The sequence below is a fragment of the Paucibacter sp. KCTC 42545 genome (genome assembly GCF_001477625.1).
Classification (GTDB): Bacteria; Pseudomonadota; Gammaproteobacteria; order Burkholderiales; family Burkholderiaceae_C; genus Paucibacter_A.
The window spans coordinates 56,210-284,571 of record NZ_CP013692.1 but is presented as its reverse complement, the minus strand read 5'-3'; the positions used below and the strand labels follow the sequence as shown (position 1 = coordinate 284,571).

General features: G+C 64.6%; 190 protein-coding genes, 6 pseudogenes and 2 riboswitches (2 of these 198 running past the window's edge). Of the genes and pseudogenes, 76 read left to right on the top strand and 120 right to left on the bottom strand.

The features are described from left to right. A protein-coding gene (locus tag AT984_RS01220; protein ID WP_082679692.1) for a GFA family protein crosses the window boundary here: on the top strand, positions 1-45 show its end. Its footprint begins 366 nt before the window's first position; only the last 45 of its 411 coding nucleotides appear in the window; its start codon lies beyond the left edge, outside the window; it ends in the stop codon at positions 43-45. 112 nt (positions 46-157) lie between these two features. Here the strand turns inward: AT984_RS01220 and AT984_RS01215 are convergent, their stop codons facing one another. After that, positions 158-2,929 (bottom strand): S9 family peptidase, encoded by a 2,772-nt coding sequence (locus tag AT984_RS01215; RefSeq protein WP_156421847.1) that lies wholly within the window; start codon positions 2,927-2,929, stop codon positions 158-160. Positions 2,930-3,063: 134 nt separating this feature from the next. Here AT984_RS01215 and AT984_RS01210 point away from each other — a divergent pair, with 134 nt between their 5' ends. After that, positions 3,064-3,375, top strand: coding sequence for a hypothetical protein (locus AT984_RS01210; protein WP_058718550.1), 312 nt, complete (start codon positions 3,064-3,066; stop codon positions 3,373-3,375). Positions 3,376-3,435: 60 nt separating this feature from the next. On the opposite strand, the gene AT984_RS01205 is transcribed toward AT984_RS01210, so the two are convergent. The 3 genes from AT984_RS01205 to AT984_RS01195 are packed head-to-tail and all read right to left on the bottom strand — an operon-like array spanning position 3,436 to position 8,176. Continuing rightward, on the bottom strand, positions 3,436-4,641 hold the full coding sequence (locus AT984_RS01205) for an acetate/propionate family kinase (RefSeq protein ID WP_058718549.1): 1,206 nt from the start codon (positions 4,639-4,641) through the stop codon (positions 3,436-3,438). A gap of 59 nt (positions 4,642-4,700) precedes the next feature. Next, entirely contained in the window at positions 4,701-5,660 is a 960-nt protein-coding gene (locus AT984_RS01200; protein WP_257721179.1) for a phosphate acetyltransferase, read from the bottom strand. Beyond that, positions 5,660-8,176, bottom strand: a complete 2,517-nt coding sequence (locus tag AT984_RS01195) for a DUF3141 domain-containing protein (RefSeq protein ID WP_082679691.1) — start codon at positions 8,174-8,176, stop codon at positions 5,660-5,662. The genes AT984_RS01200 and AT984_RS01195 overlap by 1 nt, the downstream gene beginning before the upstream one ends. Positions 8,177-8,511: 335 nt before the next feature. Here AT984_RS01195 and AT984_RS01190 point away from each other — a divergent pair, with 335 nt between their 5' ends. After that, positions 8,512-8,979, top strand: a complete 468-nt coding sequence (locus tag AT984_RS01190) for a hypothetical protein (RefSeq protein ID WP_058718547.1) — start codon at positions 8,512-8,514, stop codon at positions 8,977-8,979. Positions 8,980-9,044: 65 nt separating this feature from the next. Here AT984_RS01190 and uvrA read toward each other — a convergent pair whose 3' ends face one another. After that, positions 9,045-14,705 carry an excinuclease ABC subunit UvrA gene (gene uvrA, locus AT984_RS01185; protein WP_058718546.1) on the bottom strand — a complete coding sequence of 1,887 codons (5,661 nt, stop codon included), beginning with the start codon at positions 14,703-14,705 and terminating at the stop codon, positions 9,045-9,047. A gap of 356 nt (positions 14,706-15,061) precedes the next feature. On the opposite strand from uvrA, the gene AT984_RS01180 reads away from it, so the two are divergent. Then, entirely contained in the window at positions 15,062-15,616 is a 555-nt protein-coding gene (locus AT984_RS01180) for a response regulator (protein ID WP_058718545.1), read from the top strand. Positions 15,617-15,710: 94 nt separating this feature from the next. Here AT984_RS01180 and AT984_RS01175 read toward each other — a convergent pair whose 3' ends face one another. From AT984_RS01175 to AT984_RS01135, 9 genes are all read right to left on the bottom strand, one after another. Then, entirely contained in the window at positions 15,711-16,553 is an 843-nt protein-coding gene (locus AT984_RS01175; RefSeq protein ID WP_058721994.1) for an alpha/beta fold hydrolase, read from the bottom strand. Between the two features lie 100 nt (positions 16,554-16,653). Then, positions 16,654-18,765 (bottom strand): 3-hydroxybutyrate oligomer hydrolase family protein, encoded by a 2,112-nt coding sequence (locus tag AT984_RS01170; RefSeq protein WP_058718544.1) that lies wholly within the window; start codon positions 18,763-18,765, stop codon positions 16,654-16,656. 12 nt (positions 18,766-18,777) lie between these two features. Next, a complete protein-coding gene (locus tag AT984_RS01165) occupies positions 18,778-19,860 on the bottom strand; it encodes a branched-chain amino acid ABC transporter permease (protein ID WP_058721993.1) in 1,083 nt (360 codons plus the stop codon). A gap of 5 nt (positions 19,861-19,865) precedes the next feature. After that, positions 19,866-20,876: a branched-chain amino acid ABC transporter permease gene (locus AT984_RS01160; protein WP_058718543.1), complete on the bottom strand. Its 1,011-nt coding sequence runs from the start codon at positions 20,874-20,876 to the stop codon at positions 19,866-19,868. After that, the gene (locus tag AT984_RS01155) at positions 20,873-21,670 is read right to left on the bottom strand and encodes an ABC transporter ATP-binding protein (protein ID WP_231741684.1); all 798 of its coding nucleotides are present in this window, start codon (positions 21,668-21,670) and stop codon (positions 20,873-20,875) included. The genes AT984_RS01160 and AT984_RS01155 overlap by 4 nt, the downstream gene beginning before the upstream one ends. Then, on the bottom strand, positions 21,670-22,413 hold the full coding sequence (locus AT984_RS01150) for an ABC transporter ATP-binding protein (protein ID WP_058718542.1): 744 nt from the start codon (positions 22,411-22,413) through the stop codon (positions 21,670-21,672). The genes AT984_RS01155 and AT984_RS01150 overlap by 1 nt, the downstream gene beginning before the upstream one ends. Positions 22,414-22,867: 454 nt before the next feature. Then, positions 22,868-24,049 carry a substrate-binding domain-containing protein gene (locus tag AT984_RS01145; RefSeq protein WP_156422185.1) on the bottom strand — a complete coding sequence of 394 codons (1,182 nt, stop codon included), beginning with the start codon at positions 24,047-24,049 and terminating at the stop codon, positions 22,868-22,870. 554 nt (positions 24,050-24,603) lie between these two features. Next, complete coding sequence (locus AT984_RS01140; RefSeq protein ID WP_269465247.1) at positions 24,604-26,145, bottom strand: methyl-accepting chemotaxis protein; 1,542 nt, start codon at positions 26,143-26,145, stop codon at positions 24,604-24,606. 181 nt (positions 26,146-26,326) lie between these two features. Next, complete coding sequence (locus AT984_RS01135; RefSeq protein ID WP_082680269.1) at positions 26,327-27,808, bottom strand: sigma-54 interaction domain-containing protein; 1,482 nt, start codon at positions 27,806-27,808, stop codon at positions 26,327-26,329. 177 nt (positions 27,809-27,985) lie between these two features. On the opposite strand from AT984_RS01135, the gene AT984_RS01130 reads away from it, so the two are divergent. Both AT984_RS01130 and AT984_RS01125 read left to right on the top strand, forming a co-directional pair. Next, positions 27,986-29,533: a malonate--CoA ligase gene (locus tag AT984_RS01130; RefSeq protein WP_058718540.1), complete on the top strand. Its 1,548-nt coding sequence runs from the start codon at positions 27,986-27,988 to the stop codon at positions 29,531-29,533. After that, a complete protein-coding gene (locus AT984_RS01125) occupies positions 29,530-29,766 on the top strand; it encodes a cysteine-rich CWC family protein (RefSeq protein ID WP_058718539.1) in 237 nt (78 codons plus the stop codon). Before AT984_RS01130 ends, AT984_RS01125 begins: the two co-directional genes overlap by 4 nt. Here the strand turns inward: AT984_RS01125 and AT984_RS01120 are convergent. The 10 genes and pseudogenes from AT984_RS01120 to AT984_RS01085 form a co-directional block, all read right to left on the bottom strand. Continuing rightward, positions 29,750-30,409, bottom strand: a complete 660-nt coding sequence (locus tag AT984_RS01120; protein WP_058718538.1) for a 2-hydroxychromene-2-carboxylate isomerase — start codon at positions 30,407-30,409, stop codon at positions 29,750-29,752. The genes AT984_RS01125 and AT984_RS01120 overlap by 17 nt on opposite strands. A 162-nt stretch (positions 30,410-30,571) precedes the next feature. Then, positions 30,572-31,408: pseudogene (locus AT984_RS23915) on the bottom strand (putative bifunctional diguanylate cyclase/phosphodiesterase); the annotation flags it as partial. 132 nt (positions 31,409-31,540) lie between these two features. Beyond that, positions 31,541-31,903: pseudogene (locus tag AT984_RS23910) on the bottom strand (diguanylate cyclase domain-containing protein); the annotation flags it as partial. 75 nt (positions 31,904-31,978) lie between these two features. Continuing rightward, positions 31,979-33,700, bottom strand: a pseudogene (locus AT984_RS23905) (ABC transporter substrate-binding protein); the annotation flags it as partial. Further along, positions 33,600-35,243 carry a methyl-accepting chemotaxis protein gene (locus AT984_RS01110; protein ID WP_082679688.1) on the bottom strand — a complete coding sequence of 548 codons (1,644 nt, stop codon included), beginning with the start codon at positions 35,241-35,243 and terminating at the stop codon, positions 33,600-33,602. The pseudogene AT984_RS23905 and the gene AT984_RS01110, both read right to left, overlap by 101 nt. A gap of 144 nt (positions 35,244-35,387) precedes the next feature. Further along, positions 35,388-36,059 carry a TetR/AcrR family transcriptional regulator gene (locus AT984_RS01105; RefSeq protein ID WP_058718536.1) on the bottom strand — a complete coding sequence of 224 codons (672 nt, stop codon included), beginning with the start codon at positions 36,057-36,059 and terminating at the stop codon, positions 35,388-35,390. Between the two features lie 134 nt (positions 36,060-36,193). Continuing rightward, entirely contained in the window at positions 36,194-37,324 is a 1,131-nt protein-coding gene (locus AT984_RS01100; RefSeq protein ID WP_058718535.1) for an acyl-CoA dehydrogenase family protein, read from the bottom strand. Positions 37,325-37,420: 96 nt separating this feature from the next. Beyond that, on the bottom strand, positions 37,421-38,050 hold the full coding sequence (locus AT984_RS01095) for a hypothetical protein (RefSeq protein WP_058718534.1): 630 nt from the start codon (positions 38,048-38,050) through the stop codon (positions 37,421-37,423). After that, positions 38,051-38,869, bottom strand: coding sequence for a hypothetical protein (locus AT984_RS01090; RefSeq protein ID WP_058718533.1), 819 nt, complete (start codon positions 38,867-38,869; stop codon positions 38,051-38,053). A 33-nt stretch (positions 38,870-38,902) separates the two neighbouring features. Then, on the bottom strand, positions 38,903-39,571 hold the full coding sequence (locus tag AT984_RS01085) for an SDR family oxidoreductase (protein WP_058718532.1): 669 nt from the start codon (positions 39,569-39,571) through the stop codon (positions 38,903-38,905). Positions 39,572-39,774: 203 nt separating this feature from the next. Between AT984_RS01085 and AT984_RS01080 the strand changes: the two genes are divergently transcribed. The 10 genes from AT984_RS01080 (at position 39,775) to AT984_RS01035 (ending at position 54,553) form a co-directional block, all read left to right on the top strand. Continuing rightward, positions 39,775-43,566 (top strand): AAA family ATPase, encoded by a 3,792-nt coding sequence (locus tag AT984_RS01080; protein ID WP_058718531.1) that lies wholly within the window; start codon positions 39,775-39,777, stop codon positions 43,564-43,566. 68 nt (positions 43,567-43,634) lie between these two features. Then, positions 43,635-44,996 (top strand): hypothetical protein, encoded by a 1,362-nt coding sequence (locus tag AT984_RS01075; protein WP_058718530.1) that lies wholly within the window; start codon positions 43,635-43,637, stop codon positions 44,994-44,996. 13 nt (positions 44,997-45,009) lie between these two features. Beyond that, a complete protein-coding gene (locus tag AT984_RS01070) occupies positions 45,010-45,495 on the top strand; it encodes a substrate-binding domain-containing protein (RefSeq protein ID WP_058718529.1) in 486 nt (161 codons plus the stop codon). Between the two features lie 5 nt (positions 45,496-45,500). After that, entirely contained in the window at positions 45,501-48,062 is a 2,562-nt protein-coding gene (locus AT984_RS22285; protein ID WP_082679686.1) for an ATP-binding SpoIIE family protein phosphatase, read from the top strand. Positions 48,063-48,127: 65 nt separating this feature from the next. Continuing rightward, positions 48,128-48,472, top strand: a complete 345-nt coding sequence (locus AT984_RS01060; RefSeq protein ID WP_058718528.1) for an STAS domain-containing protein — start codon at positions 48,128-48,130, stop codon at positions 48,470-48,472. 20 nt (positions 48,473-48,492) lie between these two features. Continuing rightward, on the top strand, positions 48,493-50,157 hold the full coding sequence (locus tag AT984_RS01055; protein WP_058718527.1) for a Na/Pi cotransporter family protein: 1,665 nt from the start codon (positions 48,493-48,495) through the stop codon (positions 50,155-50,157). Between the two features lie 17 nt (positions 50,158-50,174). Then, positions 50,175-52,034, top strand: a complete 1,860-nt coding sequence (locus tag AT984_RS01050; RefSeq protein ID WP_058718526.1) for a uracil-xanthine permease family protein — start codon at positions 50,175-50,177, stop codon at positions 52,032-52,034. Positions 52,035-52,323: 289 nt separating this feature from the next. Beyond that, the gene (locus AT984_RS01045) at positions 52,324-52,980 is read left to right on the top strand and encodes a S1 family peptidase (protein WP_058718525.1); all 657 of its coding nucleotides are present in this window, start codon (positions 52,324-52,326) and stop codon (positions 52,978-52,980) included. A 131-nt stretch (positions 52,981-53,111) separates the two neighbouring features. Beyond that, positions 53,112-53,996 (top strand): SMODS domain-containing nucleotidyltransferase, encoded by an 885-nt coding sequence (locus AT984_RS01040; RefSeq protein WP_058718524.1) that lies wholly within the window; start codon positions 53,112-53,114, stop codon positions 53,994-53,996. Then, on the top strand, positions 53,993-54,553 hold the full coding sequence (locus AT984_RS01035) for an SLATT domain-containing protein (RefSeq protein WP_058718523.1): 561 nt from the start codon (positions 53,993-53,995) through the stop codon (positions 54,551-54,553). The genes AT984_RS01040 and AT984_RS01035 overlap by 4 nt, the downstream gene beginning before the upstream one ends. A 112-nt stretch (positions 54,554-54,665) precedes the next feature. Here the strand turns inward: AT984_RS01035 and AT984_RS01030 are convergent, their stop codons facing one another. The 5 genes from AT984_RS01030 to AT984_RS01015 all read right to left on the bottom strand — a co-directional run bounded on the left by AT984_RS01030 (position 54,666) and on the right by AT984_RS01015 (position 57,273). Further along, positions 54,666-55,181, bottom strand: a complete 516-nt coding sequence (locus AT984_RS01030) for a GNAT family N-acetyltransferase (RefSeq protein WP_082679685.1) — start codon at positions 55,179-55,181, stop codon at positions 54,666-54,668. Between the two features lie 129 nt (positions 55,182-55,310). Further along, positions 55,311-55,793: a hypothetical protein gene (locus tag AT984_RS01025; RefSeq protein ID WP_156421846.1), complete on the bottom strand. Its 483-nt coding sequence runs from the start codon at positions 55,791-55,793 to the stop codon at positions 55,311-55,313. Positions 55,794-55,856: 63 nt separating this feature from the next. After that, positions 55,857-56,498, bottom strand: a complete 642-nt coding sequence (gene udk / locus AT984_RS01020; protein WP_058718520.1) for a uridine kinase — start codon at positions 56,496-56,498, stop codon at positions 55,857-55,859. Between the two features lie 251 nt (positions 56,499-56,749). Beyond that, complete coding sequence (locus AT984_RS22755) at positions 56,750-56,950, bottom strand: hypothetical protein (RefSeq protein WP_156421845.1); 201 nt, start codon at positions 56,948-56,950, stop codon at positions 56,750-56,752. Positions 56,951-56,955: 5 nt separating this feature from the next. After that, positions 56,956-57,273 carry a hypothetical protein gene (locus AT984_RS01015; RefSeq protein ID WP_058718519.1) on the bottom strand — a complete coding sequence of 106 codons (318 nt, stop codon included), beginning with the start codon at positions 57,271-57,273 and terminating at the stop codon, positions 56,956-56,958. A gap of 501 nt (positions 57,274-57,774) precedes the next feature. On the opposite strand from AT984_RS01015, the gene AT984_RS01010 reads away from it, so the two are divergent. Continuing rightward, positions 57,775-58,467, top strand: a complete 693-nt coding sequence (locus AT984_RS01010; protein ID WP_058718518.1) for a PEP-CTERM sorting domain-containing protein — start codon at positions 57,775-57,777, stop codon at positions 58,465-58,467. 46 nt (positions 58,468-58,513) lie between these two features. Here the strand turns inward: AT984_RS01010 and AT984_RS01005 are convergent, their stop codons facing one another. The 7 genes from AT984_RS01005 to AT984_RS00975 form a co-directional block, all read right to left on the bottom strand. Next, complete coding sequence (locus tag AT984_RS01005; RefSeq protein WP_082679684.1) at positions 58,514-59,425, bottom strand: polysaccharide deacetylase family protein; 912 nt, start codon at positions 59,423-59,425, stop codon at positions 58,514-58,516. Positions 59,426-59,629: 204 nt separating this feature from the next. Further along, complete coding sequence (locus tag AT984_RS01000; RefSeq protein WP_058718517.1) at positions 59,630-60,811, bottom strand: acetyl-CoA C-acyltransferase; 1,182 nt, start codon at positions 60,809-60,811, stop codon at positions 59,630-59,632. 29 nt (positions 60,812-60,840) lie between these two features. Next, a complete protein-coding gene (aceK, locus tag AT984_RS00995) occupies positions 60,841-62,676 on the bottom strand; it encodes a bifunctional isocitrate dehydrogenase kinase/phosphatase (RefSeq protein ID WP_082679683.1) in 1,836 nt (611 codons plus the stop codon). 47 nt (positions 62,677-62,723) lie between these two features. Continuing rightward, a complete protein-coding gene (can, locus tag AT984_RS00990; RefSeq protein ID WP_058718516.1) occupies positions 62,724-63,413 on the bottom strand; it encodes a carbonate dehydratase in 690 nt (229 codons plus the stop codon). 124 nt (positions 63,414-63,537) lie between these two features. After that, positions 63,538-64,455: a pyridoxal-phosphate dependent enzyme gene (locus tag AT984_RS00985; RefSeq protein WP_058718515.1), complete on the bottom strand. Its 918-nt coding sequence runs from the start codon at positions 64,453-64,455 to the stop codon at positions 63,538-63,540. Positions 64,456-64,549: 94 nt separating this feature from the next. Next, positions 64,550-65,731: an isovaleryl-CoA dehydrogenase gene (locus tag AT984_RS00980; RefSeq protein ID WP_058721988.1), complete on the bottom strand. Its 1,182-nt coding sequence runs from the start codon at positions 65,729-65,731 to the stop codon at positions 64,550-64,552. A gap of 215 nt (positions 65,732-65,946) precedes the next feature. Next, positions 65,947-66,834 carry a LysR family transcriptional regulator gene (locus tag AT984_RS00975; RefSeq protein WP_058718514.1) on the bottom strand — a complete coding sequence of 296 codons (888 nt, stop codon included), beginning with the start codon at positions 66,832-66,834 and terminating at the stop codon, positions 65,947-65,949. 151 nt (positions 66,835-66,985) lie between these two features. On the opposite strand from AT984_RS00975, the gene AT984_RS00970 reads away from it, so the two are divergent. The 5 genes from AT984_RS00970 (at position 66,986) to AT984_RS00955 (ending at position 69,605) form a co-directional block, all read left to right on the top strand. Next, the gene (locus AT984_RS00970; RefSeq protein ID WP_058718513.1) at positions 66,986-67,330 is read left to right on the top strand and encodes a hypothetical protein; all 345 of its coding nucleotides are present in this window, start codon (positions 66,986-66,988) and stop codon (positions 67,328-67,330) included. Between the two features lie 46 nt (positions 67,331-67,376). After that, a complete protein-coding gene (locus tag AT984_RS00965) occupies positions 67,377-68,129 on the top strand; it encodes a Bax inhibitor-1/YccA family protein (RefSeq protein WP_231741494.1) in 753 nt (250 codons plus the stop codon). A 99-nt stretch (positions 68,130-68,228) separates the two neighbouring features. After that, positions 68,229-68,462 (top strand): hypothetical protein, encoded by a 234-nt coding sequence (locus AT984_RS00960; protein WP_058718512.1) that lies wholly within the window; start codon positions 68,229-68,231, stop codon positions 68,460-68,462. Then, on the top strand, positions 68,455-68,610 hold the full coding sequence (locus tag AT984_RS22750; RefSeq protein WP_156421844.1) for a hypothetical protein: 156 nt from the start codon (positions 68,455-68,457) through the stop codon (positions 68,608-68,610). The genes AT984_RS00960 and AT984_RS22750 overlap by 8 nt, the downstream gene beginning before the upstream one ends. 2 nt (positions 68,611-68,612) lie before the next feature. Further along, on the top strand, positions 68,613-69,605 hold the full coding sequence (locus tag AT984_RS00955; RefSeq protein ID WP_058718511.1) for a sodium-dependent bicarbonate transport family permease: 993 nt from the start codon (positions 68,613-68,615) through the stop codon (positions 69,603-69,605). Positions 69,606-69,626: 21 nt separating this feature from the next. On the opposite strand, the gene AT984_RS00950 is transcribed toward AT984_RS00955, so the two are convergent. After that, a complete protein-coding gene (locus AT984_RS00950) occupies positions 69,627-70,100 on the bottom strand; it encodes a cyanophycin metabolism-associated DUF1854 family protein (protein WP_058718510.1) in 474 nt (157 codons plus the stop codon). Between the two features lie 15 nt (positions 70,101-70,115). Then, positions 70,116-72,398 carry a cyanophycin metabolism-associated ABC transporter gene (locus AT984_RS00945; protein ID WP_058718509.1) on the bottom strand — a complete coding sequence of 761 codons (2,283 nt, stop codon included), beginning with the start codon at positions 72,396-72,398 and terminating at the stop codon, positions 70,116-70,118. A gap of 252 nt (positions 72,399-72,650) precedes the next feature. Here AT984_RS00945 and AT984_RS00940 point away from each other — a divergent pair, with 252 nt between their 5' ends. The 3 genes from AT984_RS00940 (at position 72,651) to AT984_RS23180 (ending at position 78,611) form a co-directional block, all read left to right on the top strand. Beyond that, positions 72,651-74,840 carry a cyanophycin synthetase gene (locus tag AT984_RS00940; protein WP_058718508.1) on the top strand — a complete coding sequence of 730 codons (2,190 nt, stop codon included), beginning with the start codon at positions 72,651-72,653 and terminating at the stop codon, positions 74,838-74,840. 57 nt (positions 74,841-74,897) lie between these two features. Next, positions 74,898-77,477, top strand: coding sequence for a cyanophycin synthetase (gene cphA, locus AT984_RS00935; RefSeq protein WP_058718507.1), 2,580 nt, complete (start codon positions 74,898-74,900; stop codon positions 77,475-77,477). Between the two features lie 267 nt (positions 77,478-77,744). Next, positions 77,745-78,611, top strand: a complete 867-nt coding sequence (locus AT984_RS23180; protein ID WP_197418212.1) for a PEP-CTERM sorting domain-containing protein — start codon at positions 77,745-77,747, stop codon at positions 78,609-78,611. Between the two features lie 97 nt (positions 78,612-78,708). Here AT984_RS23180 and AT984_RS00925 read toward each other — a convergent pair whose 3' ends face one another. From AT984_RS00925 to guaD, 5 genes are read right to left on the bottom strand one after another with little or no spacing between them, the layout of a single operon-like run. Next, entirely contained in the window at positions 78,709-79,881 is a 1,173-nt protein-coding gene (locus tag AT984_RS00925; RefSeq protein ID WP_058718505.1) for a BMP family ABC transporter substrate-binding protein, read from the bottom strand. A gap of 47 nt (positions 79,882-79,928) precedes the next feature. Further along, positions 79,929-80,849, bottom strand: a complete 921-nt coding sequence (locus AT984_RS00920) for an ABC transporter permease (RefSeq protein WP_058718504.1) — start codon at positions 80,847-80,849, stop codon at positions 79,929-79,931. Positions 80,850-80,861: 12 nt separating this feature from the next. Beyond that, positions 80,862-81,938, bottom strand: coding sequence for an ABC transporter permease (locus AT984_RS00915; RefSeq protein WP_058718503.1), 1,077 nt, complete (start codon positions 81,936-81,938; stop codon positions 80,862-80,864). Then, positions 81,931-83,478 (bottom strand): ABC transporter ATP-binding protein, encoded by a 1,548-nt coding sequence (locus AT984_RS00910; protein WP_058718502.1) that lies wholly within the window; start codon positions 83,476-83,478, stop codon positions 81,931-81,933. The genes AT984_RS00915 and AT984_RS00910 overlap by 8 nt, the downstream gene beginning before the upstream one ends. Before the next feature lie 22 nt (positions 83,479-83,500). Then, the gene (guaD, locus tag AT984_RS00905) at positions 83,501-84,841 is read right to left on the bottom strand and encodes a guanine deaminase (RefSeq protein WP_058718501.1); all 1,341 of its coding nucleotides are present in this window, start codon (positions 84,839-84,841) and stop codon (positions 83,501-83,503) included. Positions 84,842-84,896: 55 nt separating this feature from the next. Here guaD and xdhA point away from each other — a divergent pair, with 55 nt between their 5' ends. After that, positions 84,897-86,444: a xanthine dehydrogenase small subunit gene (gene xdhA, locus AT984_RS00900; RefSeq protein ID WP_058718500.1), complete on the top strand. Its 1,548-nt coding sequence runs from the start codon at positions 84,897-84,899 to the stop codon at positions 86,442-86,444. Beyond that, positions 86,441-88,774, top strand: coding sequence for a xanthine dehydrogenase molybdopterin binding subunit (gene xdhB / locus AT984_RS00895; RefSeq protein WP_058718499.1), 2,334 nt, complete (start codon positions 86,441-86,443; stop codon positions 88,772-88,774). Before xdhA ends, xdhB begins: the two co-directional genes overlap by 4 nt. A gap of 3 nt (positions 88,775-88,777) precedes the next feature. Here the strand turns inward: xdhB and AT984_RS00890 are convergent, their stop codons facing one another. The 6 genes from AT984_RS00890 to uraH (AT984_RS00865) form a co-directional block, all read right to left on the bottom strand. After that, positions 88,778-89,608: an HDOD domain-containing protein gene (locus tag AT984_RS00890; protein WP_058718498.1), complete on the bottom strand. Its 831-nt coding sequence runs from the start codon at positions 89,606-89,608 to the stop codon at positions 88,778-88,780. Positions 89,609-89,756: 148 nt separating this feature from the next. Further along, a complete protein-coding gene (locus AT984_RS00885; protein ID WP_058718497.1) occupies positions 89,757-90,521 on the bottom strand; it encodes a Crp/Fnr family transcriptional regulator in 765 nt (254 codons plus the stop codon). A 123-nt stretch (positions 90,522-90,644) separates the two neighbouring features. Next, complete coding sequence (locus AT984_RS00880) at positions 90,645-91,841, bottom strand: urate hydroxylase PuuD (protein ID WP_058718496.1); 1,197 nt, start codon at positions 91,839-91,841, stop codon at positions 90,645-90,647. 36 nt (positions 91,842-91,877) lie between these two features. Further along, on the bottom strand, positions 91,878-92,828 hold the full coding sequence (locus AT984_RS00875) for a caspase family protein (protein WP_082679681.1): 951 nt from the start codon (positions 92,826-92,828) through the stop codon (positions 91,878-91,880). Positions 92,829-92,974: 146 nt separating this feature from the next. Beyond that, positions 92,975-93,826, bottom strand: coding sequence for a xanthine dehydrogenase accessory protein XdhC (gene xdhC / locus AT984_RS00870; protein WP_058718495.1), 852 nt, complete (start codon positions 93,824-93,826; stop codon positions 92,975-92,977). Further along, a complete protein-coding gene (uraH, locus tag AT984_RS00865) occupies positions 93,826-94,179 on the bottom strand; it encodes a hydroxyisourate hydrolase (protein ID WP_058718494.1) in 354 nt (117 codons plus the stop codon). The genes xdhC and uraH (AT984_RS00865) overlap by 1 nt, the downstream gene beginning before the upstream one ends. Before the next feature lie 77 nt (positions 94,180-94,256). Here uraH (AT984_RS00865) and puuE point away from each other — a divergent pair, with 77 nt between their 5' ends. From puuE to AT984_RS00830, 7 genes are all read left to right on the top strand, one after another. Continuing rightward, positions 94,257-95,222: an allantoinase PuuE gene (gene puuE / locus AT984_RS00860; RefSeq protein WP_058721985.1), complete on the top strand. Its 966-nt coding sequence runs from the start codon at positions 94,257-94,259 to the stop codon at positions 95,220-95,222. Positions 95,223-95,228: 6 nt separating this feature from the next. After that, on the top strand, positions 95,229-97,031 hold the full coding sequence (gene uraD / locus AT984_RS00855) for a 2-oxo-4-hydroxy-4-carboxy-5-ureidoimidazoline decarboxylase (protein ID WP_058721984.1): 1,803 nt from the start codon (positions 95,229-95,231) through the stop codon (positions 97,029-97,031). Continuing rightward, positions 97,028-98,281, top strand: coding sequence for a M20 family metallopeptidase (locus AT984_RS00850; RefSeq protein WP_058718493.1), 1,254 nt, complete (start codon positions 97,028-97,030; stop codon positions 98,279-98,281). The genes uraD and AT984_RS00850 overlap by 4 nt, the downstream gene beginning before the upstream one ends. Before the next feature lie 153 nt (positions 98,282-98,434). Then, positions 98,435-98,947, top strand: a complete 513-nt coding sequence (locus AT984_RS00845; protein WP_082679680.1) for a copper chaperone PCu(A)C — start codon at positions 98,435-98,437, stop codon at positions 98,945-98,947. 59 nt (positions 98,948-99,006) lie between these two features. Then, on the top strand, positions 99,007-99,420 hold the full coding sequence (locus tag AT984_RS00840) for a DUF2946 domain-containing protein (protein WP_197418211.1): 414 nt from the start codon (positions 99,007-99,009) through the stop codon (positions 99,418-99,420). Between the two features lie 111 nt (positions 99,421-99,531). Then, positions 99,532-102,024 (top strand): TonB-dependent receptor, encoded by a 2,493-nt coding sequence (locus AT984_RS00835; protein ID WP_231741493.1) that lies wholly within the window; start codon positions 99,532-99,534, stop codon positions 102,022-102,024. A 17-nt stretch (positions 102,025-102,041) separates the two neighbouring features. Beyond that, positions 102,042-102,626 carry a YcnI family copper-binding membrane protein gene (locus tag AT984_RS00830; RefSeq protein WP_058718491.1) on the top strand — a complete coding sequence of 195 codons (585 nt, stop codon included), beginning with the start codon at positions 102,042-102,044 and terminating at the stop codon, positions 102,624-102,626. Positions 102,627-103,122: 496 nt separating this feature from the next. Here AT984_RS00830 and AT984_RS00825 read toward each other — a convergent pair whose 3' ends face one another. The 3 genes from AT984_RS00825 to AT984_RS00815 form a co-directional block, all read right to left on the bottom strand. Then, entirely contained in the window at positions 103,123-104,370 is a 1,248-nt protein-coding gene (locus AT984_RS00825) for a class I SAM-dependent methyltransferase (RefSeq protein WP_058718490.1), read from the bottom strand. A gap of 74 nt (positions 104,371-104,444) precedes the next feature. Then, positions 104,445-104,693: a hypothetical protein gene (locus AT984_RS00820; RefSeq protein WP_058718489.1), complete on the bottom strand. Its 249-nt coding sequence runs from the start codon at positions 104,691-104,693 to the stop codon at positions 104,445-104,447. A gap of 167 nt (positions 104,694-104,860) precedes the next feature. Further along, a complete protein-coding gene (locus AT984_RS00815) occupies positions 104,861-105,448 on the bottom strand; it encodes a ComEA family DNA-binding protein (protein WP_442952159.1) in 588 nt (195 codons plus the stop codon). Positions 105,449-105,583: 135 nt separating this feature from the next. Between AT984_RS00815 and AT984_RS00810 the strand changes: the two genes are divergently transcribed. Then, positions 105,584-106,783 carry a cation:proton antiporter gene (locus AT984_RS00810; RefSeq protein WP_442952158.1) on the top strand — a complete coding sequence of 400 codons (1,200 nt, stop codon included), beginning with the start codon at positions 105,584-105,586 and terminating at the stop codon, positions 106,781-106,783. Between the two features lie 144 nt (positions 106,784-106,927). Here AT984_RS00810 and AT984_RS00805 read toward each other — a convergent pair whose 3' ends face one another. Beyond that, positions 106,928-107,605, bottom strand: a complete 678-nt coding sequence (locus tag AT984_RS00805; RefSeq protein ID WP_058718487.1) for a DUF1345 domain-containing protein — start codon at positions 107,603-107,605, stop codon at positions 106,928-106,930. Continuing rightward, positions 107,595-108,671 carry a cation diffusion facilitator family transporter gene (locus AT984_RS00800; protein WP_082679679.1) on the bottom strand — a complete coding sequence of 359 codons (1,077 nt, stop codon included), beginning with the start codon at positions 108,669-108,671 and terminating at the stop codon, positions 107,595-107,597. The genes AT984_RS00805 and AT984_RS00800 overlap by 11 nt, the downstream gene beginning before the upstream one ends. Positions 108,672-109,155: 484 nt before the next feature. On the opposite strand from AT984_RS00800, the gene AT984_RS00795 reads away from it, so the two are divergent. Continuing rightward, complete coding sequence (locus AT984_RS00795; protein WP_058718485.1) at positions 109,156-110,709, top strand: methyl-accepting chemotaxis protein; 1,554 nt, start codon at positions 109,156-109,158, stop codon at positions 110,707-110,709. Positions 110,710-110,737: 28 nt separating this feature from the next. Here the strand turns inward: AT984_RS00795 and AT984_RS00790 are convergent, their stop codons facing one another. The 8 genes from AT984_RS00790 to phaP all read right to left on the bottom strand — a co-directional run bounded on the left by AT984_RS00790 (position 110,738) and on the right by phaP (position 117,392). Beyond that, positions 110,738-111,379 (bottom strand): phosphatase PAP2 family protein, encoded by a 642-nt coding sequence (locus AT984_RS00790; protein WP_058718484.1) that lies wholly within the window; start codon positions 111,377-111,379, stop codon positions 110,738-110,740. Between the two features lie 311 nt (positions 111,380-111,690). Beyond that, positions 111,691-111,942, bottom strand: a complete 252-nt coding sequence (locus AT984_RS00780; protein ID WP_058718482.1) for a DUF3297 family protein — start codon at positions 111,940-111,942, stop codon at positions 111,691-111,693. Positions 111,943-112,112: 170 nt separating this feature from the next. Beyond that, entirely contained in the window at positions 112,113-112,487 is a 375-nt protein-coding gene (locus AT984_RS00775) for a copper-binding protein (RefSeq protein ID WP_058718481.1), read from the bottom strand. 11 nt (positions 112,488-112,498) lie between these two features. Next, positions 112,499-112,990: a DUF411 domain-containing protein gene (locus AT984_RS00770; protein WP_082679677.1), complete on the bottom strand. Its 492-nt coding sequence runs from the start codon at positions 112,988-112,990 to the stop codon at positions 112,499-112,501. Between the two features lie 80 nt (positions 112,991-113,070). Beyond that, positions 113,071-114,486, bottom strand: a complete 1,416-nt coding sequence (locus AT984_RS00765; RefSeq protein WP_058718480.1) for a multicopper oxidase family protein — start codon at positions 114,484-114,486, stop codon at positions 113,071-113,073. 16 nt (positions 114,487-114,502) lie between these two features. Further along, complete coding sequence (locus AT984_RS00760) at positions 114,503-115,975, bottom strand: TolC family protein (protein WP_058718479.1); 1,473 nt, start codon at positions 115,973-115,975, stop codon at positions 114,503-114,505. A 239-nt stretch (positions 115,976-116,214) separates the two neighbouring features. Next, positions 116,215-116,694 carry a hypothetical protein gene (locus AT984_RS00755; protein ID WP_058718478.1) on the bottom strand — a complete coding sequence of 160 codons (480 nt, stop codon included), beginning with the start codon at positions 116,692-116,694 and terminating at the stop codon, positions 116,215-116,217. A 152-nt stretch (positions 116,695-116,846) separates the two neighbouring features. Continuing rightward, positions 116,847-117,392 carry a phasin family protein gene (gene phaP / locus AT984_RS00750; RefSeq protein ID WP_058718477.1) on the bottom strand — a complete coding sequence of 182 codons (546 nt, stop codon included), beginning with the start codon at positions 117,390-117,392 and terminating at the stop codon, positions 116,847-116,849. A 305-nt stretch (positions 117,393-117,697) separates the two neighbouring features. On the opposite strand from phaP, the gene AT984_RS00745 reads away from it, so the two are divergent. Next, entirely contained in the window at positions 117,698-119,710 is a 2,013-nt protein-coding gene (locus AT984_RS00745) for a DEAD/DEAH box helicase (protein ID WP_058718476.1), read from the top strand. A 142-nt stretch (positions 119,711-119,852) separates the two neighbouring features. Here AT984_RS00745 and AT984_RS23355 read toward each other — a convergent pair. Together AT984_RS23355 and pdxR (AT984_RS00740) are read right to left on the bottom strand one after the other, a co-directional pair. Next, positions 119,853-119,959: pseudogene (locus AT984_RS23355) on the bottom strand (VOC family protein); the annotation flags it as partial. Between the two features lie 20 nt (positions 119,960-119,979). After that, a complete protein-coding gene (pdxR, locus tag AT984_RS00740) occupies positions 119,980-121,467 on the bottom strand; it encodes a MocR-like pyridoxine biosynthesis transcription factor PdxR (RefSeq protein WP_156422181.1) in 1,488 nt (495 codons plus the stop codon). Between the two features lie 109 nt (positions 121,468-121,576). Here pdxR (AT984_RS00740) and AT984_RS00735 point away from each other — a divergent pair, with 109 nt between their 5' ends. Beyond that, entirely contained in the window at positions 121,577-122,200 is a 624-nt protein-coding gene (locus AT984_RS00735; protein WP_058718475.1) for an FMN-binding negative transcriptional regulator, read from the top strand. Between the two features lie 385 nt (positions 122,201-122,585). On the opposite strand, the pseudogene AT984_RS23900 reads toward AT984_RS00735, so the two are convergent. Together AT984_RS23900 and AT984_RS00730 are read right to left on the bottom strand one after the other, a co-directional pair. Beyond that, positions 122,586-122,690: pseudogene (locus tag AT984_RS23900) on the bottom strand (cysteine peptidase family C39 domain-containing protein); the annotation flags it as partial. Positions 122,691-122,714: 24 nt separating this feature from the next. After that, a complete protein-coding gene (locus AT984_RS00730; protein WP_156421841.1) occupies positions 122,715-123,422 on the bottom strand; it encodes a DUF6624 domain-containing protein in 708 nt (235 codons plus the stop codon). A gap of 480 nt (positions 123,423-123,902) precedes the next feature. On the opposite strand from AT984_RS00730, the gene AT984_RS00725 reads away from it, so the two are divergent. Beyond that, positions 123,903-124,193: a helix-turn-helix domain-containing protein gene (locus tag AT984_RS00725; RefSeq protein WP_058718473.1), complete on the top strand. Its 291-nt coding sequence runs from the start codon at positions 123,903-123,905 to the stop codon at positions 124,191-124,193. A gap of 67 nt (positions 124,194-124,260) precedes the next feature. Here AT984_RS00725 and AT984_RS00720 read toward each other — a convergent pair whose 3' ends face one another. From AT984_RS00720 to gabT, 10 genes are all read right to left on the bottom strand, one after another. Then, positions 124,261-126,360: an energy transducer TonB gene (locus tag AT984_RS00720; RefSeq protein WP_156421840.1), complete on the bottom strand. Its 2,100-nt coding sequence runs from the start codon at positions 126,358-126,360 to the stop codon at positions 124,261-124,263. Further along, entirely contained in the window at positions 126,357-126,491 is a 135-nt protein-coding gene (locus AT984_RS23760) for a hypothetical protein (RefSeq protein ID WP_257721168.1), read from the bottom strand. The genes AT984_RS00720 and AT984_RS23760 overlap by 4 nt, the downstream gene beginning before the upstream one ends. 121 nt (positions 126,492-126,612) lie before the next feature. Beyond that, entirely contained in the window at positions 126,613-128,328 is a 1,716-nt protein-coding gene (locus tag AT984_RS00715; RefSeq protein WP_058718471.1) for a methyl-accepting chemotaxis protein, read from the bottom strand. A 201-nt stretch (positions 128,329-128,529) separates the two neighbouring features. Further along, positions 128,530-129,057, bottom strand: coding sequence for a MaoC/PaaZ C-terminal domain-containing protein (locus AT984_RS00710; protein ID WP_058718470.1), 528 nt, complete (start codon positions 129,055-129,057; stop codon positions 128,530-128,532). 3 nt (positions 129,058-129,060) lie between these two features. Further along, positions 129,061-129,861, bottom strand: a complete 801-nt coding sequence (fabI, locus tag AT984_RS00705; RefSeq protein ID WP_058718469.1) for an enoyl-ACP reductase FabI — start codon at positions 129,859-129,861, stop codon at positions 129,061-129,063. A gap of 30 nt (positions 129,862-129,891) precedes the next feature. After that, on the bottom strand, positions 129,892-131,610 hold the full coding sequence (locus tag AT984_RS00700) for a PHA/PHB synthase family protein (RefSeq protein WP_058718468.1): 1,719 nt from the start codon (positions 131,608-131,610) through the stop codon (positions 129,892-129,894). A gap of 113 nt (positions 131,611-131,723) precedes the next feature. Continuing rightward, positions 131,724-133,415, bottom strand: coding sequence for a PEP/pyruvate-binding domain-containing protein (locus tag AT984_RS00695; RefSeq protein ID WP_058718467.1), 1,692 nt, complete (start codon positions 133,413-133,415; stop codon positions 131,724-131,726). After that, complete coding sequence (locus AT984_RS00690) at positions 133,412-135,466, bottom strand: phosphate transport regulator (protein ID WP_231741492.1); 2,055 nt, start codon at positions 135,464-135,466, stop codon at positions 133,412-133,414. Before AT984_RS00690 ends, AT984_RS00695 begins: the two co-directional genes overlap by 4 nt. A 227-nt stretch (positions 135,467-135,693) precedes the next feature. Further along, entirely contained in the window at positions 135,694-137,142 is a 1,449-nt protein-coding gene (locus AT984_RS00685; protein WP_058721978.1) for an NAD-dependent succinate-semialdehyde dehydrogenase, read from the bottom strand. Positions 137,143-137,146: 4 nt separating this feature from the next. Then, a complete protein-coding gene (gabT, locus tag AT984_RS00680) occupies positions 137,147-138,460 on the bottom strand; it encodes a 4-aminobutyrate--2-oxoglutarate transaminase (protein ID WP_058721977.1) in 1,314 nt (437 codons plus the stop codon). A 128-nt stretch (positions 138,461-138,588) separates the two neighbouring features. Between gabT and pdxR (AT984_RS00675) the strand changes: the two genes are divergently transcribed. From pdxR (AT984_RS00675) to AT984_RS00660, 4 genes are all read left to right on the top strand, one after another. Then, a complete protein-coding gene (gene pdxR / locus AT984_RS00675) occupies positions 138,589-140,076 on the top strand; it encodes a MocR-like pyridoxine biosynthesis transcription factor PdxR (protein WP_442952157.1) in 1,488 nt (495 codons plus the stop codon). Between the two features lie 153 nt (positions 140,077-140,229). Beyond that, positions 140,230-141,918, top strand: a complete 1,689-nt coding sequence (locus AT984_RS00670; protein WP_082680267.1) for an alkaline phosphatase D family protein — start codon at positions 140,230-140,232, stop codon at positions 141,916-141,918. Positions 141,919-142,000: 82 nt separating this feature from the next. Continuing rightward, positions 142,001-142,612: a DVUA0089 family protein gene (locus AT984_RS23350; protein WP_058718464.1), complete on the top strand. Its 612-nt coding sequence runs from the start codon at positions 142,001-142,003 to the stop codon at positions 142,610-142,612. 164 nt (positions 142,613-142,776) lie between these two features. Beyond that, complete coding sequence (locus tag AT984_RS00660; RefSeq protein WP_058718463.1) at positions 142,777-143,646, top strand: ABC transporter substrate-binding protein; 870 nt, start codon at positions 142,777-142,779, stop codon at positions 143,644-143,646. A gap of 15 nt (positions 143,647-143,661) precedes the next feature. Here the strand turns inward: AT984_RS00660 and AT984_RS00655 are convergent, their stop codons facing one another. The 4 genes from AT984_RS00655 to AT984_RS00640 form a co-directional block, all read right to left on the bottom strand. Further along, complete coding sequence (locus tag AT984_RS00655) at positions 143,662-144,396, bottom strand: alpha/beta hydrolase family protein (RefSeq protein WP_058718462.1); 735 nt, start codon at positions 144,394-144,396, stop codon at positions 143,662-143,664. A 170-nt stretch (positions 144,397-144,566) separates the two neighbouring features. Then, positions 144,567-146,120, bottom strand: a complete 1,554-nt coding sequence (locus tag AT984_RS00650; protein WP_058718461.1) for a diguanylate cyclase domain-containing protein — start codon at positions 146,118-146,120, stop codon at positions 144,567-144,569. A gap of 2 nt (positions 146,121-146,122) precedes the next feature. After that, positions 146,123-147,949 carry a hypothetical protein gene (locus tag AT984_RS00645; protein WP_058718460.1) on the bottom strand — a complete coding sequence of 609 codons (1,827 nt, stop codon included), beginning with the start codon at positions 147,947-147,949 and terminating at the stop codon, positions 146,123-146,125. A gap of 387 nt (positions 147,950-148,336) precedes the next feature. After that, positions 148,337-149,203: an SIR2 family NAD-dependent protein deacylase gene (locus AT984_RS00640; protein ID WP_058718459.1), complete on the bottom strand. Its 867-nt coding sequence runs from the start codon at positions 149,201-149,203 to the stop codon at positions 148,337-148,339. Positions 149,204-149,497: 294 nt separating this feature from the next. Between AT984_RS00640 and AT984_RS00635 the strand changes: the two genes are divergently transcribed. Together AT984_RS00635 and AT984_RS23170 are read left to right on the top strand one after the other, a co-directional pair. After that, entirely contained in the window at positions 149,498-150,316 is an 819-nt protein-coding gene (locus tag AT984_RS00635) for a spondin domain-containing protein (protein WP_058718458.1), read from the top strand. A gap of 175 nt (positions 150,317-150,491) precedes the next feature. Further along, positions 150,492-151,205, top strand: a complete 714-nt coding sequence (locus AT984_RS23170) for a type VI secretion system tube protein Hcp (RefSeq protein ID WP_058718457.1) — start codon at positions 150,492-150,494, stop codon at positions 151,203-151,205. Between the two features lie 241 nt (positions 151,206-151,446). Here AT984_RS23170 and AT984_RS00625 read toward each other — a convergent pair whose 3' ends face one another. Beyond that, positions 151,447-152,508, bottom strand: coding sequence for an AraC family transcriptional regulator (locus tag AT984_RS00625; RefSeq protein WP_058718456.1), 1,062 nt, complete (start codon positions 152,506-152,508; stop codon positions 151,447-151,449). A gap of 149 nt (positions 152,509-152,657) precedes the next feature. Here AT984_RS00625 and AT984_RS23345 point away from each other — a divergent pair, with 149 nt between their 5' ends. From AT984_RS23345 to AT984_RS00610, 3 genes are all read left to right on the top strand, one after another. Continuing rightward, complete coding sequence (locus AT984_RS23345; protein WP_058718455.1) at positions 152,658-154,952, top strand: fatty acid desaturase; 2,295 nt, start codon at positions 152,658-152,660, stop codon at positions 154,950-154,952. A gap of 162 nt (positions 154,953-155,114) precedes the next feature. Next, complete coding sequence (locus AT984_RS00615) at positions 155,115-155,297, top strand: hypothetical protein (RefSeq protein ID WP_058718454.1); 183 nt, start codon at positions 155,115-155,117, stop codon at positions 155,295-155,297. A 275-nt stretch (positions 155,298-155,572) separates the two neighbouring features. Beyond that, positions 155,573-156,520: a carbohydrate kinase family protein gene (locus AT984_RS00610; protein ID WP_058718453.1), complete on the top strand. Its 948-nt coding sequence runs from the start codon at positions 155,573-155,575 to the stop codon at positions 156,518-156,520. Between the two features lie 108 nt (positions 156,521-156,628). Here the strand turns inward: AT984_RS00610 and AT984_RS22275 are convergent, their stop codons facing one another. Next, positions 156,629-158,974: a putative bifunctional diguanylate cyclase/phosphodiesterase gene (locus AT984_RS22275; protein WP_082679675.1), complete on the bottom strand. Its 2,346-nt coding sequence runs from the start codon at positions 158,972-158,974 to the stop codon at positions 156,629-156,631. Between the two features lie 542 nt (positions 158,975-159,516). On the opposite strand from AT984_RS22275, the gene AT984_RS00600 reads away from it, so the two are divergent. Further along, the gene (locus tag AT984_RS00600) at positions 159,517-160,425 is read left to right on the top strand and encodes a PEP-CTERM sorting domain-containing protein (RefSeq protein WP_058718452.1); all 909 of its coding nucleotides are present in this window, start codon (positions 159,517-159,519) and stop codon (positions 160,423-160,425) included. A gap of 214 nt (positions 160,426-160,639) precedes the next feature. Here AT984_RS00600 and AT984_RS00595 read toward each other — a convergent pair whose 3' ends face one another. From AT984_RS00595 to AT984_RS00580, 4 genes are all read right to left on the bottom strand, one after another. Beyond that, positions 160,640-161,509 (bottom strand): PEP-CTERM sorting domain-containing protein, encoded by an 870-nt coding sequence (locus AT984_RS00595; protein WP_156421839.1) that lies wholly within the window; start codon positions 161,507-161,509, stop codon positions 160,640-160,642. Between the two features lie 428 nt (positions 161,510-161,937). Next, a complete protein-coding gene (locus AT984_RS00590; protein ID WP_058718450.1) occupies positions 161,938-162,306 on the bottom strand; it encodes a DUF1428 domain-containing protein in 369 nt (122 codons plus the stop codon). A gap of 130 nt (positions 162,307-162,436) precedes the next feature. Further along, positions 162,437-163,336 (bottom strand): HD-GYP domain-containing protein, encoded by a 900-nt coding sequence (locus AT984_RS00585; protein ID WP_082679674.1) that lies wholly within the window; start codon positions 163,334-163,336, stop codon positions 162,437-162,439. Positions 163,337-163,593: 257 nt separating this feature from the next. Continuing rightward, entirely contained in the window at positions 163,594-164,142 is a 549-nt protein-coding gene (locus AT984_RS00580) for a carboxymuconolactone decarboxylase family protein (protein WP_058718449.1), read from the bottom strand. 138 nt (positions 164,143-164,280) lie between these two features. Here AT984_RS00580 and AT984_RS00575 point away from each other — a divergent pair, with 138 nt between their 5' ends. After that, positions 164,281-165,183 (top strand): LysR family transcriptional regulator, encoded by a 903-nt coding sequence (locus tag AT984_RS00575; protein WP_058721974.1) that lies wholly within the window; start codon positions 164,281-164,283, stop codon positions 165,181-165,183. Positions 165,184-165,240: 57 nt separating this feature from the next. Here AT984_RS00575 and AT984_RS00570 read toward each other — a convergent pair whose 3' ends face one another. Further along, entirely contained in the window at positions 165,241-165,867 is a 627-nt protein-coding gene (locus AT984_RS00570) for a pyridoxamine 5'-phosphate oxidase family protein (RefSeq protein WP_058718448.1), read from the bottom strand. Between the two features lie 600 nt (positions 165,868-166,467). Here AT984_RS00570 and AT984_RS00565 point away from each other — a divergent pair. The 4 genes and pseudogenes from AT984_RS00565 to AT984_RS00555 all read left to right on the top strand — a co-directional run bounded on the left by AT984_RS00565 (position 166,468) and on the right by AT984_RS00555 (position 170,573). Further along, a complete protein-coding gene (locus AT984_RS00565; protein WP_156421837.1) occupies positions 166,468-167,268 on the top strand; it encodes a PEP-CTERM sorting domain-containing protein in 801 nt (266 codons plus the stop codon). Positions 167,269-167,298: 30 nt separating this feature from the next. Next, positions 167,299-167,424 (top strand): annotated as a pseudogene (locus AT984_RS23895) (PEP-CTERM sorting domain-containing protein); the annotation flags it as partial. A 161-nt stretch (positions 167,425-167,585) separates the two neighbouring features. After that, entirely contained in the window at positions 167,586-169,919 is a 2,334-nt protein-coding gene (locus AT984_RS00560) for a CehA/McbA family metallohydrolase (protein WP_197418210.1), read from the top strand. 21 nt (positions 169,920-169,940) lie between these two features. Then, entirely contained in the window at positions 169,941-170,573 is a 633-nt protein-coding gene (locus AT984_RS00555; RefSeq protein ID WP_058718446.1) for an NF038129 family PEP-CTERM protein, read from the top strand. Between the two features lie 148 nt (positions 170,574-170,721). Here the strand turns inward: AT984_RS00555 and AT984_RS00550 are convergent, their stop codons facing one another. The 4 genes from AT984_RS00550 to AT984_RS00535 form a co-directional block, all read right to left on the bottom strand. Continuing rightward, complete coding sequence (locus tag AT984_RS00550; protein WP_058718445.1) at positions 170,722-172,290, bottom strand: methyl-accepting chemotaxis protein; 1,569 nt, start codon at positions 172,288-172,290, stop codon at positions 170,722-170,724. Between the two features lie 181 nt (positions 172,291-172,471). Beyond that, positions 172,472-173,602 carry an AraC family transcriptional regulator gene (locus AT984_RS00545; RefSeq protein WP_156421836.1) on the bottom strand — a complete coding sequence of 377 codons (1,131 nt, stop codon included), beginning with the start codon at positions 173,600-173,602 and terminating at the stop codon, positions 172,472-172,474. Between the two features lie 245 nt (positions 173,603-173,847). Then, a complete protein-coding gene (gene uraH, locus AT984_RS00540; protein WP_058718443.1) occupies positions 173,848-174,276 on the bottom strand; it encodes a hydroxyisourate hydrolase in 429 nt (142 codons plus the stop codon). Between the two features lie 27 nt (positions 174,277-174,303). Continuing rightward, entirely contained in the window at positions 174,304-174,777 is a 474-nt protein-coding gene (locus AT984_RS00535) for a heme-binding protein (RefSeq protein WP_058721973.1), read from the bottom strand. Positions 174,778-174,893: 116 nt separating this feature from the next. Between AT984_RS00535 and AT984_RS00530 the strand changes: the two genes are divergently transcribed. The 3 genes from AT984_RS00530 to AT984_RS00520 all read left to right on the top strand — a co-directional run bounded on the left by AT984_RS00530 (position 174,894) and on the right by AT984_RS00520 (position 177,767). Further along, complete coding sequence (locus tag AT984_RS00530) at positions 174,894-175,574, top strand: heavy metal response regulator transcription factor (protein ID WP_058721972.1); 681 nt, start codon at positions 174,894-174,896, stop codon at positions 175,572-175,574. Then, the gene (locus tag AT984_RS00525) at positions 175,571-177,022 is read left to right on the top strand and encodes a heavy metal sensor histidine kinase (protein WP_082679672.1); all 1,452 of its coding nucleotides are present in this window, start codon (positions 175,571-175,573) and stop codon (positions 177,020-177,022) included. Before AT984_RS00530 ends, AT984_RS00525 begins: the two co-directional genes overlap by 4 nt. Positions 177,023-177,341: 319 nt before the next feature. Then, positions 177,342-177,767 (top strand): CHRD domain-containing protein, encoded by a 426-nt coding sequence (locus AT984_RS00520; RefSeq protein WP_335338581.1) that lies wholly within the window; start codon positions 177,342-177,344, stop codon positions 177,765-177,767. Between the two features lie 244 nt (positions 177,768-178,011). Here AT984_RS00520 and truD read toward each other — a convergent pair whose 3' ends face one another. The 3 genes from truD to glmS form a co-directional block, all read right to left on the bottom strand. Beyond that, positions 178,012-179,028, bottom strand: a complete 1,017-nt coding sequence (gene truD / locus AT984_RS00515) for a tRNA pseudouridine(13) synthase TruD (protein ID WP_058718441.1) — start codon at positions 179,026-179,028, stop codon at positions 178,012-178,014. 459 nt (positions 179,029-179,487) lie between these two features. After that, entirely contained in the window at positions 179,488-179,724 is a 237-nt protein-coding gene (locus tag AT984_RS00510; RefSeq protein ID WP_058721970.1) for a hypothetical protein, read from the bottom strand. 157 nt (positions 179,725-179,881) lie between these two features. After that, positions 179,882-181,753: a glutamine--fructose-6-phosphate transaminase (isomerizing) gene (gene glmS / locus AT984_RS00505; RefSeq protein ID WP_058718440.1), complete on the bottom strand. Its 1,872-nt coding sequence runs from the start codon at positions 181,751-181,753 to the stop codon at positions 179,882-179,884. Between the two features lie 141 nt (positions 181,754-181,894). On the opposite strand from glmS, the gene AT984_RS00500 reads away from it, so the two are divergent. Next, positions 181,895-182,374 carry an Lrp/AsnC family transcriptional regulator gene (locus AT984_RS00500; protein ID WP_058718439.1) on the top strand — a complete coding sequence of 160 codons (480 nt, stop codon included), beginning with the start codon at positions 181,895-181,897 and terminating at the stop codon, positions 182,372-182,374. Between the two features lie 76 nt (positions 182,375-182,450). Here AT984_RS00500 and AT984_RS00495 read toward each other — a convergent pair whose 3' ends face one another. The 7 genes from AT984_RS00495 to AT984_RS00465 form a co-directional block, all read right to left on the bottom strand. Continuing rightward, complete coding sequence (locus AT984_RS00495; protein ID WP_058718438.1) at positions 182,451-183,635, bottom strand: class I SAM-dependent rRNA methyltransferase; 1,185 nt, start codon at positions 183,633-183,635, stop codon at positions 182,451-182,453. Between the two features lie 69 nt (positions 183,636-183,704). After that, positions 183,705-185,270, bottom strand: coding sequence for a hypothetical protein (locus tag AT984_RS00490; protein ID WP_058718437.1), 1,566 nt, complete (start codon positions 185,268-185,270; stop codon positions 183,705-183,707). Positions 185,271-185,298: 28 nt separating this feature from the next. Next, positions 185,299-186,228, bottom strand: coding sequence for a tyrosine recombinase XerC (locus AT984_RS00485; RefSeq protein ID WP_058721969.1), 930 nt, complete (start codon positions 186,226-186,228; stop codon positions 185,299-185,301). 67 nt (positions 186,229-186,295) lie between these two features. Next, a complete protein-coding gene (locus AT984_RS00480; RefSeq protein ID WP_058718436.1) occupies positions 186,296-187,069 on the bottom strand; it encodes a DUF484 family protein in 774 nt (257 codons plus the stop codon). Beyond that, positions 187,066-187,926: a diaminopimelate epimerase gene (gene dapF / locus AT984_RS00475; protein ID WP_058721968.1), complete on the bottom strand. Its 861-nt coding sequence runs from the start codon at positions 187,924-187,926 to the stop codon at positions 187,066-187,068. Before dapF ends, AT984_RS00480 begins: the two co-directional genes overlap by 4 nt. A 71-nt stretch (positions 187,927-187,997) precedes the next feature. Further along, complete coding sequence (locus AT984_RS00470; protein ID WP_058718435.1) at positions 187,998-188,879, bottom strand: lysophospholipid acyltransferase family protein; 882 nt, start codon at positions 188,877-188,879, stop codon at positions 187,998-188,000. Between the two features lie 4 nt (positions 188,880-188,883). Beyond that, positions 188,884-189,792 (bottom strand): lysophospholipid acyltransferase family protein, encoded by a 909-nt coding sequence (locus AT984_RS00465; protein ID WP_058718434.1) that lies wholly within the window; start codon positions 189,790-189,792, stop codon positions 188,884-188,886. Positions 189,793-189,985: 193 nt separating this feature from the next. Here AT984_RS00465 and metK point away from each other — a divergent pair, with 193 nt between their 5' ends. The 3 genes from metK to AT984_RS00450 all read left to right on the top strand — a co-directional run bounded on the left by metK (position 189,986) and on the right by AT984_RS00450 (position 193,613). Beyond that, on the top strand, positions 189,986-191,170 hold the full coding sequence (gene metK, locus AT984_RS00460) for a methionine adenosyltransferase (protein WP_058718433.1): 1,185 nt from the start codon (positions 189,986-189,988) through the stop codon (positions 191,168-191,170). 272 nt (positions 191,171-191,442) lie between these two features. After that, on the top strand, positions 191,443-192,510 hold the full coding sequence (locus AT984_RS00455; protein ID WP_082679671.1) for a GGDEF domain-containing response regulator: 1,068 nt from the start codon (positions 191,443-191,445) through the stop codon (positions 192,508-192,510). Further along, a complete protein-coding gene (locus AT984_RS00450; RefSeq protein ID WP_058718432.1) occupies positions 192,507-193,613 on the top strand; it encodes a DNA glycosylase AlkZ-like family protein in 1,107 nt (368 codons plus the stop codon). Before AT984_RS00455 ends, AT984_RS00450 begins: the two co-directional genes overlap by 4 nt. Here AT984_RS00450 and AT984_RS00445 read toward each other — a convergent pair. From AT984_RS00445 to AT984_RS00435, 3 genes are all read right to left on the bottom strand, one after another. After that, positions 193,593-193,967, bottom strand: a complete 375-nt coding sequence (locus AT984_RS00445) for a response regulator (protein WP_058718431.1) — start codon at positions 193,965-193,967, stop codon at positions 193,593-193,595. The genes AT984_RS00450 and AT984_RS00445 overlap by 21 nt on opposite strands. A gap of 70 nt (positions 193,968-194,037) precedes the next feature. After that, on the bottom strand, positions 194,038-195,006 hold the full coding sequence (locus AT984_RS00440) for a chemotaxis protein CheX (protein ID WP_197418209.1): 969 nt from the start codon (positions 195,004-195,006) through the stop codon (positions 194,038-194,040). A 75-nt stretch (positions 195,007-195,081) separates the two neighbouring features. Beyond that, the gene (locus AT984_RS00435; protein WP_058718429.1) at positions 195,082-195,870 is read right to left on the bottom strand and encodes an HAD-IIB family hydrolase; all 789 of its coding nucleotides are present in this window, start codon (positions 195,868-195,870) and stop codon (positions 195,082-195,084) included. A 72-nt stretch (positions 195,871-195,942) separates the two neighbouring features. Then, positions 195,943-196,064, top strand: a riboswitch (S-adenosyl-L-homocysteine riboswitch). Between the two features lie 136 nt (positions 196,065-196,200). On the opposite strand from AT984_RS00435, the gene ahcY reads away from it, so the two are divergent. The 3 genes from ahcY to metF all read left to right on the top strand — a co-directional run bounded on the left by ahcY (position 196,201) and on the right by metF (position 199,516). Further along, complete coding sequence (ahcY, locus tag AT984_RS00430) at positions 196,201-197,634, top strand: adenosylhomocysteinase (protein ID WP_058718428.1); 1,434 nt, start codon at positions 196,201-196,203, stop codon at positions 197,632-197,634. 266 nt (positions 197,635-197,900) lie between these two features. After that, positions 197,901-198,677 carry a TlyA family RNA methyltransferase gene (locus AT984_RS00425; protein WP_058718427.1) on the top strand — a complete coding sequence of 259 codons (777 nt, stop codon included), beginning with the start codon at positions 197,901-197,903 and terminating at the stop codon, positions 198,675-198,677. Further along, positions 198,674-199,516, top strand: coding sequence for a methylenetetrahydrofolate reductase [NAD(P)H] (gene metF, locus AT984_RS00420; RefSeq protein WP_058718426.1), 843 nt, complete (start codon positions 198,674-198,676; stop codon positions 199,514-199,516). Before AT984_RS00425 ends, metF begins: the two co-directional genes overlap by 4 nt. Positions 199,517-199,593: 77 nt before the next feature. On the opposite strand, the gene AT984_RS00415 is transcribed toward metF, so the two are convergent. Beyond that, positions 199,594-200,943, bottom strand: a complete 1,350-nt coding sequence (locus AT984_RS00415) for an MFS transporter (protein WP_058718425.1) — start codon at positions 200,941-200,943, stop codon at positions 199,594-199,596. A 154-nt stretch (positions 200,944-201,097) separates the two neighbouring features. On the opposite strand from AT984_RS00415, the gene AT984_RS00410 reads away from it, so the two are divergent. From AT984_RS00410 to AT984_RS00390, 5 genes are all read left to right on the top strand, one after another. Next, positions 201,098-203,257 carry a sensor histidine kinase gene (locus AT984_RS00410; protein ID WP_156421835.1) on the top strand — a complete coding sequence of 720 codons (2,160 nt, stop codon included), beginning with the start codon at positions 201,098-201,100 and terminating at the stop codon, positions 203,255-203,257. Further along, positions 203,254-203,868, top strand: a complete 615-nt coding sequence (locus AT984_RS00405; RefSeq protein ID WP_058718423.1) for a response regulator transcription factor — start codon at positions 203,254-203,256, stop codon at positions 203,866-203,868. Before AT984_RS00410 ends, AT984_RS00405 begins: the two co-directional genes overlap by 4 nt. A gap of 221 nt (positions 203,869-204,089) precedes the next feature. Further along, positions 204,090-204,707 (top strand): OmpW/AlkL family protein, encoded by a 618-nt coding sequence (locus AT984_RS00400; protein ID WP_058718422.1) that lies wholly within the window; start codon positions 204,090-204,092, stop codon positions 204,705-204,707. A 239-nt stretch (positions 204,708-204,946) separates the two neighbouring features. Beyond that, positions 204,947-205,033: riboswitch (cyclic di-GMP riboswitch) on the top strand. Between the two features lie 61 nt (positions 205,034-205,094). Continuing rightward, complete coding sequence (locus tag AT984_RS00395; protein WP_058718421.1) at positions 205,095-207,482, top strand: S53 family peptidase; 2,388 nt, start codon at positions 205,095-205,097, stop codon at positions 207,480-207,482. Positions 207,483-207,605: 123 nt separating this feature from the next. Next, a complete protein-coding gene (locus tag AT984_RS00390; RefSeq protein WP_156421834.1) occupies positions 207,606-208,085 on the top strand; it encodes a hypothetical protein in 480 nt (159 codons plus the stop codon). Between the two features lie 93 nt (positions 208,086-208,178). On the opposite strand, the gene pepQ is transcribed toward AT984_RS00390, so the two are convergent. The 3 genes from pepQ to AT984_RS00375 form a co-directional block, all read right to left on the bottom strand. Further along, positions 208,179-209,489 (bottom strand): Xaa-Pro dipeptidase, encoded by a 1,311-nt coding sequence (gene pepQ, locus AT984_RS00385; protein WP_058718419.1) that lies wholly within the window; start codon positions 209,487-209,489, stop codon positions 208,179-208,181. A gap of 139 nt (positions 209,490-209,628) precedes the next feature. Then, the gene (locus AT984_RS00380; protein WP_082679670.1) at positions 209,629-210,249 is read right to left on the bottom strand and encodes a 5-formyltetrahydrofolate cyclo-ligase; all 621 of its coding nucleotides are present in this window, start codon (positions 210,247-210,249) and stop codon (positions 209,629-209,631) included. Between the two features lie 92 nt (positions 210,250-210,341). Further along, complete coding sequence (locus AT984_RS00375; RefSeq protein WP_058718418.1) at positions 210,342-211,286, bottom strand: 1-phosphofructokinase family hexose kinase; 945 nt, start codon at positions 211,284-211,286, stop codon at positions 210,342-210,344. A 62-nt stretch (positions 211,287-211,348) separates the two neighbouring features. Between AT984_RS00375 and AT984_RS00370 the strand changes: the two genes are divergently transcribed. The 3 genes from AT984_RS00370 (at position 211,349) to AT984_RS00360 (ending at position 213,091) form a co-directional block, all read left to right on the top strand. Further along, the gene (locus AT984_RS00370) at positions 211,349-212,092 is read left to right on the top strand and encodes an RDD family protein (protein ID WP_197418208.1); all 744 of its coding nucleotides are present in this window, start codon (positions 211,349-211,351) and stop codon (positions 212,090-212,092) included. Between the two features lie 52 nt (positions 212,093-212,144). Further along, positions 212,145-212,534: a nuclear transport factor 2 family protein gene (locus tag AT984_RS00365; protein WP_058718416.1), complete on the top strand. Its 390-nt coding sequence runs from the start codon at positions 212,145-212,147 to the stop codon at positions 212,532-212,534. A 101-nt stretch (positions 212,535-212,635) separates the two neighbouring features. After that, positions 212,636-213,091 carry a TfoX/Sxy family protein gene (locus AT984_RS00360; protein WP_058718415.1) on the top strand — a complete coding sequence of 152 codons (456 nt, stop codon included), beginning with the start codon at positions 212,636-212,638 and terminating at the stop codon, positions 213,089-213,091. Here the strand turns inward: AT984_RS00360 and AT984_RS00355 are convergent. Continuing rightward, positions 213,009-213,422: a DUF2917 domain-containing protein gene (locus AT984_RS00355; protein WP_197418207.1), complete on the bottom strand. Its 414-nt coding sequence runs from the start codon at positions 213,420-213,422 to the stop codon at positions 213,009-213,011. The two genes, AT984_RS00360 and AT984_RS00355, sit on opposite strands and share 83 nt — an antisense overlap. 134 nt (positions 213,423-213,556) lie before the next feature. On the opposite strand from AT984_RS00355, the gene AT984_RS00350 reads away from it, so the two are divergent. Next, positions 213,557-214,576 (top strand): LysR substrate-binding domain-containing protein, encoded by a 1,020-nt coding sequence (locus AT984_RS00350; protein ID WP_082679667.1) that lies wholly within the window; start codon positions 213,557-213,559, stop codon positions 214,574-214,576. Position 214,577: 1 nt separating this feature from the next. Here AT984_RS00350 and AT984_RS00345 read toward each other — a convergent pair whose 3' ends face one another. Next, entirely contained in the window at positions 214,578-215,270 is a 693-nt protein-coding gene (locus AT984_RS00345) for a tRNA-uridine aminocarboxypropyltransferase (protein ID WP_335338580.1), read from the bottom strand. Positions 215,271-215,382: 112 nt separating this feature from the next. Continuing rightward, positions 215,383-216,042 (bottom strand): 5-formyltetrahydrofolate cyclo-ligase, encoded by a 660-nt coding sequence (locus AT984_RS00340; RefSeq protein WP_082680265.1) that lies wholly within the window; start codon positions 216,040-216,042, stop codon positions 215,383-215,385. Positions 216,043-216,129: 87 nt separating this feature from the next. Between AT984_RS00340 and AT984_RS00335 the strand changes: the two genes are divergently transcribed. Both AT984_RS00335 and AT984_RS00330 read left to right on the top strand, forming a co-directional pair. Continuing rightward, positions 216,130-218,133, top strand: coding sequence for a transglycosylase SLT domain-containing protein (locus tag AT984_RS00335; protein WP_442952180.1), 2,004 nt, complete (start codon positions 216,130-216,132; stop codon positions 218,131-218,133). 83 nt (positions 218,134-218,216) lie between these two features. Continuing rightward, a complete protein-coding gene (locus AT984_RS00330) occupies positions 218,217-218,903 on the top strand; it encodes a glutathione S-transferase family protein (RefSeq protein ID WP_058718412.1) in 687 nt (228 codons plus the stop codon). Between the two features lie 104 nt (positions 218,904-219,007). Here AT984_RS00330 and AT984_RS00325 read toward each other — a convergent pair whose 3' ends face one another. Further along, on the bottom strand, positions 219,008-219,502 hold the full coding sequence (locus tag AT984_RS00325; RefSeq protein WP_058718411.1) for an FxDxF family PEP-CTERM protein: 495 nt from the start codon (positions 219,500-219,502) through the stop codon (positions 219,008-219,010). A gap of 432 nt (positions 219,503-219,934) precedes the next feature. On the opposite strand from AT984_RS00325, the gene AT984_RS00320 reads away from it, so the two are divergent. Then, complete coding sequence (locus AT984_RS00320) at positions 219,935-221,164, top strand: multifunctional CCA addition/repair protein (protein WP_156421831.1); 1,230 nt, start codon at positions 219,935-219,937, stop codon at positions 221,162-221,164. 56 nt (positions 221,165-221,220) lie between these two features. Here AT984_RS00320 and AT984_RS00315 read toward each other — a convergent pair whose 3' ends face one another. From AT984_RS00315 to purE, 8 genes are all read right to left on the bottom strand, one after another. After that, positions 221,221-222,339, bottom strand: coding sequence for a class I SAM-dependent methyltransferase (locus AT984_RS00315; protein ID WP_058721964.1), 1,119 nt, complete (start codon positions 222,337-222,339; stop codon positions 221,221-221,223). Further along, positions 222,336-223,286: a uracil-DNA glycosylase gene (locus tag AT984_RS00310; protein ID WP_058718410.1), complete on the bottom strand. Its 951-nt coding sequence runs from the start codon at positions 223,284-223,286 to the stop codon at positions 222,336-222,338. Before AT984_RS00310 ends, AT984_RS00315 begins: the two co-directional genes overlap by 4 nt. Then, a complete protein-coding gene (gene rimI / locus AT984_RS00305) occupies positions 223,283-223,855 on the bottom strand; it encodes a ribosomal protein S18-alanine N-acetyltransferase (RefSeq protein ID WP_082679666.1) in 573 nt (190 codons plus the stop codon). The genes AT984_RS00310 and rimI overlap by 4 nt, the downstream gene beginning before the upstream one ends. A gap of 26 nt (positions 223,856-223,881) precedes the next feature. Then, positions 223,882-224,631, bottom strand: coding sequence for a tRNA (adenosine(37)-N6)-threonylcarbamoyltransferase complex dimerization subunit type 1 TsaB (tsaB, locus tag AT984_RS00300; RefSeq protein WP_058718409.1), 750 nt, complete (start codon positions 224,629-224,631; stop codon positions 223,882-223,884). An 84-nt stretch (positions 224,632-224,715) separates the two neighbouring features. Then, positions 224,716-225,702 carry an SGNH/GDSL hydrolase family protein gene (locus AT984_RS00295; protein ID WP_058718408.1) on the bottom strand — a complete coding sequence of 329 codons (987 nt, stop codon included), beginning with the start codon at positions 225,700-225,702 and terminating at the stop codon, positions 224,716-224,718. Between the two features lie 58 nt (positions 225,703-225,760). After that, the gene (locus tag AT984_RS00290; RefSeq protein WP_058718407.1) at positions 225,761-226,762 is read right to left on the bottom strand and encodes an L-threonylcarbamoyladenylate synthase; all 1,002 of its coding nucleotides are present in this window, start codon (positions 226,760-226,762) and stop codon (positions 225,761-225,763) included. Positions 226,763-226,782: 20 nt separating this feature from the next. Continuing rightward, positions 226,783-227,961, bottom strand: coding sequence for a 5-(carboxyamino)imidazole ribonucleotide synthase (locus tag AT984_RS00285; protein WP_058718406.1), 1,179 nt, complete (start codon positions 227,959-227,961; stop codon positions 226,783-226,785). Next, positions 227,961-228,362 carry the 3' portion of a 5-(carboxyamino)imidazole ribonucleotide mutase gene (gene purE / locus AT984_RS00280; protein ID WP_058718405.1) on the bottom strand. Its footprint extends 96 nt past the window's final position, so only the last 402 of its 498 coding nucleotides appear in the window; the start codon falls outside the window, past its right edge; it ends in the stop codon at positions 227,961-227,963. The genes AT984_RS00285 and purE overlap by 1 nt, the downstream gene beginning before the upstream one ends.

Below are 228,362 nucleotides of genomic sequence, written 5' to 3'. Positions count from 1 at the left end.
CTGCCCTCGTACAAGGTCTATCCCGGCTTCGAGCCCGATGAATAGCCGCCGAGGAAGATCCAGTACCCCGCAATGAAAAAGGCGAGTCGCTTGACTCGCCTTTTCTGCACTTGCGTCGTCTGCGCCTCAACCTAGACGCAGATCACCTCAGTCCTGCTTACTTCGCAACTGGGCCCTGCACCGTGCCCAGCTTCTGCAGCCAGAAAGCTTCGTACTTGCGGTGCCAGCCGACGGCCTTGACCGCGCCGCCCATGCCGTGCTCGCCGTCCGGGTCCAGGAACAGATCAACCAAACCTTCCTTGCCGGATTCCAGCAAAGCGCGGTAGACATTGACCGTGTCTTGGTACAAGACGTTCGGGTCCATCATGCCGTGCACCAGCAGCAGGGGCTTGCGCAGGCCCTTGGCCATGGGCAGCAGGGAGTATTTGCGCAGATTGGGCTTGCTGCGATCCACCTTGCCAATGGTGCGGCCGCTGTACCAGCTGTTGTAGTTCTCCCATTCGGTCGGGCCGGCACCGGCGATGCCGGCGGCGAACAGATCGGGCTTGCTGAACATGGTGTACTGGGTTTGGAAGCCACCGAAGCTCCAGCCGTTCAAGCCCACCCGCGCAGGGTCAACGCCGAAATTGGCGGTGACGTATTTGTAGGCGTCTTCCAGGTCCTCGGTCTGTGGCAGGCCGGCTTGCTCCCAGTTGGCGTCGGAGAAGCGGCGGCCGTAGTTGGAGTGTCCTCGCGTGTCCACCGCCACCGTCACATAGCCATGCTTGGCAGCCATATACATGCCGAACACATAGGCCGTGGGCTGGAAGCTGTCGCTTTCCACCGTGTGGCGGTCGTTCAGCGGGCCGCCGTAGACGTACATCACGGCCGGGCGACGATCGCTGGCTTGCCAGCCCTTGGGCTTGAAGACAAAGGCCGAGATATTGTCGCCATGGCGGTTCTTGAACGTGAAGCGCTCGGGGCGCAGGGCGTCGACTTGCGCCCAGGCCTTGTCGTGGCTGTCGGTCAAGACCTTGGCGGCCTCAGGTGCCGGCTTGTCGGCCTTCAGCAGCTTCAGCTCGGGGCGCGCTGTCCACTGGCCGGCATTGGCGGCTGCCCATTGGCCGTCATGCGAGACCACGGCGCCACGGTGATAGTCACCGGCCTGGCCCAAGGCCTGCATGCTGCCGTCCGCGAGGTTGACGCGGTAGACGTTCATGGCGGCGAAGTCGTCCTTGTTAGCGGTGACGAACATGCTCTTGCTGTCGGGCGTGAAGCCGATGACGTTGTGCGCCTCGAAGTCACCCTTGAGCAGCGGCCGCAGGGAGCGCGCCGCGATGTCCCAGGCATAGGGCTGGCGGTAGCCGGCGTCGTCCAGGCTCATCACGATTTGCTTGCCATCGGGGGTGAACTCGGGGTCGACCACATTGACGACCTCGTGGCCCAGATCGCCACGGCGCTCCAGCACCATCTCAGGCTTGGCGCTCTCATCGGCGCGGCCGACGTAGAGGCGGAACAGCTCCTTCTCGCGCTCCCAGGTGGTGAAGGCATAGCGGCTGCCGTCACGCGCCCAGGCGATGGGGCTGATCTCGAACCAACCGTCGCCACCGGCTTGGGTGAACACCGCCTCGGCCTGCTTGCGCGGGGCTTCGCCAGCGGCGGGCACTTGGCGGATGTAGATGGCCAGGGGCTTTTGCTTGCGCTTGTCGTCGGAGACTTCGCGGTCCACCTTCTTGGCTTTGGCGAAGCGCTCGGCGTAGTCCATGATTTCGACCTTGCGGCCTTCGGCATCGGCGGGCAAGGCCTTGCCGTCGGGGCCAGTCAGCGGGGCGCGGGCCAGCAGGGCCATCCAGCGGCCGTTCTCGCTGATGGTGGTGGCGTCGATGCTGTACTTCTTGTCGGCATCATCGGGGTGGATCAACTCGCGGTTGAGCACCTGCACGCCGGCCTCGGCGAAGCGGCTGCGCAGCACCCGCTTGTCGTCCATATAGACAAAGCCTTGGTCATCGGGCGAGAAGGCGACGATGCGCAAGTCACGCTGCGTGGCCACCAGGGGCTGCAGCTTGCCGTCGGCGGCGCTCCAGCGAAACAGGCTGCCGCGGTATTGGAAGATCAGCTCATCCTTCTGATTGGCCCACACCACTTGCGTCACGCCGGGGTAGAGGTCGGTGGGCTTGAGCTTGTTCTTGGCCAGGCTCTTCTTCAGCTCGTCACGCAGCTCCCAGAGTTCTTTCTCTTTCTCGGGCTTGTCGGCTTTTTCAGCGGCGGAGGCCGCTGAAGCGGGGGCGGCTGCAGCTGCAGGCACAGGCTTGCCGGCGCGCTTGGCTTCCAGCGCGGCCATCGCCGCCTTTTCGCGCTCGGCCTCGGCCTTGTCGGCCGCCTTTTGCGCATCGTCCTTGGCCTTCTTCTCGGCCAGTTCCTTCTTTACCCGCTCCAGGGCGGCGGCTTCCCACTGGCCCAGATCCACATCCTTGCCTTGCAGATAAGCGGCCTGCGCTTCTTCCTTGGCTTGGCGCTCGGCCAGTTCGCTGCGCTTTTGCGCCAGCTTTTTGTCGAAGCGGGCCAGGTCTTCCGGCGCGTCGAAGGCAGCCATCACGGCGCGTGAGCTCAGGCGCTGCGTCTTGCCGGTCTTGGTGTCGTGAACATACAAGTCGGTGCCGGGCTCGCCGAAGGGGTTCCACAGATAGGCCAGATAGCGGCCGCTGCGGCTGAACTTGGCGTCCTTGGCGTTTTCACCGCGGTAGGACTCGGCGCGGAACAGCTGCTCCAGGCTCAGGCTGCTGGCGGATTGAGCCGACGCCGTCTGCGACGCCGCTGCCGGCTGTGCGCTCTGCGCCATGCTGCTCATCACGAAAGCGCCCATCAGCGCCGCGACCAGGCAGCTGATCGCCACCTTGCTTGTCGGCCGAGCCTGTGCGCTCACGCCGTCTTTCTGTGCTTTGTTAGCCAAACCGCTCACTCCTGCGAATTCATCGATGTCCCCGATCAGGGAGCCAGCATTCTAGAAAGGGTTTGCTCAATCGCCAGAGGTCATGCAGACATAAGCCGCCAAGCAAGCCAAGGAATGACTAAACTGAGGCCGCCATGAGTAGTTATCTCACCTTCAACAACATCCTCGCCGGCCTCGTCCTGCTGGTCTGCTTGGCCTTGGGCCTGCACATGATGCTGAGCCACCAGCGCCAGCAGCGCGTCAACCAGGGCCTGCGCCGCCTGGCTTGGCGCAGCCAGGATCTGGTCCAGCGCCTGCGCCAATGGCGGCGCAGCAAGGCGGTGGAAAAGTCAGCCGCCGCGCAGGCCGCGCAAGCCATTGCCCGCGCCAAAAGCAAGAAGCTGGACGGCACTTGGGACGGCAATGTCTACCGCCCCAAGGAATTCGACCGCAAAAAGCGCGACTGAGGCCGCGCGGGCGCAGCCCTGCGGCTGGTGCTGCTAATGAGGCTCTTGCGGCTCGTGCGGCTACGGCGTCATCAACACGCGCTGGGTATGGCGCGCAATCATCAGCTCTTCGTCGGTAGGCAAAGTCCAGGCTTCCACCACGCTACCGGCCTGGCTGATGCAAGGCCCACCGGCCGCGTTGGTGGCCTCGTCCAGTTGCAGGCCCAACCAAGCCGCCTGGCGGCAGATGCGGGCGCGGATCTCGGCCGAGTTCTCGCCCACGCCGGCGGTGAATACGACGGCGTCCAAGCCGCCCAGGGCCGCCGCCAAGGAACCCAGCTCACGCCCACAGCGGTATACAAAATGGTCCACCGCCCGACACGCCGCCGGTGAGTCACTGGCCAAGAGCGTGCGCATATCGCTGGACAGGCCGGACATGCCCAGCAAGCCTGACTGCTGATACAGCAGGCGCTCCACCTCGGCCGCCGACATGCCCCGCTCCTGCTGCAGATACAGCACCACGCCGGGGTCCAGATTGCCGCTGCGCGTGCCCATGGGCAGGCCGTCGATGGCGGTGAAGCCCATGGTGGAGGCGACGCTGCGGCCACCACTCAGCGCGCACATGCTGGCGCCATTGCCCAGATGCATCACCACCGTGCGGCCGCTGGCAGCGCGCGGCGCCAGGGCAGGCAGCACCGAGGCGATGTACTCGTAACTCAGGCCGTGAAAGCCGTAGCGCCGCACGCCCTCCTCGAAAAAGCGCTGCGGCAGGGCGAACATCTGCGCCATGTCTGGGTCGCTGCGGTGGAAGGCGGTGTCGAAGCAGGCCACCTGAGGCACCTCGGGCAAAAGCTCGGCCACGGCGCGGATCGCATCCAGGTTGTGCGGCTGATGCAGCGGCGCCAAGGGCACGAATTGCGCCAGGGCGACCAAGGTGGCTGCGTCTACCCTGACCGGGTCGGCATAGGACATGCCGCCGTGCACCACGCGGTGGCCCACGCCCAGCAGCACGATGCCCTCGGAGTGCTGGCGCAAGAACTCGATCAAATACTCCAGCGCGCCGTGGTGTCCCAGTTGCGTGCCGGCCGACCAATGGCGCTGATCAATCAGCGCACCGTCGGCACCCCGCACCAAAAAGTGCGGCTGGTTGAACAAGGCTTCCACCTGGCCGTGCAGGCGCAGGCTCAGGGCGCCAGATGCCTGCGCGATGAAGACCGAAAACTTGACGCTGGAAGAGCCCGCGTTGAGAACCACAATCGCTTGCTCGGGCAGATTTGGCGCTGACATGCGCACTCCTTCATGTGGAAAGGTTCCAAGATTCGGGGCTATGCCCCCCGTCATGAAATTCAGGTGAGTGCTTTATTCAAAGTCTCACGCCGGGCACGGGCCACCAGCACGGCCACCGCGCAAGAGGCCATGCGGCATAACTCAGAATCCGCGCGGCTCGTGAGGATGATGGGAACACGGGCGCCCAGCACAATGCCGGCGGCGTCGGCCCCGGCCATGAAGCTCAGGCTTTTGGCCAGCATATTGCCGGCCTCCAGGTCGGGCACGATGAGAACATTGGCTTGGCCGGCCACCGGTGAGTCGATCTTCTTGATCGCGGCGGCATCGAGGCTGATGGCGTTGTCCAGCGCCAGCGGGCCGTCAAGCACGGCGCCGGTGATCTGCTTGCGATCGGCCATCTTGCACAGGGCCGCCGCCTCGATGGTGGACTGCACCTTGGGGTTGACCGTCTCCATCGCCGACAGAATCGCCACCCGCACCTCCGGGAAGGCCAGGGCGTGGGCCAGATCAATCGCGTTCTGCACGATGTGCATCTTGTCTTCCAGCGTGGGCTGGATGTTGATGGCGGCGTCCGAGATGATCAGCGCCTGCTCATAGCCCGGCACATCCATCACAAAGCAATGGCTGATGCGCCGCGCCGTGCGCAGGCCGCCTTCACGCTGCACCACCGCACCCATCAGCTCATCGGTGTGCAAGCTGCCCTTCATCAAGGCCTCGGCCTCGCCCAGCAGCACCAGCTCTACCGCCTTCTCGGCTGCGGCATGGCTGTGCGGCACGTCAACGATGCGGTAGGGGGTCAGGTCGATGCCGGCCTTGGCGGCGACTTCGCGGATGCGCGCCTCTGGCCCGACCAGAATCGGCTCGATCAAGCCGAGCTTGGCGGCACCGATGGCGCCTTCCAGCGCCGCGCTGTCGCAGGGGTGAACCACGGCCGTGGGCATGGCCGGAAAGCCCTTGCAGACTTCGATCAGGCGCAGGTATTTGGAGTGAGGCATGGTCATCTGGCGGGGGCTCCGAATCAGGTGCTGGCTTTGCGGCGCTTGCCGGCTTGGCTTGTCATACTGCTATTGCTGCGGCTTGTACTTGGCGCGCTGTGCACGCCGCTGCGTGCTGCGGACTGTCGCACGGGGCGCGCTGCGGCGGCTACGGGGCTTTCGATAGCGTCGCTGATGTCGATCATGTCGCTTACATCGGACACGGCGCTGGCGGGTTCAGGCAATAGCGCGCAAATCCGGTCGACCATCTCGCGCTGCGCATCACTGGCCAGGCCATCGCCGATGCGCGGGTCGGCCAGCAAGCGCCGCAACACGGCCAAGAAGCGGGCGCAGTCCGCCTCGGCACGCAGCAGCTGGGGCAGCGTGGCCAAGGCAAGCGCCGGCTCGTAGCGGCAGATCAATTCCTGCCGACCACGGATCTTGTGCCACTCGTCAGCGGACAGGGCCGGCAGCAGATCGCGGTAGTCATTGACCAGCTGCGCTTTTAGCTCCACCAGGGCCAGCGGCAGCGGCTCGCCCTTGCTGGACAGCAAGCAGGCGGCGCGCGCCAGGGCTTGCGGGTAGCCGCCCTCGGCGATGGCGGCCAGCGCCTCGCGCACCACCGGCAAATCGCGGGGTTGTTTGGGCAGTTGCGGCAAGGTTGCCGGCGCGGCTTTTGAGCCTTCAGCACGCAGAGCTGGCAGGGCCACGCCGTAGAGCTGGAAGAACATGGCCTCGCTGCTGGCATCGCGCAGGTCGCGGGCATAGTCCAGCGCGGCGCTGATCAGGGTGGACGCCGCTTGCTCGGCCTGCTTGAAGGGCGAATCGGGCGCCACCGCTTGGCGGGCATGCCTGACGGCCGCAGCCACCGGCGCCAACCAGGCGAAAAGAGGGTTGCGGTCTGAGGCCACGCCCTGCTCCAGGCGCATAGGGTGAATGCGGCGCAAGGCTTCGGCCGAGGTCTCGGTGGCCAGAGCTTGCACCAGTGGCTGGGCAAACTTCTCATAGGCCAGCTGGTTCAGCTGTGAGACTTCGGCCACGGCTTCAAACGGCTTTTCGTCCCGGCGCTCAAAGCGATTGAGCTGGGCCTTGAGGTCCTCCAGCTCGCGCTCTTGAAAGCTGACCTCGTAGACGGGCTGCCCCTCGCTGCCACGCGACTCGTCGATGCGCATGGCGTACAAGCCCGGCGGCAGGGACTCGATCGACTCCATGACCGAGACGATTTGCGCATGCTCTTTTTTCGCCACCTTGCCTGAAACAAAGATGCCCAAATGGCCGATGTCCTCGTGCAGCAAGCCGACGATGACCTGACCCGCAGCCTTGATCTCATCGGTGGAGTCATACACATCGGCCACCCAGTTGAAGGCCTGCTGCGGTGGCGTGACGTTATCGCCCATCGACGCGAACAAGATGATGGGCGAGCGGATGTCCCGCAGGTCAAAAGCCTGGCTGCCTTCGCCGGCGGGCGCGGTCCAGAGCCGGTTGCCGACGAAGAGGTTCTGCACGATCCACTCGATCTCGGCCTTGTTCATCAGGAAGAAGCCGCCCCACCAGCGCTCAAACTCCAAAAAGCGCCCTGCCTCGGTGTCGACCTTGGCATACAGGTTGTAGTACTTGTCCCAGAGCGCGTTGGCGGGGTTGAGGGTGGCGAAATTGGCCACCAAATGGGCACCGTCGAAGATGCCATTGCCCAGGTCTGCCGTCAGCGAGGACAGCCAGCTGCCGCCCAGCAGGCCGCCTGAATATCGCATCGGGTTATCGCCCTCGCCCTCACTCCAGGCGCCGCCCCAGTAGGACATGGGCGCACCGTTGATGACGATGGGACCGGCCGTTTCCGGATCGGCCGCCGCCATCATCATGGCGGCCCAGCCGCCCTGGCAGTTGCCGAGGATGGCGGGCTTGGGCGAGTCGGGATGCAACTCACGCACCTTGCGCACAAAAGCCTGCTCGGCGGCACAGACATCGGGCAGGGTCTGACCAGGCTGTGGATCGAGAAAGAAGATCACGAAATAGACCGGATGGCCGGCGCGCAAGGCCATGCCCACTTGCGAGTCGTCCTTGAAGCCGCCGATGCCTGGGCCATGGCCGGCACGCGGGTCGATGATCACATAGGGCCGGCGCGCGTCGTCCACATACACACCGGTGGGCGGCACGATGCGCACCAGCGCATAGTTGACCGGCTGCAGCGGCGGCGCGAACTCGCGCGCGTCCATCACCATCTCGTAGTCGAAATGCAAAAGCGGCGGCCGCCCGGCGGCCTCATGCGCATGGTAGTTATTGCCGCGCTGGCGCAGGGTGTCGAGGAATAGCAGTGAGCGCTGTGCGCTGTCGACCGCGTAGCGGCCCCATTCCTGCCACAGCCCCCAGGGCGTGGCGCCTTGCCAAGGCCCGCCTGCGGCCGCAGTCGCTGAAGCCAGCTGAAGCACCGGCAATTGGCGCTGGGCCTTGGCCACTTGGGCCAGCAGCTTGGCATCCGCAATCTGCTTGCGGCGCTGCAGCACCTGGCCCACCTTGCCGGTTTGCTCAATAGCGGCTCGAAAACGTTCAGCATTCACGCGCATTCGTCTCTCCCAGGCCTTGGTGAAATGATTCTGCTGCAGGCATTGTTGCGGCGCAACATTTCACCAAGAAGGCAGCCCTGCCAAGGGCACGCTTCTTGACTCATATCAAGCATCAGCTGGAGTCCGGGCGCAGACTTGGCCTGGTTCACACGGCTGACATGCTCAACAGCCCTGGCAGGCAAAGCTTCAAGCCAGGGTGGTCAGCGCCAAGGCCTGCGCCGAAAGAAGAATGTGAGCATTGGTAAAGCCCGTCATCGTGCGCGATGGCTGGCGCGTTAGCTGAATAGACAAACCTCAGCCATCCAAACCCTTTCTACCCGCCTGGAGCCCACACCATGAGTACAAGAACAAGACAAATCCTGGCCGGACTCGGCCTGGCCCTGCTGGCCAGCTCGGCGGCTCAGGCTGCCGATGTGGGCGTCTCGGTCACCGTCGGGCAACCCGGCTTTTACGGCCGCATTGACATTGGCAATGGCGGGCCCAACGGTGCCGTGATCTACCCGCGCCCGGTCATCATTCGGGAAGTGCGTGGTGTCGTTTATGAGCCGCTCTATCTGCGCGTGCCGCCCGGCCATGAAAAGCACTGGCACAAGCATTGCGCGCGCTACGACGCCTGTGGCCGCCCGGTCTACTTTGTGCGCGAGGACTGGTACCAGCGCCACTATTCCGAACGGCGCGAAGAACGCCGTGAAGATCGTCGGGATGATCGCCGCGAAGACCGCTGGGAAGAACGCCGCGACGAACGCCGTGGCGATGATCACGGCCGAGGTCACGGTCACGGCCGAGGCCATGACCGCGATTAAGCGGCGCAGCGTTTAAGCCCTACCAAACGCGGCCTTGATCGCCGCGTTTTTCAAGCGCCGTGTTTTCAGCCGCCCCGCTGCAAGACCGGCAGCAAGGCCATGCCGGTATGCGTGCCGGCAGCCACCACATACTCCGGCGTGCCCTGCACCACGACGGCGCCACCGGCGGTGCCACCGTCAGGCCCCAGGTCAATGACCCAATCGGCCTCGGCAACCACGTCAAGGTCGTGCTCGATCACCACCACCGAATGCCCGCCCGCCACCAGGCGATGCAGCACGCGAATCAAGCGCTCCACATCGGCCATGTGCAAGCCCACCGTGGGTTCGTCCAGCACATAGAGGGTGTGCGGCGCCTTCTGGCCGCGCCGACCCACCTCGTCGCGCACCTTGACCAACTCGGACACCAGCTTGATGCGCTGCGCCTCGCCACCCGACAAAGTGGGTGAAGGCTGGCCCAGGGTCAAATAGCCCAGGCCCACATCCTGCAGCAGCTTGAGCGGGTGGCCGATGGCCGGCATGGCGGCAAAGAACTCCACCGCCTCGTCCACTTCCATCGCCAAGACATCGCCGATGCTCTTGCCCCGCCAGGTCACGCCCAGGGTTTCCGGATTGAAACGCTGGCCATGGCATTGGTCACACAGCACCTTCACATCGGGCAAGAAGCTCATCTCGATGGTGCGCATGCCCTGCCCCTCGCAGCCCGGGCAGCGGCCCGCGCCGGTGTTGAAGCTGAAGCGATTCGGCGCATAGCCACGCGCCTTGCTCTCCAAGGTCTCGGCGAAGAGTTTGCGGATGGCATCCCAGAAGCCGATGTAGGTGGCTGGGCAGGAGCGCGGCGTTTTGCCGATAGGGGTCTGATCCACCTCCAGCACGCGGTCCACTTTCTCGTGGCCCTCAATGCCGGCGCAGCCGATCCAGTGGGCCGGCGCTTTGCGCAGCGGCACGGCCACCGCCATATTGGCCAGCAGCACATCACGCGCCAAAGTGGACTTGCCCGAACCGGACACCCCCGTCACCGCCACCAGGCGATGCAGCGGCACATCCACCGTGACATGGCGTAGATTGTGCAGAGTGGCGTCCAGAATACGCAGCGCCGGCGCCTCGCCCAGCATCTCGCGGCGCTCTTGCAGCGGGTGGATCAGCGGATGAGCCAGGAAGCGGCCGGTGACCGAATCAGCCACCAAGGCCAGATCGGCCGCCGTGCCCTGGGCCACCACATGGCCACCGCGCTTGCCGGCTCCGGGGCCGATGTCGATGATGTGATCGGCGCGGCGGATGGTGTCTTCGTCATGTTCCACCACCACCAGGGTGTTGCCCTTGTCGCTCAGCGTGGCCAGGGCCTTGAGCAGGATCTGGTTGTCACGCGGATGCAGACCGATGGTGGGCTCGTCAAGGATGTAGCAAACCCCTTGCAAATTGCTGCCTAACTGCGCCGCCAGGCGGATGCGCTGGGCCTCGCCGCCGGACAAGGTGGGCGCCGCCCGGTCCAGGGTCAAATAGCCCAGGCCGACTTCTTCCAGAAACTCCAAGCGGCCCTTGATCTCACTCAGCACATCGCGGGCAATATCGGCATCGCGCCCCAGCAGCTCCAGGCTCTGCACCCAGGCGCGGGCCGCACCCACGCTCCAGGCCGCCACATCGCTGATGGCCTGGCCTTCAAAGGTAACGGCGCGGGCGCTGGGGTTGAGGCGGGCACCGCAGCAGTCCGGGCAGGCCTGATCCACCAAGCCTTCCAGCTCGACCTCTTCGCCGGCAAAGCTCTGCTCCCGGCCCTTGTTGTCCTTGTCGGGCTGAGAGTCATCCAGCGCCTTGCGCTGCTCGCGCGTCAGCGCCAGGCCGGTGCCTACACAGCTATTGCACCAGCCATGCTTGGAGTTGTAGCTGAACATGCGCGGGTCCAGCTCGCCGTAACTGGTGCCGCAAGTCGGGCAGGCCCGCTTGGTGGAGAAGACCTTGACGGCGCCCAGGCCGGCCGTGCTTTGCCCGGCGGCTTGCGCGGCCTTGAGGCCGTCCAGCGGGCTCAGCAAATGCAACACGCCCTTGCCCAGGTCCAGGGCCTTGGCCAGCAGCTCGCGCAGCTCGGCTTCCTTGTCCAGCGCAATCACCAGGTCGCCAACCGGCAACTCCACCGTGTGTTCTTTGAAGCGGTCCAGGCGCGGCCAGGGGGCGGTGGGCAGGAATTCACCGTCGACCCGCAGATGGGTGTAGCCGCGCGTCTTGGCCCATTTGGCCAGATCGGTGTAGAGGCCCTTGCGGTTCACCACCAGGGGCGCCAGCAAGCCCACATGCTGGCCGCGGTGATCACGCAGCAGCTGCGCGGCAATCGATTCCACGCTTTGCGGCCGCACCGGCGTGCCGTCGTGCATGCAGTGCTGCACGCCCAGCTTCACATACAGCAGGCGCAGGAAATGCCAGACCTCGGTGGTGGTGGCCACCGTGCTCTTGCGGCCGCCGCGCGACAGGCGCTGCTCAATCGCCACCGTGGGCGGTATGCCCCAGACCGCATCCACCTCAGGCCGCCCGGCCGGCTGCACGATGGAGCGCGCATAGGCGTTGAGCGACTCCAGATAACGGCGCTGGCCCTCGTTGAACAAGATGTCAAACGCCAAGGTGGATTTGCCCGAGCCCGAGACGCCAGTGATCACATTGAACTTGCCACGCGGGATGCTCACATCCACCGACTTCAAATTGTGCTCACGCGCATTGACGATGCGGATATTCGGGTCGATCTGCCGGCGTGCGCGCAGGATGGCTTGCAGGGGCCGGCCCTCCGCCACTTGCAAGGCGGGCCGGTCCATATGCGCCGAATACTCACGCAAGGCCTGGGCCGTGTGCGAGCTGGGGTGATCCTTCACATGCTCGGGCGTGCCGACGCAGACGATCTCACCGCCCTGCTCGCCGCCTTCGGGGCCGAGGTCGATCAGCCAATCCGCCGCCCGTATCACGTCGAGGTTATGTTCGATCACGATCAGCGAATGCCCGGCACCCAGCAGCTTGCGCAGGGCGCGCATCAGCTTGGCGATGTCATCGAAGTGCAGGCCGGTGGTGGGCTCGTCGAACAGGAAGAGCGTGCCCTTCTTGGCCAGGGCCTGGCGCGGCTTGGCGGCCGCCTCGGCCAGGAAGCCGGCCAGCTTGAGGCGCTGCGCCTCACCGCCCGACAGCGTTGGCACCGGCTGGCCCAGCTTCACATATTCCAGGCCCACATCGATGATGGGTTGCAGCTTGGTCAGCACCTCGCGATGGTCTTTGAACAAGGCCACGGCTTCGCTGACAGTCAGCTCCAGCACATCGGCCACGCTCAGTTCGCGGCCATGCAAGGCCAGCTTCACATCCAGCATCTCGGCGCGGAAACGGCGGCCGTCGCAGTCCGGGCAGCGCAGATACACATCCGACAGGAATTGCATCTCCACATGCTCGAAGCCCGAGCCGCCGCAGGTGGGGCAGCGGCCATCACCGGCGTTGAAGCTGAACATGCCGGCGGTGTAGCTGCGCTCGGCCGACATCGGCGCATTGGCGAACAGCTTGCGGATCTCGTCAAACGCGCCCACATAGCTGGCCGGGTTGGAGCGTGCCGTCTTGCCAATGGGCGACTGGTCCACAAACACCGCGTCCGACAGCCAGTCCGCACCGAGCAGGCGGTCGTGCTGGCCCGGCGTCTCGGTTTGCTGGCCGAAGTGGCGCGCCAGGGCCGGGTACAAGACGTCTTGCATCAAGGTGCTCTTGCCCGAGCCCGACACTCCCGTCACCACCACCATGCGCTGCAGCGGGAACTCCACCGTGACGTTGCGCAGATTGTGTTCGCGCACGCCTTCGATGATGAGCTTGGGCGTGCTGGCGTCCACCGGCCGCTTCAGGCCCATGCCCACATGCTTGCGCGCGCCGAGGTAGGCGCCGGTCAGCGTGTCGGCCGAGCGGATCGACTCGGGCGTGCCGTCAAACACAATCTGGCCGCCGCGCTCGCCGGGGCCGGGGCCCATATCGATTAGCCGGTCGGCCGCCAGCATCACGGCCGGGTCGTGTTCCACCACCACCAAGGTGTTGCCGGCATCGCGCAGGCGGTGCATGGCTTGCACGATGCGATTCATATCGCGCGGGTGCAGGCCGATGCTGGGCTCGTCCAGCACGAACAAGGTGTTGACCAGCGAGGTGCCCAGGGCGGTGGTCAGGTTGATGCGCTGCACCTCGCCGCCGCTGAGCGTGCGGCTTTGGCGGTCCAGCGTCAGGTAGCCGATGCCAACATCGCAGAGGTATTTGAGCCGGTTGCGGATCTCGTCCAGCAAGAGTTTGAGGGCATCGTCCAACAAGCCGCTGGGCAGTTGCAACTCATCAACGAAGCGGCGCAGGCGATGCAGGGGCAGCTGCATCAAATCATGCAGGGCCAGGCCGGGCAAGGCCTCCAGCTGCGCACGAGTCCAGTCCACGCCCACCGGCATGAAACGCTGCTCGGCCGGCAGATTGGCATCGGCCAGCGCCTTGCTCCCCAGGCGCCACAGCAGGGCCTCGGTCTTGAGGCGCGCACCGCCGCAGTCGCCGCAAGGCGTGTAGCTGCGGTATTTGGACAAGAGCACGCGGATGTGCATCTTGTAGGCCTTGCTCTCCAGATACTCAAAAAAGCGCTTGATGCCGTACCACTGCTTGTTCCAGTTGCCGGTCCAGTTGGGTGAGCCGTTGATGACCCAATCGTGCTGGGCCGGCGAGAGCTGGTTCCAAGCCGTGTCGCGCGGGATGCCGGCATCGCCGGCGTAGCGCAGCAGGTCGTCAAAGCTGTCTTTCCAGGCAGGCGTACTGAGGGTCTTGATGGCACCGTTGCGCAAGGTCTTGCGCTCGTCCGGAATCACCAGGCCCAGGTCCACGCCAATGACGCGGCCAAAGCCACGGCAGGCCTCGCAAGCCCCCATCGCCGAATTGAAGGAGAACAACGGCGGCTGCGGGTCTTGGTAGCGCAGATCGCTTTCCGGGCAATGCAGGCCGGTGGAGTAGCGCCAGAGCTCCGGCTCCGGCCCTTCCTCGGCCGGCAGCACATAGACATTGAAGCGGCCGCTGCCGCGCTTCAAGCACAGCTCGATGGCTTCCATCGCGCGTTGCTTGTCGGTGCCTTGAATGCGGAAGCGGTCGGCCACCACATCCAGTAGCTTGTGCGGCCCGGTGGGTGTGGCCACTTCACGCTCGGCCTGCACGCGGGTGAAACCGCTGGCCGAAAGCCATTGCGTGACCTGCTCGCTGGAGGTGTTGCCGGGCAGCTCGACCGGGAAGGTCAGCACCAGGCGCGGGTCGCTGGCGGCCAGGCTGCGCGCCATCAGCTCGGTGTAGATGCTTTGCGCCGTGTCGTGGCGCACCGGCTGGGCAGTTTTTTTGTCAAACAGCTGGGCCGCGCGGGCGTAGAGCAGCTTGAGGTGATCGTTCAGCTCGGTCATGGTGCCAACCGTGGAGCGCGAGGTGCGCACCGGATTGGTCTGATCGATGGCGATGGCGGGCGGCACGCCGTCCACCTTGTCGACAGCAGGGCGGTCCATGCGATCCAGGAACTGGCGCGCATAGGCCGAGAAGGTCTCGACGTAGCGGCGCTGACCCTCGGCGTACAAGGTATCGAACACCAGGCTGGATTTGCCCGAGCCGCTCGGGCCGGTCACGACGGTCATCTCCCCCGTGCGCAAATCCAGGTCGATGTTCTTCAGATTGTGCTGGCGGGCGCCGCGGATGCGGATGAGACCTTCTTCGTCTGACATGTGTGGGTGATGCCTGTGCGCTGGGAGCCAGCATTCTAGGAGTGCCCCAGACTTTGGCGCGGCCCCGGCCAAATTGCCCCGGCAAGCCGGAAGCGCTTTGTTACTACTATGACTCGATGCCTCATTGCATGGCCCCGGCGCAGCGAACAGAATGCCCACCATGCGCTGCCATTTGCGCTGGTGTCGACCCCCTGAACAAGGGTAATTTTCGCCAAGAGGCTGCGGGTGTTTAGCGGATAGACTCGCGCCGTCACGATGGGCAGCGAGAGTGAAGCCAAGAGCCCAATGCACATTGCTTTGGCAATGACTGTGCAAATGGCCGTGTAAAAAAATGGGCTGGAACCTGCGCCATGACGATGTCTTTTTTCAGTAGCGACACCACCGCGCCAGCGGTCAATTTGAACAGCGGCAGTCGTGCGCTGAGCGAGATCCCAGCTGTCGGCCTGCGACCGCATACGGTTAGCCGCTTCAGCCGCGCGGCAGCCGGATCCATGCAAGACTTAGCCAGCGACATGAGCACCGACAGCGCCATCCCGACAATCCTTTTGGTGGAAGACAACGCCGTCAATCAGGTTGTGGCACTGGAGTTTCTGGCCTTGATGGGTGTGCACACGCGCCTGGCCAAAACCGGCGCCGAGGCCCTGGCTGCCTGCACCGCGGACGCCCCCGATTTGGTCTTGATGGACATTCAAATGCCCGGCATGGACGGGCTGGAATGCACCCGCCGCCTGCGCAACCTGCAAGCTGCGGGCCAACTGGCGCCCTTCCCCATCCTGGCCCTGACCGCCCATGCGCTGGACAGCGACATCAAGGCCAGCCTGGAAGCCGGCATGGACGAGCACCTGACCAAGCCGCTGGACTTCAAGTCCCTGCGCCATCACTTGGGCCGCTGGGTCAAGCTGCCGGACTGATGGACTCGGCTGACGCGTCGCCGTCAGTCGCCAAGCGCCGCAGCAAAGCTGGCGCCGAAAAACCCGAGCATGAACTCCGCGCATTGACCTTCAGTCACGCCCCGTTCAGGAAACGCTCCACCATCCCCAATTGTTCCGGCACATTGAGCGCAGGAGCATGGCCGCAGCCGGCGATCTCCACCACCGCCGCTTGAGGGCCGCGTTGGCGCATCGCCTCGGCGGTGTCGGCCAGCAGCAAGTCAGACTCGGCCCCGCGCAGGCACAGCACCGGCAGCGTCAGGCTGTCCCAGGCAGCCCACAAGTCGTAGTCCTGCGGGTAGTTGATGAACTGCCGCACCATGGCCGGGTCGTAGTGCGGGGTGACGCGGCCATCGGGCAGGCGCCGCACCGAGCTTTCGGTCAGGCGACGCCATTGCGCGTCCGACAGCCAGCCATAGGGTTTGTAGACAGTGCGAAAGTACTGCTCCAACTCGCTGACGGTCGCGAACGCGGCCGGGCTGCCGGCATAGCTGCGGATGCGCTCAATCGCAGTCGCCGCCAGCTGCGGCCCGTTGTCATTCAGCACCAGGCGACGGATGCGCCCACGCAAGCTGCCGGCCGCCGCCAGAGTGCCGATGGCGCCGCCCATGGAGGTGCCGACCCAGTGGAACTCACTCAAGCCGAGTTGATCCACCAGCGCGGTGGCCTGGCGGGTGTAGAAGTCCAGGCAGTACTCGGCGTCAGGTTCGGGGCTCCATTGCGACAAGCCGCGGCCCAGCGTATCCGGGCAAATCACCCGGTAGCGGGCCGACAGATGCTGGGCCAGCTCATCCATATCCCGGCAGGTGCGGGCCAGGCCATGCCAGGCAATCATCACCTCGGGGTTGGCGCGGTCACCCCAATCGGTGTAATGCAGCTCACGGCCCAGGCAGTTCAGGTAGTGGGAGCTGTAACTCATGGCGAAGGCCTCCAATCGGGCGGGAAAGCAAAGCAAACAAAAGGGTTCAAAAGCGGGGCCAGGCAAGGCCTGACCCCGGCTTAGCGCATCAATGAATCAATCAATCAGGAATGCGCAAGGTATTGCCATTCATGGTGATCAGATCCGTCGCCGCCGGCGAGGCCGAGATGGCCGGCACATTGGCCGCCGAGATGGCCGGCGCCGCGCCCGCCACGCCGCCGCGTGGCACGGTGCGCACCACCTGGCTGGGCGGCAAGGCCTTGCCGCTACGCAGCTTGTCGTAAACGGCATCCAGCGCGCGGTTCAGGTAGACGTGCAAGGGGATGAAGCGCGAGTCATAGCCGGGCAGGAAGGGGTTGTCGATGAAGGTGTCGAAATGCTGGGCATTGGTCACCTCGATATAGCTCAGCTGGCTGGCCGCCCCCTCCACCTGCTTGTTCAGCGCGGTATAGGGCCGCGAGGTGTGGTTGACCGGCAGCAAGGCGTCGTTACGGCCGTGAACGATGACCGCCGGGCGGCCCTTCAGATTGCCGTTGCGATAGGTTTCCTTGATGCCCGCCTGCACCGCCAGCGCTTGCGGATCGCTGCCCGTGAGCAGCTTGCGCAGGCATTCGGCGCCATCGGCATTGATATCGGTCGTGCCGCTGCTGGGCGAGACCGAGAACACATTGCGCACCGGCCCGCCCACGCTCAGCTCATTGATCATATTGACGCCGGCCGAAGGCGGCACGCCATTGCCCTTGGCAAACATATCGGCCAAGGCGGCGGCGCCCATCACGGTGGGAGCCCCAGCGGCCGTGGTGGCGGCGAAGCTATAGCCGCAGAGCTTGTCCTTCACGCTGGCGCGCGCATAGGCATTGGCATAAGTGGCAGCCACGGCCTCGGGCACTTCGTAGTCGGCATGCGAGGCGTGCAGCAAGTCAGACTCGGCCTCCCAGCCGCTGTCGCGCAGCTTTTGCAGCGCAGCGTTCGCCTGGTCCAGGGTGGTGGCGCCGCTGATGATGCCCTTGTTGGCCAAGCTCTGGCAGCGCTTCGCGTTGAAGCTGGCGTAGAAAGCCACCGCGCCGGGCGAGCCCGCCGCCGCGCTGGCCAAGGAGGCGCAGTTCTGCAGCAAATTGGCCTGGGTGATGTAGTCGTAAAGCGGTTTGCCAAAGCTCAGCGGCGTGGTGTTGCCGCGCTGGATGGACACGCTCAAATTGGCGGGTAGCTCGACGGCAGGCTCCGACACCGCCACACCGTCAATCAGCCCAGCGCTGTCTTGCTCGGCCGCCGCCACGGCTGCGCCGCCTCCGTTGGACAAGCTGGACGCAATCACCAAGGTGTTGCCCGGCGTGATGGTGGTCCATTTGAAGCCGTTGCCGCTGTCTTCACCGTAGCGCTCATTCAGCACATAGAAGGCCAGCTGCACCGCTTGCAGGGTGAACAAGCCCCAGTCCTTCTCGGGGTTGCGCTGCGAATGCGCGTGCTTGAAGGCCAGGCGATTGGGGCTGGCGGCATTGAAGCTGGCCAGCTCTGCGGCCGTCAATTTGGCTTTGAAGGCGGCGCCTTTACCGGCAGCCGCAGCGCTGTCCCGCGTGCCGTCCAACAAAGGCACGGTATCTGTGGCCAGATCATGGCCGGCGGAATGCGTGCCCTTGTCGGTGTAGGCCACCGCACAGCCTTTTTTCAAGCCCCATTCGCCGGTGGAAATGGCGCCGTAAATGCTGCGCGAACCCGAAGATGTGGCCGTGATGATGCAGGGCTGGCTGGGGTTGAAGTTGGCGGGCACCTGAACCATCAGGCTGACGTTGCGCTCACCCGTGCCATCGTCGCTATAAGCCAGGTACTCGGTGCCGGCCACCTTGCCTTCACCCGTGCCCACCGTGCCGTCGGCCGCCACATTGGGGCCGTACAAAGTGCCATAGCCGCCGTTGGCGGCCACATCCACGATGGCGCGGTAGTTGGTGTAAATGGCCGCGCGGCGCAACTCGGCCGCGGTGGGCTTGAGCGGGTCGGCATAGGCGGCCAACGTGGCCGAGGCCAGGCCGGTTTTTCCTAAGCCGGCGGTGAGCAAGTCATCAGCCACGCCGTCATAGCTGGCGGACTTGAGGCCCACGACAAAGTCGGGCAGCTTGTTCACCACGCGGGGCTCTTGCACGCTGCCACCGTCGCCGCAGGCGCAAAGCCCAGCCGTAGCGGCTGCCAACACTGTCATCAAATGCATCGTCTTCATCAGAGAAGTCTCCTAGTCATGCTTCGAGGAAGGTGTGACAAGACCGGCACGCAAGCGCCCGACGATGCCACTGGGAAAGTGATAGACCGCCAACACAAACAAAACGCCCAGCCAGAGCAGCCAGCGCTCCGGCGCGATCAGCTGCGATAGCACCGGCACGCCGTCCAGCGCCGTGGCGCCCAGCTTCATCAAGTCCTGCAAATAGCTTTGCGCCAGCACGAAGAGCACGCTGCCGACCACCGCGCCGTAAATCGTGCCCATGCCGCCGATCACCAGGATCAAAAGCACGTCCAACATGATCTCGAAGGACAGCGAGGTGTCCGGCCCGTTGTAGCGCAGCCAAAGCGCCAACATGGCGCCGGCCACGGTGGCGAACAAGGCCGCCAGCACACTCGAGCAGCTGCGGTAGACCACCGTGCGGTAGCCGATGGCCTCGGCCCGGAAGTCGTTCTCGCGGATGGCTTGCAGCACCCGGCCGAAGGGCGAGTTGACAATGCGCAGCAAGAGCAACACCGCCGCCAGCGCGACGAAGAACAGCAGGTAGTAGCTGGCCAAGCGGCCGTCGACCATCGCGCCGAGGAAGGGCTCTTCCAGATACTCGGTGGACGGCTGCAGGGCCTGCGGAACCTTGAAGCTGAGGCCGTCTTCGCCGCCGGTGAAGTCCGACAGCTGCGAGGCCAGGGTCAGAAAGGCCGAGGCCACCGCCAGCGTGATCATGGCGAAGAAGATGGCCTTGACGCGCAGGCTGAACAAACCGATCAACAGCGACAGCAGCAGCGACACCAGCAAGCTGGCACCCAGGCCCAGCGCCACCGCGCCCCAGCCCGGCTCAAGCCGTGAGCTGGCAATGGCAATGCCGTAGGCGCCAATGCCGAAGAACATGGTGTGAGCAAAACTGACGATGCCGGTGTAGCCCAGCAGCAAGTCGTAGCTGGCCACCAGCACGATGAAGATCATCATCTTGGCCGCGACATTGAGCGCCCGGGTCGAGGGGAAGATGAAGGGCGTGAGCGCCAGGCCCAGCACGATGAGGATCAGCAGCGCGCCCAGCAAGCGGCTGCGCGGCAGGTCGTGGGATAACAAGGACTTGATCATCTTCATCACCGGTTCGTTACCGGATAAAGGCCTTGCGGGCGCCACAAAAGAATGGCGACCATCAAGCCGATGTTGGAGAACAGCGCCAGCTTGGGCGCCAAAAATCCGGTGTAGTTCGCCATCAAGCCCACGGCCAGGGCACCCACGAAACAGCCCAGGGTGGAACCCAGGCCGCCGATGATGATGACGATGAAGATGAGGGTGTTGACCTGTGAGCCAATCTGCGCCGTCACGCCCTGCTGATACAAGCCCCACATCACCCCACCCAGGCCGGCCAGCGCCGAGCCGCCGACGAACACGCCCACAAACAAGCGGCGGATGCGATAGCCCAGGCTCTCCACCATCTCGCGGTCTTGCACACCGGCGCGGATCAAGAGGCCCAGCTTGGTTCGATTGAGCAGCCACAGCAGCAAGACGAACACCGCCAAGCCGGCCAGCACTGCGAGCAAGCGGAACTTCTCCACCGCCACATCGCCGAACTGCACGGCGCCGCGCAGCGCCTCGGGCAGGGGCAGCGGAATCATCTGCGCGCCCCAGATCAGCTTGATCAATTCCTCGCCAATGATCATGCCGCCCATGGTGATGAGGATCTGCTTCAGGTGCATGCCGTAGACCGGCCGCACCAGCACCCGTTCAAACACCAGTCCCACCGCCGCAGCCACGCCCATGCCCACCGCGCAGGCCAGCCCAACGGCGAGCAGATTGCTGATCAGGCTGGGGCTTTGCGTCCAGCCGCTCATGGCGCCCAGCACCGTGGTGGCCATGAAGGCGCCCAGGGCGATGAAGACGCCGTGGCCGAAGTTCAGAACATCCATCAGCCCGAACACCAGGGTCAGACCGGAGGCGATGATGAAGATGATCAGCCCCATGGCCAGGCCCGCCAAGGTCAGCGTGGCCCAGCTGCTGGGGCTGCCGATCAAGGGCAAGGCCAGCAGCATCAGCGCGGCCAGGCCCAGCAAGGGGATGAAGTCGAATTGCGATTTCGGCAATTGAGTGTTGTCTTGTGGCTGGCTCATTGGTGCGCCCCCAGGGATAGGCCAAGAAAGCGCTGCTGCAAGCTTTCGTCCTCAATCAAATCGGCCATGGCGCCACTGTGCACCACGCGGCCGTCGTCCATCACCGCCACCCGCTCACCCAGGGCTTTGGCGACCATGAAGTTCTGCTCCACCAGCAAGATGGTGGTGTGGCTGCTGCGCCGGAGTTCCTTCAAGGCCTCGACCAGGTTGAGGATGATGGCCGGTGCCAAGCCCTTGCTGGGCTCGTCAATCAGCAGCAGGCGGCGCGGCTCGATCATGGCGCGCGCAATCGCCAACATCTGCTTTTGCCCTCCGCTGAGCTTGCCGGCGGGATAAAGCCAGAACTTCTTCAGCGCCGGGAACAGGCCGAACAACCAGTCCAGGCGCTGCGTGTCCAGCTCTTTCAAGGACCGCGCCTGGCGCGCTGCCAAAAGCAGGTTCTCGGCCACCGTCAGGTCGCCGAAGATGCCCATGTTCTCGGGCACGTAGGCGATATCGCGCTGCGCGATATCGGGCGTGCTGAGCTTGTGAATCGGCTGGCCGTCCAGCAAGACCTGACCCTGGGAAGCCGGCCACAAGCCCATGATGGTGCGCAAGGTCGTTGTCTTGCCGGCGCCGTTGCGGCCCAGCAGCATGGTCAGCTGGCCCGTGGGCACGTCCAGATCGACGCCATGGAGGATGTGATACGCGCCGATATGGGTGTGCACCCCCCGCAGGCTCAGCGCCAGCTGGCTTGAATGCAGGGGTATAGCCGCGGCGGCGTTGGATGGTTCGACAGGCAAGTGACTCATCATCATGCCGCCATTCCCAAATAGGCCTGCTGCACGATGGGCGAGGCAATCACCTCGGCCGGCGCGCCATCGGCCACCAACTGGCCCATGTGCAGCACGACGATGCGGTCGGCCAATTCACGCACCACATCCATCTTGTGCTCCACCAACAAAATCGTGTGCTGACCCTGGGCTTTGAGTTCGCGAATGAGATCCAAAATCACCGGCACCTCATCCACGCTCATGCCGGCCGTGGGTTCATCAAACAAATAGACCTGGGGTTGCAAGGCCATCAACATCGCCACTTCAAGCTTGCGCTGATCGCCATGCGGCAAGCTGGCGGCCGGCACATGGGCGCGGGCATGCAGATGCACCCGCTCGACGATGGCCATGGCCTGGTCCAGCAGGTCGCGATGCTGCAGCCACACCGACAACATCGCCAAGCCGCGCCCGGCGCGCGCCTGCACCGCGAGGCGGACGTTTTCCAGCACGCTCAAATTGGGAAACAGCTGGGTCAGCTGAAAAGCTCGGCCCAAGCCCGCTTGGGTGCGCATTGGCGCCGACATGGGGGTCAGGTCTTGCCCGTTGAGCAGCACTTGACCGGCGGTGGCGCGGAGCTGGCCGGAGATCAGATTGAAGTAGGTGGTTTTGCCGGCGCCGTTGGGGCCGACGATGGCGGTGAGGGAGCCCGGCGCGAACGCGCAAGAGACGTTGTCGACCGCGGTGTGGCCGCCGAATTTGATGGTTAAGTTCTTTGTTTCCAGCATGGGGTGTTTGATGCGGAACTACTTGGATAAACGAAACATCTTTGAGGTCTTTAAGAGGTGAGCGCCGAATGCTCGGCTACTGCGAGACTCCAGTCCGTCGTTGCGGGTCCCCCCGTGAATCCTCACGTAGCGCTGCTACGTTCCGGTTCCCGGGTCCTCCCGCGCCTAGTCCTGAAGCCGCTCGCTACGCCTTGGGCGCTAGCGATGCGGCCTTGTGGCCAGGGGTGATGGTGTCGGCATTCTTCTCGGCCTGTGCTTGGCTTCATCGGCCCATGAAAGCGCCCGAGGCGTAGCGAGCGGTTCTTGGGCTAGGCGCGGGGGGACCCGCAGACCGGAACGTAGCAGCGCTACGTGAGGATCTGGGGGAGGACCCGCAACGACGGCCAAGGGCCGCGCAGTAGCCGAGGATTCGGCGCTCTAGCTAGCCTCGCAACCAAGCAGCCAAACCGCAACCTCAGCGCTTATTCCGAATCGGCACCGCCATCTCTTCTGGTCTGATCTCCCGCACCAACTCGGGAACACCCCAGGCGAATGCAGGATCCACCTTGATCTTGAAGTGATACATCGACTGCATCGCCTGATGGTCTTCCGGGCGGAACGTCATCTTGCCCTTGGGCGTCTCGAAGGACATGCCTTCCATCGCCTTGATCAGCTTGTTCGTGCCGGTCTCGCCGGCCGTCTTCTTCAAGGCCTCCACCACCGCAATCGCGGCACTCATGCCGCCGGCGGTAAAGAAATCAGGCGGCGCTTTGAATTGCTTGTAGTGGTTAGCCACCAGCCACTCATTGACCGGATTCTTGGGCATGCCGAAATAGTAGTAACTGGCTCCTTCCATGCCAGGGAACTGCTTGTAAGCAGCCATGGCGGGCAAGATATTGCCGCCGGTGGCGATCTCGATGCCGTAGCGTTTCAAGTCCAGATCAGCAATCTTGAAGGGGTTGCCGGCGCCGGCCCAGATCACAAAAATGATCTTGCGGCCAGGCTGATCTTTGAGCTTGTCGATCAGGCGCTGCGCACCGGCTGTGAAGTCGGTGGTGCTGACGGGCAAATACTCTTCATGAACGATCTTGGCCTTCTTGACCGCGTCCTTGAAAGCCTTCACGCCGTCGCGGCCAAAGGCATAGTCTTGCGCCAAGGTGGCGATGCTAACGCCCGCTTTGTCCAGCGCCACCGCATTGGCAATCGCATCCTGGCTGGAATTGCGGCCGGTGCGGAAGATGTATTTGTTCCACTTATCGCCGGTGATGGAATCGGCCACGGCCGGCTCCACCAGCAAGATCTTTTTGTACTCCTCCGCCACCGGCAAAAGCGCCAGCGCCACGCCGGAGGACGAGGGGCCCACCGCGAGGTCGGCCTTGTCGTCACCGTAGGCGGTGGCCAGCTGGCTCTTGCCGATATCGGGCTTGCCTTGGTCGTCTTTCTCGATCACCACAATTTTCTTGCCGGCCACCATCATGCTGCCGCCAGTGGCGTAGTCCAAGCCCATCATGAAGCCGGTCTGGGTTTGCTTGCCGTAGGCCTCCAGCGGACCCGTCTTGCTGTAAACGTGGGCGATGCGAACTTCACCCTTGGCGGCAGCGCCCTGGGCCATGGCCACGCCGCTCAGGCTGCCGGCGCCGGTCAGTGCGGCAAGCATCAGCAAGCAGTAGCCACGACGGCGCGCTGCGGGGCGCTGCGCAGCGGGGCTAGGCTGCGGGATGGTCGCCAACATCATTTGCGTCTTGAACGTCTTCATGCGGGTGTCTCCTGGATCAATCGGGCGTACATACATGCTTGCGTGCCTTTCACACCAAGCGGCGCGGGCACTGTGAGCCTATTGATGCAAGCTGCGTGCCGGAAATCCCCACCCTGGTGCAAACACTGAGGCCATGCACTCGAAGCGGGCTTGGGTGGGTTTGGCCGCTGAGCGACAGCTAGCGCACGATTAAGCCGAGGCACCCCGATTCAAGCCTGAAATACAGGCGCCTGAGCATTCAGGCCGGGACATCTGATCTGCAAGGCCACGCCTTTGGACTGGGGCACCGTGCGCGTCCCTAGGCAGCGCGACACGATCAGACCGCCTGAAACTTAGACAGGCGACGTGATCACCCGTCTATTTTTCAGACACAGTCTGAATTTCCGCCACCAGCCCATTTGCGCCGATTGGGCCGATTGGGCCGGGCGGGCGAGCGACATTAGCAGCCCGGCAGCTCAGCCCCGGGTGCGGAACACCGACACCGTGTCGTTGAGCCCTTGCGCCTGTTGCCTCAAGGACTCCGCTGCGGCGGCGGTCTGCTCCACCAGCGCGGCGTTCTGCTGCGTCATGCTGTCGAGCTGGGTCACGGCCTGATTGATCTGGCCGATGCCGTCAGACTGGCCGGCACTCGCTTGCGTGATCTCGTTGACCGTGGTGGTGACGCGCTGCACCGCACTCAAGATCTCGTCCATCGATGCGCCGGCGCGGCTGACTTGCTGGGTGCCCGCATTGACGCGCTCGACCGAGTCCAAGATCAAGGTCTTGATCTCCTTGGCCGCTTGAGCGGAGCGCTGCGCCAGCGTGCGCACCTCCGACGCCACCACCGCAAAGCCACGCCCTTGCTCGCCAGCGCGCGCGGCCTCCACAGCCGCATTGAGCGCCAGGATATTGGTTTGGAAGGCTACCCCGTCGATCACCGCGATGATGTCCGAGATCTTGCGGCTGGCCGTCGAGATGCCTTCCATGGTGCCCACCACCTCACTCATCACCGCCGCGCCCGCACGGGCCCGGTCGGCGGCGCTGTCGGCCAGCTGGTTGGTCTGGCGCGCTGCTTGGGCAGTGTGCTGCACCTGCTCGGTCAGGCCCTGCATGGCCGCTGCGGTCTGCTGCAAGCTGGACGCCGCCTGCTCGGTGCGCATGGACAAGTCCTGGCTGCCTAGCGCCACCTCGCTGGAGGCATGGCCCATGGAATCCGTCGCCCCGCGAATCGCCAGCACCAACTCACCCAGGCGCTGCTGCATGGCCACCACTTGCTCCATCACCAGGCCAATCTCGTCGCGCTGGCCCACATGGATCTCGCCGCGCAAATCCCCTTCAGCCACCGCCTGCATGACCTGCTGCATGGCACCCAGCCGGCGCCGCAGATTGCGCACAAAAACCTCCACGGTGATCAAGGCCACAGCGCCGCCGATCAAAGCCAGCAGCCAGCCGACCGAGGCATCGCTGCGGGCCACCGCATCCACATCATCCACGTAAACGCCTGAGCCCAGCACCCAACCCCAGGGCGCGAAGCCTTGCACATAACTTCGTTTACCGACGGGCTCTGTCGCACCTGGCTTGGGCCAGAGATAGTCCACATAGCCGGAGCCACTGGCCTTGACCACTTTGACGAACTCCACAAACAGCGGCTTGCCCTTAGGGTCTTTGTTCTCGTTCAAGTCCTTGCCATTGAGCTCGGGCTTGATCGGGTGCATGACCATGCGGGGGGTCATGTCGTTGATCCAGATGTACTCACTGCCGGAGTAGCGAATCTTGCCGATCTCAGCGGCGGCGGCGGCCTTGGCCTCCGCCTCGCTCATCGCGCCGGATTTGGACTTGTCGTGAAAGCCGCTGGCGATCTTCTCGGCCTGTTTGACTTGCTCCACCGTGGTGATCATCTTGATGCTCATCAGGCTGCGCGCCTCGCGCTCTGACAACAAGAACACCAGCAGCAAGAAACCCACCACCGCCAGCACCACCGCCACGCGCAAGCGTGTCGCCACAAGCATCGATCCCATCAGCTCGTCTCCTTGATGTGCTGTCGACCATGACACCACAGTCTCAGGCGCAACTATTTGCTTTGACTATGGCCGAGGCCTTGCGCCATAGCAAGCACATCAATGCACGAACAGCAGGGGCTTTGCGCGTTATTCCTGGCCGGAGCGGCCAGACTGCGTCTCGGCCTTCAAGCCAAGGCCTTCAGCCCAACTCCGGCCAACGAGCCAGGCGCTCGTAAAGCGAGGCCCGCGAGATCTGCAACAAACGGGCCGCCGCCATGCGATTGCCCGCCGACAAGCGCAAGGCCTGGCCGATGGCGGCACGCTCCACCCGCTCGATCAATTCGGGCAGCGGGCGCAAGGCCTCGCTTTCAGGCGCTGGCGGTGCAGCACCTTCCGCCACATCATCCGCCGGGCTTTGCGTCGCGCTGAATGCGGGGCTTTGGGCCGAGCCATTTGCAGCACTTCGCGTCGCGATTTCCGCCGCCGGCCGCAGCCCGCCAACATGGCGAGCAAAACATGGCGCCGTCAACTCCATCTCATCGCTCATCAAGCTGACCTGCTCCAGCGCATTGCGCAACTCGCGGATATTGCCTGGCCAAGGCTGGGCCGCCAACCAATGCAGCGCGCAAGGGCTCAGCAATTTATGCGGCAGGCGGCTGCGCTGGGCAATGTCTTCACCCAGGGCGTCGACCAAAACCTCGATGTCCTGCACCCGCTCGCGCAGCGCCGGCACTTGAATTGGCACCACGCTAAGCCGGTAATACAAGTCGGCCCGGAATTGCCCGGCCGCCACCATGGCGGCCAGATCGCGGCTGGTCGCGGCAATCACCCGCACATCCACCTGAACCACCGTATTGCTGCCCAAGGGTTCCAGCTCTTGCTCCTGCAGCACGCGCAGCAGCTTGCTCTGCAAGGCCAAGGGCATATCGCCGATCTCATCAAGAAACAGCGTGCCGCCGTCGGCCAGCTTGAACTTGCCCTCACGCCCTTTGCGATCGGCGCCGGTGTAGGCGCCTGGGGCCACACCGAAAAATTCAGCCTCCAGCAAGGTGTCGGGCACGGCCGCGATATTGACGCTGACCAGGGGCTTGTCGGCGCGGCGCGAGGCGGCGTGGATGGCATGGGCCAGAAGCTCTTTACCAGTGCCCGTCTCGCCCAGCAGCAGCACGGTGGCGTCACTCAGCGCCACGCGGCGAGCCTGCCGCTTAACCTCCATCGCGGCCGGGCTGCTGCCCACAAAGCTAGCAATCGTGTGCTTGGGCCGGCGGCTGCTACGGCCGTGCTGGTCGGCGAGCTGGCGGCGCGCTTCGCTGAGCTGCTGCTGCAACTGTGTCAGCTTGGCCATCAAGGGCTGCATGGTGGCCTCGGGATGATCCAGCAACACCAAGCCCACCGCCCCAATCACCTCGCCCGCATCATTGCGCAGCGGCAAGCGGCTGACCAGAAAGCTGCCGGCCTTGTTGGTGAGCAAATCGATCAAGATCGGTTGGCCGCTGTCGATCACCTGCGGCAGCAAGGTGTTGGGCACCACATCTTCAACCCGGCGGCCAATGAACTCGTTCTCACCCCCAAAGCCCAGCGCCGGCAAAAAGCGTTTGTAGCCCTCGCTGATCCAGACGATGCGGTGCTCGGCGTCCAGCACCATCATGCCCTGCACCGTGCTTTCCAGGGCCTGGAACATGGCTTGCGCTGCCAGGCGCAGCACGGCGTCAAGATCAAGCGGAAGCTGGGAGGCGGGCAAGCGGATTTCCTCGGCAATGGGGCCGCCACAATGTAGCAGCCGCGCCGCCTGTAACAGTGGGTACAAGATGCGGGGAAAACCCGTTCGCGTACCCTCAGCTTTGGCGACAATGCGCCGATGAGCCACGCCAATCTCTTTGCCGCCCTGCGCGACGCATTCCCCACCGACCTTGACGCCATCGCGATCGAATGCGCGGATCAAATCGCCACCGACGGCGGCCCCCTGCGCTATAGCTGGCGCGATCTGGAGCGTGGTACGGCCATGCTGGCCAATTTACTGCTCTCGCTGGACCTGCCTGCCGGCAGCCGCATCGCCGCCCACACCGAGAAAAGCGTTGAAGCGCTGATGCTTTATTTGGCCGTGCTGCGCGCAGGCTTCGTCTACTTGCCGCTGAACCAGGCCTATCAGGCGGCGGAACTGGACTACTTCATCCGCGATGCCGAGCCCGCCGTGCTGGTGTGCGCGGGCGCGCATTTCGGCTGGGTTTCCAAGCTGGCCTTCCAGGCTGGCACGCAGTATGTGTTCACCCTCAACGAGGACCGCAGCGGCAGCTTGCTGGATCGCGCGGCCAGCATGAGCGATCAGCATGAACCGGCCGACAAGCAGGCCGATGATCTGGCCGCCATTCTCTACACCAGCGGCACAACAGGGCGCAGCAAGGGCGCCATGCTCAGCCATGGCAATCTGCTCAGCAATGCGCTGACGCTCAAGGACTTGTGGGACTGGAAGAGCGGAGATGTGCTGATCCACGCCCTGCCGATTTTTCATGTGCACGGCCTCTTCGTCGCCTCGCATGGCGCGCTGCTGAACGGCAGCAAGATGATCTGGTTCGCCAAGTTCGAGCCGCGCGCCGTCATCGCCAAGTTCAGCGAAGCCACGGTCTTCATGGGCGTGCCAACCCTGTATGTGCGCATATTGGCCGAGGCCGCGTTGACGCCGCAGGCCTGCGCCTCGATGCGGCTTTTCATCAGCGGCTCGGCACCGCTGCTGCTGGAAACCTTTGAAGACTGGCAGGCGCGCAGTGGCCACACCATTCTGGAACGCTACGGCATGAGCGAGACCTTGATGCTGAGTTCCAACCCCTGCCGCGGGCTCGACGGCGAGCGCATCGGCGGCACCGTCGGCCCCGCCCTGCCCGGCGTGAGCCTGCGGGTGCACAAGGACGACGGCCAGCCCTGCGCGACGGACGAGATCGGTCACATCGAAGTGCGCGGCCCGAATGTGTTCTCGGGCTACTGGCGGATGCCCGAGAAGACGCAGCAAGAGTTCACGCCCGATGGCTGGTTCAAGACCGGCGATGTGGGCCGCTTGGACAGCAACAACTATCTGAGCATCGTCGGCCGCGCCAAGGACCTGATCATCAGCGGCGGTTACAACGTCTACCCCGCTGAAATTGAGAGTTATCTCAACGAGATGGAGGGCGTGCTCGAATCCGCTGTGGTCGGCGTGCCGCACCCTGATTTTGGCGAGGCGGTGGTCGCGGCCGTGGTGGCTCGCCCTGAGGCCACGCTGGACGGCGAGGCCTTGATCGCCACCCTGAAGCGGCAGATCGCCAACTTCAAAGTGCCCAAGCAAGTGTTTGTGCTGAGCGAGTTGCCGCGCAATGCCATGGGCAAGGTGCAAAAGAATCTGCTGCGCCAGCAACACCAGGGCTTGTTCGCGTGACTGCGCGGAGTGTTGCGGCAGGCGCAGACAGCTGCCCGCGCTGCGGCGCCGGCTTCCACTGCGGCGCGCAAGACACACGTTGCGACTGCTTTGATCTGCAACTCAGCCAGGCCCTGCGGCAGCGCTTGAGCGAGCAATACACGCGCTGCCTATGCCTGGGCTGCCTGCGCGAGCTCAGCAGCGCCGAGGCCGCCGAAAGCGCAAGCCCGGAAAGCCTTAAACCAAGCCTCTGAACGGGCCGCTGCTGAGCCAGCGTTCGATCTGGGCCTGGCGGTCATTGCCCCAGAAACCTTCGCCATCGATGATGAAAAAGGGCGCGCCAAAAACGCCCGCGGCGATGGCGGCCTGGTTCTCGGTTTTGAGCCGTTCCTTCCACTGCGGATCCTGCCAAGCCGCCTGCGCCGCCTCCGGGTCCAACCCGCACTCTTCCGCCAAGGCCTTCAATTGCGCCTCGTCATTGAGCGCCACATCCCGGGTGAAATAGGCCCGCAAGCCGGCTCTGGCCCAAGCCACGGCGCGCGCAGGGTCTTGCGCCTGCAGCCACCAGAACACCCGCGCAGCATTCTGGCTGGCGATCGGAAATGCGCTCGGCTGCTTGTAGGGCAGGCCGGCAAACTGGGCCGAGCGGGCAAAGTCCCGCAGCACATAGTCGCGCTTGAGTGGATATGCCACGGGCGGCTTCAACTCGGCGGCCTGGAACGTCACGCCCAGCAAAATGGCATGCCACTGCACGGGCCGGCCATTTCGGGCGGCCACGGCCTCAATCCACTCCGAAGCGATATAGGAATACGGCGAGGAGAAATCGAAATAAAAGTGCACAGGATTGCGCGGCGCCACTGCGCCGGCGCGTTCGGGGAAGGGAGGCTCGATGATCATTCCCTGACCTTAGCCGAAATCACGCCGCGCCGCAGCAGGGCTTTGCCGGATGGTCCACCGAAATGAGGGTTAGGGCGGTAAGAGCTGGCCGGGACGACCTGCGGGCTGATGCGCAGCAGCCAAGGCTTTGATGGCAAAGCCATTGGGATCAGCGGTCAGGGCTCAAGCCTCAACCGGCTTCAAGCATAAGGAACAGATGGCCGCTTCCAGCGCCTGCTCGGCGCCAGTCCGCTCGGCCTTGGCCAGACGCTTGGGCCGCTCGGCTCGTGCATCCTCATCCACCCGCCGCATGAAATCGGCTTCATCGACCGGCTTGCCGCACAAATAGCCCTGCAGCATATGGCAGCCGAGTTTGCGCATTTCCTCGGCCTGGATGTCCGTCTCCACGCCCTCAGCCACCAAGGTCAGCCCCAGGGACTTGCCCAAGCCGACCACGGCGCGTGCCACCGCCATGTCCTCGGCCTTGTCGGGGACGTTGGCAATGAAGCTGCGATCAATTTTGAGAATACTCACCGGCAGCCGGGTCAGGCGCGAGAGGCAGGAGTAGCCGGTGCCAAAGTCGTCCACCGCGATGCGCAAACCCAGCGCCGCCAGAGCGCGCAGCTTTTCCACAATCTCGTCCATATCGGACATCAGCGCCGACTCGGTCAGCTCCAGAATCATGCGCCCGGGCTCCGCGCCGGTTTGCGCCAACTCGGCTTGCAGTTGGGACACAAAGCCGGGCGCATCCAGCTGGCGCGCCGACACATTGACGGACACATGAGGCGCGCCCTGCCCCCAGCGGCCGCGCCAGCGCTGCTCGGCCAGGCAGGCCTGGCGAAACACCCACAGGCCGATGGGCACGATGGCGCCACTGGCTTCGGCCAAGGGAATGAAGCGGTCCGGCGGCACGGGGCCGGCCGGCGGGTGCCAGCGCAGCAGCAGCTCGCTGCCAATGACCTGGCCCTGCATGGCATCCACGATCGGCTGGAACACCACCTTCATCTCATGACGCGCCAACGCCAGGGGCAGGCCCTGGCTGATACACATGCGGTCACGGGCCTGGGCCTGCAAGCCTTCGTTGAAGAAGCGCCAGCCGTCGCGGCCGCGCTCTTTGGCGGCGTACATGGCCATATCCGCGCCTTGCAAAATCTCTTGCGCCGCATGCGTCATGCCATGGCCAACGGCCACACCGATGCTGGCGGACACACGCACCGTGATGCCATCCAGATGCACGGGCTGACGCAGCGCCACATTGATGCGCTCGGCCAAGATGGAGATGCTTTCGGGCTGCTGCAGTTGCTCGCACAGCACCACGAACTCATCGCCCGCCAAACGTGCCACCGTGTCACCAGGGCGCACGCAGCTCCCCAGGCGCCGCGCCACTTCTTGCAACAAGAGGTCGCCCGCTTCGTGGCCGTGGCTGTCGTTGATGAGCTTGAAGCCGTCCAGATCGATGAAGAGCACGGCCACGCTCAAATCGAGGCGGCGCGAGCGCTCCAGCGCGTTTTGCAAACGCTCGGTGAACAAGGCGCGGTTGGGCAAGCGGGTCAAGTCGTCGTGCGTCGCGCGCCACAGCAGCTGGGCCTCGGCCTGTTTGCGCTCGCTGATGTCCCGCAGGGTGACGACCAGTGACCAGCCGTCGTCCTGGCGGAACTTGGCAATCGAGGCTTCCAGCGGGAAGAAGCTGCCATCCTTGCGATAACCCACGATATCGCCGCGCCCGGACATGCGGCGCAGCTGCTCATCACCGTCCAGAAAGCGCTGGAACAACATCACATGCCGCTCCCGCAAATGCGGCGGCAGCAAGCTGTGCACGGACAGGCTGTGCATCTCCTCAACGCTGTAGCCGAACAGCTCGGCCGCGCTGAAGTTGGCGCGCCGGATCCAGCCCTGACCATCGGTGGCGACGATGGGGGTGTCGGCAAAGGCCATCAATTCAGCACGTTCGGTGCGCTCAACATGCTCGGCACTTTTGGGCGCCTCTGGCCGCGGCGCCTCCGGCATGGGCAGGCCGGAGGCTCCAGGCTCTGCCTGCCACTGCGGCGCTGGGGCTTGCAGCTCGGCCAAAGGCGGTGGCGGCAAGGTGTAGCGGGCCGGCGCATTGGGCGCCTGCGCGGGGAAGTGATCGATGATGCGGAAGTCGCCTTGGGCCCCGCAGCAGCTCAGATAGATGTCCACGCTGACATGCTGGCTCGCCGGGTCCATGCGCACCCGGCCCTGCGGCGCCAGCAGGTCCACCTGCTTGAGCGCAGCGATCAGGCTGGTGGTCTCCCAGCTTTGGCATGCCGCCGCCGCTTGCGCCAAAGCCATCACACAGAGATAGGCACCGGCGCCGAAGTTGCTGATCAGCCCATCGCCTTGCGGCCACAGCCCGCTCACGCCCGTCCATTGGCGCAGCTGCGCCAGCATGTCCTGGTTCTCGGGGTTGCTCAGGCTCATGAAGTAGGTGTTGCAGGAGTAGACGCCCTCGCGCTCTTCCGGCTTCAGTTGGCTGGCCATGACTTCGTCGAACTGGCAGCTGACCAGCGCCATGCGCGCCTTCAAGCCGGCGTGGGCAAAGGCCTGCAGCACCTGGATCTGATCGCGCCCGGCAAAGAAGGGCACGAAGACATCGGCGCCCGAGTAGCGCAAGGCCTCCATCAAGGCCGGCAGCTCGCGCGCCGTCAGACCCAGCGGCAGATACTGCTCGCCCACCGATTCACCGCCGTGCAGCGCCAGCGCGCGGCGCGCGGCGTCGATGGAGCCGCGCGGCCATTCGTAATTGCTGCCGGCGAAAAAGACCTTGGGGCCAAAGCGCTGCACCAGCACCCGCATCAAAGGCTCGATCTGCTGATTGGGCAGGGCCGCAAAGCTGAAGAAACCATGCTCGCGGATGCTGCCTTCCTGGCAAGAGAAATTGAGCATGGGCAGGCCGCGCATGGCCATCACCTCGCCCACCACCGCATGCCGGGCATTGGACAGCAGCGGCCCGATCAGGGCGCGGCAGCCCTGCACATCGATCAGCGTGAGGGCCGCGGCAACGGCGGTGGCCGGCTGGCTGCCATCATCCTGCGCCAGCAACTCCAAGGACCGCCCTGCCACGCCGCCTGCGGCATTGACTTGAGCCACCGCCAAGCTGACGGCACGCAGGATCTCTTGGCCATAAATCGATGCGACCCCGCTGAGGGGCAGCAAGAGGCCGAGCTTGAATGAATTGACTTGAGACACTTTAGTGGGGGCCGTGGGCAAGCAATGGCGACGACGTGGGTGAGGCCCCGGGCGGACGCAAAGCGCGCGCTTGGCGCTCCTTGTGGCTGGGCGCTGCCTCATCGCGGTAGAGCGCAATCGCTTCCAGCAAACGTTTGGCCAGCTGGGTCAAATGCAGCGCCGAAGTACTGCCTTGAACCACCAAGCCGGCGTTCTGCTGCGTCATGCGATCGAGCTGGTTGACTGCCAGATTGACTTGGCCGATGCCCTCGCTCTGATCCCGCGTGGCGGCGCTAATGCCGTCGATCAACTCACCGACCCGGTGCACCTGCTCGACGATATGGCCGATGGATTCCGCCGCCTGCCCCACCAGCTGATGGCCTTGGGTCACCGTGCTGCTGCTGTGTGCCAATTGCTGTTTGATTTGTTGCGCGGCCTGCGCGCTGCGCTGAGCCAGGGCGCGCACCTCGGCCGCCACCACCGCAAAGCCTCGGCCCTGATGGCCGGCGCGTGCCGCTTCGACCGCGGCATTCAGCGCCAGGATATTGGTCTGAAACGCCAGGCTGTCGATCAAGGCCACGATGTCGCTGATCTTGCTGCTGGCGCCGTGGATTTCTCCCATGGTCTGCACCACTTGCTGCATCAAACCGCCACCGGCAGCTGCGGCATGCCGGGTGGTTTGGGCCAATTCGGTGGCGCGCAGGGCCGACTCGGCGTTTTGCTGAACGGTGGCCGTCATTTCTTCCATGGCCGCAGCGGTCTGCTGCAAATTGGCCGCCGTCTGCTCGGTGCGGGCGTTGAGCTCGCTGTGGCCGCTGCGGATCGAGCCGCTGGCGGCTTGCAAACTGCCTAACTGCTCGGCAACGTCGTCCACCAAAGAACGCAGATTGAGCCCCGACTGATTGATCGCCTGCTGAATCAAGCCAATTTCATCGACCCGTTCGAACCTGGCGCCGGCTGCGCTTTGACCGGCGGCCAAGGCACGGGCTTGCTCAAGCAAGCGCTGCAAAGGGCGGCTCAGTTGCAACTCCAGCCAGGCGCAAGCACTCCATGCCAACAAGGCTGCCGCGCCAACGAAAACCAGCCAAGACTGGGGGCTGAGACCACAGGCATAGGCCAGGGCACCCAGGGCCAAGATCTGCACACCAAAAGCGCCACGCAAACGAGCGCGGGCCGACAGCAAACGCAGGGCCGAGGTCCAGGCCCAAAGGCCTTGCCGCAATAGCAAGCCATGGCGCATGCGCCAGCCGGTATTGCGCCCGGCACGCATGCGGGCATACAGGGCTTCGGCGGCCCGTACCTCTTCGGCTTCAGGCTTGGTGCGCACCGACACAAAGCCGACGATCTGGCCCTCGCGCTGCAGCACCGTGGCATTGGCGCGCACCCAGTAATAGTCGCCATCCTTGCGCCGGTTTTTCACCAGCGCACTCCAGCTGTGGCCGGACTTGAGCGTGGCCCACATATCGGCAAAAGCCTCTTCCGGCATATCCGGGTGGCGGACCAGATTGTGGGGCTGACCGATCAGCTCTTCACGGCTGAAACCACTGGCCTCCACAAATGCCGCATTGGCATAGCGGATGCGACCTTGGGGGTCCGTGGTGGACATCAGAGTGACCTGCTCAGGCAGGACGTACTCCCGCTCAGTAACGGGAAAATTGGCGCGCATGGAAAAACTCCCCCTCGACCCAAAGATCAGCTCTTTTTGGCTGCCTCAGTCTTAGAGTAACCTGTACGCTACACGTATATTTATCGGGTTAACCCGAGGCATTTGTCGTATTTTCAGACAAGCAGAATGCCCGGCGGCCGGGGCTTAGCGGCCGTTCTTGATGCGCATCAATTGCTGCTCAATATCGTCCAAGGTGAGCTGTAGCAGCGCGGCCACAGGCGTGGCCGGTTTGGTCGCCAGACCCACGGTGGTGAACAAGAAGCCGACGATCTTGAGCCGGCACAAGTCGTGACATTGCTGGCGTTGGGCCAGGCCGATGCCTTCGCCCAGGCAGGTATCAATCATCGATTCGTATTGCTGCCTGAAACCTGCGGCCGGGCCGCTGGCCAGAAAATTGGCGGACACCTCATTGCAGGGGTCGAACACCAGCTTGAAGTCGTCGGGATGGGTGAGCCAGAAATTCGCATAGGCCTCGTAGAGCTGCCGCAGCCGCGCCCAAGGCTCGCTGGCCGCAGCGCTGCCCTGAATGGCGCTCTGCAAAGAAGCCTCCAAGGCCTCCGCCCAAATGCTTTCCAGCATGGCCGATTTATTGGGGAAGTAGCGATACAGCGACATCGCTGAAATCCCCACCGCCTGGGCCACGCCGCGCATGGTCACCGCCCCGTAGCCGCCTAGGTTGTGCTGCGTTTTGACCGCCAGGCGGATCTGCTCGCGCAGCTCATCTTGCGCCGCGCCGCGCCGGCGGCGCTGGGTGGGTTTGTCTATCGAAGGTGGGAGGACGGGGATGACGGGGGTGTCGGGCACGGGTGCGCTCATGCTGTTCAAAGGCTGAGCGATGTTCGCACGTCGCGCCTAGGTTTTAGACCTATAAGCGCAAGTCATGACCGGAATTTTCACCATCTCCGGGTTTGCCCCGGCCGAGGGCGGCGCTGCGCACCGCCCCGAAGCGATCAAGCCAGCGCGCGGCCGATCAAGATCTTCTGCACCTCAGACGTGCCTTCGTAGATCTGGCAAACCCGCACATCGCGGTAGATGCGCTCAACGGGGAAGTCGCTCAAATAGCCATAGCCGCCGTGCACCTGAATCGCGTCCGAGCACACACGCTCGGCCATTTCGGTGGCGAAGAGCTTGGCCATGGCCGCTTCCTTCAGGCAGGGCTGGCCGGCATCTTTCAGCGCAGCAGCGTGCCAGATCAGCTGGCGCGCGGCCTCGATCTGCGTGGCCATATCGGCCAGCTTGAACTGCACCGCCTGGTGGTTGAAGATGGGCTGGCCGAAGGTGACGCGGTCCTTGCTGTACTTCAGCGCAGCCTCAAACGCGGCGCGCGCCATGCCCACCGCCTGCGAGGCGATGCCGATGCGCCCGCCCTCCAGGCCCGACAGCGCAATCTTCAAGCCTTGGCCTTCCGCGCCCAGCAAATAGCTGGCGGGAATGCGGCAGTTGTCGAACATGATCTGCGCCGTGTCGCTGGCGTGCTGACCCATTTTTTCTTCGACACGGGCCACCACATAGCCGGGCGTGTTGGTGGGCACGATGAAGGCGCTGATGCCCTTCTTGCCCGCGGCCTTGTCGGTCACGGCCATGACGATGGCGACATCGCCGTTCTTGCCGCTGGTAATGAATTGCTTGACGCCGTTGAGCACGTACTCGTCGCCCTCACGCACGGCAGTGGTTTTGAGGCCGCCGGCCTCGGAGCCCACATGCGGCTCGGTCAGGCAGAAAGCGCCCAGCATCTCGCCGCGGGCCAAGGGCTTGAGGAATTGCTGCTTCTGCGCCTCGTTGGCGAAGGCCATCAAGATGGAGCAGACCGGACAGTTGTTGACGCTGACCACGGTGGAGGTGGCACCGTCACCCGCGCCAATTTCTTCCAAGATGATGCTCAGCGCCAGATAGTCCAGGCCGGCGCCGTCGTATTCGGTGGGCACGGCCACGCCGTAGCAGCCCAGCTCGGCCAGGCCCTTCAGCTCGGCCGCAGGGAAATGATGGTTCTTGTCCCACTCAGCCGCCTTGGGGGCGATTTCGGCTTGCACATAGGCACGGATCGCGTCCTGAATGGCGCGGTGGTCGTCGGAAAGCAGCATGTCGTATGTCTCGAATTGGAATGCGGGAGCCGCGTGCTGATAGTCAAACGCGCGGCCAAGCCTCAACGATAACGCGTCCCGCGCTGCCCGCCGGCCTCAAGGTGTGGGTAGCGCCCAGCTTTGCGTCGATTCGCCGGGCGCGTCTGCGCCCTCGCGGCTCCAGAGCGTCACTTGCAGCGCACGCCCGTCGGCGCTGAGCTTGAGGCGCTCGCGCTGGCCGGTGCTCATGGGCTGGCGCGCCAGCCAGGCACTGCGCTCGGCCAGCGCCACCGGCTGCTGCGCCAGCGCCAGCGCCAGCTGCGCCGCACGGTGGCTCAGCTGCAAGTCAGCCTGCTTGCCCGGGTAGCTGGCATAGGTAGGCCGCGCCACTTGGAACAAGATCTCACCGATGGTGTTGCGCCAAGGCAGGGACAGCAAGGCGAAGCCCATGCCCTGCTCATGCTCTTGCTCATGCACCTGACTCTGAGCCTGCATCTGGCTCTGCAAGCCTTCCGGCCCCAGCTTGGCGGCCTGTTCTTGCATTTGCAGCCACCAGGCATCGTTGTCTTGCAAGCTGCGCTCCGGCATGAAACCGAATTGGCACTTCAGGCGCTCCCAAGCCGAGGCCTCGCTCAGCAAGGCCGGCGGCTCAGCCTGCGGGCCTATGCCGTCTGAGGGCTGAAGGTGGCCGCACATCTGGCCCAGCTCGCGGAAGACCTGGGCTTGGAAGAAAGCCTCTGCCGGCATCTAGCTCGCCGCATCGACGGCGCGTGCAGGCAAAGGCCCGAGCTGCGGCGCCACCAGGCCGGCCAGGCCGGCCAGGCCGGGCTCACGAACCAGCAAGGCCGCCGCAAATTGCAGCTGCTGGCGCGCCTGCGACCAGGCCACTGTCTGAGCCAACAAACTTTGCGCGCCGTTCAGCTGCGCTTGGCTCAAAGCCTGGCCGCGCGCCAGGGCTTGCGCCAACACGCTGGCGTCGCCGTCCACCTGCGCCTGTGCGGCCTGAAGCTGAAAGGCGCGGAGGCACAAAACTGCCCCTTGAACATGGCTGGCCAGTGGCAAGGCGAGGTACTGATCCGACACCTTACGAAGCTCCGCGCGGGCCTGGGGCAAGGGCTCTTCGAAGACCCGGCGCCCTGCACTCAGTGCATCAGCAATGGCCGCACAGCGGCCAAGCAAAAGCGCTTGATCGTCCAGGCTGGCTTTCAGCGCGGGCGCGTCCTGCGACCAACTGGCCAGGCAGTCCTCACGCGCCCATTTGCAATCCCAGCGCGGGTCTTTGGGCTTTGAGATGCGCTGTGTCGCATCGCCCCCCGCCCACGCCGCCTGACCTCGCGCCAGCGGCGACTCATTCGCCGGGGCCAAGAGCCCGGCAAGATCAAAGAACACATTGGCTTCTGGCGCGGAGCTCACCTGGCGTGGCTGCAGGGCTGCCGGCCGCGGCTGAGGTGCAGCATCAACCCAGCGGTTATTGCTCGCTAACCAGGCCGCGGCCAGCGCCAGCACAGCCAGCGCAATCAGCCCCAAGGTCCACAGCAAGCCCCGGCCTGCGCGTTTCAAGTTCATCGCCACCCCAAGCAAGTGTTCCGTTATGCCAGCTCACCACGTCAGGCGCTGGCCATCGTAGTTGATGAAGCTACCGTTGTCGGCCGGGCTCAGGCCCGCCATCACCGCGCGCATGCCCGCCACGCTGGTCTGCACATCAATATCGGCCCCCTCGCCGCCCATCTCGGTGCGCACCCACCCGGGGTGGACGCTGATGCAAATGGCTTTGTCCTGCAGCATCAAGGAGGCATCTTTGAGCACCGAATTCACCGCCGCTTTCGAAGCCCGGTAGAGCCAGCCCTGGCTGTCGCTGCGCAGGCTGATCGAACCCATGCGCGAGGAAATGATGGCCAGCCGCGCGCCCGGTGCCAGCGCATCCTGCAACTGCGGCAGCACCCGCATGGGGCCCAAGACATTCGTTTGCATGACGGTATTGAACTCCGCCTCGGTCGGCGTTTGCAGCCCGCTGATGCGGGAGCCGTACACACCCGCCACCAAGGCCACCTGATCAAAGGCATAGCCATCGATCTGCCAGGCCAGGCCCGAGGCACTGGCCGTGTCCATGACGTCCAATTTCAGCGCCACCGCGCCCAAATCACGCAGGCGCTGCAGCCCGGCCTCGTCGCGTGCCGTCGCCACGACACGGTCGCCCGCGGCCCGCGCCTGGCGCACCCATTCCAAACCAATGCCGCGCGAAGCGCCGACGATCAAAACTGTGGCCATATTGTGAAAATTCCTGCGAGAGATGAAGGTGAGGCCTTGGCAAGGCGCGGCAGCACATCGCCGTCACGCCCGCACCCCGAAAGCGCCCCGAAAGCGCCCCGATTCTGCCCCTGCGCCGGTCACTATTCACCATGAACGTCCCGTAACGTCACCCAGGCATACTGCGCCCCAGATTCTTTCGCCTCATGTTTTTAACGAGCCCAGTGCCCCTTTCCTCTGCCGACGCCGCTGCCACCTCAGCAATTCCAGCCCAAGCCCAGTTACGCCTGCTGGGCGGCTTCGAGCTGCGCGATGTCGCGGGCCGTTTGTTGGCCCTGCCCTACGACAAGGTGCGCGCCTTGCTGGCCATGCTGGCCCTGCAAAGCGGGCCACTACCCCGCGAGCTGCTGGCCGAAACCCTTTGGCCCGATTCCAGCTTGGACCAAGCGCGCGCCAATCTGCGCCGCGCCCTGTTCGATCTGCGCCGGGTGCTGGGCCAACTGTGGCCTGAGCAGGCCGAGCTGGATCCGCTGCAGGGCGACAAAAAACATCTGCAACTGCGCGAAGACCTGGCCTGGCAGCTGGACTGCCGCGACTTCGCCCTGGCCCAGTTGGACGCCGCCACAACCCAGCCCGAGGCGCGCCGCCAGGCCTTGCAGCAAGCCCTGAACCTCTACCGCGGCCCGCTGCTGGATGGCCTGCAACTGCCCGAGGCGCCCGGCTTCGAAGCCTGGCTGCAGCCGCGCCGCGAGGCCTTGCTGCGCCAGGCCCAACAACTGCTGGAGACCTTGGGCCAACTGCATGAAGATGCGGGCGAGCCCGAAGCCGCCCTGGCCTGCGCCCGCCGCGCCCTGGCCCAAGACCCTTGGTGCGAGCCTGCCCTGCGCCGCTGCATGCGCATGCTGGCGCCCACCGCCGCCGGCGAGGCCCTGGCCTTGTTCGAACATTTCCGCAAGCTGCTGCAGGCAGAGTTGCAACTGCAGCCGCAGGCCACCACCCTGGCCCTGGCCGAAACCCTGCGCGGCGCGTCATCCAGCGCCGGCAGCCCGCAGACGCCCCGGGCCGAACGCCGCCGCGTTGTCGCCCTGGCTTGCGACTGGGAAGCCCCGACCGAAGACGGCAACGCTGAGAACGGCGCAGGCTGGGAGGCCGAAACCCTGGCCGGCGCCCTGCAGGCCCGGCTGAACCAAACCCGCCACCTGCTGCAGGCACGCGGCGCCCATGTGCAGCGGGCCGAGGGCGGCGAGCTGTTGGCCTTTTTCGGCCACCCGCGCGCGCAAGAGCATGCACCTCGCCTAGCTCTGGACGCAGCGCTGGAACTGGCCGCCACCCACGAGGCAAAAGCTGAGGGCTGGGCCCTGCGCCAAGGCCTGCATGTGGGCTGGGTGCATGCCGACCCCGAGCTGGCCTCGCCCGACAGCGTGGGCGCACTCTCCCGTCAGGCGCGCAAGCTCGCCCTGCAAGCGGAAGCAGGCAGCATCCGCGTCAGCGCGGAGCTGCAACAGCAAAGCGAGCGTCACCACCGCTTTGCGGCCACGGCGGAACCCGGCGGCAGCGCCAGCCTGCTGGGCGCACGCCCCGCACAAGCCAATAGCCGGAGCGATGCGCTCAAGCCCATGGTCGGCCGCAGCGCCGAGCTGGCCCAGTTGCAACAGGAATGGGCCCACGCGCAAGGCAGCGCCCGCACGGTCTGGGTGCAAGGCGAACCCGGCCTGGGCAAGACCCGGCTGCTGCAGGCGCTGCGCCAATCTGTTGTCGCCGCTGCGGGTGCCACGCCAACGCCGATCTCCCAGCTGCAATGCCGCCCCGAATATCGCCACACCCCGCTCGAACCCGTGCGGGCCACGCTGCGCCGGCGCATGGGCGCCGCACTGAAGGGTGATGAAGCGCAGGCCGAGGCCGGCCTCAGCACGCTGCTGCAGCAAGCCGGCCTGCCACCTGCCGGCCATGAGGCCGCGCGCGCCCTTCTGCGCCCGCTGCTGCTGCAAAGCCAGCAGCACTCGCCCCCGGCCGAGCCCCTGCTCAAGCGAGAGCTGCACAGCCTGCTGTGCGATCTCTTCGAAGGCCTGGCCCAGGGCCGGCCGCAGCTGATGCTGCTGGAAGACTTGCACTGGGCCGACCCGTCCACGCTGGAGCTGATGCAGCTGCATCTGCAACGCCAAAGCCAGCGCCCCGCTGCGCAGCGCGCCCCCGGCCTGCTGCTGCTCAGCTCACGCGAGGCGCCGCCCGACGATGTTCGCGCCAGCCTGGACCTGTGCCTGAATCTGCAGCCCTTGCCCCCCGAGGACATGGGTCGCTTGATCGATCAACTCGACAGCGCCCCGGCGTCACCCGCCCAGCGCCAGCAAGTGCTGCAGCGCGCTGGCGGCGTGCCCCTGTTTGCCGAAGAGCTGGCGCGCTCGCTACGCCTACGCCCGGCCGACAAAGTGCCGGCCACGCTGTGGGATTTGCTCGCTGCCAGCCTGGACCGCCTGCCGCCCGAGGCCAAGCGCCTGGCCCAAGGCGCAGCCCTGCTGGGCAGCACCTGCTCGCCCGCCCTGCTGCAAGAACTGCTGCAACTGCCGGCCGGGCCTTTGGCCCAGCAACTGGCCCAATTGCAGCGGCTCGACCTGCTGCAAGCCATTGAGCCGCAGCACTGGCAGTTCCGCCATGCCTTGATCCGCGACGCCGCGTTGGAAACCCTCAGCGCCAGCGAGCGCCGCGCCCTGCACCGGCGTGCCGCCCAGGCGCTGATGGGCCCCTTCGCCGCCCAGGCGGCCGATGCGCCCGAGGCCCTGGCCCAACATCTGCACGCCGCCGGCGACCCGGCGGCCGCGCATTACTGGCTGCAGGCCGCAGAACGCGCCGCCGCCCAATCGGCCCACCAGGAAGCGCGCCACGGCTTCGAGCAAGGCCTGGCCGCCCTGCAACTTCCCGACGCGCCTCCTGCCCTGGTGCAACGCCTGCGCCTGCCCTTGCTGCTGGGTCTGGGGCACGGCCTGCTGGCCCTGGAGGGCTATGGCTCGCCAGCCGCACGTCAGTGCTACCGCCAGGCGCTGCAAGCCTGTGATGAAGCCGGCGCCGCCAGCGGCCCGGGGCAGCGCTTCCAGGCACTCTGGGGCTTGTGGTTGGGCAGCCGCAGCGGCCCGGACGAAGGCCCGGTGCTGACCCTGGTGCAAGAGCTGTTGACCGTGGCCGCCGACACCGGTGACGCCGCAGCCGCCGTGCAAGCGCGTTATGCCCTGGGCAATAACCTCTTTTTCCTAGGCCAGCTGCAAGCCTCCTGCGAGGCCCTGGCCGAGGCCGCCGCCGCCGGGGACCGCCTGCCGCCGCGCCAGCGCGCCCAGCTGACCCAGCGTTTTGGCGAACATGGCGGCATTGCCGCCCGCGCCATGCTGGGCTGGCCCCTGGCCTTGCAGGGCCGCGTCGATGAGGCCCTGGAGCAAACCAAGCTCGGCCTGCAGCAAGCACGCGAGTTGGGCCATGCCCAGACCCTCGGCTTTGCCTTGACCATGGCGGGCGTGCTGCAGCGCCATCTGCGCCGCCCCGACGCCGCCCTGCCCCTGAGTATGGAACTGCTGGCCCTGGCCCAGCGTCACGGCCTGGCCCTGTGGCAGGCGGTGGGCGCGCTGGTGCTGGGCTGGAGCCAGGCGGCCGGCGGCGACCCGGCCGGCCTGCTGCCCATCCGCCAAGCCGCCAGCGCCTCGGCCGTGGCCATGCCCAGCACCGAGGCGACTTTTCTCTCCTTCCTGATCGAAGGCTTGCTGACCCTCGGCCAGGCCGAAGAAGCCCTGAGCCAGATCGACGCCTGCCTGCCCAAGGCACATGAACGCCAGGAGTTCTACCTGCTGCCTGAACTCTGGCGCATGCGTGCCCAGGCCCTGGCAGCCCAAGACGCACCGCGCAGCGAGATTGAACAGGCGCTAGATCAGGCCGTGCAAGCCGGCCGCGCCATGGGCGCCGAGCTGCTCTTGCAACGCAGCGCCGCCCAAGTCCTGGCGCTCATCAACGGCCATTCAACGGAAATTCAACGCTAGGCCGGCAAGCTCTCGCTCAATTTCAGGCCCGCCAATCAAGACGCGGGTCATAGCGAGGGGATGCTTTGATGCCGACAAGAGCAAGACAACGCAAGAGACACGCAGCGGCCTGGGCGCTGGCGGGCCTGGGCCTGCTGGCCGGCGCCAGCGCGCAGGCGGCCGAGGAAACTGGCGAGGGCCGGGGGAGTTCATTGCGCTTCTCCGGCTTCGCCACCCTGGGCCTGGCGCATAACGACAACGCCACGGCCGGCGCCGTCACCTCCTTCTCCCAGCTCAAGCCGGTGCAGCAAGGCTGGTCGGCCAATATGGACACGGTGCTGGGCCTGCAGTTGGAATGGCAGCCGCTGAGCGGCACCACATTTCAAATGCAAGGCGTGGCCCGCGCCGGTGAAGACATGCAGCCGCGCCTGCGCATCGCCGCCCTGCGCCAGCAACTGGGCCACGGCCTGAGCCTGAACCTGGGCCGCATCCGCAGCCCGCTGTTCTTTGATTCCAGCATTGCCGAGATCGGCTATGCCAATCTGACCGTGCGCCCGGCGCCAGCCATCTACGCCCTCACCAATAGCGTGGCCGGCCTGGACGGGGCCGACCTGCACTGGCGCCTCAACTTCGGCGATGCCAGCGTGCTGGCGCAAGTGTTTGGCGGGCGTTACGACTACACCCACCGCTTCAACAACTTTTCCCCCGCCATCTCCGCTGACGCCAGCTTGCGCGGCCTGCTGGGCTTCAGCTTGAGCGCCAATCTGCAAGGCCTGACCCTGCGCGTTTCGCGCACCGACATTGACCGCTATGTGCTGCGCTCCGAGCAGGTGGACCAAATCAATGGCGGCCTGACTCAGCTCAGCGGCGCGCTGCAGCAAATCGCGCAGAACCCACAACTGCCTCCTGCCATGCTGGCCGCCTTGCAAGCCAAGGCCCAAGGCCTGGATGCCCTGCGCAACCCCTTTGACAACCGACCCACCTACACCAGCCTCGGCATGGACGGCAACTGGCAGCAATGGCGCTTGCTGGCCGAGCTGACCTGGATGGACCCGCGCAACGATCTGGTCGGCCGCGGCACGGGTTACAGCCTCACGCTGGCCCGCAGCTTCGGGGACTTCACGCCCTATCTGAGCCTGGCCCAGCTCAAACGTTCCAGCGCCAAGCTCAACACCAGCGCCCTGGCGCCCACCGGCCTGGACCCGCAACTCGATGCGGGGCTGAACCAGCTCAAACAAGGCTTCGACCGCGCCCAGCAGTTCGCCGACATCAGCAGCCGCTCGGTCAGCCTCGGCCTGCGCTGGGACTGGCGCGAGAACATGGCCATCAAAACCCAGCTCGATCTCGTGAGTACGCCCAACGCCAACACGCCCGGCCCACTGGCCGTGCCCGCGCTGCCCTTCGACAACAAACTCCAGCTGTTCAGCGTCACGCTGGACCTGGTGTTCTGAGGAGGGGCCGGTCATGAAACACCATCAACACCGCCTCCGCATCCTCCATCGCGCTCGCCTGGCCCTGCTCTCGCTGCCCGCTTTGCTGAGCTTGCTCTGCTTCAGCGCACCGCAAGCCGCGCAGGCCGGCACTGAGCTGATCGTCATCGCCCACAAAGATGTGGCGCTGGACAAAATCAGCCCCGAGCGCATGACGCAGATCTATCTGCGCCAGCAACAAAACTGGCCCGACGGCCAGGCCATCCAGCCCATCGACCTGCGCGAAGGCAGCGGTTTGCGCCGCGCCTTCTACGACCAAGTCACCGGCCGCAGCCCCGGCCAGCTGCGCGCCTTCTGGGCCCGCCAGAGCTTCACCGGCATGGGCTTACCGCCGCGCCAGGTGGACAGTGATGAGGAAGTCACCCGCCTGGTGCAAAGCACGCCCGGCGCCATTGGCTATGTCTCGCGCAAGCCCAGCGGCGCCGCCGTCAAGGTCCTGCTGACCGCCAATCTCGACTGACGGTTATGACGACTGCCGCCACCGACCTCGGCCGGGCGCAAGCCCACTGGCTGCGCCTGCTGGCGCCGGCCAGCTGGCTGTCGGGCCGGTTGAGCTTTTCGCGCAAATTCCTGCTGGTCGGCGCGGTGATGCTGGTGGCCCTGGCCTTGCTGAGCTGGCCGCTGCTGCGCAAAGCCGGGCAAGACGCACAAAGCGCCGAGCTGGAGCGCCGCGGCCTGACCGCCCTGGCGCAGCAAGCCGCAGTGCTCGACACCTTGGTGCGTCAGCGCGGTGCACTCAAAGACGAGCGCGGCAATGCCCAGGCCATCCAGGCCGCCCAAGTCCAGCTGCAATCCCTGCAAGCCTGGGTTGCCGCGCCGCAGCTTCCGCCCAGCGCCCCACCCAACACCTTGCCCGCCCTGGGCCAACGCCTGCAGCAGCAATGGCAACAGCTGCAAGAGCTGGGCGCGCAAGACGATGATGCCCAGCGCCGCTTCGCCGCCCATACCGGCACCATCAACGCCTTGCTGGCCCTGATGCGCGAAAGCGCCCGCGCCCACCGCCTGAATGTGGACCCCAAGCTGGACGCGGCGTTCGAGATGCTCAGCCACCGCCTGCCCCTGCTGATGGAAACGCTGGCCAAGCAGCAAGACGCGCTGGCTCTGTCCAGCGACAGCATGGCCAGCTACGCCGTGGCCGCCCAGGTGGTGCTGAGTGAAGCCACACCCGCCCTGCGCGCCGGCATGAAGCAGCTGCTGTCCCAGGGCGACCCCGCCGGCCTGCAAGCCCAGCTGGACGAGCTGCTGACCCGCATCGAACGCCAGCAAGACGCGGTCGACAAGGTGCTGGATGCGCCCGAAGCCCTGGCCGAGCTGCGCCCCATCGCCAGCGCCAATCTGGCCCAAGCCCAGGCCTTGCTGGTGGCCGCCACCGCGCAGGCCGATGCCTTGCTGCAAGAGCGCCTGACCCAGCTGCGCCGCAGCCAGTGGCAAGTGGGTGCCTTGCTGGTGGGCGCGATGGCGGCGATTGCGTATCTGTTCGCCGGCATTTATGTGTCCACCCTGCGCTCGCTGCGCCGGCTCTCGCAAGGCACGCAAGACTTCTGCGCCGGCCGGCTGGACACCCGCATCCGCATCGACACGCAAGACGAGCTGGTCCTGGTGGCGGGCAATTTCAACACCGTGGCGTCGGAGGTCGGGCGCTTGCTCGATGTGATCCGCGAGCAAAACGAATCGCGCCAACGCGAGCTGGAGCGCCTGGTGCAACAGCGCACGCTGGAGCTGGCCGACAAGAACGATCAGCTGCATCTAGCGGCCCTGCGGGTGCAAGAGGAGCTGGAATCGGCCCGCGATATGCAACAGGCCATCCTGCCCCAGCACTTCCCCGACACGGCGGACTTCTCCATGCAGGCCTGCATGCACCCGGCGCGCGAGCTGGGCGGTGATTTTTATGACTGCTTTGCGCTCTCAGACGGCCGCTGGGGCTTTCTCGTGGCCGATGTGGCCGGCAAGGGCGTGGGCGCGGCCTTCTTCATGGCCGTGTCGCGCACCGTACTGCAAGACCTGGCGCAAGACGAGTTAGGCCCCGAAGAAGTGCTGGCCCGCGCCAACGATGTGCTCAGCGGGCGCAACCCAATGGAGCTGTTCGTCACCGCCTGCTACTGCATCTACGACCCGCGTGACGGCAGCCTCGCTTATGCCAGCGCCGGCCACCCCGCGCCGCTGCAGCGCACCGCCCAAGGCGAGGTGCTGGCCCTGGACAGTGCGTGCGACATCGCCCTGGGCGTGATGCCCGGCATGAGCTATAGCCGCCGCCATGCCCACATGGCCTGCGGCGACACCCTTTTGCTTTACACCGACGGCATCACCGAAGCCTTCGACGCCGCCGAAAACGCGTATGGCGAAGAACGCCTGAGCGCCTGGCTGCAAGCCAGCGACGAACCGCACGCCGCCGCCAAGCTGGCCAGCCTGGTGCGCGATGTGGCCGACTTCGTCGGCGGCGCCGAACCCAGCGACGACCTGACCGCCCTGCTGCTGTGCCGCAAGCCGCGCGTAGATGTCCCAGTCGGCGCCACCGGCCCCGTCGCTATCAACACCCAATCCCCCGACCCGTCCGCCAGCCCACAAGCCCGAGGAGCTCTGACCGTGAGCCACGCCCCCCTGGAACTGAAGAACAAAACCTTGTTGCTGGAGCATCGCCTGCACAGCCGTGTCGAAGAAATCGCCCCGCTGGCCGAGGCGGTGAACGAGGCCCTGGCCGAGCGGCCGGACGTGGCTTTTGCCGTCAACCTCTGCCTGGAAGAGTTGATCACCAACACCATCCAGCACGGCCTGCACGGCGCGCCCGATCGCAGCATCCATGTGCGGCTCTCGCGCTCGGATGAGTGGCTGGAAATCATCCTCAAAGACGACGCCCCGCCCTTCGACCCCTTTGTGGAAGCCCCCGAGCCCAGCCTGGACGCCAGCGTGGAAGAACGCGCCGTGGGCGGCCTGGGCGTGCACATGGTCAAAACCATGATGGACGAGGTGCGTGCCTTCTACGACGGCAGCGGCAACTTGATCGTGCTGCTCAAAACCCTCAAGCGCTGAAGCGCCTCGGCCCCAGCGTCTGCCCCAACCACACAAAAGCCCCCAGTCAAAGAAAGAGCCCCGCCATGAGCTTCGAACACTACAGCAGCGATGAACAAGGCGCCCGCCTCGTCAGCCTCAAAGGCCGCATCGACAGCGCCACCGCCAGCGCTTTTGAGCAAGCCGTGCAAGACCTGTTCGCCACCCCCGGCGCCCGCGCTCTGCTGGACTTTGCCGCGGTGGACTACATCTCCAGCGCCGGCCTGCGCGTGGTGCTGATGGCCGCCAAGCGCGCCAAGCAAGCGCAAGGCCGCTTGCTGCTGTGCAGCCTGCCCCAGCATGTGCGCGAGGTGTTTGAGATCAGCGGCTTCCTCAAAATCATCGACAGCGTCACTGACCGCAACGAAGGCTTCCGCCAGTTGGCGGCCTGACCTTTTATTTACGCGGACTCATGAGCATCTTTTTCAGCCTCTTCGCCGGGCTGGGTCTGTTCTTCATCGGCGTGAGGCTGATCAGCAACAACCTGCGCCAGGTGATCGGCCGGCGCCTGCGCCAGCTGATTGCGCGCGCCGTCACCAGCGCGGGCTCGCTGGCCTTGTTCGGCTTGCTGGCGGGCGCGGTGATGCAAAGCGTCAATGCCGTCATCCACGTGCTGGTGGCCCTGGTCACCGCCGGGGCCATGGACCGCAAGCGCGCCTTTCCCATCATCCGCTGGGCCAATCTGGGCACCTCGATGCTGGCCCTGGTGGCCGCCATTGACTTGCATGCCCTGGCACTGTGCCTGGTGGGCCTGACCGGCATTGCCTACTACCAGCAGATCGACCAATCCACCCGCTGGCGCCACGCCGTGGGCGCCCTGCTGGGCTTAGGCCTGCTCTTCCTGGGCACCGACTTCATCAAGACCGGCGCGGCCATGCTGCGCACCGCCCCTTGGCTGCGCGAGCAGATTGCCGAGCTGGGCGTCTGGCTGCTGCCCAGCTTTGCGCTGGGGGCCATGGTGGCCTGGGCCGCGCAGTCGTCCACCACCGTGGTCGTCATCACCATGAGCCTGGCCGCCGGCGGCCTGATCGGCTGGAACGGCGGCGCCATGCTGGTGATGGGCGCCGGCCTGGGCTCGGCCGCCTCGGCATGGAACCTGGCCGGCCGCTTGCAAGGCAGCGCCCGCCAGCTGGTGCTGTTTCAGGTGTTGCTGCGCTTGCAAGGCCTGCTGCTCACCTTCATCTTCTACGCCTGTAACCGCTGGCTCTTTGACGACCCCTTCGGCCGCCTGCTGGACCACTTCGCCATGGGCTTGCCGGCGCGCCTGGCCGCCTTCTACATGGTGGTGCAAGTGCTCAGCGACCTGGGCAGCCGCGCGCTGGACGCGCCAGGTCAGCGCTGGCTGGAAGCCTGGGCCGCGCCCTCGGTGCAAGAGAACCTGAGCAAGCCGCACTTTGTGCACGACGAGGCCCTGGACGAAGCCGAAACCGCCCTGCTGCTGGCCGACAAAGAGCAGCAACGCCTGCTCGCCTGCCTACCCGCGTATCTCGACGCACTGCGGCAAGACGCGCCCGCTGCGCTGGCCTCGGCCGACAAACGCCAGGCCGCTGAAAGCCAGGTGCTACAGCTCTGCGAACAGTTCCTGGTGGAACTGGCCGACCGCCAGCGCAGCCGCGATGTGCTGGAGCGCAGCATGGTGCTGCGTGACCGCAACCGCCTGCTCGCCTCGCTGCAAGAGTCGCTGGTGGAGCTGCACCAAAGCACGCAAGCCGCGATGAGCGACCCCACCGTCGCCCAGCTGCTGGACCAACTGGTGCAAAGCCTGCACATGATGTTGGAGGCCCTGGCCGAAACCGCCGCCCGCGCCCAGCCCGATGCCGAAGACCTGGAACTGCTGCGCAGCCTCACGCATGACCGCTCGGAGCTGATGGACGGCATCCGCCGCCGCCTGCAAGGCAGCGAGCTGGAAGCCAGCCTGCGCCAAGCCGTGTTCAGCGCCACCACGGTGTTTGAGCGCTGCGTCTGGCTGGCGCGGCGCTATGTGCTGCTGCTGGATGCGCCCGCCATGCCGGGCAAGCCAGGCACCACCGCTACAGCACCGCACCCAACAACGACCCCGGCCCGCGCCAAGGCCTGACTGATACCGCCAACCCCATGAGCCCGCCCCTGCTGCAAGCCCTCAGCCGCTGGCTGCCCCCATCCAAGCCGGTACGCCGGCCCTTCGAGCTGATCTACGCGGCCGATGAATGCCCGCCGCGCGGCGCCCTGGGCCTGCTGGCCTTGCAACATGCGGCTACGGTGCTGGCCTTGATCGCCCATGTGCTGGCCGCCGCCAAGATTGCGGGTTTGAGCCTGCCGCAAACCCACTCCATCGTCGCCATGACCCTGCTGGGCATGGCCATGGGCACGGCCCTGCAAGCCTGGGGCGGGCGCTGGGGCAGCGGCACCCTGCTGGTCTTCCAGCCCGACCCGATGATGATCACGGTGGCCGGCGCGGCCATTGCCAGCTACGGCCTGGGTTCCCTGGTGCAGGTGAGCCTGATCGCCGCCGGCGTCACGCTCTGCGTGGGGCCGCTGATGCGCCACTTGCGCGCCCTATTCCCGCCTACCGTGGTGGGCACCGTGGTGTGCATGGGGGGCTTAGGCCTGGTGGAGCCGGCCATGCGCAATGCGCTGGGCGTGGTGCATGCCCCGGCGGCAACGGCAGGTGCCTCCGCCCTGCAGATCGACGGCATCAGCGCCCTCATCTCGGGCGCCACCCTGGCCAGCATCGTGGTGCTGTCGGTCTGGGGCGGGCGGCGCTTCAAGCTGCTGGGCGTGTTGGTGGGCTTGTTGATTGGCCTGGCCATTGCCGCCTTCAGCGAGCGCCTGCTAGGCCTGGAGTGGCTGCACAGCGCGCCCTGGCTGGCCATGCCGCAGCCGATTGCGCCCAGCTTCAACCTCGGGCCCGAGATCATTTTTGCCATCGTGCTGATCGCCACGCTCAACCAGCTGGACAACATCGGCTGCCTGATCGTGATGGACAAGACCGACAACGCCGACTGGAAGCGCGCCGATATGCAAATGGTGGGCCGCGGCATCCGCGCCAATGGCGCGAGTGACTTTTTGAGCGGCCTGTTCGGCAGCTTCCCCACCGCGCCCAGCTCCGCCAATATCGCCCTGGTGCACGCCACCGGCTCCAGCAGCCGTTACATCGGCCTGGCCTGCGCCGCCATGTTGCTGCTGGTGGCGATGAGCCCGCTGCTGACCATGGCGCTCACACTCATCCCACAAGCCGTGCTGGGCGCCATCTCGCTCTATGCCGCCGCGTACCTGATCGTCTCCGGCATCGAGATGATCGCCACCCGCGCGCTCGACAGCCGTGGCATCTTCATGGTGGGTTTATCGCTCTGCGCCGGCCTGGCCACCATGCTGATGCCGGGCTTGAGCCAAGGCCTGCCCGATGGCCTGGCCATGCTGGCCGGCGACGGCTTTGTGGTCACCGGCGTCTGCGTGATGGGCCTGAACCTGCTGTTCCGCCTGGGCACCCGCTTGCGCGCCAGCTGCGAGCTGGACCCACGCCTCGGGCCCATCAGCCACCAGCTCACCGCCTTTGTTGAGCGCCAAGGCGGCGCCTGGGGCGCCCGCATGGACATCGTCCGCCGCGCCGCCCTGGCCGCGCTGGAAGCCAGCGAAGCGATACAAGCCGCAGGCGGCGGCCGCCTGCTGGTGATACGCGGCAGCTTTGATGAATTCAACTTCGACCTGGAGTTGCTGCATGAGGGCGAGCCGCTGCGGGTGGGGGCTGCTGCGGGCGATGTCTCAGTCGATGGCGTTGCAGCGGCAGTGCCGCTGGATCTGGATGCGCTGATGAACAGCAGCGACGATGACGCTGATGCCGCTGAAATGGAACGTCAGCTCGACGCCGCCATGGCCCGCGTCTCCGGCGTGCTGATGCGCCACCTAGCCGACAAACTCAGCAGCGCCAGCCTCGGGACGGGGCAGGCGGTGTTGAGGTTGCATTTTGATCATTGAGGGCGCCCCATTCAACTGCGCCGAGTGGCGATGAACGCCGGCAGGAACTTCAAATTTAAGGCCTACCCCTCAGGTCCCCGAATGCGGGACTCGGGCAAATCGGGGTTCAATAACGCCATACACAGACGGCACAATCGTACTTACGCGCCGCAAAAACGGCCAACACACACCAATTCACCAATGCAATGAACCCGGATGTTCACTTTCGCGGATTTTCACGCGCAGTGAGTGGCGAGGGTAGTTGTGGATTTCTCGCTATTGGACAACCTAGTTAGGCGTCACCAAACTCATGCTGCCAACCAACATCTTCTACCGGACCTTTTTCATAAAGGCAGCACAGTACGGTACGGCCTTCACACTTGACGTTGATGGCAACGAATACCTGATCACAGCACGGCACTTGCTCGATCACGATACCGGGGTCCATGAGATACAACTCTTCCGTCGAAGGCAGTGGCAAAAGATTGACTGCACCATTGTCGCGGTGGGTCGGGGAGAACTGGACATCGCTGTACTCCAAGCGCCTATGCGCCTCACGGATCCGGAATTCAAGGTTGATCCGAAGTTTGGCGATTGCTACGTTGGCCAAGACATGTTCTTTGTTGGCTTTCCCTACAAGATGTCGGTCGACTATGGTCCAAACGCAGATGGACAACCAGGAGTCTTTCTAAAGAAGGGGGCGCTCTCCGCCGTAGACGCCGGCCCCCCGAAAGCTCTCTATATTGACGCCCTCAACAACGAAGGGTTCTCCGGCGGGCCTCTTTACTACTTTCGCAACGGAAACATGAATGATCCATGTATCGCCGGTGTGGTATCAAAGTTCAAGATCGAGCACGAACTCGTGCTGGACGCAGAGGGAGAGGCTACAGAAATGAAGGTTCCGTACAACACGGGCTTCATGGTTGCATACGACATCGCTCATGCCCTTGAACTAGCACGACGGTGACGCATAACCAATCTATCAATCGGACGGTACACAGCTTTCCGGCGGTTGATCCTCCACTAAATCTCGAGCCAAACACCTTCCATCTCCTCCACGCCGTTTAGCTCAAATGCAAGGCACCACAAGGAACCCTCATGGCACTCGCCGATTGGTTCAGAACGTTCTGCACTCGCCTCCAAATTCAGGACGCAGGGACGATCTCGCTCCGCTACCGAAACATCACAAGGCGACTGAATACCGACTTCTGGACCACTACATCTGAGACTGCGCACAGCCTCTACGTTGGTTCCTACGGACGGAACACGGCGATTGCTGGGTTCAGTGACTTGGACATGATCTTCAGGCTGCCCTACGACGTCTATGAACGCTACAACAACTACTATGGAAACGGCCAATCTGCCCTACTTCAATCCGTCAAAAGCTCTATTGAGCGCACCTACGCCACGACCAACATCCGCGCCGACGGGCAAGTAATCCAAGTTCCTTTTAACGATGGAATCATGTTCGAAGTCGTGCCTGCTTTCCTGAACAAGGACGACAGCTTTACTTTCCCTGACGCTAACGATGGTGGACGCTGGCGAATTACCAATCCACGCCCCGAGATCCAAGCAATTCGCGACCGAAACGGCGTGACAAACGAAAATCTGGTGCCACTATGCCGAATGATGCGGGACTGGAAGAGCAAGTGGAACGTCCCCATTGGAGGTCTGCTCATCGACACACTCGCCTATCAGTTCATCGAGAACTGGCAGTACCGAGATAAGTCGTACGTGTACTACGACTTCATGTGCCGTGACTTCTTCAAGTGGATGTCAGATCAAGATGGAACCCAGGAGTGGTGGCGTTCCCCGGGTAGCAGGCAGTACGTCTGGGGCAAAGGCCTGTTTCAATACAAAGCGAAGCGATGCTACAACCTTGCCCTTGAAGCCATTGAGCACGAAATGGCCGACCCAAAAAGAGAGTGGTCGGCAAAGCAGAAGTGGCGCGAGATCTTCACTACGAACTTCCCTGACACATGACAACAACTGACCTGTCGATTCTCGAAGGCCAATTACGCGAGTGCTATGGGCGATCCGTCTACTCGCATAAGACCCATGAAAAATGCGCCGACATTCTTCTCGCACGTTTGGCCCGGCTCAAACTCTGGCAAATACTTCTGTCAGCCGTGACTACCGGCAGCCTGCTGACGACGATCATTGAGTCAAGTAAGGCAGCCGCGATAGTGGGTATGGTGATCTCCACGATCTTGCTCGTGCTAAATGCATATTCGAAGAACTACGACCTTGGCGAGTTGGCTCAGAAGCACAAGCAAGCGGCAAACGACATTTGGTTGATTCGTGAACAGTACTTGTCCGTCCTTACGGACCTGGCTGCAGGACTCAAGTCAACCGACGTTCTTGTGGCCGAGCGAGATAGGCTCGTGCTTGCCCTGCACGCTGTGTACGCCGGTTCACCCAGCACCACGTATGCAGCATACCGGCGCGCACAGAAAGCACTACAAAAGAACGAGGAGATGACCTTCTCTGACCAAGAGATAGACGCCTTGTTACCGAATCAACTGCGCCGCGGCGCCTAAGCGCTCACTAAACCCGAGCCGCAACGGATGGCCAGAGGGTCAGGTCTCAAATCCAAAGTACGGAAATTTAAGGCCTGACCCCGTGCCTGTGTAACCCCGTGCCTGGTGCCCCTCAGCCGCGCCGCTCCAGGTAATGCGCGTCCGGCCCGTAGCTGGCCAACTTATGGCGCAGCTGGGGCGATACCGGCCGGGGCGCAAAGCCCCAGCGGCCCCAAAAGCTGGCCGAGTTTTGCACCGCGATCAGACAGGCGCGGTCCAAGCCGCTGGCTTCCAGGCTCTGCAGAAAACGCTGTACCAGTGCCTGGGCCAGGCCGCTGCCGCGGGCCACGGGGTGCACCGACAAGTCGTGCAGATACAGGCAATCGGCCCGCGCGGGCAGCACGCAATCAGCGGCGTCCAGCAAGGGGGGCGCCTCGGCCTGCCAAGGCAGGGCAAATAGGTAAGCGGCCAGTCCGCCGGAGCCCTGATGCGCGCCGACCCAGCAGTGCGCTGGCGCAGCCTGCAATTTGGCGGCCAAGGAGGCCCGAGACTCAGGCTGCAATTCGGTGAAACAAGCGGCCTGGATGTGCAGCACCTCAGGCAAGTCAGCCGCCTGCATGGGGCGGATCAGGAAATTCGGGGACAACATGGAACAAGAACAAAAAAAGAGCGCAACTCAGCACAGCCGGGTGGCTGAGCGCCAAAACCGCCCATTGTCGGCGAAGCGCCGAGGGCAAGTAGCTGCGGGTCAGGCCTTCAATCCTGCGCGAAGCAAGGCTTAGTCCGTACACCACTCCCACGCCACCTCACTCAGCGTGCCCTCGGCGAATCTGAAAGTGAACTTGTCGCTACAGATCTCCGCAAGGCCTCGGTAGGCCATCCAGTTGGGGCCGCTTTCGTCGGGGGCGCCGAGTTGCTTTTGAATATCCGCCGGGCTTGAAGTGCCGATGTAGAGTTCGCTGACGAGATGCCCGGGGCGGCTGACCCGCAGGGCTATGGGAGCTTGCTTATCTGGTGCGGCCGGCGACACCAGCCAAGAGGCAGCAATTCCCGAGCCTCGGAATTCCTTTCTGACCAGGGCAGCTTCCGCCCGAAATGTTCTCACCTTGGACGGTGCGGCCAAGTCAATGGCGGCTTGGGTATATCCCTCGCCAAAGCGATAGACAATTTCGCGCGCGACTTGCTCATCTGCCCTGGGTGCCGCTCCACATGCGTTCGCAAGTAAGAGGGCGACAACAAACACCGCGTTCGACTTGATCATCAGAGGCTGTCCCATGTTGATGATGGTGTTGATGCTTGAAGCCCGCGCTTTGGGGCCATCAACTCAACCCCGCCCCATCTCCTGCAACAAGCTCCGCACCTTGGTGGTGATGATGTCCACCGCCGGGCCGTTGGCGCCGTGGGGCAGGATCACGTCGGCGTTGCGCTTGGTGGGCTCGATGAACTGCTTGTGCATGGGACGCACGGTGTCCATGTACTGGCTCACCACCGACTCGGTGCTGCGGCCCCGCTCTGAAATGTCGCGCTGCAGGCGGCGGATGAAGCGCACGTCGGAGGCGGTGTCCACGTAAATCTTCAGCGACATCATGTTGCGCAGCTTGCTGTCGTACAGGGCGAACAGGCCCTCCACCACGATGATAGGTGCGGGCATCACAGTGATGGTGTCGCTGGAGCGGTTGTCGGCCGCGAAGTCGTACACCGGCATGGCGATGGCCTCGCCCTTGCGCAGGGCTGCCAGGTGCTGGGTCATTAGCGGCCAGTCGAAGGCATCCGGGTGGTCATAGTTTTGCTTGCGCCGGTCCTCCGCCGGCATATGGGATTGATCGCGGTAGTAGTCGTCTTGCATCACCACCGCCACGTTCTCCGGCCCGATGGCGGCCACCACCTGGCGCGTCACCGTTGATTTGCCGCTGCCGCTGCCGCCTGCGACACCGATGACGAAAGGTTTTTGAGTAGTTTTGGGCATGAGGTGTACTGCTGCGGCGAGAGGGGACGGAGCTTGCGACATGGCAAGCGGAGGAAGGAGGGGAAGGGGCGGATTTTATGAGGCGCCGAGAGCGCCGCTTTGGGTCCATGCAGCCCCGGCCCTGTTCGCACCCCATTCGGCTCCAGGGCAAGCGGGTCAGGCCTGAAGCGCGGCGCGAGCGTAACGGTGCGGGTGAGGCTCAACACCTCGCTCACCGGGATGCGCAAGATCCCGGTGCCGATACGCTTGGCTCAAGGCTTGGTGTCTTGTGCGCGGTGCTGGCCGGGCTTGCGGGGCTGCACGGTGACCTCGCAGATGTCCGGCGCGCTCTCCCTGCCATGCTCGTCCACCACCACCAAGGCAAAGCGATGGCGGCCGGGTGGCAATTTGTTTTGCACCACCAAGCGAGGCTTGGAACTTGAAACGGGCTGGTGGCGACGCAGAACCGGCATATCCGTCAACGCGTGGCAGGGCCGAGGTAAGTAAAGCGCCAGATCTTGATGGTGCCGCCACCGGTGTCGAAGGACCGGGCGCCATTGAGCGCGAACTCTTTGCCGACGGAGGCGATGTCAGGGCCCAGCAGAACAGCGGTGGGACGGTCGCGGTCGGCCACGATGACGTCAATCGTGTCTGGCGCGCTTTCATTGCCGGAGTCGTCCACCACCACCAAGCTGAATCGGTGGCGGCCGGCGGGCAGCGGAGATTGCGGGTTGACATCCACAACGACGTTCGGCGCGGAAGTTTCGACGGGAACGTTGACGGTGAACTTGGGCATACGGTGGTCCTCGCGTGTTGAACTGGCGTACAGGTGCAAAGGCCTTGGTGCCGCCCAGCGGGCGTTGTCGCGGCCCCGTGCCGAGGCATGCGCATCGTGGCGACTCACATCTCGGCGGAGCCATGGTATTCGCTTGTCAGCGGGGCGTCCTCAAGGTTTTCAGAGCTGCACTGGGGCGTTCCTCATTCACTTTGCTGAAGCCGGCCTGTCCAGGCGAAGCGATTGACCGGGGACGGCATGGCCACGATTGAAGCGACCGACACGCATGCCCCCTCAAACAGGGGCTCTTGAATATTCACATAACCCGGCGATTCACCGGTAAATCAACGCCGCTCACGAAGCATGCAATGGTGCGCGCAAGAGGACGGGCGGTCACTTGACTGATTGATCGAGTGAGTGATTGACGGACTGTTCGGATCTCAGGGGCGTACGGGCCTGCCCTCCCCAGGGTCGTAAGCGTTAGCAATTCAATTCAACCTAGCCATCTGAAAAGAGACCACCATGAAACGACTCTCCGCTTTTTCCACCCTGATCGGGGCGCTGACGCTGACCTCCGCTGCGCAAGCAGGGACCATCAGCTACAACTTCAACAACCCCTTGGCCGACACCGAGTTCACCCAAACGGGCAGCCTGAACCTGTTCGACACGACCCTGGGCCGCCTGACGGGCGTGAGCTTTATCTTCAACGGCGCCATGACGACCACGATCAGCCTGGCCAACTTGTCGAACACCAATCAACGGGCCTCGGCCAAGTCGACGATGGATCTGTATTACCACAGCGATCTCGCAGGGCTGGATGCCTTGTTGAACACGGGCAATCCAGTGCTCTCCTTGAGCACAGATAGCCGCCCCGTGGACGGCACCATTGCCGCCAGAACGACCTTTGTTGATAGCAAGTCGGCGCTGGGCCAATCGGCCCCTTGGTCGCCCAACGGCATGGACACGCTGCTGGCCAGCTTCTATGGCCAAGAGGGACAGAAGTTCAAGCTAAGCTGCAAATCAGATAGCGGCCTGACCGTTATCGGCGGTGGCGGACAGATTGCCGCCACGCAGGCGAATCAAGGCTCGTGCGGCGCCAGCGTGACTTATACCTACGACAACAACAAGGTGCCTGAGCCGGCGTCACTGGCCCTCTTTGGCCTGGCCGCGAGCACGGCCTGCCTGGCTGGGCGCCGGCGTCGCGCCAAGGCCTAAGTACGGCCTGAGTACGGCCTGCGCGGGGCCTCAGCGCTGCAGCGTCTCAGCGCCCCGAAGGCACAAGGCGGCCCGCGCCGGCTTGTGCCTGGGGCGGAGAGGCGGCCTCAACCTCGCTTGCTGCAGCGCTTGCCGCAGCGCGCTCGCGCTGCTGGCGCACATGCGCCGCAATCTTCACAAAGCTTTCCACCCAATAGAGCTTGGGGTTGGCGGCCAGATGCTGCAGCAGCGCTTGGTGGGCTTCTTTGGAGACGCTCAAGTAATCGCCACCGATGCCGTGGAAGGTGATGCTGGCCAGCGTGCCTTTGGCGGCAGCCTCTTGCACGATGGCGATCAGCGCGGCGCCGCTGGCGTCGACCGGACCGGCGGTGGAAACGTCCAAGGGGTCAAGTGTTGCCATCGCGGGTGCCACGCCGCCGATGCGGGACTTGATGCCGACGAAGTCTGACTTGATCGCCGGCAGATAGGGCTGGCCGGCGGCCAGTGGGTCGGTGCAGGGCGCCGTGTAAGTGCGCTCGGTCTGGCCGTCGATGGCATGCAGGTAGGCGTTGGCCAGCAAGATCTCTTCACGCAGCTGGGTGACGCTGATGCGATCCAGGTCGCGGTGCGCGGCCACCCAGTCACGCCCTGGCGCTGAGCGCGAACAGGGGTGGAACAAGGTGTGGTTGCCCAACTCATGGCCGGCAGCCGCGGCACGGCGCCATTCGGGCAGGCGCTGGCTGACGGTGGGGCTGGAGAGGGTCAGATAAAACGTGGCCTTCAGCCCTAGCGCATTCAGTGCAGGAAGAGCGCTGTCCAGCTGAGACGGCAGCGCATCGTCGTAGGACAAGCTGACCGCGGCGCGGGCACCGCCCGGCCATTGAAAGGGCTCGCTGTGCGCGCAGCTGGCAAAGACGCTCAAGCCGAGCGTTAGCCAGATCATCAGCCTGCGGGGCATGGCCACCATCGTGTGTTTCATCGGACGCGCACGCCTTCTTGCTCTGATGCCAAGACCGTCTTGGCAGGCCGGCCGATGATAAGCAGCTTGAACGGTTTGACCCGGCCGGGGAAGAAACAAAAACGGGGACTTGGCTGCGTGCGCCAAGTCCCCGTTTTCTCTTTCGTCTTGCTTCATCGCCCTACCCGCGCGGCCCGCCGCGTGGGTAGGTGCAGCTCAAGCAGTTCAGATCAGCTCAACACCCATGGCTGTCGCCTCGCCGCCGCCGATGCACAGGGCGGCCACGCCGCGCTTCAGGCCGCGGTGCTTCAGGGCGCCGATCAGGGTGACCAGGATGCGGGCGCCGGAGGCGCCGATGGGGTGGCCCAGGGCAACCGCACCGCCGTTGACGTTGACGATTTCATGCGGGAGCTTGAACTCGGCCATGGCGGCCATGGTCACGGCAGCGAAGGCTTCGTTGACTTCCCACAGGTCCACGCTCTTGGCGTCCCAGCCGTTTTTCTTCAGCAGCTTTTCAATGGCGCCGACCGGGGCGGTGGTGAACCATTCAGGCGCGTTGGCATGCACGGCGTGGCCAACGATGCGGGCCACGGGCTTGACGCCCAGCTTGGCGGCGGTGCTTTCACGCATCAGCACCAGGGCGGCGGCGCCGTCGGAGATGGAGCTGGAGGTGGCGGCGGTGATGGTGCCGTCCTTCACGAACGCGGGCTTGAGGCCGGCGATCTTGTCCAGCTTGGCCTTGAAGGGCTGTTCGTCCTTGCTGAAGATGGTGTCCACGCCGCGGTTCGTGACGGTGACGGGGGCCATTTCCCAGGCGAAGCTGCCGTCTTCGTTGGCGCGCTTGGCGCGCTCGGTGGAGGCCACGGCGAAGGCGTCTTGCGCTTCGCGGCTGAAGGCGTACTTGGCGACGCATTGCTCAGCGAACACGCCCATGGCCTTGCCGCGCTGGTAAGCGTCTTCCAGGCCGTCCAGGGCCATGTGGTCGAACATTTGCGTGGCGCCGTACTTCACGCCTTTGCGGGCGAACATCAGGTGGGGCGCATTGGTCATGCTCTCCATGCCGCCGGCGATCAGCACGTCGGCGCTTTCGGCCTTGAGCGTGTCGTGGGCAAACATGGTGGCGCGCATGCCGGCGCCGCACATCTTGCTCAGCGTGACGGCACCGACCGACTGGGGCAGGCCAGCCTTCAGCACGGCTTGGCGGGCGGGGGCCTGGCCTTGGCCGGCCATCAGGCAGTTGCCGATGAAGGCTTCGTTGATGGCGTCGCCGGGGATGCCCGAGCGCTCAACCGCGGCCTTGATGGCAACAGCTGCCAGCTCCCAGGCTTGCAAGCCAGCGAAGTCACCCAGCAGGCCACCGATGGGCGTGCGGGCGGCGGAAACGATGACGATGGAATCGGTCGACATGGAAACTCTCCTTGGGGTTTGTTGATGGACTACTGAACAGAAAGATCGTGGTGGCTGGCGGCGATCAGCGCCGCGCCATCCACGGCGGGAATGGGTTGCTGCGGCTGCAGCGCCGCCCGGGCATAGAAGCGTTTGTGCGGCTCGTAGGGGAAGACATCGTGCACATAGCCGGCCTGGATGCGCGCCTTGTGCTGCTGCCAGAAGGCGGCGTCCAGCAGATCGGCGTGGTGGCGCATGAACAGCTCGCGCACGCCGGGGTGGCCCAGCAGGAAGGGGCCAAAGGTCTCGGGGAAGACATCGCGCGGGCCGACCTTGTACCAAATCTCGGCGGACATTTCTTCCTCTTCATTGCGCGGCTGGGGCACGTAGCGGAAGTTGCAATCGGTGAGGTATTCGATTTCGTCGTAATCGTAGAACACCACCTTGCCGTGGCGGGTGATGCCGAAGTTCTTCCACAGCATGTCGCCGGGGAAGATGTTGGCGGCCACCAGATCTTTGATGGCGTTGCCGTATTCGATAACGGCATGCTCCATCTGCTCGGGGCTGGCCTCTTGCAGGTAGATGTTCAGCGGGATCATGCGGCGCTCGATGTAGACATGGCGCAGCACCAGGTCCTCAGTGCCGCTTTCGTCCAGCAAGCTGGGGCAGAAGTGGCGCAGCTCGGCCAATAACTCCTCGTTGAAGCGGTAGCGCGGGAAGGCGACGTTGCTGTACTCCAGCGTGTCGGCCATGCGGCCCACGCGGTCATGCTGTTTCACCAGCAAATACTTGCTCTTGATCAGCTCGCGCGAGGTGTCTTTTTGCGCCGGGTAAAAGTCTTTGATGACCTTGAACACAAAGGGGAAGGACGGCAGGTCAAACACCAGCATCACCATGCCCTTGATGCCGGGCGCGATGCGGAATTTGTCGCTGGAATGGCGCAGGTGGTAGAGGAAGTCGCGGTAGAACAGGTTCTTGCCCTGCTTTTGCAGGCCGATGGCGGAATAGATTTCCGAGCGCGGCTTGCGCGGCATCATCGAGCGCAGGAACTGCACATAGGCGCTGGGCACTTCCATATCGACCATGAAGTAGGCGCGGGCGAAGCTGAACAGCATCAGCAAATCGTCTTCGCCGAACAGCACCGCGTCGATGTAGAGCATGCCGGTTTCGCCGTGCAAGATGGGCAGGGCAAAAGCCGTTTCCTGAAAGCCGTTGATGATCTTGCCGACGATGTAAGCGCCCTTGTTGCGGAAGAACAGCGAGGACAGCACCTGAATCTGGAAATTGGTGCGCCAGCGCCCCTCGCTGATCTGGCCCTGCATGGCGTTCATCACATGGTCGATATCACGGCCCAGGTCTTCAAACTCGAGGTCGAGCTGGAAGTTAGTGACGATGCGGCGCAGGGTTTCGCGCAGGTTCTGCCGCGTGGGGTAATAGGCGCGGAAGGTGGGCTTGGCGGCGGGCTCGTCGTTCTCGATGTACTCGGTGGACACCGCCGGGCGCACAAAGATGAAGGCGTTGTTGAAGTAGCTGTGGTGCAGGATGCGGGTGCAGACCGAGTTGAAGAAGGTCTCGGCCAGCTCGGGCTGGTGGTGGTCCACCAGCAAGCCGATGTAGTGCAGCTTGACCTGCTGCCAAACTTCCATCGCCAGCTGGCTGGTCTGGAAGCGTTCTTCCAGGCTGGCGACCGTCTCGTCCACCCGCTTGTCGTAGAACTCGATGCGCTCGCGCTGGGCCAATTGCTGGCCATGCCAGTCGGCTTGCTCGAAACGCTTTTTGGCCCCGGCGCTGGTGCCGCGAAACAGCCGGTAATGGCGGTTGAAGCCGCCGAGCATGGCTTGGGCAATCTCGAAAGCGCGGGGGTCGTTCAGCTTTTGCGGGAACATCGGCTCTCCAGGCTAGACGGCGCGGATCGACTTCACAAAACCGGGGCTCAGGTCTGCGCGCTGAGCTGAGTAAAGCGCGCCTGCTCGTAGCGCTGCTTGACGGCGGACAAGGCCTTGGCAAATGCGGGCCCGACTTGGTCGGCCGCAGCGGCGGTGATGGCCAGGTCCTCCAGCAAACCGTTGTGCAGGCCGTACACCCAGCCATGCACCACCACCTCTTGGCCACGCGCCCAGGCGTCTTGCACGACGGTGGTTTGGCAGGCGTTGCGGGCCTGCTCCAGCACATTGAGCTCGCACAGGGCATTGACGCGCTGATCGGGCTGCAACTGATCGAGCCACTCTTGATGATGGTTGCGCACGTCTTGCACATGGCGCAGCCAGTTATCGACCAGGCCAACCCGCGCATCCAGCAAAGCCGACTTCACGCCGCCGCAGTTGCTGTGGCCCACCACGATGATGTGTTTGACCTTCAAGGCATCCACCGCGAACTGCATCACCGACAGGCAATTCAAATCCGAGTGCACCACCACATTGGCCACGTTACGGTGCACGAACAACTCGCCCGGCAACAGGTTGACCAGGTCATTGGCCGGCACCCGGCTGTCAGCGCAGCCAATCCACAAATACTGCGGCGTTTGCTGCTTGAGCAAGCTGGTGAAGAAACCGGGCTGGCGCGCTTCGGTGTCGGCCGCCCAGCTTTTATTGCTATCCAGAAGTTCTTGAAGGTCTGTACTCATGACGGCATTGTCGGGTGAACGAATGACGGACAGCTTGCAGGCCAGCCTTAGGCCGCCGAAATTGCTCGGGCATGCTGCTTGTTGGTCACCAAGTTGCGGCCCGTGCTGCGGTTCATGTTGCAGCTCAAGCCCAGGACTGCAACAAGGCCAAGGAAACGCCGATGCCGCCGCAAACCTCGATCAGCGGCCGCTTGAAGCCGGCCAAGGCCGGCGCATGCACGCTGAGCGCGGCCAAGGCGGCGCCACAGGCGGGCTCCACCATCACCCGCATGGCATCGGCAAAGCGCACGCAGGCCTGTGTGGCTTGCGCGTCTGTGACCGTCAGGCTCAGCGTCGGATGGCTTTGCGCCAGGCGCAAGGCCTCGTCGGCCACACGGCGTGCGCCCAGCGAGGTAGCGACGGAGGTGATGGCGGGCAAGGTCACCGCATAGCCGGCTTGCAGGCTCTGGCTGAGGCTGTCGGCACCCAGGGTTTCGGCGGCGATCACGGGCACATGGTGCAGGCCGTGGCGCTGCAGGCCTTGAACGATGCCGCAGAACAGGCCACCGCCGCCAACGGCGGTGATGACGGCATCAAAGGCCAGGCCTTGCTCGAGGACCTCGTCGATCAGGGTCGAATGCCCCTGCCAGAGCAGCGGGTGGTCGAAGGGGTGGACGTAGGTGGCGCCGCGCTCGACTGCCAGGGCCTGGGCGAAGGCATTCGCCTCATCGAAGACCGCGCCGTGGCGCAGCACGCTGGCGCCGCGAGCGGCGATCTTCTCGGCCACGGCCGCGCTGCTGCTCTCGGGCAGCACGATGGTGCAGGCCAGGCCCAGAGCGCCGGCGGCGTGGGCGGCCGCAAAACCAGCGTTGCCGCCGGAGGCGCAGACGATCTCGCGCGCGCCATCGGCGGCGGCCTGCTGCACCAGCCGGCCGATGCCGCGCAGCTTGAAGCTGCCGCTGGGCTGCAGCGCGTCCATCTTCAGCCAGACCTCGGGCTGAGGGAACAGACCCGGCGCCGCGCGCAGCAGCGGGGTGTTCAGGTGCAGCGCGTCCAATCGCATCACATCGTCTGGCTGCGACTCACATCCGCAACGCGGATATGAGTCTTCGCCGCAACGGCGCCGCCCTGCGGCTTGTTGTCTGTACCCTCGCCCATTACATGGTCTCGGCGAAGAGTTCGCGGCCGATCAGCATGCGGCGAATTTCCGAAGTGCCGGCGCCGATCTCATACAGCTTGGCATCGCGCCAGAGGCGGCCCAGCGGGTACTCGTTGATATAGCCGTTGCCACCGAAGATTTGCACGCCCTCGCCGGCCATCCAGGTGGCTTTTTCAGCCGTCCACAGAATCACCGAAGCGCAGTCCTTGCGGACCTGGCGCACATGCTCGGCGCCCAGCAAGTCGAGGTTCTTGGCCACGGTGTAGGCAAACGAGCGGCCGGCTTGCAGCACGGTGTACATGTCCGCGACCTTGCCCTGGATCAGCTGGAACTCGCCGATGCTTTGGCCGAACTGCTTGCGGTCGTGGATGTAGGGGATCACGTTGTCCATCACGCTTTGCATGATGCCCAGCGGGCCGCCGGTCAGCACGGCGCGCTCGTAGTCCAGGCCCGACATCAGCACCTTGGCGCCACCGTTGACGGCGCCCAGCACGTTCTCGGCCGGCACTTCCACGTTTTGGAACACCAGCTCGCCGGTGTGGCTGCCGCGCATGCCCAGCTTGTCGAGCTTCTGCGCGATGCTGAAACCGGGCATGCCCTTCTCGATCAGGAAGGCGGTGACGCCGCGCGCGCCCAGTTCGGGCTCGCTCTTGGCGTAGACCACCAGGGTGTCGGCATCGGGGCCATTGGTGATCCACATCTTGTTGCCGTTGAGCAGGTAGTAGCCACCCTTGTCTTCGGCGCGCAACTTCATGCTCAGCACGTCGGAGCCGGCACCGGGCTCGCTCATGGCAAGCGCGCCGACATGCTCGCCGCTGATCAGCTTGGGCAGGTACTTGGCTTTTTGCGCGGCATTGCCGTTGCGCTTGATCTGGTTGACGCAAAGATTGCTGTGCGCGCCGTAGCTCAGGCCCACAGAGGCGCTGGCGCGGCTGATTTCCTCCATCGCGATCATGTGGGCCAGGTAGCCCATGTTCGCGCCGCCGTATTCCTCGCCGACGGTGATGCCCAGCACGCCCAGATCACCCATCTTGCGCCACAGGTCCATGGGGAACTGGTCGCTGCGATCAATCTCGGCCGCACGCGGCGCGATCTCGGCCTGCGCAAAGTCGCGCACCGCATCGCGCAGCGCGTCGATGTCTTCGCCGAGTTGGAAATTCAGGCCGGGCAAGTTGGTCATGATGCGGGTCTCCAATAATGGGGTCAGAGTCAATTAATTTGGGCCGAGTGCTCTTATGTGCCCACCGCCTCGCTTCATCCTAAGCTGCATGACAAAACATGCGCAGGGCTTCGTGGCCCCGGCCTCAAGAATTTCAACGGACGGCACAAGTGACGTTTACGTAAACGTCAATCAAGCGCAGATTCTAAGCTGAGCTTGGGGCCACTTGGCATCCCTCAAACCCGATCCGGCAACAGGCGCCGCACCAGTGGGTGGGAGATCTTTTTGGCGGTGCCGATGGCGTAGAAATGCTCCTCCACGCCTTCACAGGGGCCGACACGGCGCAGCTCGTAGCGATGCGTGAGCTTCTCGTGCATCAGCTCGGCAGCCGGGAACACGCCAAAGCCACCTGCACCAAAGGTAGCCAGCAAGGCGCTGTCCTCAAACTCACCGACGATGCGCGGCTTGACGCCTTGGCGCTCCAGCCATTGGTCCAAGCGCAGGCGCACCGCCGTCTGCGTGGTGGGCAGCAGTATGGGCACTTGGCCCAGCGAGCGTGGGAAGTCAGCCGCCGCAGCCTCGTACAAGGCCTCGGGCGCATACCAGGCCATGGCCGAAAAACCGAGCGAATGGCTGTAGACCTTGAGATTGGGATTGGTGGGCGCGGGTCGGTCGGCCAGCACCACGTCCAGGCGGTGCAGGGCCAACTCGCCCAGCAGGCCTTCAAACTGGTCCTCGTGGCACAGCAGGCGCAGATCGGGCTCGGCTTCGATGATGGGCTGCAGCAGATGGCGCACTGCCAATTTGGACAAACCGTCTGAAATCCCCACCGTCAGCCGCACCACCCGCGAGCCCACCGATTCGCGCAGATTGGCCGGCAATTGCTCGCCCAGCTGAAAAATCAGGTCGGCCTGGCGCAGTGCAACCTCGCCCGCCTCGGTCAGCGCCACGCCGCGCCCGGCGGGCTTGAGCAAGGCAAAGCCCAACGACTTCTCCAGCTCGCGCACCTGGGTGCTGACGGTCTGCACCGCCATGCCCAAACGCTCGGCGGCCTTGGACACGCCGCCCTCCTTGGCCACCACCCAGAAGTAGTAGAGATGCCGGTAGCTGAACTCAAGACTCATGGGGGCCTCCGGTGATTAACCGTGTTTTAAGGAAGTGTTAGTACTCGATTCTCTGCTTTTTTAGAAAGCCTTGCCACCCTAAGCTGTACGCACTCCCCAATGGCTGATGCCAGCAGGGGCCGCCCAACCCACCAGCAGGAGGTATTCGTTCATGCAAGTTCATTTCGAATCTCACGATCTCCACGGCGCTCAGTTGCGAGACTTGGTGCTGCAGCGCCTGACCTTCGCCATGCGACGGGTGGCCCTGCATGTGCCGACGGCTCGGGTTCAGCTGACCGACATCAACGGCCCGCGCGGCGGCATCGACAAGCGCTGCACCCTGGAACTGCGCACCGAAGGCGCCGGCACGCTGGTCATCAGCGCCACCGCCGCCCGCTGGCGCGAGGCTTTTGAGCACGCCCTGGCCCGCGCCAGCCGCGCCCTGACCCGGGCCTGGCAAAGAAGCCGCAGCCACCCCAAGAACAACAAGCGCCTGCCGCTGCCCAGCAGCGACTGAAAGCACTTAGCCCCAACACCGATCAAGAAAGGCATTAGCAAACATCATGGACTCCTACAACAATCAATCTGACCCACGCCAGCCGGCCCGGGCCATCCCCATCAATCAGAACATGGGCTTTGGCGAACTGGGTGACAGCCATTACGAAAGCGGAAGCAACACGACCGCCCTGGCGCCCAACGCCAGCCGCGTGCTGCGCAATACCTACGCCCTGCTGTCCATGACCCTGCTGTTCAGCGCGGCCATTGCGGCCGCCAGCGTGGCCATGAAGCTGCCCGCGCCGGGCATCATCATCACCTTGGTGGGCTATTTCGGCCTGCTGTTCGCGGTGCACAAGCTGCAAAACAGCGGCTGGGCCGTGCCAGTGGTGTTCGCCTTGACCGGCTTCATGGGTTACACCATGGGCCCGCTGCTGACCCGCAGCCTGTCACTGCCCAACGGCGCGGAAGTGGTGATGATGGCCTTGGCCGCCACCGGCGCCACCTTCTTGGCCCTGTCGGCCTGGGTGTTGACGAGCAAGCGTGACCTCAGCTTCATGGGCGGCTTCCTGTTCGCCGGCATGGTGATTGCGATGTTGTGCGGCCTGGCCGCCGTGTTCCTGCAAATCCCGGCGTTGAGCCTGGCTGTGTCCGCCATGGTGGCCCTGCTGTCGGCTGGCCTGATCATGTTCGAGACCAGCCGCATCGTGAACGGCGGCGAGAGCAACTATGTGCTGGCCACGGTGAGTTTGTTCGTCTCGATCTTCAATTTGTTCACCAGCTTGCTGAGCCTGTTCGGCTTCGGCAGCTCGAACGATTGATGCCAGCAAGGCCGTAGCTGCGCGAACCACGGGCCCTGCCGGGCCTGTGGCTTGAGCGCGGCGCCAAGGTCACCACCCAACCCTGACACCGAGCCCAATATGCGCAGCGAATTCGAAACGGGTCTGGCCTGGCAGAGCCAGCAAGTCTGGCTCGCCAGCTTCGATGGCGGCAGCGAGGAAGCAACGCCCACCCCCTCAATGATGAGCTGGCCTGAACTCAGCCACATCGACCCGCAGCATTGCCCCCTGCTCGCTGCCATCGCCATCGAAGATGACAAGGACGATGGCTCAGCGAACAGCGCCACACACCACGATAGAGATTGCCATGTCTAGTTTGATGATTTGCTTTGGCGTGATTGCGGTCGCCATTCTGTACGCCGCCGCCTGTGAGTACCGGGCCAAGAACACCCGTGACGCCCATCTGCTGGCCGGCCTCGGCGCAACCAGTATGGCCACGACCTTAGGGGCCTGGATAATCTGAGGATGCAAAGCTTCCTTGACCCTGCCATCCTTTTCTTCATCTTCGGCATCCTCGCCGGAGCATTGAAATCCAACCTCGAGATCCCTGCCCCGATCTCGAGGTTTTTGTCTTTGTATCTGCTGATGGCCCTGGGCCTGAAGGGTGGCTTTGCGCTGGCCAAGTCAGGCCTGACGATGGAAGTCAGCGTCACCTTGGGCCTTGCGCTCTTGCTGGCGGTGCTGGTGCCGGCGTTGGGCTATCTGACCCTGCGGCGCTTTCTCTCGGGCTTCGACGCTGCGGCCATTGCCGCCACCTACGGCTCGGTCAGCGCGGTGAGTTTCATCACCGCCACGCAGTACCTGAACAATCATGATATTGACTATGGCGGCCATATGGCGGCGGCAATGGCCTTGATGGAATCGCCCGCCATCATCATCGCCGTGCTGCTGGCCAACTGGGTCCGGCAAAAACAGCGTGGCAGCCAAGGGGCTGCGGCAGTGGCAGGTGCAGCCAAAACTCAGGACGCCAGCCTCGGCAAGATCCTGCATGAATCCCTGACCGATGGCGCACAGCTGCTGCTGATGGGTGCCATGGTGGTGGGCTTGGTCAGCGGTGCGGCCGGCGAGGCGGCGATGAAGCCCTTCTCCATCGACCTGTTCAAAGGCATGCTGGCCTTCTTCCTGCTGGACATGGGCTTGCTGGCGGCGCGCAATATGGGCGGGCTCAAGGCACAGTCGCCCTGGTTGATCGCCTATGCCCTGGGGGCACCGCTGGTGCATGCCAGCGTGGCATTGGGCTTGGCGCTGTTGTTCGGCGTGTCGGCAGGCAACACCGCCTTGCTGATGGTGCTGGCGGCGAGTGCCTCCTACATCGCCGTGCCCGCAGTGATTCGCCACGCGATTCCCGAGGCCAACCCCAGCCTTTACTTCGGCATGTCGCTGGGGATCACCTTCCCCTTCAATATCTTGCTGGGGATTCCGCTGTATACGGCGGTGGCGCAGCGGGTGGTGGGCTAAGCAAAGCTGAACGTCAAAGGCTCAGAGGAAGCGCTCCAAAATCTTCTTCGAGCCCTTATCCAGCGCAAAGCGATCCGGCACCAACAGTTGCAGGCCATGGCTGCTGGCGATCAAGAGGCGGCCTTCGCCCAGGCGGCGGATGTCCTCTTCGGTGCGCAGGATGAATTGGGTTTCGCCACGGTCGGTTTCCACGGTCCACTGGCTGGGCGTTGAGAAGGTCGACACCTTCTTGATGCTCAGCACGCTGGGCATGAAGTCGCGGCTGGCCAGCTCAGACTCCAGCAACTCGCGCTCCGGCGCTGGCAAGTCGCTGAGGCGGTTGACCCACAGCAGCTCATGCCCGTCCTGACCCACCAGCGAAACGCCTTCGTCAGGGGCTGAGATGGGGTGCGCACGCACCGGCACCACGGCTTCGTGGCGCTGGCCCGCTTCATCGGTCAGCACCAGGCGACCCAGGGCGTTGCGCTCCAGCTTTTGATATGTCGTTGTTGTCATGGTGGCGGCGCTGGCTCAGGCGTTGATGGTGTGGGCGGAAAGATTGGGCGGCAGCAGGGGCACGGTTTCTTCCGCATCCACACGGCGCGCCTGCGCCTCGTACAAGCGCCAGTAGTGGCCGCGCTTTTCCATCAACTCGTCGTGCGGTCCAACTTCAACCACTTGGCCGCGATCCATCACCACCAGGCGATCCGCCTTGCGCAGCGTGGACAAGCGGTGGGCAATGGCAATGGTGGTGCGGCCTTGCACCAGATTGTCCAGCGCCTTCTGAATTTCCTTCTCGGTCTCGGTGTCCACCGAGGAGGTGGCTTCGTCGAGGATCAGGATGCGCGGGTCGATCAGCAGCGCGCGGGCGATCGAGATGCGCTGGCGCTCACCACCTGACAAGCCCTGACCCCGCTCACCCACCAGCGAGTCATAACCCTGCGGCAAGCGCAGGATGAATTCATGCGCATGCGCGGCGCGTGCGGCGGCCACGATTTCTTCGCGGGTGGCGTCAGGCTTGCCGTAGGCGATGTTCTCGGCAATGGTGCCGAAGAACAGGAAGGGCTCTTGCAGCACCAAGCCGATGTGGCGGCGATAGTCGGCCACGCGGATTCGGCGCAGGTCGACGCCATCCACGCGGATGCCACCTTCGGTGACGTCGTAGAAGCGGCAGATCAGGTTCACCAGCGTGCTCTTGCCCGAGCCGCTATGACCCACCAAACCGATCATTTCACCAGGCTTGATCTCCAGCGTCAGGCCCCGAATCACGGCACGGTTGCCGTAGCGGAAGCCGATGTCGTCGATTTGCAAGCCGCCCTTCACCTTGTTCATCTCCACCGGGTGGGTGGGTTCGGGCACATTGGATTGATGGTCCAAGATGTCAAAAATGCGCTTGGCGCCGGCGGCGGCTTTTTGCGTCACCGAGACGATGCGGCTCATCGAGTCCATGCGGCCGTAGAAGCGGCCGATATAGGCCAAGAACGAGGTCAGCACACCCACCGTGATGTCCTGATGCGAGATCAGGTAGATGCCGTAGGCCCAAACCACCAACAAGCCCATTTCGGTCAACAGCGAGACCGTGGGGGTGAACAAGCTCCAGGTCTTGTTGAGCTTGTCGTTGACCTTGAGGTTGTTGTCGTTGGCGTCTTTGAAGCGCTTGGCTTCACGGCTTTCTTGCGCAAAGGCCTTGACCACGCGGATGCCGGGAATGGTGTCGGCCAGCACCGAGGTCACCTCACCCCAGACGCGGTCGATCTTCTCGAAGCCGGTGCGCAAGCGGTCCCGCACCAGATGGATCATCCAGGCGATGAAGGGAAGCGGCACCAGGGTGGCCAGGGCAAGCCAGTGATTGATATTGAAAAGAATCACCGCCGTCATGGTCAGCATCAACACATCGGAGATGAAGTCCAGCGCATGGAGAGACAAGAACACGCTGATGCGGTCGGTCTCCGAACCGATGCGCGACATCAAGTCGCCGGTGCGCTTATTGCCGAAATACTCCAGCGACAGCGACAGCAGGTGTTCAAACGTGTAGGTTCGCAGATCGGCCGCAATGCGCTCCGACACCAAGGCCAGCACATAGGTCTTGGCCCAGCCGAGCAGCCAGGAAACTAGGCCGGCGCCAAACAAGCCGCTCAAATAAAAGGTCACCAGCCAGGGATCAATCTTCTGCCCGGCCTGGAAGGGGATCAGCACCTCGTCCATCAGCGGCCGATAAAGGTAAGGGCCGACCAAGGTAGCGCCCGTGGCGCCCAGCATCAGCATGAAGCCCAGCAGCAGCTGACCCTGGTAAGGGCGCGCGAATTGCCACAGGCGCAGCAGCACCCATGTGGACGGGGGCGTGTGCAGCTCACGCGCGCAAGTGGGGCATTCCTCGCTCTCGGGCGGCAGCGGCGCCTTGCAGCTGGGGCAGAACTCCAAGTCCTCGGCCGAGCCCTCGCCGACCACGGCGCGGTTCTCAAACGCTTCTTGCCAGCGCTGGGCTTGCAAATTGATCTGCAGGGTGAAACGCCATTGCGCCAGGCGCTGCGCACCTTCAATCAGCTCCAGGCTGCCGATGCCGGCATGGTCGCTGATGCGCATTTCCATGCCCGGGGTCAGTACCCACTCACGCCACGCCGAGGTGGCCGAATCCCAGGCCAGCAAACGCTGATTCGTCAGTGCCAACAGGCCGCTGGCAAACTGCATCCGCGAGTCGAGGTCAACCTCCAGCTGGGCTTGAACGTTCTCATTCGTTAACAGGCGTGATTGCAAAGCGGCCCACTGGGGGTGCTGAACAGAAGCGTCGACGACAACAGGATGATGATGCTGCATTGTGTTTTTGAGCCAAGGTCTTCAAAAAGCCACTTGGCGTTGTTTGGAGTGAGATTTTCACTCATGCGCCGCCCCTCACCGCTTTCCGCAGCAATTCTTGCGCTCGGGCTGCCGTTCACGTGGACAAAAGCAAACAGTCACTTGGGCGGCTTGTAAGCCTCTGTCAGCCTTGACGCTTGCCAAAGGGCGCACAATGATGCCCTGCCGCGATACCCGCAAAAATTCCCCTCCCCTCATCAGTCCATGCCATCCATGAGCAAGAAAGAAGACATCAAGCTGCAGCGCATTAATTATTTGCGCGGGCCCAATATGTGGACCTACCGTCCCGTGCTGGAGGTCTGGCTGGACCTGGGCGAGCTGGAGGACTACCCCAGCAATCTGCTGCCAGGCTTCACCGAGCGCCTGACCAAGGCCCTGCCGGCCCTGATCGAACACCATTGCGGCGTGGGCGAACGCGGCGGTTTCCTGCAGCGCCTGGTGGAAGGCACCTGGTGCGGCCATGTGCTGGAGCATGTGGTGATCGAACTCTTGAACCTGGCGGGCATGCCCACCGGTTTTGGCCAAACCCGCAGCACCAGCCAACGCGGCGTTTACCGCATGGTGTTCCGCGCCCGTGATGAGCAAGTGGCCCGCAGCGCCCTGGCCGAGGGTCATGCCTTGTTGATGGCGGCCATCAACGACCAAGCCTTTGACGTGGACGCCGCCGTGGCCCGCGTGCGCGACAAGCTCGACGACTGCTACCTCGGCCCCTCGACGGCCGCCATCGTCGCCGCCGCCACCGACCGCCGCATCCCGCATATCCGCCTCAATGACGGCAATCTGGTGCAGCTGGGCCATGGCGCACGCCAACGCCGCATCTGGACCGCTGAGACTGATATGACCAGCGCCATCGCCGAAGGCATTGCCGGCGACAAGGATCTGACCAAAACCCTGCTGAAGTCCTGCGGCGTGCCGGTGCCCGCCGGTGTTGCGGTGAAATCGGCTGAAGCCGCCTGGGAAGCGGCCGTTGACCTGGGCTTGCCGGTCGTCGTCAAACCCTCCGACGGCAACCATGGCCGCGGTGTCACGCTGGACCTGAAGAAGCGCGAAGACGTTTACGCCGCCTTCAAGCTGGCCGAAGAACACGGCAGCGAAGTGCTGGTGGAAAGCTATATCCCCGGCAATGAGCACCGCCTGCTGGTGGTGGGCGGCAAGGTGGTGGCCGCCGCGCGCGGCGATATCGCCTTTGTGACCGGCGACGGCACGCAGACCGTGGGCCAACTGATCGACTCACAAATCAACACCGACCCGCGCCGCGGCCTGACCGAAGAATTCCCGCTCAACCGCATCAATGCGCTGGAAGACGCGGTAATCCTGCTGGATCTGGAGCGCCAGGGCCTGAAAATTGACTCGGTGCCTGAGGCCGGCCGCCAAGTGCTGATCCAGCGCAACGGCAATGTCGCCATTGACTGCACCGACTTGGTTCACCCTGAAGTGGCCCATACCGTGGCCCTGGCTGCCCGCGTGATCGGCCTGGACATTGCCGGCATCGATGTGGTGGCACAAGACATCAGCCGCCCCTTGCAAGAGCAGGGCGGCGCCATCGTCGAAGTCAATGCCGGCCCCGGCCTGCTGATGCACCTGAAGCCGGCCGAGGGCATGCCTCAGCCGGTGGGTCAGGCCATCATCGACCATTTGTTTGCCGACGATGAAACCGGCCGCATTCCCATCGTGGGCATCGCCGGTTCGCGCGGCACGCACACCATTTCCCGCTTGGTAGCCTGGTTGCTGCACCTCAACGGCCGCCATGTCGGTTTGGCCTGCCGCGACGGTTTGTTCCTGGGCACACGCCGGGTTGAGCGCAAGAACAGCGCACGCTGGGATGCCTCGCATCGCTTGCTGATGAACCGCGGTGTCGACGCGGTGGTGATTGAGAACAGCGCCGAATCCGTCTTGCGCGACGGCTTGGCCTATGACCGCTGCCATGTCGGCGTGGTCACGGATATGGGCGGCATCGCCGCCTTGGGCGACTTTGATGTGCAGACCGAAGATCAGCTCTACAAGGTCATGCGCACCCAGGTCGATGTGGTGCTGAGCGAAGGCGCGGCCGTCTTGAACGCCGCCGAGCCGCGTCTGCTGGACATGATGGAGCTGTGCGACGGCGAGGTCATTTTGTACGCCGAAGACGGTCAGCTGCCGGCCTTGCAGGAACACCGCGCCAAGGGCGGCCGGGCCGTCTTCTTGCAAGGTGGCGCGGCCATGCTGGCGCAAGGCCAATCAGAAACCCTGGGCGCCAATGTCGAGGCCTTGCTGCGCCGCTTCGCCGCCACCCCTGCCGCCACAACGGCCGAGTTGGATAGCAGCGTTGTGCTGGCCGCCGTGGCCACCGGCTGGGCCATGAATATTTCGCCCGAGTTGATTTCCGCCGGACTGGACACTTTTGTGCCCGACCTGCACGCCTGATCACACCCGGCCTCGTTAGCGATCCCCTTTTTTTCCAGATTCGAAAGACAGCAAACCATGGAAGTCTCTCGCACCCGTGCACTGCGTGGCCCCAATATGTGGAGCCGCCATACGGCCATCGAGGCTGTTGTGCATTGCCAGCCGCAAGAGCAATCAATCGCCGCCCTGCCCGAGTTCGAAGCCCGGCTGCGCGCCCTCTTCCCCGCCATCGGCGCCCTGCGCCCGGCCAGTGCCACGCGCACGCCGATCTCGCTGGCCCATGTGCTGGAGCAAGCCACCCTGGCCCTGCAAGCCCAGGCAGGTTGCCCGGTCACCTTCAGCCACACCCATGTCACCTCCGAGCCCGGCAGCTACCAAGTCGTGGTGGAGTACAGCGAAGAAGACGTCGGCAAGCTGGCTTTTGACTACGCCCGCAAGCTGATCGCCGCTGCACTGGACGGCACCGCTTTTGATGCAGATGCCGCGCTGAAAGAACTGCGTGATCTGGATGAAGACGTGCGCATGGGCCCCTCCACCGGCTCCATCGTCAATGCGGCCGTGGCCCGTGGTGTGCCTTATCGCCGCCTGACCCAAGGCAGCTTGGTGCAGTTTGGCTGGGGCGCCAAGCAGCGTCGCATCTGGGCCGCGGAGGTGGATGCCACCAGTGCCGTCTCCGAATCGATCGCGCAAGACAAGGACCTCACCAAGCGCTTGCTGCAATCGGCCGGCGTGCCGGTGCCCATCGGCAGCCCCGTGCATTCGGTGGATGAAGCCTGGCAAGTCGCGCTCGACGTGGGCCTGCCCGTGGTGGTCAAGCCGCAAGACGGCAACCAGGGCAAGGGCGTGACGGTCAACGTCGTCACCCGCGAACACATGGAAATCGCCTACAAGGCCGCCGATGAAATCGGCACCGTGATGGTGGAAAAGTTCCTGCCGGGCAGTGACTACCGCCTGCTGGTGATTGGCGACAAGCTGGTGGCCGCCGCCCGCCGCGACCCACCGCATGTGATCGGCGACGGCGAGCTGACCGTCAAGCAATTGGTGGACAAGGTCAATGCCGACCCCAAGCGCGGCGATGGCCACGCCACCTCGCTGACCAAGATCCGCTTCGACGACATCGCCGTGGCGCGCCTGGTGCAGCAAGACCTGACCCCCGAGTCAGTGCCCGAGAAAGGCCGCCGCGTCATCCTGCGCAATAACGCCAATTTGTCGACCGGCGGCACCGCCACCGATGTGACGGATGATGTGCACCCCGAAGTGGCCGCCCGCGCGATTGCGGCAGCCCAAGTCGTCGGCCTGCATGTTTGCGGCGTGGACGTGGTGGCCGAAGGCGTGCTGCGCCCGCTGGAAGAGCAAAGCGGTGGCATCGTCGAGGTCAACGCCGCCCCCGGCCTGCGCATGCACTTGAGCCCCAGCTACGGCAAGGGCCGCAATGTTGGCGAGGCCATCATTGCCCACCTCTACGGCCATGGCCACAAGAGTGAAGATGGCCGCATCCCGGTGGTGGCCGTCACCGGCACCAATGGCAAGACGACCACGTCCCGCCTGATCGCCCACCTCTTCGCCACCTGTGGCCTGAAGGTCGGCATGACCAATACCGATGGCGTCTATGTGGACGGCCGCCAGATCGACAGCGGCGATTGCTCCGGCCCCAAGAGCGCCCGCAATGTGCTGATGCACCCCGACGTCGAGGCCGCAGTGTTTGAAACGGCGCGCGGCGGTGTGCTGCGTGAAGGCCTGGGTTTTGACCGCTGCCAAGTCGCCGTCGTCACCAATCTCGGCGCCGGCGACCACCTGGGCATGAACTTCCTCAATACGGTGGAAGAGCTGGCCTTGGTCAAGCGCGTCATCGTGCAGAACGTCGCGCCCACGGGCTTTGCTGTGCTCAACGCCGCCGACCCCATCGTCGCCGGCATGGCAGCGCCCTGCCCCGGCCAAGTGATCTACTTCGCCGCGGACCGTCATCACCCCTTGATGGCGACTCACCGCGCGCAAGGCAAGCGTTGCGTCTACATCGACGGCGACATGCTGGTAGCAGCCCAAGGCAGCTGGCGTGAAAGCATCCCGCTGCGCGAAATCCCCATCACCCGCAACGGCGCCATCGGCTTCCAGGTGGAGAACGCCATGGCCTCGGTGGCAGCAGCTTGGGGTGTCGGCTTGGACTGGGACACGGTGCGCCGCGGCGTGGCCAGCTTCGCCAACGATGCTGACAACGCCCCCGGCCGCTTCAATGTGATGGACTATCGCGGCGCCACCGTGATTGCCGACTACGGCCACAACGCTGACGCGATGCGCGCCCTTGTGTCGGCTGTGGCAGCCCTACCGGGCAAACGCCGCTCGGTCGTGATCAGCGGCGCGGGTGACCGCCGCGACGAAGACATTCGCGAACAAACCGTCATCCTCGGCGAAGCCTTCGACGACGTACTCCTGTTCGAAGACGCCTGCCAGCGCGGCCGCCAAGACGGCGAAGTTCTGGCGCTCTTGCGCCAAGGCCTGGAAGGCGCCAGCCGCACCAGCCATATCGACGAGATTCGGGGTGAGTTCATCGCCATCGACAAGGCGCTGGCCAGATTGCAGCCAGGTGATTTGTGCCTGGTCTTGGTCGACCAAGTCGAAGAGGCGCTGGCACACTTAGCAAAGCGAATCGCCGAGGGCTGATGCCTGGTTTAGCTATGGATCGCTAGGGTAAATACCTAGGGTTTTCACTCCCCCACGTTTCGAGGGCGATCAAACGACCGTTTTTTCCTGGCTTCGTCATAATCAATTCATCATTAAGCCGCTACTGTCATGGCAGCGGCTTAGTTGAGGCGCTGAAACGCTAGAGCAGAAATGTTTTCGTTCTGCTCTGTCCTGTTGTCTGCCGTTTGTCTCAGTCATGACCTGAACGGCACCTTCGGCTGTCATTGATTTTCAGGAGTAGTAAACATGTCTAGATTGACTCATTTGGTTCGTGCGCTGGCGCTGGCCGGTGTCACTTCGGCGTTGGCTGCGAGTGCGTTCGCATCCGTGACCGTCAAGGACGGCCTCGGCAATACGCTGGCCTCCGGCGTCACGGCATTTGATGAAAACGAGACCGGCAGCGGCGTCGTGAAAGGCGCGGGAACTGCCGCGCCAGTCGTTGGCGCCATTCAGGATTACCTGTATCAGGCCAATGTGGTGAGCTTCACCGGTGCACTGTCACCAACACTCAATGGCAGTTTTGCAGCTGGCGGTTACGAAGTCACCGTTTCGGCCCATGTTCAACTGCAGGTCACCAGCGTGAACTTGGTTGGCACAGGTTATGTGGCAACTTTCAAGGCCATCGGTGGCACCGCAGCCTTGTATTACGACAGCAAGCTAGAAGGCGGCGTCAAGTCCGATACCGCCTCAGGCAATGGCTTTGACGACGGCCATATGTTTGGCATGTTCAATGTGACACCAGGTGGCGTTTCCTCATTCTTCTCACCCACTGCCGGTAGCGGCATCGGCTCTGCGGCCTTCAACTTCCAAGTCGTCGGCGCCGTGGATGGCAACTACCTGAGCAGCAGCACGGGTCCCATTACTGGCATGAACTTCTCGTCAAACCAGAGCTTGCCGGTGGGCACATCGGCCACCACATCCTTCCACAACAATTCGTCCAATAACTTTGGCGACTTGTTCACGACCTATGCGGTTGGCAACAACGATCTGCTGCTCAAGGTGGACGGCTCGACCACCTTCACCACACCGGTTCCGGAGCCATCATCCTACGCCTTGCTACTGGCCGGCTTGGGCGTGTTCGGTTTCTTGGCTCGCCGCCGTCGCAGCCTCTGATTCGTATTGCCTGAATGAAAAAAAGCAGCCCGCCGGCTGCTTTTTTGTTTGTGCGGCGCCAACTTGGCGCCGCTCTGCTGTCAGCTAGGCCGAAGCCTTATTTGCCACCAGGCAAATTGCCTTCCACGCCCTTGACGTAGAAGTTGATGCCGGAGAGAAACTTGTCGTCGGCCACATCGCCAGCCTTCAAAACCTCTTTGCCATCTTGCGCCAGCAAGGGGCCCTTCCAGATCGCGAAGCTGCCGTCCTTGAGACCGGCCTTGACCTTGTCCAACTCGGCCTTGGCCTCGGCCGGCACTTTGTCAGAGATCGAGACCAGATCGATGGCCCCCTCTTTGACGCCCCACCAGGCATGCTTGCCTGGGCCGGCTGTCCACTTGCCGTCCAGCACTTCACGCACGCTGGCGATGTAGTACGGTGCCCAATTGATGACGGCAGAACCCAGGTGAGCCTTGGGGCCGTAGCCGCTCATATCGGAATCCCAGCCGAAGGCCAGCTTGCCGTTCTTCTCGGCCGTCTGCAGCACGGCGCTGGAGTCGGTGTTCTGCATCAAGACGTCGGCGCCACCATTGATCAGGGTCTGGGCCGCTTCCGACTCTTGCGGTGGGTCGAACCACTTATTGACCCACACCACCTTGACCTTGATCTTCGGGTTGCCGGTCTGCGCGCCGAGGGTGAAGCTGTTGATATTGCGGATCACTTCGGGAATTGGGATGGAGCCGACCACGCCCAGCGTGCCGGTCTTGCTCATGCGCCCGGCGATCACGCCGGCCATGTACGCGCCCTCGTAAGTCCGCGCGTCGTAGGTGCGCATATTGCCGGCCTGCTTGTAGCCGGTGGCATGCTCAAACTTCACCTCGGGGCTGTCCTGGGCCACCTTGAGCATGGGCTCCATATAGCCGTAAGTGGTGCCAAAAATGAGCTTGGCATCCTGACCCACCATATCGCGGAAGACGCGCTCGGCGTCGGCCGCCTCGGGCACTTTCTCAACGATGCTGGTGACGATGCGGTCGCCAAATTCTTTGTCCAGGGCCTTGCGTGCGTTGTCGTGCGCGAAGGTCCAGCCGCCGTCACCCACCGGGCCGACATAGGCAAAAGCGATCTTCAAAGGCTGGGGCTTGGCGGCTGCGTCAGCGGCGCTGGCGGCGGATGCGGGCGCGGCCGGCGCTGCAGCCTCCTCCTTCTTGCCACAGCCCAGCAAGGCGGCGGTGGCGGCCAAACTTGTCCAAGCACCCAGTTTGAGCAGGTGTCTGCGCTTGTCTTGATTCATGGCATCTCCAAAAAATGAGCAACAAGGTTGCGGAGGAATGAGGGCAATCAGGAACCCGGGAAGAAGGGTTTGCCCAGTGAGGCCGGCATATTCGCCCGGATGAAATTGGCATTGCTGGAAATCAGCACCAGCACGGTGATGGTGGCCAGATAAGGCAGCATGCTGAGGAACTGGCTAGCAATTTGCATGCCCTGTCCTTGCAGATAGAACTGCAACATGGTGACAAAGCCAAACAGATAGGCGCCCAACAAGACGCGCGCCGGCCGCCAGGTGGCGAAGGTGGTCAACGCCAGCGCGATCCAGCCCTTGCCGGCAATCATGCCCTCCACCCACAGCGGCGTGTAGATGACCGAGACATAGGCCCCGGCCAAGCCACACAAGGCGCCGCCCGCCATCACCGCCGCCAAACGCAGGCGGCGCACCGGGTAGCCCAGGGCGTGTGCCGACTCGGGCGACTCACCCACGGCACGCAGAATCAGGCCTGAGCGCGAGCGGTACAAGAACCAAGCCAAGCCGAGGGTCAAAGCAATCGTGCCGTAGACCAAGGGATGATGTTTGAAGAAAGCCGGGCCGATGAAGGGAATATCCGCCAGGACCGGAATTTGATGCGACAGCCGGGGCGACAGCTTCTCTTGCGTATAGCCCAGGCCAACAAATGCCGAAAAGCCCGCACCAAACAGGCTCAGTGCCAGACCAGCGGCGTATTGATTGGTGTTGAGCCAGATCACCAGCAGGCCGAACAAACCCGCCAACAGCGCCCCAGCCGCCATGCCAGCCGCGAAGGCCAAGGTGTCGCTGCCGGTGTGAAAAGCGGTGGCGTAGCCCGCCACCGCCGCCACCAACATCATGCCTTCAGCACCAAGATTGACCACGCCGGCGCGTTCATTGATCAAGAGGCCCAGGGCCGCCAGCGCCAGCAAGGTCCCGGCGCTCATGGCCGCAGCAATCAAGAGAGCAATCGATTCCATGCCGACTCCTGATTAAGCCTGTTGGCCCGCAGCCGGGCGCACCCAACGCAGGCGGTAATGGATCAAGGTGTCGCTGGCCAGCAAGGTGAACAGCAGCAGGCCCTGGAACACCCCGGTGATGGATTTGGGCAGGCCCAGGCGCGACTGCGCCAACTCCCCACCGATATAGAACATGCTCATCAAGATGCCTGAAAACACAATGCCCACCGGATGCAAGCGCCCCACAAAGGCCACGATGATGGCGGCAAAGCCGAAGCCCGCGGGCACATAGGGCGTCAGCTGCCCCAGCGGGCCAGCCACTTCCAGGGCACCGGCCAGGCCAGCCAAGCCGCCCGAAATCAACAGCGCCGTCCACAGCGCGCGCTGCGATGAAAAACCCGCATAGCGCGCCGCGGCCGGCGCCATGCCGCCCACTTGCAAGGCGAAGCCTGCATAGCTGCGGAACATGAATAGCCACAAGCCCAGCACCGACGCCGCCGCAATCAACACACCGATGTGCAGGCGCGAGCCATCAAACAATCTAGGAATCTTGGTCACCGCCAAAAAGCTGATGGACTGCGGGAAATTGAAACCCTGCGGATCCTTCCAAGGCCCGTAAACCAAATAGTTCAAGAGCAAATCCGCCACGTAAACCAGCATCAGGCTGACCAGAATCTCATTGGCATTGAAGCGCGCCCGCAATGCGGCGGTAATGGCCGCCCAAGCCATGCCGCCCAAGACGCCTGCCAACAGAATAGCCAGCACAATCATGCGGCTGCTGGATGCATCCGCCTGCATGGCCACCCAGCCGCCGGCCAGGGCGCCAATGATGAACTGCCCCTCCGCGCCGATATTCCAGACATTGCTGCGAAAGCACAGCGCCAAGCCCAGCGCGATCAGGATCAGCGGCGTCGCCTTCAGGCCCAGTTCGCTCCAGGCATAGGCCGAACGAATCGGCTCCCAAAAAAACATTTGCAAGCCACGCACGGGCTCCTTGCCCAAGAGCATGAACAGGCCCACACCCAGCAAGACCGTGACCGCCAGCGCGATCAGAGGCGAGCACAGCGCCATCAGGCGCGAGGGCTGCGGCCGGGCTTCCAGCTTAAGCATGCAAGACCCCTCCGCGCGTTTCGCTGGGCAAGGTTTCAGGCCAAAGCCCGCTCATCCATTCGCCGACCAACTCGCGGTTGGCCTCGGCGATCGGCAGCACCGGCGACAAGCGCCCTTGCGCCATCACCACCAAGCGGTCGCTCAACTCAAACAATTCGTCCAACTCCTCGCTGACCAGCAGCACCGCGCAACCCTCGTCGCGCAGCTTGAGCAACTCGGCGCGGATCAGCGCCGCTGCGCCCACATCAACCCCCCAAGTCGGCTGGGCAATGATGAGCACCCGCGGTGCGGCCGAAATCTCGCGCCCGACAATGAACTTCTGCAGATTGCCGCCCGACAAGCTGCTGGCCGCCGCCCCGGCGCCACCGGCCTTGACCTGGTAGCGAGCGATCAGCGTCTCAGCCATGCGCTGCACCGCATGCACCCGCAGCCAGCCCCAGCGCGTGACGTGGTCACTGCGCGTTAGCAAGGTGTTCTGCGCCAGCGACATGGCGGGCACCGCGCCACGCCCCAGCCGCTCCTCGGGCACAAAGTGCAAGCCCAGAAGGCGGCGCTTGCGCGCGCTGGCGCGGGCAATGTCCTGACCAAACAAATGCACGGCGCCGGGCTGGGCGCGGCGATCTTCGCCCGACAGCGCCGCCAGCATTTCCTGCTGGCCGTTGCCGGACACGCCCGCCACACCCAGGATCTCGCCCGGCTGCAGCTGCAATTCCAAATCCACCAAAGTGGTGCCAAACGGCTGGGCCTTGGCCAGGCTAAGGCGGCGCAGGCTCAGCGCGGGCACCTGGCTGCGCTGACGCGCCACCGAGGGCGCGGCGCGCAACGGTGGCGGCTCGCTGCCAATCATCAGGCGCGATAACTCCGCATTGCTCTGGGTGCGCGGATCCACCTCGCCCGTCACCTTGCCCGCACGCAGCACGGTGCAGTGGTCGCAAAGCGCGCGGATCTCATCGAGCTTGTGGCTGATGTAGAGAATCGCGCAACCCTGCGCGGCCAGCTGGCGCAGCGTGGCAAACAGCTTTTCCACCGCCTGCGGCGTCAGCACCGAGGTCGGCTCATCCAGAATCAAAAGCTCGGGCTTGCCCATCAGGGCACGCACGATTTCCACCCGCTGCCGCTCGCCCACCGACAGCGTATGCACTGGCCGCAGCGGGTCCACGTCCAGGCCATAGACCTGCGCCACCTCACGGATGCGCGCCGTCACCTCGGCCAGGCTGATGCTTTTATCCAGGCCCAGCCAGACGTTCTCGGCCGCGGTCATGGTGTCGAAGAGCGAGAAGTGCTGGTAGACCATGCTCAGGCCCAGGGCACGCGCCTCGGCCGGGCTTTTGATGCGCACCGTCTTGCCATTCCAGCGAATCTCGCCGCCGTCGGGCTGCACCGCGCCGTAGACGATTTTCATCAGGGTCGACTTACCCGCACCGTTCTCGCCCAGCAAGGCATGAATCTGGCCAGCGCGCACCTGCAAATTCACCCCATCATTGGCCTTCACGGAAGGGTACTGTTTGCTGATGGCGATAAGTTCAAGCCGCAGGGTCATGCTGCAAAGGTCTCTTTGGGGGTCAGGTCTTGCGGTGATACGAGATTTTACCTGCCACGTAGCTGCTGACGAGATTGCGCTCATCCGACAAACACATCCACGCGAACACACGTTCATGCAAGTTCTGGGCCACCGCATCGCGCGCCTGCGCCACCGGGCCGCATGCCCAGTCCCACACGCACACATCGGCCAGCGTGTTGGTGCCGAAGTGGCCCAGCTCATGCGTCAAGCCCAGCCCTTCAGCGGCACCACGCGTGGCAGCGTGCAAAGCCGCCCAAGCGCTCAGACGCTGGCCGGCCAGCGCCTGCACCTTGTAGGCATCGAGCAAATTGCGCTGCATGCTCAAACTGGTGCCGCCGCCTACATCGCTGGCGACACTGACTGGCACGCCGGTGCCCGCCGCGGCCGCCCAGTCGAATAAGCCACTGCCCAGGAAGAGATTGGACGAGGGGCAAAAAGCCAGCTGGGCGCCGCGCCGCAGCAGGGCCTGCCTGTCTTCATCATCCAGCCAGATGCCATGCGCCAGCACCGCGCGCGGGTGCAATAAGCCGAGTTGGTCGTACACATCGAGATAGCTACGCGCCTGCGGGAACAAGTCGCTGACCCAGCGCACCTCGGCGCGGTTCTCGGCCACATGGGTTTGCATATAGAGCGAAGCATCGGCACGGCAAAGTGCGCCGGCCATGGCCAGTTGCGCGGCACTGCTGGTGGGTGCAAAACGCGGCGTCACCGCATAAGCCAAACGCCCGTGAGGGCCTTGGCCATGCCAGCGGTCGATCAAGTCGATGCAATCCCGCTCGGCACTGGCCACATCGTCCAGCAAGGCGGGGGGCGCGTGGCGATCCATCAAGACCTTACCGGTGATCAGGCGCATGCCGCGCTCGGCCGCAGCTGCGAACAAGGCCTCGGCCGAGACCTTGTGAACGGTGGGGAAGACCACCGCCGCGGTCGTGCCATGGGCCAGCAAGGCGTCTAGAAAACGCTCGGCCCCCGCCTGCGCCACGGCCGGGTCGGCATAGCGGCATTCGGCCGGGAAGGTGTAGGTGTTGAGCCAGTCCAGCAACTCGGTGCCGTAAGAGGCGATCACATCGAGCTGCGGGCAATGCACATGGGTGTCGACAAAGCCGGGCATGATCAGCCGGCCGCTGTGATCCACCTTGTGCCAGCTCTCATCGGGCTCGGCGGCCTGGCTGCCCTGGATGCGGCCATCGGCGATCAGCAACCAGTGCTCGGGCTGAAAACGCACGGCCGGGCTATCGAGCACACCCCAGGCAGGCTGGGCGCTGAAGTCAAGCAAATCGCCACGCAGGGCCAAGCGATTCGGCGGGGTCGAAGAGGATTTGATCGTTGTTTCAGATGGCATACGCTGCCATCGTATATCTTCGAGCCTGAGCAAGCCCGCCAAACAAGGCAAAAACATGAGTACCTCGACCCGCAACATTCGCTTCTTCCACCGCGGCGCCATCCGCACGGTGCAAGACCTGGCCCCCACCACCACCGTGTTGGAATGGTTGCGCGAGCATGCCCATTGCACGGGCAGCAAGGAAGGCTGCGCCGAAGGCGACTGCGGCGCCTGCACGGTGCTGCTGGGCGAGCTGGACGCCGCCGGCCAGCTGCAGCTGCGCAATGTCAACGCCTGCACCCAGTTCCTGCCCAGCCTGGACGGCCAAGCCCTGCTAACGGTGGAAGACCTGGGCAACTCGGCCGCCCCAGTAGCCGTGCAGCAAGCGATGGTGGACTGCCACGCCAGCCAATGCGGCTTCTGCACGCCCGGCATCGTGATCAGCTTGCAAGCCTGCCTGGAGCGACACTGCGAGGCCGGCACCCGCCCAAGCCGCCAAGAACTGGCCGATGACTTGGCCGGCAATCTGTGCCGCTGCACCGGCTACCGGCCGATTCTGGACGCCGGCCAGCGCATGTTCGAACTGCCTGCGCAGCGCCTTGACGGCCTCGCCGTCGCCGCCGGCCTGCGGGAACTGCAAAACGACACGCCACTGCACTACGTGGCGGCCAATCCCGCACAGCCGAGCCAAGATCAAGCCCAAGGCCGCAGCGATCACTTCCACGCCCCTCGCAGCGTGGCCGAACTGGCCCAGCTGCGTGCGGATAAGCCGCAAGCCCTGCTGCTCAGCGGCGGCACCGACATCGGCCTGTGGCACAACAAACAGTTCCGCGACCTGGGCGACATCATCTACCTCGGCCAAGTGGCCGAACTGCGGCAGATCCGCGCCCAGGCCTTCGAAGGCCGGCCCGGCTTGTGGATAGGCGCCGGCGCCAGCCTGGAGGCTGCCTGGGCCGCGTTGGCCGAACTGGCGCCCAATCTGCGCGAGCTGTGGTTGCGCTTCGCCTCACCGCCGGTGCGTCAGGCCGGCACGCTGGGCGGCAATATCGCCAACGGCTCCCCCATCGGCGACGGCGCCCCGGCCCTGATCGCCCTGGGCGCCGACATCGTGCTGCGCAGTGCCCAGCGCGGCCAACGCCGCCTGCCGCTGCAAGACTTCTACCTCGGCTACCAACAGAAAGACCTAGCCGCCGACGAGTTCGTCGAGGCCCTGCACCTGCCCCGGCCCGCGCCCGACTTGCAATTGCAGGCCTACAAAATCAGCAAGCGCTATGACAGCGACATCTCCGCCGTTTGCGCCGTGCTGGCGCTTCGCTTAGACGACGAGGCCCGCGTGGCCGAGGCCCGCTTTGCCTTCGGCGGCATGGCCGCCATCGTCAAGCGCGCCGCCCGCGCGGAAGCAGCTGTGCTGGGCCAAGCCTGGAATGAGGCCACCGTACAGCGCGCGGCCCAGGCCTTGGCGCAAGACTTTCAACCGCTCAGTGATCTGCGCGCCAGCAGCACCTACCGGCTGCGGGTGGCGCAAAACCTCTTGCAAAAACTCTGGCTAGCCACGCGGCCGGACGAGCCACTGCCTGCGCCTGAGTTGAGCGTTTGGCAAGCCCAAGAACGAGGTGCAGCATGACGCGCCCGCTCAAGCCCGGCCTGATCGGCAGCAGCCCGCCGCATGAATCGGCCCTCCTTCATGTGGCAGGCGAAGCCCGTTACACCGACGACATTCCCGAAGCCCAGGGCACGCTGCATGCCGCACTAGGACTCTCACCCGTCGCGCATGGCCGCCTGCTGGGCATTGACCTGGACTTGCTGCGGCGCCAGCCCGGCGTGGTGGCCGTGCTGACAGCGGCGGACATCCCTGGCAGCAATAACTGCGGCCCGCTGGTCCATGACGACCCGATTCTGGCCGCCGAGCACTTGCGCTATCTGGGCCAGCCGGTATTCGCGGTGATTGCCAGCAGCCGCTTGCTGGCGCGCCGCGCGGCCGCCCTGGCCAAGACCGCCATCCGCTGCGAAGCCCTGCCCGCCGTCTTAAACGCGCTGCAAGCCCATGCCGCCGGCGATTACGTCGTGCCACCCATGCACCTGAGCCGGGGCGACGCAGCCACCGCGCTGGCGCAGGCGCCGCACAGCTTAAGCGGCGACTGGTCGGTAGGCGGGCAGGAGCAGTTTTACCTGGAAGGCCAGATCAGCTACGCCTTGCCGCAAGAGCAGCAAGCCATGCTGCTGCATTGCTCGACCCAGCATCCCAGCGAGATGCAGCAATTGATCGCCCATGCCCTGGGCTGGCACGCACATCAGGTGCAAGTGCAATGCCGGCGCATGGGGGGAGGCTTCGGCGGCAAGGAGTCGCAGTCGGCGCTCTTCGCCTGCGTCGCGGCCATCGCCGCGCAGCAGCTGCAGCGCCCGGTCAAGCTGCGCGTGGACCGTGACGACGACTTTCTGATCACCGGCCGCCGCCACGGTTTTGATTACCGCTGGCAGATCGGCTTTGATGAGCAAGGCCACATCCTCGGCGCGGAGGTGGACCTGATCGCCAACTGCGGCCACAGCGCCGATCTCTCGGCCCCGGTGATGGCACGCGCGCTCTGCCATTTCGACAATGCCTACTGGCTGCCCCACCTCGCCCTGCACGGCTTTTGCGCCCGCACCAATACGCAAAGCAATACCGCCTTCCGCGGTTTTGGCGGCCCGCAAGGGGCGCTGGCCATCGAGATGATTCTGGACTCGGTCGTCCGCCGCCTGGGTCTGGACCCGCTGCTGGTGCGGCAGCGCAATTTCTACCGCAGCGAGGGCAGCTGCGATGTCACACCCTACGGCCAGCCGGTGGCGGACAACATCTTGCAGCCGCTCACCGGTCAACTGCTGGCCAGCAGCGACTACCACGCCCGCCGCGCCGAGGTCGCGCGCTTCAACACCAGCAGCGCTGTGCTGAAAAAGGGCTTGGCGCTGACGCCGGTCAAGTTCGGCATCTCATTCAACGTGGTGCATTTGAACCAGGCCGGTGCGCTGGTGCATGTCTACACCGACGGCTCGGTGATGGTGAACCACGGCGGCACCGAGATGGGTCAGGGCCTCAACACCAAAGTCGCGCAGGTGGTGGCGCATGAATTGGGCCTGAGCTTGAGCGCGGTGCGCTGCAGCGCCACCGACACGCAAAAAATCGCCAACACCTCTGCCACCGCCGCCTCGACCGGCACAGACTTGAACGGCAAGGCCGCACAGCAGGCCGCGCAAACCATCCGCCAGCGCCTGGCCAGTTGCGCCGCCGCACTGTTCGGCTGCGACGCTGCCGCGATTGAGTTCGCCAACGATGAGGTGCGCGCCGGCAGCCATAGCCTCAGCTTCAAGGACTTGGTCGCCAAAGCCTATCTGCAGCGCGTGCAGCTCTGGAGCGAGGGCTTCTACACCACGCCGGGTCTGCAGTGGGACAAGACCCGGCTGCAGGGGCGCCCCTTCTACTACTTCGCCTACGGCGCGGCGGTGGTGGAAGTTTTGGTGGACACCCTGACCGGCGAGAACCGCATCACCCGCGCCGACCTGCTGCACGACGCCGGCCGCTCACTCAACCCGGCCCTGGACATCGGTCAGGTGGAAGGTGGCTTTGTGCAAGGGGTCGGCTGGCTCACCACCGAAGAATTGGTTTGGCACCCGAGTAGCGGCGCCCTGCTGACCCACGCGCCCAGCACTTACAAAATCCCAACGGCCAACGACAGCCCGCTCGATTTCCGCGTTAGCTTGTTCAAGCAAGCCAATGCGGTGGACAGCATCCACCGCAGCAAGGCGGTGGGCGAACCGCCGCTGCTGCTGGGCTTTGCGGCCTTGTTGGCGATCAAGGATGCGGTGGCCGCTTGTGGGCCGGCGGGCTGCGACCCTCAGCTGTGCGCGCCGGCCACAGCCGAGCGGGTGCTGGCCGCGGTGGATGCCTTGGGTGCCCAGGGCACCGCGGGCACCACTTAAGGCTCAGCCCAGTAGCTGCTCCACATCGCTGGCCACATCGCCAGCGGCTTCCAGCTTGGCCGCCAAAAAGGCCAGGTCCAGATGCAGGTGCTCGATCAACTCCGGCACGGCCACTTGCAAGGCATGGGTCGGGTTGTCCTTGTTCTGCGCGGCGTCGGCCAAGACTTCGGCCATGTGCAGCACGGCGGCCATCAGCGAGAAGGGGCGCACTTCCATCGGCGTATTGGCATCGGCAAAGGCCTCCACCATGGCGGCGGGGAAATGCCAGTGGCGCGCCAGCGAGGCGGTCACATCCGCATGGGTGCAATCAAAGCGGTGCTGTTCCAGCGAGAAGCGGCTGCCGGGCTCCACCGCCAGCGTTTCCACCTCGGCCACTTTGTCCGATTCGGCCAGCGCCATCAGGATCTGCCCGGTTCGCAGCATCAGGCCGGCCAGATAGGCGGTCTCGGCATCGAGCTTGACCATCTTGGCCAGGATGCGCGCATAGGCGGCCGTGGTGACGCCATGGCGCCAGAACACGCCACGGTCCAGGCCCTTGACCTTGGGAAAGGCACCGGCCATGCAGGCCGCCAGCGACAAATTCCGCAGCGTCTCCATGCCCAAAGCCGCGGCGGCATCTTGCAGGGTTGAAATCTGGTGGGAGGGGCTGTAGCGGGCCGAATTGGCCAAACGCAGCACCTTGGCCGACAGGCTGGCGTCTTTGCCGATCAGATCGGCCAGAGCAGCCAGGCTGATGTTGTCGTCATCAAAGCTGCGAATCAAGCGGCTGGCCACCTCGGGCATGGTGGGCAGGGCGCTGTTGTGCTGAAAGAATTTCTCGGCGGCTTGACTCAAGGCGGCTCTCCTCTGGCTTGGGCTGAACGGATGGCTGCGGGTCGATACAGCTGACCCTCAGGAACAGTCTAAGCGCGAGGACGCGGCGCCGGATCAAGAAATGGCGGAATTAAATGGCGGAATTCATGGGCGCAATCCGCGCCCGAACTCAGGCTTGCGCCAGGGCGCGCAAATCGGCCAGTTTGAGCAGCTTGATGGAGTAGCCCTTGACCTCAATCAGCCCCGCCGCCATCAGCTGACGCAGCAGGCGCGACAGCGTCTCGGGCGTGATGGCCAACTGCGCCGCCAGCTCCCGCTTGCGCTCGCGCAGCGCCACCTCGCCGGCCGGTGCGGCCATGCGTTGCAGCAACCAGCTGATCAGGCGCTTTTGCGCATCCTTGGCCATCAGGTCATGGGTGGCGCCGGTCAGGCTTTGCACCGTTTGCGCCAGGGCCAGCATGAAGCGGTCCTGCAAATCCGGGTAGCGATGCAGCAGCGGGCGCAAGCTCTTCACCGGCAATTCCAGCAAGAGCGCCGGGCCCATGGCTTGCGCGTCCTGGGTATGGCCTTGGCCGACCCAGGCACTGCTGATGTCCAACCAAGCGGGGCCGTGTGCGCTGCGTTCGAGGTGAAACTGGCCTTGCGGGCCGATGGAGCCCAAGCCCACCACGCCGTCCAGCACCGCAATCACATGATCGGCCCGAGTTTGGCTGCGAAACACCGATTCGGCCGCGACCACCGGGCGCAAGCGCACCAGTTCGGTCAAGGCGCGCATTTCGGAGTCGGCCACAGCTTGGCCGCCCAGTAGTTGCAGCCAATGCTCGGCCTTGATGCCGCTCTGCACCTTCGTAGCAGTTGCAGCGCTGGCCCGCGGCGAAGCCTGTGATGGCCTCGCCTTGCTGCGCAGGGCCGCGGGCAGGACGAAGGATTCCACGGCTGAGGGGTCTGGAAGTCGGTGCATACCGACACTGTCAGGCAAAGCCGCTCCGCTGTCTTTGAGCGAAGTCAAATGCGGGCACGGCGGTTGCGCCGGGCCCCTAGCCCTGTTTAGGGGGTATCAGTGCGGCAGGCTGGTGAACCAGCGCCCCAGCAAATCGCGCTCGTCCGCCGTGATCTGGGTGGCGTTATTCAGAGGCATCAGCTTGAGCACCACCGCCTGCTGATGCAGGGCCTGGGCGTTGTGCAGCACCGCCTCGGGCGTGTCCAGGCGAATCCCTTTTTGCGCGATTTGGGCGTTGTGGCACATCACACAGCGTTCGCTCAGCACCGCCTGCACCTGGGCTTGAGTGGGCGGCGCTACCGCTGCGCTGGCCTCAGTTTTCATCTGCGGCGAGGGCGCCAAGGCGATCACCAAGGCCACTAAGAGCCCGAGCGCCGCGACGATCAGCCCCCAGGCATTCACGCCCTTGTGCCGTTTGACGAAGTACATGCGCACCAGCACGCCCATGCTCATCAAAGTGATCAGCACCGCCCAATTCCAGGCCGCGCTGTAAAGCATGCCGTAGTGATTGCTCAGCATGGCCGCCAGCACCGGCAGGCCGAAATAGGTGTTGTGCACGCTGCGCTGCTTGCCGCGTTGGCCGTAGATGGGGTTGACCTGGCGGCCGGCGCGCATATCGGCGATGACCTGCTTCTGCCCCGGGATGATCCAAAACAGCACATTGGCGCTCATCATGGTGGCCATCATGGCGCCGATGATGATGAAGGCCGCGCGGCCCGCAAACAGTTGGCAGGCGGCCCATGTCGCCAGCGCCACAAAGACAGCCACCAAGCCCAGCACCAGGCCGTCATTGCCGATCTGCCCGTCTCGCTCATGGCCGAAGCGGCGGCAGATTTGGTCGTAGACCAGCCAGCCCGCAGCCAGAAAGCCCAGCGCCGTGGCCACTGCCGCAGGCACCGACCAAGCATGGACGCGCGGGTCGATCAAAAAGCTGCTGGCATTGAAGAGATACAGCACCACAAAGAGCGCGAAGCCGCTCATCCAGGTCCAGTAACTCTCCCAGTAAAACCAGTGCAGATGTTGCGGCAGATCGGGCGGCGCCACCATGTACTTCTGCGGGTTGTAGAAGCCGCCGCCGTGCACGGCCCACAACTCACCATCCACACCGCGAGCCAGCAAGTCGGGCCGGGTCGGTTTGAGCAGATGGTTGTCCAGCCAGACGAAGTAGAACGAGGCTCCTATCCAAGCGATCACCGTCACCAGGTGCAAGCAGCGCAGCAGTAGATTGGCCCAGTCGAGTAGATATCCTTCCATCGGGCCAGTCTAATGCAGCCGCTGAATGCCTCAGCCTCAAACGCTGAAGGGCGCTTGCTTGATGAAGGCCGCGGAAGAGCCCAGCACAAACAAATTGGGCGACTGCGTAGCAGGCAAACCGGCGCGAATACGCTGATGGAACAAGTTGTAGTCGCCCTTGAACTTGCCTTGGTTCCAGACCTTGAGCAGGCTCTCGGTGAAAGCGCCGTTGTGCAGCCCGTCCATCGAGGTTTGATTGTCCTGGCAGCCCGAGATCAGCAGCACCGAGGGCTTGAAGGCGCCCACCAAGGCGGTGGCATGCGCAGCAGCGCCGACCTGTGACACCTGAGCCAGCGCCGCATCGGGGTCGACCACCGCGCTCTTGCGCGCGGCGGCGGCCTTGGCCACATCGGCCTGCAGCTTGTCGTAAAAGGCCTGGTGGGCGGTGTAGACCCGCAGCGCCACGGCGGGCGGCATCAGGCGCGCACCCTGGCCCAGCGGCGCGGGCGGTGGCGGCAAAGCGCGGGTGACGGTGCCGCTGTGGCAGCTGTCTGACAGCACCAGCACGCGCACGCCGGTGGCAAAGCTGCTCAGCTCGAAATACAGCTCATCATCGATCAGCTGGCCATCAAACAAGCACCAGGTTTCGTCTTTGTGGTCGGGCTCATCGCCGTTGGCATCGGGCATCTGGCCGCCATGGCCGGAATAGCTGAGCATGAAAAAGTCACCCGCCTTCAGCGCCTTGGCGGCGGCGCGCAAATGGCTCAGCACCGCCGCGCGGGTGGCCTTTTTGGTCAGCAAGGTGGTGGGCTTCATGCCCCGGCTCTTGGCCAGGGCGGTCATGTCGTTGGCATCGAACTCACAGGCTGCCAAGGGGCCATCCCAGCCGCCGTAGGCCGATGGGTTGACGGCATTCAGGCCGATATGCAGTGACAGCGCCTTGGGCTTGGCAGCAAGCGCGGCCTTGCTGGGAACGGGCTTGCTTGCTGCGACGGTTTTACTGGCCATGGAAAACTCTCCTACCTGGTTGTGCCGCAATCCGAATGCCATCGGCGTCCCGCCGATGTGCTCGCCAATTCGCCCGTCTTAGGCGGCCGCTGCGGCAGAGCGACCCTTGGCGTCCGCCGCATCATCGTCCATCAGTTGGCTGCGGTCTAGCGACTCACGTCGCCCCAAATCTGCATGAGCTGCGCCGCCACCGCCAGCGCAATCACCTCCGGCTGCTTGCCGCTGATGCCGGGCACGCCGATGGGGCAACAAACCCCCGCCAGCTCGGTCTCACTGAAGCCACGCCCCAGCAGGCGCTGGCGAAAGCTGGCCCATTTGCTCTTGCTGCCGATCAGGCCGATGAAGCCAAGATCGTCGCGCGCCCGCCGGCGCTGCAAGCAAGCCGCGACCAGCTCGATATCCTCAAAATGACTGAAGCTCATGATCAGCACCAGCGAGCCCGGCGCCAAAGTGGCCACCGCGCGCTGCACCGGCTCGGAGTGTTCGGCATGGACCATGGCGGGCAAGCTTGCCGGAAAATCCTCCGACCGGCTGTCCAGCCAATGCACCCGGCAAGGCAGGCGGCTCAGCTGCTCAACCAAGGCGCGCCCGACATGGCCATTGCCAAACAAAGCCACCGGCATTAATTCCGCCTCTGCCGGGGTCAGACTTTGCCGCAAGACCTGGCACTCGGCCTCGCTCATGGTGGGGTCAGCAGGGCCCGGCAGGTAGCGCATGTTCAAGGTGACGGCGCCACCACAGCATTGACCCAGACTGGGGCCTAGCGCAAAACGGCGCGACACCGTATCGCGCTCGCCGCCGCCCAGTCGCGCGCGCGCCCAGGCCATGGCCTCGAATTCCAGCTGCCCGCCGCCCACCGAGCCGAGCGAAAAGCCGTCCAGGCCCACGGCCATCCAGGCGCCCACCTCGCGCGGGCCGCTGCCTTCCAGCCGGCTGACTTGCAGCAATTGCAGGGGTTGGCTGCGCAAGCGCAGCAGCAATTGTTCGAACGTGTCCATCAGCTCCCGCGGTAGGTCGAATAGCTCCAGGGGCTGGTCAGCAAAGGCACGTGATAGTGAAGCGCCACATCGGCCAGGCCGAAGTCCAGCGGCACCTGATCCAAGAAGGCCGGCTCGGGCAAGACCACGCCGGCGCGGCGGAAATAGTCGGCCACCTCGAACACCAGGCGATAGCGGCCGACCTGACACTCGGCCCCGCTGAGCAGGGGCGCGTCGGCGCGCCCGTCGGCATTCAGTGCCAGCGTTTGCAACAGCACGGCCTGCTCGCCGTCCAGGCGATACAAGCGCACGGCCATGCCGGCAGCGGGCCGACCGTGCATGGTGTCCAACACATGGGTGGTGAGTTTGCCCATTGATTTTTCTCCCTCGCCAAGACTCGGGCCACTTGACCCATAAACTGCACAGCAGTGTAGGCAAAGCAGCGCAGCCCATGAATAGCAAGCTCCCATCCAGTGCCAGCAACTACCCTCGCGACCTGATCGGTTACGGCGAAAAGCCGCCGCATGCGCAATGGCCAGGCCAGGCCCGCATCGCCGTGCAGTTCGTCTTGAACTATGAGGAAGGCGCCGAGATGTCGGTGCTGCATGGCGACGCCGGCTCCGAGCAGTTTCTGTCCGAGATGGCCAGCCCGCCGGCCTATCCGGCGCGGCACCTCAGCATGGAGAGCATTTACGAATACGGCTCGCGCGCCGGCGTGTGGCGCCTGCTGCGCGAATTCGAATCACGCGCCCTGCCGCTGACCGTGTTCGCAGTGGCGCAAGCGCTGCAACGCCACCCCGAGCTGAGCCAGGCGCTGCAACAGATGAACCACGAAATCGCCTGCCACGGTTGGCGCTGGCTCAACCACCAAGCCATGCCCGAGGCGCAAGAGCGCGCCGAGATCGAGCTGGCCATGGATAGCCTGCAGCGCCTGACCGGTGAGCGCCCGTCCGGCTGGTACACCGGCCGGGACAGCCCCAACACCCGCCGCCTGGTGGCCGACTACGGCGGCTTTGAGTACGACAGCGACTACTACGGCGACGATCTGCCCTTCTGGCTGCAGGTGCGCAAGAGTGACGGCCAACTCAGCCCCCATCTGGTCGTGCCCTACACCCTTGACTGCAACGATATGCGCTTCGCCTTGCCCCAGGGCTTCTCGCATGGCGACGAGTTTTTTGAGTACCTGCGCGACAGCTTCGATGTGCTCTACGCCGAAGGCCAGGACGCACCCAAGATGATGAGCATCGGCATGCACTGCCGCTTGCTCGGCCGCCCGGGGCGTATGCGCGCCCTGCAGCGCTTTTTGGACCATATCGACCGGCATGAGCGGGTCTGGGTCTGCCGCCGTGTGGACATCGCCCGCCATTGGCGCGCCACCCATCCGTTTGACGCCGCCACGGCCTTTGTCTGGGAGTGATTGCTGATGAGCCCATGCCTGAGTTTTGAGGACCTCAACGGCGCCAGCGAGGCCGGCTTCGCGGCCCTGCTGGACGGTGTGTACGAGCATTCCCCCTGGGTCGCACAAGGTGCGGCGCAGGCGCGCCCTTTCCGCAGCCTGGCCCAGCTCAAGCTGGCCCTGGCGGATGTCGTTAGCCAAGCCGGGCGCGAGGCGCAGCTCTTGCTGATTCGCGCCCACCCCGAGCTGGCCGGCAAGGCCATGGCCCAGCAAACCCTCACCGCTGAATCCAGCAGCGAGCAAGAACGCGCCGGGCTGGGCCACTGCACGCCTGAAGAGTTGGCGCGCATCCAAAGCCTCAACCAGGCCTATAACGAGAAATTCGGCTGGCCCTTCATCTTGGCGGTGCGCGGCCCGCGCGGCATCGGCCTGCGCCGCCGCGACATCATCGACACCCTGGCCCGCCGCCTGCAGGCCCAGCCTGAGCAGGAACTGGCCGAGTGCCTGCGCCAGATTCACCGCATTGCCGAACTGCGCTTGAATGACAAGTTTGGCGTCGAGCCCACCCTGGGCCAGCAGGTCTGGGACTGGGCGGAGGAGCTGGCCTCGCACACCGATGCCGAGTTCCGCCCGCTGGGCCAGCTCACCGTCACCTACCTCAGCGAGGCGCACCAGACCGCGATGCGCCGCCTGCAGTGGTGGATGGCGCAGGAATGCGGTTTTGACGAAGTGAACATCGACGCGGTGGGCAATGTGGTGGGGGTCTATCACGGCAGCTCACCCAAGGCCAAACGCCTGCTGACCGGCTCGCACTACGACACCGTGCGCAATGCCGGCCGCTACGACGGCCGCCTGGGCATCTTCACCGCCATGGCCGCCGTGCGTGAACTGCATCGCGCCGGGCGGCGCCTGCCCTTTGGCATCGAGTTGGTGGCCTTTGCCGAAGAAGAGGGGCAACGCTACCCCGCCACCTTCCTGGCCGCCAGCGCCCTGACCGGCCAGTTCGACACGGCCTGGCTGGAGCAGACTGACGATCAAGGCATCAGCATGCGCAGCGCCATGCAGGCCGCCGGTTTGCCGGGCACGCTGGAAGCCATCCAGGCGCTGCGGCGCGAGCCCGGCCAGTACCTGGGCTTTGTCGAAGTGCATATCGAGCAAGGGCCGGTGCTCAATGAACTGAATCTGCCCCTGGGCATCGTCAGCTCCATCAACGGCAGCCTGCGCTACTGCGGCGTGATTCAAGGCCAGGCCGCGCATGCCGGCACCACGCCGATGAACCGCCGGCGTGACGCCGCCGCCGCCGTGGCCGAGCTGATTCTGTATGTGGAGCAACGCGCCAGCGCCACAGCCGCCAGCGCCGGCACCGTCGGCACCGTGGGCATGTTGCAAGTGCCGGCCGGCTCCATCAATGTGGTGCCGGGGCGCTGCCAGTTCAGCCTCGATCTGCGCGCCACCAGCAATGCTGCGCGCGATGCGCTGGACGCCGATGTGCGCCAGGCCCTGGCCGACATTTGCCAACGCCGTGGCCTGCAGCACAGCCTGGAATTGACCATGTCCGCCAGCGCCGCGCCCAGCGACGCCGCCTGGCAAGCGCGCTGGGAGCAAGCCGTCAGCGGCTTAGGGCTGCCCCTGCACCGCATGCCCAGTGGCGCCGGGCACGACGCGATGAAGCTGCACGAGCGCATGCCCCAAGCCATGCTGTTTGTGCGCGGCGGCAACGAAGGCATCAGCCACAACCCATTGGAAACCGTCAGCAGCGACGACGCGCAGCTGGCCGTGCAGGCCCTGCAAAGCCTTTTGGAACACATGAGCAAGGAGACGGCCGCATGAGCAGCTGGTTTGAACAAAGCGACGCCTGGATTGATGCCCACTTCGCGGAAGAAGTGGCCTTTTTGCAAGCCCTGGTGCAAGTGCCCACCGACACCCCGCCGGGCAATAACGCCCCCCATGCACGGCGCAGCGCCGAGCTGCTGGAGGCCATGGGCCTGGCCACTGAACAGCACCCCGTGCCCGCCGCCCTGGTGCAAGCGCAAGGCATGGCGTCCATCACCAATCTGATCGTGCGTCGACGCTACCAAGAAGGCGGCCCGGTGCTGGCCCTCAATGCCCATGGCGATGTGGTGCCGCCCGGCGAGGGCTGGACGCATGAGCCTTATGGCGGCGAGGTCCTTGGCGACCTGGAAAACGGCCAGCTCTACGGCCGCGCCGCCGCCGTCAGCAAGAGCGACTTCGCCAGCTACACCTTCGCCCTGCGCGCGCTCGAAGCCATGCAGGCCCGCGGCGCGGCCCTGCGCGGCGGGGTGGAGTTGCACTTCACCTACGACGAGGAATTCGGCGGCGAGTTGGGCCCGGGCTGGCTGCTCAAGCAAGGCCTGAGCAAGCCCGACCTGCTGATCGCCGCTGGCTTCAGCTACCAAGTCATCACCGCCCACAACGGCTGCTTGCAAATGGAAGTGACCGTGCTGGGCCAGGCCGCGCATGCCGCCTATCCCGACAGCGGTGTCGATGCGCTGCAGGCCAGCGTTGCCCTGCTGAACGCGCTGTACGCGCAAAACACGCGTTATCGGCAAATCAGCTCGCAGGTGCCGGGCATCACCCACCCTTATCTGAATGTGGGCCGCATCGAGGGCGGCAGCAACACCAATGTGGTGCCGGGCCGGGTCACGTTCAAGCTGGACCGGCGCATGATCCCCGAGGAAGACCCGGTGGCGGTGGAGGCCGATCTGCGCCGCCTGATCCGCGACACGGCGGCCGGCCTGCCCGGCATTACGGTCGACATCAAGCGCTTGCTGTTGGCCCATTCGCTCAAGCCTCTGCCGGGCAATGAGGCCCTGGTGGCCGCCCTGCAAAAGCATGGCGAGGCGGTGTTTGGCGAGCCCATTCCCACCTCGGGCACGCCGCTCTACACCGATGTGCGCCTCTACGGTGCCCAGGGCATTCCGGCCGCCATCTACGGCGCCGGCCCGCGCACCGTGCTGGAAAGCAATGCCAAGCGCGCCGATGAGCATGTGCAACTGGCCGACCTGCGGCGCGCCACCAAGGTGGTGGCCCGCACGCTGCTGGAGTTGCTGCAGGCTTGAGCGAGTTTGCCTACAGGGCAATAGGCCGGCGGGCGCCAGCCGCCCATTGAGCCAAGCCGACTTGAAGCGGCGCCGTCGAACTGGTCCACAATTTGCGCCACCGCCCATGCCCTCGCAGGTTCGGTGCACACAAACTTTCCGGAGCTTTTGAGCATGTCTACATTCATCACACGGCCACTGAGCGCCGCCTTGCTTGGACTGGGCCTCACTTTGCTGAGCGCAGCATCGGTGCAAGCGCAGCAGGTCGAAGTCAAAGACGCCTGGGTGCGTGCCACCGTGGCGCAGCAAAAAGCCACCGGCGCCTTTTTCAAGCTCAGCGCCAAGGCCGATAGCCGCTTGGTCGAGGTGCGCTCGCCGCTTGCCAATGTGGTGGAAGTGCATGAGATGGCCATGGAAGGCACGACCATGAAGATGCGCGCCGTGCCCGCGCTGGACTTGCCTGCCGGCAAGACGGTGGAACTCAAGCCCGGCAGCTATCACGTCATGCTGATGGACTTGAAAGCCCCGGTGGCCGCCGGCGATAGCGTGCCGCTGACCTTGGTGATCGAGGGCGCAGACAAGAAGCGCGAAACCATCGAGATCAAGGCCGAGGCACGCCAGATGGGCGCCAAGGCCGCCGCCAAGCCGGCACCGATGGAAGACGCCCACAAAGGCCATCAGCACTGATTTGAGAACTTGATTTGCAACAAGGCCGCGGCACCAAGCCCGGCCCTACACTTGCGCCCGTGCTGCTCCTCACCCACCTTCCCCACCGCTTCGGCCGCTGGCTCGTCCTTGTGACTGTGCTGCTGGCCACGCTCGCGCCGACGCTGTCACAAGCGCTGGCTCTGGCGCGTGGCGAGGTGATTGTGTGGAGCACGCTGTGCCGCAACTCGGCCGTGTCGCCTCGCGCGGCCGAGCTGAGCCTGGCCGAACAAAGCCGGCCCGAGCCGCGTGAACTCGGCAAGCATGGCCTGTTCCAGCATTGCCCGTTCTGCACCCTGCAGACGCAAGACCTGGCCCCGCCACCCTTGGCCCCGATGCTCACCCTGCCGCCCAGCGGACTGAGCTTTGAGATGCCCGAGCGCTTTTACAGCGCCCCCAGCAGCGCCCATGCCTGGGCACCCGCGCAGTCACGCGCCCCGCCTCTGAATCACTGAGTTTTTTGTTCGCACGACCGCAAGCCCCAGCCTCGCGCTGAAGCGGCTTGTGACGTCGGCCTGCCCCGCGCCTTTTGCGCGCGCGGCATCACTCAGTTTTCAAAAGACATCATGACTTCCATGCCATCCCGCGCGCGCGCCAGTTTTGCGCCGCGCCAGGTCACGCTGGCCTGCGCCCAGCTGTGCCTGACGCTTTGCCTTTCCCCTCTTTCTCCCTTCGCCATGCAGCAAGCCCAGGCTTGCGATGACTGCCCCGAGCACGCGCCCGCCCCTGCGAGCGCAGCTACTGCGCCAGCCGCAGCTGCAGCCTCCGGCGCCAGCGCTGACGGCGCCGCTGCACCCACCCACAAGCTGGGCCTGGTGCTGGTCAGCGGCAGCGCCACCAGCAGCCTGCCCAGCAATATCCCCACCACGCTGGAGAGCATCACCGGTGTGGAAATCGCCCGCAGCATCAACGCCACCGATGCCGAAGATGCACTGAAGTACCTGCCCAGCCTTTTGGTGCGCAAGCGCTATATCGGCGACTACAACCACGCCGTGCTGTCCACCCGCGCCTCCGGCACGGGCAATAGCGCGCGCTCGCTGGTCTATGCCGACGGCATCCCGCTGAGCAATCTGCTGGGCAATGGCGCCACCTTCACCCCGCGCTGGGGCATGGTGACGCCCGAGGAGATTGAGCGCGTTGATGTGCTTTACGGCCCCTTCTCCGCCGCCTACTCGGGCAACTCCGCTGGCGCGGTGGTGGACTATCAAACCCGTAGCCCCAAGGCCTTGGAGGCCCATGTCAGCCTCGGCCTGTTCAGCCAGCCCTTCGAGCTTTACAGCAGCAAGGCGACCTACCAGGGCCGCCAAGCCAGCGCCTCGATCGGCAGCAAGACTGGGCCGCTGAGCTGGTGGATCAACGTCAACCACCTGGACAGCGATGGCCAGCCGCTGACCTTTATCACCAAGCCCCTGTCGACCACCGCCGCCGGCGCGAGCGCCACCGTGGTGACAGGCGCCGTGCCCGGCTTGGATAAGAGCAATGTGCCCTGGCTGATCATCGGCGCAGGCACGCAGTACAACACCGTGCAAGACCATGCCAAGCTCAAATTGAGGCTCGAACTCACGCCGGAGCTGAGCGCCAACGCCATGCTGGGCTGGTGGGGCAATGAGACCACCGGCAGCAGCACCAGCTATCTGCGCGACAGCAGCGGCGCCCCCTTCTACGCGACGGCAGCCAATAGCGGCACGCTCAAGCCCAGCACGGTCAGCATCGACGGCAAGGCCTACATCCTGGCCAGCAATGACTTCGGCCAGAACCGCGACAGCCTGCGCCACCAGATGCAAGGCCTGAGCCTTAAAAGCAATGGCCGTGGCGTGTTCGACTTCGAGCTCAGCGCCAGCCGCTACCACTACGACAAGGACCAGTCGCGCTCGCCCCTGACGGCGCGGCCCGGCGCTGACAGTGGTGGCGCCGGCCGCATTGCCGATCTGGCCGGCACCGGCTGGAACACCCTGGCCGCCAAGGCTGTGCTGCGGCCCAGCGGCAGCGCGCATGTGATCGACCTCGGCGCACAGCAAGAGAACTATCACTGGCAGCAGAACACCAGCAACGCGAACGACTGGCGCGAAGGCGCGCCCAGCAGCTTGTTCACCGCCTTCAGCGGGCGCGCGCGCCTGAGCAGCGTTTACGCCCAAGACGCCTGGAGCATCAGCCCGCAGCTGAAAACCGTGCTGGGCTTGCGCCTGGAAGACTGGCAGGCGGCCGACGGCATGAAGACGGCCGCCAACGGCACGGTGGTCAACTTCGCGCGCCGCAATGAGCAATACGCCTCGCCCAAGGCCGCCATCGGCTATGAGCTGAACAGCGACTGGGCGCTGCGCCTGTCCACCGGCCGTGCCGTGCGCATGCCCACGGTGGGCGAGCTGTATCAGGGCGGCGTCAATGCCAACGGGGTTTATGTGCCTGCCGACCCCAGCACCAACGCTAACCTCAAGCCCGAGCAGGGCTGGACCACCGAGCTGAGCGCCACCTGGGTGAAAGACAACCAGCAACTGCGCAGCACCTTGTTCCATGAGGACACGCGCGACGCCTTGTACGCCCAGCTCAGCGTCGACCCCAGCAATGCCAGCAAGACCGTCAGCAGCGTGCAGAACATCGACAGTGTTCGCACACGCGGCTTCGAGCTGGCTTATCTGGCCACCGACCTCGGCGTCCAAGGCCTGGATCTGCAAGCCAGCCTGACCTATGCCGACTCCACCATCCTGGCCAATAGCGGCTTCGTCAGTGTGCCCGGCGACACCATCGGCAAGCAGCAGCCGCGCGTGCCCAAATGGCGCTCCAGCGCCTTGCTGAGCTACCAGCTCACGCCCGCGCTGGCCGCCAGTTATGGCCTGCGTTACGCCAGCAGCCAGTTCGGCACGCTCAATAACAGCGACCCCAATGGCTTTGCCTACCAAGGCTTCAGCAGCTACTTCACCACCGATCTGCGCGTGCAATGGAAAGTGGCCAAGCAATGGACCCTGGCCGGCGGCATCGACAACCTCAACAACGCCCTGTACTGGAACTTCCACCCCTACCCCCAGCGCACTTATCACGCTGAGCTGAAGTTCGATCTGTGACACCAAGGACAAACATCATGTTGAAAACAAAACCGTTTCTGATCACCGCCGCCACGCTGGCAATGGCCTTGTCCATGAGTGCCAATGCACACGTCACACTGGAGCAGCCCGAGGCTGAAGCCGGCCAGAGCTACAAGGCCGTGCTGCGCGTCGGCCATGGCTGTGAAGGCAGCGCCACCACCCGCGTCAGCGTCATCCTGCCGGCGGGCTTTCGCGGTGCCAAGCCCATGCCCAAAGCCGGCTGGCGCCTGGAGACCCGGCGCGAGGCGCTGAGCCAACCCTACGAGAGCCACGGCCGCCGCATCAGCGACGAGTTGGCCGAAGTGAGCTGGACCGCCCAGGGCGAGGACAACTATCTGCAAGACGCCTGGTTCGACGAGTTCACTGTACGCGGCACTTTGCCCAGCGAGGCCAGCGGACCGCTGTGGTTCAAGGTCAAGCAGCAATGCGTCAAGGGCGAGTGGCTGTGGGTGGAGGTGCCAGCCTCGGGCGATTCCACCCGCGGCCTGAAGGCGCCGGCCGCACGTTTGATGCTGCGCAAGCCGGGCGCTAGCGCCAACGCTTCGGCGGCGCCAGCAGCATCAGCGACCGCAAAACCGTGACGTTAGGGCGGGCGAACCGTCGAGCCAGAACTAGGGGGCTTTTGCCGCCCTGCAAATTGCTTGATTTCGCCCGCCTTCTTCCAAGGTTTGCGCGGGTCGCTTGGCGGCGATGATGCATCCATGCCCCGCACTCATCGCCGCGGGGCACCGACCCGAAAGCCTCGCATGCCATCCATCCACTTCCCGCCCTCGCCGCAGCCAGCACCCCAACGCTTGATGCGCCCGGCGCCGGGAAGTCCGCATGCCAGCACGCAACTGCTGCTTGGCCGCCCGCTACCCTGCGGCAGCTAAAGGCGTCTGCACACATCGCCCAGGCCCTGTGTGCTGGCAGCGCCTTGATGCGCAGCAGCCCACGCGTGGCCCGCTTTGCCCGCGCTAAACACAGTCTTTGTTCCACACCGCAGCCCCACGCGGCCCTCACGGGCCCTGTCCATGGGCGGTGTCCAGCGCTGCTCCGGCCCCGTGCATGTGATCCATGCCGGGGCCGTCTTTTTTCTTACGCGGCCAGCAGGCTTTCCAGGCACTGCTCACGCAGGCCGTAGAAGCGCTTGATCTCGGCAATCTGGGACAGCAACTCGGGCCGCGCGGCCGCATGCGCTTCAGCCGCCGCGCCGGTCTTCTTGATGGCCAGAATCATCTTGTTCTTGCTGGTGTGCTCAAGCGCGATGAACTCGAACACCTGGGTTTCATAGCCTTCAGCTTCCAGCAAGAGCGCACGCAAGGAGTCGGTCACCATCTCGGCCTCCTGGCCCAGGTGGATGCCATGCTGCAGCATCGGGCGCAGCATCTTTGGCATCTTCATCTGCGGGCGGATCTGCTTGTGGCAGCAGGGTGAGCACATGATGACTTGCGCCCCGGCACGCAGGCCAAGGTGGATGGCGTAGTCGGTGGCGATGTCGCAGGCATGCAGAGCAATCATCACGTCCAGGCGCGCCGGGGTGTAGGAGCGCACATCGCCTTGATCGAAGCGCAGGCCCGTCAGGCCATGGCGGGCGGCCGCTGTGCTGCACAGCTTGACCATATCGTCGCGCAGCTCGACGCCGGTGACTTGCGCGTCCTTGCCTTGCTCGCGCAGCCAGTCATACATCGCGAAGGTCAGATAGCCCTTGCCCGAGCCGAAGTCGGCCACATGCACATCGGGGCTGTCGGCAAGCCCGGAGGTCTTGAGCGCGGCCGCAAAGATTTCGATGAACTTATTGATCTGCTTCCATTTGCGCGACATGGCCGGCACCAGGGCCGGCTCGCCCTTGAGCTCATGGGTCAGACCCAGATCCATCCAGAAGGGCTTTTGCAAAGACAAGTAGCGCTGCTTTTCCTTGTCATGCGAAGTCGCCGCGCCAGCGGCGGCTTGCTCAGCCGGCGCCAGGCGCGACACCCGCAGGCTGGGCTTGCCCTTGCGCGAGAAGGCCAGTTGCACCTCTTCGCTCGGGGTGTGCAGATGGGCGTTCTGGAACTGCGTGCCCAAAAGGCTTTGAATCAGCGCCAGCCCTTCCCCCATCGCATGGTTCTTGGTCACATCCTTGGTTTGGTAGCGCCACAGAAAGGAGAGCTGGCGCTCGCCCCGCAAGACCACTTCGCGCACGGTCAGACGCTCCAGCTTGTCTTCGGCGCCGCTGTATTTGGACAGCAGCAGCTTGTGCAGCGTGCCCTCAGTCACAGCCGTTTGCAGCAGGCGCATAAAGCGCTGGCTGGCATCGGCTTGCGTCACAGGGGCTTGGGTGTCGGGGATCAGATGGGTAAACATGGGGGAGGCAAGCAAGGCGGCCGCGGCTGCAGCAGCAACAAGGCTCGATTTTCCGTCATCAGGGCGTCGTCACCTCAGGCACGCCAGTAATAAAGCCCAGCGCACAGCGCCAGACCCACGGCGTAAAGCCAGCCGGTGCTGGACACCGCATAGGGATAAAGCATTAAGCCTAAGCCCAGCCAACGCCAGGCCGGGCGCTGCCGACGCTTGGCCTGCTGAAAAGCGACCAGGCCGATCAGACCAAACAAGATGGCGCCCAGAATGTAAGCCGGGCTGGGCAAGACCAGACCCATGGCCTGCAGTGCTTTCAACTCTTCTGTCATGGCCGGCCACCCACCTCTGAGGAATCGCTGGATTGTGCGCTCAGCGGGTGAGGACCCCCGCCGCTGCCAAATGCATCGTCAGGCACATCCTGCCGGGACAGCCCTTCTCCATGAAAAAGGCGCCCCGTAAGGCGCCTGCTAGCTGAAGCCAGCCGGGGCCGCTGGGCTTATTTTTTGGGCGCAGCACTCGCAGCCGGCGCAGCGGCGGATGCGGCCTTGGCGGCCTTATCCGCCTTGGCCTGCGCCTTGGCCGCCTTATCAGCCTCCGCCTTCGCGGCTTTGGCCTGCTTGGCTTGCTCGGCAGCGGCGGCCTTGGCGGCCTTTTTATCCTCCTTGGCCTGCTTGGCGGCCGCCTTCTTTTCTTCCGCAGTCATGGGCGCGGACGCCGCGGCAGCGGCAGGCGCTGGCTTGGCTGCCGGTGCAGACGGTGCAGCAGGTGTGGCGGCCTTGGGCGCCGCTGCACTGGCCTTGGCCGGGGCGCCGGCAAAGGCAGCGCCATTGACGGTCAGGCCTTCGGTGGAGAACTTGGCGGCATTGCCCTCACCCACGCCTTTGACGCGCTCCACCAAATCCGGCCAATCCTTGAAGGCGCCCTTTTGGCGCTCTGCCAGGATCTTGCTGGAGATGGACGGGCCGATGCCCTTGATCGTCTCCAGCTCGGCCTGCGTGGCCTTGTTGGCGTCCACCGCTGCGAAGGCGGTGGCAGCGGCAAACAGGGCTAGCACCATGATTAGGATCTTTTTCAACATCAGCATTTGATTCATCCTCGGCTTGGTTTGGATGGAAGAGATCGAATCAGATTGCTGCAATTGGCCCACCCCGGATCGGGGCCAGGAGCGCCTACCGCACAATCGCGTCCCAGTATGCACAAGGCCGACTAAAAAATGCACATGTCTACCGTCGAAATTTTCTTGCTCGCGATGCTGCTGATCTTGAGCGTGCCCTACCTGACTTGGCGGCTGCTGCGCACCGACTATTTCGCGCCGTTGGTGGTGGTGCAAATCATCACGGGCATCTTGCTCGGCCCTGGTGTGCTGGGTGCGGCCTTCCCGGAGTACTACCGCTTTGTGTTCAACCCCGCGGTGGTGCAGTCGCTCAACGGCATTGCCTGGTGGGCGGTGATGCTTTTTGTATGGATCGCCGGCATCGAACTCGACCTCAAGGCCGCCTGGCTGCACAAGCGCGAGAGCAGCATCACCGCCGGCCTGGCCCTGGGCGGACCGCTGCTGCTGGGCAGCGCTGCGGCCTTGGTTCTCTTGGCCCTGCCGGGCTGGATGGGCCCCAAGGCCTTGAGCTGGCAATTCGTGCTGGGTGTGGGCATGTCTTGCGCCGTCACGGCCCTGCCCATTTTGATCTTGCTGCTGGAAAAGCTGGCCCTGCTGCGGCTGCCCATCGGGCAGCGCATCTTGCGCTATGCCAGCGTGGACGACATCGCCATCTGGGCGGTGCTGGCGATGATTTTGATGGACTGGCAGCGGGTCGGCCGCCAGCTCATTTTCATCCTCGCCTTCGCCGTGCTCGGTGCGGCCTGCCGTTGGCTGATGAAGCGCTTGCCGGCCAGTGACCGCTGGTATGTCGGCCTGATCTGGCTGGCCGCCTGTGCTTTCGGTGCCGATTGGTCCGGCCTGCACTTCATGGTGGGCGCCTTCCTGGCTGGCGCCATCCTCGACGCCGAGTGGTTCGACCAGACGCAAATGGACAGCCTGCGCCACCATGTGCTTTTGGTCATCATGCCGGTGTTCTTCCTCAGCACGGGCTTGCGCACCAGCTGGGAGTTAGGCGGCAGCATGGTCTTCCTCGTGGCCGGTTTGCTGCTGTTCGCCTCGGTGGCGGGCAAGCTGGCCGGCGTGCATCTGGCCGGGCGCATCCTGGGCTGGCGCCCCGGCGAGGCCTCGCTGATTGGCTGGTTCTTGCAGACCAAGGCGCTGATCATGATCATCTTCGCCAACATCTTGCTGGACAAACAAATCATCACCAGCGCCAGCTTCACCGCCCTGCTCTTGATGGCCTTGGCCAGCACCATGCTGACGATTCCGGTGGTGACGCCGAAGCTGAAACGGATGGCGGCTTTGCTGGGGCGGGCGGCTTAGTTTTTTTCACCCACTTGAAGTGTTGGCGCCAGCCTTGCCGCTTGTATCGCGGCAAGGCCTTCGGCGCCGAGCCAAGCCTGCCGGCTTGGCTGTGCTGCCTCAGAGCTACTCGGGGGTACCTTCGGGCGGTCTGTCACGCAAAGCCTAAAGTAATCCCGCGCCAATATTGATCAACAAGGCCAGCACCGTGGTGTTGAACAGATAAGCCAGGATGCAGTGCAAGCTGCCGATGCGGCGCAGGTGCTTGGCCACAAAGGCCACATCGGCGGTTTGGCCTGAGGTGCCGATGACGGCGGAGAAGTAGAAGAAGTCGCCATAGTCCGGCTCGTCATCGCCTGGAAATTGCAGCGGCGCCGGGCTCCCCCGCTCGAGTTCGGCGTAGTACTCATGCGCGTAGTGCAGGGCAAACATCATCTGGATAAAGCCCCAGGAGGCCATCACCGTGTAGCCGCCCAAGGCGATATGCGCCACCTTCAAGCTGCCATGCATGTCCTTGACGATGGCAAGCTCAAAGGCGATGGCCGCCAGGCTGGCGACGGCGCTCACAAACACCATCGCCAGAATGAAGATCTGCGAGTTGTCCTGCAGCTTGGCACGGCGCCGAATGCTGCTATGGCTGGAGCGCCACATCATCACCACCGCCAGCAACACATAAAGCGTGGTGCCGGTGTTCCATGCGATCAGGCAGCGCGTCAGGGTATGGGTCGACACCTGCGCCGGCAAAAACACCAGCACCAGCAAGGCGATGCCGGTGGCCAGAAACAAGCGCGGCCGCGCCTGCAAAAGGCGCAGCAAGCCGCCGCGGGCTGTTTCAGTGCGCATGCGGATGGGCCGCTGCTGCCTGCGGCGCGGCCTTGAACAAAGCGCAGACGGGATGCTGGCTCTGGCCCAGCTCCACCTGCAGGGTGCTGTGATGGATCGCGAAACGCTCAGCCAGGGTGTCGGTGATGGCGTCCAGGGCTGCGTCACCTGGGTGGCCAGCGGGCATCACCAAATGGACCGTCAGGGCGCTCTCGGTCGTGCTCATGGCCCAGATGTGCAAATCATGCACCGCGCTGACGCCGGGCTGCTGCAGCAGATAGGCTTGCACCGCCGCGACGTCGATATGCGCCGGCACTGCATTCAGCGCCAGGCCGGTGGCCTCACGCAGCAAGCCCCAGGTGCCGACCAGAATCACCGCCACGATGAGCAGGCTCAGCAGCGGGTCCAGCCAATACCAGCCGGTGAGCAGCATACCCAGACCCGCCAAAACCACCACCAGGGACACGGCCGCATCGGCGGCCATGTGCAGATAAGCGCCGCGCACATTCAGGTCGTTCTTGGCGCCGCGCATAAAGAGCCAGGCCGAAAAACCATTGACCGCGATGCCGGCGCCCGCCACCAGCATCACCGTCAGGCTGGCCACCGGCGGCGGGGCGCTGAAGCGCTGAATCGCCTCCCAGGCAATCGCGCCGCAAGCCACAAACAGCAGCACCGCATTGCCCAGGGCTGCCAGGATGGAGCTGCTGCGCAGGCCGTAGGTGTAGCGCTGGTCTGGGGCCTTGCGCGCCAGCAAGGTGGCGCCCCAGGCCAGCAACAAGCCCAGCACATCAGAGAGGTTGTGCCCGGCATCGGCCATCAAGGCGGTGGAGTTGGCGGCAAAGCCGTAGCCAAACTCAAGCGCCACAAACAGGCTGTTGAGGACGATGGCGATGACAAAGGCGCGGCCCTGCGTGTTGGGGTCGCCATGGTGGTGGTGATGGCCTAGCCCATGCGAGTGGCCGTGGCCGTGGCCGTGCGCATGGTCGTGGTCATGCCCATGTGCATCCACATTCGCTGGCGCGTGCTGATGGGAATGGTCGTGGTCACAAGCGCCGTGCTTGTGGGAATCAGTTGGGCTGGCTGTCATCGTGGCGAAAGGCTGGGAATCGAAGGGCGTACAAGCCCGCCGCGCTTTGGGTGCGTGTTGGTCGCGAGTTGGCCGTGCTTTGGCGCCGCCAAAAGGCGGTCACCGCGCCGGCAGTGTAGTTCGCCCCTCCCGCCCATGACAGCCGCATAGCCAGCAAACAGCCCGCCAACAACGCGAGACAGTTCCGTGAAACTTCGGCGAAAACCCATGCATTAATCGGTGCCGCGGTCGGCGTCAATTGATATTTATCAATTTTTTCCGGTCGCAACGGCAAGCGCACGAAATGTTGCACGCGTGCGAAATACGCCCTAAATCACAGCCAATTGAGACCTTGGGCGCGAGGGTATCCCCCTAATCTGCCGGACCTTGCCCGCAATACCGGCCTCGCCGGCCACGCGTGTGCAGGCGTCTTTTTTGGGCACGCCCTCGGTGCAGCGAGGTACGGCCCACGCATCACCGTTTTAGAGCCCTGGATCGCCCCCGAATGAGAAACAACCAACCCGTCAGCCAGCAAGAATTTGCCTTTCCCAAGGGCAAGTCGCTGGTCTCCACCACCGACCTGAAGGGCCGCATCAAGCACTGCAACGCCGCCTTTGTGGAAGTCAGCGGCTTTACCCGCGAAGAGCTGCTGGGCCAGCCGCACAATCTGATCCGCCACCCCGATATGCCGGAAGAAGCCTTCCGCGATATGTGGGCCACCATCAAGACCGGCCTGCCCTGGTCAGGCATGGTGAAGAACCGTCGCAAGAACGGCGACTACTACTGGGTGCTGGCCAATGTCACCCCGCTGATGGAGAACCGGCAGCCGGTGGCTTATATGTCGGTGCGCACCGAGCCGACGCGTGCACAGGTCGCGGCGGCAGAGGAGCTCTACGCCACCATGCGCGGCGAAAAGCAGACCGGCCAGCAAGTGCATGTGCTGCGCCAAGGCCAGTTGCTGCGCCACGACTGGTTGGGCCGCCTGGCCGGGCAGAAGCGCCACCTGCCTTGGCTGCAGCGCTGGGTCAGCTATGCCTTGTTGATGGCTGCGGGCTTGCTCGCCAGTGCGCTGCAACTCTCCGCGTCAGCTGAATTGGCGGCACTCCTGGGCTTGAGCGCCGTCATGACCACCTTGGCCCAGCGCCAAACCCTGCGCAGCCAACAAGCCTGCCTGGACTACGCCAACCAACTCGCCGCCGGCGACCTCAGCCAACCCCTGGCCAGCAGCGGCCTAGCGCAAAACCGCGCGCTGGAAGCCGCCTTGAATCAGCTGGCCGTCAATATCCGCGCCTTGGTGTCCGACACCCGCAGCGAACTCGACGCCATGAGCGCCAGCACCCAGCTGATTGCCAAGGGCAATAAGGATCTGGCCCAACGCACCGAGGCCCAAGCCGCCAGCCTGGAGCAAACCGCCACCGCGATGGAAGAAATCACCGGCACCGTGCGCAGCAGCACCGACACGGCCGACCAAGCCAGCACCGTGGTCAACCAACTCAGCGGCATGAGCCAGCGCAGCGCCGAAGTGGTGCACCACGCCAGCCACAGCATGGCCGCCATTGCGGGTTCATCCAAACGCATCGGCGAGATCATTGCGGTGATCGACAGCATCGCTTTCCAGACCAATATCCTGGCGCTCAATGCGGCGGTGGAATCGGCCCGCGCCGGCGAGCATGGCCGCGGCTTCGCCGTGGTGGCCAGCGAGGTGCGCGCCCTAGCGCAACGCAGCTCAGCCGCCGCGCGCGAGATCGCCCAGCTGATTCACGACTCGGCCGACAAGGTCAGCGAAGGCGAGCGCCACACCGGCACGGCGCGCGACAGCATTGATGCCACCCGGCGCTCGATGGAGGACTTCAGCAGCCTGATCGGCCAGATCCACCACAGCGCGCAGGAGCAGCTGACCGGCATCACGCAGATCAACCAGGCCATCAATCACATGGAACAGATCACCGTCCAGAACGCCGACATGGTGCAAGACCTCGCCGCTTCGGCCCAGCTCCTTCTCGGCCAAGTGGATGAGGTGGGCGCCGCGCTGCACGTGTTCACGCTAACGCGGCGCTAAAGCGGACTTGGCGCTGAGCTATGGCCGCCTACTGGGCCAAATGTCGGCGCTGCAAAACCTGCGCCAGCGCCAGGCACAGCAAGGCCCAGGCCGAGCCAAAAGCCCAGCCGCCCAGCACATCGCCCAGCCAATGGGCACCCAGCATGACCCGGCTCAAACCGACCAGAAAGCTCAGCAGCAGCGCGGTGCCCAGCAAGAACAGGCGCTCGCTCGGCCGCACCCGCATGCTGGCCAACAAGACCGCCAGGGTCAGATAGACCAGGGCCGACATGCTGGCGTGGCCGCTGGGGAAACTCCAGCCCGCCCAGGCGGCATCGGCAAACGCGGGGTCAGGTCTTGCGCGGGCGAACATGCCCTTCATCAAGCTCAGCAAGCTCACGCCAGACAAGGCCGCCACCGCCACCAGCAGGGCGCGCCCGATGTGTCGGGTAAGCGCCAAGAACAGCACGGTCAAACCGCACAGCAAGCCCAGCACCGCCGTGCTGCCCAAGGCGGTCAGATCGCGCATCACTTCGGCCAAGCCGGGATGGGCAGCTCGCCAGTCATACGCCATCAACAAGACCTTCTGCTCCAGCGCCGAAGCTCCGCCGCTGGCACTGCGCTCACTGAGCACGATGCTCAGCCAGGCGAACAGTGCCAACAGCAGCAAGGCCGTCAAGGACCAGACCATGGGCTGGCGGGAGTTTGAGGTGGAGGAAGGCGTGGAAGGCGAAAGCTTGGGCATAAGCACCTAATTTGAAAGCGCGGCCGCGCCCTGCTGGGCAGCCTTGGCAGCTTTAGCAGCGCTGATGGCTGCAATCTTGGGTCGCGGTGCGCGCTTGCACTGCAGGGCCGCGCGGTAGTGCAGCGGTGTCGCACTGCTGTGGCGGCCAAAGGGCGTGGCCATTGGCAAGCCCGCCGCGAAAAGAGCACCGGCCGGCATGGCCATCAGCAGGCCCAGCCGGTGCGCTGGATGAGGGCCAAAGCATTTGGCCCTCAGGGTCAGCGGTAGAAAGCCTCGACGCGGCCTTTGATCTTCATCATCAGCGGGCGACCCTTGCGGTCGCGCGTCTTGGGCGAGGCCACCATCACCCAGCCTTCGCTGATGCAGTATTCCTCGACGTCAAAACGCTCCTTGTCGTTCAGGCGGATGCCGATCTCATGCTCGAACACGGCAGCGTCGTGATGCGGGCTGCGCGGATCGACGCTCAGGCGGTCGGGCATGGGGGGCAGTTCTTTTTTTTCTTCGGTCATGGCGGCTATGTGTTCCAGCTAGGGACTAAGGATAAGCCGCGATTTTCCCGCATTTGGCCCCATTTGGCCGTCGGCATGCGCGCGCTGCGCGCAAACAGCGCTCCAGGCAGGTTGAGGCAGGCACCGGCGGCATTCAGCGTGACGCCGCCAAATGCCGCTTGGTCATCCGTTCAGGGCGCAGTGAGGTGCAACTCGGTCACCACATAACCCGGGTTGCCGCGCTCGGCCCGAAAGCGGATCTTGTCGCCGGCCTTGAGCGTTGCCAGCTGCGCCGCGTCCTTGACGCGGAACACCATGGTCATGCCCGGCATGGCCAGGTTTTTGATCTCGCCATGCTTGATGGTCAGCTTGGCCTGCTCCAGGTCGACCTTGCGGATCTCGCCTTCGGTCAGGGCTTCGTCCGCAGCGCCGCTGTTGGCGCTATTCGCGCTATTCACGCCGCTGGCTGGCGGCATGGCGGCCGAGGTCTGCGCCTGCACGGCCACGCTGCTCATGCTCAGCGCGATGAAGGCCGCCAAGAGAAATGGGGTGGAACTGTTTTTCATGGTCTGTGGGCTCAAGGGTAGGACTGGTAGACACGGCTGCTGCCATCTTTGGCGAGCAGCAAAACGTCGTAGGGGTCTTTGCGGCCGCGGTACTCCGGGCCGTCCATGCCGGGCGAACCCAATGGCATGGCGGGCACAGCCAGGCCGATGGCCTTGGGGCGTTCTTTCAACAAACGCCAAATCTCACGCGCCGGCACATGGCCCTCCAGGGCATAACCGCCCACCAGCGCGGTGTGGCAAGAGCCGTATTCCAGCTTAATGCCCAGGCGCTCGCGCGCATCGGTGTTGCCGCGATCATCCACCTGGGTCTGGAAGCCATTGGCTTGCAGGTACGCAATCCAGTCCTTGCAGCAGCCGCAGCTCGGGACGATCCAGATTTGCACCACCGGCTTGCTCGGGCTGGCCGCCTGCGCCAAAGGCGCAATTGGCACCACCAGGCCCAGCACAGCCAAACTCAAAAAGGTTCGGCGTTGCTGGCGCTTTTCAATACTGCTGCGATTCATTTTGTTGACTCACTTTCTTTCAAATTGCATGGGCGATGGGACGGCCCCGCTTGGCGTGGCTGATCCTTCACTGCAGCCTTTCAGTGGCCGGCATGCGAGTTGGGTTTGCGAACCTTGAGTTCGGTGGGTGCGGGCGCGGCGCTGGTGGGCATGGACTGACCCCGGCTTTCGGCCCCGGCCACCGCGCGCTTGGCCGCCGGCATGGCGCCATCCCACTCAAAGGCCACCTCGCCCTTGGGGTGGGCGTACCAGCCGGGGTCGCTGTAGTCGCCGGGCTTTTGCTCCTTGCGTACCTTCAGTACCGAGAACATGCCGCCCATCTCCACCCCGCCGAAGGGGCCCTGGCCGGTCATCATCGGCAAGGTGTTGGCGGGCAGGGGCATTTCCATTTCGCCCATCTCGGCCATGCCGCGCTCGCCCATGCTCATGTAGTCGGGAATGAGCTTGCTGATCTTCTCGCTCACCCCGCGGGAATCCACCCCGATCATGGTGGGCAGGCCATGACCCATGGCATTCATGGTGTGGTGGCTCTTGTGGCAATGGAAAGCCCAGTCTCCCGGCTCATCGGCCACAAAGTCGATCTGCCGCATCTGCCCCACGGCCACATCGGTGGTCACCTCGGGCCAGCGCGCGCTCTTGGGTACCGGGCCGCCATCGGTACCGGTGACCATGAACTCATGGCCATGCAAATGGATCGGGTGGTTGGTCATGGTCAGGTTGCCCACCCGGATGCGTACCCGATCATTCAAGCGCACATTGAGCGAATCGATGCCAGGGAAGACGCGGCTGTTCCAGGTCCACAGATTGAAATCCGTCATGGTCATGATCTTGGGCGTGGCCGCACCGGGTTCCACGTCGTAGGCGCTGAGCAAGAAGCAGAAGTCACGGTCCACCGCGCTGATGAGCGGATTCGGGGCCTTGGGATGGGTGACCCAAAAACCCATCATGCCCATGGCCATCTGCACCATCTCGTCAGCATGCGGGTGATACATAAAGGTGCCGGGGCGGCGCGCCACAAACTCGTACACAAAGGTCTTGCCGGGCTGAATGGAGGGCTGGGTCAGGCCCGACACCCCGTCCATGCCGTTGGGCAGACGCTGGCCATGCCAGTGCACGCTGGTGTGCTCGGGCAGCTTGTTGGTGACAAAGATGCGCACCCGGTCGCCCTCCACCACCTCGATCGTCGGGCCCGGCGACTGGCCGTTATAGCCCCACAAATGCGCCTTCATGCCAGGCGCCAATTCGCGCACCACCGGCTCGGCCACCAGATGGAACTCCTTCACGCCCTGGTTCATGCGCCAGGGCAAGGTCCAGCCATTGAGCGTGACCACCGGGTTGTAGGGCCGGCCGCTGGTGGGAACCAGGGGCGGCATGGTGTCGGGCCGGGTTTGCAGCACCGGCTCGGGCAGCGCGGCCATGGCCACCTTGCTGACCGCAGCGGCCGAGACTGCCGAAACCGCGCCCGCACCCAAAACAAAATTGCGTCGATTGAACATTGGGATAACTCCAGATTCAGTGGGCCGGGGCGGCACCAGCGGCGGCTGTGGCCGCGGGGCTGGCCTGCGCCAGGCTGGGCTTGCCGATCAAGGCCATGTCAAGGTCGGCCTGGGCCAGCCAGAAATCACGCTGCGCTTCGATGGCGGCGTTGACCGTGCCGATCTGCACCCGGGCGTCTGCCAACAACTCGAACACGCTGATGAACATGCCGTTGTAGCGCAGCAGGTTTTCCTCGGACACCTGTTTGGCCATGGGCACCATCTCGTCACGATAGTGGCGGGCGATCTCGTAGCTGCTGCGATAGGCCTCAAAAGCTTCACGCAACTCGGAGCGCGCTTCCACCCCGGTTTGCGCCGCCCGCTGCAGGCTTTGCATGTACAAGGCCTCGGCCTTGGCGACCCGCGCGCCACTCCAGTCGAACAACGGCAACTCCAGGCTGACTTCCCAGCCGGTCTTGCGTGGCGCCTCGTTCGATGTGGCATTGCTGAGGCCGAACTCCAGCACATTGACGAAGCGGGTGACCTGGCTCAGGCCCAGGTTCTTGGCCGTCGCTTCGGCCTGCAAGCGCGCGGCTTGCACGTCCAGGCGCTGGGCAAAAGCCTGGCTCTCCAAGCCCTGCGGCTGGCGCAGTTGCTGAGGTAAGTCGGGCAGGCGAGATGGCAGGGTGAAGGCCGGCGCGGAGGACGCCGCTGAAGCGGCTGGGGCGACTTGGACGATCGGCCCAGTGAGCCCGAGCAAACGGGTCAAGCGCTCACGCGCAGCCAGCTGCGCACGCTCGGCCCGCACCAAGCCCAGCTTGGCTTCCAGGGCCAGGTTTTGCTCGCGCATCTTCTCCAGCTTGCTGAAGTTGCCGACCTGCGCCAGGCGCTGCGCCAGCAACCCGCCGGCATCCGCCGCGGCCTTGACATCGCGCTGGTAACGCAATGTTTGCTCGGCGGCGACCGCCGCGTAAAAAGCCTTCTTCGTCTCGGCCGCCAGCGCCAGCATCTGCTGCGTCAAGCCGGTTTGCACGGCGGCAAAACGGCGCTGTTCCAACTGCACGCTCAAAGGCATGGCGATCAGGCGGGCCAGATCGAATGAGAGGCCGCGGTCAATCTCGCGCTCATCGCCTTGGCGCGACTTGCCAAAACTGAAATGCGGATTGGGCCAGCGCCCGGCTTGCACCAGGTCCGCTTCAGCCAATCCCAAGTCATGGAAAGCGCCCTGCAAGCCAGGGTTGTTGAACAGCGCGATCTGCACCGCGCTGTCCGCCGTGAGTTCTTTGGCCAGCAACTCGGCCACACGCTGCTGCAAGCGGCTCTGCTCGGCCGGGCTTTTGGCGAGTTGCAGTTCCTGGCCGAGATGCTGGCGGGCCGCGTCTTGCACGGGGCCGATGCCGCCGTCTTTGCTAAAGCTGGCGCAAGCGCCCAGCAAGACTGGCAGGCTTGCCAACAACAGCATGCGCAGGGCCGAGGCCGGCCCGCCACGCTGGTTCAAGGGAGGGAGCATGTTCTGAGACACCAAGATGTCCTTTCATACGAGTTCTTCGTCGCATGGGGCAAGTCACGGGCATGCGCCGGGGATCAACGCCTCAGCGCCAAACCGGCATCGTGAGCTTGCCAAAACAGCAGCGCATGCCATTGCGAATGCGGCTGCCCGTGCGGCGAGACGCCGCAGCCAAGCATGCGAGAGAGTCGAAAGATACTTTGCCGGGCCAGGATGACACCCTGGGCCGGGCGACGCGGCAATCAGGCGCGCGCGGGTCGCGGCGGCCGCTCGATGCCACCGCAGAGTTCGCGGTCATGGCTTTGCGGCAGGGGGCTGATCTGTGCCATCCCGGTGGTCTGCAGCACGGGCAGGCTCAGAAGCGCTTGGCCGATCACTGCCACGCCGCAGCAAGCGGCACAGGCGCTGCAATGGCCTTGCGCTTTTTGATGGCCGTCCTGGCCTGGCGCGTGATGGTCGGCCTGCTCAGCTTGATCGGCCTGGCCGCAATGGTCGAACAGCGCAGCGGCTGCAGCAGCCATCTCGGCCTCTTGCTCGTCCAGGCAGTCCGCCAACATCGCGGCGTGTTGAGCCGAAGGGCTAGCCTCACTCAGCGGCTCGGCCATCACCCCCGCCCCAGCATGGCTGGGCGCGCACATCAGCATGGCCGTCGCCGCAATGCCCTGAACGGGAATTGCCAGCGCCAGCAGCCAAGCCAGAGCGATGCGGATGAAGGTGTTCACACGGCAATTGTAAAGGCGGCCTTCAAGCGACCCAGCCGGCGCAGCTCTTGGAGGCTGAAGCGACAAGGCTTGCCGCAATGAGAAACGCCCCGCAAGCGGGGCGTTTTCTTTTCATGTCCAGGCTAGACGGTTAGCGCTGGATCACAGTTGGCTTACTTGCCCTTGCTGGCCGAATGCGAGGCCTTGACGGCCATCTCGGTGGCAGTGGCAAAGCCCTTGCTGGCGGTTTCAACGGCTTGCTTGGTTTGGGCTTGCGCCGTTTCCAGGGCCGACTGACCGGCGCTCATGGCCGTCTTGAATGCGGACACTGCTGTCTCGCTGCCGGCTGGGGCTTGCTTCAGGGCAGCTTCGATGCTGGCGGCGGCCTGGCTTTGCACTTCGGCAAACTTGCCTTCGGCAGCCTTGCTCAGGGCGGTACCGGTTTCGGTGACGATTTCCGCCACGGCGCGACCGTAAGCGGCAGCCTTCTCAGCCAAAGGCTGCACCTGGCCGGCGACGGCGCTCAAATCTTGCGGGGCCTTGGCGGCCATCACGGCTTGCATCTGTTCGGCCGATTCGGCCATGGCCGACTTGGCGACAGACAGATTCAGCTCAACCAGCTTTTCAAAGCCAGCCAGGCTGGTGGCGGCCATGCTGCTCATATCGGCCATGGCGGTCTTGGCGGCGTTCAGGAATTGTTCTGCGGATGGGTTGTTCATGCGAGCTCCAAAGGGTTTGAGCTGCAATCCGGAAAACAAGATATGTTGCGGTGCAGCATGAATCAATAGTAAGGGCGAAATCCTGCAATGCAAGCGAAATTTGCTGCAGTGCAGCAAATATTCTTTGGCGGCGGCTTTTCTGCAGGTAATCGGCCTTGCAGATTGGCTGGCAAGCGACTCTGCGGGCTGGGTGACCCGGCTATAGTGCCGCCCTTCCCACGCCATCGCATTCCCCTGGCCGCTGTTGCCTCTGCGGCTGCCCAAACCAAATCCCTGGCCTTCACTAAGCCCTTCGCCCCCAAGTCATGAGCCTTGCCGATCTGCGTGCGGCGCTGGACGCCGAGCTGGCGGCCACGCCCGAGTTTTACGACTTCAAGGTGTTGCGCAGCGAGCGCGAAGGCCAGCTCTGGCGCGTCACGCTGGAAGCCGGTTACGTCTACGCCGAAGGCCAGCGCCCCGGCCAAGCCTCGGCCCACGCGCTGCTGGACGCCAGCCTGGACGGCGCCTCCGCCTGGTGGGGCGCGCCGGTCAAAGGGGGCGCCACGGTGCTGGCGGTCTTGGCCGAGGATGATCAGCTGCTGCTGCAAAACGCCAGCTGCCCGCCGCCCGGGCCGGACTGCCTGATCCGGCTCTACCCCAGCCGCTTTCTCAGCGCCGTGGCCGATGCTTGGTGGGACACGCCCTGGGCCGAGCGCGCGCTGGCCTGCTTGCCCGACTTGGCGCAGCCGCAGCGCGTGGACGAGGGCCCAGCCCTGACCGGCGCGCCCTTTCGCTGGTTGCGCCCGGCGCAGCGCCAGGCACTGCCGCTGGTGGACTACAGCAGCGCTTTTCTGTGGGGCCCGCCGGGCACCGGCAAAACCACCACCCTGGGCGTGCTGCTGGCCGAATACCTCGAACGCCGCCCCGAGGCCCGCGTGCTGCTGCTGTCCACCACCAACCAGGCCGTGGACCTGGCCACGCTGGCGGTGGACAAAGCCTTGCAAAAAGGCCGCCGCGAGGCCCTGCGCAGCAGCGTGCAACGCCTGGGCACCCGCTTCGACGCCGCCGCCTACGCCGGGCGCGAACACCTGATCCCCACCACCGACCAAGACCTGATCAGCCAACTCGCCCGCGCCGAAGCCGCCCGCCCCGCCAGCCGCGACGCACAGCAACTCAAAGCCTGGGCCGACCGCGTGGCCGCTTTGCGCGAAGCCCTGCGCAGCGCCTCGCTGCAAGTGCTGCGCCGCTGCCGCCTGGCCAGCATGACGACCACTCGCGCCGCCTTCACGCTCAAGACCCTGCGCGAGTTGGCGCCCGACGATGCGCCGCCATTCGATCTGCTGGTGTTCGACGAAGCCAGCCAGGTCAGCCTGGCCCATGCCTTGGCCCTGATGCCGCTGGGCCGCTGCCGCTTGTTCGCCGGTGACCCACAGCAGCTCTCCCCCGTGCAACGCAGCCCCGAGCGCGGCGCGCGCCGCTGGCTAGGCCGATCCGCCTTCGCCGAAAGCCCCATGCGCGGCCCCGCCGTGGCGCTGCTGAACGAGCAGTCGCGCATGGCAGGGCCGATTTGCGACTTGGTCAGCGAGATGTTTTACGACGGCGCCCTGCAAGTGGCCGCCGATGCGCAAGCCTCCCCCGCCTGGCTGGCTGAGCGCAAGCGCCCGCTGGGTGACATCAGCGCCGACACCCATGTGCAAATGCAGCACGTCGCCAGCCAAGGCGCCTGGAGCGCCGCCGCCCGCGGCCCGCTGCGCCGCGAATCGGCCGAAGCGATTGCCAAGGAAATCGCCGCCGCGCTGAACAGCGAGCAGTGGCAAGCCCATGAGCTGATCGTGCTGACGCCTTTCCGCGCCCAACGCGCCCTGCTGCGCCAATGCCTGCAGGCGCAAGGCGTGCCGGACACAGTCAAAGTCAGCACCGTGCACCGCGCCCAAGGCAGCGAAGCAGCCCTGCTCTTCTTCGACCCGGTGGACGGCAGCCAGCCTTTTCTGCAAAGCGAAGAGGCCCGCCGCCTGATCAATGTGGCGCTGAGCCGCGCCCAGGCCAAGGTGCTGGTTTATCTGTCAGCGGCCGACGCCAGCAACCCCTTGCTCGCACCCATCGTGCAGCGCCAGCGCCTGGCGGGCGACAGGCGCGAAGCCATCCCCCTGCTGCAGCTGGCACGCCAAGCCAGCTTCCCCGCTAACGCCCTGGGCCAGCGGGTGCAAGCCGGGCGGCACACTGGGGAGGTCAGCCGCTTGAGCGCAGACGGTCGCCAGTTCTGGCTGGTGAACGAGCGCAGTGGGGCTGAACAGCTGATTGATGTGGCGTTTTGGCGTGGCAAGGCAGCTGCGCCCTAAGGCTCGACGTTCATGCACAAGCGCGCACTGACCCTCTCATGCGCAAATCGGGCGGCAGTTTCGTACCCAAAGCACTAGTTCGCCACTTCGTGGAACAGACACTCGTCCAGCAGTCGCCTTGATCGTTTGAGCTGTCCCACCATCAGGCCAATTCAGAAATTTCGATGCGCTTGGAATCTGGATCTCGCACATAGATGGAACGGATCTTTTGCGTTGCCTCGTTCGCATCACAGGCCCGTAGCCGATGGGCCTGCAATCATGGGAATCACTCAGTCAAGGACGCTTCCCGATAGTTCGCGAACCGCCTCGCCAAGCAAACGTACGCCTTCCACGATTTGGGTGCTGCTGAGGCTGGCATAGCCAAGTACGAAGGCCGAGCCTTGTGACGGCGAACTTCGTGCGTCGGTGGCAAAAGATGTGGACAAGGGATAAACAGCCACCCCACGGCGCCGGGCCGCGGTGATGAGCGCCAACTCGGCGCCCAAGCCTGTCAGGGGCAACCGCATCACGACGTGCAGACCGGCGGCCGCGCCCAGGATCTCTGTGCCCTGGGGCAACTCGCGCGCTATGGCCCCTAACAGTGCCTCCCGTCGGCGCTCATACTCGCGCCGCATGCGCCGCACATGGCGTTCATAGGCGCCGCTGTCGATCAGTGCCGCCATGCTGCGCTGCTCGAGCACCGGCGCATGCCGATCTGTCAGTCGTTTCGCTTTCTGGAACGGCTCCTGCAGTTCGGTCGGCAGCACGAGGTAGCCCAGCCTCAGCTGCGGCGACAGCGCCTTGGAAAACGTGCCCACGTAGATCACGCGGCCGTCGGTATCCAGCGAAGCCAGTGCATCGATGGGATGTTGCCCATAGCGGAACTCGCCGTCGTAGTCGTCCTCGACAATCCACGCGCACTGCCGCCGTGCCCAGTCCAGCAGCTCTTGGCGACGGGCGATCGGCAGCGTGCCGCCCAGCGGAAATTGGTGCGATGGCGTCACGTAGGCCAGCCGAACTCGGTGATCGTCGGGCAAGTCTTGCGTCACCAGGCCATGCTCGTCGACAGGCACGTTCAGCCCTTGTGCGCCGGTGGCCTCGAAGCAGCGTCGGGCCATCGAGTAGCCCGGGTCCTCGAACACGAACGTGTCGTCGGCATCGAGGAGCACGCGCGCACACAGATCAATGGCCTGTTGCGAGCCATTCACCACGACGATCTGCTCGGGCAGGCAGCGCAGGCCGCGAGTCCGCCCCAAGTAGCCGGCCAGTGCCCGGCGCAAGCCCTCGTCGCCTTCCGGCGGTGCGTAATACAGGCGGGACTGCAGGTCCAACATGGCCGCCAAGTAGGCCCGGCGCCAGCTCATCGACGGGAAGTCACGTGCGCCGACGGCGCCGTAGAGGAAGTCGAAGGGCAGTGGCGCTGACGCAGGCATGGGTGTGAAGCGCATCGCCTGAAGCCGCTGACCGAACGCCGAAAGCTTCGCCGGCCGGTGCTTGGTAGCTCGTCGCGCGAGAGTGCCGTTTGCCAAGCTTGCGCCGGCAGCGACCGCCGCCACGCGCGCAGCCCGACCCGGCGATGTGACGATAAAGCCCTCGGCGGCGAGCTGATCGTAAGCCGCGCTGACGGTGGTGCGCGATACGCCTAGCTCCGCCGCAAGCGCGCGCGTGGATGGCACTCGGGCACCGACGCCCCAGATGCCCTCGGCGATCTGCGCGCGGATGTGTTCGTAGATTCGCCGGCCTGCGCCGTTCGCGCGAGCTGCCTGCGCCCCTGACATCGGTTTCAACTGGCCCACCCATAAAAGCAAAAACTGGATCTTGTCATTGTGCCGGTTGAACTCGATAGTGCCATCCTCGGCAATGACCACCCACACCCGGCTGCATCACATGTATATCCCCGCACACTTCGCCATCACCGACCCCGCAGAGCTACACCGCATCGTCCGCGAGCACCCGCTTGGCGCGCTGGTCACGCATGGCGACTCCGGCCTTGATGCCGACCACCTCCCCTTTGAATTCGACCCGGCCACCGGCGCACTGGGCACGCTGACCGCCCACGTGGCGCGCGCCAACACGCTGTGGCAGCGATGCCCCTCGGGCACGCCGGTGATGGTGGTCTTCCGCGGCGCGCAGGCCTATATCTCGCCGAACTGGTATCCCAGCAAGCATGAAGCGCACCGCCAGGTGCCGACCTGGAACTACGAAGTCGTGCATGCGCACGGCACATTGACGATTCACGATGACGAGCGCTTTGTGCGCGGCCTGGTCGCCCGGCTCACCCGCCGGCATGATGCGGCCGAACCGAAGCCGTGGAAGATGACGGACTCCGCACCCGAATTCATCGACGCGATGTTGCGCAATATCGTTGGTATCCAGATCGCCGTGACTTCCCTGGTGGGCAAGTCAAAGCTCAGCCAGAACAAGGAAATGCGCGACCGGCTCTCTGCCGCCGATGCGCTGGCTGAGCGCGGCCACGACGAACTGTCGAGAGCCATGCGCGGTGCCCCCTGATTGACAGAACGACCCGACGGTTCAGTCTTGGAGCGGACGCTACCCGACGCCTGCTCTCCTGCTTGTACGTCTGTCCCTTACAAGCCGGGCGTGATATTGCTGCAGAGCATTGATGTTGAGCTGCCTCAGAGTCATCTAACACGGAGGCACGGCAGGCAGCTCAGGGTCGAAAGCCGAAGAGCGGTTGGCAATGCCAGTCGACCGCTATGAGCACCTTGTAGTCGGACGCCAAGGCCTGGATCGTGCCCAAAGCGGAAGCTCGTTGAGCTTCACCAACAAGCTGGCTGCCGTCAGCCAGTTTTAGGGGCTGAAAGACGTCTACTGCCGGGATAGGTCATTGGCGCGTTCGAGGGCCGCATGACCGCTCTACCTGCGACATGTCCTTCAGCGGGAATTTGGCCAAGTCCACTGCTTTGCCTTGGGCGTTGGCGACCATCGCCAAACAGGCGGAGCCGCATTCGGCCGCCTGGGACTGGAGTCTTGGTTTCATAGGCGCAGCGCGGCTGCAAAAAACTCAGGGCGCGGTGACGGGCGCACCCCATTCACATTTTTTGTATTTGATGGGTTGATCAAACATGCCCAGGTAGGCGCAAATGGGCACTGGCACCATATCGACTTCGGCTCGCCGTTCATCCAGATGCTCTTCATCCTCAATGGGCCAAAGGGTCAATTCGGGGCCATCGGTTTTCAGCTGTGTGCCATATCGCTGGGGCAAGTTTTTCCGCACACGGATGCGATCATCCAATGTGGCCCATAGCCGCTTCGGTAATTCGTTGGCGTTGGCCGAGGCGCGCATCAAGGGTTCGTATTTGAGTTGGAATTCCAGACTCGCATGTTGCACGATGGTCGCAGCGTACTGCGGCGCTTTGTCACCAAACTCTGTGGTGGTCGGCCATCCACATCGGGCAACCAAATCCTCCAATTCACCTTGCAAGATGGCATCTGTCGCATGCATCCTTTCGGAGATCGCCTTGCGCTCCTCCTGGTTGACAGCAGTGCCATTCTTCTTGGCAGTCAAAAACAGTTCGCCCATCTTGATGCGCTCCCGTTGGTCGCGCTCAAGCCACGTATTTGTGCGCTTTACTTCAATCAACCAGTTGCATGTGTGATGCTGCATATTGCTTGCGGTAGCAACATCCTCCACAGCCAGTGCCTGACTTGAAATCAACAGCATTATCGGCAGCACCAGCCCGTGGCAATCAATGGCTTTGTAGCGCGACACAAGTAGACTCCCAATCTAGTCTGCGTATTTTACGAGTTATGCACATCTTTGTGAATCGGAGTTGGTCCGCTGTAGGAGTTTTTTGACAGCCTAAACGTTCAAGCCGGCTGCGGTCCACACGAGCGACCGTCGAGCCCCCACAGCCGCCGCCAACTTGGCCCTTGACCGGCCAGAGTACGGTCGCCATCAACGTGGCTATCGTTTTGGTCAACGGTAGCTTACTGGCAGCGATGAGGCCCACGCGGCCGGCCAGTTCGTGTCGTTCGTAAGCGCAAAGTGGGTGGCGGCAGGCTAGCCTCATCATTCGGCAATTGCTGACCAATGTGCTATTGAACGACCGCTTCATGTCGACTGAGTGAATTGGTCAACCCATTTTCAATTTCCGCTTCGGGCACCAAGCTGCCGGAGCCCAAAGGCTGCAATTAATTGAGCGCAAGCGGGATACATCTCGACTGCAGCACATGCAGCGACAATGCCCGCATGGCACAAGGCAAACGAGTTTCTCTGGACATTGGCGCTGAGGCACTGCAATCCATCAAGGATTTGGGGGCAGCCGCCAAACAGGCACGACTACAGGCGGGCGAAGGTCAGGCGGCGGCAGCTGCCAAGCTGGGCGTGCATGTGCAGACCATAGGCCGCATCGAGTCGGGTGAGCCCGGCGTGGCCGTCGGCCATGTGATGGGCATGTTGGCCTTGTACGGCATCGCGGTGCAGGCGCATATGGCGACAGCGGGCGCTACGGGCGAATCAGCGCCAGCAGGCGCGGACTGAATCGCGCCGGCGCTGGCGCTGGCGCGCTTTCAGCAAGATCACGCTAGCCTCATCTGGCGCTCACGCCTCAGTACAAGCGAATCGCCATATCGAAGTGCCAGGTCCGGCGGATTTCGATCACGTCGAATTCGCGCGCCAGATTGGGCTGGAAGGCCGGGTATGGCGCGTGGCTTTGCACGACACGGCGGATGGCCTCGTCCAACTCGGCCGAGCCGCTGGAGGTGACAAAAGTGACCGCTTCTACCGAACCGTCACGGCGAATCGCCACCGTCACCAGCGGCTTGTTGTGCGGCTGCTTGAGCGCGTCACGCACCAGCTCGAAACTCATATTCAGCTCGATCTTGCGGCTCCAGGCTTCGGCGTAAAGCAGCATCTCGGCATTGGCGTCGCTGCGACCAAACAGGCGGCCGCGCCGCTGGCTGCTGGCTGAGGGCAAGAGCGGCGCTGTGCTTGCTGCCGCGCGCGCGCCGGGCGGGTTGGCTTCGGTCCGAGCGGCATCACGCCGGGCCGCTTCTTCATCTAGCTGTCGGCCCATGGCCCGGCGCACGGCCTCGCGCTTGGCGTCTTGCTCGGCGCGCTCCGCTTGTTTTGCGGCGGCGGCCAGGCGTGCGGCTTCCTGGCTGGTTGCGGCCTGACGTTCGGCGGCTTGTCGCGCGGCCAGTTGCTGTGCCGCCTGTTCTTGTGCTGCCGCTTGCTGGGCCGCCAACTTCTGGGCAGCCTGTTGGCGCGCCGCTTCCTGCGCAAGTGCGGCCTGACGTTCCACGGCTTGCGCTTCGGCTGCGCGGCGTTCAGCGGCTAGGCGCTCTGCAGCCAGACGTTGCTCTGCCGCTTGTCGGGCAACGGCGGCCTGCCGAACGGCCTCTTGCTGAGCGGCGGAAGCAGCAGCTTGCGCGGCAGCAGCCAGTTGGCGTTCGGCCTGCAGGCGCTCGGCTTCCTGCTTGGCTGCAGCCTGCTTGGCCGCTTCTTGCTGAGCGGCGGCCTGCCGGGCCTGCTCTTGTTGCGCGGCAGCCTGGCGCGCTGCGGCTTGCTGGGCGCCTGCGGCTGATGCAGCGGCCGCTTGCTGCGCAGCCGCCTCTCGCTGTTGAGCGGCCTGCCGCGCTAATTGCTGACGCTCGGTCTCCTGGCGCGCCAACTCGCTGCGTTCAAGTGCCTGGCGGGCAGCCTCCTGCCTTGCGGCGGCTTGCTGCTTTTCTGCGGCTTCACGGATGGCTTCCTGCCGGGCCAGCTCCAGCGCCAGCGCTTGGCGCTGTGCTTCTTGCCGCGCTGCTTCCGCCTTTTGTTCGGCCAGCACGCGCTGCGCCTCTCGTTGTTGCTGCTGTTGCTGCTTGGCTTGTTCAAGCGCCTCCAACGCCAAGGCGCGGGCCTTGGCGGCCGCCTCTTCTGCCGCCGCACGCACTTGATCGGCGCGCACCGCGTCACGCAGCCCCGCCATCTCGGTCACGGCGGCCGAAGCAGCGGGCGATGCTGCATGCACATCCACCGGTGCCAGCCGATGCAGCGGCACGACTTGAGTTGCTACATCCGAGTTGGTCAAGGCGATCAGCGGCGGCGGCGCGGGCAAGGGCTGCGGCTCGGGATTCGAGGGCAGCGCGACCTGCGTTGGGGATGGCGCAGCTGCCGTGGAAGTTGCTGCAGTGGGGCTTGGCTTTGGCGCCGTTGCAGAAACAGGCGACGGCGCTGCAGTCACGCCGGCTTCGGCTGTTGGGGCATTCGCCAGGTAAACGGTGGCGGCGCCGGGCTCGCTCTGCGCTGACGGCAGCGCCGTGGCCGACGGGGCGGCGTCAATCTGCGCAGGCTGTTCAGCGGGCGGCAGCGGGGGCGGTGGCGGCAGCTGAGCCGCTGCGTTTTGCCCCGGCGGCGTCGCCAGCACCACGCGCAGATCCACCGGCTCTTGCCCTCGGCGATCCTGCCAGGGCAGCACCAGACCCGGCAAGCCTGAACCCTGACCGCCGACAAACAGGCTCAAGAGCAGGCCGTGAATCAGCAGCGAAGCCAGCAGGGCGACGTTGACGCGGCGGCCATCGGGGTTGGCGCTTGTTGAACCAAGTCCGAAACTCAGACCGCGCCAGGCACGGCGCGCGATGCCCCCTGGGGCCAAAGCACTGGCTGACTCGCGGCGCGAATCACTGGGCTGTTGGCGGGGAGATTGACTCGGCGTGGTGCTCAAGCAGGCACCACCCAGATCGCGGCGGGCGCCATGGGCGCGGGCCTAGCGCGCGCAGGCAGCAGCAAAGCCGCACGGCCGACGCTGCGCCCAGGCCACTGGCCGTGGCCTTGCTGGTTCAGCTGGGCAAGCATTGAAGGCGCCGCAAATCGCATGCGGCGCATTCTCTCTCATGCGAACGAGGCGGCCGGCTTGGCGCTGATGCGCTTGCCGGTGCCCTTCACTCTGCGCTGCGCGGCTCGTTTGGGCGCAAGCTCAGAAGGAGCTCCAGTCACCATCATCAACTGGCGTTGCGGCCTTGGCGGCTGCAGGCGCGGGGCGCTGGCTTGTTTGAGCCATTGGCTTGGTGGCAACTTTTGACGGTGCGCGCACCGCGGCCTTCACAGGTGCCTTGTAGGGTGCCGGGCGGTTCGTGGTGCTGCTGGCTCGCGCCGCAGCGGCGGGCTGCGAGGTGCGTGCATGCGCATCCAGCTTGAAGCTGGACACGGCGCCGACCAGGGTCTGGGCTTGATTGCGCAGACTCTCGCTGGCGGCCGCACTCTCTTCCACCAAGGCCGCGTTCTGCTGGGTGGCGCGGTCGAGTTGGCTGATGGCCTCACCGACTTGGCTGATGCCCAGCGATTGTTCGCGGCTGGCACTGCTGATCTCGCCCACGATGTCGGCCAGCTTTTGCACCGAGCTGACGATGTCCTGAATGGTCTGGCCGGCCTTGTCGACCAGCTGCGTGCCGCTTTGCACCTGCTCGACCGAGCTGGTGATCAAGCCCTTGATCTCTTTCGAGGCCGCCGCCGAGCGCTGCGCCAGCGTGCGCACCTCGGCCGCCACCACCGCAAATCCTCGGCCCTGCTCACCGGCGCGGGCCGCTTCAACGGCGGCGTTCAAGGCCAGGATATTGGTCTGGAAGGCAATGCCATCGATCACGCTGATGATGTCGGAGATGCGGGTGGAGCTGGTCTCGATGCCGCGCATGGTGCTCACCACCTCGCCCACCACCTGCCCACCATCACGCGCCACTTGCGAGGCGCTCTCGGAGTTTTGCCGCACGGTGGCTTGCAGTTGTTCCATCGTGGCCGAGGTCTCCTCCAGCGAAGAAGCCTGCTCTTCGGTGCGCGAGGACAAATCGGCATTGCCCTGGGCGATCTCGGCGCTGGCCGTGGCCACCGAATCCGCCCCCATGCGCACACTGCCCACGGTGGCGATCAAGCTCTGCTGCATGCGCTGCATGCCTTGCAGCAGTTGGGCGATTTCATCATTGCCGCTGAAGCTGATGGGCTGGCTCAGGTCGCCTGCGGCCACGCGCTCGGTGGCCTCTTGGGCCTGAGAGAGCGGGCGGGTGATGGCTCGAATCAAGTTCATCGCCAGCAGTGCGCCAGCTGCCAGCGCGGCCAGGCTGATCAGGGCCAACCAGACCAGGGCCGAGCGGTAGACCTCCTCGCCATGCTTCTTGGACTCGGCGGCGCCGTCTTCGTTGAAGGCCACCAGCTTGTCGATCAGTGCGTCGGCAGTGGCGAAGACCGTGCGGGCCTCCATGGCAACTTGCTGCGCCTCTTCGGCTTTGCCGCCGCGCTTCAAGGTGATGGCCCGCTCGGACAGCTCCACATAGCGAGCCCAGTTGGCAACGAAAGACTCATAGGCCTTGCGCTCCGCATCGAGCGAGATCAGCTTGGCATAGTGCTCCCGCGCCTTGTTGAAGGCCTCAAGCTTGTTGGACTTTTCGGCCCGCGCGGCCGCCAGCTCTTTTTCGTCGGAGCCATAGAACTCAAGCAGACCGCCGCTGTGGTACTCCATCGCATGCGTGTTCATCTGCTTAACGGCACTGACCGAGGGCAGCCAATTCGTGCTGATCTCATGCAGCTCGTTCTGCACCCGCTCCAGGCGGGAATAGGCAAACAAAGCCTGGCCGATCAGCAACACCAGCAGCAGCGCGAAGGCAGCGCGCAGCTTCCCGGCAATGGTCAAATTCTTCAGCATGGGGCGGGTACTCCGGGGAGAAAACGAGGGACAGCATTCAGCGGGCGTGCCGCCGACAATGCGCCATCATCCAAGATCAGCCCGGCCCGCAAGCCCCGAGATGCCGCCTGTTTACCTTGCAGTTGACACCCTTACCTAGCCAGGGCCGGCCTTAGGCAAGCCCTGGCACCGGGGGGCGTTTGGCCGCCTCAATGAGCCGAGCTAGTCGGCCTCGATGATCTTGCCCGCCAGCAAGGGCTCGGGCAGCTCGGTGCGGTGGATGCGCAGCTTTTCCTTGGGCGCCATCACCTCGGCTTCGCCTTCGATCACCGCCTCGCCATGCTGGTTGAGGCAGCGGGTGTCCAGGGTCAGGCGGTGCCTGAGTTCATCGCGCGCCTTGACCGTGACGGTCACCGTCAAGGTGTCACCGATATGCACCGGCTTGAGGAACTTCAGGTTCTGCCCCAGGTAGATGGTGCCGGGGCCGGGGAAGCGCGTGCCCAACACCGTGGAGATCAGCGACGCGCCCAACATGCCGTGCGCGATGATGCCGTGAAAGTGGCTGCTGTTGGCATACAGCGCGTCCACATGGGCCGGATTCACATCGCCCGACACAGCAGCGAAGAGCTGAATATCGCGCATGCTGACGCTGCGCACCAGGCTGCCGCTGTCGCCCACGCGGATGTCGGAAAACGGGCGGTTCTCCAGGAACTCAGAGGCGGGTTCGAATTGAATGATTTCTGCGTCCATGGCTTAGCCCATCACGTGGTAACCAGCGTCGACAAACACGACGTTGCCGGTCATGGCGCGTGCAGCATCGCTGCACAGCAAGGCAGTCACGGCGCCCACATCGGCAATCGTGACGAGTTGGTGTTCGGGTGCGCGGGCGGCGGTGTCGTCGAGCAGCTTCTCGAACTCACCGATGCCCGAAGCCGCGCGGGTCTTGATCGGGCCGGCAGACACCGCATGAACCCGTATGCCCACCGGGCCGAGTTCGGCCGCCATATAGCGCACGGTGGCTTCCAGCGCGGCCTTGACCGGACCCATGATGCCGTAGTTGGGCACCACCTTCTGGGCGCCGTAATAGCTCATGGTCACCAAGGCGCCGCCCTGGCTCATCAAGGGTTCGGCCAGGCGCGCCATGCGGGCGAAGGAATGGCAAGAGATGTCCATCGCGCGGGCGAAGCCGGCCGCGCTGCTGTCCACCACGCGGCCATGCAGGTCGGCGGCCGGAGCGAAGGCGATGGCATGCAGCACGAAATCCAGCCGCCCCCATTGCTGCTCGATCTGGGCGAACACGGCTTCCATCTGCCCGGGCTGTTCCACGTCCAGCGGGGCAATGATTTCGGCGCCCAGCTGCTCGGCCAGCGGCCGCACATGCGGCTCGGCCTTGGCGTTCATGAAGGTCACGGCGATGTCGCCGCCGAGTTGGCGAATCACCTGGGCGCAGCCGTAGGCGATGCTTTGATCATTGGCGATGCCAACGATCAGGCCCTTCTTTCCGGCCAGGCTGGGCAGCGCGCTGGCCGGGCCTGGCTTGATTTGGCTTGTCATGCAGTTCCCTCTTTTCTTGTCAATTGATCATCAAGGCATCAGCACATAGCGGCCTGGCGCATCGTCCAGCGGCGCATAGCCCGCAGCCTCATTGCCCATGGCCGGCGGCGCCACGCGAGTGCTTGAGTGCTGCTGCAGCCAGCCCGCCCAAGCTGGCCACCACGAGCCCTCAAAGGCCGGGGCGCTGGCGACCCAGCTGTCGGGGTCGATGTAGTTCGCGTCAGGCGAGTGCGTTGCGAGCTGGTAGCTGCGCGCCACGCCCGGCCCCGGTGGGCTGACCACGCCAACGTTGTGGCCGCCGCTGCTTAGGCAGAAGGTAATCTCGCCGCGCGTCAGCAAGTGAATCTTGTAGACCGAGCGCCAGGGCGCCACGGTGTCGCGCAACGTGCCCAGCGAGAAGATCGGCAGGCGGATATCGGGCAGCGCCACGGGCTTACCGTCAACCTGGTAGCGGCCCTGTGCCAGATCGTTGTCGCGGTAAAGCCCGCGCAGATACTCGCTGTGCTGGCGATACGGCATGCGGGTGGCATCGGCATTCCAGGCGCCCAGATCGCTGGGTGCCGGGCGCTTGCCCATGAGGTAGGCATTGACCAGGCGAGACCACAGCAGGTCACGGGCATTCATCATCGTGAAGGCGCCGGCCATCTGCCCGCCTTCGAGATAGCCCTTGTCGGCCATCAAGTCTTCAAGCAGATGCAACTGGCTTTCATCGATGAAGAGCGAGAGCTCGCCCGGCTCGGTGAAGTCCATCTCCGAGGTCAGCAGGGTCAGCGAGTTCAGGCGCTTGTCACCGCTGCGGGCCAGATAGGCCGCAGCAATCGACAACAAGGTGCCGCCCAGGCAATAGCCCAGGGCCTGCACTTGGCGCTCCGGCACGATGGCGCTGATGGCATCAAGCGCGGCCAACACGCCGGACTTCAGATAGTCATCCATGCCCAGGTCTCTGTCCTCGGCGCCGGGATTGCGCCAGGAGATGATGAAGACGCTGTGGCCCTGCTCCACCATGTAGCGCACCAGCGAATCGGCCGGCGAGAGATCAAGGATGTAGAACTTCATGATCCAAGGCGGCACGATCAGCAGCGGCTCGGCGAACACCGTCTCGGTCTGCGGCGCGTACTGAATCAGCTCGATCAGGTGGTTGCGAAACACCACCTTGCCGGGCGTGATGGCCACGTCCTTACCGGGCTGAAAGGGTGCGGCGCCATCGGCCTGCTTGCCGGTCAGCAGCTGCAGCGTGTCCTGCCACTGGTGCTTGGCGCCTTGCAGCAGATTGGCGCCGCCACTCTTCACCGTGGTGGCCAGCACTTCCGGATTGGTCCACAGGAAGTTGGAGGGCGAGAACATGTCCAGCCATTGCCGCGCCAGAAAGGCGGCCTGCTGCTCGTGATGGGGGCTGACGCCGTGCACGCCGGTGGTGGCGGCCTGCCACCAGCGTTCCTGGCGCAGGAAGTTCTGGGCCAGCCGATTGAACGGCCAGCGCTGCCATTCCGGCGCAGCGAAGCGGCGGTCATGCACGGGCGTCTCGTTGCCGGCACCTTCGGCCAGGCTGGCCAAAGCCTGCCGCGCCAGGGCTTGCTGCTTGCCCGGCGACAGCGCCAAGTGACCCAGCCAGTCCAGCATCGCCGCGCCCATGGAGGCGGGTGAGAGACCCATGGTGAGCCGCGCCAGCTGGGCGTGCACGGTGCGATCGATGTCATCCACCGCCGGACGTTCCGGCTGCGGGCTTGAAGATTTCAGCGCTTCGGTCATGGCGTTATCTCGTTAGGAATTTGGCGAATGAATGGGCTTGGGACTGGGCTCGCGCTGGGCAGTATCGCCAAAGCCGGTGGGCAGCTCACAGCATGCAACTCGGGGCTCGCGCTTCATGCGGCCGCGTCCGCTGCAAGCTCGGCCAACTGGGTCGGCTGGCCAGCCTCTGCGCCCGCACGCAGACGGGTGAGTCGCTGCTGCAAGTCAGCCAGCGGCAGCACCAGGGTATGCACGGCGCCGGCGTAGATGGCGCCGTCATTGCCGTCCAGGGTCAGTAGATCGCCCTCGCGCAGGGTCAGCTCGCCGATGCTCAGGGTGCGAGCTTCTTCGTCCAGCGCCATCTCGGCGCAGCCCACCAGGCAGACCTTGCCGAGTTGCCGCGCCACCACCGCCGCATGCGAGGTGCGTGCGCCGCGCTGGGTCAGCAAGCCGGTGGCCAACTCCAGGGCGGCGATGTCGCCTGTTTCAGCATCCCGGCGCACCAGCAGCACCGGCGCGCCAGCGGCATGACGCGCTCGGGCGGCCGCTTCATCGAAAGCAATCTCGCCCATCGCCACGCCGCTGCTGGCACTGGCCGCATGCGCCAGGGGCTGCAGGGCCTGGCCATCGGCGGCTGCAGTGCCGGTGCTGACCAGCTCATTCAGGCTCAGCGCGGCGGTGCGCTTGCGCGCCTGCTCGGGCGTGATCACGCCCGCATCGCAGAGGTCCAGCGCGATGCGCGCCAAGGCCTGGGCGGAGCATTTGCCATTGCGGGTCTGCAGCAGATAGAGGCGGCCGTCTTGCACGGTGAACTCAAAGTCCTGCATATCGCCGAAGGCCTGCTCCAGCGTCGCGGCGGTCTCGCCCAAGGCTTGCCAGACGGCCGGCATCACGGCGGCCAATTCATCGTGGCCAAAGGCACTGCGCCGGCCCGACACCACATCCTCGCCCTGGGCGTTGAACAGAAAGTCGATCCACAGCTTGGGCTCGCCGCTGACCGGGTCGCGGGTGAAGCCCACGCCCGAGCCCGAGCGCCCGCCGGCATTGCCGTAGACCATGGTCTGAACCGTCACCGCCGTGCCGATGGCATCGGGGATGTTGCGTTGCCGGCGGTACTCGCAGGCCTTGGCGGACTGCCAGCTGGCGAACACCGCGCCGATGGCGCCGCGCAGCTGCGCCTCGGGCTGCTGCGGAAATGGCGCGCCGGCGGCGGCCGCGTAAGCATCAAGGTAGCGCCGGGTCAGGCTGCGCAGCTCGGCAAAGTCCAGCTCGCGTTCATCACTCACACCACGCTCTTCCAACAGCGCGCTGCTCTGCGCCTCGAACACCGCTGCCGGCACACCGGCCACCACCTCGCCGTAGCTGGCTACCAGGCGGCGGTAGGTGTCCCAGACCAGGCGCGGGTTGCCGGTCTGGCGCAAAAAACCCGGCAGCGTGGCTTCGCACAGGCCGATATTCAGCAGCGTTTCCATCATGCCCGGCATGGACACCGGTGCGCCCGAGCGCACCGACAGCAGCAAGGGCGCCCGCGCGCAGCCAAAGCGCAGGCCGGTGGCCCGCTCCAGCGCGTCCAGGCCCGGCCGCCAGATACCGCGCTCAGCGGCCGCCGCGCTGGCCGCCGCATCGCGGCAATAGGTCGTGCCGATCGCAAACGCCGGCGGCACCGGCAAGCCAAGTGCGGCCATGCGCAGCAGGTTGTAGGCTTTGAAGCCCATGCTTTGGGCACTCGCGGCCAAGCCGCCTGTTTGCTCGGCCTCGGGCGCCGTGCAGCCAATCAGGTAGAGCGCCTGCGGCCAAGCCTGCGCCTGTTCCAGCCGCGCGTTCATGCCTGCGCCCCGACTTGCTCAAACGCCACATCGCGCAGCGCATAGCCTGCAACCAGCAGGCGATCCGAAGCCAGCTCCAGCGCCATCGCCAGATCATTGGCCAGCATCAAGGAGGCGGCATCCTTGATGGCACCCAGCATGACGCGGCGCGCGGCGCGCAGCAGTTCATCGCATTCGCGCTCGGAGCGCAGCACATGCCAGGAAGCGGCGAGGAAGGCGTCGCTGTCGGCGCCGTCTTGGTCCAGCATGCTGCCGCCATTGCCGCCTTCGCCACGCGAGGCCAAGCGGCGCGCGATGGCCAGGGCCTTGATGTGTTCCTGGGTGGCCGACAGCACGGCTTGCGCCAGCTTGCCCAGCAACTGATGCAGCTCGGCGCTCCAGCCCTGGCGGTGGTCCTCGGCGATCAGGCTGATCAGAAAAGCGGCCTCTTCCAGCGCATCGGCAATATCGTCCGACAGCTCCAGCAAGCGGGCGATGGGCTGCCAGCGGCGCTGGCGCTGCGCCTGGTCGCGGGCGCGCATGACCAGATGATCGGCCTGGCGCTCCCACACCTTGGCGCGTTCGGCCAGACCGCGTGCGGCATGGCTGGCCGCTTTGTGATCGCCCTTGTGCCCCCCGGTGACATCGTGAGCCAGGCCATCGCTAACCGCCTGGGCCAGCGCATGGCAGTAGGCGGCATGTTCTTCGATCAGGTCGAACTCGCTGCTACGCTGGCGCATGCGTCGGGCCAGCAACATGCGGGTTTCGTCGGCCACCAGGGCGGCGGGTTGGCCGGCCAGCAGCGCCTTGCTGGCCTGGCCCAACACCTCCAGCATGAAGGCTTGCGCATCGGCTTGGCCGAGCACGCTGTCCAGCCGGTCACCGATGCGGAAGGCGCCCTCACCAGCAGCCTGCATGGCCGCAAAAATGATCTGTTCGCCACCCGCCTTGAGCCAGGCCATATGACCAAGATCCTGCGCTGCGGCAGCGCGCAGCACCTCAATGGCGCCCTGCTTGCCGACAAAAGGCAGCAGGCGTTTGCGGGCGCGGTTCCAGTCGATCAGAAAAACGATGCGCGAGCCTATGCCTTCAAGCGCGGCGGCCAAGGCCGCCTCGTCCGCACAGTCAAAACGCGCGCTGCCGAAGGTGTAGGCCTGGCCATCGTTGAGCCCGGCGGCAACCTTGGACTGCGTGTCGGCCCACTGGGCGCCGAAGGGATTGAGCAGTTCCTGAAAAAACTCGAAGCGCGGGCGATGCAGGTCGGAGTAATTCAGCGTGATGCTCAGTCCCTCCACCTGCAGCACCAGCACATGGGCGTCGTTGGTGCCGATATCGTTTTGCAGCAGCAGGCGCTCGCCGTCCCGGGTGGCGGCGGTGTCCAGGCCGGGGTGGTCGAACTTCAGCCGCGCGGTGCGATTGAGGCCGCGCATAAAGGCTTGCACCCGGGCGTGATCCCCTTCCTGCAATTGCCAAACATGGGCGCCATCAATGGTTTCGCTGGACAAGGTGCTGGCGAGTTGATTGAGCTGCTTGTGCAGGTCCATCACCAGCAGATGCAGGCTGTCGGATTCGACAGCATCTCCGACTTTGACGCCGCCGTGCGCGTGCTTGCCCTCCGCTTTGGCGTGGCCCTTTTCGGCACGCTTGCCGCTGGTCAGCAAGCGCAGTTGCTCGGCGCTGAGCGCTTCGGCGCCGCTGTGCTGCTCACCAAACGCGTCCAGCCATTGCAGCCAATGGGCCAGGCGCTCGCGGGTCGCATCAACGGCGGCGGCGCTGTCCAGCAAGGGGCGCGCCATCACGCTCAAGTCCTCGGCCAGGCGAGCGGCCATGCGCGGCAGGTCTGGCACCAACAAGGCGCCGTCCACCTGCGAGGCCGCGCCCGGCAGTTCGCGCAGCCAGCGGCCCTCGATACCGGCCGCGGCCACCTCGCGGCCGAGGTCCAGCGCTTCGGCCTCGGGGTGGGCTGCATGCGCTGCGGCAGCCTGCAGCACGCTCAGGTAGAGCTTCAAGCGATCATTGGCGGCAAGGGCGGCCTTGATCCACGCCGGCAGCAAAAGGCTGCTCTTCCCCATCGCGGCGACTGCGTCTGACTTCTGCATGCGAACCCCGTTGTGAACTGGTACGCGTCGCAGTCTAGGCAGGGCAAATGACTGTTTTGCGGCAATCGGGGCTGGCAGTACCTTCTTTTGAGCTAGATCAAGTCAGCGCGGCGATGCGGGGCGATTTGCGGCGAATTAGACGCACAAACCAGCACACAGGCTGACGATCGTGCGAAAAGCCGTGCCGCTCAAATCAAGGATTAGAGCCCCGCCATCGCCACGTACTTGGTCACCACATAGTCCTCGATGCCCTGGTGCGCGCCCTCGCGGCCCAGGCCGCTTTGCTTGACGCCGCCAAAGGGGGCCACCTCGTTGGAGATCAGGCCGGTGTTGACGCCCACCATGCCGTACTCCAGCTCCTCGGCCACCCGCCAGACGCGGCCGATGTCGCGGCTGTAGAAATAGCTCGCCAGGCCGAACTCGGTGTCATTGGCCAGGGCGATCACCTCGGCGTCGCTGCTGAACTTGAATAGCGGCGCCAGTGGGCCGAAGGTTTCTTCACGTGCCACCGCCATATCGGCCCGCACATCGGCCAGCACGGTTGGTGCAAAGAAGCTGCCGCCCAGGGCATGGCGCTGGCCACCCAACAGCACGCGTGCGCCCTTGGCCACGGCGTCGGCGATGTGGGCTTCCACCTTGGCCACGGCAGCGGCGTCGATCAGCGGGCCTTGTTGCACGCCGTCGTCCAGGCCATTGCCGACCTTGAGGCGGGCCACGGCGGCGCAGAGCTTGTCGGCAAAGGCCTCGTAAACCTGCTCATGCACATAGATGCGGTTGGCGCAGACGCAGGTTTGGCCGGCATTGCGGAACTTGGAAATCATCGCGCCTTCGACGGCGGCGTCCAGGTCGGCGTCTTCAAACACGATGAAGGGTGCGTTGCCGCCCAGCTCCAGCGAGAGCTTCTTGATGGTGGGCGCCGACTGCGCGTACAGCCGGCGGCCCACCTCGGTGGAGCCGGTGAAGCTGAGCTTGCGCACCACCGGGTTGCGCGTTAGCTCACCGCCGATGGCGCGCGCGTCGCCGGTGATGACCTGCAGCACGCCACCGGGCACGCCAGCCTCTTCCGCCAAGGCCGCCAGGGCCAGGGCCGAGAAAGGCGTGCCTTCAGCCGGCTTGACGATGATGGGGCAGCCGGCAGCCAGCGCCGGCGCGACCTTGCGGGTGATCATGGCCAGCGGGAAGTTCCAGGGTGTGATGGCTGCGCAAACGCCGATGGGCTCGCGCAGCACCAGCAGGCGGCGGTCGCTCAAGGGGCTGGGAATGGTCTCGCCGTAAATGCGTTTGCCTTCCTCGGCAAACCACTCGATGAAAGAAGCGGCGTAGGCCACCTCGCCGCGCGCCTCGGCCAGGGGCTTGCCCTGCTCGCGCGTCATCAACTGGGCCAGGGCCTCGCTGTGCGTCAACATCAGCTCAAACCAGCGGCGCAGCACGGCCGCGCGCTCCTTGGCGCTGCGGCGCCGCCAAGGGCCCCAGGCTTGATCGGCGGCGGCGATGGCGCGCTGCGTTTCCGCCTCGCCCATCAGCGGCACATGGCCCAGGCGCTCGCCGGTGGCGGGGTTGTGGACGTCAAAGTGGCGGCCGTCATCGGCGCCGACCCAGCGGCCAGCCAGATATGCCTGCTCACGCAGCAAAGAAGTCGTGGTGTCCATCATCTCAACCTTGTTGCTGGGCTTGTAACTGGGCTTGGTGCAGGGCGCGGCCGAGGATGGTGAGCGCTTCGTCAAAGACCGCATCCGGCGTGGTCAGCGGGTGCAGGAAGCGGATCACATTGCCGTAGCTGCCGCAGGTCAGCAGGATCAGGCCTTGCTCCAGCGCGAGCGTCTGTACGCGCTTAGTGAAGTCGGCATCGGGCGCGCCGGTGCTGGGGTCGCAGAATTCGGCCGCCAGCATGCTGCCGACGCCGCGCACCTCGGCGATCTGCGGCACCGTGGCGCGCAAATCATTGAGGCGGTGGCGCAGGCGCCCGCCCAGGGCTTCGGCGCGCTCGCACAGGCCTTCGTCCGCAATCACGTCCAGCACCGCATGCGCGGCCGCCACGGCCAGCGGGTTGCCGGCATAAGTGCCGCCCAGGCCGCCCGGTGCGGGTGCGTCCATCAACTCGGCACGGCCACACACGCCGGACAAAGGCATGCCGCCGGCCAGGCTCTTGGCGAAGGTGATCAGGTCCAGCGGCACATTGTGGTGTTGCGACGCGAACAGTCGGCCGGTGCGCGCAAAGCCGGTCTGGATTTCATCGGCAATCAGCACAATGCCGTGTTCATCGGCAATGCGGCGCAGGCCGGCGACGAAGGCCTCGGGCGCGGGGTAGAAGCCACCCTCGCCTTGCACCGGTTCAAAAATGAAGGCCGCCACACGCTTGGGGTCGATGGCGGACTTGAACAGACGCTGCACACCGGCTAACGCATCATCCACGCTGATGCCATGCAACTCGCTGGGGAATGGGGCGTGAAAGACTTCGCCCGGGAAGGGGCCGAAGCCGGCCTTGTAGGGCTGAACCTTGCCGGTCAGCGCCATGCCCATCATGGTGCGGCCATGGAAGGCGCCGTCAAAAGCGATCACACCGCTGCGGCCGGTGGCGGCGCGGGCGATCTTGATGGCGTTTTCCACCGCCTCGACGCCGGTGGTGAAGAAGGCCGTCTTCTTGGCCCAGTGACCCGGCGTGGCGGCGCTGATGCGTTCGGCCAGCCTGACGTAGCTGGCATAGGGCACGACCTGGTAGGCCGTGTGGTGAAAGGCCTCCAGCTGCGCCGCAATGGCGGCCTGCACGCGCGGGTGACGGTGGCCGGTGTTGAGCACGGCGATGCCGCTGGCGAAGTCGATGTAGCGCTTGCCCTCCACATCCCAGAGTTCGGCATTCAACGCTCGCGCGGCGAAGAAGTTCTCCAGCACGGCCACGCCGCGTGGGGTGGCGGCCAGGCGGCGCGCGTGCCAGTCGCTATTGAGGCCGTGGGTGTCGAGCTGGGGCATGGGTTCTCCTGTGTGGGTTGGCGGGTCGCTTTTGACCATGCTTGCCAATGTGCGCCAAAGTGGATCTTTTCAAAAGATCCAGTTTGCGATTTCTAATAGAACCACTTTTCAATAAATGAGGCGCCGCCGTGATTCCGATTGACCTGGCCGATTGGCTGCAGCAACACCTGCGAGAAGGCCAGGCCGTCAACCGCCAGCTGCATGAATTGCTGCTGCAAGCGGTGCTGCAAGGCCGGCTGGCTGCCGGCAGCAAGCTGCCGAGTTCACGCTGGCTAGCGCAGCAGCTGGGTGTCTCACGCAACACGGTGATCGACGCTTACGACAATCTGCGCGCCCAGGGCTGCCTGGACACCCGCCAGGGCAGCGGCAGCTATGTGGCCGAGGTGGAACGCGAGGCGCCGCAGCTGCCGCCGAAGCTGGGCCGGCCCAAGGAGGCGCCGCCGCTCTCACGCCGCGGCCGCCTCTTGCTGGAGCAGGCCGGCGTGTCGGCGCGGCAATGGGGTGCTTTCATGCCCGGCGTGCCGGACGTGACCGAGTTCCCGGTGCGCACCTGGCTGCGCCTGCACAACCGGCGCTGGCGCGAGGCCCAGCCGGAGCGCCTGAGCTATGCCCCCGGCGGCGGCCTACCGGCGCTGCGCGAAGCGCTGGCCGAGCATTTGCGCGGCGCGCGTTCGGTGCAATGCACGGCCGAGCAAATCATCATCACCAGCGGCAGCCATCAGGCCGTGGACTTGGTAGCGCGCTTGCTGACCGACGCGGGTGACACCGTCTGGCTGGAGGAACCTTGCTACTGGGGCCTGCGCAGCACCCTGCAAAGCCTGGACCTGAACCTGGTGGCCCAGGCCGTGGACAGCGAAGGCCTGCGCTGGCCGACCCGCCCGCGCGGTGCCATGCCGCGCCTGGTGCTGGCCACGCCCTCGCATCAATACCCCTTAGGCATGGTGATGAGCTTGGCGCGGCGCCAACACTTGCTGGAGCAATGCCGCAAGCACGGCAGCTGGATCGTGGAGGACGATTACGACAGCGAGTTCCGCTTCGGCACCCGCCCGGTGGCCAGCCTGCAAGGCCTGGACGGGGGCGACCGCGTGCTCTACGTCGGCAGCTTCAGCAAGACTTTGTTCCCGGGGCTGCGCTTGGGCTATCTGGTGGTGCCGGCGAGCCTGGCGCCGCTGTTTGCCAAGGCCTCGGCCGAGCTGTATCGCGAGGGCCAGTTGCAGCAGCAAGCCACCCTGGCCGACTTCATTCAGCAAGGCCATTTGGGCAGCCACACCCGGCGCATGCGCACGCTTTACGGCCGCCGCCGCGAGGCCTTGCTGGTGGCAGTGCATGAACAGTTCGGCGCACAGCTGCCGGTGCTGGGCGACAACGCCGGCCTGCACCTGGTGCTGCAACTGCCCGCCGGCACCGACGACTGCGCACTGGAGGCCGCCGCCGCTGCGGCCGGCATCGCCGTGCGGGCACTCAGCCGCTACTACTGCCGCCCGGCCAGCGTGCAGCGCGGCCTGCTGCTGGGCTATGCCTGCGTGCCGGAGCACAAGATTGGCCCGGCCTTTCAGACCCTGGCCGCGGTGATTCGGCAGCATTGCCCACACCTGGCGACACGCAAGCAAAGCTAGGCGCCTCGCAGCAAGCCGAGCTGCCGTAAGGGCAAGTGCCATACGGACTACGCCGCCTCACGCACCCCCATTCAGCTTGTCAAACAGCGCTGCCAGACTGCGCAGCCATGCGCGCCGGCATCCTCCTTCGCGCGCTGCCAACGAAAGATGAATATGGGTCGCCCGACACAAGTCAAGCCGCTGCGCACCGGCAGCACTCGCCGCGAATTTTTCAAGCGCTCCGGCGCCAGCACGGTGGCCATGGCCGCCGCCACGCCCATGCTGCTGCCACTGGCAGCACAGGCCTCGGCCGTGGTGCAAATCTTCCAACACGGCGTGGCCAGCGGCGACCCGCTGAGCGACCGCGTCATTCTCTGGACCCGCGTCACGCCGCCAAGCCTCAAGCCCGCCGTGCCGGTAAGCTATGTGGTGGCCACCGATGCCGCTTTGACCAAGGTCGTGCTGCGCGGCAGCAGCAAGACCAACCCGGGCCGTGACTACACGGTCAAGGTCGACGCCATCGGCTTGCAGCCGGGCACGACTTACTATTACCAGTTCACCGCCGAAGGCGCCACCAGCCCCATCGGCCGCACCAAGACCTTGCCGGTGGGCAGCATCAACAGCTTGCGCATGGCGGTGGTCAGCTGCTCCAACCTGGCCTACGGCTATTTCAATGCCTATGCCCGCATCGCCCAACGCGCCGATCTGGATCTGGTGGTTCACCTGGGTGACTACATCTACGAATACGGCACCGGCCAATACGGCACGGCGCGCACGCCCGAGCCGGCCAATGAAATCGTCTCGCTGAGCGACTATCGCCAGCGCCACGCCCAGTACAAGCGCGACGCCGACTCCCAAGCCATGCACCGCCAGCACCCGCTGATCGCCATCTGGGACGATCACGAAACCGCCAACGACGCCTACAAGGCCGGCGCCGAAAACCACCAGCCCGCCACCGAGGGCGACTGGGCCACACGCCAGGCCGCCGCCCTGCAGGCCTACTACGAGTGGATGCCGGTGCGCCCGGTCAACACCGCCAAGCTCAACGACAACCACCGCAACTTCGTCTACGGCGATCTGGTCGACCTGCTGATGCTGGAAGAGCGCCTGAGCAACCGTTCGCAGCAGATCAAAGGCAGCATCGCCACGCCACTGGGCCAGGGCTTTGTGCAGAGCGGCCCCTTTGCCGACGCCAGCCGCACCCTGCTCGGCAGCGAGCAAGAAGCCTGGCTGGCCGAGCGCCTGCGCCAAGGCGGCACGCAGTGGAAGCTGCTGGGCCAGGGCGTGATGTTCGCCCAGCTCAAGGGCGTGGCCGCGGCCAATGCCGCTGGCGGCGGCGTCTTCCTCAACAGCGACCAATGGGACGGCTACCAGCCCGCCCGCAACCGCATCTACGACGTCATCAAGGGCGATGCCAGCCATGCCCGCGTCAACAACGTCGTGGTGCTGACCGGTGACATCCACAGCTCTTGGGCCGCTGACCTGACGCAAGACCCGAACAACGCCAATGTCGGCACCGGCGGCTACAACCCGGCCACCGGCGAAGGCTCGCAGGCGGTGGAATTCGTCGGCACCTCGGTGACCTCGCCCGGCGTGGACAGCGACACCAGCGGCGGCACCGCCGCTTACCTGCGTTCGCTCAACCCGCACTTCAAATTCATCAATCTGCACCGCCGCGGCTACATGCTGCTGGACGTGAACCGCCAGCGCGCGGTGTGTGAGTGGTGGTATGTGGACACCGTGGCCAGCCCCAGCAATGTGGAGAGCTTCGGCGCCGCTTTCGAAGTGCAGGCTGGCAGCCAACGCTTGAGCCCCTCGGCCCAGACCACGCCCCGCGCCAACCCGCCCCTGCTGGCCCCCTGATGCTGATGCGAGTGCCGGCGCAAAGCATTCAGCTGCGCCAGCACTCGCCAGAGTCGCCCCACATTCCACCGAGATCACATCCATGAAAACCAATTTCGCGCTGCGCAGCCTTGCCGCCGCCACCCTGGGCTTTGCCGCCCTGACCGCCCAAGCCGCCGACTTCACCTTCAGCGGCCAGTTCAGCCATAACACCGACGTCGTGCAGATCGACTTCAGCCTGAACAGCAGTCAAGCCGTCACCTTGTTCACCGATTCCTGGAAGTCGGGCCTGAACTTCGACCCCACGCTGGGCCTCTATGACGCCCAGCACGCCTGGCTGCAAACCATTGACGACAACGACGGCAGCTTCGCCGGCCCGGGCTATTTCGACGCCGGCGCCGTGCTGCCCGCCTTCGCCGCTGGCCACTACCGCCTGACGCTGAGCCTGGCAGGCAATGACCCCATCGCCGGCGCCAAGAGCATCGGCTTCACGCTCGACGGCAGCACCCCGGTGGCCTTGGCCGACTGGGTGCAGCCCAGCGCCGACATCAATGCCGGCGACCAAAAAGGTGGCTATTGGTCGGTGCATCTGAACGGCGTGGACCAAGCTGCCATCGCCGCTGTGCCCGAGCCTGGCAGCGTGGCCTTGATGCTGGCGGGTCTGGCCGGCCTGGCAGGCTTGAAGCTGCGCCAGCGTCAGCGCCAAGCGCGCTGAACGCATTTCCCGGCGGCCATTGGCCGGGCGCCGCTGCGCCTGGAAGCCGTGGCTGCCGCCACGAGGGCACGGGCTCTCTTCAGCGCGCGTCAAACGGCGTCAGCAAACATACAGGGTCGGCAGCTATAAACTCAGCCCCACCCCGGATTAGCTGATCGCCCCGTATGACTCCCCTGCCCGCTGCTTGGCTCAAGGGCGCTTTCTTTGCCGTGCTTTTTAGCGCGCTACTCGGCCTGCATCTTGGCGCCTCTGCCCAAGCCGCCAGTGTGACCTTTCCGCTTCCCGCTGACGGCGACCGCAGCCGCTATGGTTTTGAGTTTGCACTCTTGCAAGCGGCCTTGAATGCCAGCCGAAGCGGGAACGCCCAAGCCGATCAACTGCATTGGTCGGCCCTGCCCATGACCCAAGGCCGGGCCCGCGCGGAAGTGGCCGCCGAGCGTTTGTCTGTGGTGCACAGCTTTGCCACGCCGGAGTTGGAGCGCCAGCTGAATGCCGTGCCCTTCGCCATCGACAAGGGCTTGAACAGTTTGCGCATCCTGCTGACGCGGCGCAGCCTTTTGCCCAAGCTGGCCCAGGCACACTCGGCCGACGATTTGCGCGAACTGCGCTTTGGCGTCTTGGGCAGCTGGAGCGACCGGCAACTCCTGCAAGGCTTGGGCTTCAAGGTCGAGAGCACGGAGTCATTCTCCGGCCTGTTCAAGATGTTGAGCCTGGAGCGCAGCGACGTGATCATGACCGGGCTCCTGCATCTGCAACAGGTCAATCTTTTGCTGGGAGAGGCCAGCGATTTGGAGTGGGAACCCCGGCTGCTGATCAGCGTGCCTTCGCAACAACGCTTCTATACCGCCCGCACGCCCGCGGGCAAGGCGCTGGCCGAGCGGCTCTTGCGCGGACTGCGGCGCTTGCAGCAGTCCGGTGAATTCGACCGCTTGCACGCCAGCCACTTCGGCGAACAAGTTAACGTTGGCAACGGGCGCCGCATGATTCAACTGCTGGACAAAGAGGCCGCGGCGGTGACCCCGGCACAGCCCTAAAAGCGGTCGGGCCGCTCAGGAAAGCTGGTTCAGCGCCTCCAACACCTCAGACCACGCCGCTTGCAGCGGATCAATCAGTGCAAAATGCCCGGCCTCCGGCACCGCCACCAGGCGAGTGCGAGGAAATGCCGCGCAGTAGGACTGAGCGACCGCTGGCGGCACCACTTCATCAGCGTCGCCTTGGACGATGGTGATGGCGACGCTTGGGGCGGGCAGTTGCATCGGGTCCACCATCGGATGATGCTCGGGCGCCGAGCCCAAGAACTTTCTGACGGCCCCGTCACCCAAATTGAGCGCATCGGCCAAGCGCAAATCGGCCGCCGGCGCCAGCGCCACGACGCCGCGCAAGGCAGGCAAGGTCAAGGTCGCCGCCGCCCACAAGGCCAAGTGCCCACCGGCCGAATGCCCGATCAACAAGAGCTGACCATTGTGCGGCGCCACGCGCGCCGGCAAAAGCGCCAGCGCCGCCGCCACATCGTCCAAGCTCGCCTGTGCCTGGCCAGGGATACGCCGGTACTCCAAGGTCAGCACCGACCAGCCCGCCTGCGCCAAAGCTGCACTCATGGCCTGCGCATGGGCGCGGTCATACGCGGGCTTCCAGAAGCCACCATGGACGAGCACCAACAGCGGACGCTGCGCCCCCTCCTGACCACGCCGGAAGTCAGCGCACTGATCCTCATGATCACCATAAGGCAAGGTCAGATCGGGCGCGCTCGCCAGGCGGGTGAGGATGGACAAGTCTTCTGCCATGGAGTTCTTTGGTGTGATGGAGAGTCTGAGTTACAGGCCAATTCGCGAGCAGCGCATTGTCACCGGCTCAGCGCGCCGGGCGGCGCTATTGCCTACGGGCCTGGCCATGTGCAACCGTCATGCGGCACTGCCCGCGCCTTGCTCCGGCGGGAGCGCACGCGCTAGAGGGGTCAGGCGGGCGTGCTGGCATCCCCAGCGCGCAGTGCGGCCAGGGTCTCAAGCAGCCACTGCTCAGCACTGAGCGTCTCGGCGTCCATTTGGCGCAGGACGAGGCGTGTGGACACTGGCAGCGGTGCACCATCCAAGCCGGACAGCGGCGCTTGCTGAAGCTTGCCTTGCAGGCGGGCCAGCACCGGCGCGGCGCCCGAAATATCGGTATCGGGCATCACCACGGCGAACTGATTGCCGCCGATACGCGCCACCCAATCAACCAGGCGAACGCTGCGCCGGGTCGCCTCGGCCACGCCTTGCAAAATGCGATCGCCGGCGGCAAAGCCATAGCGGCGATTCAGCAAATGCATCTGCTGGATGTCAATCAGCGCCAAGCTCAAGGCTCGGCCATGCTTGCGTGCCGTGCTGAACTCGCGCGCCAAGCGCGCGTCGAAGTAGCGGCGGTGAGGCAGTTGGGTCAGCGGGTCATGGTCATGCCCCAAGCGACTGGCCGCTGCCGGTCTCGCGGCAGCCAAGCCCTCAAGCGGCGAGTGCGGCGCTTGCAAGGCGGCCTCAGACGCCGCTGCGGCCACCTCAAGCCGGTTCCTGCCCAGATTCTTGGCCGCTTGCACCGCCTGGTCGGCTTGGGTCAGCAGCTGATTGAAGTCGGCGCCCTCCTCGATGAAACATAGCCCGCCGCTGGACCGCAGCTCGATGCGTGCGGCATCGACTTCATCGCCAGGTTCTTGGCCCATCAAGCGTTTGAAGAGGCCACTGGCCGAAGCAGGCTTGGGCCGCAAGCTCGGCAAGGGGATGGCCATGGCCGCGATATGCGCTAGCAATCTTCTTGCATCGGCAAGCACACTGTCTCTGTCATAACGCTGCATCAAGACGGTAAAGCCATCGCCGTCAAAACGGCCCAGCCTGTCGGACGGCGCCAGCTCATTGCGCAAGGCCTGGCCAAGATGGGCCAAGACCGCGTCGCCGATGGCGTGCCCATGCTGATCGTTGATGCGTTTGAAGTCATCGATGTCCAGCAGCAGCACGGCGGAGCAGTCTTGCGCCTGCCGTTCACGCAAATGGTGGACCAGCTGCTCCGCCCATTCCCCGCGTTGCAAGCAGCCGGTGAGGGGATCCAGCCCGGCGGCGTTGAAGGAGGCCACCAACTCCTCGCTGCCAATTTCAGCCCCATGCGCCAATGCCGGCGTCGGCTGCTTCAACATTCGCCTGATTCGCCCCAGCAGCAGCCGGCTGGGATAGAGGCCGCGCACGACCTCGTCGCTGCTGCGGATCTGCTCCAGCAAATCTGCCTCTTGCTCGGCCGTGTCGGTGATGATCAAAGCGGGCAGATCGCTCGCGCTGTACTCGGCCCGCAGCGCATCCAGGCTCGCAAAGTGCCGGGTCTGCAGGATGCGCATGCTGGCGGGGGTCTGGGTGCTGCTCAGCGCTTGCTGCAACTGGCCCGGCGGGCAATGCCGCACTTTCCAGCCCTGTTCACGCAAACTCACCAAGGCCGGGTCTTGGGTGGACGGCTCGCTCGGTGCGATCCAGGCGATCCAATTGATGGCCATCATGCTCAAGAACCCCTCGCAGGGTGGCTGGCTTCGAGCTTGGCAAGCTGTTCGCGCTGGGCCTCGTTGGCCTTGGCGAGCCGCGCCAGCTCACGCTCCATCTTGGCGGCGGCCAGAGCCTGCAAATCAAGCCCAACACGGTTGATGACGAACTCCAGCACCGCCAATTCATCCGGCCGGTAGCTCGTGTCCCCATGCTTCTCACCCAGCACCACCAGGCCGTTCAGCTGGCCGCGGTAGCTCATGGGGAAGGCCTGGGCGCCCTTGGCCTCCGTGCCATTGACTTCCGCCAAGGCCTGGGCGCCAGCCCGGCCGCGCAGCGCGGCCACCAAGCCGTCATCCGGGTCGAGCAAATGGGCACAGCGCGGAATCGAGTTGAAGGCCTGGGCATAGCCGCCGCCCGCCAGCCGCAAATAGATCACGCAGCCGGCCTGGCCGGTGAAGCGCTCCAGGGCTTTGTGCAAGCCGCTGAGCAGGCCCTCGGTGCCGGTGTAGTGCTCCGCCTCTTTGGCGAAGCGGCGCAAGGCTTGCTCGTTCTCATGCCAATGGCTGAAGAGCAAGTTCTTGATGCGAGTCTCCATGCTGATCTGCACACGACTGAGCACCACGATGATGACCATGGCGATGGCCGTGTCCACCAGCATGCTCTTGCCCTGCTCATGCTCCTGCACCCAATGGCCGGTCAGCCATTTGACAATGCTGAAGGCCGACAAGACCATCAGGCTGATGGCACTGAAGACCACGGCGCGGCTGACCGCAAAGTCGAAGTTGAAGACTCGGTGCTTGAGCACCGCATACATCAGGCCGACGTACATAAATCCTTGGCCGCACAGGGCCAACACGATGTTCAGGGGCACGCCGGCGACGCGCACATCGGAGCCGGGTATCCAGACCAGAAAGCTAGGGATAGAGCCAATGCAAAACGAGGCCAAGACCCAGGCGTGGCGTTGGCGCATTTCGCCACCACTGGACTGATAGCCGCCGAACAAGCAGACCAAGGTCAGCGCCATGCTGGACACCAGCAAGAGCACGGTAAAAGGGCCGAGCCAGGGTGCCTCGAAACCCAAGCCGAACCAGATCATGCTGGCGATGCCACAGGCCACCACGCCGGTATAGGTCGGCATGCTGAATCGCAGCAGGGCTCTGAGCCAGGCCGCCCGCGTCGGCGAATACAGGGCTGCAAAGCGCACCGTGCAATACCAAATCAAGGGGAGAGTGGCCAGCTGCATCAGTTTGGCGGCGCTGAATAGCGGCCCCCGGGGCATGAAATTGAAGGTGAAGAAGAAGGACAGCGAGAGGTAGAAAAAACACAAGGCCAAGGCACGGTAGGCGGTGTGGTCCGGACGTTTCAGGCCTATCAGCAAGGCAAAGAGCACGGCTTGGACGGCCAAGAAGAAACGGCTCAGGTAATCGAATATCTCAACAGCAGAAAATCTCTGCGGCGCGGCCGTTAAGGTCAGCGGCCGCGGGACGCCTTCATGCCACAGCGTGACCCGCACCTGCTCCGGGCCGGCCCGCCCGTCCAGGCTGAGCTTGCGCCAGCGGTCAAAGTGATGATCGAAACTCAGCTGATCCCCCAGCTGCGCACCCATCAGCGCCAATTCGGACCCGGGCTGCAGATGCTCAATCGGCACCCGGTGGGTGCCCGTTCGGTGCGGGTCAATGCCGAAGCTCTCCTCCATGCCCACCGAGCCGTAGCGCCGCTCCAGCATGGGATTGATGCCGAAGGAAAACTCGATGGCGAGCATCAGCAAGCACAAGCCACATAGGCCGCAGATCAGCCATTTCCAGCCCCGGTCGCCCAGGCGTTGTTGCAGCAGATGCCAGCCCATTGTTTTCTTACTCCCCTGGGGCCGCAGGCGCGAATCCCGAAAGTGATCGTAGGTGAGTTCAAGCGCGCCTGTCCAGCCCCGGACCGGTTGGAAGGGATTGCGCCTCGCGCTCGCCGCTTCGCCAGCCGTCGGCCGTCATCGCCCGTATTCACCAGTCAAGCCGCGCCAGGGCAAGACTTTGCGGCTGACTGTAGACGCCGGCTTCACGCCGGTGAGGTAATAGCTTCAAAAGCCTCCGCTGAAGTGATGACTGCAGTGCGGACGGGCTAGGGGCAGCGGGCCAAGGCGCGCTTGGCAATTGCCGAGGTCAAGCCGGAGTTGCCGCAGGCCATGGACGGCAGCAACACTGCCGCGCCAGGGTCGATCAGGGCACCCGGCATAGAGCCCTCACGCCAGGTCGGATGGAAAACACCACTCGCTGCCCAGTTCAGCCGCGATGGCCGAAAGGCCTGGCAATGCGCCCACGGGCAGGCCGATGTCATGCTGTGTCGGCACTCGGGATTCGGTGGGGTTGATGCGAATCAGCCGCCCGCCGAACTCATGGATGATGCGCTCGCTGAACCAGCGCACCGAGGGAATGGCGGTGCCAGCGCCGATTTCGATCACCACCGGTCGGCTCACCGATTGCAGCCAGCGCTCCTGACGCAACTGCTGCGCGTTGCTGCGGTCGGCGATCCAGGCGCCGTCACCGAACATCAGGATATTGGGCCGGGCCAGCCCGCCACAGTGCGGGCAGCTGGGCGCCGCGTTCAGCAGACGACAGCGGCCTTCATCGACCTGCGGCACAAAGTCTTGCGCGGACCAGATTGCGTCCGAGCAAGGGCCCAGGCACTGCAGATGATGAATGGAGCCGTGACATTCGTGGACCTGCTCGGGCGCGAATCCGGCCTTCTGGAATTGCCCATCCACATTGCTGGTGAACACCGACCAGCCATGCAGCATGCGCTCGCCCCACATGCGCAGCCACGCAAAGCCCGGATGGGGCCGGACCTGCCGAGACAGATTCAATCGATGCCCGTAAAAGCCCCAGGCCAGGGCTGCATCGGCGCGAAAGGTCGCGGGCGAGGCGGCGCGCTGGAAGTCGATGCCAGCCTCGCGCAAGGCCGGGTAGGCGTTCCAGAAGCCCTCTTTGCCTCGGAAGTCCGGCAGGCCGGAGTCCACCCCCATGCCGGCCCCGGCAGCAATGATCAAGGCATCGGCTTGCTCAATCAGCTCCGCCGCATGGCGGGCGGCGCTTTGTAAATGTTGTGACATGGCGTTTGGCAAAGAGTTGGCGGGATTGGGCGAGCTTGAGCGACTGGCCTGTCCATCAGACCCTGGCGCCGGCGACCCAGCTATTCATCTTGCGGCAGCCCTGGCTCACCAGACGAGCCAGGCGGCTTGAGGCGCGCCGATGCAGCCTCAGGCCTGATCGAGAAATTCTTTTTGCAATAAGCGTAAGGAAGTCAGGCGGCATCACGACCCAGAGAGGTACGCAAGCCGGCACCCATGCCGAGCGTACCGAACTCAGTCACGTCTTTCACCACCATCACCCATCTGGAGATCCCTATGCAAGCATCGATCAAGCCTGGTTTGAGCATCGCAAAATCAACGGCCGCTGTGACCCTACTCGCAAGCGCTGGCTTCGCAAGCAGCACCCAAGCCGCCATCGTTGATCTGACGGTGACCGTGCACAACCTGGCACCCGTGAACAGCGTGGTGGTGGCACCGCTGAGCGTCGGCTTTGGCCAAGGCGTGTTCGACGGCTTTGACATCGGCGGCGTTGCCAATGCCGCCATCGTCAAAGCGGCGGAACTGGGCAACGGCAATCTTTGGCGCGATGCCTTCACTGCGGCAGATTCGGGCGCCGTGGTCGGCGTGGTTGGCGCGGCTCCGCTGGCTGCTGGCTTGTCAGCCACCCGGACCTTTCGCATCGATACGGCGCTGAACAATTACTTCAGCTTTGTCGCCATGGTGGTCCCCAGCAATGACTTCTTCATCGGCAACGACGCCGCCAAGGCCTTCAAGCTCTTCGACGGCGCGGGCAATTTGCAAGTCAGCAGCATCGGCCAAAAGGCCCGTGACATCTGGGATGCGGGCTCCGAGGAGTTCAATACGGCCAACGCGGCCTTCATCGTCGGCGCCAACGCGCTGGCCAGGGATGCGCAGCAGTCAGTGGTGGCGCGCAACTTCGCAGAGTTCGCGGCCTACAACGGTTTGAGCACCGCTTACGGCTACACCTTCAACAGCGGCTTGTCCGGCGGCAGCGATGTCTACCGCATCGACTTTTCAGCCCAGGCCGTGCCGGAGCCTGAGAGCTATGCCCTGATGTTGGCCGGCCTGGCCGCCATGGTCACGGTGGTGCGTCGTCGCCGTCCTGTGGCCTAACTTTCCTTGTTCTAGCCGGAAGGCCACCGCAACATCAAGGGCGGTGGTCATGGTGTCGCGGTCCTGGTTTTTAGATAGGGGTGTACAGCATGGGCCGAGGGGAGGACCATCACTGACTCGCCGCGCAAGTAGGCGTTGGCGAGCTTTGCCACAACCTTCTTGAACAGGACATAGCATGAACAAATCCGCACTCGGCTTGCTGGTGATTTGCGCAAGCACGCTGGCAACACCTTCGCTGGCCGCTACCAAAGCGTTCATTCAGTTCGATCAGATCAAGGGATCGTCCACGGACAAGGACCACACGAGTTGGAGCGATGTCGTGAATTGGTCGTGGTCGCTGTCGGCTGACACGTCCTGGACCAAAGGGGGCGGTGCTGCAGTGGGGAAACCTCAGCCCGGCCCCTTCCTCTGGACGCAAGCCAACGACGGCGTTTTCAACAGCCTATTTGTCAATATGGCCACGGGTAAAGCGGTCAATAAGATCAAGTTGGATGTCAGCAAAAACACCGGCGCAGCGAATCCTGAGGTGTTTTTCACGATGGAATTCACCGGGGCCTTTTTTACCAAGCTGGACATGAAGGGGTCAGCAGAGGGCAACGTCGACTTTGCAGGCCAGTTCGTCTTCAAGACCATCAAGATCGGCTACCGGCCACAGGACAGCTCGGGCAGGCTAGGTGCCGCCAAGTTCGCGACCTGGGACATTCCGGCAGGCGTAGCCAGCGGCTCCGGTTATGAGTTCAGCGGCGATGCCACGGCGCTGATGGGGCTGGCCGAGGCCATGCCCCCCGCCGCCGTGGTGCCGGAGCCTTCCAGCTATTTGCTGATGCTCGGTGGCTTGGCTGGCGTCTTGGCTTTGGCCCGGCGCCGCTCGCTCGCCTTGCGCGGCTGATCTCGGCGAGGGCCACCCGAGGCTGAAGCAAGACCTGACCCTTTGGGAGCTTTTTCTCAAGGGGTCGGGCGCAGGACTGTGGCGATCTGCTGGATGCCATTTGAAACCCGCCTTAGAAAGCTCCGCGCCTGGGACTGCACTCATGCGTGTATGCAAGCGCTCAAGCGCAGCGGCCAATGCGCGTGGCGTGTGAGCGCCTAAGGGCGGCTATCCGCGCCCGGCACCGGCCGACAACCGCCACTCAATCCCGCGTCTTTGATGCATCGGCGCACGCCGCCCGGTAGTCAGACGGCGACATGCCTTGCCAACGCCGGAAGGCACGGCGGAAATTGGCCAGGTCGGTGTAGCCCAAGAGGTAGGCCACTTCCTGCACCGTTAGCTGGCCGCGCTGCAGATGCTCGCTGGCCAAGCTGCGCCGCAAGTCTTCGGTGATTTGTCGGAACGAAGTCCCCTCCTCCAGCAGCCGCCGATGCAAGGTGCGCTGGCCCAGATGCAGCTGGCGCGCCACCAAGGGCAGGCCCGGCAGGCCGGCGCTTGATTCGAGCAGCAGGCGCCGCACCCGCGCCGTGGTGCTCTGCTGGCTCGCGAGGCGGAGCCGTTCGCGCTCACACAGCTGCTCGGCTTGCGCATAGGCGCTCGCGTCGGCAGCGCTCAGGGCTTCATCGGCCCGCGCGATGGGCAAAGCCAAGCCGCTCCAGCTGCTGGACCAAGCCAGCTCGCAGCCCACGAGCTGGCGGGCAAAGTCGGCATAGGCGGGCGCCGGCATGGCGAAGGCCACGCGGCTGACCGGGCCGCTGGACAGCCCGCCGCCCATCCCATGACCCACCCGGTTGAACTCCAGCGCATGTTTGAGCGCCAGCAGCACCGCCTCCAGCACCGATCGCCGCGCGCTGCCCAGGGCAATCGGCTCCAGCACCATCAAGCGCAGCTCATGGCGATGCACTTGCACGGCCAGCGACACCAGCGAGGTGCGCAGACCGATATAGCGCACCAGCAGCTCGATCACCTGGCGCAAAGAGCCGCCGCTCATGGCCGCAAAACCCAGCACGCCAAGGGTGTTGATGCGTAGCCGATCACCGACCAACAAGCCCAGCGCCGGCTCCTTGGTGATCGCGATGGCGCCCTCCACCAAGCGGGCAAAAGCATCCATTGGCAGCTCGGGCAATTCAAGCGCCAACTGCGCCGGCCGCAGTCCGCCGCGCGCCAGCCACTGCGCCACATCGCCCCCCACGGCAGCCACATGCTCAGCGATCTGGCGGATGTAGAGCGACTGCAGCTGGATGGTTTGGATGTGCTTGGGCATGCGTCCGACTCTATCGGGTGAACCCGGGGCGGGCGCCGGATTGTCAAAAAATGACCTCCGCTTGTCAACGCTGGACCTCGGCAAAGCGGGGCCGACTTTCTAGCATCGAGACACAACAGCCGGGATGCACACGGCCAGGAGACAAAGACATGCCGCTCAAGATCAAGACCGCGCCCAAGCCGGCGCCCCATGTGGCGCTGATCAATGCCACGCACATCCTCGTGCAGGCCGACGAGACCCTGCTGCAGGCCGCGCTGCGCCAAGGTGTGGAGATGCCTTACAGCTGCCGCGTCGGCGGCTGCGCCAGCTGCAAGTGCAAGCTGACCAGCGGGCAGGTCAAACAGCTGACCGAGACCAGCTATCTGCTCAGCGACGAAGACCTGGATGCCGGCATGATCCTGGCCTGCCAAAGCATCCCTTTGTCCGATGTGCGCATCGAGCTCGCACCCCTTGCCCAAGCGCAGCGCCAGCGTGTGGCCGGGCATGTCATCGCGCAAGAGCGCCTGACTCACGACATCACCCGCCTGCGCATCCAACTGGCGCAGCGCCTGAGCTTCCAGGCCGGGCAGTTTGCCGAGCTCTCGCTGGCAGCATTGCCGGGTATGCAGCGCAGCTACTCTTTTGCCGCGCCCTGCCGCGACGATGGGCAGGTGGAGTTCTTTGTGCGGCAGGTGCCGGGCGGCGCCTTCTCCACCCTGGTCAATCAACAAGAGCTGCTGGGCCAGTCAGTGCAAATTGAAGGTCCGCTGGGCCATTTCACCCTGCGGCCGGCCGATGCGCCGCTGCTGATGGTGGCCGGCGGCAGCGGCCTGGCGCCGGTGCTGGCGATCTTGCAAGAGGCCCTGGCCACCGGCGTGACGCGCTCGGTCACTCTGCTGTTCGGCGCCCGCAAGGCCAAGGATTTGTATGCGCTGGACGAGATCGCCGAGCTCGCCGCGCTGTGGCCCGCAGCCTTCAACTTTGTGCCTGTGCTGTCCGAGCCCGAGCCCGAGGCCAATGAGTTCTGGACCGGCGCGCGGGGCTTGATCACCGAACACCTGCTTGGCGCCCTGCTGCCCGGCGCCCACGCCTATCTGTGCGGGCCGCCAGCCATGATTGATGCGGCAGCGGCCCTGCTGCAGCAACACGGTGTGGCGGCGGAGCACATCCACGCGGACCGCTTCACCACCCAGCACAATGCCGCCGCAGGCCTCACTACTGCTGCGGCAGCGTCTACGTCTGCGCCCGCATCTCAGAGCGAGGCGACAACGCAACGCGCCAGCATCCCAGCACCTGCCGCGACAACGCCGGCCAGCGTGCTGGATTATCTGAAATACGCCCTGTTCCACGCCGTGGGCCTGAGTGCAGCGGCCGCGCTGCTGGCCGGCGGCAGCTGGATCACGCTCTGCCTGCTGACGGTACTCGGCTTCTACATCGTGGGCGACGCTGTTCTGGGCGAAGACAGCCGCACACCGCAGTTCAAGTACCCGGGCCTGCTGACCGCGCAGCTCTGGCTGGCCTTGCCGCTCTTGCTGCTGATCTGCTTCGCTGCCGTGTGGGGTGTGTCGGCGGGCGACCCGCTGGGCTTTGGCGCCTGGCTCAGTGGCTGGAGTGGCTACGACTTACTGGCCGCGCGCGCGGCCACGGCCTGGCCTCACCATGTGTCGGCCGCCATCCTCACCGGCCTGATGATTGGCATGGTGGGCACCATCACCGCCCATGAGCTGACGCACCGCACCTGGGACCCGGTCTCGATGGGGGTGGGCCGCTGGCTGCTGGCCTTCAGCTTCGACACCATCTTTGCCATCGAGCATGTCTACGGCCACCACCGCTATGTCTCGACCATTGACGACCCGGCCACCGCGCCGCGTGGCCGCAATGTCTATGCGCATGTGCTGATCTCGACCGTCCGGGGCAATGTCAGCGCCTGGCAGATCGAAACCCGCAGCCTGCGCCGCCGCGGCCTGCCGCGCTTCGGGTTGCACAACGCGGTGATCCGCGGTCACTTGATGAGCTTGGGGCTGGTGGCGCTGGCCTGGGTCATGGGCGGCGCAGCGGCAGCGGGCTTCTTCGTGCTGTGCGCGCTATGGGGCAAGGCACTGCTGGAGATCGTGAACTATATGGAGCACTACGGCATGGTGCGCGACCCGGCCACGCCGGTGCAGCCGCGCCACTCCTGGAACACCACCAAGCGCATCAGCTCCTGGTCCATGTTCAATCTGACCCGCCACTCGCATCACCATGCGCAGGGCGAAGTGCCCTTCCACGAGCTGCAGCCCTTGCCTGACTCACCCCAGATGATCAGCGGCTACCTCACCACCATCGTCGTGGCCCTGATCCCGCCGCTGTGGCATGCACTGATGGCGCCTAAGCTGCGGGAGTGGGACAGCCGCTTTGCCTCGGAGGACGAGCGTGACTTGGCCCGCCGCGCCAATGCGCGCATCGGCCTGGCGCCGTTTGCCTGAGCCGGCGCCGCGAGCAAGCCCAGCGTTCGGCCGGACCGTTTCCGTGAAATAACACCGAATCAGTGATTACCCTTGGTTTTGTCATAGGGTTTTCACCAAGTTTGTCGACACTTCTTTCATCGACAAGCCATTCGCGCTGTCACTGAAGAGGCAAAGCACATCATGAGCAGCATCCCCAATTTCCTGAGCCAATCCGAGCAGTACTTGATCCAGATGGGCCTGCCCCAAATCGGCGAGACCAGCGGCCAGGCACGTGGCTTGGGCGAAATGACCGAAAGCCTGGGCTTGGCGGCCCTGTGCGTGGGTTTCAGCCTGACCAGCCTGGTGGCGGTGCTGAGTCTGTAACTCTCTCGGGGCGCGCATATACAAACCCGAGCCTGGAGCAGGCTCCGGGTTGAGAAATTGACTGAGCGGCAGCAAGCCCGCTTTCAGGTCCATCAGTCGGCATTAGGGTCGCAGGGAGCAATACCACCAGCGGCCATTGCAGCCAAGCCAAACAGACCCCTGATGGCGGGCACGAGACAATCGCCAGACGCCTGACGAAAAAGAGTCCGGCCCGCAAGGTGGAGCACCACCTCATCGCTGCCAGCGGCCCATGCTGGCGACGCTCAAGGACTGATATGCCGGACCACTTTCCCAAATTCGTCGCCATCGGCGAGGCGCTGACCGATTTGATTCGGGTGGATGGCGCGCAATGGCTGGCCAAGACCGGCGGCTCCACCTGGAATGTCGCTCGCGCCGCAGCCGCGCTCGGCCTGCCCAGCGCCTTTGCCGGCGCGATCAGCCAATGCCATTTTGGCGATGCGCTTTGGCAAGCCAGCCAGGCCGCCGGCCTGGACCTGCGCTTTTTGCAGCGGCTTGACCGCTCGCCCCTGCTGGCTGTGGTGCCGCAGAGCGCGCCGCCCAGCTATTTCTTCATCGGCGAGAACAGCGCCGACTTGCACTTCGACCCACACGCGCTGCCCCTGGGCTGGCAGGCCGAGTGCCAGTGGGCGCACTTCGGCGGCATCAGCTTGGCGCGCGATCCGCTGGCGCCGCGCCTGCTTGATTTGGCCGAGGAATTGCACGCGGCCAAGATTCCCATCAGCTATGACCCCAACTTCCGCAACGCGATGGGCCCGGGCTATTTGGCGACCTTTGAGCGCATGTGTCGCTTGGCCCAAGTCATCAAGCTGTCCGATGAAGACTTAGGCGGCCTGCTGCCCGACGTAGCGCCAGAGCAGGCCTTGGCTCAAGCGCGCGCCTGGAATCCATCCGCGTGGTGGCTCTACACCTTGGGCTCAAAAGGCGCGGAGTTGTTGACGCCGCAGGGCTGCTGGCGCGGAGTGCCGCCGCCCATCGACGTTGTGGACACTGTCGGTGCGGGTGACGCCAGCATTGCTGGCTTGGTCGCCAGCCTGCTGCGCCAGCCTTCAGAGTCGCTATCCAGCCATCTGGCCTACGCCGTGGCTGCCGGTACCGCCGCTTGCACGCGGGCGGGAGCCACACCACCGTCACTCGATGCCGTGATGACGCTGCAGTCTCTGGTCAGCATTTCGGCGTGCAGCCAGCCCACAACGGTGCGATGAGCGAGGTGAAGGCATAGACCCGAACAGCCACCGTGCGAAGCGCCTCTGCAAACCAAGGCTCACGCGTCTGTTCGCGTTGCGCAAGTGAGCGCCCTGGTCTGCATGCCTTTACGCTTGAGGTGAATTCGGCGCTCCACACCAGGCCGCATCAGGCCGCCACGTGGCCACCCACGCGGGCATCTGCTCCGCGGGCATGGGCCGGGCAATGCCGTAGCCCTGCGCCAACTCACAACCCAGTTGCAGCAGCGCCGCGCCATGCGCCACGGTCTCTACGCCCTCGGCAATGACCTGGCGCCTGAAGGCCACGGCCAAACCGATCACGCCTTGCAGAATGGCCAGGTCATCGGGGTCGTCCAACATGTCCCGCACAAAACTCTGATCGATCTTGAGCAAGGCCACGCGCAAGCGTTTCAGGTAGGTGAGTGAGGAGTAGCCGGTGCCAAAGTCGTCCAGCGCGCACTTCACGCCGAAGGCGGCGCAATCCTCAATCACACTGGAGACCAATGCAATGTCTTCCAAGGCACTGGTCTCCAGCACCTCCAGCTCCAAGTCGCTCGCACGCACCTGGGGATGCTTGGCCAGAATCGCTTTCAGCCGATCCACAAAATTCATTTGCTGCAACTGACGTGCGCCGATGTTGACGCTCACCGGCAGATGCAAGCCGCTGGCCTGCCACACGCTCATTTGGTGCAAGGCGGCGTCAATCACCCACTCGCCCACGGCGACGGCCAGCGGATGGTCTTCAATCAGCGGCAGAAAGGTGGCGGGTGCCAACAAACCTTTTTCCGGGTGCTGCCAGCGGATCAAGGCCTCGGCACCCACGACCTGGCCGCTACGCATATTGACCTTGGGTTGGTAGTGCAGCACAAACTCGCCTTGCGCCAGCGCCAGGCGGATGCGCTCCAGGCTTTCGTGGTGGCCGCGCAGATTGCTGTCTTTTGCGGCATCGAAGACGTGGTAACGACTCTTGCCTGCCACTTTGGCCTGGTACATGGCTTGGTCGGCCTGACGCAAGAGTTGATCGGCATCGATGTCCTGCGCCTGCGGGTAGAAGGTCACGCCCAGACTGGCCGAAACCTGCAGCAGCAAGTCGCCCACTTGCACGGGCGAGGCGGCGGCCGTCAGCAAGCGATTCAACAAGGGCTCACCGATGGCGGGTTCGGCCAAATCAACCAGCACCGCCACAAACTCGTCACCACCGATGCGTGCCAGCGTATCGCCGTCGCGCAGCGCGTCTTTCATGCGGGTGGCCAGATCAATCAACAAGCGGTCGCCGACGTTGTGTCCGTGGCGGTCGTTCACGGTCTTGAAGCCATCCAGGTCCAGGTAGACCACCGCCAGCTGTTGGCCGCGCCGGTGTTCTTGCGCCATGGCCAGCTGCAGACGATCGGCCAGCAAGGAACGGTTGGGCAGATTGGTGAGCGCATCAAAGTGGGCGATGTGCTCCAGCTGATTTTGCTGCTCTTTGCGCTCGATGGCGATGCTGGCCAGGTTCGCGACTTGTTCAATCAAGTTGATATCGGCCTGCTCAGGCGTGTTTGGCCCGCGGTGGTAAATGGCAAAGGTGCCGAGCACCTTGCCCACCGAGCTGTGGATAGGCTGCGACCAGCAAGCCCCCAAGCCCGCACTGCTCGCAAGCCCCTTGTACAAGGCCCAATAGGGGTGCGTGGCGATGTCGTCCACGACAACGCGCTTACCGGTAAAAGCCGCTGTGCCGCAAGAACCCACGCCTAGGCCGATGCTCACACCGTCGAGTGCCGCGTTGTAAAAGTCAGGCAGGCTAGGCGCCACGCCTTTGCCGAGATGGAGGCCGTCAGCGTCGAGCAGCAAGATGCTGCACAGCATGCCCGGATGGAGTTGCTCAACTCCCCGCACAATGGTTTCAAGCAAGGTAGCCAGAGGCTTGTTGGCGGCAAGCAACTCCAGGGTTTTGCTGCGGAAGCGTTCGTAGTGCTCGGCTAATTTGCGCTCGGTGATGTCCTGCACCAGCCCGGCCAAACGAACGACTCGCCCGCTTTCATCGCGCTCCGGAAACCCCCTGACTAGGCAGGGGCGCTGCTCTCCGTTGGGTTGCACGGACATCAGCTCCATCTCGTACGGTGTGCCGTCCAGCAAGAGTTTGTCAACGGCGGCATACAGCAGCTGCACCGACTGCGGCGTGTACAGCTCGACCTGCTCCTCCAGGTTCGGTGTCCCCAGGGCGGGGTCGCGCCCGTAGATGCGGAACATTTCCGGCGACCATGTCGTGATGTTGGAGTCGACTTCCCACTCAAAACTGCCGATACGCGCCAGCTTTTCGGTGCGCTCCAGCATGGCCTTGCTGCGCCGCAAGGCCTCTTCCTTGCGCTTACGCTCGGCGAGTTCTACGCACGAGTTGGCAACGCCCTCAAGCGCCTTGTCTGGCGTGCGGGAGGCGGCATCGAGGGAGACAGCGTCGGCGGGCGATTTATCCATGCTGGACGAGCTATTTGGGGCCGCGCCGTCAGAGCCAAAAGCGCGGTACAGGGGTGGCAAGACGCCCTCGATTTAACTGGCGGGCACTTTGCGATGGTAGCCGCCTAGGGTTTGGACGGTTAGGAAATTCAACTGTTCCCTTGAAAGTATCTCCGCTCGGGAGCCGCCGCCCGTCGAGAAATGTCCTTGGCAAGGCCGGCTTGCCGCAGCTAAGCCGGCTAGCGCTGGGGCAAGTCCTCGCAACAGGAGATCAGCTTTGCCGAGATGGCAGCAGCGCTCAACATGCAGCCCCGACAAGAGCAATAGCAGTTTCGGCCCTAAGCATGTCTTTGGTCGGTGTACGCGGCATTTCAGCCGCCGCTTAGGCCCCTACCCAAAAGGCGGCAGTAATTGGCAAATGAGGATCAGTACCCCTCTACTGCGGGGATAGACCGCTGACGAGGGCCCCAGACAATGGCGCTGCGTGGGACGGTAAGCAAGACCCAGCAACCCCTTGGGCTCTTGTGGCCTTGCTTGTCAACCAACCTGAATGGAATTTATCCATGTTGAAGAAATTTGCCGTGATTGGCACGGCATCCCTGCTGGCGCTCAGCCCTTTGGCCGCTCAAGCCGGCCTGACCTTGAGTAGCAGCTATGCGCTGGCGGCTGGCTTGGGCGCATCGAGTAGCAACTTCAATCCTCAAGGCATGGGCTTTGATGCCTCGGCCAATGAATTGCTCTTCGTGCAGCAATCAACGAACAGCATTGTGCGCACAGACTTGAGCGGCAATATCGTCGGCAACCGCACCATCGGAGCGATCCAGTATTCCGGCAGCGGCACGACGAATACAGCCAACCATGTGGTCTCGGTGGCGGCCGACGCGGACTACTACTATTTCAGTGACTACACCGCCAACAGCAACGGCAAGGACATCTACCGAATCGGCAAGACCACCGGGGCCGCGAGCGTCATCTCGGCCGAAACGGCGGCCTTTGGCGGCGACCCGATCGACGTTCGCGGCGGCATGCTCTATCGCACCAATTCATCCTCAACTTACGGTTTCAGCAATCTGCATCAGATTCGCACGTCATCGATCGCCGCCCCCGACACCACCTTGGCCACCTTGACCCTGGGCGGCGCTGGCATTGCCGACTTTGCGGTGGACACCCTGCACTCGTCGATCTGGGTGCTTGACTACCTTGCCAACGCTTCCATCCGGCGCTTTGACATCAGCACCGGCGCTTTGCTTGACACCTATGCGGTGGGCGTAGATGGCCTCACCGCCGGCCTGACCTATGCCAATAACAAGCTCTATTACTACGACTGGAATCAGGGCAATGGCAGCGTTTTGAAGACCTACGCCACCGGCCTCGCAGACGCGCCGTCCGCTGTGCCGGAGCCAAGCTCGCTATTGCTGCTGGGTGCGGCCGTGGGCGCACTCATGCTGGCCAGCCGCCGCAAACAAGCCTGAAATCCAGGCCTTGCGTCGCCATTTGGCGCGAGGCAACGCGACTCAGACGAGGGCTGCTGCGGCAGCCCTTTTTCATCGATTGCCAGCCGCTGCAGCCGGGCCTTGTCGCTCGGCATTCAGGCCAAGCTCAAATGCAATCGACCCCAGGGCAAGGCCTGCACCAGAGAATGCGTCACGACCTGTGGTGCATGCGTCAGCAGCTGGCAATTGGCAATTAGCTTTGCCTAGCCTTTCGCAATTTGAAGGCGGCGAGTAAAGCCAAACCGGCCAACATCATCCCCAATGTCGAAGACTCCGGAACAGGGGAGGTAGAGAAGCGGTAATTGGCCCCTGAAGCCGAGGTGACGGTGTAGTCGCCGGAAAAAGTCGCTCCGTCCACTTTCAAACTCTCGATTCCAGACCAATACACGGTATTGCCAAAGGCCGCCCCTGCTGTGGCTGAACCTTGGCTCGATACGCTGCCTTGCGCGTCGACAATCATGGTCAAAGCGATGCTGCTTACGGCATGCCCGAAGGCGTCAAACTGCAGGCTCGCGACAATCGGGAACAGGTAGCCGTTTACGTTTTGGTCGGGCGCAGGCACAGCGCCACCGGCATAAGCCTCTTTGATCCCTTGATTGGTAAGCCCCACGCCAAGGGCCCCGCCGTAGCCTGTCCAGCTGGCTCTCGCGCCACCAAAGCTGGCGCCACCCCCCGCGGACAAAACCCCTTCGACGATGACGCCGCCAGTCACAGTGACCGTCTTGCCCGCCAGCGCGAGCGAGCTAAATGTCAGGCCATCAGAGAAGGTGGCCTGCGCTCTGGCCGTACCACCCGAGTACTGATTGGCTCCCGCTGAAACCGTGCTGAATGCGGAGAGCTGCATATAGCCAGGGCCGACGCGCGCGTTCGCGTTGTTCAGCTCGGTCGAGCAATTGGCGGAACTGGCCTGAGCCAATTGGCAAGTCGGCGTGACGATGACCCCACCCACGTTGATAGCGTTACCTGTGGTCGTAACGCTTACCTCGGAGGTGAACGACGCACCCATGGCAGCCATAGGCGCCAAGCTGCCCCACAAAACAATCGATCGGATAGTTTCTTGCACGGCCGCTCCTCTGAGTGGAGGTTTGTACAACGGCCGGGCTCACCCCAAGGACAAGCGCACGCACCGGAGTATCAGCAATGCTGGTCAGATATGCCGCCAAGGACAACCCCTAACTTCGTTCACACAAAGTTGAAGCGCCGAGGGAAGTACGGAGGGTCAAGCCATTAAGCGTGAATCCGGTCTGATTGGCAGAAGCACATTTCTGAGCGGCAGCACGTATGCAGGCGGGTCCAGGAGTAAAGGCCAGGTGAAGGCTTCGCGCACCTAGCTGCCGCTGACTTCGCGCGTCAGCTTGAGCAGCATGGGCCGGGCGTATGACGCCATGCAGCGCCCCGAGAACCAACACCCGGGAGCTGCGGCAGGAAAGTGCGCGTTGTTTGTGGATCCCGGAGCGGACGGTGTCGTGTCGCCCCGCCCTTCCCGGCCGCTCAATCCTTCACTTCGACCACTTGTTCGAAGCCGCCGAAGATCATGCGTTTGCCATCGAAAGGCATCGGCGGGTTGCCGGGGGTGGACGGGTCCATGCGCGGGTCTTCCATCATCTTCTTCATACCTGCGTCGCGCGTGGCCTTGTCAGGCCACTCGACCCACGAGAAGGCCACCGTCTCCTCGGCCGTGGCCTGGACTGCGCGGCGGAAGTCGGTGACTTTGCCGTCGGGGACATCGTCGCCCCAACTTTCGATCACACGGATCGCGCCCAACTCGATGAACATCGCGTCGAAATGGCGCGCGTGCTCAATGAACTTCTGCTTGTTTGCGGTGGGCACCGCGATGACAAAACCATCGATATAGGACATGTCTTCGCTCCTCGTTGGCTAGTGGCCGCTCAAGTTCAGTCTAGCTGCTGGCAGGGGCTCATATCTCCAGGGCGTTCGACTGCGGGCCCACAAACAAAGGGCTGTTTGTATCTCATGCCCGCTCAGTGCATCAGTGCCCCGCAATCGCATCGGCCCAGTCGAGCACCAAGGCTTCGATTTGCACGCGATCGAGGCCGGGCTCCAGCTCTTCTGCCGAGGCAAGCTCGCCGGTCGGCAGGGCTTGCAAGCCCTGTTCGCTGCGGGCCCAGGTGAATCGAGCTGCACAAGCGGGGCAAGCCAGATGATCGCCAGCACGGGCACTGCGCGTGCGCACCAGCGTCGGCCCACAGGCCGGGCAGTGTTGCAGCGGAATGCCTTCATCGCTATGGCCAACCACTGCATCGAAAGCACCGGCCCGGCCCATGCGCACAAAGGTCGCGCCCAGCGCCTGATCGAACTGCCGGCCCAACGCTGACTCGATGCTGTCGAGCGACTTGGCGATGGGCATGCCGGCGCGATAGGGCCGCGTACTGGTCATCGCATCAAATGCATCACAGATGCCCACCAGCCGAGCGTCGTGCGGAATCTCTGCGCCGACCAGCCCCATGGGATAGCCGCGCCCATAGGGCATTTCGTGGTGATGATGAATCACGCCGACGACCAGGTCCGCCAAGGGATGGCCAGACAGCATGCGCGCACCCACGCGCGGGTGAGTCTTGACCGTGGCGAATTCTTCATCGCTGAGCTTGCCCGGTTTGCGCAGGATGGCGTCGGGGATGCCCACCTTGCCCAGGTCGTGCAAAAAGCCGGCCATCGCGATGCGACTGGCCTCGCGCGGTGTACTGCCCGACTCCAGGGCCAGCGCATGCGCCATGCGCGCCACACGCCAGAGATGCCCGCCGGTATAGGGATCGCGCGCCTCGACCATCCAGGCCGATACCAGCAAGCTGGCCAGCAAGGCCTGGCGTTGGCTGGCCAGTTCCCGGCGCAGGCCCTGCACCTCAGCCGAGGGCGATTCAGAGTTCGTCATGGTTTTTCGCGTCTTGGTGCAGGCTTGTGCCTGAACCGATGGTCGTCCCAAGCGCTGCTTGGGGAGAGTTCAAAGGCCCAAGTCACTCAGGCTTGGATGGCCCAGGGGGCGCGGCCCCTGAGGCCAATGAAACAGTCGCTCATGCGCCTGGATCGGCATGTCCTTGGACATGGGGTTTCAGGGGTGTGGCGCATGATCGCAGCGTGTGGGAAGTAAAGATTGAGGACGGCCAGGCGGCCAGGCCGTCCATCCGATGCTCAGGCCGCGGCCTTGGCGGTGACGACGGGGAAGTCGATGTCGGTCTGGGCCACGGTGTTGACGTAGTTGGTCAGCACATTGAGGGCCACGTTCAACACGATCTCCAGCACGGCAGCTTCGTCGAAATCGGCGGCGCGCAGCGCAGCCAGATCAGCATCGGAGACGCGGCCACGCGATTCGGCCACGCGGCGGGCAAAGTGCAGCGCGGCGGTGGTGCGGGCATCGTCGGAGCGGCCATCGCGGGCAGCGTCAACTTCGCTCGCGCTGATTTTGGCCACGTTGGTGGCCAGGTAGCTGTGAGCCGAGAGGCAGTAGTCGCAGCCATTGAATTCGGCGATGGTCAGGGCGATGCGCTCGCGCAGTTGCACGCTCAGCTTGCCTTTGCCCAGGGCGCCACTCAGCGACAGATAGCCTTCCAGCGCGGCCGGGCTGTGGCCCACCAGCTTCATCAGATTGGGCACCACGCCCAGTTGCTTGTGGACGGCAGCCAGCAGGGGCTTGGAAGCTTCGTGAGATTGCTCGACGCTAGGGATGCTGATGCGGGACATGTTCAAACTCCGGTGGGGTGATGGGTGATTCGCGCTAGGTATCCGCTGCTTGTTCAGCGAATGACTGAACTGTCGTTGAATCGGCCGATGATTAGAATCACCTGCAAAACCAATACACCATTACGCATGGAGGAACAGTTGGACAGACTGCATCTGATCAATGTCTTTGTGGCGGTGGTCGATGCCAGCGGCTTTGCTGGCGCGGCGCGCAAGCTGGGCATCTCGCCGCCAGCGGTCACGCGGGCCATCAGTGAACTCGAGGCGCACCTGGGCGCACGGCTGCTCACCCGCACCACGCGGGTCGTGCGGGTGACCGAGGCGGGGGCGCGCTATGTGGAGGACTGCCGGCGCATCCTGGCCGAGCTGGCCGAGGCCGACGAATCGGTCAGCGGCCTGCATGGGGCGCCACGCGGTCGCCTGACCGTCACCGCGCCCGTGTTGTTCGGCGCCTTGCATGTGACCCCGGTGGTGACCGAATTTCTGCAACGCTATCCCGAGGTCACTGCGTCCTGCTGGTTCCTGGACCGGGTCGTGAATCTGACGGACGAAGGGGTGGATGTGGCGGTGCGCATTGGGGAGTTGCCGGACTCAACATTGCAAGCCATTCGGGTGGGCAGCGTGCGCCGCGTCATCTGCGCCGCGCCCAGCTATCTGGCCCAGCACGGCGAACCGCAAGAGCCCGAGGACTTACTCGCCCACACCCTGATATCCGCCAATGCCGTGACGCCGGCGCCCGAGTGGCGCTTCAAGGTGGAGGGGGAAGCCCGAACGATCAAGGTGGCGCCGCGCATGCAGACCACCACCAATGACTCGGCCATTGCGGCGGCGGTGAGCGGCTTCGGGCTGACGCGCCTGATGTCCTATCAAGTCGATGCGCTGGTTCGCGGCGGCCAGCTGCGGCGGGTGCTCGAAGCGTTTGAGCCGGCACCGCTGCCCGTGCATCTGGTGCACCGTGAAGGCCGCCATGCGTCTCACAAGGCGCGGGCCTTCATCGACCTGGCCATTGAGCGGCTGCGCGAGCGGCTGGCGCCGCCAGGTTAAGCTGGGGCTGGCCTTAGGCTGCCCTGCTCCACTTAAGCGGGGGAACAGTCCGCCCGACTAAGGCGCAGGCCGAGCCCCGGCCCGTAGCCGGGCCAGCTCAAGGCGCGCTTGCTCGAGTTCGGTGCGCAGCGGCTGCACCGCCTGCTCGATCTCGGCCTCAGTGAAGCGCGGCGTGATGTGTTGCGGGCAGTTCCAGTCGTAGGCCTCCACCGTGATGACGAAGGCGCGCTCGACCTGAGCGCGGTACTGCGGCGGCTTGAGCCGGGCCAGCAAGGCGGAATCCTCGGCCTCACTCACCAGCCGCACCCGGCCGAGAATCTTCAGGCGCCGTTGATTGGCATAGTCCATCAGCATCAGGGAGACGCGGTCGTTACCTGCGAGATTGCCGACGCTGATGTACTGCAAGTTGCCGCGGAAGTCGGCGTAGCCCAGGGTCTTGGCATCCAGCACTTTCAGAAAGCCTGCGGGGCCGCCACGGAACTGGACGTAGGGCCAGCCCGTCTCGCTCACCGTGGCTTGGTAGAAGCCGTCGCGTTCGTGAATGAACTCGGCTTCGCGCTCCGTCAATTCGTCGCGCCTATCTTCAGCCTGGTCCAGCCGGGCGTACGAGGATCGGCTGCCCATGCGGGTCTGCATGGCCCGCACGGCGGACGTGAAGGCAAGGTCGGAATAGGCTCGGCTCATGGTTCGGTCCGGTGGCGTTGATCAGGCTGCAAGGCTTGCAGAGAGTGAACGAACTGTGAGGGACGGTGCGCAAAAGCAGAATGCCTACCCAGCTGAATGGCATGTTTCGCTGGGCGGAACGGCGGAGCACCTTTACCCTGTGCTCACGGCGCCAGGGCTAGTAGAAGTGGAAGCTGCAACCGTTGAGACGCAACCAACATCATGAGCAACAGCCTCGCGAAGGCCGAGTAGCACAGCAGGCCTCACCGCACAAAGGCCGTATCCGCCATGCGCAGCGCATGGAAAGCGAATCTGCGCAGGGAAGCAGGCCAAAGTCATGTGAAACAGGCCAACAGCAGCACAGAGCAAGACCTGACCCCAGCCTTCGCAACACGAAGGCTGGGGTCAGGTCTTGCTGCCGCTGAAAAAAGATCGGAGGCCCGCTATCGCACCCCCTTGAATCGAGGGGGTTCGCGGGAAAGCACCGACAGGTTTGACACACGCCCGTCATCGAGGCTTCGCTATGCTCAGTCGCAGAAATAGCAGCAGAAGTAACTCAAGTTTCAAGCGGATAGATCCCGCCGCCGGCTTGGGTCGTGATCACCCTCAATTAGGTGTCAGTTGCGCGCTGCTGATTCTGAAACGGTGCGGTGCCGCTATTTTTTTCAGCAACCCGCAAACGTTTGCGGATTCTGTGATTTCAATGGTCACAGCGCCTGCTTCAGGCCCTCATCAACTGTTTTTCAACTCTCTGGAGAGCTCGACATGTCATTCAAACCGCTGGCAACTTTTTCCCTGATCGCCTCGGCCGCCTTGCTGGCCGCAGCGCCTGCACAAGCCGCTATTGCCGTCAACAACGCCAATTTCAATTACAGCCAAACGTTTGACAGCTTGGCCGCAAGCGGTGCCAGCAATGCCTGGGCCAATGACAGCACGATTGCCGGCTGGAGCTTGTTTAAAACAAACGCAAGCACTGTGGTGTCGAGCTACATCGCCGACGCAGGCTCCTCCACCGCCGGCGGCATCCACAGCTATGGCACCGACGGCGAGCGCGCCCTGGGTAGCATCGGAAGCGGCAGCTTCGCTATCGGCTGGATTGCTGTGGCGTTTAAAAACACCAGCAATGCGGCCTTCACGGGCTTCAAAATCGGCTTCAACGGGGAGCAATGGCGAGACGGCGGCGCAACGGCGCCAGCGGTGCCAGTGGCCCACAAAATGGCCCTGGAGTATGGCTTCGGCGCGACATTCGCCGCCGTCAGCACCTGGAACGCGCCAGGAGGCAACTTTGACTGGAGCTCCCCGATCATCACCAACAAGTCGAGCGGCGCCACTGTTGACGGCAACGTCGCCGGTAAGGTCACTGGTCTCGGCGGCACCGTGGCCACGACCTGGGCTGCGAATGACACCCTGTGGGTGCGCTGAGTTGAAAAGAACGACGCAGGCAATGACCATGGTCTGGCCATCGACAACGTCAATCTGACGGTTGTCGCTGCCGCAGTGCCTGAGCCGAGCTCTTACGCCATGTTGCTGGCGGGCCTGTTTGCCGTGGGCTTCATGGCCAAGCGCCGCAAGGCCTAAGCCAGGACCGCAGAGCTTGGGCTCTGCGCACCATCAAGGCGGGCGTGCCCTGGGCGCGCTCGCCTTGTCCAAATCCCGCTCCCGCTTATTTCTTCATTGCCCTTCGGCCTGGACGTCCCGGCAGCCGCCCGATCGCGCATCTCCCCCTCTGCTGAATCTTTATGCAAACGCACACTCTCCAACGCGCCATCGCCCTGCTGCTGAGCGCATCCTCAAGCGGCCTGGTCCTGGCCGGCAGCATCAGCCCCGATCACCAAGAATTCGAAGCCACGCTGCATGTGCCCTTCCGGGCCGAGGCGGGTGCTACCGCCGAAGCGCGCCGCTTCACCTTGAAGTTCGAGTACCCCCAGGTCGAACAGACCCAGACGGTCTCTTGGCGCCTGGACTTGCTGGATCCCGCCGGGGCTTTGGTGCAGCGTTGGTACGGGGTGGAGACCTTGGTCAAAGGGGAGCTGGCGGTCAGCGTTGATTGGGCCGGCCGCCAGTTCGGCATGGCCGCAGTCGATGGCATCTACCAGGTTCGCCTGACGGCCAGTTCGGCCGTGGCCGCAGCCGAGCTGCCTTCGGTCGGCGTGATGGCCGACTTTGTGGAAGCCCAGTTGGCGGCGCCCGATGCCGAGCTGGTGGAACAAAGCTGGGACATGCAAGTCGGCCAAATCGCAGCACCAGAGATGCCTGCCTTCAAACCCCTGGCCACCGCACGCAGCGCAGTCGCAGCCCCGGCTGCTAACGCGCGAATGCTGCGCAGCGCACCAGCTTTGAACGCGACAGCGGTCGGCGCGGCAGGCCTGGCCTACACCGTCTACCTCGGCAACCTGCACAGCCAAACCGGCCACAGCGACGGCGGCGGCACGCTGGGCAGTTGCAACGGCGAAAACCAGCCGCAATCGAATATGGGCCAGGGTCCGACCCAGGCCTACCAGTACGCCATGGACCGCGGCCTGGACATTTTGGTGACCTCCGAACACAACCATATGTTCGATGGCGACACCGGCACCAACACCGCGCAAACGCCGGCCTACGCCAAGAATCTCTACCAATCCGGCCTGACTGCGGCGGCCAACTTCAATGCCGCTCACCCCAAATTCCTCGGCGTCTACGGCATGGAATGGGGCACCATCAGCGGCGGCGGCCACCTGAACATCTTCAACTCCAAGGAGTTGCTGGGCTGGGAGTACAACGCCAAGAACGAGTTGTTGGCCGATACCTTCACCGAGAAGAACAATGCCGCCAAGCTCTACAGCCTGATGGCTCAGCGCGGCTGGGTGGGCCAATTCAACCATCCGTCCAGCAGCGGCCAGTACCTGGTCAACGGCGTGGCCCTGGGCTATACCGAAGACGGTGAAAAGGCGATGGCGTTGTGCGAGGTGATGAACACCCCGGCCTTCTCCAACACCACCAACGAGTCCGACAACGGCAATAGCGGCTACGAAGGCGCTTGCAAGAAGGCGCTGGAAGCCGGCTTCAAGATTGCCTTCACCACCAACCAAGACAACCACTGCGCCAACTGGGGCGCCTCTGGCACCAACCGCAACGGCATCTTGATCCCCAACGGCACGCCTTTGTCGAAAGACGCCTTTGTTGAGGCCATCAAGGCACGCCGGGTGTTCGCCACCATGGACAAGACCTCGCAGCTGATCCTGACCGCCAATGGCCGTCTGATGGGCGAGAGCTTCCGCAATGCCGGCCCTTTGAATCTGGTCGCCAATTACGCGCCAGGCGCCGGCAAGGCCGCTGCCACGGTGCAGATCTTCGAAGGCGTGCCCAAGCGCAATGGCACCATCACCCAGCTCTCGAGCCAGGCCGTCAACAAATTCACGCCCACCTTGGGCGAGCATTTCTACTACGCCAAGATCACACAGACCGACGGCAAGATCCTGTGGTCGGCCCCCATCTGGGTCACGCAAGTGGCCGACACCGAAGCGCCCACCGTGACGGCCAGCGTCAGCGGCAGCAGCGGCCAAATCACTTTGAACGCCAGCGCCAGCGACAACGTCGGCGTGACCCGGGTGGACTTCAATGTCGACGGCCAGCTCAAGGGCAGCAGCAATGCCGCGCCCTACGCGATCAAGCTGGACTCCAGCCTGCTGGCCAACGGCAGCCACAGCGTCAACGCCGTGGCCTATGACGCCGCCAACAACGCCGGCAGCTCGGGCAATGTCAGCTTCACCGTGGCCAATGTGAGCGATGTCAGCGCCTCAGTCAGCGTGAGCCGCTCAGGCCTGGTCTACAACCGCGCCACCCAGCGCTTCACCGGCACGATCACCCTGACAGCCCAGCAAGCCATCCAAGGCCCGCTGCAGCTGCAAGTCAATGGCTTGACCAGCGGCGTGACGCTGGACGGCGCCACGGGCGTCCGCGCCGGCTCGCCCTACATCAGCTTGGGCGCTAACGGCCTGGCCGCAGGCGCCAGCGTGACCGTGCCCGTCAGCTTCATCAATCCCGCCAAGTTGAGCATCAGCTACAGCACTCAGATCTTCTCCGGCTCGTTCTAAGCCCGCACAAGGACCCCAACCATGTTCACCACCAATACCCCCGCCACCTTGCTGCGCAGCCTGAGCGCCCTGGCCCTGATCGCCACCGCCCTGCAAGCGCAAGCGGCCGACTACCACGCGGTGATCAACACCAGCGGCATGAGTGGCAGCGCCGCACTGGATTTTCAATTCAACCCCGGTCCTCTGCCCGCCGTCGGCGCCAGCGTCGCGCTGAGCAACTTCAGCGGTCTGCTGGGTAATGTCATCTCGATCGATGGCGACGTGTCTGGCGCCTTGCCAGGCAGCGTTGTGCTGAGCAATAGCAGCGGCTACAACGACCTGTTTCAGTCGGTGACCCTGGGCGGCAGCTTCAGCTTCGACATCAGCTTCTCGGGCGACTTCCGTAGCACCAGTGGCAATGTGGGCAGCAGCTTCGCAGTCGGCCTGCTGGGCGGCAAAAACCTCAGCCAATACCTGGGCAACTCCGGCAGCGATCTGTTTCAGATCGACCTGATGCCCAAGAACGGCGCGCTGCCCGCCAGCATTCGCCTGACTCAGTTGGACAGCAGCATCAGCTCGGTCACCGCCGCGGTGCCCGAACCCTCCAGCTATCTGCTGATGTTGGGTGGCTTGGTGGCCCTGGGCGCCGTGGCGCGTCGCCGCCGCATCGGCTGAACCTCTTCGGCTTGCGGCGCGACAGCACGCAAGGCGGCCAGCAGGGAAAAAGCGAAAGGGGCCATCGGCCCCTTTTTTGCGTTCACTTCAAGCTAGCGACGTCTACCTTGACCGCGCTCGCTGCTGGCGAGTTCGCGCCGGCATCCCTTCACCGCGATAACTTGAACACCGCAACGGCTTGCACCAGCTGCTGCGCCTGACCCTTGAGGCTTTCCGCGGCGGCGGCACTTTCCTCCACCAGCGCGGCGTTTTGCTGCGTGACCCGGTCCATCTGGCTGACGGCTCCGCCCACTTGCTGCACGCCATTGCTCTGCTCGGCACTGGCCGAGGTGATCTCGGCCACGATGGCGCTCACGCGCTGGATTGAACCGACGATCTCACCCATGGTCTTGCCGGCTTGGTCAACCAGCACCGTGCCCTGCTCAACCTGTTCGACGCTGCGGCCGATGAGCGTTTTGATCTCCTTGGCGGCTTCGGCGCTGCGCTGCGCCAGGCTGCGCACTTCGGAAGCCACCACCGCAAAGCCCCGACCTTGCTCGCCGGCGCGGGCGGCTTCCACCGCGGCGTTCAGCGCCAGGATGTTGGTCTGAAAGGCAATGCCGTCGATCACGCTGATGATGTCGCCGATCCTGCGGCTGCTGTCGTTGATGTCCTGCATCGTGGTCACCACCTTGCCGACCACTTCGCCGCCTTGCGCCGCCACGGTCGACGCGTTACGCGCCAGCTGATTGGCCTGATTGGCACTTTCAGCGTTGTTGCGAACGGTGGCGCCGAGTTGCTTCATCGTGGCCGCGGTCTGCTGCAAATTGCCGGCCTGCGACTCAGTGCGTTTGGACAGCTCCAAGTTGCCATTGGCGATCTCAGCCGAGCCCGTTGCAATCGAGCCAGATACCTGGCGCACTTGGCCAACGACCTGGGCCAGGGCTTCTTGCATCGCCCCCAGCGACGCCAGCACGCTGCCGGCCGGGGCATGGGTCGCGCCAAGCACGCTGCTCAGATCACCTGCGGCAACACGTTGCGCCGCTTCGCCCAGTGCAGCGGGCTCGGCACCCAATTGGGAAACGATGTTGCGAGAGATGACCCAGGCCAGACCGATGCCGCAGGCAAGCGCCACCGCCAGCGCGAACAGCATGACGGCACGGAACCCGACCGCCTCTTCAATCGCCGTCTTGTTCGAGGCTTGGACTCGCGTCTCCTCGAAATCGATCAGCTTGTTGATCGAGGCGAGCCATTGCACGTACTGCGGCTTCGCCTTGGTCCACAACAGCGTCTGCGCGCTGGCGTTGTCGCCCTGGTCCACGGCGGCGATGACCGCCTTGGTGGTGGCAACAGCCTCGCTATCGATGGTCTTGATGGCGCCATACAGGCGCTTGAGCTCGGCACCGTCCTCAGACTGGCCGATCAAGTTCTCCAGCGGCAGGGCCGATTCGGCGTAGAACTTTGCCAAGGCATCGATGGTGGACGCTTCGCGCTGCCGGAGCTCAGGCTCGGCAGCCAGCACGTAGTCGCGGGTGGCAATGGCGCGGTCATGCGCCGAGCCGCGGAAGTTGATGGCATAACGCTGAATTTGCGTGTGCTCCAAGTTGTTGGACTGAAGGGCCGCCTCGATGGCCGCAACTTTCAACATCGCGGTGCCAGCGACTGCGGCAAGAATGGCCAGGACGAGGCCAAACCCGAGCGGCAGCCGACGGCTTATTGTCAAATTCGAAAGTTGCATGGGTACTGCTTCCTAGGAGAGGGGCGCGTGGATGGACGTGATGTCGCCGCCGGCAGGCGAAAGCGCACAGACCTCTTCTTCGGCGCGCCCGGCACCGCAGCGCAGGACCGGGCCGGCCAATCTGCGGACCGGCGCGGCCGACTTGCGTTCACGGCGCTCGGCGCTCGGCGCTGACGCCCGCTCAGTTGCCATCTTCGACATCGACATCGACATCGACATCGACATCGGCAATGAACTGAAGCGGAGGTACCGCGGCCAGCAGGGCCGAGGGCGGCTTGCCGGTCCAGCGCTTGAAGGCGCGAGAAAACGCGCGCACATCGGAGAAGCCGGTCTGCTGCGCGATCTCGAGGATCGGCCGTCTTGCACTGGCCAGGAGCTCCATCGCGAGCGCTTGGCGCGCGGCGTCAAGCAGGCCGCGATAACTCAGGCCTTCTTGTGCCAACTTGCGCCGCAAGGTGCGCTCGGCCACGTTGAGCGAGCGGGCCATGTCGGCCGGCGCCACGGCCAAGGGCAGCGCGCGCCGAATAGCCCGCTCGACCGCCAGGCCCAATGCCGACGGACTGCCGGCCTCATCTGCCCCCTGCCCTGGCTCGCGCGCCAGCAGCTGCAGCGATAGGCGATAGGCCATGGCGTTCGCCATCGGCAAGGGGTGGGCTAGCCATGCAAGCTCCGTCGCCAAGACATTGCGGCGGCACCCGAAGTGCACGGGGCAGGAGAAATGGGCTTGGTAAGCCGCCGCATTGGCTGGCCTTGGGCGCACCAGTTCAACAAAGGACGGCGCGTAGTTCGCGTCGCTGACTTGCCGGCGAAGCCGCACCGAGCCTGCAAACATGATGTCCACCAAAAAGGGCGCGATGTCTTCGCTGCCGAACACGGGTTCAGCAATCACCAATTGCAAGTTCTCGCGGCGCTCCTCGTGCACCGCCATGAGGTATCCCGCACTGCCGGGGAATTGCAATGTCAGCGCGATGGCATCGCCCAGCGTCGCGGCGCCCATCAGCCCCAGCGCCATTGCGCCGCGCTGGGTGATACGCGTGTGAGCCCCCAGCGTCAGGCCGAGGTCGGGCGCATTCAGCAAGCGCAGGGCCCGACGCACCACGGTGTGCGCTTCGTCGAGCAAGACCGTGAACCCCGGCACGTCGAGATCGGATGCCACCAATCCCAAACCGCGCAAAAGCGAGTTGCCTGCGATGCCTGCCACTTCGGCCGATTCAACCAGCGGCATCAGGTACACCGGTGCGATGCGACTGTTTAAGGCCAGCACGCCGCCGGGTCTTTCAGGGTGGGCAAAGGCTGTTGAAGCTTGGTCCACGTCAACCTTCCCTCCGGCATGCCAGTCGCCAGATCAAGTGGGTGTGCATTAAGCGCTTGGCGCGCGAGTCGCCCGAAGGCGCCCCCCGAACAATGCGGCGGGCGCGACCTGGCGTCTGTGCTGCGGCGAACATTGGCGCGCCGGCGCTGACTCCGCCCAGCCCGCCTTGATGCACTTGCCGCCACACAAATCGCCCGATCTGGGCGGCTAGAGCCCATGCTTGATCGCTCTGAATTCGACGGACGTCAGTTGCCGCGATAGGTGGAGAAGCCAAAGGGGCTCAGGAGCAGCGGCACGTGATAGTGCTGCTTCGCGCTTTCAACCCGGAACACCACCGGGATCTCCGGGAAGAAGCTGGGCTGCTTTTGCCGCGCATAAAACTCGCCAGTTCGAAAGACCACGCGGTAGTCACCTGCGGCCCATTCATTGAGTGCTGCGGCCGGCACCAGTGCGCGAATGCGGCCCTGCTCGTCCGTGGTGCCACTGCCCAGCGGCTGCCAGTTGCCGCTGGCTGCACGGCGCTCAAGATCCACTTGGATGCCCGGGCTTGGCTGCCCCGTCTGCAGGTCGAGCACATGGACGCTCAGTGGGTTCGGGTCGGCCGCCAGCGCGGGCGGGGCCATTCCAGTCATGGCGGCGACGAAGAGAACTGAGGCGATGAGTTGAGGACGCATATCGAGACTCCAGGGTTGAATGAATAGTCAGGGTTGAGCGGCAAAGATGGCGGCCGCAGTGCCGGCGCAGGCGTCGTCGTTCTCCGGCCCGCCGCCTCCGGCGACGCCGAGGGCGCCGACCACGGCGTCGCCGCGCTTCAGCGACACACCGCCGCCCAGGAGCAGCAGCTCGGGCAGGTACTGCAGCGCGGCGGTGTCGGGCTGGCTGCGGGCCTGTCGGCCCAGGGCCAAGGTGGACTGGCGTGTCGACAATGCCGTGAAGGCTTTGCGCCGCGCCGCTTCCAGGTTGTGAGGGCCGACGGCGGGGCTACGCGACAGCATCAGCGTCTGGCCGCTGGCATCGACGACAGCCACCGCGACCTCGCGACCCAAGCCCTTGCACGCAGAACGCGCCGACTCGGCCAGGCTCTCGGCGGCGCGAAGACTGAGCGCACTGTCGGCGTGGGCGCTGCCCGCCAGCAAACCGGCAAGCAGCAGAAAAGAGGCATAGTTTGAAGGCATGCCGAGACTGTAGAAAGCTCGCGCAGCCACAACGCTGACCATTCGATGACATCTTTGCCATCGATGTGTGCACGGTCCTCAGGCATTCTTATGACTTGGATGACAAGGAAGCCAAGATGCGCATTCTGGTGGTGGAAGACGAGGCCCGGGCCGGCGAATACCTAAAGCAAGGCCTGGGCGAGGCCGGCTTCGTGGTGGATGTGGCCGCAGATGGCCACACCGGCCTGCACCTGGCCGTGGAGCAGGCTTACGACCTGATCGTTCTAGACGTAATGCTGCCCGGGCTGGATGGCTGGACGGTGCTGCGCCGCTTGCGGCAAACCGCTGCGGGGCGCCAGGTGCCGGTGCTGTTTCTCAGTGCCCGCGACGCGCTGGCTGACCGTGTCCACGGCCTCGAATTGGGCGCCGACGACTACCTCGTCAAGCCCTTCGCTTTTGCAGAGCTGCTGGCCCGCATACGCACGCTCTTGCGCCGCGGGCCTCAGCGCGAAGACGATGTACTGGACCTGGACGACTTGCGCCTGAATGTGCCGGCGCGCACCGTCACCCGTGCCGGGCAACGCCTGACGCTGAGCGCCCGAGAGTTCAATCTGCTGCACTTGCTGCTGCGGCGCCAGGGCGAGGTGCTGTCGCGCAGCGAGATCGCCTCGCAGGTGTGGGACATGAACTTCGACAGCGACACCAATGTCGTCGATGTGGCGATGCGCCGCCTACGCCTACGCATCAACGACCCGGTACCCGGCCGTTTGATCCACGCCGTGCGCGGCATGGGCTATATCTGCGAGCTGCGGGAATGAGGCTGCCGCAATCTCTGGGCTGGCGGCTTGGACTGTCTGGCGCACTCGTAGCGGCCCTCGCCAGCGCCTTGCTAGGGGGCTATTTGTACAGCTCCTTCGAGCAACAGCTCTTGCGCCGCGACGATGTTCAACTGCTGGGCAAGCTGCGGCAACTGCGACAGCTGCTCGGCCACAGCGGCACGCCCGAACTTTTGGTCTCGCAGGCGGACTACCTCCGAGACACGATGAGCGGCGAGAGCAATGCCTTGATCGAGATTTATGCCGCGCCATCTGGAGGGAGCCGCCTGCTTCTGGCCATTAACCCGACTGGCCTGAGCCTGCCTCGGCAGCCCGCCCTGCCCCTCAACCAAGAAGCCGGCTTGCAGCACCTCACGCACTGGACAACGCCAGAAGGCGTCCCCGCTGCGGCCTTGAATGCCTTGGCGCATTTGGGGGCAAGCGAGGTGGAGATTCGGCTGGCACGGCTCTACCCCGAGCGCCGCGCGCTGCTGGCCGACTACCGCTTGCGCATTGCGGCCGCCAGCCTGGCTGCTGGCGGTCTTGCCGCCGTGTTGGTCTTGGCCTTGATCTGGCACGGCCTGTCTCCCCTGCGCAGGCTCCACGCGCAGACGGTTGCGATCGGCCCGCACAGCCTGGCGCTGCGCCTGAATGCGCAGGACGTTCCCATCGAGCTTCGGCCCTTCGTGCAGGAACTCAACGCGATGCTGACCCGGCTGGAACAAGGCTATGGGCGGCTGAACCAGTTCGCCGCCGACTTGGCGCATGAACTGCGCACCCCGCTGGCCACATTGACCGGGCAGAGCCAGGTGATGCTGAGCCGTCCGCGAACAGAAGCCGACTATGCCCACTTGCTGGAGTCGCAGTTGCATGAGCTGGAACGCTTGAACCGCATGGTCGACAGCCTGTTGTTCCTGGCGCGCAGCGAGCATCAGGCGCTGGCTGGCGCATTGCAATGCCAGACCCTGTCGGCCGCCGAAGAGCTGGCCCGCCAAGCCGACTATTTCGCCGATCTTGCCGAAGAGCGCGGCCTGAGCTTGCGCTGTGAGGGGGACGCGCCGCTCTGGGCCGAGCCTATTTTGCTACGGCGCGCACTGGCCAACCTGATTTCCAATGCGCTGCGGCATGCAAGACCAGGCAGTGTCGTGGCGCTGACAGCGCGAACGGAACAGGACAGCGGCCTGAGCTGCGCGGTGCTGGAGGTCGTCAATGACGGCGAACCTCTGCCGCCTGAGGTACTGCCCCGCTTGTTTGATCGCTTCTACCGTACCGACCAATCCCGCCACCGCGATGCTGGCGGCAGTGGGCTGGGTTTAGCCATCGTTCGCGCGATCATGGAGGTTCACGGAGGCAGCGCGGAGGTTCGTCAGTCAGCGGAGCAAGGCATCATCTTTGCGCTGCGATTTCCCGCATCTTCACTCGCACCAAGTCGCCGCGATATTCCGCAATAGCTCCGCCTAGGCCAGCCGCCAGGTGCACCATTGCAGGGATGTCTAGCCGCAGAGATTGGAACGGTCGCTTTTGGCCGGGACGGTCAGCTCGCGACCGAGTCCAACCGCTGTCTTTTGCCGCGATGGCCAGGCATGTCGGCGCTTGGCGCCCGGCGAACATCTAGACGGCGCATGTGAGAGGCCCGCGCATTGGCAGGTCGCCGCTCGGTCGCCCCACCAGGCGATCACCCTCCGGGTTGCAGGGGGGCTGTTACTCGCGCATGATGCAGGCGGCCGGCCCCCGCTCGGTTCGCCCTCTACCACTCGACACCGGAGACTCATGATGACCAAGACTTCTCACCTCCCTCGCCTCGCCTCCTCGATCGCCGCGCTCGTCATCACCCTCGCGGCCGGAACTGCGTTTGCGGCCGATTTGGTACTGAGCGGCGCCAATGAAGTCCCGCCGGTGACGACGAGCGCGAGCGGCACGGGCAACATCACCATCGCGGCCGATGGCACGGTCAGCGGCAGCGTCAAGACCATGGGCGTCAAGGGCACGATGGCGCACATCCACCGCGGCGCCGCTGGCAAGAACGGCCCGGTCCTCATCCCCTTGACGGCGGGCGCTGAGGGCGAATGGATGGTGCCCGCAGGCGCCAAGCTCGACGCCGAAGGCATGAAGGCCTACCAAGCCGGCGAGCTCTATGTGAACGTCCACAGCGAAGCCAACAAGGGCGGCGAACTCCGCGTGCAGCTGAAGCCCTGAGGGCCATCGACCTGTCGGAGCGAGCGACAGCTCCAGCGCCGATTGCGGCACACCGCTGTTCGAAAAATGGAAAAGGCGCCGAGGCGCCTTTTTTCTTGTGTCGGCCGCTTTTAGTCTGCACGGCGGGGATGGCCGCCCGCCCAATCGGGAGTGTGAAAACACCGACGGGAAAGCGGCTGGAAAGATGGATACCCGGCGCGCCCGAAGCAGATCCTGCCCCCGTCAACCCGATGTCAGTACCCCGTCATTCGACAGCGGCGGGCTCGTTGTTATCGGTGTGCCGCTCAGGCTCCGTGGTGCGGAGGATTTCGCTCAGAACGGAGGTGGCGTAATTCCCGGCGAGCAAAGAAAACGTGAGCACCAGCTGATCGGCTTGCGGCCATTCCCATGACATGTCCACCGGGCTCGCCACCAGGGCGCGACGCTGCTGATCCAGACCGGCGTGCTCCATGCCGTCGCACAAGGTGGCATTGCGTTCAGCCACGCCGTTTTCCAGAGCCTGCGCTTGATCGGTGGTGATCACGCGGCCTCGTCCCCAGAGCGGTCCGGTGGGCCGGCCCGCCTCGTCCATCACGTCGCCAGGCAAGGTCTGACCCCAGAGCCCCTGCTGAATGCGCAGCGCCAGCACTTCATTGAAGACGAAGGAGCGCACCGCCGACAGGTAGATGCCCTTCTTCTTCGGGTTGCGCACGCGGATTTCGCGCGCCAGCATGGCCCGGCCCTGTTCGACGTTGCCGCCGTCATGGCCGAAACGCTGAGCGCCGAAGTAGTTGGGCACGCCCTGTGACGCCACGGCTTTCAGATTGGCCTCGATCGCGTCGCGATCCCCCGTCACCTCACGCAGCACGATGCGGAAGCGGTTGCCCTGCAAATCACCGGGGCGCAGCTTTTTCACGTGGCGGCTCTGGCTCAGCACCTTGAATTCCGGATGCTGAAGCTGGGTCAGGTCCGGCGTCTCGCCCTTGGGCAAATAGATGCTGAACCACTGACGGGTGATGGCGTAGCGGTCCTTGAGGCCGGCATAGCCCACGTCCCATTCCTGCACGCCAACGGCATCGGCCAGCTGCTGAGCAACGAAGGCAGTGTTGGCGCCGTTCTTCTCGACGTCCAGCCAGATGTGCTCACCCGCACCGGAGGGCAGCTGCAGCGGCAACTCGGTCACGACGAAATCCTCGTTGAGGAGTTTCAAGGTGGCGCTGGCGCCACTGGCCGGATAAGCGTTGGGCCACTGCGGCAAGGTCAAGTACTGGGCGTCGGTCATGAGCGGTCTGATGGCAGCAAAGGTAGATAGTCGAGGTCGCAGCCCCAAATCAGACTGACACCGCTCATTTTCCCATGACAGCCCCTATCGATAGGGTCACAGCTGTTCTCGACAACTAGAGTCGTAGACACAGGGCTCGTAGCCACGGTGGCCGAAAACGTATCGCCCGAGCGGACCGATTGGCCGAAGCTCGCGCCCCATGGCGACCGGCGCCTTTCCAGCGACCGCGTCCTTTCGTACTCAGCACGTGCGGGACTGCTTCGTGCCCGAAGCGGCTTCCAACAGCCCGGATTCATGGCCGGATAGCGGCCATTGAAGGCGGTCCCTTCAGGCCGATGCGATGCAGTGCCGGGTGATCATGCTGCCGCAATTCCGCGGCACCGCCTATTCGCTACGTTTGCCCTGCTGACCGGGGAATTGCCGCCACATCACCGGACATCGGCCGGCTGCTTTCTTCCATCACGGCAAGGTCAAGTCCAAACCGAACTTCTCAGCCAGGGCGAAGGTGGCGATCACCAAGCCCAAGGCCGACAGCAAGAAGAATAGGGTCACTTTGGCGCTCGTGAGAAGCACCGCGCGCAGCTCCGTATTCTTATATCTCCTCTCCTGGTCGTAATGCCATTTGATGGCAACGAACATGCCAATGCCCAACACCAGAGCTTTGAACGCAAAAAAGACTATCGGGATCGAATCCATAAACTTTGCTACTTCCAGACTGTTACTTGACGCTAAGCCCCACCACATGGCGGAGCTTGTTCCCGCAATCGGATTATGGGTCGCCAGGCCGCGTGGGGATTCAAGCCGTGCTTACGACTTTAATTGCCGGAAACAACTGCGAAAACGACCCTAACGCTTATTCCACAGTGACACTTTTTGCGAGGTTTCTGGGCTTGTCGACATCGGTGCCGCGTGCGCAAGCGGTGTGATACGCCAGCAGCTGAAGCGGGACGGTGTGCAGGATGGGGCTCAGGGCGCCGTAGTGTTCGGGCATGCGGATCACATGCAAACCGGCTTCGCTTTCAATCTGCGTGTCGCCGTCGGCGAACACGTACAACTGGCCGCCGCGGGCGCGGACTTCCTGCATATTGCTTTTCAGCTTTTCCAGCAAGGTGTCGTTCGGGGCAACCGTCACCACAGGCATCTCGGCCGTTACCAGGGCCAGCGGGCCGTGCTTGAGCTCACCGGCGGGGTAGGCCTCGGCATGGATATAGCTGATTTCCTTGAGCTTGAGCGCGCCTTCCAGGGCGATGGGGTAGTGCAGGCCACGGCCCAGGAACAAGGCGTTTTCCTTGCGGGCGAATTCTTCGCTCCAGGCGATGACTTGCGGCTCCAGCGCCAGCACGGCTTGCACGGCCACGGGCAGATGTCGCAGCGCCTTCAGGTGCTCGGCTTCTTGTTCTTCAGTCAAGAAGCCGCGAGTTTGGGCCAGCGCCAACGTCAGCATGAACAGGCCCACCAGTTGGGTGGTGAAGGCTTTGGTGGAGGCCACGCCGATCTCGGCGCCGGCGCGGGTGATGTAGGCCAGTTCGCACTCGCGCACCATGGCGCTGGTGGCCACATTGCAAACCGTCAGCGTGTGCTTCATGCCCAGGCTGCGGGCATGTTTGAGGGCGGCCAGGGTGTCGGCCGTTTCGCCGCTTTGGCTGATGGTGACAACCAGGGTGCGCGGGTTGGGCACGCTGTCGCGGTAGCGGTACTCGCTGGCGATCTCCACGCTGGTGGGGATCTTGGCAATCGATTCCAGCCAGTACTTGGCGGTGGAGCCAGAGTAAAAGCTCGTGCCGCAGGCCAAGATCAACACCGAGTCGATTTCTTTGAAGATGCTGTACGCGCCGTCGCCAAACAGCTCAGGGCTGATGCCCACCACGCCTTCCAGGGTGTTGGCGATGGCCTCGGGCTGCTCGAAGATTTCCTTCTGCATGTAATGGCGATAGGGGCCCAGCTCGGCCGCGCCGCTGTGGGCATGCACCGTGCGCACGGGGCGCTCGGCGGGCTCATAACGGCCAGTCTCAGCGTTCAGCGTACTGATCCAGTAACGGCCCAGCTGCAGGTCCACCACATCGCCCTCTTCCAGGTAGACGATCTGATCGGTCACGCCGGCCAGGGCCATGGCGTCGGAGGCGACAAAGTTCTCGGCGTGCGCGGCGTCCATGCCAAGGCCCAGCACCAGAGGCGAGCCCTCGCGGGCGGCGATCACGCGGTGCGGTTCATCGCGGCAGAACACGGCCACGGCATAAGCGCCCTTCAGGCGCGGCAGGGCTTGTTGAACGGCTTCGAGCAGGTCGCCGTTGTAGAGGTGGTCCACCAGATGGGCGATCACCTCGGTGTCGGTCTGGCTGCTGAACTGGTAGCCCTTGAGCTTGAGTTCGGCGCGCAGCTCATCGTGGTTCTCGATGATGCCGTTGTGGACCAGAGCGATGCGGCCGACGCTGTCGGCGCTGGCGCCCGGGCCTTGCGAGAAATGCGGGTGGGCGTTGTGCACGGCCGGCGCGCCATGGGTGGCCCAGCGGGTGTGGGCGATGCCGGTGCCGGAGACGATGCCGTCCTCAGCCGCCAAGCCCATCAGCTCGGCCACGCGGGAGGTGCTGCGGGCGCGCTTCAGGCTGCCGTCTTGGTGCACGGCCACGCCGCAGGAGTCATAGCCGCGGTATTCCAGGCGCTTGAGGCCTTCGATCAAGATGGGGACGATATTGCGCTGGCTGACCGATCCGACGATTCCACACATGATTTGCTGCTCTCGCGTTGACTTGAATGGCTTGCATCGTAGGCAGTCAGGCGAAATCTTTGCTTTCAAAATATCGGCATTTTTGAAACAATCATTCAGCAGTCAATTTTCAAGAACAATAATTTCACGAATGACAAAAATATGAATGAATTATTGAATCTCGACGCCGCGGACTTGCGCATCCTCGATCTGCTGCAGCGCGATGCGGCGCAATCCAACCAGGACTTGGCGGCCGCCGCCCATGTGTCGCCCGCCACCTGTTTGCGGCGCGTCAAGCGCTTGGTGGATGCCGGCATCATCACCCGGCGCATCGCCTTGCTGGCGCCCGAAAAGCTGGGGCCAAGCCTGAGCGCCATCGTCGAAATCACCCTGGACCGCCAAGGCGCAGAGCATCTGGCCGCCTTTGAAGCCAAGGTGCAGCAAGACGCGGCGGTGCAGCAGTGCTACCGCGTCTCGCCGGGGCCGGACTTTGTGCTGATCTTGCAAGTGGCCGATATGCCGGCCTATCACGCCCTGGTGCAGCGCCTGTTCACGCAAGACGCCAATGTGCGCAATGTGAAGGCGTTTTTCAGCGTGTTCCGCGCCAAGTTCGAGCCCAGCGTGGCGCTGCCTCAGGGCTGATTGGGCTGATCGGGCCAGCCGGCCAGCGCCGGCCAAAACGGCCCTGCAGCCCAGCAGCCACCGGGCCAACTCAGGTTCAGGCCGCCTTCAGCACCAGCAAGCCCTTGAGGTACTCGCCCTCAGGGAAGTTGATGGTTTGCGGGTGATCGGGCGTAGCGCCAACGCGGTCGAGGATGTAGCCGTCGGCCTGTGCATCCAGGCCCGCGCCCGCAACGATCTTGTGGAACAGATCGGGGCTGATGCCACCCGAGCATGAGAAGGTGAACAACAAGCCACCGGGCGCCAGCAGGCGCAGACCCAGACGGTTGATGTCTTTGTAGGCGCGCGCGGCCCGCTCGGCATGCGCCACGGTGGGCGCGAACTTGGGTGGGTCGAGCACGATGGCGTCAAAGGTCCGGCCTTCCTTGAGGAAGTTGCGCAAGGTGGCGTTGACGTCGGCATCCAGGCTGCGGTGGTGGCCGGGCTCAAAGCCGTTCAGGCGCACATGCGCATCGGCTCGCGCCAGGGCCGGCGCGGAGGAGTCCACGCTGATCACCTCGGTGGCGCCGCCCGCCAGGGCCGCCACCGAGAAGCCGCCGGTGTAGCTGAAGCAGTTCAGCACCGACTTGCAGCCGTACTGGCGCACGCTGTCGGCAAACTTCTTGCGGTTATCGCGCTGGTCGAGGTAGTAGCCGGTTTTGTGGCCCTCGGCCACATCCAGGCTCAGGCACCACTGGTGCTCTTGGATGATGATTTCGGTCTCGCCCTCGCCGCGCAGCCAGCCGGTTTGCTGGGGCAGGCCCTCCAGTTCCCGCACCTGCGCGTCGGAGCGCTCGTACAAGCGGTTCAAGCCCGTGGCGGCCATCAAGGCGTCGATGATGACGGCCTTCCAGCGCTCCACCCCGGCGGACAGGAACTGCGCCACCAAGGTGTCGCCGTAGCGGTCCACGATCAAGCCCGGTAGGCCATCGGCCTCGCCATGAATCAGGCGCACGGCGTCAGACGCAATCGGCAAGCGCGTGCGCATGGCCAGGGCCTTGGCAATGCGTTGCTGGAAGAAGGCTGCGTCGATGCGCTGAGCCTCGTCAAAGCTCCAGGCCCGCACGCGGATATTGGACTTGGGGCTGAAAGCGCCCCAGCACAGGAACAGGCCTTCGGCCGACTCCACCCGCACCGTCTCGCCCGCATCGGCACCGCCGCGCGCGACCGAGCCTTCAAACACCCAGGGGTGGCGGCGCTGCAGTGAACGCTCTTTACCGGCGCGTATGACAACTTTTTTCATGGCAATACTTTCTAGGACTCGGCTTGAACGCCGTGGCGCTGCTCTTGAGCGTCAGCGCCTTTCAAATAATCAACGGGCCAAAGTGCCGTAGGCATAGCCCACCGAAACACTGAACAAGGGCGAGGACTGCTCGGCATGCCGCAAGCTGCGCCATTGGCCCAGGCCGGCGCGCAGCCGCAGGCGCTCACCTTCCCACTGCGCCCACAACTCGCCCTGCCCCACCGCGCCGCCGCCCACGGCCACGCCGCCGCCGCCGGCTGCGCCCACCAGGGCTTCGGCGCCCAGGCGCCAAGCGCCCCAAGGCTCGCTTTGCACGCCCATACCAAACAGGCCGATGGAATAGGCCCCGGCCCGGCCCACCGCCGCGCTGCCCGCCTGGGCCACGCCGTAGACATGGGGAGACAGCTCGCGGGTCAGAATCATGTTGTACTGGCTGATCGCCTCGCGCGTGCCGTCTTTGAACAGCACATCAGGCAAGTGCACGACGCTGGCAAAAATCTGGCTGGTGCGCACCACGCCTTGATCCACATCGCCGCTGCCCCATGCGGCGGAACTGGAGGGTGTGATGTCCAGCGGCATGCCCAGCCCTAAGCGCACAAAGCTGCCCGAGAAATGCCCCGTCACCGCCTGCGTCCAACCCGCCTCCAGGCGCAGGCTCGGCCCCCAGGGCGTGACCCAGCGCAGGCTAGGGCCGGCGCGCAAGAGCCAGCCGTTGCCGGTGTCCACATTGCCGCCGCCGCCCAAGCCCAGGCCCAGTTGCCCACCCAGGCGCAACTTGGGCGAGCCGATGGCCCAGTCCTGGCCGGCATTGGCGAGAATTTCCATATAGCCGTCGGCGCCGCCTTGGGCCGCGCCGGCCGCTTCCACACCCCACCAGCTGCCGTCGGCAATGTACTGGCGCAGGTCGGCACCGGCCTTGCCCATGCGCCCGGTGCTGGGTACACCGCTGCGGTTTTGCGTGCGGCTGCTCGGTTTATCCACGCCGCCGTAAAGCATCACCTCATCAAAGCCTAAGCCGGTGCGTGCGCCGGCGCGGCCGCGGCGGCCCGAATCACTGGGCAGGAAGCTGGCGAAGTTATTGGCCTTGCCCAGCACCACGGTGTAGCTGGTATCGCTGACCGTGCCGCTGGGGAAGCGGATCATCGCCACGCCTACGCCCGCATACCAGTCGCCCATCTCGGTGCGGATGGACAACTCGGGGCGCAGCATCAGGCCGCCGCCAAAGCGCAGCTTTTCCGAACTCAGGCCGCCACCGGCGCCGACATAGAGGCCGGCCGCGAAGTGGGTGCTGCTGCCGATATTCCAGCGCCGCTGGGCCGTCAGCCCAAGGGTGAAGATGCCGCCGTAATTGCCCTTGGCCGTGACGTAGGCGCTGGGGCCAAAGCCCCAGCTATCGTCCACCGCCATCAAGTAGCTGCCGCCCAGCATGGCGGTCTTGCCGCCATCGGGCAGAGAGATCGGTGTCCAGTTCATCTCCACGGCGGCGGGGCGGCTCGCGCCCAGGCGGGCCGGCGTGCTGTCGGCCGGCTTGGCCGCACTGCTGCCGGGCTCGATGGCATCGGGTGCCACCGGCCCCTTGGCGGCCCAGGCGCACGCCGGCACCAGCAGGGCCAGGCTCAAAGCGCTCAACTTCATGACTACTCGAACAGGCATATCAACTCGTCTACTTTTTTCTCGTCAACTTCGCGCGGGGATGCGCGGCGTCGTAAATCTTGGCCAGGTGCTGGTAGTCCAGCTGGGTATAGACCTGGGTGGTGGTGATATTGGCGTGGCCCAGCAACTCCTGCACCGCGCGCAAATCACCACTGGACTGCAGCAAATGCGAGGCAAAAGAATGCCGCAGCATATGCGGATGCACATGGCTGGGGCTGCCCGCCGCCAGCGCGCGCGCCTTCAGCCGTGCGCGAATCTGCGATGCACCTAAGCGCCCGCCGCGTGCCCCCACCAGCAAGGCAGGCTCATCCGGCCGGGCCGATTGTCCACGCAGCGCCAGCCAGGCCTGCAAAGCCTGCAAGGCCGCTCGCCCCACCGGCACACTGCGGCGCTTGCTGCCCTTGCCCAGCACATGCACTTCGGCCGCTTGCACATCCACCCAGCCGCGTGCCGTGCCACTGGCAGCCACATCCAGCCCCTCCAGCTCGGACACACGCAGGCCGCAGCCGTAAAGCAACTCGACGATGCAGCGATCCAGCGCCTCGCCCGCAGGCTCCGCGTCAGGGTCGGCATGCTCGGCCAACTGCACCGCGTCATCCACCGCCAAGGCCTTGGGCAAAGGCTTGGCGGCCTTGGGCGCACGCAGACCGTCGAAGGGGTTGAGGTCCACCAAACGCAAGCCGCCGAGGTAGCGGTACAAGCCCCGCCACACCGACAGCTGCAAAGCCATGCTGCGCGGCCCCAGGTCTTGCTCGCCGTGCATGCGCATCAACAAGCCACGCGCTTGATTGGGCCGCAAGCGCAGCAAATCCAGGCCCTTGCCCTCCAGGCTGAAGGCGTGCAACCGGCGCAGGGCTTGCGTGTAAATCACCAAGCTGCGCGGTGCTAGGCCACGCTCAACCCGGGCGTGGCGCAGATAGTCCTGCAATAAGCTGGGCAGCGCCTCAAGCTCAGGGCCAAGCTCGGCTTTATGCTCGGCCACATGCTCAGACTCGGCCGAGTCGGCTTCAGTCCGGGCGGCCACTCTCGGGCGCCGCCACAACAGCGGCAGCAGGCGCCAGCAAGCGGGCCAGCGCCGCGCTGGCAATCTCGCCCACGCGTTGCAGGAACTCGGTGCCCATCTCGGCGGTGTAGCGGGTCGGGTCGGGCGAGCCCAGCACCAGCAGGCCAAAGCTCTTACCAAGCTTGCCGGGCTTGGCTGCGTCACCGCTCTCGGCCAGCGTCAAGGGGATCAGCGCCAGCGAAGTGACCGCGCCTGCGGCTTGCCCGGCCTCATCGGCCTGCTGCAACCAGCGCGCCGCCTCGAAGCCGGAATTGACGCCGCAATAAGGCTGCGACAGGCTGTTGGCAAAGCTCTTCACATCGCTGCTGACGGGCTGGGCATAGCTGGCATCGGCATACGCGGCATCCACGCCCCACAGGCGCAGGCCGGCTTGCGGAATCATGAACTGGTGGCGCAACTCCTGCACCAGCACCTCGGGCAGGCTGGCCGCATCGGCCGTCAGCATCAGGCCGCGGGTCCAGCGGTGCAGGCGATCGGACAAGGCCAGGTTCTCTTGGCCGTTGCGGATCATCTCGATGATCTTTTGCTCCAGGCCCTTGATCTTGTCGCGCAGCATTTCGGCTTGGCGCTCTTGCAGCGAGACCGTGCGCTGACCCAGCGGGTGGCTCAGTTGCACGGTGGCCAGCAGTTCGGCGTGACGCTGAAAAAAGCTCGGGGTGGCGAGCAGGAAATCGGCGATGTCCTGTTCAGTAATAGCTGGCGTGGTATTGCTGTTCACAGCGAAATTTCTCCTTCAAACACGGTTTGCGCCGGCCCGGTCATGCGCACCGGCGCGTGCAGGCCGACGCTCTGGCCGGCCCATTCAATTCTCAAATCTCCGCCGCGCGCATGCACTTCCACGGCCTCGTCCAAAAGCCCTAAGCGGATGCCCGCCACCACCGCCGCGCAAGCGCCGGTGCCACAAGCCAGGGTCTCGCCGGCATCGCGCTCGAACACCCGCAGCTTCACCTCGCTGCGCGAGATGATTTGCATAAAGCCCGCATTGACCTTGCGTACAAAGCGCGGGTGCGCCTCCACCAGCGGGCCACGGGTCAGCACCGGGGCGCTCTCCACATCGTCCACCAGCTGCACCGCATGCGGGTTGCCCATCGACAGCACGGCCACTTCGCAATCGGCCTCAGCCAGCGGCCACAGCGCGAAGCCATTGCATTCGCGCGGGCTCAGGCCTTGCGCGTCAAAAGGCACACGACTCAAGTCGAACACCGGCGCGCCCATGTCCACGGTGACGCGGCCGTCTTCACGCAGCTGCAGCTCAAGCACGGCGTTGACGGTTTCAACCCGCACGGTCGTCTTGTCGGTCAGGCCCTTGTCCACCACATAGCGCACAAAGCAGCGCGAGCCATTGCCGCAATGCTCCACCTCGGCGCCGGAGCTGCCGTTGAAGATGCGGTAGCGGAAATCCACGCCGGGGTTGCTGCTGCGCTCGATCACCAGGATCTGATCACAACCCACGCCAAAGCGGCGGTCGCCCAGCACGCGGATTTGCGCGGCGCTGAGTTGCAGGGGGTTGCGGGTGGCGTCAATGACCACGAAGTCATTGCCGGCGCCCTGCATTTTGGTGAATGAAAGCTTCATTGGCAGATTATGGCCTTGGGTGTCTTGCGCTCCTGGCGCGGCAAAACTCAGCGATGCGTCACTCAAGTAACTCAATACACCGAGGGCTCGCCCTGCGGCCGCGTCTTGAAGCGCCTGTGCACCCACAGATACTGGGCCGGGTTGCGGCGGATGCGATCCTCCAGCCAGGCGTTCATGGTGTGGGCGTCGGCCAGCGGGTCGTCGCTGGGGTAGCCGGCAGGCGGCTCGCAAGCCTCAACTTCATAGCCTTGGCCGCCCGGCAACATGGTCACCACCAGCGGCTGCACCGGCATCTTCATGCTGCGCGCCACCTTGGACGGCGCCAGCAAGGTGCAGGCCGAGACGCCAAAGAAAGGCACGAAGGCGGAGTCCTTGATGCCGAAGTCTTGGTCCGGCGCGTTCAAAAAGGAATAGCCCTGCTTGATCAAGCGCATCACCGGGCGAAAGCCTTCGCTGCGGTCAACAAAAGCGGTTTTGCCGAAGCGCTGGCGGCCGATCAACAGGTATTTGTCGAAGACCGGGTTGCTCTGGCTTTGGTAGATGTCCACCCCCGGCGCTTTTTGATTCAGCATGATGGCCGGGCCTACCCATTCCAGGCCCACAAAGTGCGGCAGATACCACATCACCGAGCCGCGCTCGGACAAGGTGATATCGCCCTTCACATGCAAGATGCGGCGCAGGCGGGCGGGCGAGGCAAACCAGATCAGGCCGCGCTCCAGCAGGCTGCGCCCCATCCAGCCGAAATGCTCACGCGCCAGGCGCTCGCGCTCGGCGGCGTCTTTTTCCGGGAAGCAGAGTTCCAGATTGCGCAGCGCGATGCGGCGCCGCCGCCCCGCCAACACCCACAGCAAAGCCCCCAAGCCACGGCCAAAGGCGGCCAGGATTCCCAAGGGCAAAAAGTGCAAGAGCCACAGCAGGCCAATCAAGAGATAGGCACCCAATTTCGACAACATGCGCTTAGCTTTCCTTGTTCTTATTTGAGGCTGCGGCGGGTGCGGCGGCTGCCACCGGCGCCGCAGCGATATCGAGTTCGCGCGGCTGTTTGTAGCGGTGATAGCCCCACAAGTACTGCGCGGGCGCCAGGCGAATCAATTCTTCCATGGCTTGGTTGATGGCCGTCGCGGCCGCCTCCGGCGAGGCCTCCGCCGCAATCACCGGGCCGGGCCGCACATGCACCACAAAACCACGGCCCTTGGGCAGACGCTCGCCCCACATCAGCAAGGCGGCCGCGCCGGTTTGCTGCAGCAGCTTGCCGGCCATGGTCATGGTGTAAGCCGGCTCGCCAAAAAAGGGCGCCCAGACGCCCAGGCCCTGAGGCGGCACTTGGTCGGGCAGCAGGCCGATGGTGTGGCCTTGGCGCAGCGCGCGCAGCATCTGCCGCACCCCGGCCAGATTGGCGGGCGCCGTATTCAAGCAGGGCCGCTCGCGCGAAGCATCCACCACCTCGCGCAGCCAGGCCTGGCGGGCCGGGCGAAACAGCACGGTCAAGGGCGCCACGGCGCCGAAGCGCTCGGCCACGGCCTGCGCGCAGATTTCAAAACAACCCAGATGGGGCGTGAGCAGCATCAGGCCCTTGCCCTGAGCCATGGCCGCCTCGACCAGCTCCGCACCTTGCCACTGCACCGCATCGCCCAGGGGCTGGCCCGGTGGGCGCATCCATAGCCAGGGGGTCTCCACAATCATGCGCCCGGCATGGGCGATGCCGCCGCGCGCCGCCGCCCAGCTCAGGCCGGCCACGCGCACATTGGCCTGGAAGCGGCGCCGGTAAGTGGCGGAGGCCCAATAGGTCAGCCAGCCGGCAATCACACCGACGGCATGCAACCAGCGCAGGGGTAATTTGGACAGTAGACGAAACAGCTGCAACATATTTCTATAATTGTCCCATCGCCGAGTTACTGGACAACTTGCGGGGCGATGCGGATGTTTTTTCCTGGGCTTATTCCGAGATCAGATTTCCGCCGGGCAGCGATGCTGCTCAACAAATGCTGCTAAAGCGTTCGCCGCGTCTCCCGACAGCACGGCAACGCCGATGAACTGTTGAAATATTAGGAGTGTAAAAGTGGCGAACAACGATTTTCTTTTTACGTCTGAATCGGTTTCCGAAGGTCACCCCGACAAGGTCGCGGATCAGATCTCGGACGCGATTCTCGACGCAATCTTCACCCAAGACCCGCTTTCTCGCGTCGCGGCTGAAACCCTGTGCAACACCGGCCTGGTGGTGCTGGCGGGTGAAATCACCACCAACGCCCATGTGGACTACATCCAGGTGGCGCGCGACACCATCAAGCGCATCGGTTACGACAACACCGAATACGGCATCGACTACAAGGGCTGCGCCGTGCTGGTGGCCTATGACAAGCAGAGCAATGACATCGCCCAAGGCGTTGACCATGCCTCCGATGACCACCTCAACACCGGCGCCGGCGACCAAGGCCTGATGTTCGGCTACGCCTGCGATGAAACGCCGGAGCTGATGCCCGCGCCGATCTACTACGCCCACCGTCTGGTGGAGCGCCAGGCCCAGCTGCGCAAGGACGGCCGCCTGCCCTTCTTGCGCCCCGACGCCAAGAGCCAGGTCACGCTGCGCTACGTCAACGGCAAGCCGCACAGCATCGACACGGTGGTCTTGTCCACCCAGCATGCACCCGAGATGAGCCTGGGCGACAAGATGAAGCCCGAGTTCTACGAGGCCATCCGCGAAGAGATCATCAAGCCGGTGCTGCCCAAGGAATGGCTGACCGAGGACACCAAATACCTGATCAACCCGACAGGCCGCTTCGTCATCGGCGGCCCGCAAGGTGATTGCGGCCTGACCGGCCGCAAGATCATCGTCGACACCTACGGCGGCGCCTGCCCGCACGGCGGCGGCGCCTTCAGCGGCAAGGACCCAACAAAGGTTGACCGCTCGGCCGCCTACGCCGCCCGCTATGTGGCCAAGAACATCGTCGCCGCCGGCCTGGCGCGCCAGTGCCAGATCCAGGTGGCCTACGCCATCGGCGTGGCCCGCCCGATGAATGTGACCGTCTACACCGAAGGCACCGGCGTCATCAGCGACGACAAGATCGCCGCACTGGTCAACGAGCACTTCGACCTGCGCCCCAAGGGCATCATCCAGATGCTGGACCTGCTGCGCCCGATCTACAGCAAGACCGCCGCCTACGGCCACTTCGGCCGCGAAGAGCCTGAGTTCACTTGGGAGAGAACGGACAAGGCGGCAGCGCTGCGCGCAGCCGCTGGCCTGTAAGGCCACCGCGTCGCGGCTTGAACGTTCTCGGGCGACGCTCATATCCGCACAGCGGATGTGAGAGGAGACCAAAAGACTGACATAGCGCGGTGTCACCCATAAAGCCAACAAGGCGACCCTCCACAGGGTCGCCTTTTTTCATGGCCGAACGGCAAACACCGCCGCGCCACACATCCAGGGTCACTACGTAGATCCAGCCGCGCCACGCGGCACATAATCTTCAAGCACCCTCCCGTGCGCCTATACCAACGCCCGCCTACCGCCGGATCGTCATGCAGCTGCCCTTGATGCCCACCGCCCTGCCGCCGCTGAAGATCTTGGTCGTCGATGACCAAGCGACCACGCGCTTCGTGCTGAGCCAGCAGCTGCAAGAAGTGGGTCACATCGTCGTGCAGGCAGACTCCGCCGAAACAGCCCTGGCTCGATTTCAGCAACACCAGCCCGACCTGGTGCTGCTGGATGTGGAAATGCCCGGCCACGATGGCTATTGGGTCGCCAGCCAGATGCGCGCGGCCGAAGCCGGTGGCTGGACGCCCATCATCTTTTTGTCCTCGGTGACACAAGATCACAGCATCTGGCAGGCGATTGAATCGGGCGGTGACGACTACCTCGTCAAGCCCGTTTCCAGCACCGTGCTGCAGGCCAAATTGAGAGCCATGCAGCGGCTGCGGCGCATGCAGGGCCGCTTGATCGAACTCTCCGAAGAATTGCGCATTGCCAATGAGCAACTGACCCGCATCAGCGTGGAAGACGCCCTCACCGGCCTGCCCAACCGGCGCGGCTTTGACAGCCGCTTGCAGCACGAGATCGTTGCCGCCCAGCGCGAGCAGCAGCCGCTGACCCTGGTGTTGTGCGATATCGACTTTTTCAAGGGCTATAACGACAGCCTGGGCCATGTCGAGGGCGATGCCTGCCTGCAGCGCGCCGGCGCCTTGCTGCAAGGCATGTGCCGGCGGCCGCGCGACTACCCGGCGCGCTACGGCGGCGAAGAATTTGCGCTCATCCTGCCCTGCACGCCGCGCTCCGGCGCCATGACCTTCGCGCGCGCGCTGATGCGCACGCTGGAAGTGACCGCCCTGCCGCACCCGCGCTCCGCCGTCGCCTCCCACCTGACCATGTCGGGCGGCATCACCACATGCATCCCTGACGCCAGCACCTCGGTCGAAGGCCTGGTGCGACGCGCCGACGAAGCCTTGTATGCCGCCAAATCTCGCGGGCGCAACTGCTTTTTCAGCTTCGAGATGCAGATGGACACGCGTGAGCAACGCTCCGCGGGCCGCGCCGCGCCTAGCTCAGCGGCAGAATCGGGCCCGCCGCAGCCCCCTCCCCGCGAGCAATGAGCCCCAAGCCAACCAGCCCCTGCCTTGAAGATTTGCGCCGCTACGCCATCGCGCGCAGCTTGTTCAAACCCACCACCTTGCCCGCCGCAATCAAGCGCCTGGGCTTTGTGCAGGCCGATCCGATCCGCGCCCCGGCGCGCGCGCAAGACCTGACCCTGAGGCTGCGGGTCAAAGACTACCGCGCCGGCGAGTTGGAGCAACGCTACGCCCGTTTAGGCGTAGAGGAAGACTGCTTCGTCAACTACGGCTTTGTGCCGCGTGAGCATCTGGCCCTGCTGCATCCCCGTGTGGCGCGACGCAGCTGGGATGCCAAAACCCATGCACAGGCCCAGGCAGTTCAAGCCTTTGTGCGCGGCCGCGGCGCCACGCACCCGCGGGAGGTGCAAGCCGAATTCCAGCTCGGCCAGACCCGCAATGCCTGGGGCGGCAGCAGCAATGCCATCACCCATTTGCTGGACGCCATGCACTACCGCGGCCTGCTGCGCGTCAAGCGGCGTGAGCAAGGCCAACGCATTTACGAGGCGGTGCAACACGCGCCCGACGAAGCCAGCAGCCCGCAGCAAAAGGCCGAAGCCCTGGTGCGGCTGGTGCTGCAGAAATACGCCCCACTGCCGGCGCGCAGCCTGGGCCAGCTGTGCAGCATGAGCCGTTACGGCGCGCCGCAGCTGCAAGCCGAAGTCAAGCGCGTGCAGGCCCAGGCCAAGCACCTTTTCGCCCACACGCAGGTGGCGGGCCACACTTGGTTCTGGCCGGAGGATGAAGATCCGCGCAGCCGGCGCTGGCGGCTGGATGAGGAAGTGCGCCTGCTGGCGCCCTTCGACCCCATCGTCTGGGATCGCCTGCGCTTCGAGTTGTTCTGGGGCTGGGCCTATCGCTTCGAGGCCTACACGCCCGCGCCCAAACGCAAGCTGGGCTATTACGCTCTGCCCATGCTGTGGCGCGGCGAGGTGCTGGGCTGGGCCAATGCCAGCGTGGTGGCGGGTGAGTTGCAGTTGCAGTGCGGCTACCTGAGCGGCAGCGCACCGAGCGACCCGGCCTTTGAGGGCGCCTTGCAAAGCGAGATCGAGCGCCTGCGCTTATTTCTAAGCCTGGACCTCGCATAGCTTGCGGAAGGGGCCCAGCACGGCATCGCCGCGGAAGGGCTTGACGATCCAGCCGGTCACGCCGATGGCCTTGCCGCGCGCACGCATGGCGGGGTTGTCTTCGGTGGTCAGCATGACGATGTGAACCACCCGGCCGGTGACGTCCTGACGGATCTTTTCTGCCATCGCCAGGCCATCCATATTGGGCATATTGACGTCGCTGATCACCAGCCGGATGGCAGGGTCGCTCTGCAGTTTGAAAAGCCCGTCGCGGCCATCCTTGGCCACGGCCACCTCAAAGCCGTTCTTGCTCAGAAAGCTGGCAACGATTTCCCGCATCGTGCTGGAGTCGTCAACCACAAGAACATTTGCCATTTCAAAAACTCCTCGCGTCACCGTCACTGCGGTGAACTCATTGCCTAGATCGTAATCACGTTCTTGCGGATCAGAATAGTTCCAACTCGCCGGTGGGACCGACTTCTGGTGGATTGCTGTCGAATTCGGCGAATTCGTCGGGCGACCAGTGCAGATTGAAGATGAAGCGCTGCACGATCATCAAGGGCGGCAAGCCCGGCCGCGCCGGGTCCGAGAGCTGGTAGCGAATGCACAGCTGCGGGTCTTGCGAACCAAACGAGATGTATTTGTGCTCATGGTTGATGACGATGGGCACCTGGGTCTGCTGATTGGTGAAGGCCTTGGGCGGGATGTAGCGATTCTTGAACGCGCCCCAGATCAGATTGGTCGTCTCGCCCAGCATATTGTTGAGCTCGCGAAAGTTCAGATCCCCGCCAATGCCCTCGTAGCTGAAGCCCTGGATCAGGCCTTGCCGCAAGGCGCGCTCCTCCGTCTGCAGCATCATGTAGCCGCGGCACCAGGTGCTTTCAATTGCGATCAAGGTGGACACTTCGCCGTGAATGATGCGGTCGTGCACCACATAGGGCGACTCGGCCTCCACGCGGGCAAAGGGGAACATCGCGCCCAAAGCCTGGCAGGTCAGCTTGACCACGCCCTGCACCAGCCGGGTGGGGTAGCGCAGGCTGAAGATATTGTGTTCAACGGCGGCCTGCAGTTGCGCCAGATCGCCGGTGGCCCAGCTATGGCGGATGCGGTTTTGATCCTCGGGCGTTAAGGGGCGGTCGCTGCAGCGGCGCAGAAAAATCGGCAACTCAGGCCGCAGCTTGTGAATGGCGCGCGCCAGTTGCATGGCGTCGCTGCCCTCTTCACAAGGCAGATCTTCGGCCAGCAGCACGCCGCCCAGATCCTTGTGTTGCGCCAGCGTTGCCAGGGCATCCACAGCCGAACGCGGCAAGGCCAGCAGGCCCACCGACAGGCAGAACTCGCTCAAGGCTTGGTACTGGGCCGAGTCGTGCTCCAGCAACAAGACCTTGGCCTCAAGTTGGGTGGTTTCAGTCATGCGCCACATCCCCCGGGCCCGACGGAGCCTCGTACACGTGCCAGAGCTATCGGCAGCCGCGCTTCAATCTGTAGGTTAATCGCGCTTCGCCTGCAACACCGCCTGGGCCAACTCGGCAAAACCATCGCCACGCTCGGCTTCGGTGACAAAGTCGGGCAGGCTTTGCAGCTGCGGCACAAAGCGGGCGATATTGGCCACACCCACGCTGTGGGGCATATGGGCGAACATGATCTGGTCGTTGCTGGAGTCACCCACATACAACCAGTCCTCGGCCACAAAGGGTCGGCCCGTCAGTTCGGGCACGGCCCACTGGGCGGCGGTCCACTTGTTGTGCGCGCCTATCCAGCCGTTGATGTGGATGGAGCTGACCGTGGCCTGCAAGCCATGCTCCCGCATCACCGCGCAGACGGCCTCGATCTGCGCCGGCGCCAGATGCGCATGCTCGCTGTGATCGACCGCGATATCGGTCAAGCGGCCGGCGCTGTCGCTTGCCAGTTGGCAGCCCGGCACGCGCAGCAGCAGGTCGGCCGCGCAGCACTGCAGGCGCTCAAAATTGCTGGCCCGCGTCGCAGCATCCTGGGTGAAGTCGCGCTGCAAACCGCCATCAGCCCTGCGCCGGAGCATCACGGCGCCGTTTTCGGCCACGATGGCTTTCACCGGCCAAGCCAGCGCGAAGGGCTCGCTCCAGCCCGCCGGGCGACCGGTGATGGCAATGACGGGCACGCCAGCGGCATGTAGATCAAACAAGGCCTGCAGGGCCGCGGGGGCGATGGCGCCATCGGCCGTCAAGGTGTCGTCGATATCGGTGAGCAGGCCCACAAGCGGGCGCAAACGGGCGGGAGGGCAAGAAGAAAGTGCATGCATGATGGGTCGAGATTGTCTTCATTTCGGGCACTGTTCCTGCGACCAACCGCGGCAATGCGACTAGAATCACCGCATTCCGAGGAGCGTTGCAACCGCATGCCAAACATGCGGCCAGGCTCGGGATCGAATCTTGCACCGCCGTTTCCACCCGAAACAGCTGCTGTGCCGATTCATTGCAACCGCGCTCACCCGCTGCTGTTTTTTTGTGGGTGATCGTGCGTCCAAGGCGGAGCTGCTTGTGCAAATTGACGAGCAAGCCAAATGCCAGCGGCTCACACCTCCCCTGCATCAAGCGACAGCGGCTTCAAACCCTGAAGGAGCTCGCTCGCCATGACTGCCACCAACACCACACTGTCCCCCGACCAATTCCTCGTTGCCGACCTCTCGCTTGCCGCCTGGGGCCGCAAGGAACTCAATATCGCCGAGTGCGAAATGCCCGCGCTGATGGCCATCCGAAAGGAATACGCCGCCAGCCAGCCGCTCAAGGGCGCACGCATTGCCGGTTCGTTGCACATGACCATTCAGACCGGCGTGCTGGTCGAAACCCTGCAAGCCCTGGGCGCCGAAGTGCGCTGGGCTTCGTGCAATATCTACTCCACGCAAGACCAAGCCGCTGCCGCCCTGGTGGCCGCAGGCACGCCGGTGTTCGCCTACAAGGGTGAAACGCTGGAAGACTACTGGGATTACACCCACCGCATCTTCGACTTCGGCGCCGCCGGCACCCCCGGTGAAGGCCCGAACATGATTCTGGACGACGGCGGCGATGCCACCTTGCTGATGCATCTGGGCCAGAAGGCCGAGAAGGATCTGTCGGTGCTGGCCAACCCCGGCAGCGAAGAAGAGCGCGTGCTGTTCGCCGCCATCAAGGCCAAGGTCGCCGTTGACCCGACTTGGTACACCCGCAAGAGCCGCGAGATCATCGGCGTCACCGAAGAAACGACGACCGGCGTGCATCGCCTGAAGGAAATGTCGGCCAAGGGCAGCCTGCTGTTCCGCGCCATCAACGTCAACGACTCGGTCACCAAGAGCAAGTTCGACAACCTCTACGGCTGCCGCGAGTCCCTGGTGGACGGCATCAAGCGCGCCACCGACGTGATGATCGCCGGCAAGATCGCCGTCATCGCCGGCTACGGCGATGTGGGCAAGGGTTCCGCCCAAGCCATGCGCGCCCTGTCGGCACAAGTGTGGGTCACCGAAATCGACCCCATCTGCGCCCTGCAAGCCGCGATGGAAGGCTACCGCGTTGTCACGATGGAATACGCCGCCGACAAGGCCGACATCTTCGTCACCACCACCGGCAACAAGGGCGTGATCCGTCACGAGCACATGGCCGTGATGAAGCACAACGCCATCGTCTGCAATATCGGTCACTTCGACAACGAGATCGACATCGCTTCGATCGAGAAGTACGAGTGGGAAGAGATCAAGCCGCAAGTCGACCACGTGATCTTCCCGGACGGCAAGCGCATCATCTTGCTGGCCAAGGGCCGCCTGGTGAACCTGGGCTGCGGCACCGGCCACCCCAGCTATGTGATGAGCTCCTCGTTTGCGAACCAGACGATTGCGCAGATCGAGCTGTTCGCCCACAAGGACGCTTACGACATCGGCAAGGTCTATGTGCTGCCCAAGCACCTGGACGAGAAGGTGGCACGCCTGCAGCTGACCACGCTGAATGCGCAGTTGTCGGAGCTGACCGAAGAGCAAGCGGCTTATATTGGTGTGCCCAAGCAAGGCCCTTACAAGCCCGACGCCTACCGTTACTGATCGTCACGGGCTACTGCGCGCCTGCCATACGGCGTTGTGGGTCCCTCCGCAGATCCTCACGTAGCGCTGCTACGTTCCGGTCTGCGGATCCGCCCGCCACGGCCAGAGGCCGTGGCCTGAGGTAGGCACAAACAGTCCTCAGGACTGTTTGTGTCCGACCCCAGCACATTGCCTGACAGGCGCTCGCGACGCCCGGGTCCGATGATCTCGATCAACCGGCCAAAGCGCAGCTGCGCTGCGCCCTTTCCCATCGTCTCCAAAGTTCCATGCGCGCTGATCAACTCCTGGTCTCACAGGGCCTCTGCACCACTCGCTCCATCGCCCAAAGGCTGATTGCGGCGGGCTCGGTGGAGTGGCACTCGGCCAAAGGCTGGGCGCCGGTGGCCAAGGCGGGGCTGGATTTGCTCGAAGGCGTGGCGCTGCGCATCAATGACGATGCGGAGTTGCGTTATGTCTCGCGCGGCGGGCTCAAGCTCGAAGGTGCGCTCAAGCACAGCGGGCTGGCAGTCAGCGGCCTGACCGTGCTGGACATGGGCCAGAGTACCGGCGGCTTTTCGGACTGCCTGCTCAAGAGCGGCGCAGCCCGGGTGGTCGGTGTGGATGTGGGCCATGGCCAGCTGCATGAGCAACTGAAGAACGAACCCCGCATCGTCGCCCTGGAAGGCCTGCATGTGCGCGAGCTGGCGGCATCCGCTCTGAACGAACACAAGCCGGCGGCGGGTTTCGATCTCATCGTCGGCGACCTCAGCTTTATCTCCATGCTGGGCGCGCTGCCCGAGCTGCTGCCTTGGCTCAAGCCTGAGGGTCAGGTCTTGCTGCTGATCAAGCCACAGTTCGAACTCGGCCCCAAAGCCGTCTCGCGCGGCGGCCTGGTCAAGGATGCAGCGCAGTACCCCTTGCTGGAGACGCGCAGCCGCGAGGTTTGCGCCAGCCTGGGGCTGAGGGTCAAAGACTATTTCGACAGCGCCATCACCGGCGGTGACGGCAATAAAGAATTTTTCCTCTGGGCGCAGCGCTCGCCCGAGGGCAAGGAACAAGCATGAGCACGCCCAACAAGACCCCTGTCAGCTTCGAGTTCTTCCCGCCCAACACTCCCGTGGGCACCGAGAAGCTCAAGACCGTGGTGAAGGACCTCAGCGTTCTGAATCCGCACTACTTCAGCGTTACCTACGGCGCCGGCGGCTCCACCCGCGAGAAGACCCTGGCCACGGTGATGGACATCGCCGCCAGCGGCTATGAAGCCGCGCCGCACCTGAGCTGCGTGGGTTCCACCCGCGAAAACATCGCCGAAATCCTGGCCACCTACCGCGCGCAAAACATCCGCCGCGTCGTCGCCCTGCGCGGCGACCTGCCCAGCGGCACAGCCACAGCGGGAGAGTTCCGCTACGCCGCCGAACTGGTGCGCTTCATCCGCGAAACGCAAGGGCCGGACTGGCAAATCGAAGTCGCCGCCTACCCCGAATACCACCCGCAGCAGCGCTACGCCGCCAAGGACTTGCAGCACTTCGCCGACAAAATGAAGGCCGGTGCTAACGCCGCCATCACCCAGTTCTTCTTCAACCCCGACGCCTACTTCAACTTCGTGGACGAAGCCCGCAAGCTGGGCGTTGACGCCCCCATCGTGCCGGGCATCATGCCTTTCCACAACTACGCTCGCATCGCCCAATTCGCAGCGCGTGACGGCATCGAAATCCCGCGCTGGATCGCACTGAAGATGGAAGGCTTTATGGACGACGCCGCCTCCATCCGCGCATTCGGCCTGGACGTGATGAGCCGCGTGTGCGAGCGCCTGATCGAAGGCGGCGCGCCCGGCATCCACTTCTACACCCTGAACCAATCCGGCCTGACGCTGGAGTTGTGCAAGCGGCTCAAACTCGGCTGAGCAACTCAGCCCGCACAGGCAAGAAAAAGGCCGCGCCCTTCAAGGCGCGGCTTTTTTTCATCTCAAAGCGCAAGTAGTCAGCCCCGCTCTTCCGCATCAATCTGCGAATGCTTTTGCGTGTCCCGCATGCCCAGGTAGACCAGCAAGGTGCAGGCGATGACGGCGGTGGCGTACCAGTAGAAGCCGCTCTCATTGCCGGCCTGTTTGAACCACAGGGCGATGTATTCGGCCGTGCCGCCAAACACCGACACCGCCACCGCATAGGGCACGCCCACTCCGGTGGTGCGGATGGCGGCGGGGAACATTTCGGCTTTCACCACCGCGTTGATGGAGGTGTAGCCCGACAGAATCAACCAGGCGCAGGCGATCAGGCCGAAGGCTTCCCAAGGGCCTTGCGCATGGCGAATCGCCGTCAGCAAGGGCACGGTGAACAAGGTGCCCAGCACAGCGAAGCCCAGCAGCAAAGGCCGGCGGCCGATGCGGTCCGACAGGGCGCCGTACAGCGGCTGCAAGCACATGGCGAACACCAGGGAGGCGGCCGAGACCGCCGTGGTCTGCGCGTCCGTCAGGCCCACCGAGAGGCGCAGGAACTTCTGCATGTACGTGGTGTAGACGTAAAAAGCCAAGGTGCCGCCCATGGTCAGGCCCACCACCACCATCACCTCTTTGGGATAGCGAGCCAGCTGACGCAAGCCGCCCAGCGCCTCTGTGCCGCGTTGGCGCTTGGCCTTCTCAAACGAGGCGGTCTCGGGCATCTCGCGGCGCATGGCCAGGGCTACCAGGGCCAGCAAGGCGCCGATGAAGAAGGGGATGCGCCAGCCCCAGGCCTTCAACTCCTCTGGGCTCAGGAAAACGTGTTGCAGCAGCAAGAGCACCAGCAAGGCCGTCAGCTGCCCGCCGATCAGGGTCACATACTGAAAGCTGGCGTAGAAGCCGCGGTGCTTGGAACTGGCCATCTCGGACAGATAGGTGGCGCTGGAGCCGTACTCACCGCCCAGGCTCAGGCCCTGCAGCAAACGGGCCAGCAGCAGCAAGGCCGGCGCCCAGGCGCCCACCATCGCATAGGTCGGCGCGCAGGCAATGATCAGCGAGCCCAGGCACATCAGCAGCACCGAGGTCATCAAGGCCTGGCGGCGGCCCAGGCGGTCGCCGATGCTGCCGAACAGCAAGCCGCCCAGCGGGCGCACGAAAAAGCCCAGCGCAAAAATGCCTGCGGTGGACATCATCTGCGCCGTGGCATCTTGAGCGGGGAAAAAGGAGTTGGCGAAGTAGAGCGAGAAGGCCGCGTAGCAGTAGAAGTCGTACCACTCGACCAGATTGCCGGCCGAGCCCACCAAAATGGCTTTGAGCCGACCGGCGTCGATGCGCTCCGGGGCTGCAGTGGGCGCGCTGGCGCCGCTGAGTTTGGGGCTTAGGGTCTTGTCCATGATGCGCGGTCTCCTGTTGTTTTAAGGTAGGCGCAGTCTCGCAAGCCGAACCCGTCCGCACATCCGTTCGAGCCACTGCGCCCGCCTGCGTAGTTCTACGCAGCGCCGGCTCGGCTGGGCGCCGCCGACAATGTGGCAGTCGCCTCAGAACCTCATGCCCCGACCCCACTTGCCTCCCGTGCTGCGTCGCAGCCTTTTGCTCCTGCTGGCCGCGCTGGCCTTGGTGGCGGCTGCCTGGGCGACCGGCGTCTGGGCCGAACGGCGAGAGCTGCAGATCAAGGTGCAAAGCCTGCAACGTGCGGTGGAAGTCCACGCCCTGGGCCTGCGCGGCGCAGCGGAGAAGTTCGACTACCTGCCCTTCACCGCCGCCCAGCACCCGCTGATCCTGGCCCTGTTGCGTCAACCAGAAAGCACGCACGCGCGCCTGCAAGCCAACCGCTATGTGGCGCAGGTGCAAGCGCACAGCGGCGCCGCAGCGCTCTATTTGCTGGATGCCGAGGGCAAGGCCCTGGCAGCCAGCAACTGGCAGACGGCCGACAGCTTTGTGAACCAGAACTACGCCAGCCGGCCCTATTTCGAAGAGGCCATGCGCGGGCAGCGCAGCGTGTTTTACGGCGTGGGCCTGACTACCGGCGTGCCGGGTCTCTTCATCGCCGCGCCCGTGGCTGCTCCTGAGACGGGGCAGGTGCAAGGCGTGATGGTGGCCAAGGTCAGCCTAGATGCGCTGGAGCGCACCTGGGCCAAGGCGCCAGACCCAGTGCTGCTCTACGACGCCCGCGGCATCGCTTTTCTGGGCTCGGTGAAGGACTGGTACTACCGCAGCCGCCGGCCACTCAGCCCGGCCGATCTGGCCTGGCTTGACCAGCATGGCCAGTACGGCGCCCAGCACAGCTATGCGCCCATGCCCTGGGTCGAGGCCCGCGAGCCCGGCCGGGCCGAGTACCGCATCCAAACCCGCATCGCCGGCAAAGCGCGCCAGCTCCTGGCGCTGGACCAGGCCCTGCCCGAACTGGGCTGGACGCTGACCGTGATGAGCGATCTGGCCGAGCTGCGCCAGGCTCGCCGCCAAGCACAGGCCTTGGCCGCCTTGGCCGGTGGCATCACCCTGCTGGCGGGGCTGTACTGGCGCTTGCGTGAACGCCGCTTTGCCGAGCAAAGGCAAGCACGCCTGGAACTGGAGCATCGGGTGCAAGAGCGCACCCGGGAGCTGCAAGAGGCGCATGCCTTCCGCAAGGCCATGGAGGATTCGCTGCTGGTGGGCATGCGCGCGCGGGCGCCGGATGGCCGCATCATCTACGTCAACCCCGCCCTGTGCGAAATGGTGGGCTACAGCGCCGAGGAACTGCTGGGCGCCAAGCCGCCCTACCCCTATTGGCACCCCGATGATCTGGACAAACACTGGCGCGACAGCGAGGCGGCGCTGAGCGGCCAGGCCGCGCTGCACGGCTTTGAGTCCCGCGTGCGGCACCGGGACGGCCATGAGGTCTACACCATGGTCTACACAGCGCCCTTGATTGACGCCGCCGGCCAGCACAGCGGCTGGATGAGTTCGGTGGTGGACATCACGGCGCAGAAGCAGGCGGAGGAGCGCCAGCGATTGCAAGACGCTCAACTGCAGCGCAGCGCCCGCCTGGCCGGCCTGGGCGAAATGGCCTCCACCCTGGCGCATGAGTTGAACCAGCCGCTGATGGCCTTGTCCAACTTCGCCCTGGCGGCGCGTGCTTTCGCCGAACAGGCTTCACCCAACAGCCAGGGCTTGCTGATCGAAAGCCTGGGCGAGATCGTGGCCCAGGCGCAGCGCGCGGCCGAGATCGTCAAACGTCTGCGCGGCCTGGTGCGCCAGCGCGGCGGCGTGCATGAGCCGGTGGACATTCCTGCCCTGCTGGGCCGCGTGCAATCCCTGCTGGAGCCCGAGCTGCGCCTGCGCAAGGCCAGCTTGCAGGTGCAGCTGCCGAACGCCTTACCAGCCGTGCGCGGTGACCCTTTGCTGCTGGAGCAGTTGATGATCAATCTGCTGATGAACGCCCTGCAGGCCTGCCAGGATCTGCCGCCCGAACGGCGCCAGATCGAGGTCAGCGCCAGCGTCGAAGGGCAGACCATGACACTGCAGGTTCTGGACCGCGGCCCCGGTATTGCGCCCGAGCTGCTGGGCCAGCTCTTCGACCCCTTTTTCAGCACCAAGCCCGATGGCTTGGGCCTGGGCTTGAAGATCTGCCGCAGCATTGCCGAAGCCCATGGCGGCGCGCTCAGCGCCACGAATCGCGCGGACGCCCCCGGCGCCCGTTTCAGCCTCAGCCTGCCCATCTCCTCATGAAGAATCCCGCCAGCCACCGCCATTGCCTCTACGTGGTGGACGACGACGAAGCCGTGCGCCGCTCCCTGATGATGCTGCTGTTCGCCAGCGGTCAGCCGGTGCAGGCCTTTGCCTCGGGCGAGGCCTTTCTGGAGGCGCTGAATCCGCTGCAGCCGGGCTGCGTGATCCTGGACCTGCGCATGGGCCAGGGCATCAGCGGCCTGGAGGTGTTCGACCGCCTGCTGGCCCTGCGCAGCCCACTGGTCGTCTTGTTTTTGTCAGGGCATGGTGAGATTTCCATGGCCATCGAAGCCGTCAAGAAGGGCGCTTTCGATTGGGTGGTCAAGCCCAATACCGCCGAGCTGCTGGCCAAGCTGCCGCAGGCCCTGGATGCCGCGCATGCGCGCGCCGAAGCCCTGGCCCGCTGGACCCTGCTGACCCCGCGTGAACGAGAAGTGGCCCGGCATGTGGCCCTGGGCACACCGAACAAGGAAATTGCGCGGCTGCTCAATCCGCCCTGCAGCCCCCGCTCGGTGGAGAGCCACCGCGCCCATCTCTTCGCCAAGCTGGCCTTTGCCAATGACAACGAGCTGGGCCGCTGGTTGCAACAACACGCCTGGCTGCAGGAATGAGGGCGCCAGCGCTCCTCCCCATACGCCTGTTCCGCCCTGCTGTGGCCCTCAGTTGCGCAAACGCTGCAGCTGCCAAGAGGCTTTCTTGAGCTAACTCAAACAGGCCCCGTCAGGCAGGCTTGGGCGTTTTTGAGTTTGCGAAATATCAAGGGTTAACCCCTTGCAGGCCGTTTCAATAGCGTCATCGGGATTCAAACCCTTCACTAGGAAACCTTGCAAACATGAACAAGCTCGCTACTTCCCTCGCCGTCATCGCCCTGGCCTGCACCACCTTCGCTGCCCAAGCCCAGCAAGAAGGCAACTGGATGGTTCGTGCCCGTGCCGTCAACCTCGACTCGGCCAACAAAGACACGACCGGCCTGGGCCTGAGCGTCAACAACAAGGTCATCCCTGAAGTTGACATCACCTACTTCATCACCCCCAATATCGCTGCCGAACTGATCCTGACCTACCCGCAAGGCCACGACCTGAAGGCCGGCGGCGCCAAGATCGGCACCCTGAAGCACCTGCCCCCGACCCTGTCGCTGCAGTACCACTTCATCCCCACTGGCACCTTCCGTCCTTATGTGGGCCTGGGCGTGAACTACACCAACTTCTCTGACGTGAAGTTCGACGCCAGCCTGGAAGGCGCTGGCAAGCTGAATCCTTCGATCGACAACAATAGCTTCGGCCTGTCGGTTCAAGTTGGCGCTGACGTGCAGATCGCCAAGAACTGGTACCTGAACGTGGACGTCAAGAAGGTCCAGATCGGCACCAAGGTCTACTCCAACGGCGTCAAGGCTGGCGACTTCAAGGTTGACCCCCTGCTGGTCGGCGTTGGCGTTGGCTACCGCTTCTAAGCTGACAATGGCTTGAGCCGAAGCCTGCGCGCACCACCGGGTGCGCCCACCTTCAGCCCCATTTAAAAACCGCAGCCTCGGCTGCGGTTTTTGCATTTTTGGCGCCCTTTTGCCACAGTGCCGCTGCCGACTAATTCACGCCCGCCCGCACTTCCAGCCGGGCGGCATACGCACAAAACGCCGCAGCCGCTAGAGTCCATCACAACTGCAGTGCCGCGGAAGTGGCGCGAGCAGCGAAGTCAATCAGAGGGCAAACCCGTTGAAAAGCGGGGACGCAAAGCCACCGGCCTACCGCGCGCAAGCGCCACGGCAGCGGGGTTGCCGGATGAGCGCCAGCTCGTCTGCTTTGGCGTGGCCCTCGCCCCGATTTTTTGGAGTGCCTCGGCCATGCAGCAGTACCCTGGATCCCGCGCCCGTCTTAGCAGCGCCTTGCTCCTCAGCTCTAGCCTTGGCCTGCTGCTCAGCGCCTGCGGCGGTGGCGACAACAGCAAGCAAGAGCTGGTGGCGCCAGCCAGCAGCGCCAGCGCGGCACCCCTGGCCACCGGCATCACCACCCTGGACCTGCCGACCGAGGCCCTGCCCGATGCCGCTGCCGCCTTGCAAGCCAGCCCGAGCTTTCACGCCGCCCCACTGCTGCTGAACCCACCGGATAACCGTGACGCGCAAGACCCCTCCACTTCTGCCCAAAGCCAAGCGCGCCAGCAAAGCATTCCCGCCGAGTTCAGCCAACTCTCTAGCCGCGGCCTGACGGTGCAGACCCTGGCCGCGGCCCAGCGTGCCCGTGCCATGGCCGCGGGCGGCGACAGTGTGGCCCCCATGGCCGCCGCCTCGGTCGTGTCCACCTACACACCCGCGCAGATCCGGGCAGCCTATGCCCTGCCGCCCATGCCCGCTGCGGGCAGTACCCTCAGTGCAAGCCAAGCCGCCCAACTGGGTGCCGGCCAGACGATCTACATCGTCAATGCCATGCACAACCCCTATGTCGCAGCCGAACTGGCCGCTTTCAATCAGAAATTCGGCCTGAGAGGCTGCAACAGCAAGGCAATCCCGACCACCACCAGCCTGCCGCTAGCGGCGGCCAGCACGAGCGCTTGCGAGCTTTCACAGGTTTACAGCACCCCGGCCGGGGGAATGACCAGCGCAGTACCTGCCTACAACGCCGGCTGGGCCACCGAGATCGCCTTGGACGTGCAATGGGCACACGCCACCGCACCGCTGGCCCGCATCGTCTTGATCGAAGCGGCCGACGCCTCGCTGAACAGCTTGCTCGGTGCCGTCAAGCTGGCCAATGCCATGGGCCCCGGCGTGGTGTCGATGAGCTTTGGCGCCAACGAGGGCAATTACACCGCCTCGGTAGACGCTGCCTTCAGCGCCGCCAAGATGACTTATCTGGCGGCCACCGGTGATTCGGGGGTCGGCGTGTCCTGGCCTGCCGTCTCGCCCAATGTCTTGGCGGTGGGCGGCAGCAGCTTGACTTACACCGGCACTGGTGCACGGGCGGAGTCGGCCTGGTCGGGCAGCGGCGGCGGCATCAGCGCCTATACCGCCACGCCCAGCTATCAAGTCAGCAGCGTGCCCGGCATGGGTGTGGTCGCGCGCCGCAATGTGGCTGACGTGGCCTTCAATGCCGACCCCAACACCGGCCAGTACGTGGCCGTGCAATCGGGCAGCACCATCAACTGGATCAGTGCCGGCGGCACCAGCCTTGCCACGCCTCAATGGGCGGGCTTGGTGGCCGTGGCCAATGCGATGCGAGCGCAAAGCGGCAAGGCCCCGCTGGGCGCCGCCCACGGCATGCTCTACCAACAAGTTGCCAGCGTGCCCGGCAACTACGCCAGCGCTTTTGCAGACATCAACAAAGGCGCTAACGGCACTTGCGCCAGCTGCGCCGCCAAAGCCGGCTACGACACGCCCACGGGCTTGGGCTCACCCAATGCCACAAGCTTGCTGAGCCTGGCTTCCGGCGCCACGGTGGCCAGCCCGGCACCGGTGCTCACCGCCGCCAGCATCAGCGGCCAAGTTGGTACGGCCTTGAGCTTCACCGTCTCGGCCCAAGCCGCCAACCCGTTGACTTACAGCCTGAGCGGCGCCCCCGCCGGCATGAGCATTGCGGCGAACGGCACCGTCAGCTGGCCCACGCCAGTGGCAGGCACTTTTGCGGTCACCGTCAGCGCCAAAGACAGCAAGACCGGCCTCAGCGGCCAAGCGGTTTATACCGTCACCATCGCTACGCCCGCCGCTCCCAAGGTGGCCAGCGCCAGCATTGCCGGCCAGCCCAATGTGGCGCTCAATTACACCGTTAGCACCACAGCCAGCAATCCTGTCAGCTACACCCTCAGCGGCGCCCCCGCCGGCATGAGCATCAGCGCCAGCGGCGTATTGAGTTGGGCCAAGCCGGTGCTGGGCAGCTATAGCGTGACCGTGACGGCCAAGGACAGCAAGACCGGCTTGAGCGGCACGGGCGTGATCAGCCTCAAGATTGCCGCCAGCACCACGCCGCCGGTCAGCGGACCACAGATCACAGCGCCGGCCCTCAGCGGCGTCGCGGGCAAGCCGTTGACGGGCGCGATCAGCATTGCCGCCCCAGGCGCCAGCAGCCTCTCGCTGAGCATTGCCGGCGCGCCGCTAGGCATGGGCTTCTCGATCAGCGGCATGACGGTGACAGCCTACTGGCCCGCCCCCATCACCGGCAACTATGTGCTGAACATCCGGGTGATCGACCAGGCCGGCCGCCAGGCCAGCGCCACGATGCCCATCACCATCACGGCCAAATAAGCCGCGGGCCAAGCAAGGCAAAACACCTCCCCTCCCCCAAAGGAGGGGCAGGAATTGAGGGGCTAAAACAGGACTTGTGACGCAGAATCACAGACCTCGTTTAGCCCCTTGTCGCTGCCCGCCATGCCTCTGCGTTACTTACTCTGGATTGCTCTTGCTTTGCTCACCCTGGCCGCCGGCTGGCATGTCAGAAACACCGAATTTGTACGCGACTTGATCAACCCAGGCGCCGGCAAGGCCCGCCCGATTCAGTTCGACAACGGCAGCCGCCGTGAAGCTCCCGAACCAGCCAAACCCTTGCCGGGTGCTGCCAAGCCGCTGCCGCAAGGCGTGATGCGCAAATGCCTGCGCGGCCGCGAGGTGGTCTACACCGATGTGGCCTGCCCAGCAGGCTATGCGCAGGGCGATGTGTCGGGCGGCACGGTCAACACCGTGGCCGAGCCTGGCCGCCAAGCTGGCGCAACGGGCACGCCTGCATCGGCCGGCGGAGCCGCGTCGGCGCCGGGCAAAAAGGCGGCCTTGCGCGAGGTGCTAGATATGAACAGCAATAACGATTTACGTCAGCGCATGATGGATCGCGCCATCGACCAAAGTACGCGCTAGTCTGCGCTGCGCTTCAGCCAGCCGGCTTTGCTAAGCCTGCAGGCTGAAGTTACATCACAAGTCGGCAGATACTGCCGAAACCAAGTCCGCTGATCAGGCCTGCGCCGCGAACGCATCCCGCGTCAGATTCTCCGGCGCGCCATCGGCACGGCAGACCACATCGTCCTCGATGCGCACGCCGCCGAAGCGGCTCAGGTGGGCCACCAAATTCCAATCCACCGCGGCGGCTGCGGGCGTGGCCTTGAGCTTGTTCAGCAAGGTCGGGATGAAGTAGAGGCCAGGCTCGATGGTGACCACCATGCCAGGCGTCAACGTACGGGTCAGGCGCAGATAGGGATGGCCTTCGGGCTTGGGCGACAGCGTGCCGCTGTCGTCAGCCATGAAGCCGCCCACATCATGCACCTGCAAGCCGATCAGATGGCCGATGCCATGCGGGAAGAAGGTGGACGTCACACCCTGCGCCAGCTGCTCAGCAACGCTCAGCTTGACCACGCCGAGGTCCTGCAGAATGCCCGCCACCTTGGCGTGGGTGCTGAGGTGGATGCTGCGATAGTCCACGCCCGCACGCACCTCATCCACCAGCGCCAGCTGGGCCGCTTCCATGCGCGCCAGCAAGGCGTCGAACATGGCATCACCGGCGCTCCAGGTGCGGGTGATGTCGCTGGCATAACCGTTCACTTGCGCGCCAGCGTCGATCAGCAGCGCGCGGGATTCGGCCGGGGCCTGCGCCTCTTGGTACTGGTAGTGCAGCACCGCGCCATGCTCGTTGAGTGCCACGATATTGGTGTACGGCAGATCGCGGTCGGTGTGGCCGCAGGCAGCCAAATAAGCGCGGTGAATGTCCAGCTCGGAGGCGCCGGCCAGGAAGGCGGCCTTGGCAGCCAGATGGGCCGGCACGGCGCGGCGCGAGGCCGCGCGCATTTGCTCCAGCTCGTAGCCGGTTTTGTTGGCGCGCTGATAGTGCAGGATATTGAGCAGATCGGCCGGGTTATTGGGCGTCACGCCGTCCAGGGCGGCGTCCGCCTCGCCAATGATGGCCAGGCGGCCAGGCACTTGCAGATGGGCGCGCGCCTCATCGGGCTGGCCGATCACCACCAGCTCCACCAATTCGGTCCACTCGCCGGCCGGGTCGCTGGGCGGCACATGCCAGAAATCGTCCGGCTGGTAGTACACCACCCGCGGCTTGTGGCCAGGGCGGATCAGCAGCCAGCTGTGCGGGTGGTTGACCAGCGGCAGCCAATGCTTGAAGTGCGGGTTGGGCGCAAACAGATAGGGCCGGTCGTCCAGAAACGCGTACTTCTCGATGCCCGAGGCGATCACAAGCGCATCAAAGCCACAGCGCGCCAGCGCCTGTTCGGCCTGAGCTTGCAGTTGATGGAGGTGGTGGGAGTAGGTCTTAGTCATGACTGAATTGTGAGCGAAATTCCGCTCGGCTTGTATTTTATAAATATATTAATGCATCGCGGCGATGCAAGCCTGAGGCGAACCGATGCGTCAAGCAGGTGCGGCGCAGTTGCAATGTGCAGCGCGGCGCCCTGCGCACTCAGCCATTCTTGTCCCACACCACGCCCTCCTCGGTGAGCATGGCGTCCAGCGGCACGTCGTGAGGCAAGGCTTTCAGCAAGGGCTGGAAGCCGTGGGCATAAGCCAAGCCCGCCGTGGCCGGGCGCGGTGTCAGCGAGGCCAAGGTGCGGTCCATGAAGCCGCCGCCATAACCCAGGCGAAGGCCAAAGGGTCCGTAGCCCAGGCAAGGTACCAGCACCAGGCCGGGCTCGAACACCTCGGTGTCCTTGGGCTTCAAGATGCCGTAGGCATCCTCCTCCATCGGGCAGCCCGGGTACCAAACCTGAAAACTCAGCGTGCCATGGACCTTGTCCACCACCGGCAGGCCGATCTTTCGCTGCGGGTCAGATTCGCTCCAGCGGTACAGCGCCGGCAGTGGATCAAACTCGCCTTTAATGGGCCAGTAAGCGCCGATGGTCAACTCATCGCGCGGAATCAGCCAGGCGCGCAAAACGCTCTGCAGCACCTCGGCGCGCTCCAGGCGGTCGGGCATGTCCAAGCGCTCACGAATCAGCTTGGGGCGCAATTTCTGGCGTTCAGCAGCACGGTCATCAGTCAAGTCCACGCGGTACTCCAGCAGCAAAGACACATCTGAGACCATTGTGCAGTGCCGGCGCGACTGGCGTGAGCGGGTTTCCGGTGGTCTTGACTTGACTCATCTTGCGCCGGCGCCCGTTCGGCCATCTGCGCTTTTCAGACCTGCGTGATCCGAACATCCGCCAAATGCCGCTGCACATCGCTGGCCTGGCACAGCGAGGTGCCCGACTTCAGCAGCGCGGCCGCACCCGCCGCCATGGCGTGGCGCAAGGCCAGTTCCAATTGATCATGCTGATCATGCTGAGCAAGCGACCACACCAGCGCGGCCAGGAAGCTGTCGCCCGCGCCGATGGTGCTGGACACCTCCACCTTGAGCGCCTGGGCGCGCCAAGCCTGTTGGGCCGAGACCAGCAGCGCCCCCTCCTCCCCCAAGGACAGGGCCACGATCTCGGCTTGGCCCTGCTCGATCAGCGCGCGCGCCGCATCGCGCCACTCAGGCTCGGCAGTCAAAGGCAGGCCGGTCAGTTCACGCAACTCACGCAAGCTGGGTTTGACCAAATAGACCCCCGTCCGCAAGGCCGCCAGCAGCGCGGCGCCCGAGGTATCGAGCACCATCTTGCTGCCCTGCTGCCGGGCTCGGCCGGCCACCTGGGCGTAAAAGTCCTCCGGCGCACCGGGCGGCAGGCTGCCGCTGGCCACCAGAAAGCGCGGGCGGCCATGCTGGCTCAGCGCATCGAGGCAACGCTGGCACTCAAGCGCAGACAAGCGCGGGCCGGGCAACACAAAGCGATAGTCCTGCTGGCTGTTGTGCTCATGTGCCGTGAAGCTCTCACGCGTCTCGCCCGCGATCGGCAGCGCCTGCGCGGGCGTTTGCTCCTGCGCCAGCAACTCAGCCAGCAGGCCGCCCGTGATGCCGCCTGCGGCATACAGCGCCAGCACATCGCCACCCAGACGGTGCAAGACCCGCGCCACATTGATGCCCCCGCCACCGGGATGCATCTGCGCCGGCTCACAACGCAGCTTGTGCCCCGGGATGACGCGGTCCACCGAGGTGAACACATCAACGGCCGGGTTCATGGTCAAGGTAAGGATGTCGCTCATGGGTCAGAGTTTAGGCAGGCAAAGTCGGAACTCCCCCCATTGGAGCGATAGCCCAATCAAACTTGTACATCTCCAATGCACAAGCCGGCCCAAATACAGCTTGCTACCGAGCAATCCAAGAGTTAGCGTTTATCCTCCTCGGCAAGGGGGTCACAAGTGCACCCATTGCAGACAGCGAAAGCGAAAAACCAACTCTCCGACGTATTGAATCAACAGAAGGAGTTGCTGTGATTTATGCAGGATTTTGGCCGCGTTTTACGGCGTGCTTGATCGACATCTTGGTGATGAGCCCACTCTTGGCGCTGATTGTTTGGGGTAGTGAGCATTACCGCCTTTTCGGCCTGTACTACGCCCTGCCGGGGACACTCTTTGGGCTTTTCTACGGCGTATTTTTGGTGCGTCGTTTTGGCGGCACACCAGGAAAGCGCCTCATGAAGTTGCGGATTGTTAAGGTCAATGGGGATGCGGTGACTTATCGCGAGGCGCTTCTTCGCTACCTACCGGAATGGCTGATGGGTATCGGAGGAACAGTTGCGGGAGCAATGGCTGTCCTTAGCCTTACCGATGCCCAGTACTTTGCACCAACATCATTGTTCGAGCGAAGCAAACTCGTCGAGGCCGCCATGCCTGACTGGAATGCACCGCTCACTATTGCAATCAACATTTGGATCTGGGGCGAGTTTCTGATCATGCTCACAAACAAGAAGCGGCGGGCGATACACGATTTCATCGCCGGCACGGTGATCATCAAAGAGGCCCAACCATCAGTTACCAGCGCGACCGTCGCTCCGCTAGTCAGCGCCTAAGCTGCGGCCGAACATTTCATCGATCAAGTCTCCTCCGTACCCAAGGTGATCCATGCAACTCGACCCAATAGCCACCTGGCACAAGCTTCTCAAGCAACGCGATGTTCAAGGGCTTGATGCCCTGCTGGCAGATGACGCCGTGTTTTATTCGCCGGTCGTACACAAGCCACAAGTCGGCAAGTCCATCACGACGATGTATCTTGCTGCGGCCTTCCATGTCTTTGGCAACGAGTCTTTTCGATATGTGCGGGAGCTGAAAGCTGATCGAGATGCCATCCTGGAGTTCGAGCTTGAACTTGACGGCATCAGCATCAACGGCGTGGACATGATCAAGTGGAATGAGCACGGGCAAATCACCGAATTCAAGGTGATGCTGCGGCCGCTCAAGGCCGTCAATCTGATTCACGAAAAAATGGCTGCCATGCTGCAGGCTGCGCGCTAGCAAGACCCGCGCTGGGGCGGCGAAGCGTTGAGCGAGGGATTGAATGGATTCAGCCCCTTGACGCTCGCGGGTGCTGCCGCTGAGTCGCTTAGAGTCCCGACATGAGCCAAGAATTCGCCCGACATTGCGCCGAACTATTGCAGCCCCTCGGGCCGGTGCGCTTGCGCCGCATGTTTGGCGGGCATGGCATTTATCTGGACGATCTCTTCGTCGCGCTGGTTGTTGAAGAGCAGCTTTACCTGAAAACCGACGCGCAAACACGCGGCCAGTTCGAGGCGGCCGGCTGCCAGCCCTTTTGCTATCAGCGCGAGGGCGAGACCATGACCCTGGGCTACTTCCGCCCGCCCGAGGAGGCGCTGGACTCGCCACCACTGCTTGCGCCCTGGGCCCGCTTGGCGATGGCGGCAGCCTTGCGCACACAGGCGCAAAAGCTCGCCAAGGCCAATCAGAAAGTAGCCAAGCGCGCGACGGCGATCAAGCGGCCGAGCGCGCCGAGCCCCAAGCCGCGGGCAGCCGCGCCAGGCCGCGCCAAGAAGAAGCCAGCAGGCGGCGCATAGCGCCCTGCTGCGCGCGCCCCGCCGTGGCGAGCCGGCGCTTCGGCTGGGCAAGTTCAGGGCACGGCGGCACCAGCAATTGAAACTGCGCCGTCGGCCAGCCCTCCAGCAAGACCTGGGTGCCGGAGGCCAGGCGCAGGCTCTCGCCGGCTTGCAGCCAAACGTCGGCCGGCACCTGACTCTGCGTCTCAGCGCTTGGGTCTGAAACTTGGCCATTGGCTTCGGTCAACCAGACCCGCCCCGCCGTCACCTGCAACTCACGTGCGCCCGGCCCAATCTTGAAACTCAGCGCCTGACCCGGGTCAAGCCGCCACAATGCTTGCTGTTTACTCATCACTGCTCTCCTCATCATCCGCCGCGACCGCCTTTCCCTGTGAGGCATTGTTCGCATCGAATAGGTGTAAATGCTAGAGTTGGCGGGCTGCAGCGTCCAATGAGATCGGCGGCCATGATTAATTCCATTCAAGCATGAATCAAGCCTCCACCCTGCCGCCAGCGCCGGCCGCCAAGCCCGCGCTCAAGTCACCGCCAAGAGCGCTGCCACGCCAACGCCCGCTGGCGATTGGCCCGCTGCGCGCCTTCGAGGCGGTGGCGCGGCTCTTGAGCTTCCGCGCCGCGGCCGAAGAGCTGCACCTGACCCAATCCGCCATCAGCCGCCAGATCCGCGCGCTGGAGGAAGAGATCGGCACGGCGCTCTTCCTGCGCGGCACCCGCTTTGTGGAGCTGACCAGCGACGGCGCCGTGCTCAAGCCCACCGCCGAACAGGTCTTGCAACGCCTGGACCAAAGCGTGCGGCAGATCCGCCAGGCCCACGGGCGCCAGGTGGTCAACGTCACCACCTTTGCGTCCTTCGCCTCGTTGTGGCTGATCCCGCGCTTGGCGGCTTTTCAGCAGGCGCACCCGGACATCGACATCCGCGTGTCGGCCAACGACAGCGTGCTGGAGCTGGAAGACAGCGAGGTCGATCTGGCCCTGCGCTACACCTCGCCAGACCGCGTGCCCAGCGGCGCACTGCGCCTGTTCGGCGAAGTGCTAACGCCTGTTGTCAGCGGCATGCTGGCGACGCAGGCCACGCAAGGCAGCAGCCCGCCCTTGCGCAAGGCGGCCGACCTGGCCGAGTACACCTTGGCCGAAGAGGATGACCACCGACCCAGCGCCGAGTACCTCAGCTGGCGGCGCTGGCTGGCCGGCCAAGGCCAGGCCGAGTTGCAGCCGCGCCGCTGGATGTACCTCAACTTCACCTACCAGCAGATTCAAGCGGCACTGGCCGGCCAGGCCGTGGCCTTGGCCCGCTTGGTGCTGGTGTCAGAGCAATTGCAGCGCGGCGACTTGGTCGAGCCCTTCGGCCCGGGCGCCCGCATGGCCAGCCCCTTTGCCTACTGGATGCTGCAAACGGAACAGGGCCGCCAGCGGCCCGAGGTGCAGCAATTCGCCCATTGGATCGAAGCGCAAGCAGCGCTGTCGCGGGCGGAGGTGGGCGAGGCCTAGATCACTCGGCGCACAGCGCCAGCCAATGCTGATGCGCAGCATCCGTCAGGTCAGCAGGCACGCTTTGCCGCGCTTGCAGATAGCGGGTACTGAACACATCCAGATAGGCCTCCAGGCGCTGCGCCAGTTGCGCCTCGCCGGCCAAGGCCAGGCACAGTGCGGCCACTTCGGCAGTGCAGAAATGATTGGCGTGAATATGGCGGCGCAGGCGATAACGCGACAACTGCTCGGGCTGCAGGCTCAGCACCGGCAGACGATCCAGATACGGGCTTTTGCGGAAGATCTTGCAGGCTTCGGCCCAGGTGCCGTCCAGCAAGACAAAGAGCGGGCGCCGGGTCTTGGATTCATATTCGCCGTCGGCAGCAGTGCCGGCGGCAGCCAGAGCCTCCGGCAGCAAGTCGCTGCGCACCCGATCGGCAGACGCGAATTCGCCGGGGAAGACCAGATAGGGTTGCCACTGCGGATCATTCAAAAGTGCGGGCAAGGCCGGGTCAAGCACCGTGCGCGCCCAGGCGAAGGCCGAGGTGTCGGCCAGCAAGTCGGCAATCAACCAGCCGGTGTTGCTGGGCTTGAGCGCCTCGAACTCGGCCATGATGAGGCAGACCCCGGCGCGCGCCAGTTGCGGCGGCGGCCGCAGTGCGCACATGCAGTGGCTGAGCAGCAAGCGGCAGTTGGGGCAACGATCTTGGCGCACGCTGCGGTCGAGATAGGCCGGGTTTCGCGCGTCAGGGCGGCGTGGCGCAGGCGTGCCACGGCATGCTCATTCAGCCCGACTGCTGTCGGCGCAGCGGGGCGCAAAGACTCGGTCAAGGTGAGATCACTTCTTTTTCCGTCAGCAGCAGGGTCAGGGCCTGGTCATGCGACTCGACCGCGAACGCAGCCTCGCTGACCGACCAAGCCAGGCCGATGCTGATGACGCCGGGATGCGCAGCCAGCCAGCGGTCGAAATAGCCGCCACCGTAGCCCAGGCGATAGCCCTCGCGGGTGAAGCCCACGCAGGGCACCAGCACCACATCGGGCAAAACCGGCGCGCCCAGGCTGGTGGGAATGCCACATTCGTCGTAAACGCTGGGCGGCTGGCCATCCCAGCGCCGGTACTCCATGCGGCGCTCACCGGCCTTGTAGGCATAGGGCAAGGCCCAGTCCAGGCGGTGCAATTGCAGGCCGCGCGGGGCATCATCTTCATCCTCATCGGCCGCTTCATCGGCATCAATTGCCGGAGCAATAGCGGGTGCATCCTGCAAGGCCAGGCCCTGCAAATACGCGGCTGCGTTAAATTCACCCTCCAAGGGCCAGAAAACACCCAGGCATTGCGGTTCCAATTGGGTCAGCACCTCGCGCAGATGGTGGCCCAGGGCGGCGGCTCCGGCATGGCCGGCAGGGCTCAGCAGCCAGGCCGCGCGGTCCGCCAGCAATTGGGTGCGCAGGGCTTTGCGGTCGTGCGGTGCCATCAGATGTTCAGCCATGATTTGTTTTTGAAGGACTCAGTTTTGTCAGTATATGAAGCGCAGCCCTTGGCCAAGACCTGGAAGCGCCTGGGACTCTCAACTCTGGTGACCCTGGCCCTGAGTTTGGCTGGCTTAGGCCTCTGCCAAGCGCAAAGCCCGGCAACGCCCAACAAGGCCGAACAGGCAAGACCTGACCCGCTGCTGATCGAGGCCCGCGAAGCCCTGCGCCTGAAGGACAAAAAGCGCGCCAGCGCCGCAGCGGCTGCGGCCATCGAACAGCGCCACCCGCTGGCGCCCTGGATGGACTATTGGCAGCTGGGCCTGCGCCTGGCTGAAACCAGCCAGGCGGAGCTGGAAGCCTTTTACGCCCGCTGGCCCGGCAGCTATGTGGAAGACCGGCTGCGCAATGACTGGCTGCTGGAGCTGGGCCGCCGCCGCGACTGGAGCAACTTCGCCGCCGACTATCCGCGCTTTCAGATGCGTGACGACCGCGAAGTCGCCTGCTACGCCCTGCTCACCGAACACCTGGCCGGCCGCAAGGTCAAGGACGCCGCCCGCGCTGCCTGGATGGCGCAGCGCGAGGGCGATGACGGCTGCCAGCTGCTGGCCAGCAATTTGGTGGACGCCAAGCTGCTGAGCAGCGCCGAGTTGTGGATCAAGCTGCGCCTGGCAGTGGAGACCAATAAAGTGCGCCTGGCCAAGCAAACCGCGAGCCTGCTGGGCAAGCCGGTGGAGTTGGCGCTGGCGGAGATTTTTGACAACCCGACGCGCTATCTGGCCCGCAAGGCCAAGACCGGCACGCGCATCCATGATGAGCTGAACACCCTGGCCTTGCTGCGCATGGCGGCCAATGATGTGGGCGTAACGGCCGAGCAACTCAGCAGCCGCTGGCAGCGCCAGTTGCCCGCCGAGCTGGCCGCCTGGGCCTGGGCGCAGACGGGCCGCCAAGCGGCCATCAAGCTCAGCAGCGATGCGCCCGACTACTTCGAGCGCGCCCTCAAACTCAGCGAAAAACAAAAAGGCGGCCCGGACTGGAGCGACGACACCCTGGCCTGGGCCACCCGCGCAGCGCTGCGCGATGGGCGCTGGTTCCAGGCCCTCAAAAGCATGGCCTTGCTGAGCGAGACCGAGCAGCGCGACCCAACCTGGCAATACTGGCGCGCCCGCGCCCTGCAAGCCACGGCGGCCGATGGCGCAACCGGCGAGCCCCTGCACAAAGAGGCGCGCGAACTGTTGCAAGCCATCGCCTCGCCGATGACGTTTTACGGCCGCCTAGCCGCCGAAGAGCTGGGCACCCCGCCCATGCTGCCGGCCACGCCAACGGCGCTGGTCGGCAGTGAGCGCGCGGCCGCGCAGAACCATCCCGGCCTGAAGCGCGCCCTGCTGCTGATCGCCAGCGACTTGCGCAACGAAGGCGTGCGCGAATGGAACTTCAGCCTGCGCGGCATGAGCGAGCGCGAGCTGCGCGCCGCCGCCCAAGAAGCCTGCGAGCGCGAGATCTGGGACCGCTGCATCAACAGCAGCGAGCGCACCCGGCGCGAGATCGACATGGCCCAGCGCTTTCCCATGCCGCACAAGCCCGAGCTCACCGCCAAGGCACGCCAGGTCGGCGTGGACCCGGCCTATGTCTACGGCCTGATCCGCCAGGAATCGCGCTTTGTGATGGACGCACGCTCGCATGTCGGCGCCTCCGGCCTGATGCAGGTGATGCCGGCCACCGCGCGCTGGACGGCCAAGAAGGTCGGCATCGCCTTCAGCCCCGAACTGCTCAATGACCGCGACTTCAATGTGCTGATCGGCACCAGCTACCTGAAGCTGGTGCTGGACGATTTTGGCGGCTCCATGGCCATGGCGGCGGCGGCCTACAACGCCGGGCCGGGCCGACCACGGCGCTGGCGCGAGGGCAATACGGTGGACGCGGCCATCTGGGTGGAGAACATCCCCTTCAACGAAACCCGCGACTATGTGAAGAAGGTGCTGACCAACACCACCCTTTACGCCCAAATGCTCAACGAAGGCGCCGAGGCCAGCAGCCTGCGCAAGCGCCTGGGCCAGCAGATTGGGCCCAAGCAAAGCATTCCGGCCCCATCCTTGCCAGGCGAGCAATAAAGCCATGCCGATTGCTCACCCATGGCCCGCGCAGCTGCCCTTAAGCTGAGGCTCTCTGTCATCACCCAACTAGCAGCCCGCACATGAAGCTCGTCATCGGCAACAAAAACTACTCCTCCTGGTCCATGCGCCCCTGGGTGCTGCTGAAGGCTTTTGGCATCCCCTTCGAGGAAGTGAAGCTGCGCTTCGACTTCACACCGGGCTCCAGCTTTTACCGCGCGCTGGCCGAGATCAACCCGACCGGCCAGGTGCCAGTGCTGGTGGCGGATGACGGCTTTGCTGTGTGGGACACCCTGGCCATCACCGAAGCCATTGCCGAGCGCTTTCCCGCGCATGCGATCTGGCCGGTGGACGCCAAGCAGCGCGCCCGCGCCCGCAGCCTGTGCGCCGAAATGCACGCCGGCTTTGGCAAGTTGCGCAACTTGTGCCCGATGAATATCGAGGCTGACCTCAGCCACATCGGCCCAGACTTGCTGGCCAAGGACGAAGGCCTGCAGAAGAATTTGCAGCGCCTGGACGCGCTCTGGCGCGATGCGCTGACGGCCAGCGGCGGCCCCTTCCTGTTCGGCGCTGCCTTCAGCGCGGCGGATGCCTATTTCGCACCCATGGTGATGCGCGTCAGCCGCTACGGCCTGCCACTGAGCCCGGCCGCCGCGGCCTACGCCAAACTCATTCAAGCCCAGCCGGCCGTGGCCGCCTGGGTGGCGGATGCCATGGAAGAAAAGGACTTTCTGGACTTTGACGAGCCCTACCGCAAGTCCAGGGACTGAGCTGGTTTCACAGGCCCCGGCACTGCAAAAACGACGGACAAACAAAAAGCGCCCTCAGGCGCTTTTTTCTTGTGCGATGCAGCCTGGGCCGGCTGCTGCGCAATTCAGACCGACTTGCGGCGGCGGGCCACAAAGGCCAACACACCCAGGCCAGCCATCAGCAGCGCGTAGCTCTCGGGCTCAGGCACCGGCGTGGCTGCGAGCGTTGTGCCGTAAGTGGTGTTCTTGGCGCCAGAAATGCCGCTCAGATGAACGGTGTAAGTGCCAGCAGCCAGCAGTCCCGACCAGTTCAGATTGGCCTGTGTATTAGCCGGGTTGACCGTCAGAGTCAACGGGCCGTAACCGTCCAGAACGCCGGCAAAGCTGGTGATGCCATTGCCGAATGAAAAGGACTGCTGGGCACCAAAGGACACATTGGACGCGGTCTCCAGCGTGAAGCTCCAGGCGTCGTTAATGGGCGCGCCCAGGGCGAACTTGCCAGAGAAGCCCCCTGTCGAATCAAAACCAGTGCCGTCCAGCGTGCCCAAATCGACCGAGGCGGCCGAAGCGGCGACAGCGGAGAGGGACAAAACGGCGGCGACGATAAGTTTGAGCTTCATACGACTTCCAATCTTGGTGTGAATCCAGCGTGTTTTTGGCAGGCTAGATTCTTGAACTCGACTGAGTTTGCTCGAATGTACCCGGCTTGCCCGCCCAGCACAGCCCCCCAGCTGCGGGAGCAAGCCCCGTTTTGACCGCATAACGCCCGAAACTTTGTAAAGATTGGTTCGATACATAACGCCCTGCGAACAAAGTGCGTCGATTCGCGGGCTCGACCCGTTTTCTGGCTGCCGCAGCCGGCGCAGCAGCCTGCGCGAAGCGCAGCAGGCAGCATTCCAGCTTGCCGAGTGACCAAGCGACGGGCGCCATTCCCTATGATGGCGGCGCGCGGGTCACCGCGAATGCCTAAGCGGCCCGACCCAGTTTGGGCCGCATGACAAGCCATCGCCGGCCGAACAAGGCTCGTCGGCAACAAGTTTTTTGAAGGAATGATGAGTTCGATGCAAAGCTATCTGGTGGGCGGCGCGGTGCGCGACAGCTTGCTGGGCCTGCCCCAGAGCGACCGTGACTGGGTGGTCATTGGCGCCGACCCTGCGGCCATGTTGGCGGCGGGCTTTGTGGCCGTGGGCCAGGATTTCCCGGTTTTTCTGCACCCGCAGACCCATGAGGAATACGCCCTGGCCCGCACCGAGCGCAAGACCGCGCCGGGCTATCGCGGGTTCGCCTTTCACGCCGCGCCCGAGGTCACGCTGGAGCAAGACCTGGGCCGCCGCGACCTGAGCATCAACGCGATGGCGCAGGCGGCGGACGGCCAAATCATCGACCCCTACGGCGGCCAGCGCGATCTGGCGAACAAGGTTTTGCGCCATGTCTCGCCCGCTTTCGCGGAAGACCCGGTACGCATCCTGCGGCTGGCCCGCTTTGCCGCCCGCTTTGCGGACTTCAGCATCGCCGAGGAAACCACCGTGCTGATGCGCGAGATGGTGGCCGCCGGCGAGGTGGACGCCTTGGTGGCCGAGCGTGTCTGGCAAGAAATCTCACGCGGGCTGATGGAGGCCAAGCCCTCACGCATGATCGAGGTGCTGCGCGACTGCGGCGCGCTGGCCCGGCTATGCCCGGCGCTGGACCGCCTGTTCGGCGTGCCGCAGCCCCCCGCCCATCACCCCGAGATCGACACCGGCCTGCATGTGCTGATGGTGCTGGACCATGCCGCGCAAGACCTGGCCCCGCTGCCGGTGCGCTACGCGGCCCTGTGCCATGACCTCGGCAAAGGCCTCACCGCGCCCGAACTGCTGCCGCGCCATATCGGCCATGAAGGCCTGAGCGCCAAGCTGGCCAAGCAATTGAGCGAACGCTGGCGCGTGCCGAATGATTGCAAGGAGCTAGCCGACTTGGTGGCGCGCGAGCACACCCATGTCCACCAGAGCGAAAGCTTTGGCGCTGAGGCACGGCTGCGCCTGCTGGAGCGCTGCGACGCCTGGCGCCGCCCGGAGCGCTTCGAGCACATGCTGTGGGCTTGCGAATGCGATGCACGCGGGCGCTTAGGCTTTGAGGACCGGCCTTACCCGCAACGCGAGCGCCTGCTGGCCGATCTGCGCCAGCTGCTGGCCCTGGACTTGAGCGCGGTCAGCGCCCAAGCCCTGGCCGAGGGCAAGAGCGGCCCGGCCATTGGGCGGGCGGTGCAGCAAGCGCGATTGGCGGCCTTGCTTGCGCTCGGTTAAGCGATTGGCTGTTTTCAGCTGGGCCAGGCGCGGCTAACGCGCAGGGCCAGCAGCACTTACAAGGTGTGACTGCGGTCACCGCGCGCGAAGCCCAGGGCTTCGAACTCCTCGCCGGCGGCGAAGCCGATCACCTTGAACAGCTCGCCCATCTCATGCTCGGCGATCAGGCGGTGGGCCATGGCGCGCTGGGGCAAGGTGGCGGCTTCCATCAGCTCGGCCAGGCCGCAGTTGATGAGGAAGTTGGCCTGGTTGCAGTAGCCCAGCACCGTGAGCCCGGCCTCTTGCCCGGTCAGGGCGATGCCGGTGAAGTTGACATGGCTGGTGATGTCTTTCTCACCCACCAGCTGCAGCGGATCGGGGTCGGCGCGGTGCAGGTGGTGGCACATCAAGGTGCCGCCGTGGCGCTGCGGGTGGTAGTACTCGGCCTCGGGGAAGCCGTAGTCGAGCAAAAACACCGCGCCGCGCTTGAGCTGTTGCGCCAGGGTGCGCACAAAGGCTTCCGCCTGGGGATGAATCTCGGTCACGCTGCCGGGCACGCTATCCAACAAAGGCGGGCGCAAGGCCGTGGCCCGGTCCTCGAAGGCAAAGCCCTCTCCGTGGCTGACCACGCCACGCTCGGCCCAGGCCTGGCCATCAAAGGCCAGCAATTGCACCGGCATGGCGTCCAGCACCTCGTTGCCGACCACCACGCCCTCGAATTCGGCAGGCAGCTGCTGCAGCCATTCCACCTTGCCCTGCCAGCGCGCCAGTCTCTGGGCCTGAACGGCAGCCAGGCTGCCGGACAGATCGACGATGCAGTAGCGATCAATGCGATCCCCCAGCGCCTGCAGCAATTGCTCGGCCAGGGCGCCGGTGCCGGCACCAAACTCCCACAGGGTGCGGGTGCCGGTCACTTGCAGCGCTTGTGCCAGCTGCGCGGCCAGGGCTTGGCCAAACAGGGGCGAGATCTCGGGTGCGGTGACGAAGTCCGAACTGCCTTGCGGCCCATCGGGCATCAAGCCGAATTTGGGCCGCGCGCCGCTGTAATAGCCCAGGCCGGGCGCATACAAGGCTTGGGCCATGAAACGGTCGAAGCCAATCCAGCCACCGGCGGCGGCAATGTCTTGCTGGATCAGCTGCGCCAGATCGCTTGTTGCGCTTGTTGCGCTTGTAGGGTAGGCGTCGCTGGGCTTCAAGACTGGCCCTCCAGGCTGGCCAGGGCCAGGCACAAATCGGCCCAGGCGCGCGGCTTATCGGCCTGCTGGCGCAGCAAATAGGCGGGGTGGTAGCTGACCACCACCGGGATATTGTGATAGCTGTGCACCCGGCCGCGCAGGCGCCCCAGGGGCTCGGGCGTGCTCAGCAGCGCCTGGATGGACAAAGGCCCGAGAGCCAGGATCAGCTGCGGCGCCAGCAGCTCAATCTGGCGCGCCAGCAAAGGCTGGCAGCGCTGCAACTCAGCCGCTGCGGCGGACTTACCCGCCTGGGGACGGCATTTCAGAGGACTGGTCACAAAGGCCAGCGGGCGCGCATCAGCGGCATCAGCAGCATCAGCAACGCCTGCGCCGCCAGCCGCGTCCGCAGCCTGAGCGAGGTTCAGCCCCATAGCCCGCAGCAGATTGGCAAGCAAGCTGCCGGCTTCGCCGCTCAGTGGTGACTGGCCATCGCCCTCGCCCAACTCGGCCGCCGCATCAACCACCACCAGGCATCGCACCTTCGGCACAGCCCCGGGCGCCTGGCCTTGGCCAAACAACTTGGCGCCGCCCTCGCCCAAGGCGCAGGCGCGGCAGGCTTCTGCAGCCGCCTGCAAGCCCGCCCAATCCAGCGCGGCTGCATCAATGAGGGGCGCAGTGCCACTTGGCGAAGCCGTGGACGCAGGTTCGCCGCGCAGGGCTGCGGGCAGGGCCTGAACGGCCGCGACAGCGGGCGCCGAGGGGCGTGAGGAAGGCGCTGGCGCGGCACGGGTATCGCGTTCAACGCCTCTTGCTGGCGCCGGATCGTCCAACGCTTCCGCGTGCAGCTCAGCTTCTGCTTCAGCCTGAGGGGCAACTGTTTCGTCGGTATCGGCCAGTGCCTCGGCACGTGGCCAGACCCGCAAGCCCATGGCCGCCAGCATGGCGCGTTGACGCTCGTCCCAAGTCATGGCTGTGGCTCCTGGCCGGCTTTCTCAATCGCAATCGGCAAGCTCATCAGCACCGCGTCTTCACGCAGGCCAAGATGGGCCGGGTAATAGGCGCGGCGCAGCCCCACCTCGCTGAAGCCGTAACGGCGGTAAACCATGCGGGCGCGCTGATTGCTGTGGCGCACTTCCAGCCACAGCTGGGCGCAAGCCAGCGCACGGCAGCGCTGCACCAGGTGGTTCAGCATGGCTTGCGCCAAGCCCTGCCCCTGGTAGGCGGGGTGCACCGAGATATTGAGCAAATGCATTTCGTCCACGCCGGGCATGGCCAGGCAATAGCCGCGCAATTCGTCCGTTAGCGCGTTACCGGCAGGGGCTGCCGGCCCCCACAAGCCGAAGGCTTCGTAGCCAGACGCCAGCGAATCCTTGAAATTGCCCTCGCTCCAGGGCTGGGCGTAGACCTGGGTCTCGATGGCCATGATGGCCGGCAAGTCGACCGGGCTAAGCGCTCGCAATTGCAGGCTGGCTGCCGCAGAAGTTGCTGAAGCTGCAGCGCTTTCCGGCTGGGGCGTTGAATTCGGCAAGGCGCTCATGGGGAAAGTCGGACTCAGAGAATGGCTCACGGCGCTGCAGCCGCAGCAGCGCGCAAAGCCAGGCGCTCCTGCGTCGTCTGCGCCACTTTGTCGCGCACATAAACCGGCATGGCATCGGCGGCATCAAGCAACTCGCCCTTCGCCCAGGCCTGGCGCGCCAGGGCGGCCAGGGCTGAGGCGCGTGAGCGGCTCTGCGGCCAAGCGCGGCCTTCGAACAAGTCTTGGGCAGGCGCCAACTCGGCAGCGAACGGGGTCAAGGCCGAGCCCGCCAGCACAAATGCCTCGCCTTGCGAGAGCCAATGCGCGGCCAGATCGGCCGGTTTGTAGAGGGCGGCAGCTTGTTCGGTTTGCCAGGCGCCGTCGGCGCTGCACTGGAAGGCGGCGGCGTAGATCTCGCCCATACGGGCATCCATCGCCACCCAGACCCGACCACTGAGCGGCGCACCGGCCAAGGCGGCTTGCTGGCGCGCATCCTCGGCCACCAGAGCCAGGCTATCAATCGCCAGCACCGGCTTAGCCGCACCAAAAGCCAGGCCTTGCACGACGGCGCAAGCCGCCCGCAGGCCGGTGAAGGCACCGGGGCCGCGCCCGAAAGCAATCGCGTCAACATCCGCCAGGCGCAGGCCAGCGCCAGCCAGCAGAGCCAGCGCTTCGGGCACCAGGCGAGCGGAGGCATTGGCGCCGCCTTCGGCCTCGAACAAGGCCTCAACCGCCGGGCTGCTGAGCGCCAGGGTCATGATTTCGGTGGAACTGTCGAGAGCCAGCAGAACGGTCATTGAAGCAGTGTAGCGAGGCGGTCGTGATGACAAGAAAAAAGCCCGACCGCGTTGCCGCAGCCGGGCCAGAACACTAGCCGAAAATCAGAAGGGGTTGTTGGTCGCGCGGCGCAGGGCGATATTGGCCAGTTGCGACTGGCCGCCGGGCGACATCAAGGTATCCGAGGCCCACAACCAGCCCGTGGCGCTGCTGTCAGCGATCAGGGTGGCGGTCGTGCAATTCTCGATCGCCACCGTGGTCAGGCAAGCGGCATCGACCACATTGCTGAAGCCGAAGGACGAGGGGTACTTGACCACAGTCTCCAAGCTCTCGTCGGCCAGCACCAGGCCAATCTTGCGGCCGTCGTTGAGGATGGTGACGCGCATTTCGAGATTGAATTCGCGCGTCAACTCGGTCAGGAAGGCGGCGCGGTCAATATCACCCTTGCTCGCGCGCTCTTTCAGCGCGAACGGGGTCTGGCCTTGATCGAGCACGGTGGACAGCACCACACGGCCATTGGCATTGGCGATGCGGTTGACCTGATCGGCCAGCAAGCGGCCGCGGGCGCGCACTTCGTCCAGCAAGGAGGCCTTGTTTTGCGCGGGGTAGGCGGCGTACAGCTCAAGGATGTCGTTGGCGCCCACCATCACGGTGACCATGTCCTTGGGGCCGAAGGTGCTGACGGCGAAATGCCCGTCCAGCTTGTTCTTCATATCGGCCACTTTGCCGCCCGCCATGGCGTACATCAGGCCGGTGGGCGTGGCGATCTGGTTGGGATTGCACTCACGGAACACCAGGCCGAAATGCGTTGCCAGGGTCTGCACCCACAGCGGGTTCAGGCTGCAGTCCAGCGTGCTGGTGGTCGCGCTCAGGCCGTTGATGGTGTACTTTTTGCCGTCGCTGGTGATCAGGCTGCTTTCGTCGCCAAAGCTGATGATGCGAGTGGGTGCGAAGGGCTCAATTTGCGAAGTGCCACCGCCGCAGCCGCTCAGCAAGGCCAGGGACGTCAGGGCGGCGAAGGCCAGACCGGCAATACCGTGGCGACTCGAGCGGGCATCAAAGCCACGCGGGCCAGGTTTGAAACTCTTCATGAACTCTCCGTACCAAAAAACCAAGCCAGCCGGGCCGGTGGACCCTAAGCTGACGCTCTTAAGCTTCAAACGCCGCCGCCGCGCGGGACAAGCGGTCTCTGACCCCATCCCACGCCACATCAGCCGGTGGCGCTTCGATCCAGATTTGGCTGGCGCCGGCGCCGTCCAACTCTCGCAAAACTGCAAACAACTCATGCGCCGTGGCCTTGGCCTCGGCGGGCATCTGGCGCCAGAGGATAGCTGAGCCAGTTGACGCGGCCTCGGCAGAGGCCACGCGCGAATATACCGCCAGCCCCTGCGGGCGCTCCCCCGCCAGGGCTTGCGCCAGGGCCGAGCTGCTCATCAAGCGCACCACGGCGCGCGGCGCGTAGTGAGCCACCAGGGTGCCTGAGGCACGCGGCGCGGCCGGATCGCCCTGATGCGCAGGCGCCAGGGGCTCGCCCAACGCGGCTTCGATCTGCTGAGGCGTCAGCACGCCGGGGCGCAGCAAGACCGGCCGCTCGCGCGAGCAGTCGACGATACTGGACTCGATGCCCACTTCGCAGTCGCCACCGTCGAGCACCAGCAGGCCGGGCTCGAACTCATCTGCCACATGCTGCGCCTGGGTTGGGCTGACGCGGCCAAAGCGGTTGGCGCTGGGTGCCGCCACACCGGCCACGCCGCGCTCGCGGGCAGCGGCCAGCAAGGCGCGCGCCACCGGGTGTGCAGGGCAGCGCAGGCCGATGCTGTCTTGCCCGCCCGCCGCCGCAGCGGCCATGCCGGGCTGGCGCTTGACGATCACGGTCAGCGGGCCGGGCCAAAAGGCCGCCATCAAGCGCTGCGCCGTCGGCGGCAAGGCCAGAGCGAACTGCGCCGCGTCGGCAGCATCCAGCACATGCACGATCAAGGGGTGATCGGCCGGCCGGCCTTTGGCCGCAAAAATCTTGGCCACGGCCGTGTCCACATCGGCGCGCGCACCCAGGCCGTAAACCGTTTCGGTCGGGAAGGCCACCAGCTCGCCAGCCGCCAGGGCAGCGGCGGCCTGGGCCAGGGCTTGCGGGTCTTGTCCGTCCAACAACATGGGCTTGGCGCTTGGCGCTGTTACCACTGCGTGGGCAAGCCGAGCAGCGCGGCAGCGGCACGCGCCGTGGCCTCGGCTTCGGCCGCCGTGGCGGCGGTGATGTTGAGGTGGCCCATCTTGCGCCCCGGCCGGGCCGAAGCCTTGCCGTACAGATGCAAATGTGTGCCGGGCAGCGCCAGCACTTGTGCCCAAGCGGGTGTGCGCGCCTGCCCTTGCTCTTTCCCTTGCCCATCGAACCACAGATCGCCCAGCAAATTCAACATCACGGTGGGCGAATGCAAACGCGGCTGATTCAGGGCCAAGCCGGCCATGGCGCGCACCTGCAAATCGAACTGCGACACATCGCAGGCGTTCATGGTGTAGTGGCCGGAGTTATGCGGGCGCGGCGCCATTTCGTTGACCACCAGGCTGCCGTCCTGCAACACAAAAAACTCCACGCACAGCACGCCCACATAGTTCAGCTCGGTGGCGATGCGCGCCGCAGCCGCCAGGGCCTGGGCGGCCAAGGCCTCGCTGACGGCGGGTGCCGGCACTTGCGTGACGGCCAGAATGCCGTCGCGGTGCAGGTTCTGCTGCACCGGGAACTGCACCACTTGGCCAGCCGCGTTGCGGGCGCTGATCACGCTCAGCTCCAGCGCCAGCGGCAGCATCTGCTCCAGCACGCAAGGCACTTGCTTCAGATCGGCCCAGCCAGCAATCAGCTCGGCGCGGTTGCGCACGCGGATCTGACCCTTGCCGTCATAGCCCATGCGGGCAGTTTTCAAAATGCCGGGCAGCAGCGCATCGCTCACTGCCGCTAGCTCGGCTTCATCGCGAATCTGCGCATAAGGGGCGCAAGCCACCCCGCTGGCCTGGAAGTGGGCCTTTTCGTCCGCACGGTCCTGGCAGATCGCGACGGCCGCGGCAGCGGGCGCCACGAAGCGGGTTTGCGCGAGTTGCTGAAGCGCTTGCGCGGGCACGTTCTCAAATTCGGTGGTGATGGCATCGCACTGCGCGGCCAGCTCGGTCAGGCCGGCGACATCCGCGTAGTCGGCGCAAATATGTTGATGGGCCACCAGGCCGGCCGGGCTTTCGGCATCGGGGTCCAGCACGACGGTGCGGTAACCCAGGGCCTGGGCCGCGTGCACAAACATGCGACCCAACTGGCCGCCACCCATCACGCCCAGGGTGGCTTGACCCGGCAACTTGGCGGCTTGCATCAGACCAGATCCTGCGTCATCGCCTTGGCGACTTCGGTCTGGCGCACGCGGTAGGCCTGCAGCTTGTCGCGCAGGGCTGCATCGTGGTTGGCCAGCATGGCCACGGCGAACAACGCCGCATTGGCCGCACCGGCGGTGCCGATGGCAAAGGTGGCAACCGGGATGCCCTTGGGCATTTGCACGATGGAATGCAGCGAATCCACGCCTTGCAGATGGCGGCTGGCCACCGGCACGCCCAGCACCGGCACCACCGTCTTGGCGGCCAGCATGCCCGGCAGATGGGCTGCACCGCCGGCGCCAGCGATGATGGCTTGCAAGCCCCGGCCGGTAGCGGCTTCGGCATAAGCAAACATCTCGTCAGGCATGCGGTGCGCACTGACCACCTGGGCCTCGAAGGCGAT

What these genes read in the sequence shown, in the direction of transcription:
- AT984_RS01210 (WP_058718550.1), top strand. Translation starts at nt 3,064, where the DNA reads ATGAGTAGTTATCTCACCTTCAACAACATCCTCGCCGGCCTCGTCCTG.
- AT984_RS01205 (WP_058718549.1), bottom strand. Translation starts at nt 4,641, where the DNA reads ATGTCAGCGCCAAATCTGCCCGAGCAAGCGATTGTGGTTCTCAACGCG.
- AT984_RS01195 (WP_082679691.1), bottom strand. Translation starts at nt 8,176, where the DNA reads ATGCGCGTGAATGCTGAACGTTTTCGAGCCGCTATTGAGCAAACCGGC.
- AT984_RS01190 (WP_058718547.1), top strand. Translation starts at nt 8,512, where the DNA reads ATGAGTACAAGAACAAGACAAATCCTGGCCGGACTCGGCCTGGCCCTG.
- uvrA (WP_058718546.1), bottom strand. Translation starts at nt 14,705, where the DNA reads ATGTCAGACGAAGAAGGTCTCATCCGCATCCGCGGCGCCCGCCAGCAC.
- AT984_RS01180 (WP_058718545.1), top strand. Translation starts at nt 15,062, where the DNA reads ATGTCTTTTTTCAGTAGCGACACCACCGCGCCAGCGGTCAATTTGAAC.
- AT984_RS01175 (WP_058721994.1), bottom strand. Translation starts at nt 16,553, where the DNA reads ATGAGTTACAGCTCCCACTACCTGAACTGCCTGGGCCGTGAGCTGCAT.
- AT984_RS01170 (WP_058718544.1), bottom strand. Translation starts at nt 18,765, where the DNA reads ATGAAGACGATGCATTTGATGACAGTGTTGGCAGCCGCTACGGCTGGG.
- AT984_RS01165 (WP_058721993.1), bottom strand. Translation starts at nt 19,860, where the DNA reads ATGATCAAGTCCTTGTTATCCCACGACCTGCCGCGCAGCCGCTTGCTG.
- AT984_RS01160 (WP_058718543.1), bottom strand. Translation starts at nt 20,876, where the DNA reads ATGAGCCAGCCACAAGACAACACTCAATTGCCGAAATCGCAATTCGAC.
- AT984_RS01155 (WP_231741684.1), bottom strand. Translation starts at nt 21,670, where the DNA reads ATGATGAGTCACTTGCCTGTCGAACCATCCAACGCCGCCGCGGCTATA.
- AT984_RS01150 (WP_058718542.1), bottom strand. Translation starts at nt 22,413, where the DNA reads ATGCTGGAAACAAAGAACTTAACCATCAAATTCGGCGGCCACACCGCG.
- AT984_RS01145 (WP_156422185.1), bottom strand. Translation starts at nt 24,049, where the DNA reads ATGCTTGCCGCACTGACCGGCGCCGGCAGCCTGAGCGGCGTGGCCATG.
- AT984_RS01140 (WP_269465247.1), bottom strand. Translation starts at nt 26,145, where the DNA reads ATGGGATCGATGCTTGTGGCGACACGCTTGCGCGTGGCGGTGGTGCTG.
- AT984_RS01135 (WP_082680269.1), bottom strand. Translation starts at nt 27,808, where the DNA reads ATGTTCCAGGCCCTGGAAAGCACGGTGCAGGGCATGATGGTGCTGGAC.
- AT984_RS01130 (WP_058718540.1), top strand. Translation starts at nt 27,986, where the DNA reads ATGAGCCACGCCAATCTCTTTGCCGCCCTGCGCGACGCATTCCCCACC.
- AT984_RS01120 (WP_058718538.1), bottom strand. Translation starts at nt 30,409, where the DNA reads ATGATCATCGAGCCTCCCTTCCCCGAACGCGCCGGCGCAGTGGCGCCG.
- AT984_RS01110 (WP_082679688.1), bottom strand. Translation starts at nt 35,243, where the DNA reads ATGCGCGCCAATTTTCCCGTTACTGAGCGGGAGTACGTCCTGCCTGAG.
- AT984_RS01105 (WP_058718536.1), bottom strand. Translation starts at nt 36,059, where the DNA reads ATGAGCGCACCCGTGCCCGACACCCCCGTCATCCCCGTCCTCCCACCT.
- AT984_RS01100 (WP_058718535.1), bottom strand. Translation starts at nt 37,324, where the DNA reads ATGCTGCTTTCCGACGACCACCGCGCCATTCAGGACGCGATCCGTGCC.
- AT984_RS01095 (WP_058718534.1), bottom strand. Translation starts at nt 38,050, where the DNA reads ATGCCGGCAGAGGCTTTCTTCCAAGCCCAGGTCTTCCGCGAGCTGGGC.
- AT984_RS01090 (WP_058718533.1), bottom strand. Translation starts at nt 38,869, where the DNA reads ATGAACTTGAAACGCGCAGGCCGGGGCTTGCTGTGGACCTTGGGGCTG.
- AT984_RS01085 (WP_058718532.1), bottom strand. Translation starts at nt 39,571, where the DNA reads ATGGCCACAGTTTTGATCGTCGGCGCTTCGCGCGGCATTGGTTTGGAA.
- AT984_RS01075 (WP_058718530.1), top strand. Translation starts at nt 43,635, where the DNA reads ATGCCGACAAGAGCAAGACAACGCAAGAGACACGCAGCGGCCTGGGCG.
- AT984_RS01070 (WP_058718529.1), top strand. Translation starts at nt 45,010, where the DNA reads ATGAAACACCATCAACACCGCCTCCGCATCCTCCATCGCGCTCGCCTG.
- AT984_RS22285 (WP_082679686.1), top strand. Translation starts at nt 45,501, where the DNA reads ATGACGACTGCCGCCACCGACCTCGGCCGGGCGCAAGCCCACTGGCTG.
- AT984_RS01060 (WP_058718528.1), top strand. Translation starts at nt 48,128, where the DNA reads ATGAGCTTCGAACACTACAGCAGCGATGAACAAGGCGCCCGCCTCGTC.
- AT984_RS01055 (WP_058718527.1), top strand. Translation starts at nt 48,493, where the DNA reads ATGAGCATCTTTTTCAGCCTCTTCGCCGGGCTGGGTCTGTTCTTCATC.
- AT984_RS01050 (WP_058718526.1), top strand. Translation starts at nt 50,175, where the DNA reads ATGAGCCCGCCCCTGCTGCAAGCCCTCAGCCGCTGGCTGCCCCCATCC.
- AT984_RS01045 (WP_058718525.1), top strand. Translation starts at nt 52,324, where the DNA reads ATGCTGCCAACCAACATCTTCTACCGGACCTTTTTCATAAAGGCAGCA.
- AT984_RS01040 (WP_058718524.1), top strand. Translation starts at nt 53,112, where the DNA reads ATGGCACTCGCCGATTGGTTCAGAACGTTCTGCACTCGCCTCCAAATT.
- AT984_RS01035 (WP_058718523.1), top strand. Translation starts at nt 53,993, where the DNA reads ATGACAACAACTGACCTGTCGATTCTCGAAGGCCAATTACGCGAGTGC.
- AT984_RS01030 (WP_082679685.1), bottom strand. Translation starts at nt 55,181, where the DNA reads ATGTTGTCCCCGAATTTCCTGATCCGCCCCATGCAGGCGGCTGACTTG.
- AT984_RS01025 (WP_156421846.1), bottom strand. Translation starts at nt 55,793, where the DNA reads ATGATCAAGTCGAACGCGGTGTTTGTTGTCGCCCTCTTACTTGCGAAC.
- udk (WP_058718520.1), bottom strand. Translation starts at nt 56,498, where the DNA reads ATGCCCAAAACTACTCAAAAACCTTTCGTCATCGGTGTCGCAGGCGGC.
- AT984_RS22755 (WP_156421845.1), bottom strand. Translation starts at nt 56,950, where the DNA reads ATGCCGGTTCTGCGTCGCCACCAGCCCGTTTCAAGTTCCAAGCCTCGC.
- AT984_RS01015 (WP_058718519.1), bottom strand. Translation starts at nt 57,273, where the DNA reads ATGCCCAAGTTCACCGTCAACGTTCCCGTCGAAACTTCCGCGCCGAAC.
- AT984_RS01010 (WP_058718518.1), top strand. Translation starts at nt 57,775, where the DNA reads ATGAAACGACTCTCCGCTTTTTCCACCCTGATCGGGGCGCTGACGCTG.
- AT984_RS01005 (WP_082679684.1), bottom strand. Translation starts at nt 59,425, where the DNA reads ATGAAACACACGATGGTGGCCATGCCCCGCAGGCTGATGATCTGGCTA.
- AT984_RS01000 (WP_058718517.1), bottom strand. Translation starts at nt 60,811, where the DNA reads ATGTCGACCGATTCCATCGTCATCGTTTCCGCCGCCCGCACGCCCATC.
- aceK (WP_082679683.1), bottom strand. Translation starts at nt 62,676, where the DNA reads ATGTTCCCGCAAAAGCTGAACGACCCCCGCGCTTTCGAGATTGCCCAA.
- can (WP_058718516.1), bottom strand. Translation starts at nt 63,413, where the DNA reads ATGAGTACAGACCTTCAAGAACTTCTGGATAGCAATAAAAGCTGGGCG.
- AT984_RS00985 (WP_058718515.1), bottom strand. Translation starts at nt 64,455, where the DNA reads ATGCGATTGGACGCGCTGCACCTGAACACCCCGCTGCTGCGCGCGGCG.
- AT984_RS00980 (WP_058721988.1), bottom strand. Translation starts at nt 65,731, where the DNA reads ATGACCAACTTGCCCGGCCTGAATTTCCAACTCGGCGAAGACATCGAC.
- AT984_RS00975 (WP_058718514.1), bottom strand. Translation starts at nt 66,834, where the DNA reads ATGAGTCTTGAGTTCAGCTACCGGCATCTCTACTACTTCTGGGTGGTG.
- AT984_RS00970 (WP_058718513.1), top strand. Translation starts at nt 66,986, where the DNA reads ATGCAAGTTCATTTCGAATCTCACGATCTCCACGGCGCTCAGTTGCGA.
- AT984_RS00965 (WP_231741494.1), top strand. Translation starts at nt 67,377, where the DNA reads ATGGACTCCTACAACAATCAATCTGACCCACGCCAGCCGGCCCGGGCC.
- AT984_RS00960 (WP_058718512.1), top strand. Translation starts at nt 68,229, where the DNA reads ATGCGCAGCGAATTCGAAACGGGTCTGGCCTGGCAGAGCCAGCAAGTC.
- AT984_RS22750 (WP_156421844.1), top strand. Translation starts at nt 68,455, where the DNA reads ATGTCTAGTTTGATGATTTGCTTTGGCGTGATTGCGGTCGCCATTCTG.
- AT984_RS00955 (WP_058718511.1), top strand. Translation starts at nt 68,613, where the DNA reads ATGCAAAGCTTCCTTGACCCTGCCATCCTTTTCTTCATCTTCGGCATC.
- AT984_RS00950 (WP_058718510.1), bottom strand. Translation starts at nt 70,100, where the DNA reads ATGACAACAACGACATATCAAAAGCTGGAGCGCAACGCCCTGGGTCGC.
- AT984_RS00945 (WP_058718509.1), bottom strand. Translation starts at nt 72,398, where the DNA reads ATGCAGCATCATCATCCTGTTGTCGTCGACGCTTCTGTTCAGCACCCC.
- AT984_RS00940 (WP_058718508.1), top strand. Translation starts at nt 72,651, where the DNA reads ATGAGCAAGAAAGAAGACATCAAGCTGCAGCGCATTAATTATTTGCGC.
- cphA (WP_058718507.1), top strand. Translation starts at nt 74,898, where the DNA reads ATGGAAGTCTCTCGCACCCGTGCACTGCGTGGCCCCAATATGTGGAGC.
- AT984_RS23180 (WP_197418212.1), top strand. Translation starts at nt 77,745, where the DNA reads ATGTCTAGATTGACTCATTTGGTTCGTGCGCTGGCGCTGGCCGGTGTC.
- AT984_RS00925 (WP_058718505.1), bottom strand. Translation starts at nt 79,881, where the DNA reads ATGAATCAAGACAAGCGCAGACACCTGCTCAAACTGGGTGCTTGGACA.
- AT984_RS00920 (WP_058718504.1), bottom strand. Translation starts at nt 80,849, where the DNA reads ATGGAATCGATTGCTCTCTTGATTGCTGCGGCCATGAGCGCCGGGACC.
- AT984_RS00915 (WP_058718503.1), bottom strand. Translation starts at nt 81,938, where the DNA reads ATGCTTAAGCTGGAAGCCCGGCCGCAGCCCTCGCGCCTGATGGCGCTG.
- AT984_RS00910 (WP_058718502.1), bottom strand. Translation starts at nt 83,478, where the DNA reads ATGACCCTGCGGCTTGAACTTATCGCCATCAGCAAACAGTACCCTTCC.
- guaD (WP_058718501.1), bottom strand. Translation starts at nt 84,841, where the DNA reads ATGCCATCTGAAACAACGATCAAATCCTCTTCGACCCCGCCGAATCGC.
- xdhA (WP_058718500.1), top strand. Translation starts at nt 84,897, where the DNA reads ATGAGTACCTCGACCCGCAACATTCGCTTCTTCCACCGCGGCGCCATC.
- xdhB (WP_058718499.1), top strand. Translation starts at nt 86,441, where the DNA reads ATGACGCGCCCGCTCAAGCCCGGCCTGATCGGCAGCAGCCCGCCGCAT.
- AT984_RS00880 (WP_058718496.1), bottom strand. Translation starts at nt 91,841, where the DNA reads ATGGAAGGATATCTACTCGACTGGGCCAATCTACTGCTGCGCTGCTTG.
- AT984_RS00875 (WP_082679681.1), bottom strand. Translation starts at nt 92,828, where the DNA reads ATGGCCAGTAAAACCGTCGCAGCAAGCAAGCCCGTTCCCAGCAAGGCC.
- xdhC (WP_058718495.1), bottom strand. Translation starts at nt 93,826, where the DNA reads ATGGACACGTTCGAACAATTGCTGCTGCGCTTGCGCAGCCAACCCCTG.
- uraH (WP_058718494.1), bottom strand. Translation starts at nt 94,179, where the DNA reads ATGGGCAAACTCACCACCCATGTGTTGGACACCATGCACGGTCGGCCC.
- puuE (WP_058721985.1), top strand. Translation starts at nt 94,257, where the DNA reads ATGAATAGCAAGCTCCCATCCAGTGCCAGCAACTACCCTCGCGACCTG.
- uraD (WP_058721984.1), top strand. Translation starts at nt 95,229, where the DNA reads ATGAGCCCATGCCTGAGTTTTGAGGACCTCAACGGCGCCAGCGAGGCC.
- AT984_RS00850 (WP_058718493.1), top strand. Translation starts at nt 97,028, where the DNA reads ATGAGCAGCTGGTTTGAACAAAGCGACGCCTGGATTGATGCCCACTTC.
- AT984_RS00845 (WP_082679680.1), top strand. Translation starts at nt 98,435, where the DNA reads ATGTCTACATTCATCACACGGCCACTGAGCGCCGCCTTGCTTGGACTG.
- AT984_RS00835 (WP_231741493.1), top strand. Translation starts at nt 99,532, where the DNA reads ATGACTTCCATGCCATCCCGCGCGCGCGCCAGTTTTGCGCCGCGCCAG.
- AT984_RS00830 (WP_058718491.1), top strand. Translation starts at nt 102,042, where the DNA reads ATGTTGAAAACAAAACCGTTTCTGATCACCGCCGCCACGCTGGCAATG.
- AT984_RS00825 (WP_058718490.1), bottom strand. Translation starts at nt 104,370, where the DNA reads ATGTTTACCCATCTGATCCCCGACACCCAAGCCCCTGTGACGCAAGCC.
- AT984_RS00820 (WP_058718489.1), bottom strand. Translation starts at nt 104,693, where the DNA reads ATGACAGAAGAGTTGAAAGCACTGCAGGCCATGGGTCTGGTCTTGCCC.
- AT984_RS00815 (WP_442952159.1), bottom strand. Translation starts at nt 105,448, where the DNA reads ATGCTGATGTTGAAAAAGATCCTAATCATGGTGCTAGCCCTGTTTGCC.
- AT984_RS00810 (WP_442952158.1), top strand. Translation starts at nt 105,584, where the DNA reads ATGTCTACCGTCGAAATTTTCTTGCTCGCGATGCTGCTGATCTTGAGC.
- AT984_RS00805 (WP_058718487.1), bottom strand. Translation starts at nt 107,605, where the DNA reads ATGCGCACTGAAACAGCCCGCGGCGGCTTGCTGCGCCTTTTGCAGGCG.
- AT984_RS00800 (WP_082679679.1), bottom strand. Translation starts at nt 108,671, where the DNA reads ATGACAGCCAGCCCAACTGATTCCCACAAGCACGGCGCTTGTGACCAC.
- AT984_RS00795 (WP_058718485.1), top strand. Translation starts at nt 109,156, where the DNA reads ATGAGAAACAACCAACCCGTCAGCCAGCAAGAATTTGCCTTTCCCAAG.
- AT984_RS00790 (WP_058718484.1), bottom strand. Translation starts at nt 111,379, where the DNA reads ATGGTCTGGTCCTTGACGGCCTTGCTGCTGTTGGCACTGTTCGCCTGG.
- AT984_RS00780 (WP_058718482.1), bottom strand. Translation starts at nt 111,942, where the DNA reads ATGACCGAAGAAAAAAAAGAACTGCCCCCCATGCCCGACCGCCTGAGC.
- AT984_RS00775 (WP_058718481.1), bottom strand. Translation starts at nt 112,487, where the DNA reads ATGAAAAACAGTTCCACCCCATTTCTCTTGGCGGCCTTCATCGCGCTG.
- AT984_RS00770 (WP_082679677.1), bottom strand. Translation starts at nt 112,990, where the DNA reads ATGAATCGCAGCAGTATTGAAAAGCGCCAGCAACGCCGAACCTTTTTG.
- AT984_RS00765 (WP_058718480.1), bottom strand. Translation starts at nt 114,486, where the DNA reads ATGTTCAATCGACGCAATTTTGTTTTGGGTGCGGGCGCGGTTTCGGCA.
- AT984_RS00760 (WP_058718479.1), bottom strand. Translation starts at nt 115,975, where the DNA reads ATGCTCCCTCCCTTGAACCAGCGTGGCGGGCCGGCCTCGGCCCTGCGC.
- phaP (WP_058718477.1), bottom strand. Translation starts at nt 117,392, where the DNA reads ATGAACAACCCATCCGCAGAACAATTCCTGAACGCCGCCAAGACCGCC.
- AT984_RS00745 (WP_058718476.1), top strand. Translation starts at nt 117,698, where the DNA reads ATGAGCCTTGCCGATCTGCGTGCGGCGCTGGACGCCGAGCTGGCGGCC.
- pdxR (WP_156422181.1), bottom strand. Translation starts at nt 121,467, where the DNA reads ATGTCAGGGGCGCAGGCAGCTCGCGCGAACGGCGCAGGCCGGCGAATC.
- AT984_RS00735 (WP_058718475.1), top strand. Translation starts at nt 121,577, where the DNA reads ATGTATATCCCCGCACACTTCGCCATCACCGACCCCGCAGAGCTACAC.
- AT984_RS00725 (WP_058718473.1), top strand. Translation starts at nt 123,903, where the DNA reads ATGGCACAAGGCAAACGAGTTTCTCTGGACATTGGCGCTGAGGCACTG.
- AT984_RS23760 (WP_257721168.1), bottom strand. Translation starts at nt 126,491, where the DNA reads ATGCTTGCCCAGCTGAACCAGCAAGGCCACGGCCAGTGGCCTGGGCGC.
- AT984_RS00715 (WP_058718471.1), bottom strand. Translation starts at nt 128,328, where the DNA reads ATGCTGAAGAATTTGACCATTGCCGGGAAGCTGCGCGCTGCCTTCGCG.
- AT984_RS00710 (WP_058718470.1), bottom strand. Translation starts at nt 129,057, where the DNA reads ATGGACGCAGAAATCATTCAATTCGAACCCGCCTCTGAGTTCCTGGAG.
- fabI (WP_058718469.1), bottom strand. Translation starts at nt 129,861, where the DNA reads ATGACAAGCCAAATCAAGCCAGGCCCGGCCAGCGCGCTGCCCAGCCTG.
- AT984_RS00700 (WP_058718468.1), bottom strand. Translation starts at nt 131,610, where the DNA reads ATGACCGAAGCGCTGAAATCTTCAAGCCCGCAGCCGGAACGTCCGGCG.
- AT984_RS00695 (WP_058718467.1), bottom strand. Translation starts at nt 133,415, where the DNA reads ATGAACGCGCGGCTGGAACAGGCGCAGGCTTGGCCGCAGGCGCTCTAC.
- AT984_RS00690 (WP_231741492.1), bottom strand. Translation starts at nt 135,466, where the DNA reads ATGGGGAAGAGCAGCCTTTTGCTGCCGGCGTGGATCAAGGCCGCCCTT.
- AT984_RS00685 (WP_058721978.1), bottom strand. Translation starts at nt 137,142, where the DNA reads ATGGACACCACGACTTCTTTGCTGCGTGAGCAGGCATATCTGGCTGGC.
- gabT (WP_058721977.1), bottom strand. Translation starts at nt 138,460, where the DNA reads ATGCCCCAGCTCGACACCCACGGCCTCAATAGCGACTGGCACGCGCGC.
- AT984_RS00670 (WP_082680267.1), top strand. Translation starts at nt 140,230, where the DNA reads ATGGGTCGCCCGACACAAGTCAAGCCGCTGCGCACCGGCAGCACTCGC.
- AT984_RS23350 (WP_058718464.1), top strand. Translation starts at nt 142,001, where the DNA reads ATGAAAACCAATTTCGCGCTGCGCAGCCTTGCCGCCGCCACCCTGGGC.
- AT984_RS00660 (WP_058718463.1), top strand. Translation starts at nt 142,777, where the DNA reads ATGACTCCCCTGCCCGCTGCTTGGCTCAAGGGCGCTTTCTTTGCCGTG.
- AT984_RS00655 (WP_058718462.1), bottom strand. Translation starts at nt 144,396, where the DNA reads ATGGCAGAAGACTTGTCCATCCTCACCCGCCTGGCGAGCGCGCCCGAT.
- AT984_RS00650 (WP_058718461.1), bottom strand. Translation starts at nt 146,120, where the DNA reads ATGATGGCCATCAATTGGATCGCCTGGATCGCACCGAGCGAGCCGTCC.
- AT984_RS00645 (WP_058718460.1), bottom strand. Translation starts at nt 147,949, where the DNA reads ATGGGCTGGCATCTGCTGCAACAACGCCTGGGCGACCGGGGCTGGAAA.
- AT984_RS00640 (WP_058718459.1), bottom strand. Translation starts at nt 149,203, where the DNA reads ATGTCACAACATTTACAAAGCGCCGCCCGCCATGCGGCGGAGCTGATT.
- AT984_RS00635 (WP_058718458.1), top strand. Translation starts at nt 149,498, where the DNA reads ATGCAAGCATCGATCAAGCCTGGTTTGAGCATCGCAAAATCAACGGCC.
- AT984_RS23170 (WP_058718457.1), top strand. Translation starts at nt 150,492, where the DNA reads ATGAACAAATCCGCACTCGGCTTGCTGGTGATTTGCGCAAGCACGCTG.
- AT984_RS00625 (WP_058718456.1), bottom strand. Translation starts at nt 152,508, where the DNA reads ATGCCCAAGCACATCCAAACCATCCAGCTGCAGTCGCTCTACATCCGC.
- AT984_RS23345 (WP_058718455.1), top strand. Translation starts at nt 152,658, where the DNA reads ATGCCGCTCAAGATCAAGACCGCGCCCAAGCCGGCGCCCCATGTGGCG.
- AT984_RS00615 (WP_058718454.1), top strand. Translation starts at nt 155,115, where the DNA reads ATGAGCAGCATCCCCAATTTCCTGAGCCAATCCGAGCAGTACTTGATC.
- AT984_RS00610 (WP_058718453.1), top strand. Translation starts at nt 155,573, where the DNA reads ATGCCGGACCACTTTCCCAAATTCGTCGCCATCGGCGAGGCGCTGACC.
- AT984_RS22275 (WP_082679675.1), bottom strand. Translation starts at nt 158,974, where the DNA reads ATGGATAAATCGCCCGCCGACGCTGTCTCCCTCGATGCCGCCTCCCGC.
- AT984_RS00600 (WP_058718452.1), top strand. Translation starts at nt 159,517, where the DNA reads ATGTTGAAGAAATTTGCCGTGATTGGCACGGCATCCCTGCTGGCGCTC.
- AT984_RS00590 (WP_058718450.1), bottom strand. Translation starts at nt 162,306, where the DNA reads ATGTCCTATATCGATGGTTTTGTCATCGCGGTGCCCACCGCAAACAAG.
- AT984_RS00585 (WP_082679674.1), bottom strand. Translation starts at nt 163,336, where the DNA reads ATGACGAACTCTGAATCGCCCTCGGCTGAGGTGCAGGGCCTGCGCCGG.
- AT984_RS00580 (WP_058718449.1), bottom strand. Translation starts at nt 164,142, where the DNA reads ATGTCCCGCATCAGCATCCCTAGCGTCGAGCAATCTCACGAAGCTTCC.
- AT984_RS00570 (WP_058718448.1), bottom strand. Translation starts at nt 165,867, where the DNA reads ATGAGCCGAGCCTATTCCGACCTTGCCTTCACGTCCGCCGTGCGGGCC.
- AT984_RS00560 (WP_197418210.1), top strand. Translation starts at nt 167,586, where the DNA reads ATGCAAACGCACACTCTCCAACGCGCCATCGCCCTGCTGCTGAGCGCA.
- AT984_RS00555 (WP_058718446.1), top strand. Translation starts at nt 169,941, where the DNA reads ATGTTCACCACCAATACCCCCGCCACCTTGCTGCGCAGCCTGAGCGCC.
- AT984_RS00550 (WP_058718445.1), bottom strand. Translation starts at nt 172,290, where the DNA reads ATGCAACTTTCGAATTTGACAATAAGCCGTCGGCTGCCGCTCGGGTTT.
- uraH (WP_058718443.1), bottom strand. Translation starts at nt 174,276, where the DNA reads ATGCGTCCTCAACTCATCGCCTCAGTTCTCTTCGTCGCCGCCATGACT.
- AT984_RS00535 (WP_058721973.1), bottom strand. Translation starts at nt 174,777, where the DNA reads ATGCCTTCAAACTATGCCTCTTTTCTGCTGCTTGCCGGTTTGCTGGCG.
- AT984_RS00530 (WP_058721972.1), top strand. Translation starts at nt 174,894, where the DNA reads ATGCGCATTCTGGTGGTGGAAGACGAGGCCCGGGCCGGCGAATACCTA.
- AT984_RS00525 (WP_082679672.1), top strand. Translation starts at nt 175,571, where the DNA reads ATGAGGCTGCCGCAATCTCTGGGCTGGCGGCTTGGACTGTCTGGCGCA.
- AT984_RS00520 (WP_335338581.1), top strand. Translation starts at nt 177,342, where the DNA reads ATGATGACCAAGACTTCTCACCTCCCTCGCCTCGCCTCCTCGATCGCC.
- truD (WP_058718441.1), bottom strand. Translation starts at nt 179,028, where the DNA reads ATGACCGACGCCCAGTACTTGACCTTGCCGCAGTGGCCCAACGCTTAT.
- AT984_RS00510 (WP_058721970.1), bottom strand. Translation starts at nt 179,724, where the DNA reads ATGGATTCGATCCCGATAGTCTTTTTTGCGTTCAAAGCTCTGGTGTTG.
- glmS (WP_058718440.1), bottom strand. Translation starts at nt 181,753, where the DNA reads ATGTGTGGAATCGTCGGATCGGTCAGCCAGCGCAATATCGTCCCCATC.
- AT984_RS00500 (WP_058718439.1), top strand. Translation starts at nt 181,895, where the DNA reads ATGAATGAATTATTGAATCTCGACGCCGCGGACTTGCGCATCCTCGAT.
- AT984_RS00495 (WP_058718438.1), bottom strand. Translation starts at nt 183,635, where the DNA reads ATGAAAAAAGTTGTCATACGCGCCGGTAAAGAGCGTTCACTGCAGCGC.
- AT984_RS00490 (WP_058718437.1), bottom strand. Translation starts at nt 185,270, where the DNA reads ATGAAGTTGAGCGCTTTGAGCCTGGCCCTGCTGGTGCCGGCGTGCGCC.
- dapF (WP_058721968.1), bottom strand. Translation starts at nt 187,926, where the DNA reads ATGAAGCTTTCATTCACCAAAATGCAGGGCGCCGGCAATGACTTCGTG.
- AT984_RS00470 (WP_058718435.1), bottom strand. Translation starts at nt 188,879, where the DNA reads ATGTTGTCGAAATTGGGTGCCTATCTCTTGATTGGCCTGCTGTGGCTC.
- AT984_RS00465 (WP_058718434.1), bottom strand. Translation starts at nt 189,792, where the DNA reads ATGTTGCAGCTGTTTCGTCTACTGTCCAAATTACCCCTGCGCTGGTTG.
- AT984_RS00455 (WP_082679671.1), top strand. Translation starts at nt 191,443, where the DNA reads ATGCAGCTGCCCTTGATGCCCACCGCCCTGCCGCCGCTGAAGATCTTG.
- AT984_RS00450 (WP_058718432.1), top strand. Translation starts at nt 192,507, where the DNA reads ATGAGCCCCAAGCCAACCAGCCCCTGCCTTGAAGATTTGCGCCGCTAC.
- AT984_RS00445 (WP_058718431.1), bottom strand. Translation starts at nt 193,967, where the DNA reads ATGGCAAATGTTCTTGTGGTTGACGACTCCAGCACGATGCGGGAAATC.
- AT984_RS00440 (WP_197418209.1), bottom strand. Translation starts at nt 195,006, where the DNA reads ATGACTGAAACCACCCAACTTGAGGCCAAGGTCTTGTTGCTGGAGCAC.
- AT984_RS00435 (WP_058718429.1), bottom strand. Translation starts at nt 195,870, where the DNA reads ATGCATGCACTTTCTTCTTGCCCTCCCGCCCGTTTGCGCCCGCTTGTG.
- ahcY (WP_058718428.1), top strand. Translation starts at nt 196,201, where the DNA reads ATGACTGCCACCAACACCACACTGTCCCCCGACCAATTCCTCGTTGCC.
- AT984_RS00425 (WP_058718427.1), top strand. Translation starts at nt 197,901, where the DNA reads ATGCGCGCTGATCAACTCCTGGTCTCACAGGGCCTCTGCACCACTCGC.
- metF (WP_058718426.1), top strand. Translation starts at nt 198,674, where the DNA reads ATGAGCACGCCCAACAAGACCCCTGTCAGCTTCGAGTTCTTCCCGCCC.
- AT984_RS00415 (WP_058718425.1), bottom strand. Translation starts at nt 200,943, where the DNA reads ATGGACAAGACCCTAAGCCCCAAACTCAGCGGCGCCAGCGCGCCCACT.
- AT984_RS00410 (WP_156421835.1), top strand. Translation starts at nt 201,098, where the DNA reads ATGCCCCGACCCCACTTGCCTCCCGTGCTGCGTCGCAGCCTTTTGCTC.
- AT984_RS00405 (WP_058718423.1), top strand. Translation starts at nt 203,254, where the DNA reads ATGAAGAATCCCGCCAGCCACCGCCATTGCCTCTACGTGGTGGACGAC.
- AT984_RS00400 (WP_058718422.1), top strand. Translation starts at nt 204,090, where the DNA reads ATGAACAAGCTCGCTACTTCCCTCGCCGTCATCGCCCTGGCCTGCACC.
- AT984_RS00395 (WP_058718421.1), top strand. Translation starts at nt 205,095, where the DNA reads ATGCAGCAGTACCCTGGATCCCGCGCCCGTCTTAGCAGCGCCTTGCTC.
- AT984_RS00390 (WP_156421834.1), top strand. Translation starts at nt 207,606, where the DNA reads ATGCCTCTGCGTTACTTACTCTGGATTGCTCTTGCTTTGCTCACCCTG.
- pepQ (WP_058718419.1), bottom strand. Translation starts at nt 209,489, where the DNA reads ATGACTAAGACCTACTCCCACCACCTCCATCAACTGCAAGCTCAGGCC.
- AT984_RS00380 (WP_082679670.1), bottom strand. Translation starts at nt 210,249, where the DNA reads ATGGTCTCAGATGTGTCTTTGCTGCTGGAGTACCGCGTGGACTTGACT.
- AT984_RS00375 (WP_058718418.1), bottom strand. Translation starts at nt 211,286, where the DNA reads ATGAGCGACATCCTTACCTTGACCATGAACCCGGCCGTTGATGTGTTC.
- AT984_RS00365 (WP_058718416.1), top strand. Translation starts at nt 212,145, where the DNA reads ATGCAACTCGACCCAATAGCCACCTGGCACAAGCTTCTCAAGCAACGC.
- AT984_RS00360 (WP_058718415.1), top strand. Translation starts at nt 212,636, where the DNA reads ATGAGCCAAGAATTCGCCCGACATTGCGCCGAACTATTGCAGCCCCTC.
- AT984_RS00355 (WP_197418207.1), bottom strand. Translation starts at nt 213,422, where the DNA reads ATGAGTAAACAGCAAGCATTGTGGCGGCTTGACCCGGGTCAGGCGCTG.
- AT984_RS00350 (WP_082679667.1), top strand. Translation starts at nt 213,557, where the DNA reads ATGAATCAAGCCTCCACCCTGCCGCCAGCGCCGGCCGCCAAGCCCGCG.
- AT984_RS00340 (WP_082680265.1), bottom strand. Translation starts at nt 216,042, where the DNA reads ATGGCTGAACATCTGATGGCACCGCACGACCGCAAAGCCCTGCGCACC.
- AT984_RS00330 (WP_058718412.1), top strand. Translation starts at nt 218,217, where the DNA reads ATGAAGCTCGTCATCGGCAACAAAAACTACTCCTCCTGGTCCATGCGC.
- AT984_RS00325 (WP_058718411.1), bottom strand. Translation starts at nt 219,502, where the DNA reads ATGAAGCTCAAACTTATCGTCGCCGCCGTTTTGTCCCTCTCCGCTGTC.
- AT984_RS00320 (WP_156421831.1), top strand. Translation starts at nt 219,935, where the DNA reads ATGAGTTCGATGCAAAGCTATCTGGTGGGCGGCGCGGTGCGCGACAGC.
- AT984_RS00310 (WP_058718410.1), bottom strand. Translation starts at nt 223,286, where the DNA reads ATGACTTGGGACGAGCGTCAACGCGCCATGCTGGCGGCCATGGGCTTG.
- rimI (WP_082679666.1), bottom strand. Translation starts at nt 223,855, where the DNA reads ATGAGCGCCTTGCCGAATTCAACGCCCCAGCCGGAAAGCGCTGCAGCT.
- tsaB (WP_058718409.1), bottom strand. Translation starts at nt 224,631, where the DNA reads ATGACCGTTCTGCTGGCTCTCGACAGTTCCACCGAAATCATGACCCTG.
- AT984_RS00295 (WP_058718408.1), bottom strand. Translation starts at nt 225,702, where the DNA reads ATGAAGAGTTTCAAACCTGGCCCGCGTGGCTTTGATGCCCGCTCGAGT.
- AT984_RS00290 (WP_058718407.1), bottom strand. Translation starts at nt 226,762, where the DNA reads ATGTTGTTGGACGGACAAGACCCGCAAGCCCTGGCCCAGGCCGCCGCT.
- AT984_RS00285 (WP_058718406.1), bottom strand. Translation starts at nt 227,961, where the DNA reads ATGCAAGCCGCCAAGTTGCCGGGTCAAGCCACCCTGGGCGTGATGGGT.